Genomic DNA, 218,502 nt, shown 5'->3' with positions numbered 1-218,502 from the left:
TTCTTTTAATTAAGGGCGATCCTAAGCTGCTTGGTCGATCGTCTAAACTTGAGTAGAATCCCCCACCCCAGGGCAAACACAGAAATTCGCATAACGGCGAGGTGCAGTACCATGTTTTATCCAGATCAATTTGACGTCATCATCATTGGTGGTGGCCATGCCGGCACGGAAGCTGCAATGGCAGCGGCACGCATGGGACGTCAGACCTTATTGCTGACGCACAATATCGACACACTGGGACAAATGTCTTGTAACCCAGCGATTGGCGGTATCGGTAAGGGGCATTTGGTAAAAGAGATTGATGCTCTGGGCGGCTTAATGGCGATGGCAACTGACCAGGCCGGTATCCAGTTTAGGATACTAAACGCCAGCAAAGGGCCTGCGGTAAGAGCTACCCGAGCGCAAGCCGACCGTGTTCTGTATCGCCAGGCAGTACGTACCGCATTGGAAAACCAGCCTAACTTGATGATCTTCCAACAACCTGTAGAAGATCTGATTGTTGAAAATGATCGTGTGGTCGGTGCTGTGACCAAAATGGGATTAAAATTCCGAGCCAAAGCGGTAGTCTTAACTGTCGGCACTTTCCTTGACGGAAAAATTCATATTGGCCTTGAGAACTACAGCGGCGGTCGTGCTGGTGATCCACCATCAATCTCATTGTCACAACGTCTGCGTGAATTACCGCTACGTGTAAATCGCCTTAAAACGGGTACTCCACCGCGTATTGATGCCCGCACCATTGATTTTAGCCAATTGGCTCCTCAGCTTGGTGATACGCCAATTCCAGTATTTTCTTTCTTGGGAAATGCCAGTCAGCATCCTGAGCAAATGGCGTGTCATATCACATACACCAATGAAAAAACGCATGAAGTGATCCGTAATAACTTGGATCGCAGCCCGATGTATGCCGGGATCATTGAGGGGATCGGGCCACGTTATTGCCCATCTATCGAAGACAAAGTCATGCGTTTTGCCGATCGTAATTCACATCAGATCTTCCTTGAACCTGAAGGTTTGACGAGTAATGAGATTTATCCAAACGGCATTTCTACCAGCTTGCCTTTTGATGTCCAAATGCAGATCGTCCGCTCGATGAAAGGTCTTGAAAATGCACGTATTATTCGGCCTGGTTATGCTATCGAATACGATTTCTTTGATCCCCGTGATTTAAAACCTACCCTGGAAAGTAAATATATTCAGGGCTTGTTCTTTGCTGGGCAAATCAATGGCACCACCGGCTATGAAGAAGCAGCAGCTCAAGGGCTGCTTGCAGGCCTCAATGCGGGCCGTTTCGCTAATGATGAAGATGGATGGTCGCCTCGCCGTGATGAAGCTTACCTTGGCGTGCTGGTGGACGATTTAAGCACCCTTGGTACCAAAGAGCCGTACCGTATGTTTACCTCACGAGCTGAATATCGCCTCATGCTACGTGAAGACAATGCAGACCTACGTTTGACGGAAATGGGCCGAAAATTAGGGCTAGTCGATGATGTGCGTTGGGCTCACTTCAGCCAAAAAGTTGAGCAAATTGAGAAAGAACGCCAGCGTTTACGTGATATATGGGTTCATCCTCACTCCGAAAATGTATCTGAAATCAATGCGTTGCTGAAAGCGCCACTGTCAAAAGAAGCCAATGGTGAAGAATTACTGCGTCGCCCTGAAATCGACTATCGCTTATTAACAACATTACCTTCATTCGGCCCCGCATTAACGGATCCGCAAGCTGCTGATCAGGTTGAAATTCAAGTTAAATATGAAGGTTATATTGCTCGTCAGCAGGAAGAGATCGAAAAGCAATTGCGCAATGAGAATACATTGTTGCCTGTTGATTTAGATTATCGCCAAGTGTCTGGTTTATCTAATGAAGTTATTGCTAAACTGAATGATCACAAACCTAACTCAATTGGGCAAGCATCACGTATTTCAGGTATTACACCTGCGGCAATTTCCATTTTGCTGGTTTGGCTGAAAAAACAGGGGTTGTTACGTCGTAGCGCGTAACGATTAAACATTTGCCTGAGCCGCGCACGATAAGCGGCCAGGTAGATTTTAGCCCTAACTATTCAAACCACGGCTAAGCTAGATTATTCTTTCTCATACCGGCTCATTACATGCTGACAGAAGCTTTTTCAGTCAGAGGATATTGTTGTGTTAAAAAAATTAGATTCCCTGCTGAACGCGGCAGGTATTGCGTTACCCGATCAGCAAAAACACCAATTGATAGGCTATGTAGAACTGCTTCATAAGTGGAACAAAGCTTATAATCTCACCTCTGTCCGTGACCCTATGCAAATGCTGGTACGGCATATCTTGGATAGCATTGTTGTTAACCCGCACTTACAAGGTAACCGTTTTATTGATGTTGGGACGGGTCCTGGGCTTCCGGGAATACCTTTAGCTATTGTGCGCCCTGATGCACATTTCGTATTGCTCGATAGTTTGGGTAAACGCATTCGTTTTTTGCGTCAGGTTCAGCATGAATTAGGGCTAAGCAATATCGAACCGGTACAAAGCCGTGTTGAGGACTTTGCCGCAAAACCGGTATTTGATGGCGTAATAAGCCGTGCATTTGCATCCTTACAAGATATGCTGTCTTGGTGTCATCATTTGCCTGCCAAGCCCGGAGGGCGTTTTTATGCGCTTAAAGGGGTGAGGCCAGATGATGAATTGGCGATACTGCCTGATGGCGTCGTTCTCGAGTCAGTGATTCGATTGCAGGTGCCCGAGTTAGAGGGTGAACGTCATTTGGTGATTCTTAAGTCAAACTAACTTTGCTATTTATCAAAAAAATGTAATAAATCCTTACTTGAAGCAGGGGAATTTATCTTATTTAGTCGTTTTAATATTGGTGAGTATTTATTCGCAGGTTCTCTTACGGGAAGATTATATTTCACGTATTGTTTACAAAATCAGCGGTAAGAATTGACATCACTATATTTAATGCGGCGAAATAATCACCTTGGTCATTATTTTATCGGAGACATTGCACTTTTTATGTATCTGAAGTGTTGCCGGATTATTATCGGAAATGTCAACGGTAAGTTTTTACTAAGTAGATAAGTTGTTTGATAATGGTTTAAATTTAACATTATGATTTATAAAAGTTTTTAATGGCTCTTTTCGTTAAAGACAAAGAGAAGTCTTATAGGATATAAATTAGTTTGTTTTTAGTTATGTGATCAGTTCCACGCTTTATTGATAATAGTTGGAATCGTCAGACAATTAAATACGTGCTTTATTCCGAGGCTTTTCTTGTGAAAATAGCTCGAAAGAAGAAAATTTAAATAATTGTTCACCTTTTCGCTACTTATCGATTGAATTCGTTTGAGTGGCCCGTATAATTTGCTCGTTTTTTGCTGCTTGACTCAATGGGGTAAAAGGCAGTTTTATACCTCACTCAGCATACCTTTAGTGTGGTTCGGAGAGAACAAACGTCATGTCTGTATCCCTTTACAGTGGGAAAATTGCACGAAAGTTGCTGTTGTTGCAGTTAATGACTTTTGTTGTTCTCAGTGCTGTTTTTGGTTTTAAAAGCCTGGAATGGAGTGCTTCGGCTCTGGCAGGTGGGCTGGCAGCATGGTTACCCAATGCCGTATTTATGTTGTTTGCCAGTCGTCATCAGGCGAAAACAGCTGCTCCGGGTCGTGTTGCATGGTCGTTCGCCATTGGTGAAGGGTTAAAAGTTATCGTGACGATAATTTTGCTGATTGTGGCGTTAGGGTTGCTTAAAGCAGCATTTGCACCACTAGGCTTAACCTATTTAGCGGTGCTAATTGTGCAGATATTGGCACCGGCCGTGATAAGTGGCAACCGTACTTAACAGTTATCGTATTTAGCGGTTATCGCATTTAACTACAAAAGGGTAAGAGGCATCATGTCTGCATCAGGAGAAATCTCTACTCCAAGGGACTACATAGGACACCATCTGAATAACCTTCAGTTGGACCTGCGTACCTTTGAGTTGGTCAATCCCCAATCACCTGGCCCTGCGACGTTCTGGACGTTGAACATTGACTCTTTGTTCTTCTCTGTCGTGCTGGGGTTAGCTTTTCTGTTTATTTTCCGCAAAGTTGCGGCAGGTGCCACCAGTGGCGTGCCGGGTAAATTGCAGACAGCAGTTGAGCTCATTATCGGGTTTGTCGATAACAGCGTTCGGGATATGTACCACGGCAAAAGTAAAGTCATCGCACCATTAGCCCTGACCGTGTTTGTTTGGGTTTTATTGATGAACATGATGGATTTACTACCAATCGATTTACTGCCTCTCATCGGTGAACGTGTCTTTGGGTTACCAGCACTGCGTGTGGTACCTACGGCTGATGTGAGTATTACCTTGTCCATGGCATTGGGTGTATTCATCCTGATCCTGTTCTATAGCATTAAAATGAAAGGTGTAGGCGGCTTCGTAAAAGAATTAACGATGCAGCCGTTCAATCACCCGATATTCATTCCAGTTAACTTAATTCTGGAAGGTGTCAGCCTGCTGTCCAAACCGGTTTCACTCGGTCTGCGACTGTTCGGCAACATGTATGCGGGTGAGTTGATCTTCATCCTGATTGCTGGCCTGTTGCCGTGGTGGTCACAGTGGATGCTCAGTTTACCTTGGGCTATTTTCCACATACTGATCATTACGTTACAAGCCTTTATCTTCATGGTTCTGACGATTGTCTATCTGTCGATGGCGTCCGAAGAGCACTGATTTTCTTATAACACTACTGCGTTTTAACTGAAATAAACTGGAGACTGTCATGGAAAACCTGAATATGGATCTGCTGTACATGGCTGCCGCTATAATGATGGGTTTAGCGGCAATCGGTGCTGCGATCGGTATCGGCATCCTGGGTGGTAAATTTTTGGAAGGCGCTGCGCGTCAGCCTGACCTGATTCCTCTGCTGCGTACACAGTTCTTTATCGTCATGGGCCTGGTTGACGCCATCCCTATGATCGCTGTTGGTCTGGGTCTGTACGTGATGTTTGCTGTCGCGTAAGTAGAGTTTTCTCTACTGTGAACTACACCAAACTATTAACTTTTAAAGAGGCATTGTGCTGTGAATCTTAACGCAACAATCCTCGGCCAGGCCATCGCGTTTGTCCTGTTTGTCCTGTTTTGTATGAAGTATATATGGCCGCCGATTATGGCTGCTATCGAGAAGCGTCAAAAAGAAATTGCTGACGGTCTCTCTTCTGCAGAACGTGCCAAAAAAGATTTGGACTTAGCGCAAGCCAATGCGACCGACCAACTGAAGAAGGCCAAAGCAGAAGCACAGGTGATTATTGAGCAGGCAAGTAAACGCAAAGCTCAGATCCTTGATGAAGCTAAAGCAGAAGCTGAACAGGAACGTAACAAAATCGTGGCGCAAGCGCAGGCAGAGATCGACGCCGAACGTAAGCGTGCTCGTGAAGAGTTGCGTAAGCAAGTCGCGATGTTGGCTATAGCTGGCGCCGAGAAGATCATCGAACGTTCCGTGGATGAAGCTGCTAACAGCGACATCGTTGATAAACTGGTCGCTGAACTGTAAGGAGGGAGGGGCTGATGTCTGAATTTGTAACTGTAGCTCGCCCCTACGCCAAAGCAGCTTTTGACTTTGCTGTTGAGCACCAGGCGGTTGAGCGTTGGCAAGATATGCTGGCGTTTACTGCCCAAGTGACTCGCAATGAACAAATCGCTGAATTGCTTTCCGGTGCTGTAGCGCCAGAAACAATGTCTAAGACGTTTATTGCAGTCTGTGGTGATCAGCTCGATGAACCCGCACAGAACTTCATTCGAGTTATGGCGGAGAATGGCCGTTTACTGGTTCTTCCTGAGGTGTTGCAGCAGTTTATTCAACTGCGTGCCTCACTGGAGTCGACCGTCGACGTTGAAGTGAGCTCTGCGAGCCCATTGAACGACGAACAGCTGGCTAAAATTGCCGCTGCGATGGAAAAACGTCTGTCACGCAAAGTTAAGCTGAATTGCAAAATTGATAAGTCTGTAATGGCCGGCGTAGTAATACGTGCGGGCGATATGGTGATAGATGGCAGCGTTCGCGGTCGTCTTGAACGCCTGGCAGACGTCTTGCAGTCTTAAGGGGACTGGAGCATATGCAACTGAATTCCACCGAAATCAGCGAACTGATCAAGCAGCGCATTGCTCAGTTCAATGTAGTGAGCGAAGCTCACAATGAAGGTACTATTGTTTCCGTTAGTGACGGGATCATTCGTGTACACGGTCTGGCCGATGTAATGCAAGGCGAGATGATCGCACTGCCTGGCAACCGTTACGCAATCGCACTGAACCTGGAGCGCGACTCCGTAGGTGCTGTGGTTATGGGGCCGTACGCCGATCTTGCTGAAGGCATGAAGGTTAAATGTACTGGCCGTATCCTGGAAGTTCCAGTCGGTCGTGGCCTGTTGGGTCGCGTCGTCAATACTCTGGGTGAACCTATTGATGGTAAAGGTCCGGTAGAAAATGACGGCTTCTCAGCTGTTGAAGCTATCGCGCCTGGCGTTATCGAACGTCAATCCGTTGATGAACCTGTTCAAACTGGCTATAAATCAGTCGATGCCATGATTCCAATCGGTCGTGGCCAGCGTGAATTGATCATCGGTGACCGTCAGACAGGTAAAACTGCTCTGGCGATTGATGCGATCATCAACCAGCGCGATTCCGGCATTAAATGTGTGTATGTTGCTATCGGCCAGAAAGCCTCTACTGTTGCAAACGTAGTGCGTAAACTGGAAGAACATGGCGCGTTGGCGAACACCATTGTGGTTGTCGCTACCGCATCAGAATCTGCAGCATTGCAATACCTGGCACCTTACTCCGGTTGTGCCATGGGTGAATATTTCCGCGACCGCGGTGAAGATGCGCTGATTATTTATGATGACCTGTCTAAACAGGCTGTTGCATATCGTCAAATCTCCTTGCTGCTCCGTCGTCCACCAGGTCGTGAAGCTTATCCTGGCGACGTATTCTACCTCCACTCCCGTTTGCTGGAGCGTGCTGCGCGTGTTAACGCAGACTACGTTGAAGCCTTTACCAAGGGTGAAGTGAAAGGTAAAACCGGTTCTTTGACCGCATTGCCAATCATTGAAACTCAAGCAGGGGACGTTTCCGCGTTCGTTCCGACCAACGTAATTTCGATTACTGATGGTCAGATCTTCCTGGAATCCAGCCTGTTTAACGCCGGTATTCGTCCTGCGGTTAACCCGGGTATCTCCGTATCTCGTGTGGGTGGTGCAGCGCAGACCAAGATCATGAAAAAACTGTCCGGTGGTATCCGTACCGCTTTGGCACAGTATCGTGAACTTGCTGCGTTCTCCCAGTTCGCATCCGATTTGGATGATGCAACACGTAAACAGCTGAGCCATGGTCAGAAAGTGACCGAGCTTCTGAAACAGAAACAATACGCACCGATGTCTGTTGCGCAGCAGTCTCTGGTTCTGTTTGCAGCTGAACGTGGTTATCTGGGTGATATCGAGTTGGCGAAGGTAGGTAGCTTTGAAGCTGCGCTGTTGGCGTTTGCTGACCGTGAGCATGCCGAGCTTCTGCAACAAATCAACCAAACTGGCGCGTATAACGATGAGATCGAGGCAAAGCTGAAAGGCATCCTTGATACATTTAAGGCAACCCAGTCCTGGTAACGCTATGCGGCCTTGCTTTTCATTAGGAAAGCAGGCCGTCTGGCAATGAGGAGAAGCAGAAATGGCCGGCGCAAAAGAGATACGTTCCAAGATCGCCAGCGTGCAAAACACGCAAAAGATCACCAAAGCCATGGAGATGGTCGCCGCCTCCAAAATGCGTAAATCGCAGGAACGCATGGCGGCCAGCCGTCCTTATGCAGAAACAATGCGTAGTGTGATTGGTCACCTTGCGCTAGGTAATCTGGAATACAAACATCCATACCTGGAAGAGCGCGATGTTAAGCGTGTTGGGTATCTGGTGGTTTCTACAGACCGTGGCTTGTGTGGTGGCTTGAACATTAACCTGTTCAAAAGACTGTTAGCTGAGATGAAAGGTTGGTCTGAAAAAGGCGTTGAATGCGATTTAGCGCTGATTGGATCAAAAGCTGCATCTTTCTTTGGTTCCGTGGGCGGCAAGATTGTTGCTCAGGTTACTGGCATGGGAGATAACCCTTCCCTGTCAGAACTTATCGGGCCAGTGAAAGTGATGTTGCAAGCCTATGATGAAGGTCGTCTGGATAAACTGTATATCGTTAATAACAAGTTTATCAATACGATGTCTCAGGAACCACGGATCATGCAGCTGTTACCTCTTCCGCCAGCGGAAGACGGTGAGCTGAAGAGGAAATCCTGGGATTACCTGTATGAACCTGATCCTAAAGCACTGCTGGATACTCTCCTGCGTCGCTATGTGGAATCACAAGTTTATCAGGGCGTCGTTGAAAACCTGGCCAGCGAACAGGCCGCGCGAATGGTAGCGATGAAAGCCGCCACCGATAACGGCGGTAGTCTGATCAAAGAGCTGCAGTTGGTTTACAACAAGGCTCGTCAGGCCAGCATCACTCAGGAACTCACCGAAATCGTCGGGGGAGCCTCCGCGGTTTAACCAGGTTATTACCCTAAATAGTTCAGATTGCGGGAAGGCGGCAACTGAGCAAATCCCCAGGAGCTTACTCGCTAAGCAACTAGGGTGAGAGAAGGCAGCCAACGCCCCAGCAATTTGGAATATGACGGGTAAACGTATTACGTAGAGGATTCAAGATGGCTACTGGAAAGATTATCCAGGTAATCGGCGCCGTAGTGGACGTCGAATTCCCCCAAGACGCTGTACCAAAAGTGTACAACGCCCTTGAGGTTGAAGGCGCAGCTGAGAAGCTGGTGCTGGAAGTTCAGCAACAGCTGGGCGGTGGTGTTGTTCGTTGTATCGCAATGGGCTCTTCCGATGGTTTGAGCCGCGGGTTGAAAGTTATTAACCTGGAACACCCAATTGAAGTGCCAGTTGGTAAATCAACTCTGGGCCGTATCATGAACGTATTGGGTGATCCAATCGACATGAAAGGTCCTATCGGTGAAGAAGAGCGTTGGGCAATCCACCGTGAAGCGCCTTCTTACGAAGAGCTTGCCAGCTCGCAAGACCTGTTAGAAACCGGTATCAAGGTTATGGACTTGATTTGTCCGTTCGCTAAGGGCGGTAAAGTTGGTCTGTTCGGTGGTGCGGGTGTTGGTAAAACGGTAAACATGATGGAGCTTATTCGTAACATTGCGATTGAGCACTCAGGTTATTCCGTATTTGCTGGTGTGGGTGAACGTACTCGTGAGGGTAACGACTTCTACCACGAGATGACTGACTCCAACGTTCTGGACAAAGTATCCTTGGTTTATGGCCAGATGAATGAGCCACCAGGTAACCGTCTGCGCGTTGCACTGACTGGCTTGACCATGGCGGAGAAATTCCGTGATGAAGGCCGTGACGTATTGCTGTTCATCGATAACATCTATCGTTATACCTTGGCCGGTACGGAAGTATCCGCACTGCTGGGTCGTATGCCATCTGCAGTAGGCTATCAGCCAACGCTGGCAGAAGAGATGGGTGTGTTGCAGGAACGTATTACCTCCACCAAGACGGGTTCAATTACCTCTGTTCAGGCCGTTTACGTGCCAGCGGATGACTTGACTGACCCATCTCCAGCAACCACCTTTGCTCACTTGGATGCAACCGTCGTACTGAGCCGTCAAATCGCCTCTCTGGGTATTTACCCGGCGGTTGACCCGCTTGACTCCACCAGCCGTCAGCTCGATCCGCTGGTTGTTGGTCAGGAGCACTACGATGTAGCGCGTGGCGTGCAGTCTATTCTGCAACGTTACCAGGAACTGAAAGATATTATCGCTATCTTGGGTATGGACGAGTTGTCAGAAGATGACAAACTGGTTGTATCCCGTGCGCGTAAAATCCAGCGCTTCCTGTCTCAACCGTTCTTCGTGGCAGAAGTCTTTACCGGTTCACCGGGCAAGTTCGTATCGCTGAAAGACACCATTCGTGGTTTCAAAGGCATCATGAACGGCGACTATGACCACCTGCCGGAGCAGGCGTTCTACATGGTTGGCACCATTGAAGAAGCAGTGGAAAAAGCCAAGAAACTGTAACGCTGTTGACTGGAGGGTGACATGGCTGCAATGACTTACCATCTGGATGTTGTGAGCGCCGAGAAGAAAATGTTCTCAGGCGTAGTACAAAAAATTCAGGTGACGGGTAGTGAAGGTGAACTGGGGATTTTCCCTGGTCACGCCCCACTGCTCACTGCCATTAAGCCTGGCATGATACGTATCGTTAAGCAGTTCGGTGAGGAAGAGTTCATTTATCTTTCTGGCGGCATCCTTGAGGTGCAACCGAGCGTTGTGATCGTATTGGCTGACACTGCTATTCGTGGAACTGATTTGGACGAAGCCAAGGCGCTGGAATCTAAGCGCAAAGCAGAAGATCATATCAATAATTCCCACGGCGATGTCGACTATGCTCAGGCATCCGCTGAATTGGCGAAGGCGATTGCGAAACTACGCGTAATCGAGCTGACCCGGAAAGCGATGTAATTTTATATCTTAGGGTTGTTTTTGGGTTAGAGGGTTCATCAAAGCTTAACTAACAACTCTTTGATTTATAAAGTTATCATATAAAGAACGATAGAATGCCAGTCGGTGAAAACGGACTGGCATTTTTTTTATCTTTATAATAATCATATGCTGTTCCCTCCCTGCGTTTTGCCATTTATCTCACGACTTTCCGCTATTTAATTAAGCCTAAGCTAAACTAGTAAAGTTTCTTTCTGAAAGTTCTTGTTTCTTGTCGTAAAATAAGTGGCTAATAACCTAAATGGGTGACGGTTTTTTGGCAAAAACAGGTCATAAAACGTCGTCGATCGCAGACACTTTTACCTGCATTTTTTTATTACCTGCTCCGTCGCTACAACCCTTTAACCATGCGGGTTGGGTACGTTTTTCGCTGAGAAATATGTAGTAATTATTTCGCTAAACAGGTTTACTTCCGTCTATTAATTTGGAGTTATCAGGTTGCTTATGTCTAACAGCTCAATGAGTGTAGTCATCCTTGCCGCAGGTAAGGGGACGCGTATGTATTCCGACCTTCCTAAGGTGTTACACCCGCTGGCAGGTAAGCCGATGGTTCAGCATGTTATTGATGCTGCCATGAAGTTGGGTGCTCAACATGTTCATCTGGTTTATGGGCACGGCGGCGAGTTGTTGAAAAAAACACTGACTGACCCGGCATTGAACTGGGTGCTGCAAGCAGAGCAGTTGGGTACTGGGCATGCAATGCAACAAGCGGCACCACATTTTTCTGATGATGAAGATGTCCTGATGCTCTACGGCGATGTGCCGTTGATCTCCGTCGATACTCTCCAGCGGCTGCTAGCTGCGAAGCCACAAGGCGGCATTGGCCTGCTGACGGTGAAGCTGGATAACCCGAGCGGTTATGGCCGTATTGTGCGCGAAAACGGCGATGTGGTCGGGATTGTTGAGCATAAAGATGCCAGCGACGCACAGCGCGAGATTAATGAAATCAATACTGGGATATTGGTTGCCAATGGTCGTGATTTAAAGCGCTGGCTGTCATTGTTGAATAATAATAATGCTCAGGGTGAGTTTTATATCACTGATATTATTGCATTAGCCCATGCCGACGGTAAAAAAATTGCAGCGGTTCATCCTGCCCGCCTGAGTGAGGTTGAAGGGGTGAATAACCGTCTGCAATTAGCCACTCTTGAGCGCGTGTACCAGTCCGAGCAAGCTGAAAGGTTGCTATTAGCTGGGGTGATGTTACTGGATCCTGCGCGCTTTGATTTGCGTGGAGAATTAACACACGGTCGTGACATTACCATTGATACCAATGTCATCATTGAAGGTCATGTAATTTTAGGTGATCGGGTTCGCATTGGCACCGGATGTGTGCTTAAAAACTGTGTGATTGGTGATGATTCAGAAATCAGCCCATACAGTATCTTGGAAGACTCTCGTTTGGATTCCGGCTGTACTGTTGGGCCCTTTGCTCGTCTGCGTCCGGGTGCTGAGTTAGCGGAAGGCGCGCATGTTGGTAATTTTGTTGAAATCAAGAAAGCTCGCTTGGGTAAAGGCTCTAAAGCAGGCCATTTATCTTACTTAGGTGATGCTGAAATTGGCTCTGGCGTAAATATTGGCGCAGGAACTATAACTTGCAACTATGATGGAGCTAATAAGTTTAAAACTATTATTGGCGATGATGTCTTTGTCGGGTCCGATACTCAGCTAGTCGCTCCTGTCACTGTTGCAAACGGCGTGACTATTGCCGCTGGCACCACGGTTACCCGTGATATTGCTGAAAATGAATTAGTTCTCAGCCGTGTTAAGCAAGTTCACGTTCAGGGGTGGCAGCGCCCGGTTAAGAAAAAATAATCTATTAAAACAGTCCCTTCAACGTTATTTATTCTTGATTGAAGGGATGTTTTGCCCTGTGTTTTCGGTTTTTCCATCTCTGCTGAGAATACAGAACAAAACATAATAATCCCCAACTCTACAGGCTCGGGGAACCCGGAAAATCCGGAAAATCAGGTCACTGACATCGACAAGGTTCTAAAAGAACCTTACATAGGAATAAAACAGATGTGTGGAATTGTTGGCGCAGTAGCGCAACGTGATATCGCTGAGATTCTGATCGAAGGTTTACGTCGTCTTGAATACCGTGGTTACGACTCAGCCGGTCTAGCCGTGGTTGATGCTGAAGGCCATCTGACGCGCTTACGCCGGTTAGGTAAGGTGCAGGAACTCTCAGATGCAGCTGAAAAGCAAGATTTGCATGGCGGAACCGGTATTGCACATACTCGCTGGGCTACCCATGGCGCACCATCAGAAGCCAATGCGCACCCTCATGTTTCTGACTATATCTCCGTGGTTCACAACGGTATTATCGAAAATCACGAACCTTTACGTGAATTATTGATTAGCCGTGGCTACCGTTTCAGTTCTGAAACTGATACTGAAGTTATTGCTCACTTGGTGCATTGGGAGCAACAAAATGGCGGTTCTCTGCTTGATGTCGTGCGCCGTGTTATACCGCAACTGCGTGGTGCTTATGGCACAGTAGTGATGGATAGCCGTGACCCAAGTCGTCTGATTGCAGCTCGTTCAGGTAGCCCATTGGTTATTGGTTGCGGTATTGGTGAAAACTTTATTGCCTCTGACCAGCTTGCTCTGTTGCCCGTCACTCGCCGTTTCATTTTCCTTGAAGAGGGCGATGTGGTTGAAGTTACTCGCCACAGTGTCAGTATTTTTGACAAGCAAGGCAATGCCATTGAACGTCCGGAAACTGAATCTCAGTTGCAATATGATGCAGGTGACAAAGGTATTTATCGTCACTACATGCAAAAAGAGATTTATGAGCAGCCAACCGCTATTAAAAATACGCTGGAAGGCCGTTTAAACCACGGAAAAATTGATTTGTCTGAGCTTGGCCCGAAAGCCGATGCTCTATTGGCAAATGTTCAACATATTCAAATCATAGCCTGCGGTACGTCTTACAACTCAGGTATGGTTTCTCGTTATTGGTTTGAATCTCTGGCTGGCATCCCTTGTGACGTGGAAATTGCCTCCGAATTTCGTTATCGCAAACCTGCGGTGCGGCCAAACAGTTTGTTAATCACCTTGTCACAATCGGGTGAAACTGCTGATACCTTGGCGGCATTGCGCTTGTCGAAAGAACTGGGTTATTTAGGTTCGCTGGCAATTTGTAATGTTGCTGGCTCATCTCTGGTACGAGAATCAGATTTGGCCTTGATGACGAAAGCGGGTACCGAAATTGGTGTTGCGTCAACCAAAGCCTTTACCACTCAATTGACGGTATTATTGATGCTGGTGGGCCGCATTGGCTTACTGAAAGGCATTAAAAACAGTGAACAGCTCGAACATGAAATTGTTGAGGCGTTACAGTCCTTACCGGTTCATATCGAGCAGATGCTGTCATTGGATAAAACCATTGAAGCCTTGGCTGAAGGTTTCTCTGATAAGCACAATGCATTGTTCCTTGGCCGTGGCGATCAATACCCTATCGCAATGGAAGGTGCGCTGAAGCTGAAAGAGATTTCTTATATTCATGCCGAAGCTTATGCCGCCGGTGAATTAAAACATGGCCCATTAGCGCTCATTGATGCCAATATGCCGGTTATCGTGGTAGCACCTAACAATGAATTGTTGGAAAAACTGAAATCCAACATTGAAGAGGTTCGTGCTCGCGGCGGTTTACTGTATGTATTTGCTGATATAGATGCCGGTTTTACCAACAGTGAAGGGGTTAAGATTGTGCCATTACCTCATGTTGAAGAGATAATTGCGCCAATTTTCTATACCGTTCCACTACAGCTGTTGGCTTATCATGTCGCGCTGATTAAAGGTACCGATGTGGATAAACCACGTAACTTGGCAAAATCAGTAACGGTTGAATAATCCGCACGAGAAATAGCATAAATAAAAGCCGGCATTTGTCGGCTTTTTTGCTTTTATGAGTTTGCCGCGAGTTGTCATTTTCGCACAAAAAACTAATCACTAATCAAATGAGTGAGAGTCAAAAAAGTGAGTTTTTTACGAAGTTAAGGATAAAAAAATAGCTACAAAATAGAGTTAATTTATTGATATATAATATTTTTATTTGAATCCCTTTTGCTTGTCATATAACTGTAACATTGCGTACATTTTTCTGTCATTAAACTGTCCTATTTTCCCTCCTGCACCATACTTAATCTGATGAATATAATTTTGAGTTGATTCTAATATCCCATTAGGAGGGATTATGAAACTTATGCGTACCACCGTAGCCAGCATTGTGGCAGCGACTTTATCTATGACTACCGTGTCTGTGTTCGCTGCTGCAAGCCTGACAGGTGCAGGTGCGACATTCCCCGCGCCGGTGTATGCCAAGTGGGCAGATTCTTATCAGAAAGAAACAGGTAACAAAATTAACTATCAGGGGATTGGTTCTTCAGGCGGCGTGAAACAAATCATTGCCAATACTGTTGATTTCGGTGCTTCTGATGCGCCATTGGCAGACGAAAAACTGGCTGCTGAAGGTCTGTTCCAATTCCCTACAGTGATTGGCGGTGTGGTATTGGCCGTTAATATCCCTGGCATTAAATCCGGTGAACTGACATTAGACGGTAAAACACTGGGTGATATTTATCTGGGCAATGTGAAAAAGTGGAATGACCCGGCTATTGTTAAGCTGAATCCGGGCGTTAAATTACCAGATCAAAATATTGCTGTGGTGCGCCGCGCTGACGGTTCCGGTACTTCATTTGTGTTCACCAGCTACCTGGCTAAAGTGAATGCAGAATGGAAAGAAAAAATAGGCGCAGGTTCTACGGTTAACTGGCCGACCGGTTTGGGCGGTAAAGGTAACGACGGCATCGCTGCATTCGTTCAACGTCTGCCTGGCTCGATTGGTTATGTCGAGTATGCTTACGCCAAACAGAACAACCTGGCTTACACCAAACTGGTTTCTGCTGATGGCAAACCGGTTAGCCCAACTGAGCAGAGCTTCAGTGCAGCAGCTAAAGGTGTAGACTGGAGCAAAACGTTTGCTCAAGATTTAACCAATCAAAAAGGTGATGATGTCTGGCCTATCACATCAACAACTTTCATCTTGGTGCATAAAGAGCAGAAAAATGCTGCTAACGGCGTTGAAGTACTGAAGTTCTTTGACTGGGGCTACACTCACGGCGCTAAACAAGCCAACGAACTGGATTATGCAACATTGCCAGCAGAAGTTGTTGAGCAAGTTCGTGCTGCTTGGAAAACTCAGATTAAAGATAGCAACGGTAAGCCAATCTTCTGATTTACTGGCAACAAGCGGTTTATGAAATATTGATTCACAATATATACCCTAAATAATTCGAGTTGCAGGTAGGCGGCAATTGAGATAATCCCCAGGAGCTTACTCAAGTAAGTGACTGGGGTGAGCGAAAGCAGCCAACACCCCTGCAGCTTGAAGTATTAGGGGTAGGATGAGAAGAGAGTCTATGGCTGCGAACAAGCCGACAATCAAAGCACCGAGTAAATACGGTGACATCATTTTCAGTGCGCTGGTTAAACTGGCTGCGCTGATTACCCTATTTCTGTTGGGCGGCATTATCATTTCATTGATTATTGCTTCCTGGCCAAGCATCGAAAAATTTGGTTGGGCTTTCCTGTGGACCAAAGAGTGGGATGCCCCGGCTGAACAGTTTGGTGCTTTAGTACCGATTTACGGCACAGTTGTCACCTCTGTTATCGCCTTGCTCATCGCGGTTCCGGTCAGTTTTGGCATTGCTTTGTTCTTAACTGAACTGGCCCCAAATTGGCTAAGACGCCCACTGGGGGTTGCGATTGAATTGCTGGCCGCTATCCCAAGCATTGTTTACGGTATGTGGGGTTTATTTGTCTTCGCCCCTCTGTTTGCCCGTTATTTCCAAGAGCCTGTTGGCAACGTGATGTCCGGCATCCCTATTGTGGGAGTGCTGTTCTCTGGCCCCGCATTTGGTATTGGTATCTTGGCTGCCGGCATCATCTTGGCCATCATGATTATTCCTTACATTGCAGCGGTTATGCGCGATGTATTTGAACAAACCCCGGTGATGATGAAAGAGTCGGCCTATGGCATTGGCTGCACCACGTGGGAAGTGATTTGGCGTATTGTGCTGCCTTATACCAAAAATGGTGTTATTGGCGGCGTGATGTTGGGGCTGGGGCGTGCATTGGGTGAAACCATGGCAGTGACCTTTATTATTGGTAACACCTATCAGCTCGACAGCTTCTCGCTGTTTATGCCGGGCAACAGTATTACCTCCGCGTTGGCGAATGAGTTTGCTGAAGCTGAATCTGGTTTACATACTGCCGCGTTGATGGAACTGGGTCTGATCTTGTTCGTTATTACCTTTATCGTACTGGCTTTATCTAAGCTAATGATTTTGCGTCTGGCTAAGAAAGAGGGGCGCTAAGATGGCGACGATGGATATGCAAAGTGATGCGACGCTGATGGAAACCCGCCGTAAAAAGCAGGCCTGGCGTCGTCAAAAAAATCGGATTGCCTTACTACTTTCCATTGCCACTATGGCGTTTGGTCTGTTTTGGTTGGTGTGGATTTTATTCTCTACAATCACCAAAGGTATCGACGGCATGTCATTGGCGCTGTTTACCGAGATGACGCCGCCGCCGAATACCGCGGGTGGTGGTTTAGCTAACGCCATTGCGGGGAGTGGATTATTAATTCTGTGGGCGACAGTCATCGGCACCCCATTGGGCATCATGGCGGGGATTTATCTGGCGGAATATGGCCGTAAATCTTGGCTGGCAGAAATTACCCGCTTTATTAATGACATTTTGTTATCAGCACCTTCCATTGTGGTCGGCTTGTTTGTCTACACCATTGTAGTCGCCAAGATGGAGCATTTCTCGGGCTGGGCGGGAGTGATAGCACTGGCCTTGCTACAGATACCTATTGTTATCCGTACCACTGAAAACATGCTGAAGTTGGTGCCGGATAGCTTGCGCGAAGCGGCCTACGCATTAGGAACGCCAAAGTGGCGCATGATATCGGCCATTACCTTGAAAGCCTCTGTCTCAGGTATTTTGACCGGCATTTTGTTAGCGGTAGCGCGTATTGCGGGCGAAACCGCACCTTTGCTGTTCACATCACTCTCCAACCAATTCTGGAGTACTGATTTGACACGGCCTATTGCGAACTTGCCGGTCACCATCTTTAAGTTTGCCATGAGTCCGTTTAGTGAATGGCAACAACTGGCATGGGCTGGGGTGCTTTTGATAACCCTGTGTGTCTTGTTACTGAATATTCTGGCTCGCGTTATTTTCGCTAAGAAAAAGTATTAATCGGCTGAGAAAGCGCCATTAATTAGCAAAGAAAATACTGATTCGCCAATAAATTCCAAAATGCGGCTACGGCGGCATTGGCTAAAAGAGAGAAGTCTTGATGAGTATGGCTACTGACATCAACAACAGCAAAATTCAGGTTCGCGATCTGAACTTCTACTACGGCAAATTTCATGCGCTGAAGAATATTTCGCTGGATATTGCCAAAAACCAGGTCACAGCATTCATTGGCCCATCAGGCTGCGGTAAATCTACTTTACTGCGTACATTCAATAAAATGTATCAGTTGTATCCGGATCAGCGCGCTGAAGGCGATATCTTGCTGGATGGGCAAAATATCCTGACGGATAAACAAGATATTGCGTTGTTGCGTGCAAAAGTGGGCATGGTTTTCCAAAAGCCGACCCCATTCCCAATGTCGATTTACGATAACATCGCCTTTGGCGTGAAACTGTTTGAAAACTTGTCTCGCGCTGATATGGATGAACGCGTGCAGTGGGCTCTGACCAAAGCAGCGCTGTGGAATGAAACCAAAGATAAATTACACCAGAGTGGTTATAGCTTGTCTGGCGGGCAACAACAGCGTTTATGCATCGCCCGTGGTATCGCCATTCGCCCTGATGTGTTATTGCTCGATGAGCCTTGCTCGGCACTGGATCCTATCTCGACAGGTCGCATTGAAGAACTGATTAGCGAGTTGAAGTCGGACTATACCGTGGTGATTGTGACGCACAACATGCAGCAGGCTGCCCGCTGTTCAGATCATACGGCATTTATGTATCTGGGTGAGTTAATTGAGTTCAGTGATACTGATACCCTGTTTACCGCACCACAGCAGAAACAGACGGAAGATTATATTACTGGTCGCTATGGCTGATTTTGCCACATCAATCTCGCCTATTGCCTTCGGGATAGGTAATACCCAATAGAGTATGGGAAGCATCATGGATAACTTGAATCTAAATAAACATATTTCCGGCCAGTTCAATGCAGAACTTGAACATATCCGTACCCAAGTATTGACCATGGGTGGGCTGGTGGAGCAACAATTATCTGACGCGATCACTGCCATGCATAATCAAGATGGTGAGTTGGCAAAACAGGTCATTGCTGGCGACAATAAGGTCAATATGATGGAAGTGGCCATTGATGAAGCCTGTGTGCGCATCATTGCCAAACGTCAACCAACCGCCAGCGATTTGCGCCTGGTGATGGCCATCATAAAAACGATTTCTGAGCTGGAGCGCATCGGCGATGTGGCGGATAAAATCTGCCGCACGGCGCTGGAAAAGTTCTCCCATCAACACCAGCCTTTGCTCGTCAGTTTGGAGTCTTTAGGGCGACATACGGTGCAGATGCTGCATGATGTACTGGATGCCTTTGCGCGCATGGATTTGGATGAAGCTATCCGAATTTATCGCGAAGATAAGAAGGTCGATCAGGAATATGAAGGCATTGTGCGCCAATTGATGACGTATATGATGGAAGATCCGCGCACCATACCTAGCGTGTTAACCGCGCTATTTTGTGCCCGTTCAATTGAACGCATTGGGGATCGCTGCCAGAATATCTGTGAATTTATCTTCTACTTTGTTAAAGGTCAGGATTTCCGTCACTTGGGTGGCGATGACTTAGAAAAACTGCTGTCTAATAAAGCAGAAAAATAACAAATTTCCCCAATCAGGCTGAGTATTTATGCTTGATTGGGGTTAAGCATTTGTTATCGCCGCAATCCCCTCTTTTACTACCCTAATCAACCCGTACCAAAAATTCTTCATTTAAGGTTTTATTCTCTTTTCCATATTTTTGGCCTTTTAGGTGGGAGATAGACGTCACGGGATATCTGTTATTTATCAGGTTATGTTATCGCGCTGAAGTTGCGAGTGTGCGTTTTTTGAAAGCCAAGTTTTCTTGAAAAGAATAGACTAGTGGTTGACTTGAATTCTAAATATATCGAGTTGACTAGCTTGGCGCTGGATTTAAAGTGCTATGATATTTAATCAGTGAGAGCATGTTAAGTATGAACGCAATAAGGTTATATATAAAATCTCATATATTCAAAAGTACCAAGTCAGCAGTTAGTTTAGAAAAAACAAAAAGTCACAATAAGAAAGTTAGCTTTGCAATGAAATTCATTTCAGTAATAAATAGCGCTTGTAAGCTATTTATTACTGGAGAGTCTAAAATAGAGAAATATAAACATTTAAGTAATAAACCTAGTGGTGTTTTTGATGGGAAATATAATAGTTAGCAAGATGTACATCCTGATAATGCGGGTAGTTCACCAATTGTTAAAGCATTTGATTACAAACCAACTATAAATGACTTAGTGATAAGAAATGATATTAATATAGTCTACCGCCTAGATAAATGTGCTCCAGAAGAAATTGAAAAAAAAGGATTTTCTCCATATGAAAAATCAATGCTTGGCCCAGCAACAGAGCTATTGAAAGGTCAAGCATGGTGTGCGGGTGAGTGTTTATCAGAAACAATGCTTCAGAATGGGAAAAAGAAAGTTATTGAACCAAAATTAGCGTTTAATGAGCTAAATTCACCCGCTTCTGCAAATATTTTACATGATTGGCATATTTATAAAGTAAACACTAAAGATGTTCCGGTGGTTAGATATATTGATAATATTGACACCCCATATAATTCTGGGGCATTCCGTGTATATACCTACCCAAAACTCTTTGATGTAAAAGAACCTCATAGTATTACTGAAGAGAATTACCTAACATTCAGAAATCAAAACAATGAAAAAATCAATCTAGACACACCAAATAGATTGAATCATAGAGCCACATATGGAGAGACTTATGTTATGGGTAGTGTACCCGCAGATAAAATTGAATATGGTGGTAGAGCTGATCATCCGGGAATTTCATGGGAGAAATTAAAAAATAATACATAACATGCAGAGCAGTACTATCTGAGTAAATTCAGAAGTTCTATGAAAATAATTTAATTTTAAGAATGCTTTTATATGTGGTCATCAACGTTTAAGTCAATCTTTGTCGTCGCACTAACTATTGTCCTGCAATCCAGTGCATGTTTCTTCACCGCTTCCTGGTTATGAAAGGTGGTGATTATTCACGGCTTCTATTCATGCCAATGATCTCATTTTTTTTCTTAATGTAATGAGATTTATTCCCTGAGATTAATTAGTTATAAATATATCGTTTTATATTATTTCCTGACCTAACGCTGAATTGATAGCTTACATACAGCGCAGCATCTCAATCATCTTAGGAGCTTTCAATGAAGCAATCTCTCTCCACAAAAAAAAGTGCTCTGGCACTCACGTTGTTAGCCGGGCTGGCTACACTTTCTGGTGCGGCTCATGCAGATAAACTGGATGATATTAAGAAGGACGGCGTGGTGCGGATTGCTGTATTCGATAGCAACCCACCGTTTGGCTACATTGACCCGCAGACTAAAAAACTGGTGGGATATGATGTGGATGTGGCGAATGCTATCGCGAAAGATTTAGGTGTAAAAGTTGAATTGCGGGCAACTAATCCAGCTAACCGTATTCCGTTACTGACATCTAAAAAAGTGGATTTGATTGCTGCCAACTTCACTATTACTGATGATCGTGCGAAGGAAGTGAACTTCAGCTTGCCGTATTTTGCCACTGGCCAGAAGTTTATCGCCCATAAAGGTGTGCTGAAAACACCAGAAGACATCGGTAAATTACGTATCGGTGCGGATAAAGGCACCGTACAGGAAATAACCTTGCGTGACCGTTATCCAACTGCGAAAGTCATTTCCTACGATGATACTCCAGTGGCATTTACCGCCCTGCGTAATGGTAATGTTCAAGCAATCACTCAGGATGATGCCAAATTAGTCGGATTGTTGGGTAATCTTCCCGCAGCACAAAAAGCAGATTTCGAAATCTCACCATTCAGTATTACTAAAGAATATCAAGGCATTGGTATTACTAAAGGTGAAGATCGTTTAACCGCTCAAGTGAATGAAACACTGGCTAAACTGGAAAAAGATGGTGAAGCCGCGAAAATTTATGACCGTTGGTTCGGGCCTGAAACCAAAGCAGCTCAACCACGCGGCGATTTCAAATTTGCGCCATTGGATCAACAGCCTAAAGCATGATTCAATGTTAAATTAAGAACACCAAAAGCCCTGCATTGTTGTGATGCAGGGCTGTTTGCTTTAAAGCAGCAGAGACAGGTTTAAGGATATATGAATCTACATCACCTCACTGACTGGTTGCTGGCCCCACAATATCTCGGCTGGCTGTGGAACGGTTTTCTGCTGACGTTGTGGATTTCTGCTTGCACAGTGGTGGCCTCGACGTTGTTGGGTTTTTTGCTTGCAGCGGCCAGAGACAGCGAACTTAAAGGATTACAATGGTTTGCGATTGGTTACAGCACGTTGTTTCGTAATACTCCTCTGCTAATCCAGTTGTTTTTTTGGTACTTTGCTGCCAGTCAGTTCCTACCTGCATCCTGGATTCCCTGGCTTAATACCCCCCATGAAATCACGGCTTTCGGGCTCACCCTTGGCTGGCCTTCTTTCGAGTTTTTAGCGGGTTTCATTGGCCTGACGCTCTATTCCACCGCATTTATTGCTGAAGAGTTGCGTTCGGGGATAAGCGGTGTGGCTAAGGGGCAAAAATACGCCGCTCATGCATTGGGGCTGACAGGGTGGCAGGCTATGCGGCATGTTGTATTGCCGCAGGCGCTGAAAATCGCGATGCCGCCATTACTGGGCCAATATATGAATATTATTAAAAATTCGTCACTTGCAATGGCTATTGGCGTGGCTGAGCTTTCTTATGCCTCTCGCCAGGTTGAAACAGAAACATTGCGGACATTCCAGGCTTTCGGTGTGGCGACGGTGTTGTATATCGCGATTATTGCATTGATTGAGGCCTGGGGTATGTGGCGTCAGCAGCGAACGGTTGTTAAGGGGCTCTGAGATGGATTTTACAATTATTGCCGATAACTGGACTTATTTACTGTGGGGCACTTTTCCTGATGGCCCATTAGGTGGAGCCGCATTAACCTTGCTGATAAGCCTGTTAGCCGGGGTCGCCTCGGCTATTTTAGGCACGGTATTGGGTGTGGTGCTGGCGATGTCCCGTGGTGTTTGGGCCGGAGTTTTAGCCGCTTTTTTAGGTTTTTTCCGCGCTATTCCGGTGATTATGTTGATTTTCTGGACGTATTTTCTACTGCCAATTGTATTTGGTGTGGATATACCGGAAATCACCACTGTGGTGTGCGCACTGGCCCTGATTGCATCGGCTTATCTGGCTCATGCGGTGAAAGCAGGGATTGTGGCCATCGGGGCGGGGCAGTGGCAGGCGGGTTTATCTCTGGGATTCAATCGTTGGCAGGTTTTATGGTTTGTGGTCTTGCCGCAAGCTTTACGTATGATGGTGCCATCCTTTATTAACCAATGGATTTCTTTAATTAAGGATACCTCGTTGGCTTATATCGTCGGGGTGAATGAACTGACGTTTTTGGCGACTCAGGTTAACAACCGCAGCATGGTTTACCCGATGGAAGTGTTCCTGTTTGTCGCGTTAGTCTATTTTGTTTTATGTCTGACTCTGGACTTGCTAGCGAATGCACTTAATCGCCGTTTTAGCTCGCAACATGCTATTAATAAGCAAAGCGCCATTAAACGGTCATGGCGCTGGTGGCGAAATAAACCGGCGTTGCCAGCAAGTTAATCGCGGGTGATCAGCCAGCCTCTTTCTCTCCATAAATCAGGGAGTTGCTGCATATCATCAAACATAGTGACTAATGGGTGGTGGATAGGCTGATTATGTGGATCGGCGCAGTAGTAATACACCGGTATCCCTGCGGCTATTCCAGCATGGGTACCGGCTGCGGAGTCTTCAACCAAAATGCAGCGCTCGGCGGCGACATGCATCTCGTCTGCCGCATGGTAAATTAGTGCAGGATCGGGCTTCCAACGTTGGATGTCGTAGCCGCTATAAAGTTTGTCTTCAAAGAAGGGCAGTAAGCCGGTCAGGCCAAGAGAGTGCTGCATTTTACTCACCGGCCCATTGGAGACGACGCAAACTGGCAGTGTGATTTGCTCTAGCAGCGCTTTTGCACCGGCGATAGGCTGTAATTCGGCGTCAAATAGGCGGGCAACCTCGGCGCGGTAAAGTTTCTCCAGCTTTTCTATGGGCTCATCCAGGCCGTTTTCTTTACTCACCAGCGCGACAATTTCATTGAGTTTCACGCCCTTAAAACGCTTAATTACCTCTTCCAGTGACAAGTGAATATCGTAATGGGCAAACATCACAACATAGGCCTGACAACACAAAACCTCGCTGTCGACCAAGGTTCCATCACAATCGAACATGACACATTCAATCTGGTTCACTCAATCCATCCTTTATTATGCTGTTTTAAGTTCATTCCACTTTAACCATCCTGCCCCAGAATGCGATACATAATTACCCTGTTAGCAACATTACTCATATCAACTGAATAAAATTCAATAAGTTGAATAGAAGGTGGTTAATATTAAACCATCTGTTGCGCAACACGGCAGATAAAAAATAGCCGAAAAGAGTGTGATCGCGCTCTAAACAACTGTTTTTTTGTTATAGGATATCCCTAACTATCACTCCCTTCTGTGGAACTCCTCGAATGAGTAAATCAAACCTTGATACTGAGCAGGGGCTGCTCGAACGTGTTTTTAAACTGAAGCAGCACGGTACCACCGCCCGTACTGAGCTGATTGCGGGTATCACCACTTTCCTGACCATGGTCTATATCGTGTTCGTTAACCCGCAGATTCTAGGGGTTGCGGGTATGGATGTGCAGGCTGTATTTGTCACCACCTGCTTGATTGCTGCCTTCGGCAGTATCTTTATGGGGCTATTGGCAAACTTACCGGTAGCTCTGGCACCGGCGATGGGGCTTAACGCTTTCTTCGCTTTTGTGGTGGTGGGTGCGATGGGTATTTCATGGCAAGTCGGCATGGGTGCTATTTTCTGGGGCGCAATCGGTTTCCTTTTGCTCACCATTTTCCGCATCCGATATTGGATGATTGCCAATATCCCATTGAGCTTACGGGTCGGGATAACCAGTGGTATCGGCCTGTTTATTGCTATGATGGGGCTGAAAAATGCCGGCATCGTGGTCGCAAATCCGGACACATTAGTTGCCGTGGGTAATCTGACCTCTCACAGTGTGCTGCTGGGGGCGCTGGGCTTCTTTATCATCGCGGTTTTGGCATCTCGCAATATTCATGCTGCGGTGCTGGTATCGATTGTCGTGACGACCTTAATTGGTTGGGCGCTGGGTGATGTGCATTACTCGGGCATTTTCTCCATGCCGCCAAGTGTGGCCTCAGTAGTTGGGCAGGTTGATATAGCCGGTGCGCTGAATATTGGTATGGCGGGAATTATTTTCTCCTTCATGCTGGTTAACTTGTTCGATTCATCCGGTACATTGATTGGTGTGACGGATAAAGCGGGTTTAACCGACCATAAAGGGAAATTCCCGCGTATGAAACAAGCGCTATACGTTGACAGCATCAGTTCAGTGGCGGGTGCCTTTATTGGTACGTCGTCAGTGACGGCTTATATCGAAAGCTCTTCCGGTGTTTCTGTCGGGGGCCGTACCGGTTTAACCGCTGTTGTGGTTGGGATTTTGTTCCTGTTGGTGATGTTTGTGTCTCCGCTGGCGGGAATGGTGCCTGCCTATGCCGCTGCCGGTGCGTTGATTTATGTCGGTGTGCTGATGACATCCAGCCTGTCCCGTGTGAAATGGGATGATTTGACCGAAGCAGTTCCCGCATTTGTCACTGCGGTGATGATGCCGTTCAGCTTCTCCATTACGGAAGGGATTGCGCTGGGCTTTATCTCTTATTGCCTGATGAAATTGGGTACCGGTCGCTGGCGTGAAATCAGCCCATGTGTGGTGGTGGTGGCGCTACTGTTTGTGCTGAAAATTGCGTTTGTTGATCACTGATAATTTATGATTGGTAACTGATATTGAACACGCCCCCATATTCGACACCGAGGGTGGGGGCGTAGTCTTTATGATCGTATTACTTCAACTGAGCGCTGATTTGCTCCAGTGCTTTTGTGGCACATTGTGCATCCAGATGCCCACCCGGCGCACCGGCAACACCGACCGCACCAACCACTTCATCTCCTGCTTTAACAGGCACTCCGCCACCTAACAGCAAGAACCCAGGAATATCTTTCAAGTTATTGGCCGCTGGTGTTTTTTGACTGTTTTCCATGACTTGCCCACTTGGGGTTTTGGTCGACAGTGCAGTAAAGGCTTTTTGCTCACTGGCTTTTATGGTGTGTGGCCCGGCATTATCCCCACGCAGCACAGTTTTTATAATGCCCGCGCGATCCACGACGGTGACCGAGACGTTATAACCATCAGCCTGGCAAGTGGCGAGGGTGCGGCTGGCTAAATCGGTAGCCAGAGCCTGTGAGATATTGCGCTCAGTATTCAGACCTGCAGCAGAGGCTTGAGTTATCAGGCCGATGAATAAGGCGGAGGTCAGGGCAATAGGCTTGATCATATAAAATCCTTATTGTTAGCGACGTGAATTCATCACAGTAACGCTATGCTACGGCGAAAAGTGGTTAAAAAACATTCGGCTAACTACCCGTTTTACTCCGTACTTCTACCTATTATTAAGAGTTATTGCCGATTAACTGTGCATAATGATGAATAAGTGATGCCAGCGAGTTGACCTCTAACTTGGCGAAGATATTCGCGCGGTGGGCTTCGACAGTGCGCGGAGAAATCGACAAGATATGGGCGATCTGTTTGCTGGTTTCCCCTTGAATAATCAGAGTGGCCACTTCCCGTTCACGGGCAGAGAGTTGCTTGAGTAATTGTTGATAGCTTGCTTGCTGTTTATGGGCTTCCATTGCCTGTTCATGCTGCTCCAGCGCCATACTGATGGTTTCAATCAATACATCTGCATCGATTGGTTTAGTTAAAAATTCCAGTGCGCCGCCTTTAAAAGCACGGCGGCATAATTCAACATTACCATGCCCTGTCATAATGATGACCGGGAGGGAGTCATTACGCTCTTGAATGGTTTCTAATATCGTCATCCCACTTTTACCTGGCATGCGAATATCCAGTAGCACACAACTTGGCTGGCTAACCGTAAAGGTATCGAGGAATGTCTGGCCGTTACTGAATGCTTTAACTTCCCAGCCCATGGTCGTGAGTAATGCGCTCAATGCCGCGCGAACACCCTCATCGTCATCAATCAGATAAATGTGTTTTGTCATGTGTATTCCCGGCAATTAGAGGAAAAATAAGAGTAAAGCAGGCCCCACCATGTTCACTGTTTCTTGCTTTTATCTCGCCGCCCATACGCTGTACCAATGTTTCACACAAGGTTAGCCCTAACCCCAGCCCACTCTCTCGGGTGGTATAAAAGGGGGTGAAGAGGTTATCTAACTGCTGCTGACTAAGCCCCGGTCCATTATCTTCAATCTGAATAACCCATTGTTTAGCATTAATATTCACTGTGAAAGTGATGGTCGGATTGGCCGTTTGTTGGATAGCGTGAATCGCATTACTGAGTAAGTTATGAAAAACCTGCTCCAGCCATAAGGGGTCACTCTGGAGTGTGGGCAAATTTGCCGGAATAGTGTTTAGGATTTTGACATTCGCTGCGGTTATTTCTTGGCGCAATAACACACTCACTCGCTGCCAGATATCAGCGACGACGACCGGTTGTAAATTTATTTGCCCACGGCTGAGTAAGGTGCGCAGGCGATCCAATAATGCAGCAATTCGTTTAATTTGCTCGACAGAAGCCACCAGCAACGGGGCGACTTTTTCATCCTGTGGCGGCAGCAGCCGTAATGCAGTCTGGTTATAGGTCAATGTAGCGGTAAGCGGCTGATTTAATTCATGGGCGATGCCGGTTGCAATCTCCCCCATGGCATTGAGTCTGGCTTGATCGGCAAATTTAGCGCGCTGTTCGGCATGTAAACGGTGCTGTGCCAATTGTTGCCAGCGGTGCCAACTGTATAAGGCGGCGGCAGATATCAATGACAGCAGCAGGGCGGTAAGCCACGGTAAATCACGCCAAACTGGGGTGGCATAGCCCATTAAAGTAAAAGATTGCGCCCCTTCTCCCACCGGTTTTTGCCACTGCCAGAAACTTTCGGGGTCTGAATGGCCCAAAATCGCCAGCTGTTGTTGCTGATGGCGTAATATCAAACTGTCAAAATGGGGCGGTAAGCCGACGATTTGCAACAGCTTTTGGGCATTAACCTGCAAACCACTGCCGCTATATGAGTTCGCTAAACGGTAATCACCCTCCTGAATGTGCAAGGTGAGCTGGCCAGGTTTGGAGGGATCTGCCGGTATTTGGTTTATTGCCACTAGCTGCGGAAAGTGGCGCTGTAATTGCACTAATTGGCTCGGCTCTAAAGCCAAAAATAAAATTGCTTGCTGCTGGGCCAGTTGTTGGCTCAGCTCGCGGTGAATAGTGCGAAAATCGGCCTCTCGCTCAGCTTGTTGCGTGTTCAGCCCATACCAACCCAGCCAAAAAGTGGATATCAGGGTCAGGATAAACCAGACAGTGATTTTAACGGCCATGGGTTGAGAGTATCCGCAAAGATAAGGTAGCTATTGATAACATGGCTAGGGATTGGGAGGAAATCCCCAATACCGCTGGCCATGGAGGTTTTGCAACAACGGGGCTTATTTTACCCGGACACGATCAATATAAGTGGCAAAAGCCGCCAGCTGTTTGGCCAAAAAATCCAGAGTTCCTTGATCTGTTAGCTCTTTCGTTTGTTCATCGACTTTGCTTTGAATCACGCCACCCATAAATTCGGGTTTATTCATCACCATAGCTTCAAGGAAAACCAAAATTTGGCGCAGATGATACTGGCAACGCGCGCCCCCGATTGGCCCCATAGAACTGGTCTGAATCGCCACGGGTTTATTGGCGAGCGGCTGATTAGGTAAACGCGATAACCAATCAATGGCATTCTTCAATCCGCCGGGGACGGAATAGTTATATTCCGGTGTCACGATAATGACCCCATCAGCCTGGCGAATCTGCTCAGCAATAGCCTCTATTGTCGATGGAAAACCATCTTCCTGCTGTATATCAGCATCATAAAGTGGAATGTCGCGAATAGAAGGCAGTGCTTCGATGGTGACGCCGGCTGGTGCTAAGTTAGGCAGCGCGCGCGCCACCATGGCATTGTAGGAACCACTACGCAAGCTACCCAATAGGGTAACAATTTTAAGGGGTTGTTGTGACATGGCATGCTCCCGGTAAGTGAATAAATAATGCTGTTCCATTCCCAGAGTAGGCCAAACTTGAGAGACGTGCTACTCCTTAAAATTTAACGTAAATTGGTGTCATCCGTGGATTTGTTACATCGAAATTGTGATCGCCGGAAAAAAAAGGAAAAATCGTTTCTTGCCGTTATCAAGTCTTTGCGTTTCTTGCCGTTAATAGATCTGGAGCTATCCAGCTCTCTTACATTGAGCGACACGATAATGCTAAAAACCACTCAAGCCCGATTTACCTTACTCGTTAGTGCGTTTTTCATTTTCTTGCTGATAATCACCGTGGTGGTTATTCAGCTTTTTGTGACACCACAACTCAAAAAATCTGAAAGCACCATTGTTAGCAATAGCGTTGATCAAATCGCAACGGCAATAACGGCGCAAATGAATAAAGTGGAAGCACAAGCCCGCAGTATTACGCAAGCTGTAGCCATAATGGACAGCAATACCATCGACTTATTATTGCCGGGTTTGGTGGATCAATATGGTGACAGTAACGTTTTTGGTGGTGGGATTTGGCCATTACCCAATAAACGCGAGCAAGGTGTGATTAAATTCAGCACTTTCTTCGCCCGTAATGGGGAAAATAAGTTAACCGTTAATACCCATTGGAATTCGCCAGAGTCGCAAAATTATTTTGAACAGCCGTGGTACAAAGATGGCTTAAATGCACCAAAAGGCTTCTGTGCCTGGGCTAAAGCCTATCAAGATGATGCCAGCCCGCAACCGAGAACCAACTGCGCGATGGCAATCTATAAAGGCGACGAAGCTTATGGCGTCTCTACTATTGATGTCACTTTAGGTTTCTTTAACCGCTTGGTTAAAGAGATGGAACAGAAGGTGAATGGCACCATCCTGATTGTGGAAGCCGATGGCAAAATTGTAGGCAGCAGTGCTTTAGCTGATGGCAAAGCAGAATTAAAAAATCTGTCCGATTTTGCTAGCAGTTCCCCGATGGCCGCAGAAACACAGCGGATATTGGCGCAGATGAAAGACCAGAAATCACTGGAAAGTGAATTTGACGTCGACGGCACTTCCCACACCCTGTTTATCCGCCCAATCGCCAATAGCCCGTGGTATTTGGTCACTGACCTGCCAACCAGCTTATTGGTCAAACAAAGCCACAGTATCTTGCTGCACTTGGGGTTAGTACAAATCCCAATTATGCTGTTATTGCTATTGTTCCTGGTGTTCTCTATTCGCGTCTTTATGAAACGGCTGGCGGCTCTGAAGGAGAATATCACCGCACTGTCTGCGGGAGGGGCTGACTTAACTCAGCGCTTACCACAAAGTAGTAGCCCGGAGTTCAATGCTATTAACCAGAGTTTCAATGATTTTATCGACTATTTGCAGCAAATGATGCGGCAGGTCGGGGAAAGCAGCTTGGCTATTGCATCGGCATCGCGGCAAATTGCCAGTGGTAATCTGGATTTATCTGCGCGGACTGAAGATCAAGCCAGTTCCATTGAAGAGACTGCGGCTTCAATGGATGAATTAACCAGTACCGTGAAACAAAATGCTGATAATGCCAGCCATGCCAACCAACTGGCGATGGATGCATCGAGCGTGGCAGTAAAAGGCAGCACAGTGGTGAAGAAAGTGGTGGATACCATGGGGTCAATTAACCATTCATCGAAGAAAATCGTCGATATTATCAGTGTGATTGACAGCATTGCTTTCCAAACCAATATTCTGGCACTGAATGCCGCGGTTGAAGCAGCAAGAGCCGGTGAGCAAGGTCGTGGCTTTGCAGTAGTGGCCTCTGAAGTACGTAATTTGGCGCAGCGCTCCGCGACATCTGCCCGTGAAATTAAAAAGCTGATTGAAGACTCGGTGTCCGATATAGCTATTGGGACGAGTTTGGTGGCGGATGCGGGCACGACGATGGATGACCTGATGAGTGGGGTTTCCAATGTGGCGGCGCTAATGAATGAAATTATGTCATCCAGCCAAGAGCAAAGTCTGGGTATCGAGCAGGTTAATCTGGCTATTAATCAGTTAGATAACTCAACGCAGCAAAATGCGGCGCTGGTGGAACAAGTGGCGGCAGCGGCTCAGGCTATGCAGGATCAAACTTTGCAGTTAGAAAGTGTGATTAGCGGCTTTAAGGTTTAATTCACGACTGTGACTTTTTGAAAAACGAGTGAGTGAGTGAAGGGGTGACCGGCCCTAGGGGCGCTTCGGTGGCTTACGCCACTACGACCTCAACGGCACGTTTCCCCTTCATTTGAACTTGTTCGCCGTCTGAACCCCTTTTGCTAGCCGAAAGGGGTTTTATTTATTCGCGGCGAATTTTACTGGCGAATAAATTACCCAGCGATTGGATAAGTTGCACGGTAATAATTAAGACAATCGCGGTGGTGACTGTCACAAAAGTATCAAAACGCTGATAACCATAAGTGATGGCTAAATCCCCAATCCCGCCCCCGCCAACTGTCCCCGCCATTGCCGTTGCACCAATCAAACCAATGGTGGCGGTGGTCAGGGCCAATATTAACGATGATAAAGCTTCGGGTAACAGAAAATACCAAATTGCCTGCAAAGGGGTTGCGCCCATTGATTTTGCGGCTTCCAAAATGCCGGGGTTTACATCCAGCAGTGAGTTTTCTACCAGGCGGCTAATATACGGCGCGATAAAAATAATCAGCGGAACAATCGCCCCCGGCGTTCCTATTGTGGTATTCACAATGAGGCGGGTAAGCGGGATAATCGCAACCATTAGAATAATAAAGGGCAGTGATCGGATAATATTGATAACGGGATTAAGAATATTATAAAAAATACGATTATTAATTAACCCACCCGGCCGGGTCACCACCAGTAAAATCCCCAAAGGAATACCAATAAGAGAACCGATCACCAATGAAATACTGACCATAACCAAGGTGTCATGTAGCGCTTGGATAAATTGGTCCAATGTAATTGCGGTTTCGATCATCAATTTATTTCCTGTATATCAATCCCTGTGCCCGCCAAGTAATTAACTGCGCTATCAATAATGTGATTTTCGCCAGTTAATAGCAGAACCATATGGCCCAATGTGGTGTCTTGTATTTCTGACATGTTGGCAAACAGAATATTGACCCCAATGTCATATTGTCTGATTAGCTGGTTAATAACCGGTTGTGTGGCTATCGCCCCAATAAATGCCAGACGGAATTGACGGCCGGCATGACTGTTATCTAACAGGCTTTTCACACTCTCTGGTAAACTGTCCTTGATGACAGTACGAACAAAATTAAGGGTTGTAGGGTGAGTTGGGTGACCAAATACCGTCAATACAGAACCTTGTTCAATAACTTGACCATTTTCCATGACCGCCACCTTATTACAAATCTTTTGGATGACCGACATCTCATGGGTAATAAGTAAAATCGTAATATTATATTGCTGATTGATTTTCTTCAGTAATAATAAAATTTGGGCTGTGGTTTGGGGGTCTAACGATGATGTTGCTTCATCACATAACAGAATTGAGGGGTTCGTGGCCAGAGCTCGAGCAATACCCACCCGTTGCTTCTGCCCCCCTGATAATTCGTTAGGAAAACTGTGGCTTTTATCTCTTAACCCAACAAAATCAAGCAGTTCAGCGACTCGTTCCTGAATGAATTTTTTATTTTTCCCTAATAAAATAAGTGGCATGGCGACATTTTTAAAAACGGTTTTTGATTCCAGTAAATTAAAATTCTGGAATATCATGCCAATGCTTTTTTTCAATAAACGGAGTTGCTCATGGCTAAAATCATGCAGATTCTTACCATCGATAACCACACTTCCTGATGTTGGGTTTTCCAGCGAATTGACCATCCGTAATAAGGTGCTTTTCCCCGCGCCGCTATAGCCGATGATGCCAAATATATCGCCATTCTCGATGGTTAAATTTACATCATTAAGTGCCTGTAATTTGATTCCTTTACGCTCAAAGGTTTTGGAAATATGCTGTAGTTCAATCATCTGTTATTCCATTAATTTAGATAATCAGGCAGCATATAACCTGTGTACTTCTCGTTTTCCAGAATATATTTTTTGAATTCAGGGGTGTGATATCCAGCAATAATATCCTTGGCAAACTCGGCATCTTTATTTTTACCGGCAACGGTCACCACATTGACAAACTGGGTGGTGGGTTTTTCAAGTTGTAGGGCCGAAGTGAGTTTTATACCGTTAGAAACAGCAAAATTACCTTGGATGGCCCCGTAGTCAACATCAGGTAATGCTCTGACTTGTTGAGCATTATCCATTTCCTTGATAACCAAATGATACGGATTTTCTGCAATGTCTTTTTGCGAGAAGGTTGCTGGGTCTATTGTTTCTTTGAGTTTTATCCAACCAATAGATTGCAGTAAGAGTGCGGCGCGGTATTCATTTGAAGGCTGATTAGGGACTGAAATCCATGCGCCGTCTTTCGGTTTGTCTTCCTTATTGTGCTTATTAGAATAGAGGCCCATAGGAGGGGTTGGCACCTGAATAATTCCTATGTTATCAGTGCGTAGCCGGTCATTTATAGCTTGCAGGTAAATCGGGTGCTGCATGATGTTGCCATCAATCTCACCGGTACTAACGGCATTATTGACCTGAATACCATCATTGAAGTCTTTATATTCGATACTGTAGCCTTTGTTTATGAGATAAGGGGCCACGCCTTTCTCAAATTGTTCTTTATAAGGGCCAGGATTAAATCCCAACTTAATGACTTTCTTCTCCTCACTGTGGGCATTCAGTGAAGTTAAAATAATTAAACCCAATAAGGGTATCGCCAGCGAACGCATTCTCATCATTATTTCCCTGTGGAATAAAGAGTCATTCAGACTCTAAAGAGCAATTTATTCACAAGGTTGCAGGCTATTGGGGTATCCGTAAACGAAGAATATAGACTTAGCTTATCTATTATAAAGCTATAGCTATATCAGGAGAGTATAAGAGAAGGGAGTGTCAGAATATAATTAACCCGCTGCGCGGTGATATACAGCGCAGCGGGTTTTATTGTAATAAACCTGAGTTTAGCCCTGAATTAGATTCGGGATCTTCACCACAGGGTTAACATCGGCTTCATAGTCCACACCGTCGATAGCGAAACCGAACAGATTTAAGAACTCAGTTTTATAGCCGGTGAAATCGGTTAATTGGTAAATATTGTCATTGGTAACCTGATCCCACAACTGCTGTACCTGATTTTGCACTTCAGGAGCCAGTTCTTTGTAATCGGCACGCAGACGACCTTCTTGGTCCATATGCGGCGCGCTGCCACACAGGCTGTCTTTATACAGCGAATAAACTTGCTCAATACACCCTTCATGAGTGCCTTTCTCTTTCATCACTTTGAATAACAATGACAAATACAGAGGCATCATTGGAATTGCGGAGCTGGCCTGAGTCACAACCGCTTTTAATACTGAAACTCGAGCATCTCCGCCGCCATGAGCAGATAAGCTCTCGCGGATAGCTAAAACTTTTTGATCCAAGTCCTTCTTGGCCGCGCCAATGGAGCCATTCCAATAGATGTCATGGGTAATTTTTTCGCCCAAATAGGTGAAAGCTGTCGTTTGTGCGCCTTCAGCCAGTACGCCCGCTTCTAACAGGGCATCAATCCACATCTGCCAGTCTTCGCCACCCATTACTGCGACAGTATTATCAATCTCTGCTTGGGTTGCCGGTTGCAACACCGCTTCTTTGATAACTTCTTTATCAGTATCAAGGCCACGGAACTTAACTTCATGCCCGATTGGTTTCAGTGTCGAGTTAAACACTTCGCCTGTTTTCGGATGAGTACGGCGCGGTGAGGCCAGGCTGTAGATAACTTGATCAACCTGACCCAAGTCTTGCTTGATAGCTTCAATGGTCAGGCGCTTAATTTCATCCGAGAAAGCATCGCCATTGATGCTCTTCGCGTACAGGCCTTTTTGCTCAGCAAATTTGTGGAATGCAGCGCTATTGTACCAGCCAGAGGTTCCCGGCTTGCCTTCTTCACCCGGACGTTCAAAGAACACACCCAGAGTATCGGCACCACAACCAAATGCTGCTGTAATGCGGGCTGCCAGCCCGTATCCAGTTGACGCACCAATCACTAATACTCTTTTTGGGCCGTTAGCGATTGCGCCTTCTGCTGTGACATAGTCGATTTGCTTTTTGACGTTAGCTTCACAGCCCGCCGGATGAGCAGTCACACAGATAAAGCCGCGTACACGTGGTTTTATAATCATGGATACCTCAGGTTTATAGATATAGTTAAGTGTTTGAGCCGTACTCAGTTCAGATTGATGGAGGGCTCAGACTCATAGAGCAAGCTTATCAAAATGCCTCTATGGCATCACACTCATTTTCCGATACAAAAACTGGAGAAAATCCGCCCCAGTAAGTCATCGGAGCTAAATTCACCGGTAATTTCACTCAACGACTGTTGTGCTAACCGCAATTCTTCTGCCAGTAATTCACCGGCGTAAGCGCTTACTAACTGTTCATGACCTTGTACCAAATGCTGTGCGGCAGTTTCCAGCGCTTGCAAATGACGGCGGCGAGCCAAGAAACCGCCTTCGGTGTTACTGGTAAAGCCCATACTCTGCTTGAGATGGTTACGCAGCAGGTCAATACCTTCACCCGTTCGGGCTGACAAGCGAATTAGTGAGTGACCATTCACTTCGGTCAGACCTAAGGTTTCGCCTGTGATGTCGGCTTTATTACGCACCACGGTGATGGGGAGTGTAGACGGCAACCTCGCCATAAACTCAGGCCAGATAGCGGCCGGCTCCGTAGCATTCGTGGTGGTGCCATCAACCATAAACAGCACTCGGTCGGCTTGTTCAATCTCATGCCACGCCCGCTCGATACCAATGCGCTCAACTTCGTCACTGGCTTCGCGTAAACCGGCGGTATCAATGATATGCAATGGCATCCCATCGATATGAATATGTTCCCGCAATACATCACGGGTAGTGCCGGCAATATCAGTTACAATTGCCGCCTCGCGACCCGCTAAGGCATTGAGTAGACTGGATTTACCCGCATTAGGGCGGCCAGCAATGACCACTTTCATCCCTTCACGCAGCAAGCTACCTTGTCGGGCTTCCGTGCGCACTTGCTCTAAATCTGCCATGACTCCATTCAATTGAGCTTCAATTTTACCATCAGACAGGAAATCAATTTCCTCATCAGGGAAGTCAATTGCAGCTTCGACGTAGATTCGCAAGTGAGTAAGTGCTTCCACCAATTGATGGATTCGAACAGAAAATGCGCCCTGTAATGAATTCACTGCTGAGCGAGCTGCTTGCTCTGAACTGGCGTCAATTAAGTCAGCAATAGCTTCGGCTTGTGCTAAATCCAGTTTGTCATTGAGAAATGCGCGCTCGGAGAATTCACCTGGACGGGCAATGCGCAACCCTGGCAGGGCCAGAATGCGTTTTAATAGTAAATCCAGTATGACAGGGCCGCCATGGCCTTGCAGTTCCAACACGTCCTCGCCAGTAAAGGAGTTCGGGCCGGGAAAGTAGAGAGCGATACCTTGGTCCAATGTGCTGCCATCAACATCTTTAAACGGCAAATAATCGGCATAGCGCGGTTTGGGTAATTTACCCAACACGGCCTGCGCGACGGCAGCGGCGGCACGACCTGAAACACGTAAAATACCAACGCCACCACGGCCTGGCGGTGTTGCTTGTGCCACGATAGTATCAGTGGTGCTCATGGTTATATCTCTCTTTAACCTATTATTTTTGCACAAACCTGACAGTGTAAATCAGGTTTCTATAAAAAGAATAAGGCGGTCATATTGACCGCCCTTTAATACTTATGATTATCGTTGTGGATTATTTTTTCTTGTCGCGGCTGTGTAAACCACGTTTTTCCAGACCACGATAAATCAACTGTTGTTGCAGGATGGTCACCAAGTTACTGACGATATAGTACAGTACCAGACCAGCCGGGAACCACAGGAAGAACACAGTGAAGATGACCGGCATAAAGGTCATGATTTTCTGCTGCATCGGGTCAGTCACGGTCGTCGGTGACATTTTCTGAATGAAATACATGGTGATACCCATCAGAATCGGCAGAATGTAGTACGGGTCTTGTGCTGACAGGTCATGAATCCACAAGATGAATGGCGCATGGCGCAACTCAACTGAACTCATCAACATGTAGTACAACGCCAGGAAGATTGGCATCTGAATGACCAACGGTAAGCAGCCACCCAGCGGATTAACCTTCTCAGCTTTGTACAGCGCCATCATTTCCTGACTCATACGCTGCTTATCGTCGCCGATACGCTCACGCATGGCGGCCAGTTTAGGCTGCAGCAAACGCATTTTCGCCATCGAAGTATATTGCGCCTTTGTCAGCGGGTACATGATACCGCGCACGATAAAGGTGATAACAATGATGGAGAAGCCCCAGTTTCCGACAAAGCTGTGAATGAATTTCAGCAGTTTGAACAGTGGCTGAGAAATAAACCATAACCAACCATAATCAACTGTCAGGTCCAGATGTGGCGCGATGGCCGCCATTTTGTCCTGAATTTCCGGGCCAACCCACAAGGTTGCACCCAGTTGTTTCTGCTCACCCGGTTGAATAACAACTGGCGCGCCTTTGAAGCCAATGGCAGCCAAGCCGTTACCTAAATCAGCGGAGTAGAAAGTGTTGGTTTCGTTAGCCGTTGGGATCCACGCGGTTGCAAAATACTGCTGCAACATAGCAACCCAGCCGCCTTTAGTGGTGATATCCAAGCTTTTATCTTCGATATCACTAAAGCTATATTTTTTATATTTAGTTTCATCAGAAGAGTAAGCCGCGCCACGATAAGTATGCAGCGCGAAGTTATTGCTGCCGGTATCACGGTGTTTAGGTAAGTTGATGCTTTGCTTTAATTGACCGAACAGCGTCAACTCCAGCGGGGCAGCAGAGGCGTTTTTAACGTGATAATCCACGCCAATGGCGTAGTCATTACGTTTCAGCACAAAAGTCTTGGTGAAAACGGAGCCATCTTTGCCGGTGAAGGTCAAAGGAATGCGCAACTCGTCCTGGCCATCAGCTAATACAAAGCTGGTTTGTGGCACTTCGAACAGTGGGCGCTCGCCGTTAGCTGGATTGTCCGGGCCGCTTTTACCTGTCAGGCCGCTTTGTGCCTGATAAATGAACGCAGGGGTGGTTTCCAGTAATTCGAAAGTTTTATCTGAACCCAGAGCATCCGGGTAAGCCAGCAGGTTTGCCTGCTCGATGTCACCGCCACGGGTATTAATGGTCAGAGACAGCACATCAGTTTTTACAGTAATCAGTTGACCCTGACCACTGGCTGGCACGGCCTGGCTTGCTTTATCACCGGTAGCAGTATTCGCAGTCTGTTGCGTGGTCTGAGCAGTTGGTTGTGGATTGTTGTCCACTTGCCAAGCTTGCCAGATCATGAAAGACACGAACAGCAGAGCGATGAGTAGAAGATTGCGTTGCGAATCCATCGTTAGTGTTCTCTGTTATCGTCGGGTTTCGGCGGCACGGGATCATCGCCACCTGGGTTCAAAGGGTGGCATTTTAATACGCGTTTCAGTGTTAACCAACTGCCTTTTATCATACCAAACCGGCTCAATGCCTCAATTCCGTAATGAGAGCACGTCGGATGGAAACGACAACGCGGCCCCAACAGCGGACTTATCACGAGCTGATAGCCCCTGATTAGCCCGATCAGGATGCGGGAGCCTGGCGACAGTGGCGACGCCATAATTTTTCCAAAGCTTCCGTCAACGCACGGTTATCGAGGTCAGCCACACCCTTTTTCACCAAAACGACAAAATCCATAGACGGTAACGTATGCTGATGCAACCGGAAGCTTTCGCGGGTTAAGCGCTTGATCCGATTACGTTCATGAGCACGTTTGACATGTTTTTTGGCGACGGTAAGACCGATGCGGGGATGCCCCAGCTCGTTCAGGCGGCCGAGGATGGTGATTTGCGGCGTGCCAGCCCGTTGTGGCTGCTGGAAGACAAAAGTGAAATGACTGGGAGTTAACAAACGTAACTCCCTAGGAAATGCTAGCTTAACCACTTAGATGGTTAGCTTTTATTACTTAGAAACAGTCAGACGAGAACGGCTTTTCGCACGACGGCGAGCCAGAACTTGACGACCATTTTTGGTGGCCATACGAGCACGGAAACCGTGGCTACGGTTGCGCTTCAATACGGACGGTTGGAAAGTGCGTTTCATAGCGATTTCTACCTAAACTTAAAATAATTACTGATTCAGTAAACGCGTTTGGCTGCTCGGAGTGAAGACACCGACGCCTCAATCGCAACATATAAAGAAGCGGGATTGTAATAATTGTACAGTCCTGAGTCAATTGACATTGCGCACGCCCGCACAGAAGTTTTCTGTATCGGGAGTTTACCAAGAGCCTGTCCGTGTTCACCGCTGGTTTCTTTTTGGCCGAGGCCATCAAGAGAACAGGCATCACACGTAGGGCTGAGGATTATACGGACTCCCGGGTAAATCGCAAGGATCGCAGTGAGATCCTTTGTAGATTAATGAGGATCAGCTTCTGGAAAAGGGGAAAGTCATACCAGTATATTCCGAAATATTTTGGGATCGTGGATGATGAGGGGCACGAAAAGCTGTGCGCTAGGTTACACTCTCAACAGAAGTTATGGCCTGTGGATAAAAAGGATCTAATCTGTGAGGAAGGGGAGGATCTATTGCTCCTTTTGCGCTATGATCCGCCATTCCGATCGCATCCACTACTCTGAGATCACTACTCCGGGATCGTGGGGGGATGCAGTCGTAAAAACAACCGAAAAACGGTTCGCATGTCACTTTGGCTTGCTACAGGCCATATTGGCGTGTGTCAAAAACGATGAGTTACAAAAAATCCTGATTTCTTTCTTTTATTGATCTTGTTCGAGTGGAGTCCGCCGTGTCACTTTCGCTTTGGCAGCAGTGTCTTGCCCGATTGCAGGATGAGTTACCTGCCACAGAATTTAGTATGTGGATACGCCCCCTACAGGCGGAACTGAGTGACAATACTCTGGCGCTTTACGCCCCTAATCGTTTTGTACTGGACTGGGTCCGTGATAAATACTTAAACAATATCAATGGATTGCTTAATGATTTCTGTGGCAGCGAGGTTCCTTTACTGCGTTTTGAAGTAGGGAGTAAACCTGCGGTAAGAGCACACAGTCATCCAGTTACAGCCAGCGTTAGCGCGCCTGTTGCTCCGGTTATCCGTAGTGCACCTGTGCGCCCGAGTTGGGACAGTTCGCCCGCCCAACCTGAACTTTCTTATCGTTCGAATGTGAACCCTAAGCACACATTTGATAACTTCGTTGAAGGTAAATCGAACCAATTGGCTCGTGCTGCTGCACGCCAGGTTGCGGATAACCCGGGTGGCGCTTATAACCCATTATTTCTTTATGGCGGCACAGGTTTAGGTAAAACTCACCTGTTACATGCTGTTGGAAATGGCATCATGGCACGTAAAGCCAATGCCAAAGTGGTTTACATGCATTCTGAGCGTTTTGTGCAAGATATGGTTAAAGCCTTGCAGAACAACGCAATAGAAGAGTTTAAACGCTATTATCGTTCGGTTGATGCATTATTAATCGATGATATTCAGTTCTTTGCCAATAAAGAGCGTTCTCAGGAAGAATTTTTCCACACCTTTAATGCCTTGCTGGAAGGTAATCAGCAGATCATTCTGACCTCTGATCGCTATCCAAAAGAAATTAATGGGGTAGAAGATCGTTTGAAATCGCGATTTGGTTGGGGCCTGACGGTGGCGATTGAGCCGCCGGAACTGGAAACCCGTGTCGCGATTTTGATGAAGAAAGCGGATGAAAATGATATTCGCTTGCCGGGCGAGGTTGCGTTTTTTATCGCCAAGCGCCTGCGTTCCAATGTTCGTGAGTTGGAAGGGGCATTAAATCGTGTGATCGCCAATGCCAATTTTACTGGCCGGGCAATTACCATCGATTTTGTTCGCGAAGCGCTGCGCGACTTACTGGCATTGCAAGAAAAGCTGGTTACTATCGATAATATTCAAAAGACTGTCGCAGAATATTATAAAATTAAGGTCGCTGACCTGCTCTCGAAACGGCGTTCCCGTTCGGTCGCCCGTCCGCGCCAAATGGCGATGGCGCTGGCGAAAGAGTTAACCAACCACAGCCTGCCTGAAATCGGCGATGCGTTTGGTGGCCGCGACCATACTACGGTGTTGCATGCTTGCCGCAAGATTGAACAATTGCGCGAAGAAAGTCACGACATCAAAGAAGATTTCTCTAACTTAATCAGAACATTATCCTCCTAGCGCTATGAAATTTATCATTGAACGTGAGCATCTGCTAAAACCGCTGCAACAGGTCAGTAGCCCGCTGGGTGGACGTCCTACGTTGCCAATCTTGGGTAACTTGTTGCTGCAAGTCACGGAAGGCTCTTTGCTGCTGACCGGTACTGATCTGGAAATGGAGATGGTGGCGCGCGTGGCGCTATCTCAGCCGCATGAGCAAGGCGCAACCACGGTGCCTGCCCGGAAGTTTTTTGATATCTGGCGTGGTTTGCCGGAAGGTGCGGAAATTACTGTCGCGTTAGATGGCGATCGCCTGTTGGTGCGTTCTGGCCGCAGCCGCTTCTCACTGTCTACATTACCTGCAGCAGATTTCCCGAATCTGGATGACTGGCAAAGTGAAGTTGAATTCACTTTACCGCAGGCAACCCTGAAGCGTCTGATTGAGTCTACTCAGTTCTCAATGGCTCATCAGGATGTGCGCTATTACTTGAACGGCATGCTGTTTGAGACCGAAGGCGAAGAGTTACGTACCGTCGCCACAGATGGTCACCGGTTGGCGGTTTGCGCTATGCCAATTGGGCAGACATTACCGTCACATTCGGTGATTGTGCCGCGTAAAGGGGTGATGGAGTTGGTGCGTCTGCTGGATGGTGGTGATACGCCGTTACGCCTGCAAATCGGCAGTAACAATATCCGCGCACACGTCGGTGATTTCATTTTCACCTCTAAACTGGTTGATGGCCGTTTCCCAGATTATCGCCGTGTATTGCCGAAGAACCCAGACAAAACATTGAAAGCAAGCTGTGATTTGCTGAAACAGGCCTTTGCTCGTGCTGCCATTTTGTCTAATGAGAAGTTTCGTGGTGTACGGCTGTATGTTAGCCAGAACCAGCTTAAGATAACCGCTAATAACCCTGAACAGGAAGAAGCGGAAGAGATCCTCGATGTTAGCTACGATGGGGCAGAAATGGAGATCGGTTTCAACGTCAGTTATGTGCTTGATGTACTGAATGCGCTCAAGTGCGAAGATGTGAGTCTGTTACTGACTGACTCGGTCTCCAGCGTGCAGATTGAAGATGGTGCCAGTCAAGCAGCGGCCTATGTTGTCATGCCAATGCGTCTGTGATCTATAGCGGGCTATTTTACTTGCCAGCTTGGGATTGGAGAGTACTCGCCATCCTCACGTACTGAAGTACGCTCCGGTTGCTGTGCGCTGTCCGCACCCAATCTGTCTGCGACAATTACGCCCGAGGTCAGGGATACAAGAATAAGAAGCAGTTTCATGGCTCTGACGCGTTTACTAATTAAAGATTTTCGAAATATCGAATCGGCAGACTTGGCACTGGCGTCGGGGTTTAATTTTCTGGTTGGCCCCAACGGTAGCGGTAAAACCAGTGTGTTGGAGGCAATTTATACCCTTGGGCATGGCCGTGCTTTCCGTAGTTTGCAGGCCGGTCGCGTGATTCGTCATGAATGTGCCGAGTTTATATTACATGGTCGGGTTGATGCTAATGAGCGTGAATCTTCCGTGGGATTGAGCAAAAGTCGGCAGGGTGATACCAAAGTGCGCATTGATGGCACGGATGGTCATAAAGTGGCTGAATTGGCACAATTGCTGCCAATGCAGTTGATTACCCCTGAGGGGTTTACCTTATTGAATGGCGGGCCAAAATTCCGGCGCGCTTTTTTGGACTGGGGTTGCTTTCATAATGAACCCGGTTTTTTTATGGCCTGGAGCAATCTGAAAAGGTTACTTAAGCAGCGCAACGCCGCGCTGCGCCAGGTTAGTCGCTATTCGCAAATCCGGGCCTGGGATCAGGAAATTATCCCGCTGGCGGAGCGAATTAGTGAGTGGCGGGCGGCATACAGTGACGCAATTGCGGCTGATATTTCAGCTACATGCGCCCTGTTCCTGCCAGAGTTCGCCCTGAGTTTCTCTTTCCAGCGTGGCTGGGATAAAGAGAGTGACTATGGTGAGTTGCTGGAACGCCAGTTTGAGCGTGACAGAGCGCTAACCTATACCGCCGTCGGTCCACATAAAGCGGATTTTCGCATTCGGGCTGATGGTACGCCGGTAGAAGATTTGCTATCGCGTGGTCAGCTAAAACTGCTGATGTGCGCACTGCGGTTAGCGCAGGGTGAGTTTCTCACCCGACAGAGCGGGCGGCGTTGCCTGTATCTGCTTGACGATTTTGCTTCCGAATTAGACACCGGCCGTCGTCGTTTATTGGCCGAGCGTTTAAAAGCTACCCAGGCACAGGTTTTTGTCAGCGCAGTGAGTGCTGAACAAGTGGCTGACATGGTAGGCGAAAAGGGCAAGATGTTCCGCGTGGAACATGGCAAAATAGAGGTTCAACCACAGGATTAAAAATGAGCGAGAAACGTTGATGTCGAATACTTATGACTCCTCAAGTATCAAGGTATTAAAAGGGCTGGATGCGGTTCGTAAGCGTCCGGGCATGTATATCGGTGATACTGATGACGGTACCGGTCTGCACCACATGGTATTCGAGGTTGTGGACAACGCTATCGACGAAGCCCTCGCTGGCCACTGTAAAGAAATTGTGGTGACCATCCATTCGGATAACTCAGTTTCCGTACAGGATGATGGCCGTGGTATCCCAACCGGTATGCATGACGAGGAAGGGGTATCGGCCGCAGAGGTCATCATGACCGTGTTGCATGCTGGCGGTAAATTTGACGATAACTCTTACAAAGTTTCCGGCGGCTTGCACGGCGTAGGTGTGTCCGTTGTTAACGCCCTGTCTGAAAAACTGGAATTAGTGATTCGCCGTGAAGGTAAAGTTCACGAGCAGACTTACAAAATGGGTGTGCCGCAGGCACCATTGAAAGTGGTGGGTGAAACCGACCAGACCGGGACTACCGTACGTTTCTGGCCGAGTTTCCAGACTTTCACTAATAACACTGAATTCCAGTATGAAATTCTGGCTAAACGTCTGCGCGAGCTGTCGTTCCTGAACTCCGGGGTTTCAATCAAACTGAAAGACAAGCGTAACGACAAAGAAGACCACTTCCATTACGAAGGCGGTATTAAAGCGTTTGTTGAGTATCTGAACAAAAACAAAAACCCGATCCACCCGAAAGTGTTCTATTTCTCCACCATGAAAGATGACATTGGTGTCGAAGTGGCATTGCAGTGGAACGACGGTTTCCAAGAAAATATTTACTGTTTCACCAACAACATTCCACAGCGCGATGGGGGGACTCACTTAGTTGGGTTCCGTACGGCAATGACTCGTACCCTGAACAGCTACATGGATAAAGAAGGCTACAGTAAAAAAGCAAAAATCAGTGCCACCGGTGATGATGCCCGTGAAGGCTTGATTGCTGTGGTTTCAGTGAAAGTGCCAGACCCTAAATTCTCCTCACAAACCAAAGATAAACTGGTTTCTTCTGAGGTGAAAACGGCGGTCGAAACGCTGATGAATGAAAAGCTGGTTGAGTATTTGCTGGAAAACCCAACTGACGCCAAAATCGTTGTGGGCAAAATCATTGATGCGGCCCGTGCTCGTGAAGCTGCGCGTAAAGCGCGTGAAATGACCCGCCGTAAAGGGGCGTTGGATTTAGGCGGTTTGCCAGGTAAGTTGGCTGACTGTCAGGAACGTGACCCGGCATTGTCCGAACTCTACTTAGTGGAAGGGGACTCTGCGGGCGGCTCCGCTAAACAAGGCCGTAACCGTAAAAATCAGGCCATTTTGCCGTTGAAAGGTAAAATCCTGAACGTTGAGAAAGCGCGCTTTGATAAAATGCTTTCTTCACAAGAAGTGGCTACGCTGATTACTGCGCTGGGTTGTGGTATTGGTCGGGATGAATACAATCCGGACAAACTGCGCTACCACAGCATCATTATCATGACCGATGCCGACGTGGATGGTTCTCACATCCGCACCTTGTTGCTGACGTTCTTCTACCGCCAGATGCCGGAAATTATTGAGCGTGGTCATGTCTATATCGCTCAACCGCCATTGTATAAAGTGAAGAAAGGCAAACAAGAGCAATACATCAAAGATGATGACGCGATGGAACAGTACCAGATGACATTAGCATTGGATGGGGCGGCGCTGCACATCAATGAACATGCGCCGGCACTGTCTGGTGAGCCATTAGAGAGATTGGTTACTGAACATTACAGTGTCCAGAAAACCATCGCTCGTATGGAACGTCGTTATCCGCGTGCTTTGCTGAATAACTTGATTTATCAGCCGACACTGCAAGAAGAAGAGTTAAGCAATAAAGAGGTTGTGACGCAGTGGATTGAGTCACTGGTCACCTTGCTCAATGAAAAAGAGCAACACGGCAGCAGCTACAGTGCTGTAGTACGTGAAAACCGTGAACGTCAGTTGTTCGAGCCGGTATTGCGGATTCGTACTCACGGGGTTGATACCGATTATGATCTGGACTTCGATTTCATCCACGGTGGTGAATATCGTAAGATTTGTCTATTGGGCGATAAGTTGCGCGGCTTAATTGAAGACGGTGCCTTTGTTGAACGTGGCGAGCGCCGCGTACCGGTTTCAAGCTTCGAAGATGCGCTGGACTGGTTAGTTAAAGAGTCACGCCGTGGTCTGGCAATCCAGCGTTATAAAGGTTTGGGTGAAATGAACCCAGAGCAATTGTGGGAAACCACGATGGATCCAGAAGGCCGCCGCATGCTGCGGGTGATGGTGAAAGATGCTATTGCTGCTGACCAACTATTCACTACCCTGATGGGTGATGCGGTTGAACCTCGCCGTGCCTTTATCGAAGAGAACGCGTTGCGTGCAGCGAATATCGATATCTAATCAGATAAGCTATTGATTCGATAATTTATAGATCAGATAGAAAAGCCCAGAGTAGGAAACTGCTTCTGGGCTTTTTTTTATCTGATAATTGAGTCTTGCGGAATATCACCTTATTGGCATTTGTGCGGCGCGCTGACTTAGTAGCATTCGAACGCTGAATCGCGTTAGCATGGAGTATTGGTTAGATAAATGTGAGGACCTATGGCTATTGAATTAATCGCTATTGATATGGACGGCACGTTGCTGAATACGCAGCATGAAATCACCCCACGGGTAAAGCAGGCCATTGATGCCGCCCGGGCGAAAGGGGTTTGCGTGGTATTGGCCACGGGGCGGCCTTATATCGGGGTCCAACGTTATTTACGTGAACTGAACATGGAAAATAGTGGTGATTATTGCATCAGTAATAACGGTGCATTAGTACAAAAAGCTGCCACGGGGGAGTGTATTTTACAGGAAACTCTCAATTTCGAAGATTATCTTTATTTCGAAGCTTTATCGCGCGAAATGGGCGTCAGTTTCCAAGCTTTTGATTTTGATACTTTATATACGGCTAACAAAGACATCAGTAAATATACTCTGCATGAAGTCCTCCTGACCGGTATCCCATTGAAATACCGAGCGGTAGAAGAGATGGACCCCACATTGCGCTTCCCGAAAGTGATGATGATTGATGAGCCAGAAAAGCTGGACCGCGCATTAGAGTTGATGCCAGCTGAAGCTTTTGAGCGTTTTACTATCATGAAAAGTGCCCCTTTCTACCTGGAAATTCTGAGTAAACGAGTTGATAAGGGAACTGGGGTTAAAATGCTAGCTGATCATCTGGGCATTGCGCAGGAAAACATTATGGCGCTGGGTGACCAGGGCAATGATATTGCTATGATTAATTACGCCGGTGTGGGCGTGGCAATGGGGAATGCTATTCCTGAACTGAAAGAAATTGCGCAGTTTGTGACGGGCACTAATAGCGAAGATGGTGTGGCGACGGCAATTGAGAAATATGTGCTTTGATTGATTACTTTGGGGATTGGTTCGGTTGATATTCGTTCGGTGATTACCTGTTGACCGCAGCCTCAACCAAAAAGGAGGGTAAGTCGCCCTCCTTCACCTGCGGCTAGCACTCAAAACCCCAGAAAAAATCTAAAGGCCTGCTTTTTATTGTCTTAAAATTCCCTTAACAATCTGCACATCCTGAATCCCCAACCCGGTTAAATCGGCCAGCGTAATCTGTTGATCATTATCCCTAAAAGAGCCTCCTGACGTTAACGCAGAACCGACCTCCGTGAAAGCATGATAGTCTAACAGGCCTAACTGAAATGCCTGAGAAACTTCACCAAATTCAGTGCATTGCGCCCATGAGTCCACCAGAATTTTGCCAGCTTTCGCCACAAGCTCTGCGGCCAGTTCGTGTTTACCTGCCCCATCAGCGCCAACCGCAGTAATGTGAGTGCCGGGCTGAATATCTGCAGCTTGTAAAATAGCTTCTCGGCTGGGCGTCGTGGTCACAATAAACTGACATTGACGGCCTAACTCCGCAGCATCCAAGGTGGTATTGACCGCAAAACCTTCCTCTTCAGCATATTGCCGGTATTCCTCTAATGCGGTTTCACTGCGGCCCCAAACCCATAGCTGTCGGCATGAAATCACACTTTTCAGATACATCAGATGCAGCCGTGCTTGCATACCTGTACCGACGATACCGATGGTGCTGATGTGAGTTGGCGCGCAAAGTTCGGCCACAATGCGCCCGGCCAATGCAGTACGCAGGGCAGTGAGCCAGCCTTCATCGAGCAATATGGCTTGTGGTTCACCGGTCTGGGCGGAAAACGCCATCATCAGCCCCTGATTACTGGCCAGCCCTTGGGCCGGATTATTATAAAAACCGCCTGAAACCTTCACCACAAACTGACTGTCGCCCTGCAAATAACCACTTTTAATACAGCAATCACCGTTCGCTTGCTCAAACAGCAAATGTTGTACTGGCGGCATTTGCACTTGTTTTTGACTAAACGCGATAAACCCTTCTTTTAGTAGCAATGTGATGGCATCAGCATCGAACTTGTCGAGAATCTGCTGCTTATTCAAAATAATCATTTGCTGACTGCTCCCAGGTATTTTTCCAGTACGATATTTTTCCCGCACAGCACGACGGCCACCTTTTTACCTTGCCAGTGAGGGGCCAATTTTAGTGCTGCGGCCAGGGCCACACCTGCGGCACCTTCAATCATCCAGCGGTCAGTGTGGGCAATTAAACGCATGGCATCTTTTATTTCCTGTTCACTTACCAACACTTTCTGATCGATTAATTGCTGGCAAAGCGCGAAGGTAATCGCCCCTGGTTCAACGCCACCGGCAGTGCCATCAGATAGAGTCTCTTGCTCGGCGACTTCCTGAATTTGCCCGTTTTCCAGGCTGGTATACATGCTGGTGGCATTTGCAGGCCAACAACCAATAATCTGAGTTTTGTCAGAGAGCTTCTTCAGCACTGTCGCAATACCGGAAATCAGTCCACCTCCGCCGACGGCAACAAAGACGGCATCGAGATCCGGCTGCTGTTCAACCATCTCCATGCCACACGTCCCTTGCCCGGCAATAATTTGCCTATCGTTATAAGGGGAAATATAGATTTTGCCCTGCTGTTGTGCGGCGCTATCAGCTGCCAGTTCTGCGTTTAATGCATCCCCTGGAACCAATTCAACCTCTCCACCCAGCGCGCGAATGGCTTCCAGTTTGATGGCCGCAGCTTGCTCAGGTGCAAAAATGGTGGATTTCACCCCCGCCAATTTCCCCGCCAGCGCCATAGCTTGGCCGTGGTTACCGGTGGAGGCGGTGATAACCCCCCGCAGGCGCTGTTCGTCAGTTAATAAGCGCAGTTTGTTACTGGCTCCGCGAAATTTAAAAGAACCGGTGTGCTGTAGATGCTCACATTTGAGATAGATTTCGCAACCGCTGTGCTGGGACAGTAATGGGCTGTATTCCAGTGGTGTCACTCTTACTTGCGGGCGTAATACTTGGTGGGCCTCTTTGATTGCATCGAATAAAGTATTCATATCGGTTCCTTTGAATTTTATGATTTTTTTATATTTTTCAGATGGTTGTAAACGGTTGCTCGGCCAATGTTAAGGATCTTGGCAACATAACCCGCGGCATTTTTGCCGTTAAATGCCCCCTGCTGATAAAGCGCTTCAATCAATTTTCGGCGGTCAATATTACTCAGTGTCGCCAGTGTGAGCTGTTGCTGTTGCAGCCAGTGGTGAGTGTAGGTATTGATTCGCTCCTGCCAATCATCCTGGAATAGCACTTCAGGCTGCGGCTGTAATTGATGCCCTGACAAGAGCAGATCCAGTGCCGCTTTGGCACTTTCAAAGACGGTAATGTCCAGATTGATACACAGCAGCCCGACAGGTTGTTTATTGTCATCTCGCAGCACTGTGCTGATGGAGCGCAGTTGGCGACCATCCCAGTTGCGCTTTTGGTAAGGGCCAATCACCTGTGAATGCTGATCAAATTGCAGGTCACTTAGGTTGGAGTCTTCCCCCAATTCCCGCTGTGAATAGTTATTCGCGATATAAACCAGTTTTTGGCTGGCTAAATCGTGGAGGGCCACTTCCGCATAAGGTGAGAAAAGTGTGGCTATCGCATCGGCGATGGGCTGGTATCGGCTAAGCATAGGAAATTTTAATTTAGAATAAAAAATCCATATTAGACTTTTTTTTCTAAAACACCATGATTTATTACCCAGTAGTTTTGCAGTAATAGGAAATCGGGCTGATATAATTCAGCGTATGAATCATAGTCAGCATAATCGCGACCGGAGTCCGTATGGCCTTACAAGAACAGCAACTCACCTTCGCCCCAAGAGGCCATCAGCTCACTAATATCAATGTTTGGACACCGGATAGCCAATGGCTGGCTTATGATGCGCGGCCTAATGGCAGTACATTTAGTGGGTTAACGATTGAGAGGGTTAATTGTATAACCGGTGATATTGAGGTTATTTATCGTGCTCAGCATGGTGCTCATGTTGGAGTGGTCACGGTGAGCCCTGACCAGCCGGCGCGTTATGTGTTTATCCATGGCCCGGAACACCCCGATAGTCACTGGCATTATGATTTCCATCACCGGCGAGGTGTCATTGTCACTGAACCGGACAGGGAACTGGCGGTAACATTGGATGCCATGGATATCACGGCACCATACACTCCCGGCGCTTTGCGCGGAGGCACTCATGTGCATGTTTTTAGCCCTGACGGTAGCCGTCTGAGTTTTACCTATAATGACCATGTGCTGCACGAGCAAAATCCCGCGTTGGATTGCCGTAATGTCGGCGTAGCTATACCTCTGCATGGTGTGAATCCGCCTAAACAACATCCACGTGAATATGATGGCAGCCATTTTTGTGTATTAGTGACTCGAACTACTCCCACACCACAAGCGGGGAGTGACCAAATAAACCGTGCTTATGAAGAGGGGTGGGTGGGCAATCAGGGCTATTTGAAGGCTGACGGCACTCGCCAACGTTGGGCATTGGCATTTATTGGCGATACACTTTCGGCACAAGGCGAGAAAATCCCAGAAATCTATCTTGTTGATTTACCAGAGCATGATCGGGATTATGCCCATGCCGGGGTTGAGCCACTGGAGGGCACTCAAACCACACTGCCCGCACCACCCGCAGGTATCAGCCAACGGCGGATAACCTTCACCGCTGACCGGCGTTTTCCGGGCCTTGCGACCAGCCCGCGCCATTGGTTGCGCACCTCACCTGATGGCAGTGCCATTGCTTGCTTAATGAAAGATGATAATGGTGTGGTGCAGCTGTGGCTGGTTTCACCCAATGGCGGTGAGCCACGGCAACTGACAACCAGTGAGTGGGGGATTCAGTCGGCATTTAGCTGGCATCCACAGGGGCACAGCCTGGCATTTGTGTGTGATAACAGTGTGATGCAGTGTGATAGTACCACCGGCCAGTTACAGCGATTGACCGCCCGCACTGCTGTCGCACCACTGGCAGACGCAGTGGTGTTTTCGCCTGATGGCGCTAAAATTGCCTTTATGCAGGAAATCGACGGGTTAGCTCAAATCTTTACCGTAAATGTAGGCTAATTCATTGTATTGGCGCGTCAGCAGAATGGGGGGCCGACGTGTTTTGCGCTTCGGACTGGCGGATACGCTCACGTGGGGAACTGGCGACTTTATCTTCGTTGCCCGAGCGCAAGTAATCATAGGGCAGGAGCAAGGTGTCCATTACCGCGGAGAATGGCAGATCCACGGCGAGCAGGGGCCGCAATGCCCAACCGGTATTATCATCTTTGAGCATCGCCACATTGGCCTCAGTACCGGAGTAATAGCCCTGACTGCTGCTGGTGTGGGTCATAATACTGGAACAGCCGCCGGACAACAGCAGCGAACAGCCGGTAACAAAAGGGATAACTGTATTTTTCATTGTTTTATTCAGCTCTCATCATACCGGGGAGTCACAAGTTACAGTGATTAACGTGCTATCAGTGTCAGGTTTTGACATGATTTTTACACCACCTTACAGACAGTTCCTATGGTCAAAGATTCAATCTTGTGGCGCAACGTAGGCTAAGTGTAAGTTATAACAGCACATTTATCGAATAATTAGACTAATAAATATCTGATTGGGATTTTTCTCGTGAATTTTTTTTAATTTTGCTCTTGAAAAGGAAAAGACCGGTCCCATTTTATTATCAGGTCAGAGAGAATACGCCGATAGGGTATTCAGACCAGGAGCTTGTCCAGAGTGGAAAGCTTAATGAAAAATATGATAACACCCTTGCTAATATATTTAGGAGGCAGTTTTTATGCGTAATTCCGAGCTTGCACCATTGTATCGTTCAGCTATCGGTTTCGACCGGTTATTCAATCTATTAGAATCCGGCCAAAATCAAACTAATGGCGGTTATCCTCCTTATAACGTCGAGTTAGTTGACGAAAATAACTACCGCATTGCGATCGCGGTGGCAGGATTTGCAGAGCAGGATCTGGACATCGTCACACAGGATAACCTGTTGATTATTCGTGGTTCTCATGCCAGTGAACCTGCGCAGAAGACTTATCTGTATCAAGGTATCGCTGAACGAAACTTCGAGCGTAAATTCCAGTTGGCTGAGCACATTAAAATTAAAGGTGCCAACCTGGTCAATGGCTTGTTATATATCGATCTTGAGCGACTAGTACCAGAGAGTTTAAAACCACGTCGTATTGAAATTAAGTAACATGTTTAATAATGTGAATTTGTTACCTTATTTAAAAGAGTTCGGCCTGCCGTAATCGGGGGCCAACCGGTCACGGATGAATAGCGGGGAATAATATAACGCCAGTATTTTGCGTTAGGGTTTTTTATATCGCTAATTCGTGACTGTCTATTATCTTATCTCGCTTCAAAGAAGGAGTTATGTTTATGCGTAATTATGATTTGTCACCTTTGCTTCGTCAGTGGATTGGTTTTGATAAATTAGCCAGCTCAATGCAGGGCGGTCAGGATTCTCAGGGGTTCCCACCATATAATATTGAGAAAACTGATGATAACCACTATCGCATCTCACTGGCATTAGCCGGTTTTAAACAGAGCGAACTGGATATTGAAGTAGAAGGCCCGCGTTTGACTGTTCGCGGTAAGCCGACACCAACTGAAAAACAGGTTGAATATCTGCATCAAGGATTGGTTCGTAAAGAGTTCTCATTGACCTTTACGCTGGCAGAGCATCTGAATGTTGATAATGCTCAATTTGAAAATGGTTTGCTGCACATTGATCTGTTGCGCCAAGTGCCTGAAGCGCTGCAACCACAGCGTATTAGCATTGGCAGTGCGGCACCTCAAGAACGTCAGGTATTAGATAACCCGGCGACAACTGAGCAATCTGAACAGCAGTAATTATGATGACCGGTACCTCTGCCTGAGGTGCCGGTAACGAATATCCTCTCCTTGTTTTGTCCTTTTAGCATTAAGCTTTTCCGTGTTTATTTTTTCACCGGAGAGATTACCCACTCTCCGGTGCATTTTGTGGCGCATCCCACAGTCAACCGCCCCCCCTTCTGACAGAATCCTTACTAATTGTATATTCGACATAATTGTATATCCGAGATATTTCAAGTTGCATGTGCGTTGGCTGTGCTCAATCACCCGAATCACTTACAAATGTAAGCTCATCGGGGTTCGCCTTCCTGCAATTCGAGTTATTTAGGGCAGAAGAATTTCAGGCCATGTATGACCGAAGTGATATCCCACATGGCCGACCCGTTTTTAAACTTAGGCAAGGAAGTGATTTATGAGTGCTATCGCCCTTACCGTCAGTATGTTGGCGCTGGTCGCCGTATTGGGGTTATGGATCGGTAATTGGAAAGTCTATGGTGTGGGGTTAGGTATTGGCGGTGTGTTATTTGGCGGCATTATCGTGGGCCATTTTGCACAAACTTACCAATTGGTTCTCAATGGAGACATGCTGCACTTCATTCAGGAGTTTGGTCTTATCCTGTTTGTTTACACTATCGGTATTCAGGTCGGCCCGGGGTTCTTCTCCTCACTGCGGGTATCGGGGTTGCGGCTTAACTGCTTTGCTATCCTGATGGTGATTGTTGGTGGGTTAGTGACCGCTATTATTCATAAATTGTTTGCCGTGCCGCTGCCTATCATTTTGGGCGTATTTTCAGGTGCGGTCACCAACACCCCGGCTCTCGGGGCCGCACAGCAAATCCTCACCGATTTAGGTTCGCCACCACAATTGGTCAGCCAAATGGGGATGGGCTATGCCATGGCCTATCCATTCGGTATTTGCGGTATTTTGCTGGTGATGTGGTTGATCCGTTTGTTCTTTAAAATCAACGTCGATCGTGAAGCAAAAGAGTTCGATAGCAGTCACGGCCAGAATCGCGAGCTGCTACAAACGATGAACGTGGCAGTTCGTAACCCCAATCTGCATGGTTTATCTGTACAGGACGTGCCGTTACTCAACAGTGATGACGTCGTTTGTTCCCGCCTGAAACGCGGTGACTTGTTGATGGTGCCATTGTCAGCGACTGTGATTGAATTGGGTGACTATCTGCATTTGGTTGGGCAGCGAGAGGCCCTAGAGAAAGTGCGGTTGGTGGTCGGGGAAGAGGTGGATGTCACCTTGTCTACCGCCGGTACGGCATTGCAAACTGCCCGTGTGGTAGTGACCAACGAAGCGGTACTGGGTAAAAAGATTCGTGATCTTAATCTTAAGCAAAAGTATGACGTGGCAATCACCCGCTTAAACCGTGCGGGTATTGAGCTGGTCGCCAGTAATAGTGCCAGTTTGCAATTCGGTGACATTCTTAATTTGGTCGGGCGGCCGGAAGCCATTGAGGCGGTATCTGCGGTGGTGGGTAATGCGCAACAGAAACTGCAACAAGTGCAGATGTTACCCGTCTTTATCGGTGTCGGTCTGGGGGTATTGTTAGGATCAATTCCGCTCTTTATTCCGGGGTTCCCGGCAGCGCTGCGCTTAGGTTTGGCGGGGGGGCCGCTCGTCGTCGCACTGATTCTTGGGCGAATTGGCAGCATCGGGAAGTTGTATTGGTTTATGCCACCGAGTGCCAACCTGGCCCTGCGTGAACTGGGAATTGTATTGTTCTTGTCAGTCGTTGGGCTGAAGTCTGGCGGTGATTTTATCAATACCCTGGTTAATGGCGATGGGCTGGCGTGGATTGGTTATGGGGCGATGATAACCGGGATACCATTACTGACCGTGGGGATTCTGGCGCGCATGTTAGTCAAGATGAACTACCTGACATTGTGCGGCATGCTAGCCGGTTCAATGACAGATCCACCGGCATTGGCTTTTGCTAATGGCTTGCACCCAACCAGCGGTGCGGCGGCGTTATCTTATGCAACAGTTTATCCACTGGCGATGTTTTTGCGAATAATGTCACCGCAGATATTGGCGGTATTGTTTTGGACGACCATGTAACGCAATAACTTTGGATTCGATTATAAAATAAAACTGAGGGCGGCCTGGTAAGCGGCCCTCAGCTATTTATTCTCAGAAATTACTTCGCTTCCTGAAATGCCAACTCAATCTCTTCAGCCAAAATCACCACACCCTTTTCGATATCCTCCGGTGCCGGGACATAATTCATCCGCATGCACTGATGGGTATGTGGCCAATCATATTCCAGACCCGGGAAGAAATAGTGGCCCGGAACCATCAACACTCCGCGTTTTTTCAAGCGCTGATAGAGCAGTTCGGTGCTGATAGGCAAATCTTTAAACCACAGCCACAGGAATATCGCCCCTTCCGGCTTGTGGATCAGGCAACGTTCTGGCGGTAAGTATTTGCGCAGAATGGCGATAGTTTGCTGTACCCGCTCAAAATAGAATGGCCGGATGACCTCATTGGATAACCGCAACAAATCACCGCGTTCAATCATTTCAGCGGCAATCGCCGGCCCCAGGCTGCCCGGTGACAGGCTGATAATGCCATTCATATTGGTGATCGCCGAAATCACTTTCTCATCGGCTATCACAATCCCACAGCGCGAACCCGGCAAGCCCAGCTTCGACAAGCTCATGCACAGAATAATATTCGGGTTCCACAGTGGCGTCGCGTCAGAAAAGATAATGCCGGGGAATGGCACGCCATAAGCATTATCAATCAATAACGGAATACCGCGTTGCTGAGCAATGGCATCAAGGCGGATTAACTCTTCGTCAGTAATGACATTCCCAGTCGGGTTTGTTGGCCGAGACACACATATTAGGCCAATATCGTCAGTAATATTGAGGTGTTCAAAATCGACGTGATACTTGAATTGCCCTTCTGGCAGCAACTCAATATTGGGTTTGGCGGAGACAAATAAGTCCTCGTCCAGACCTGCGTCGGCATAACCGAGATACTCTGGCGCCAGCGGGAATAACACCCGGCGACGATTGCCATCAGCATAGCGGCCAGCGAACAAATTAAATAAGTAGAAAAATGCGCTTTGACTGCCATTTGTCAGTGCAATATTCTGTGGCTCAATTTGCCAACCCAGCTCATCGCGCAGCATTTTTGCCAGTGCTTTCAGTAGCAAATCTTTACCTTGTGGCCCGTCGTAATTGCACAGCGCCTCGGTCAATTTTCCGTGTTCCAGCATGTCCTGACACAGTTGTTGGAAATAAGCATCCATCTCTGGAATATGCGCCGGATTACCCCCGCCAAGCATGATAGAACCTGGGGTTCTCAGGCCATCATTAAGGTCGTCCATGAGCCTGGTAATACCCGCGTAGCGTGTGAATTTGTCGCCGAAAAGTGAGAACTTCATAAATGAAAATTTATTGTTATCCATAAGTGAACAACTACCATACTCGTAGATAAAAGCGGACGCAATGCGGAAAGATTTCTTCCTGCCGAGTGAAAATATCGGCAGGAAGTGTTATTGCAGAATAACAATCTAGTTTACTCTTTTTTGTCCCCGACCCAAACCACGAGCACTTTATCGCCTTGATGTTGGCGACTAAAAGCATAGTAATCAGCAGTTTGTTGAGACTGTTGAACTCCGGCACCAATAGCCGGATGGTGGGCTCGGAACTGGCTGACTTTTTGCCAGTGCGCCAGCAGCGCGCCTTTTTCACCTGCCAGTTCATTCCAGTTCATATCCGAGCGAGTTCCTTGCAATGGGTCTGAACCGGTGGCGCCGAATTCTCGCCCGCTTTCATCGCCATAGAAAATCTGCACTGCCCCCGGAGCCAGCAGCAACAGATCACCTGCACGTTGCTGTTTTATCAATGATTGTTGGGCATCATCTTTAAAAAATAGTCGGGTATCATGAGATGAAATGTAGCTCAATACATTGAAGTTTTGTAACTTATCAGCCATTTGCTGATAAGTGCCGTCAATGGATGAGAAGCAAGCCAGTGCCTGTTTAGCTTGATCCTGAAAATCAAAATTAATCATGGCATCGAAGCCATTTTGGTAATAATCACTTTTCATCACACCATGCCCCCAAGCTTCTCCGGTCATCCAGAATGGCAAATCATCCAGTGCTTGTTCGGGGTGAGCCGCTTTCCACTCAGCCAGAGCCGCAGCGCTTTGTTGCTTCAGTTGTTGCCAGGCGGGCTTTTCGACATGTTTGGCGGTATCAACACGAAAGCCATCGATACCGTAATCGCGAACCCATTGGCTCAACCAATGAGTGAGGTAATCACGCGGTGTGGCCCCGGCAATTTCGCGTGCCGCAGTATCCGGTTTATGGCGATAAAATACGGGTAGCCCACTGGGTTGGGTGGATTCTGTTTTGATGTCCGGGAGGAAAGCCAGCGACATGGTCAGATCATCATAGCCGGGGGAGTCATAATCGCCAATATCAGTGCGGATCCATTTCTTTCCCCACCAATTGTCCCAAGCCGCTTTATCACTGAAATTGATATAATCATTAAAACTATGCCAATTTTGCCCTTTACCGGGGGTCCAGTCAGTCCAATTTTTACCCAGAGTTTTTTCTAACTGCTCACCTTGTAGATACAGTGCCCCGAATTGGCCGTTCTGCATATCAGCCAGAGTGGCATATCCCACATGATTCATTACCACATCAAATAGAATACGAATGCCGCGTTTATGGGCTTGTTCAACCAGTTTATGTAAGTCTTGTTCGGTCCCCATATTGGCATCCAGACGTGACCAATCCAGCCCGTAATAGCCATGATAGGCATAATGTGGAAAGTCACCCTTAGTGCCACCGCCGACCCAGCCATGAATTTGCTCCAGCGGGGAACTTATCCATAGCGCATTGACGCCAAGCTGTTGCAAATAATCAAGTTTTTCGGTTAATCCGGCTAGGTCGCCGCCGTGGAAAGTGGCAATTTCTTGCATACCATCACCATGACGGCCGTAGCTGTGGTCATTGTCTGGATTGCCATTTTTAAAGCGGTCAGTCAGTGCAAAATAAACGGTGGCATTTTGCCAACTAAAGGGCGCAGCTTGCTGAGTTTTCGCCGATTCTAGCAGTAGCAGACCGCCACTCTCGGGGCTGGGTTGCAACGTAATTTTACCGAGGGAAACCTTCGCCGTTTGGCCGGAGTAGAAATCCCGTACCATGTCGCCTTCAGCAAAGGTCTTACTGACATTAATTGTCACCGGTTTGCCATCCCAGCGCTGGCAGCTATGTGTCACAACTTTGACGGCTTGCGCTACTGGTTCTTTGAGGCTCAGGGTGAGTGTTGGTGTGCCGCTGCGGGTATCAATACGCACCTGATATTGGCCATCGCGGAATAATCGCCATTGGATATCGGCCTGGTTTTGACAGGGTTGCAGCGAAAATGTCTGATTCAATTTTACCGGCCCGGTGGGCTGCCAGCATTGTTTATCTTGATAAAATTTAAGCAGATATTCTCCTTTGGCGAGCACACTGCTGCTCAGGAAAACGCCGCTATCTTGTTCAGTAAAAGCCGGGAAATGAGGGAATGACCAGTTCGCCATTGCTGCTGGTGACATGATTAGCAGCAAAGGGAGCATTAAAGGTTTCATCGTGCATCTTCCTTGGGTCTGAGAATCGAATAGAGTTTTATGAATATCAGAGTGCCAGATGGCGAAGAAACCGCCTCATCCCTCAAGGTTTTTTGTAGGGTGGAGGGCGACGGAGGATACGTTTTGGATGCTTTGAGTGGCGAGAGATGAGTTCCATAAGATAATGGCCTGCTAGCACAGGCCATTGCGCGTGTTTATGCTTTCTTCAACACCTGCGGATTGACGCAGTTTTCTGTGACGGTGCCGGTCAGTGCGGCAATCAGGTTATCGACGGCGCAGGCCGCCATGTTATAACGCGTTTCATGAGTTGCGGAGCCGATATGTGGAACGGCAACAACATTACGCAATGTGAGCAATGGCGAATCTACCGCCAGAGGTTCTTGCTCAAATACGTCCAGCCCCGCGCCATGAATGGTGCCATCTTGCAGCGCGGCAATCAGTGCTTGCTCATCCACCACCGGCCCTCGGCCTGCGTTTATCAAGATTGCGCTGGATTTCATTTTAGCCAGTTGTTCACGGCTAATCATATGGTAAGTTTGCTCGGTCATCGGCAGAGTAATGCAGAGAAAATCCACTTCAGCCAATAAGGTGTCTAATGTGCAGCGGCGAGCGCCAAAACGTTTTTCAGCTTCTTCATGTGGGCGGCGGCTGGTGTAGAGCACGGGCATACTGAAACCAAAATGTGCTCGTTGGGCCAGCGCCATCCCAATACGGCCCATGCCAAGAATACCGATAGTTTTGTGATGAACATCTACCCCAAACCAGTCATCGCCAATACTCTCTTGCCACTCACCCGCTTTCACGCGCTCAGCCAGCTCTACCACCCGGCGAGCTGTAGCCAGCATCAGCGCCATCATGGTGTCTGCCACGGTCTCAGTCAGTACCGTTGGTGTGTGCATCAATGCAATGCCGCGCTGATTCAGGGCATCGACATCAAAATTGTCATAACCGACGGAAATGGTTGATGCAGCCCGTAGATGCGGCGCTAATTGCAAAAAATCCTGATCGATTTTACCGCCCGAGCCGATAAGCCCCTCGGCTTTTTGCAGTGCTGCTAATAATTCGGGCTGATTATCCGGTGTTAAACCGTCAAAACTGTTTACGGTAAAATGTTGCGCTAAACGCTGATGCAGATCGGTGGGAATGCTTTTGTACAGCACGATAGAGGGCTTCATCATAAACTCCGTTAGCTAACGACAAAAGAGATTTGGAATCAGCATACCAGCGACCACTACAACAGGATCAAGTGATAATCGTTCTTATAATGTTACGGCTCATGAAAAAACCAACCTGCGCGGGCAGGTTGGTGGCTACGATTTAGGGTGCTTCACTGTGAGCTGGGTTTTGCACTGAAGAGGCGTGTGAGGGGATCTTGGCGCAACGCAGCGCAGTGATAATCGCCAGCGCTGGCGCAATGGCAAACAGGGTAAACAGCCAGTGAGCAGTATTTTCCGCGCCCGCGACACCTCCGGGAATATTGAGGCCAGAAAGGTTGGCCACCATACCCGCCATCGCGGCACCCACTGCGGTGGCAAACATTTGTACTGTGGTGATTGAAGCTCCGGCGATATCTTTATCTTCCTCAGCAGCGACTTGCAAAATTCGGGTCAGTAAATGTGGCCAGCCAAAGCCAATACCAAAACCGACCAGAGTGAGCGCAATGGCAATGGGTGCCATATGTTGCCAGCTTCCCTGAGAGCCGGTTGGCATCAGAATCGACAGTGCGACTAAGCCCACCAATACAATGATTGGGCCGCTGATAATCGCCAGGCGCATCCCAGATTTTTTCCAACCGGCACTCATAACCTCAGAAAGTGTCCAGCCCGCAGCCATGGTGGCTGCAATATAACCTGAAATCAGGGGGGACTGGCCATGCAGGGTTTGCAGGAAATACGGCACGAAAATCTCGCAGGTAATGCCGATGGCCAGTAATAAGACGGTGATGTACAGCGCCGCCAAAGGCGAATTAAGGCGCAATGCTCCTTTCGGCAGCAAGCGGGTGCTGGCGCGGGATTCTATCTGCAATAATAGCAGCAGCAATAATATCGCGGCCGCCATGCCAGCCATGTTAATCAAGCCGCTACTGGCAATGCTGCTGGCTGAAATGGTGAGCACAATCGCGGTTAATAACACTAATTGTGTGACCGGTAGCGCTGAAGCCGCGGAATTGGATGATTTGCCCGCGGGCAGAATGCGCCAGGTGAAAATGGCATAAATTAGAGTGATGGGCAGTAATGTCCAGAAAGCGAAACGCCAGGCATTCATTTCAGCAAATATGCCGCCAATGGCCGGGCCAATCAAGGTCGCTACGCCCCACATACCTGAAATCAGCGCCATAGCTCGCGGCCATAATGATTGCGGAAAGACCAGATTAATCATGGCGTAAGAGAGGGCAAACAAGAAGCCTCCCCCCAAGCCTTGCACCGTGCGCCCGACCAGCATCAGTGGCATATTGGGTGCCATAGCACACAAGGCACTGCCCAACATAAAGGTCAATGAAGCCAACAGATAAGCACTGCGCGGGCCGTAGCCACTGAGCAAACGGGCTGAAAGCGCTGAGCCGAGGATTGATGCGGTGACGAACAAAGTGGTATTCCAGGCATAGAGACTCAGGCCATTAATCTCCAGAACCACGGACGGTAAAATAGTGGTGGCGATATAGATATTGATGGCGTGCAACACCACTCCACCCGACAGGGCTATAGCAAAAGCCGCATTTTTACCGGAGAACAAATCACTCCATCGGCTTGCATCATTGATTATCACGTTTTTTATCCTGCCAGAAATCTGGTTATTGAGTTGATTTAGTTGTTACGTTAAAGTTAAACAAGTTAATTCTTGGAATAACTTAGGCCAGTCATCGATAATAAGTCAAGCATATGCTTGTAAAATGTTATGCTGGCAATCAAATATCAAAATAAAAAATGCACCAATGATACTGGGAAAGATATGAAAACTGATCATTCAACCAGTCAGCCGCAGTCTGTTGCTGAACGTCTGTTACTGTTGCTGAAGACTCGCGGCCCATTGCAGGCCACTGATGCGGGAAAGATCCTCGGCACCACAGGGGAGGCCGCGCGCCAACAATTTGTAAAATTAGCCAAAGATGGGCTGGTTATGGCGACAGCACAGGCAAAAGGCGTAGGGCGGCCCATCCAACTTTGGCAACTTACCGATACAGGGAATGCGCGTTTTCCTGATGCCCATGGCGAGTTAACAGTACAGTTGTTGCGGATGGTGCGAAGCAAATTAGGCGAAGAAGCCCTTGATTTACTGATAGATACCCGTGAGCAGGAAACCCGCGACCAGTATTGTCTGGCGATGCAAGGTGCCAATAATATTGGTGAACGGGTGGCTCGACTGGTAGCGATGCGATCCCAAGAGGGGTATATGGCTGAGTGTCAAACTCAGGCCGATGGTTCGATATTACTGATTGAAAACCATTGCCCTATTTGCGCAGCGGCGACTAGCTGTCAGGGATTCTGTCGAGCGGAATTGGATGTTTTCCGTGAGGTATTACAAGCACCGGTTGAGCGAACTGAGCATATACTCTTTGGCTCACGGCGCTGTGTATATCGCGTTGTAGTCGAATAAGAATGAAATACCCCTGTGCCAGCATGAATCCCGACACAGGGCAGATTTAGAATTCATCTTTATGTATAAAACCCAGCTTCTTTTTAACGATTGCTGACGGCTGTGAAATAACATTGGAGCTGAGCGTTTTTTTACCCTTTTCTTTTAGATATCGAGCTAGTTCTCTGACGGCTGCGGTTCCTGCTCCTCGAACACTGCCATTCTCATCTGGGTTTAATACATACTGTGGGTGAGTAACCGAGAAGTTAATATAGCTATCTTCATTATTGGCATCATTTAATGAGGCCAAAATACTTACAATTTTCCCCTTGAGTTTAACCACGACAAATTGATAGTCAGCAGAGTTGTCCATTAACATGTGATACAGCATTTTGCTGGTTATCTTGGCGGCATAGATTGTCCTATCGTGACTCGTTAACGGCGTGCCGTTATTATCTGCTTCATATTCAACCTGACTGTAAAATTGACGCCAATCGTTAATCACCTCGATTATTTCCTCCGTTAAATTTGTTGCAATATGCTGATCTCCTCCGGGAATAACGGCTATTTCAAAATACAAACCTTCTGGTCTAAACCATTCGTTGTTATCCCTAATAAGGGGAGATGGCCGCTCTGTTGGGGGAATATAAGTTTCTAAAGATAAAACATAATCCCCTAGCGGGAGACTTTGTGCTGCTTGAGGCGTGGCAAAAGTATCTTGGTTTTCATTGTGCATAAAATAGCGGGCATAATTTAATAATGCGTAATTAAAGGCTTCTTCCAACATTATGGTGAATGGGGTAAGCCCCAAATCAGATATGGCCTCCTGCACACCTTCGACCAATCTGGACTCTGTTACTTGGTCAGATCCCGCATAGCCAGTAGTACCATGATCCCTAATGTTTTGTAGAACTTGGGTTAAATGTTCGGTGGTCCAATCCAATAAGTTTTCGCCAAAAAGAAATGTAAAATCAGCCAGTAGAATGGACAACCTAGACCCACAGCGCATTCCTGTCTGACGAGGATAGCGGGCGGAGAGGATTTCCTCCGTCGAGGTTTTACAGACTTTGGCCACTGCCGGTAAAGTAACCGCTTGATTATGTAGGTGAGTATCGAGGCGTGTTAAAATCAGCATTGCTGGCGTTGGTTTATCTAATGGAGTGCTGGTGGTCTGTTTTACAGTAGGAAGGGGTTTTGCTGAACCGGCCACGACCCGTGTTTTCCCCTCCCCATCGTGGTGAGAAAATTCATCCGCGCCTACCAGTTTATCAAGTTGATTACAGCGCCCCTGAACCACCAAATTGTAAATAGCCAGCAGGGGGATACCAAAACAGCCAACTGTCCCTAAAGCTCCGCGTCTATCGCGGTGAGAGTGCTTATTTATCGCCATTATAGTTTTATTCACTATTAATGGTTGGATATTTTCTGGCATATTTCCTTGGTCATTATCGGGAATACCATTAGTGATATATAGATCGGCTAAATCTTCTGATAAATTTTGCGTGTTAATCCAGAATGGGGTATTGAGAGGGACCGTTCCTTTAGCTTCAAGATATTGAAAACTTGCATTTTTATTATTTAAACCAAACAAGAAAGATAAATTATCGGCATTGTCACTTATCCTCATATTAAGTGGTTCACTTTTTTCTTCAGCATAGAAGAACAGACTTTTTCCGACCACAATGACTTGTGGGTAGTGAACAAAACCCATACTAAAATTGCTCTCGTTATTAATGTCGACATTCAGCAATATTAACTTATTTGTCTTGCTAAATTCTGAGTTATATTTCCAAAATATATTATTTAAGTCTATTTTACTTTCTTTAATTACAATGCAATCTTGAGTACAAAGCCCAGGGGAGTTTTGGGTTGTTACCGCACTAATTTGGCCCGCCATATCTATTTTCTTTAACCATTCCAGATCAACTGACTCTGTTAGTGTGTAATTTGGGGGATTAAAATTATCATTTTTATAAATAGTGACTTGTACATCCTCTGGAATCTTAATGGAAGATATTCTGTCATTGAGATGGCTATGTTTTATATTATAAAGGTCAATGGCTTCAGGTGCCGTCAAACAAAAAGACTCACCCTGGAAATTATCTTCAGCATAGAAACAAGCCGGTGCTGATTCTTTTTTCTGGAAATAGAGTGGTTCCTCAATAGGCTCTTCCGGATAAAAATGATTAGCTTTAACATTGTTTGAATGGAATATAACGAGAAAATAGAGAAGTAATGATTTCTTCATGCAGACTCCATAATGAATTTAAATAATAATATTTAAGGCTCATGCGGTTCAAAACCCAGCTTAATTTTTACCTTAGCGTAGTGATGGGAAAGTACATCTGAGTAAATTATATTTTGTGCACGTAATAGTTGCGTATATATCACTGAGAGATTTTAAATTTGACAAACTCAGCGGTCACTATAGAGAATAGAAAACAAATAAACTCTTTAATTATCGTTATATTTGTTTTTTATCCTTTTTATGGAATAAAAATATATTTTATGTAAGGGGCATAATATGAAATATTGGCGGGGGAGGATAATAAATATAAGCGTTAGGTGGTATTGGCAGAATTTATATACTTATGGTCGTTGCCATTGCATTGTTAAAATAACACTTTTTGTTTCCGCATTATGGGCGCGCTCAGCAACAATAAAACCTTGCTGGCGATAAAAGTGATAAGCCCGGCGGTTTTGTTGATAAACCTCCAGAGTTAGCGCGCTATAGTGCTGCTGAACATAATTCATCAGCATTTTGCCAACCCCTTTGCCGTAATAGGGTTGATCAACAAACAGCGCGCCTACCAGTTGTTCTTCGAGGATACTAATAAAGCCAGCGATGGTATTGCCCCCATCAGCTACTGGCTGGTGAATATCTTGTGGTAAATATACCCAAGTGCGCGCCGCGGGAAGATAGGTATTTCGTACCAGCGGGGCGCTCTCGTGCCAGTATTGCTCGGCAATAAAAGGGTGTGCTGCAATTGTACTGGTCAGCCACAATTGCATTAGCGCATCCAGATCTTCCGGCTGGGCTGTGCGGATCATTTATCGGCGTTATCCGGATGACAGAAGCAATTGCACATATGGTCATTCACCAGTCCGGTCGCTTGCATAAAAGCATAGCAAATAGTGGAGCCGATAAATTTAAATCCTTTTTTCTTCAATGCCTTAGACATGACGTCTGAGATTGGTGTTGTTGCGGGGGCTTCGGCCAGACTCCACCAATGATTTACCTTTGGCGTGCCATCAACAAAGCTCCAGATAAACTCGGAAAAATCTTCACCGTTAGCCTCCATGGCCAGATAGGCCTGGGCATTGGTGATGATGGCCTGAATTTTACCTCGATGCCGGATAATACTGCTGTCCAACACCAATGTTTCTACCTCTTTAGATCCCATTTTTGCCACACGAACTGGATCAAAATTATGGAAACACTTGCGGTAGTTTTCTCGTTTTTTCAACACGGTTATCCATGAAAGCCCGGCTTGTTGGCCTTCCAGGCAAAGCATCTCAAACAGCATTTGATTATTTCTCTGAGGGATGCCCCATTCTTTATCGTGATAAGCAATATAGAGTGGATCTGACGTGACCCAGCCACAGCGTTCTATAGCCATCTGGCTCATTCCTTTATGCAATTCATGGCATGGGATAATCGCTGTTCGGTCGGTGATAAGCAACTGACTCATTCTATATTTGGACAGAAACTTGACGCAGACAATTATTGGTCAATAATTGATCAATTCAGCATGGTTATCTAAATTTCGCGAGTTACTTGTTAATATAGGAGTGTATATTATGCAATCTAAGCAAAAAATTCTGAGATTTCCCGTAATCTATACATTCGGTCTGGGCATCTACTTCGGCTGTGCTCACATTGCCATGGCCGCGCCTCCCATCATGTGGAGCTGTTGGATTGGTTGCCCACCCCCTTGAATCATGCCGGGGAATAGTAGTGAAAGGACTTGTTGTCGTTAGCCGTATCAGAGCGCATCTCATCAGATTTTGTTGAAAATATGCTTATTTTCCTTTGATGAGTGCGGCTCTGACTCTCCCATTACCGCCATTTATTAGCCAAATTAATCAACAAATTCACCCTGATTCATACATCTTGCCGGATTCTGGCTGTATATCTTACGGTCAACGGGTATACTGGCCCATTCCATTTTAATCCACTTGTATCGCGTGCGAATCCAACATGCAAAAGTTTGATACCAAGACCTTTCAGGGCCTGATCCTGACCTTACAGGACTATTGGGCGCGCCAAGGCTGCACCATTGTTCAACCACTGGACATGGAAGTCGGCGCGGGTACCTCCCACCCAATGACCTGCCTGCGTGCACTTGGCCCAGAGCCAATCGCTGCCGCTTATGTACAACCTTCACGCCGCCCGACCGATGGTCGTTACGGTGAGAACCCAAACCGCCTGCAACACTATTATCAGTTCCAGGTGATTATCAAGCCTTCACCCGACAACATTCAGGAACTCTATTTAGGTTCATTGAAAGAGCTGGGCCTTGACCCACTGATTCACGACATTCGCTTTGTCGAAGATAACTGGGAAAACCCAACATTGGGTGCCTGGGGTCTGGGTTGGGAAGTGTGGCTAAATGGGATGGAAGTGACTCAGTTCACTTACTTCCAGCAAGTGGGCGGTTTGGAATGTAAACCGGTCACCGGCGAGATAACCTATGGTCTGGAACGTTTGGCGATGTACATTCAGGGCGTTGACAGTGTTTATGACCTGATTTGGTGCGACGGCCCTCTGGGTAAAACCACTTACGGCGATATTTATCATCAAAATGAAGTGGAGCAATCCACCTATAACTTTGAATACGCTGATGTGGACTTCCTGTTCTCCTGCTTTGAGCAGTATGAGAAAGAAGCTCAGTCACTGCTGGCGCTGGAAGTTCCGCTACCACTGCCCGCTTATGAACGCATTCTGAAGGCTGGCCACACGTTTAACCTGCTCGACGCCCGTAAAGCCATCTCGGTGACTGAGCGTCAGCGTTATATTCTGCGCATTCGTACGCTGACCAAAGCTGTCGCCGAAGCTTATTATGCTTCCCGCGAGGCATTGGGCTTCCCTATGTGCAAAAAGAATCAGAACTAAGAGGCTGTCATGACTCAACAGACTTTCCTGGTGGAAATCGGCACGGAAGAGCTGCCGCCGAAGGCTCTTCGTTCTCTGGCCGAATCTTTTGCTGCCAATTTTACGGCTGAACTTGATAGCGCCAATTTGCCTCATGGTGAGGTTATTTGGTATGCCGCACCACGCCGTTTAGCATTAAAAGTTATCAATTTAAGTGCTGCTCAGGCTGATCGTGAAGTCGAAAAACGCGGCCCCGCAATCGCGCAAGCATTTGATGCGGAAGGTAAACCAAGCAAAGCAGCCGAAGGTTGGGCGCGGGGCTGTGGTATTACTGTGGATCAGGCGGAGCGCTTGGTTACTGATAAAGGCGAATGGCTGCTGTATCGCGCTCATGTAAAAGGGCAATCAGCACAATTATTGCTGGCAGGGATGGTCAATACCGCCCTGAGCAAACTGCCTATTCCTAAACTGATGCGTTGGGGTGATAAAGAAACCCAATTTGTTCGCCCGGTTCATACCGTGACAATGTTGTTAGGCTCTGAAGTTATTCCTGGCACCGTGTTGGGTATCGATTCAGACCGTGTAATTCGTGGTCACCGCTTTATGGGTGAAGCAGAATTCACTCTCGATAATGCTGATCAATATCCACAAGTCTTGCTGGAGCGCGGCAAAGTTATCGCTGACTATGAATTACGCAAAGCTATCATTAAGCGTGATGCAGAGTTAGCCGCGCAGGAGATTGGCGGTGTTGCGGATCTGAGTGAAAGCTTGCTGGAAGAAGTGGCGTCATTGGTCGAGTGGCCGGTGGTGTTGACCGCCAAATTTGAAGAAAAATTCTTGGCTGTTCCTGCGGAAGCGCTGGTATATACCATGAAAGGTGACCAGAAGTATTTCCCGGTTTACGACACGGCCGGTAACTTGCTGCCAAACTTTATCTTTGTTGCCAATATTGAATCGAAAGATCCTCAGCAGATTATTTCGGGCAACGAGAAAGTGGTGCGTCCACGTCTGGCGGATGCTGAGTTCTTCTTTAATACTGACCGTAAAAAACGTCTTGAAGACAATCTACCGCGTCTGGAAACCGTGCTGTTCCAACAGCAACTGGGCACCCTGCGTGATAAAACTGATCGTATTCAGGCGCTAGCCGGTTGGGTTGCGGCACAGATTGGTGCGGATGTTAACCATGCTACTCGTGCAGGTTTGCTGTCCAAGTGTGACCTGATGACCAATATGGTGTTCGAATTCACTGACACCCAAGGTGTGATGGGGATGCACTACGCCCGTCACGACGGTGAAGCTGAAGACGTTGCTGTCGCACTGAATGAGCAATATCAGCCACGTTTTGCGGGCGATAATTTGCCGTCAAATCCGGTTGCGTGCGCATTGGCCATTGCCGATAAAATGGACACATTGGCCGGTATTTTCGGTATAGGCCAACATCCGAAAGGCGATAAAGACCCATTCGCTCTGCGCCGCGCGGCGTTGGGTGTATTGCGTATTATTGTTGAGAAGAATTTGCCGCTGGACCTGCAAACGCTGACCGAAGAGGCTGTGCGCCTGTATGGCAGTAAGCTGACCAACACCAAAGTGGTCGATGAAGTGATTGAATTTATGCTGGGCCGCTTCCGTGCCTGGTATCAGGATGAAGGTCATAGCGTCGATACCATTCAGGCGGTTCTGGCTCGCCGACCAACCAAACCGGCTGATTTTGATGCACGGGTGAAGGCGGTGACCTATTTCCGGACTCTGGATGCCGCGGCGGCATTGGCTGCTGCCAATAAACGTGTGTCGAATATTCTGGCCAAGTCCACGGATAAGCTGAATGACCATGTTCGTGCCTCGGTGTTAAAAGAGCCTGCTGAGCTGAAACTGGCCACACATTTGGTGGTATTGCGCGATAAACTGGAGCCGGTGTTTGCTGCGGGTCAATACCAAGAAGCCTTGGTACAGTTAGCGACTCTGCGGGAAACGGTCGATGAGTTCTTTGACAGCGTAATGGTGATGGATGAAGACGATGCCGTGCGGGTTAACCGACTGACATTGTTGAGCAAGTTACGCGAGCTGTTCTTACAGGTTGCTGATATTTCGCTGTTGCAGTAATCCTGTACTCGATCGGCAATAGGGGAGCGTATTGCGCTCCCCTTAGCTATTCTTAACGCTGGAGTTGGGCGATAAGAATAGAATTTTGTGAAAATAAGTACTTATTACAGGAGTAGTTTCACATGACTTTTGCACTGAATATGACCCGATATTCGCGTTGGTTAGCGCCATTCCTGGCGTTACTGGTGGTGTTCCAATTGACCGCCTGCGGGGATAAAGAGCCAGAACAACGTAAGGCTTTTATTGATTATCTACAAAACACCGTGATGCGCAGTGGGATGAAACTGCCAACACTGAGTGAAGATCAAAAGCAAAAGTTTGGTCCTTATGTCAGCGATTACGCGATTTTAGTGACTTTTTCACAGCAACTGAGTAAATCTGTAGATGCCAGCTTGACGCCCGCTATTGCGCAAATCAATGAGATTCGCACCGCACAGGACTATCTCAATAAGCGCGATGCATTACAGCAGTCCGCAGGGGCTTTAAACCTGTTAGTACAGCAGATTCGCACCGCCAAAACACAGGCAGATACAGCGGTGGCCGCGCTGAAGCAGCCCGACGATCTGAAAGTCGTGTTTAATAAAGTCTTTGATAACGTGGTCACTCAGCCGACCAATGTGTTGATTCCGGCCGTTCCGGTTGTTTCTGGCTTTGTGCAGGATCTGGCGCAGGTTGGGGACTTCCTGCAACAGCAGGGGACTCAAGTCACCTTCAATAATGGTGGTGTTCAATTCCAAACTGCACAACAAGCGGCACAATATAACGCGATGATGGCTAATCTGGTCGCCAAGTACCCGGCGATGATGGCAGCACAAAAGAGTGTCATGAGTGTCATGCAGTGATGGTTTAGGTTGATTGATCGCTGCATTTGACATGAAATTTGTGCTCACTTTGCTTCCGATACCTCAACCAACCGCCAAAGGGGTTACAAGCGCGTAATCCCTTTGGATCTTCTGAGTTTGCCCTCCTGCCCGGTTGAGGCCGCAGAGGTAAAGTGCTACTGAGCGTTTATCAACCGAAACACTAACTCGATATGCCCTCGTCATCGAAAGAATCTCAGCCGAAACTAAAAATCACACATCCACATTTACCAGTGTTGTTTTATTACACATTTATCAGTCAGCGGCTCAATGTCGATGTATTGGATAGGTGAATGTCTCATCCTGCTTCCGCGAGCAAAAATAACTTGTGATTAACATCACATTTTCAAAACAAATGGCCACCATAAAAATGTGACATATATCACTATATTGGTCATTTTTAGCTTAAAAATTCTCCGCCGTGGCTTTCTTACACCTCAATAGTGTGATCTTGATCAACAAATACACCCCTATGATGGGGGTTTGTGTGTGATTTGTGTCACATAAAATGGGTGAGCTACGCGTGAGTAAAAGAGCATGCTAGAGTTTGTTTTGCATACAGCGTGTTTGTATTCGATAACACCGGCGGGTTTTGCAGAACTGCCTCAACAAAACAATTATATCGCGCTCTTATTGTTAGCGCGTACCAATAGGGGTGTTTTATGTTTTCACCAGACGCAAAGGTCAGAATTCAAAATTTTGGCCGATTCCTCAGTAACATGGTTATGCCCAATATCGGCGCATTTATCGCCTGGGGTATTATCACCGCACTGTTTATCCCAACCGGTTGGTTGCCAAATGAAACGCTAGCCAAACTGGTTGGCCCGATGATCACCTACCTGTTACCACTGCTGATCGGTTTTACCGGTGGCCGTTTGGTGGGGGGTGATCGTGGTGGTGTGGTCGGTGCTATCACCACCATGGGGGTTATCGTTGGTGCGGATATGCCAATGTTCCTCGGCGCCATGATTGCAGGCCCATTAGGTGGCTGGGCAATCAAACACTTTGACCGTTGGGTTGAAGGTAAAATCAAAAGCGGCTTTGAGATGCTGGTTAACAACTTCTCAGCCGGTATTATCGGTATGTTGTTGGCTATTCTGGCCTTTATGGCGATTGGCCCATTGGTTGAAGTATTGTCTCATGTGCTGGCTAAAGGCGTGCACATCATGGTTGCGAATAACCTGCTGCCATTGACGTCAATCTTTGTTGAACCGGCCAAAATCCTGTTCCTGAATAACGCCATCAACCACGGTATCTTCTCACCTCTGGGTATCCAGCAGGCCACTGAAACCGGTAAGTCTATCTTCTTCCTGATCGAAGCTAACCCAGGCCCAGGTTTAGGTGTATTGATGGCTTATATGTTCTTCGGTAAAGGTAATGCCAAACAATCTGCTGGCGGCGCGGCTATCATCCACTTCTTCGGTGGTATCCACGAAATCTATTTCCCATACGTTCTGATGAACCCACGCTTATTGCTGGCGGTGATTCTGGGCGGTATGACCGGTGTGTTCACTCTGACTGTGCTGAATGGCGGCCTGGTATCTCCAGCTTCTCCTGGTTCTATCTTGGCGGTATTGGCGATGACACCGAAAGGCGCATACTTTGCCAACATTGCTGCGGTAACAGCTGCTTTTGCTGTGTCTTTCGTGGTGTCAGCTATCTTGCTGAAAACCTCTAAAGTGAAAGATGACGAAGAAGACAGCCTGGAAGATGCAACCCGTCGCATGCAAGACATGAAAGCTCAATCTAAAGGCGCACAAGCCGCCAATGCAGCCGCTGCTGCTGGTGATTTGAGCACTGTTCGTAAAATCATCGTAGCCTGTGATGCCGGTATGGGTTCTAGCGCGATGGGGGCAGGGGTGTTGCGCAAGAAAGTCCAAGATGCGGGTCTGAAGTACATCTCGGTCACTAACTGCGCTATCAATAACCTGCCAGAAGATGTTGATTTGGTTATCACTCACCGTGATTTGACCGAGCGAGCCATGCGTCATGCACCACAAGCGCAGCATATTTCGCTGACTAACTTCTTGGACAGCCAGTTGTATACCAACCTGACGACTCGTTTAGTTGAAGCGGGTAATGCGACGGAGAAAACCCAGAAAGTCATCGAAACGCTGGATGATAGCTTTGAGCCATCTGAAGCCAATCTGTTCAAGTTGAGTGCGGCGAATATTTTCCTCAATCAACATGCGGTGACGAAAGAGCAGGCCATTCGCTTTGCCGGTGAGCAGTTAGTGAAAGGCGGTTATGTCGAGCCAGAATATGTTGAAGCCATGTTGGAACGTGAAAAACTGACTTCCACTTATCTGGGCGAATCTATCGCCGTGCCACACGGCACCATTGAAGCTAAAGACCGTGTACTGAAAACAGGTGTGGTGTTCTGCCAATATCCTGAAGGTGTGCGTTTTGGTGAAGAAGAAGACGAAGTGGCTCGTCTGGTCATTGGTATTGCTGCTCGTAACAATGAGCACATCCAGGTAATTACCAGCCTGACCAATGCGTTAGATGACGATTCAGTCATTGAGCGTTTAAGCAACACGACTAGCGTACAAGAAGTGCTGGATTTATTGGGCGGTAAAAAATAGCTTGGCGGTAAAAGTAACTGGGTGGTAAAAGTCGCCCAGTCATAACTGAATAGGGCCGTTGGGAGTAAACGGCCCTTTTACAGCAAAAGGTAAAAAACATGAAAGCATTACATTTTGGCGCAGGTAATATTGGCCGGGGCTTCATTGGTAAACTTCTTGCTGATGCCGGTGCAAAACTCACTTTCGCAGATGTTAATCAGCCGCTGTTGGATGAGCTGAATAAGCGTAATAGTTATCAGGTTAATGTTGTGGGTGAGCAAGCGCGTGTTGAAGAAGTGAAAAATGTTAGCGCAGTTAACAGTGGTAGCCCAGAAGTTGTGGCACTGATTGCTGATGCTGATATTGTCACTACCGCAGTTGGCCCACAAATTCTGGCCCGTATTGCTGGCACCGTGGCACAAGGTTTGATTGCTCGTCATCAACAAGGCAACACTCGTCCGCTGAATATTATTGCTTGTGAGAATATGGTCCGTGGCACCAGCCAGTTAAAACAGCATGTTTTTGCAGCTTTGCCAGAGAATGAGCAAGCATGGGTTGAGCAACATGTTGGTTTTGTTGATTCTGCCGTCGACCGGATTGTGCCGCCATCAGAAGCGGGCAGTACGGATATTCTGGCGGTGACGGTAGAAACATTCAGCGAGTGGATTGTCGATGGCACTCAGTTTAAAGGGCAGCCACCACAAATCGCTGGGATGGAACTGACTGATAACCTGATGGCTTTTGTCGAGCGCAAACTCTTCACTCTGAATACTGGGCATGCCATTACGGCTTATTTGGGCCAGCTTGCCGGTCACCAAACTATTCGTGATGCCATCTTAGACCCTGCTGTTCGCCAGACGGTGAAAGGCGCGATGGAAGAGAGCGGTGCGGTACTGATTAAACGCTATGCTTTTGATCCACAAAAACATGCTGCTTACATCAATAAAATTCTCTCCCGTTTTGAAAACCCTTACCTGCATGATGATGTTGAGCGTGTTGGCCGTCAGCCGCTGCGTAAACTCAGCGCCGGTGACCGTTTGATCAAACCGCTGTTGGGGACACTGGAATATCAGTTGCCGCACAATAATCTGGTGACCGGCATTGCTGCCGCGATGAGTTATCGCAGCGAGCAGGATCCGCAAGCACAGGAATTGGTTGAATTACTGGCTAAATTGGGGCCGAAAGCCACCCTTGCTCAAATTTCCGGTCTGCCAGCTGATAGCGAGGTTGTGGAACAGGCGGTGAGTGTGTATAACGCCATGCAGGACAAGCTGACGCACTAATTCCGTTTTGTTAGGGGATATACCCTAAATAGTTCGAGTTGCAGGAAGGCGGCAAGCAGAGAATCCCGATGAGCTTACTGTAGTCAGTGATTCGGGTGATTGAATGTAGCCAACGCACATGCGGCTTGAAGTATGACGGGGATAAATACCGTGTCAGATTGCGCGGTATTTATCCTTTGATAGCCTGATAATCAGCAACCACCCCAGTGACAAACGATGATTGAGAAAACACAGGCATTTGAGAATCGGGTACTTGAACATCTGAACGCGGGCAAGACCGTTCGGAGTTTCTTGATGGCTGCTGTCGAATTATTGGCAGAGGCGTTGAACATTCTCGTGGTGCAGGTTTTTCGTAAAGATGACTATGCGGTGAAGTATGCCGTGGAGCCATTGCTAGTGGGGGATGGGCCGCTGGGGGAGTTATCTGTCCGGCTGAAGTTGGTTTATGCCTTGGGGGTGATTACCCGCCATGAATATGAAGATGCTGAGCTATTAATGGCGCTGCGTGAAGAGCTGAATCACGATGGCACCGAGTATCGTTTTACCGATGACGAAATTCTCGGGCCATTTGGTGAATTGCATTGTGTGGCTGAGCTGCCGCCGGTGCCGACATTTTTACGCCCGGATGAAGCAGATGCTTCGCTGATTGCCATGCAACGCCAGCGTTATCAGCAAATGGTGCGCTCAACTATGGTGTTATCGATAACTGAATTGCTCTCCCGCATCAGTCAGAAACAAGTCTCCAAGCTCTCCCCACTCGGCCACGCTTGAATCACGCCATGGCACTTAGCCATTCATCAGCCAACAGCCACAATGCGGTTATTGCCATCAAACCGCCCATCACACCATTAAATAGCCGTAATTTCCAATTGACTCGCAGCGCATGACGCAACTGATCGCCCATCACCGCCCAAACCGCCACACACGGCAGATTTAATAAAGCGAAGCCGCCCACAATCATCAGTGTATGGCTCAGTGTCGCCCCTTCGCGTGGGGTGAATAAGATGGCGACATTCATTGCCATCAGCCATGCTTTTGGGTTAATTGCTTGAAACAATGCCCCCTGAATAAATCCCATGGGGTGCTCGCTATCCCGGGCATTAGGGGTGCCGGAATGAAATATTTTCCAGGATAGCCACAGTAGATAACCGCCACCCAATGTGACTAATGGCAGGCGAACAACTCCCACCCAACTGAGAACCAAGGCTAGCAATGTGGTCATTAATGCGCATTGCAGCGCACAACCAAAAGTAATTCCCAACATCATCGGGAAAGTACGGCGTAAACCAAAATTGACACCAGAGGCAGCCAATAGCAGGTTGTTAGGGCCAGGGGTTATCGACATGACGGTGACGTAACTGATAAAAGCGCTGTCTAGCATGGGGGCAATCCTATTAATGTTATCAAGAGATTCAGCATAAACATCAATCCGTGATGGCGTCAGAAGCAGAAGTTATCTATTGTTATGGGTACAGTTCTGATAGCGCCAAACTGTACCCATTCATCCAGCGGAGAACTGTCACCATGTCCCTTGTTATGAACGAAATTCGCTACTTACAAGTGGCCGACAATTTGGCGCAAGCCATTAAAAATGGCAGTCTCTTGGCGGGTAGCCGCCTGCCCTCGGTGCGGGGTTACGCGCAGAGCCACCAGGTGAGCATCAATACCGTGGTGGCCGCGTATCGCACACTGGAAGACCGCGGCCTGATTGAGGCCCGTCCGCAGTCGGGTTTTTATGTTTGTAGCCCGTCAACCGCCGTGGTGCCAACGGCCACCGTGGGCAAACCGGTGGATGAAGTGCTGGATTTGATTGATACAGTGTTTGCTGCGCAACAAAACTCGCGCTTTACTAACATCTCGCTGGCCTGCCCGCAGACCGGCGATTTTTATCCAAGTGCTAAACTGGGCCGCATCATGGCTTCCTTATTGCGCCGTGAACCACAATTAATCAGTCAATATTCTTTACCACCCGGTAGCCAGCGGCTGCGCCAGCAAATCGCTCGCCGTGCTATGACGTTAGGGATGTTGGCCGATCCGGCGGATATCACCATTACCCACGGGTGTATGGAGGCGCTGCAATTGGCGCTACGGGTGACCACCAAACCGGGGGATTGTGTCGGGCTGGAGTCGCCGACTTATTTCTATCTGATGCCCTTATTGGCTAGCCTCGGGTTGAAAGCTGTGGAGATCCCGACAGACCCGCAGCAAGGTATCTCATTGGATGTATTGGAGTTGTTGCTTGAAGAGGGGCGTTTAAATGCACTGATTGCTATGCCGACGGTGCAGAATCCTTTGGGCTATACCATGCCACTCGCCGCGAAAAAACGGCTGGCACAGTTGATGAACGATCATCAAGTGCCATTAATTGAAGATGGGTTATATGCCGAAATTCAATTTGGCTCGACTCTGTCGCCAGCAGTTAAAGCCTTCGATCGTGACGGCTGGGTGCTGTTTTGCTCTAGTTTTACCAAAACGCTGGCACCGGATTTCCGTGTTGGCTGGATTGACGGGGGGCGCTTCGCAGAAGCATTGCACAAGCTAAAAGCGGTGTCGTCGATGGCGGAGCCGATGTTGTTGTCGGAGACTCTGGCACTGTTCCTTGAATCTGGCGGCTATGACCACCATCTGCGTAGCTTGCGCCGCCGTTATGCGCAGCAAGTCCAGCAAGCCCAACAACTGATAACCCACAACTTCCCACGGGGAACCACAGTGACACAGCCAGCGGGCGGATTTGTCTTTTGGGTGGAATTCCCTGATAGCGTTGACACCGTCGCACTGTTCCATCAAATGTTGCAAGAGCAGATTTGTCTAACTCCGGGGACGCTTTATTCGCCCAGTGGCCGTTATCGCAATGCATTTCGCCTGTCCTGCTGTTATCCGTTCAATAGCCGTTATACCGGAGCATTGGAGCGGTTGGGGGCGGTTGCATGTGAAATTAGTGGCTTACCCGCTGGAATGCAGTGGCTGCCAGTACAGGAGGCTGCTGCTGAAAGAGATGCATCCTGATACACTATCCATCTTGATGCACAATCAGTGCTATTCTATCTCCAACTTTAGCGAAATATCGTGCCCATTAGAGGCATGTACGGGCCAATACTATGAAAGAACATGCAGAAATTAAACGTCTAAGCGACATGCTGGATGCGCTGAATCATAAAGATCCAATTGTTATCCAGCAGGGTAATATGGATTTGATCGCTCAGCATATGAAAGAAAAAGAGAAGCTGGCGGCTGAAATTCAGCGTTTGAAAGAGGTGCGGGTTAAAAACCTGAGTGCTGAAGCCCAGAAACTGGCTCAACTGCCCTTTAGCCGTGCCATTACCAAGAAAGAGCAAGCCGATATGGGCTCTTTGAAGAAAGCGGTGCGCGGTATTGTGGTTGTTCACCCAATGACTGCATTAGGCCGTGAAATGGGCTTGAAAGAAGTGACCGGTTACGCCCCAAAAGCGTTCTGATTAACGGCTTTGAACAATCCGGGTGGATGGCATGCCCGCTACCCGGTTTGTTTTTCAAAATTGTTAATCAATTATCTTAATTCCTAGATATTCCCCAGCAATCGCCGATTGAAATCTTCTATCTTTCCTTGCGCAAGACGCGTCAGCATGGTTTTGCTCCAACTGGCCGATAGCCCGGATACTGCCAATAAGCGGCGATACTGTTCTTCATCGAACGGCATGTGCCAGGCAATGGCAATGGCTTCAGATACGGAGATATCACTGGTCCGTGCTAATAGTGTCAAAGGATGGTTTTCACTGACTTTGCCGGGTGAAATTACCCGATACAACCAACCGCAGTAGCCGATTTGCTGCATCAGCACTGACATATCCTCGATAGCAAAATGGAAGTTGAGTTTGTAGCAAGGTGAGCGCGGTTGAGTCACCTGAATGATTGCATCTCCCCAGCGATAGATATCCCCCATAAATACATTTTTCTCGGTCATGCCGAGGGTTGATATGTTTTCACCATAAGCTGGGGCAGAGAAAATATCAGCCTGTTCAGGGAATTGCTGGGCCCAGTGAGTGTAATGCTCACGGGGATAATGACATAACGCCCGGTCTGGGCCGCCGTGGAAGCGAGTTTCGGCCTGTTCATCCCCCTCCAATCCGAGAGGCGTGAGCATAATGCCGCCTTGCACCTGACGTTTGCCAATGGCACTGGGGGAACTGCCGCTGTAAGGCTCAATTTTGCCGATATAAACCTGTAGATATTTCATCTGCTCTCCTTGTCTGTGCTCAGCTCGGAGGCTCAGAATACCCTGCCTGACGGCAGGGTTCCAAGGTTTAACGCAGAATCAGAAGGTTTCCCAGTTATCCTGCTGTTGGGTACGATGGGTTTCTGGTGCTGCGCGAGGTGGGGTTATCCGCGGGGCAGTTGTATTGCTCTGAACAGACTCAGTTTCCGCTTCGGACAGGCGGAACACCGCCACAGCTTGCGCCAGTAAGATAGCTTGTTCCGCCAGTGAATCGGCGGCGGCGGCGGACTCTTCCACTAATGCGGCATTTTGTTGAGTGGTGCTGTCCATTTCCGAAATAGCCTGGCTGACTTGTGTGATACCACGGCTTTGCTCATCGGAGGCCGAGGCAATTTCTGCCATGATATCGCGCACATGAGTAACTGAGCGGACAATATCTTCCATCGTTTGACCTGCATTTTGTACCAGCGATGTCCCGGCATTCACTTGAGATACTGACTCGCCGATCAACCCCTCAATTTCTTTCGCTGCTTGCGCACTGCGTTGTGCCAGATTACGCACTTCGCTGGCCACCACGGCAAAGCCACGGCCTTGCTCACCAGCACGAGCCGCTTCAACCGCCGCATTCAAGGCCAGAATATTAGTCTGGAAAGCAATGCTGTTAATCACCGAGGTGATTTCAGAAATCCGTTTAGAGCTACCAGAAATATCATTCATGGTGCGTACGACATCATTAACCAGCTTGCCACCTTGCTGTGCGGTTTGTGATGCCTCTGTCGCGAGCTGATTAGCATGGTGGGCATTATCGGCATTCTGTTTAACCGTGGCATTTAATTGCTCCATACTGGCCGCGGTTTCTTCTACTGCCGCAGCTTGCTGTTCAGTACGGGATGATAAATCGGTATTGCCTGCGGCAATCTCACCGGAGGCATGAGATACCTGACTGACGCCAATACGAATTTCGTCAATCATGGCGCGCAGATTTTCATTCATCCGGGCAACAGCATTCATCAGCAGACCCAATTCATCAGTTCGGGTCGAAGTAGTTGCTGCGGTTAAATCACCCGTTGCAATGCGCTCAGCCATGGCGAGTGTGGTTCGCAGTGGCACGGTAATTTGGCGGGTCATGCGCCATGAAATTAACAACCCAAATAGCAGGGCGGCAATGACAGTAATGGCTAACTGCAATTGCGCATTATTGATTTCGTCGTGGGTGCCTTGTAGCTCTTGGGTGAACAGATGGGTTGCCAACTTATTCAACTCATTGGCACTAGATTCCATTACTTTACCGACTTCCAACTCTTGCTGATAAGCCGGTAAATACGCCAACACGTTGTCTTTATAGCTGCTGAGGCTGGAGATAACCGGCGCTAAAAGCTTTTGCTGTTCGGCTGATAACACGGGCATGAAAGCATTTGCGGCACTGTTAGCAATATTGATAGACGTTATTAATGAAGATTCTGCATCCTGATTGCGATCCAACAATAAGCCACGCGCGTTATAGCGCACGGTCATTAACTTTTGGTTCATTTCTGCCAGTAGAATTTGGGTGTTGGTATCCGCGCCCTCATTGAGCAAGCTTTGTTGTAATTCGTTGAGGTTCTTCTGAGTTTCAGAGATATTCCAACTTTTGCGCACGTCGTCCTTATGGGCCACTGCGTTGACAAAATTAGCTTGTTGTTGCAGATACTCTTCTACTACATCGGCAATGTTGCTGATCGTTTTACGATTATCTTCTGACCAGCCAAGCTCACTACTTTGAGAGAGTAAGGCTTTTATCTTATTGATATGCTCAGAGTTTTCTTTGATGTATTTCAGGTCATAGGTGCGTTCATATAGCGCACGGTTATATTTTGCCTGATTGGCTTCATCATTAATTTTGTAGCTCAAGTCGACTTTATAAGCATGCTCTTCAATAACGGAGAAATGATATGCGGTGGTACCAGCGATAATGCCAACCAACAACAACATCAGGAAAAAGCTTAATCCGAGCTTTTTACCGACTTTCACGTTCTCAAAGTTACCAAAAACTTTGCTAAATGCTGCCATGTTCTTCTCCGTTATGCGGTGTTTTTGCTGCAAATCAATCAGCGTAGGTGAGTTTGGGAAGGTCTAATTATTAGAGGATTTCGAGGAACTGGCGGTATGTGGGGCAGCCTTGGCAAGAGTGCTTTCCCTAACGTTTTTATGGCGTCATTTTTTGAGTCATAGCCCAGAGATTAATGCCATAAATACCCATATCTCTCTTGAACAAACTATCGGCAGGATTTGGTTAAACTTTAACAATAAAAAATGCCAGCAAGGGTTATCTTGCTGGCATTGATTCAATCCCGATACCGTGCCATTTAAGGCGTGATAAGGGTGCGGGTTAATTACTTAGCTTGAGCGAAACGCGCTGCTGCTTCGTCCCAGTTAACGACGTTCCAGAATGCTTTGATGTAGTCTGGGCGGCGGTTTTGGAATTTCAGATAGTAAGCATGTTCCCACACATCCAGGCCAACAATCGGGAAGCCTGATGCGCCAGAAACGGCTTCGCCCATCAGCGGGCTGTCTTGGTTAGCGGTGGAAACAACAGCCAGTTTGCCGTCGTCTTTCAGTACCAGCCAAGCCCAGCCTGAACCGAAACGTGTTGCCGCAGCTTGCTCAAATTTTTCTTTGAAGCTGTCAACACTGCCAAAATCGCGCTCGATAGCGGCTTTCAGGTCACCGGTCAGAGTGGTACCCAGTTTCAGGCCTTTCCAGAACAGGCTGTGGTTAGCATGGCCGCCGGCGTTATTACGCATAAAGGTGCGTTTTTCAGCTGGGACTTTGTCCAGATCTTTGATCAGATCTTCAACACTCAGTTTAGCCAGCTCAGGGAAGCTCTCCAACACCGTGTTTGCATTGTTAACATAGGTTTGGTGGTGTTTGGTGTGATGGATTTCCATCGTCTGCTTATCGAAGTGTGGTTCCAGGGCGTCATAAGCATAAGGCAGTGATGGCAGTGAGTAACTCATAATCATCGTCTCCGTAGGTGTAGGGCGGCACAAAAAAAAGTAAGCACCGCGTAAGCATTCCGATCATTATAGTTAATTAAATGATATTGAAAATGATTATCAATGCCGTACTTATTGTGTGGTTTTTCTATTCCCTAATCCGTTGCGGATGAGTATACACTGTTGCCCGACCGGGCTTGCTGAAGCCAACCAAGGTGAGATTACAGCGCTCGGCGACTTCCACAGCTAAGGTTGTTGCAGCAGAAACAGCAAATAAAATTTCGGCCCCGCACATGGCCGTTTTCTGTACCATCTCATAGCTGGCACGGCTGGAAACCAGCACAGCGCCTTGCTCCCACGGCTGTTTAGCCCGAACTCCGAGCAATTTATCCAGTGCCACATGGCGGCCGACATCTTCACAACCTCCCAATAATTCCCCCTGACGATTTATCCAGGCGGCAGCATGGGTGCAGCCGGTCAGTTGGCCCACAGTTTGCACTTGTTTGAGCTGTGCGAGTGCGCCATCCAAATTATTGAGATCAAAGGTTTGCGTGAACGGCAAGGGGGTGATTGGGCGGAAGATATCATCCAGTTGCTCAATACCGCAGACGCCACAGCCAGTGCGGCCGGCCATAGCTCGACGGCGCTCTTTTAAGCCAGCAAAGCGGCGGCTGGATAGCTCAATGTTAACCTCTATGCCATTACAGCCGGGGGTGACATCAATGGCATAGATTTCTTGTGGCGCAACAATAATCCCTTCTGATAACGAAAACCCCAGCGCGAAAGCGTCTAAATCTTTAGGGGTGGCCATCATCACGACATGAGAAATGCCGTTGTACACCAGTGCTACCGGCACTTCTTCTGCCAGCCAATCTAATTGCGGCTCCGCCATTTGATGGCGCTGTAGCACGTTAAGTTGTCTGGCACCGCAAATTCCGGTGGAAAGGTCAATATCTGAAGGTTTGATCTGGCTCACTATGCGGCCCTGAAAGTTATAACCCATAATCACAATGTGGTAACATTCACATTAAGAATGGTATGGGTATAATTCCATTTATACAGGAATGTATCCCACACCGATAAAGGTGATATCGCGAAAGCGATTTTAACGCTTCTGGTTTTGTTGAAGGAAGCGAGATCTGAATTTTAAATTTAAACATTGTGACAATCGTGAGATGAAGGAGAGACCCATGCAGGTCAGCAGAAGGCAGTTCTTTAAGATCTGCGCTGGCGGTATGGCAGGAACCACGGTCGCGGCACTCGGCTTTACGCCGTCAGTGGCGCTGGCGGAAACGCGCAATTATAAATTGCTGCGCGCCCGTGAAACGCGGAATACCTGCACATATTGCTCCGTCGGTTGCGGGCTTTTGATGTATAGCCTCGGCGATGGTGCTAAAAACGCCAAAGAGAGTATTTTCCACATTGAAGGGGATCCAGATCATCCGGTAAACCGGGGTGCATTGTGCCCTAAAGGTGCCGGGCTGGTAGATTTTATCCACAGCGAAAGCCGCTTGAAATACCCAGAATACCGCGCGCCAGGTTCAGACAAATGGCAGCGAATCACTTGGAATGATGCATTTGACCGCATTGCCAAGCTGATGAAAGAAGACCGGGACGCTAATTTCATTAAGACCAACGATGCGGGCGTGACCGTCAACCGTTGGCTGAGTACCGGTATGCTGTGTGCTTCTGCATCCAGTAATGAGACGGGTTATCTGACCCAAAAATTTAGTCGCGCTCTCGGCATGCTTGCCGTAGACAACCAAGCACGTGTCTGACACGGACCAACGGTAGCAAGTCTTGCTCCAACATTTGGTCGCGGTGCGATGACAAACCACTGGGTTGACATCAAGAACGCAGACTTAATTATCGTCATGGGCGGTAATGCGGCAGAAGCGCATCCGGTGGGGTTCCGCTGGGCGATGGAAGCCAAAATCCACAACAATGCTAAGTTGCTGGTGATAGACCCACGCTTTACTCGTACTGCATCGGTGGCTGATTTCTATACGCCAATCCGCTCCGGTAGCGATATTGCGTTCCTGTCCGGCGTGTTGTTGTATCTGATGACCAACAACAAAATTAACCGCGAATACGTCGAAGCTTATACCAACGCCAGCTTGCTGGTGCGGGAAGACTTTACCTTCGATGACGGTTTATTCAGTGGTTATGACGCCGAAAATCGCAAATACGATAAAACCACCTGGAATTACCAGCTGGATGAAAACGGCTTTGCCAAACGCGATGTCACACTGCAAGACCCACGCTGTGTGTGGAATTTGCTGAAAGAACACGTCAGCCGTTATACGCCAGATGTGGTTTCCAACATTTGCGGCACGCCAAAAGAAGATTTCTTGCAGGTTTGCGAATATCTCGCAGAAACCAGTGTGTCCAATAAAACCGCCACATTCCTATATGCACTGGGCTGGACACAGCACTCGGTTGGCGCGCAGAACATCCGTACGATGGCGATGATCCAGTTGCTGCTCGGCAATATGGGGATGGCGGGGGGCGGAATTAACGCCTTGCGCGGCCATTCTAATATTCAGGGCTTAACTGACCTTGGCTTGCTGTCGCAAAGCTTGCCGGGTTACCTGAACCTGCCGTCTGAAAAACAGCCAGATATTGAGACTTACCTGAAGGCCAATACGCCGAAAACTCTGTTGCCGGGCCAGGTTAACTACTGGAGTAATTACCCGAAATTCTTCGTCAGCCTGATGAAAAGTTTCTACGGTGACAATGCCCAGAAAGAGAATGGCTGGGGCTACGACTGGTTGCCGAAGTGGGATAAAGGCTACGACGTATTGCAGTATTTCGAGATGATGTCGCAGGGTAAAGTGAATGGCTATATTTGCCAGGGCTTTAACCCGGTCGCGTCGTTCCCGAACAAAAACAAAGTAGTCGCATCACTGTCGAAACTGAAATTCCTGATAACTATTGACCCGCTCAATACGGAAACCTCGAATTTCTGGCAAAACCACGGTGAATTTAACGATGTCGATCCATCGAAAATTCAAACTGAGGTGTTCCGCTTGCCATCCAGTTGTTTTGCTGAGGAAAACGGCTCAATCGTTAACTCCAGCCGCTGGCTGCAATGGCACTGGAAAGGAGCCGATGCGCCGGGCGAAGCATTGAACGATGGCGCTATTTTGGCGGGCATCTTTAGTCGTCTACGTGATATGTACCGCCGGGAAGGTGGTGCCGTGCCAGAACAGGTGCTCAATATGACCTGGGATTACCTGACGCCAGACAATCCAGAGCCAGAAGAAGTGGCACAGGAAAGTAATGGTAAAGCACTGGCTGATATCACCGATGCCGATGGTAAAATTCTGGTCAAAAAAGGCGAGCAGCTCAGCACCTTTGCTCACCTGCGCGATGACGGCACCACCGCCAGTGGCTGTTGGATATTCGCCGGTAGCTGGACACCGGCGGGCAACCAGATGGCACGGCGCGATAATGCTGATCCATCAGGCCTTGGCAATACGCTGGGCTGGGCATGGGCATGGCCGCTTAACCGCCGCATTCTGTACAACCGCGCGTCCGCTGACCCACAAGGTAAACCTTGGGATCCGAAACGCCAGTTGCTGGAGTGGGATGGCACCAAATGGGGTGGCGTTGATATCCCTGATTACAGTGCCGCAGCACCGGGAAGTGATGTCGGGCCATTCATTATGCAACCTGAGGGCATGGGCCGTCTGTTTGCTATTGATAAAATGGCAGAAGGGCCGTTCCCGGAACACTATGAGCCATTCGAAACGCCGTTGGGGACTAACCCACTGCATCCGAATGTGGTTTCCAACCCCGCCGCGCGCGTCTTTAAAGACGATTTGGCTGCAATGGGTTCTCATGTGCAGTTCCCGTATGTCGGCACCACTTATCGTCTGACCGAGCATTTCCATTACTGGACTAAGCATGCGTTGCTCAATGCTATCGCCCAGCCAGAACAGTTTGTGGAAATTGGCGAAAAACTGGCAGCGAAAAAGGGCATTAAGCAGGGCGATACCGTGAAAGTCAGCTCTAACCGCGGCTACATCAAAGCCAAGGCAGTGGTGACCAAACGTATTCGTACGCTGAATGTTCATGGGCAGGAAGTTGACACTATTGGTATCCCGATCCACTGGGGTTACGAAGGGGTGGCGAAAAAAGGCTTTATTGCCAACACCCTGACACCGTTTGTCGGTGATGCTAATACGCAAACGCCAGAGTTCAAGGCGTTCCTGGTCAACGTGGAAAAGGTGTAACGGAGAGAACCTATGTCACTGCAAACTCAAGACATTATCCGGCGCTCTGGCACCAACTCCCTTACGCCGCCGCCACAGGATCGTAACCACCAACAAGAGGTGGCCAAGCTTATCGACGTCACCACCTGTATCGGCTGCAAAGCCTGTCAGGTGGCCTGTTCGGAGTGGAACGATATTCGTGATGAAGTGGGTCATAACGTCGGGGTATATGATAACCCTGCCGATTTAACCGCTAAGTCATGGACGGTAATGCGTTTTTCTGAAGTGGAAGACGAAGAGAGTGGCAAACTGGAGTGGCTGATCCGCAAGGATGGCTGCATGCATTGCGCTGATCCGGGCTGCTTGAAAGCCTGTCCGTCAGAGGGCGCTATCATTCAGTATGCGAATGGTATCGTCGACTTTCAGTCAGAGCACTGTATCGGTTGTGGTTATTGCATCGCCGGTTGCCCGTTTGATGTGCCGCGCATGAACAAAGACGATAATCGGGTGTACAAATGTACTCTGTGCGTCGATCGTGTTGGTGTTGGTCAGGAACCTGCTTGTGTGAAAACCTGCCCGACCGGGGCCATTCATTTTGGTACCAAAGAGTCGATGAAAGAAGTGGCCGCTGGCCGGGTTGCTGAGCTGAAAACGCGTGGCTTTGATAACGCCGGGTTATACGACCCAGCAGGCGTTGGGGGCACCCACGTGATGTATGTTCTGCATCATGCTGATAAACCTCAGCTTTATCATGGATTGCCGGAGAACCCAACTATCAGCCCGACGGTCACCTTCTGGAAAGGTATCTGGAAACCACTGGCGGCGATCGGCTTTGCTGCGACCTTTGCTGCCAGTATTTTCCACTACGTGGGCGTCGGCCCGAACCGGGTTGAGGAAGAAGAGGATGAAGACGATAAACCGGATTCCACGCCTTCCGATACGGCATCCAAGGCTCCTGAGCCAACCACCGCTGAACACTCAGACGACGGGGAGACGCGGAAATGAAAAAAGAAAAACGGATCCAGCGCTACAGTGCGCCGGAGCGAATCAACCACTGGATAGTGGCTTTTTGTTTCATATTAGCGGCCATCAGTGGTCTGGGGTTCTTCTTCCCGTCATTTAATTGGCTGATGAATATTTTTGGTACGCCACAGCTGGCGCGTATCCTTCACCCCTTCGCCGGGGTGATTATGTTCGCCGCCTTCCTCATCATGTTTTTCCGTTACTGGAAACATAACTTGATCAACAAGGAAGACCTGGAGTGGGCTAAAAATATCCATAAAATCGCCATGAATGAGGAAGTGGGAGACACGGGGCGCTATAATTTTGGGCAGAAATGCGTATTCTGGGCTGCTATTATCAGCTTGGTGTTATTGCTGGCCAGTGGCGTGGTGATTTGGCGGCCTTATTTCGCGCCTTCTTTCCCAATTCCACTGATTCGCCTGGCTCTGCTGGTGCATTCGCTGGCGGCGGTAGGGCTGATTATCGTGATTATGGTGCATATCTATGCCGCCCTGTGGGTGAAAGGCACGATTACCGCGATGGTGGAAGGTTGGGTCCCTGATGCATGGGCTAAAAAACACCACCCGCGTTGGTATCGTGAGGTTAGCGCCAAAAGGCAGCTTCAGAAAAAACAGGAAGAGAAACCCTGATGAGTATTCGCATTGTCCCTAAAGATCAACTTGGGCAGCAGCGCGAAAAAGGTACAACGGCGGGGAATATCCCGCCGTTACTTTTCGCGAATTTAAAAAGCCTGTATACCCGGCGCACTGAGCGTTTACAGCAGTTAGCGCTGGATAACCCGCTGGCTGACTATCTGGATTTTGCAGCTAAGATCACGCAAGCGCAGCAAAAAGCACTGTACGACCACCCACTGGTGTTGGATATGCAGGCTGAGCTGACGCAATCTGCTGCCAGTGGCAAACCGCCTCTGGATTTGAGTGTTTTTCCCCGCACTGATCACTGGCGTAAGCTATTATCAGCATTGATTGCTGAGTTACGCCATGATGCTCCTGATCATATTGTGGCGGTGCTGGATAATTTGGATAAGTCGTCAGTACATGAGCTGGAATTGTACGCAGACGCCCTGTTAAATCGCGAATTTGCTAATGTTGGCAGTGAAAAAGCCCCTTTTCTCTGGGCTGCACTATCATTGTATTGGGCACAAATGGCGAGCCAAATTCCGGGCAAAGCGCGGGCAGAATATGGTGAACATCGGCAATTCTGCCCGGTATGTGGCAGTATTCCTGTCTCCAGTGTGGTACATATCGGGACTCAAAACGGTTTGCGTTATTTGCATTGCAACTTGTGTGAAAGCGAGTGGCATGTGGTGCGTATTAAATGCAGTAACTGTGAACAGACCCGTGATTTGAACTACTGGTCGCTGGACACCGAATTAGCCGCCGTGAAAGCAGAAAGCTGTGGTGATTGTGGCACTTACCTGAAAATCTTGTATCAGGAAAAAGATCCGCTGGTCGAAGCGGTTGCCGACGATTTAGCCTCGCTGATTCTTGATGCCAAGATGGAAGGCGAGGGTTTTGCCCGTAGCAGTATTAATCCGTTTATTTTTCCAAGTGAATAGGTTTCCCGGCGAATGAATAGGTCTACAGGTGAGTAATTTTTCAGGTGAATAGGACTTAACGTTGGCTCTATCTCATTTAATTAACCCCGCTGAGTGACTATGAGCGCAGAACCCCATCATCTTTACAGTCAGTTACCGGCCATAGACAGTATGCTACGGGTGCCAGAAATGGCCCCTTTGCTCGATGAATATGGCGCAGTATTGTTAACTGAAACCCTGCGTTTGATGCAGGCTGAAGCTCGCGAATATATTCGTCAATTTCATACATTGGCTGATTGGTGTACGGATTGGCCCACGGCTTTACGTCAACGCCTGAGCCAACGTCAACCCGCTTTAAAACCCGTCTTTAACCTCTCCGGCACTGTTTTACACACCAATTTAGGGCGAGCGCCTTTAGCGGAGTCCGCTATTGCGGCGGTCACTGATGCCATGCGTGGCGCGGTGACTCTCGAATATTCTTTGAGTGGCGCAGGTCGCGGCCATCGTGATCGCGCGGTAGCCGATTTACTCTGTGAACTGACCGGGGCGGAAGATGCCTGCATTGTTAATAATAATGCCGCTGCGGTATTTTTGATGCTAACCGTCATGGCTGCCGGAAAGCAAGTGGTGGTTTCTCGTGGTGAATTGGTTGAAATTGGCGGTGCTTTTCGCATCCCGGATGTGATGCGCCAGGCCGGATGCGAGCTGGTTGAGGTCGGTACCACCAATCGAACCCATCTGAAAGATTATCGCCAGGCCATAAATGAACACACGGGCTTGCTGATGAAAGTGCATACCAGCAATTACAGTATTGAAGGTTTTACGGCCTCAGTTGCGGAGCAGCAACTGGCTGTTTTGGGACATGAATTTGCTATTCCGACCGCAACAGATCTGGGCAGCGGTTCGCTGGTGGATATGACTCGCTACGGTTTACCGGCGGAACCAATGCCACAGCAACTGATTGCAGCGGGAGTCGATTTAGTGACTTTCTCAGGAGATAAACTGCTCGGTGGCCCTCAGGCGGGGATAATTCTCGGTAAAAAACAGTGGATTGACCAATTGCAGCAACATCCGCTCAAACGGGTGCTGCGGGCCGATAAAATGACACTCGCCGCGCTGGATGCGACTTTGCGTCTCTATCAGCAGCCCGATCGCTTGAGTCAGTTATTACCGACTATGCGGCTACTGACTCGTCCGGCGCAGGATATTGCCGAGAGCGCTCAGCGGGTGTTGGCGGCCCTCAATGGCAGCTATGGTGCTGATTTTACACTGGCTGTAGAATCATGCTGGTCGCAGATTGGCAGTGGGTCTTTACCGGTGGATCGGTTACCCAGTTGGGCGGTAACATTCGCCCCTAAAGATGGTAGCGGAAGCGCTCTGGAAGCTCTCACGGTGCGCTGGCGTGGCTTGGCTAAACCCATTATTGGCCGCGTGGCTGATGGGCGTTTATGGTTAGATTTACGCTGTCTCGAGGATGAAGCAACTTTGCTCAGGGAATTGGCACCATGATTATTGCAACCGCGGGTCATGTTGACCACGGCAAAACAACACTTTTACAAGCTATTACTGGCGTGAATGCTGATCGCCTACCCGAAGAAAAGCAGCGTGGCATGACCATTGACCTGGGTTATGCCTATTGGCCCCAACCTGATGGCAGCATTATCGGGTTTATTGATGTCCCTGGGCATGAGAAATTTCTTGCCAATATGTTGGCGGGCGTGGGCGGTATTAATCATGCTTTGCTGGTGGTGGCTTGTGATGATGGCGTGATGGCGCAAACCCGTGAGCACTTAGCTATTTTGCGACTGACGGGCCGCCCGAGATTGACTGTCGCGCTGACGAAGGCCGACCGAGTTGATGGCGAGCGTATCGCGCAGGTTCGCCAGCAGGTGATGACAGAACTGTTGGCCCAAGGCTGGCAAGCCGAGCAAGTCTCTCTATTTGTAACTGCCGCGACGATTGGCCGCGGTATTAGCGAATTGCGCGATCATCTGGCGCAATCCTATCAGCAAGATGAAAATAATGGCCGATTGCAGCGGCGTTTTCGGCTGGCTATCGACCGCGCTTTCAGTGTGAAAGGCGCAGGTTTAGTGGTCACAGGCACGGCGTTAGCGGGCAAAGTGGCGGTGGGTGACACTCTATGGCTCACGGGCAGTGATTGCCCAGTGCGGGTGCGGGGCATACATGCTCAAAACCAGGATACGCAGCAAGCGCAAGCTGGTCAGCGTATCGCGCTAAATATCACTGGCGATATTAGTAAAGAGCAGATCAATCGCGGCGATTGGCTATTATTGCAGCAGCCGCCAGAGGCTGTGGATCGAGTATTGGTTATCGTCGATGCCGATGAACCCATACAGCACTGGCAACCTTTGCATTTACATCATGCTGCCAGCCATATTACTGGACGTTTCTCTCTGCTCAACAATCCTCAATCTGATAATAAGACCCAACTGATACTGGCCGAGCTATTGCTGGATAACCCTCTGTGGCTAGCTGAGAATGATCGGCTGATCCTGCGGGACATTGCTGCGAAGAAGACATTGGGAGGCGCGCGGGTCATTCATTTGGACGTACCCAAACGCGGTAAACGGCAACCGGCATTTTTAGCATGGTTAACCGCATTAGCACAGGCAACGACAGACCGCGAAGTGCTGGCATTGCATTTGGCACAAGGCCCGATTTCTTTGCGCAAGTTCAGTTGGGCACGTCAGCTTAACAGCCATGATATGGCAACATTATTGGCAGGTACTGACTGTGTTGTTGCGGGTGATATTGCATTGTCGAGCCCTCATGCCCAACAAGCACAACAAACCTTATTGCACGTTTTGTGCCTGTATCATCAGCAACATAGTGACCAGTTAGGGTTAGGGCGGGCACGTTTGCGGCGCATGGCATTGCCGACATTGGATGAAGCGCTCGTGTTTCGTTTGATTGACAATATGCTGGCGCAGGGCACATTAAAAAATACGCGCGGCTGGTTGCATCTGCCCAATCATGGGTTGGGATTTACTGCACAAGAACAGGCGCTATGGCAGCAAGTTGCCCCCAATTTTGTTGACTCTCCATGGTGGGTGCGGGACTTAGCCACAGAGCTGGGAATGGATGAAAGTGAGATGCGCGGTGTATTACGCAAAGCCGCTCAGCTGGGCCACATCACCGCAATTGTCCCGGACCGCTACTATTTGAGTCAGCGTATTGAGCAGTTTGCTGATTTGGTGCGTGAACTGGATGCCAGCCAAGGTAGCGCCAGCGCAGCAGATTTCCGTGATAGGCTGGGGATTGGCCGCAAACTGGCGATTCAAATCCTTGAATTCTTTGACCGCAGCGGCTTCACCCGTCGTCGGGGCAATGACCATTTATTGCGTGATAGTGGGTTATTTTCTTCTGTGAACTGAGCCTCTGAGCGGGGGCGTGCATTAAGTCTGTCTAACAGATATTAAGTGACACGCCTCCTGCAATATTACTCCGCAGCTAATGAGTCTGGCTGGCGGCGGATAAAAATCATCACTAAAGCCAACCACAGTAAGCCACTGATTAAATTGAACAGATTGAAGATACCGCTGTTCCCCCACAGATATGCCACTTTGGCAAATTCAATCCCCAAGGTGAAGACCATCATACTGATCATCCCCATGGCGGCTGACACCGTCCCTTTACTGATATCGCTGGAGAATAGCGTCAGCCGTACCAAACCGGCGTTCGCCAGGCCGATACCAAAGGCATAGAGGCTCAGACCGGCGGTCATCCACAGATAAGCATGAGATGAGTAGAGTGTTGAGCCGGCGGCAATCATCAGGCCAATAATCATCGGGCCAGCACCATAGCGGATAAGCTGCGGAATACTGGTTTTACCGCTCAATTTCGCCAGTGTCAGGTTACCAATAATCAGTGCGCCGAAAATCGGAACCTGCAAGATACCGTATTCAACTGTTGATAACTGCTCACCGCTGATGAGAATCACCGGAGATTGGGCAATCCATGTCAGCAAGGGTAAACTGGCAAAGCCCAGAGCCAGCGAGCCGCACAGGAAGCGGCGGTTAGCGAGCACTTGCTTATAATCATGCCACATCGCGCCTACTGACAGCTTTTCTCCTCTGCGTGTGGCGGTTTCCGGCATTGCACGCCACAAGCCCGCAAATGAAATCGCACCCAGTACGGCAAATATCACAAACATGGACTGCCATGGGGCGACATGAATCAAGGCGGCACCGGCCAAGGGGCCGAGCAACGGCGCAATTAATGCCACATTTGCCATCAACGCGGTGATTTTGATACACACCGCTTCTTCAAATGATTCCTGAATAGTGGCGTAGCCGACGGCACCGATAAAGCACAAGCCGATGCCTTGCAAGAAACGCATGGCGATAAACTGTTCAATTGTTGTGACCAACAATATGGCAAGGCACGTCACCACAAAGAATGCGACACCAACCAGCATGACCGGGCGACGTCCACGGCGATCCGACAATGGCCCAAGTAGCCATTGCAGAAACATCCCGCCCGCCAGATATGCGGTCATGGATGTCGGAACCCACTCAATACTGGCATTAAAATCTGCGACTACCGCCAGCATACCGGGCTGAATCATATCGTTGGCGATATAGGCGGCAAACTCGAATAATACCAAACACAAGGGAAATAAAAGCGCCCGTCGACCTAAGCGCGTCGCGGGTGAGAATGAAGTTTGCATAAATTAAGCTATTAATAGTAAACATAAAAAACTGGGAGCGCTCAGGCAAGATGTACAGTCAGAGCGCATTAGGACGGCTATTTTGCCGCTGATAGTGAAGTATAGCAATAGTTTGCTGACGGTTTGATGCTGTTTCATTTACTTTGGGTATAAGTCAAATTTACGTTATTGTTTGCAACCTGATTATTGGCGTCCTAAATATATAAGCGCTTTTATAAACGCGAAAGGCAAGACAGGTGATAGAGAGTATGCATGACCAATAAGATTGGCTGGATTGATAATCTGCGGGCTGTCGCCTGCATTATGGTGGTCATGATCCATGCTACGACCTATTATGTCACCAGTGGTGCGCAGGTGGGGGAGGCAAACTGGGATGTTGCCAATCTGCTGAATTCGGCTTCCCGTGCATGTGTGCCGTTGTTCTTTATGATCTCCGGCTACCTGTTTTTTGGTGAAAAAAGCGCCAAGAAAAAGCACTTTACCCGTATCGGGTTGTGTCTGTTGTTCTACAGTTTGATTGCTCTTATTTATATTTCGACCCTGACCCCCATTGATGGCTTAGCATCACTAAAAAGTATCCTGCAAAAACCGGTGTTTTATCATTTGTGGTTTTTCTACGCCATTATCGTGATTTATCTGGTCTCACCGCTGATTAATGTCAAACCGGTATCTGGCCGCTATTTGGCGGTCGCTATTGTGTTGCTGGCCGTGGTAGCCAATCCGCAGACCAGTAAATACTCCATAGGCGGCTTTCAGCTACTGCCAATAAATCTCTATATCTACGGCGACACTTTCTATTATTTGCTGTATGCGCTGTTGGGGCGGGCTATTGGTATGCTTGAGACTCGAGGGCGCGCCATCAGTTGGGGCGCGGCATTGTTGTTTATCGTGAGCGTGATATTTATTGCTATCTCAACGGAAAAACAGACGCGAATCAATGGCAGTTTTGCGGATACATTTTATATGTACTGCGGCCCATTGGTCTTTATGGCGGCGGTATCTCTGCTGGTGTGGTTTAAAAATTGTTTGAATCAGCCGATTGCCTGGTTGAGCTGGCTCGCTGGGCATTCGTTGGCTATTTATGGTTTCCACGCGCTAATTATTCATTTTATCCGCACTCATCATTATGATTTCACAGGGTATCCGGTACTGGATATTTTCTATGTCTTTGCGCTGGCGTTAGCCTTAAGCACTTTACTGTCGATGGGGTTGCAGCGTATTGATCGGTGGCGGTTAGTCAGTTAGCCACGACTTTTCCACGTTGTTGCGCGCGTCGAAGCTGGCGGCTGGAGGAAAATCCGGCCGCCAGTGCCGCTTTCTCCAGATTAAACCCCTCTTGCAGACGAACTTCAGCCATTGCTACCCGCAACTGTTCATGAAATTCGCGCACACTTATCCCGACATGTTCGCGGAATAATCGGGTTAAATGGCGGCTGCTAACATGGGCTTTCTGAGCGACCTGGAGTAGCGGCCACTCAGCTTGTGGCTCTGCGGACATGACGTCCTGCGCCCGATGCACCGCCGGATGGAGATGGTTGCGGTAACGCAACCATGGCGAAAGTTGGGGGTCATCGCCAGAACGGCGGAAGTAAACCACCATCTCGCGAGCCACTTCTAGCGCGGTTTGTGGGCTGCAATAACGGCTGATCAGATGCAAGGACAAATCAATACCGGCAGTAATTCCGGCGCTGGTGTACACCCCGCGATCTTCAACAAAAATGCGATTTTCTCTGGTTTGCGCCGCCGGAGCTTGTTGGCGCAGCCGCTCAAGAACATGATGATGAGTTGTACACTGATAGCCATCCAGTAGCCCCGCTTGGGCCGCCAGCAATGCCCCAGAACAGACACAAACCAATATCGTTTTTTGCTGGGCAATGGCGGCTTTCTGCTGTTGTAACCACTGGCGGGCTACTGCTGCGGCCTCTGTCGCAAAGTAGTGGCGCGAATCGCTCACACCAGGAACCACCAGTAAGCTACCTTCCGGTAAGTGCTCTGGTAGCGGTTGCAACTGGCCCAACATCATTCCAGTGGAAGACATCACTTCAGACAATGGGCTGATATAACAAAGATTAAATGACCCCGCTAGCCGCAATGTTTCAGCGGGGCCAGTTAAATCCAGCGACAACACGCCGGGCAGCAAGAGAAAATAGACATTTCGTTGCATGGTTAGTCCACAGTTACCGTCAGATAACGGTTCATATAAGCCGGAATATCCGGAGTCTGCTGTAGCAAAGTATCAACAAAAGCATTGCGTTCAAAGGCCATGACCTGCAAATCCCACACGCAGAAAGATTCATCGCGCGCGGCACGCCAAACTCCCTGTTCCTGTACCCAGACTTTCACGCGCAATTCATTTTCGTTATCCCACCATCCAACAATCAGATAATTCAATGTTTTCCCCTGATGCTCAATCACAAAACCTACACCGGGGCGATCGACAGTTTCGGCATCATGCGGTAGCCACTGCTCAACGAGTTGATAGGCTGGGGCATAGTCGGGCGTGGCATCCAATGCCCGCGAATAATGAATCACATAGCACTTCAACTGCCAGCGATTAATATTTTTAATGCCTGCAGGAGCGATAGCCCGTGGCAAATAGGGTTGCGGTTGCCAATTGACTGTTTTTTCAGCACAAATTTCTACTGGTGGTTGTGAATCCAGTGCTTCCAGTGTTTGTGCCACGGTATGAATGGTGGCAAACCGGTCGGCAAGCACTGTTTCCGTCCGTAATTTTAATTCTGTGCTGCTCAGGACTATGCCATTGGGCTGAGTCATTGGAAACGTCAGTGTGGCCTGCGTGACAAAAGTGACTTGATAGCCCAAGTCCGACGCCACGCGCGCGGTGGTTTCACAACATTGCTCAGTGCGCATTCCCGCAATAATCAGGTGATTTATCTGTCGCTCTTTCAGCCATTGATCCAGCCCTGAGTCTGTCAGCGCATTATGCACCCGTTTTTGCACCGTCACATCTGCTTGATGGGAAACCAGTGTCATGGGCTTAACATAGCCGGAAGCTAGTGAAAACGGGCCTTCTGGGGCAACATGGAAGACATCTACCAGTGCGACTCCCCGCTGTTTACAGCCCGCAATGAGTTGGTTCAGTGCCGCAGAAAATGCGGGTATATCTTGTTGTTGCCAAAAAGACTTATGTTCAAAAGATTGTTGGACATCAATTATCAGTAATGCGCTGTTGGTCATTTCCGGCCCTCCGCCGAGTGGGTATTACCCCATCATCCGCGTGTTTTGTCCTGAGTGGAATGCCAAATCCGGCCATCATAGGGAGTAAAAGGGACCAGATTTTTATCTCCAGTGACGAGCTTAAAAAGTTAATGGGAAAATAGATTCATTAAAACAGTTTTTCGGCCGAAAACACTTATTAAGGGAAAACCATTATTCACCGTATGACGATATCAATGGGAATGGAATAAACCATGAAAGGTCTTAATAACGCGATGCCGATCAGAAAAAATTATCCGTTAAATAAAATCCTGATGGGAATAGCACTGCTGGTCACCACAATGGTGAGTGAGGCGGCAATAAATTTGGATAGAACACGGATTATTTTCAATAGCGCCGACACATCAGTCAGTGTCATTCTGCAAAATAAAAGTGAGACATTACCCTATTTGACGCAATCATGGTTGGAAAATACAGCCGGTCAAAAAGTGGAGAGTCCATTGTCTGTCTTGCCGGCGATACAACGGATTGAGGCGGGCCAGCAGAACTTGGTGCGCATTATCTCACTACCGAATGTTGAGCAGTTAGCCACTGACCGTGAAACTTTATTCTATTTTAATGTGCGGGAGATACCGCCAAAAAATGAAATGGCCCATGCGGTACAAATTGCCATTCAAAGTAAAATAAAGTTATTTTATCGACCCGCGTTGATTAAAGCGAATGACAAGGATATCTGGCAGGAGAAATTACAGTTCATTCGACAAGGCGAAGTGCTTAATATTCATAATCCTACACCCTATTACGTCACATTAGGGCATTTAAACCGGCATAGTCGCGGTAATTTCCCCGGTTTTGATAGTGTTATGATTGCGCCGTTTGGCACCGAGTCAGTTAATACAGCCGGATATAATGGCAAGCACTATAGCATCGGTTATATGGACGATTTTGGTCAGATGATCATTCGCCGGGTTAACTGTTCCATTGGTCATTGTCAGATTCAGGCTGCGGAAAAGAAATAATCTTCTCCACAACCTGTGGTGCATTTTAGCTTATTCACATAATGGCAGTAATTGTTGATAAAGCTTTTTGAAAATAACTCGACGAGCTGCGTAATCCTGATGGCGCTGTGCATCTGGCAAATGAGTTTGTTCCAATGCTAGCGCAGGTAATAAATCGGCTAATGGAACACCAGGATTGAGAGCAATTTGCGCCAGCCGGGCGGCACCCAATGCCGGCCCAACATCACCTCCTGTTCGATACTCCAAAGTCTGGCCACTAATATCTGCCAACATTTGTCGCCAATAGGCGCTCCGCGCGCCACCGCCAATCAATGTCACTGATTTAGGTTGTAATCCACTGGCATGCAGGGCATCCATCCCGTCGGCTAAAGCAAACCCGACCCCTTCCAACACCGCCCGGGCCAAATCTATTGGGCCATGTTGGTGAGTAAAGCCCCAAAAGGCTCCTTTGGCATTCGGGTTGTTATGCGGCGTGCGCTCACCGGAGAGATAGGGCAGGAACCACACTGGCGTGGTGGCCGGCGGAGTATTTTCCACTCGATTAATCAGCGCAGGGACATTCTCGACACCGGTGAGTTGGCAAGCCCAATCAAGACAGGATGCCGCACTCAACATCACCGACATGAGGTGCCAGGTATTGGGCAAAGCATGGCAAAAGCTGTGTACGGCACTGGCGGGGTTGCTCAGGAAGCCATCACTGACGGCAAAATAGACGCCGGATGTCCCCAACGATAACATCGCCTGCCCGGTTTGATACAAGCCAACACCTATTGCGCCAGCGGCATTATCCCCCCCGCCCGCGACGATGGGGACAGGATTAATACCCCAGCGGTGCGCAATATCAGCACTGACATGGCCGGTAATCTGGCTGCCTTCAAAGAGTGTCGGCATGTGCTGGCGATTGAGGCCACAGGCAGCCAGCATTTCATCGCTCCAGTCGCGCTTTGCCACATCGAGCCACATTGTGCCGGCGGCATCGGACATATCACTGGCAAAGTCACCGCTGATTAGAAAACGCAGATAATCTTTGGGTAATAGCACCTTATCAATATGATTGAAAATATCCGGCTCGTGTTCTGCCAGCCATTTCAGCTTTGGGGCAGTAAAGCCCGGCATCATCAGATTACCGGTAATTTGGCGGGATTCCGGTACCGCTTTTTCCAGCGCCTGACACTGCGAAAAACTGCGGCCGTCATTCCATAAAATGGCCGGACGCAGCACCTGATGCTGTTTATCCAGCAAGGTTGCCCCGTGCATTTGGCCAGTAAGCCCGAGTGCTTTGACCTGTTGTAAATCATGGTCTGCGGCTAATGCTTGCATAGCTTCATCCGTGGCCTGCCACCAATCGGCAGGGTTTTGCTCAGACCATAAAGGATGTGGGCGGGAGACGGATAATGCAGCACCTTGGCTGGCAATGACTTGCCCGTTTTCGGCCAGGAGAATGGCTTTAACGCCGGAGGTGCCTAAATCGATGCCAAGGTACATATGTGTTCCTCATATTCATTAGGCTATTTTATCACGCGGAACCAGACGGGCGATTGCACCGATGGGCGCTCCGACGGCCCATCCGGTACATATCTTTCCCGCCTATTTGCTGTTTTGAGATAAATCTTTACCTATTCGCCGCAGATATCAGATAAATAAAGTTATCAGCCAAAGATATAGCGGTTAACCAGATTTTCCAGCTGCTCTTGATGCCCGCTTTGGTGATGAGGGTTCAGATTATGCTGGCCGGCATAGCGCGCCAAATCTTCCAATGACATTTTTCCTTTTAGGATCTGTTGCCCCAACTCTGTATTCCAACCGGCATAACGTTGAGCAACTTGCTGATCCAATTGACCATCTTCAATCATTTTTGCGGCAATTTTCAGTGCCAATGCCATGGTATCCATCGCGCCAATATGTCCATAGAATAAGTCATATTTATCTGTGCTTTGGCGGCGTACTTTGGCATCAAAATTCAGCCCGCCAGTAGTAAAACCACCCGCTTTGAGGATTTCAAACATAACCAGTGCATTTTCTTCGACACTGTTTGGGAACTGGTCAGTATCCCAGCCCAACTGCGGATCGCCACGGTTAGCATCCACTGAGCCGAAAATACCCAATGCAATTGCACTGGCAATCTCATGATGGAAAGAGTGGCCCGCCAAAGTGGCATGGTTGGCCTCAATGTTAACTTTAATCTCTTTTTCCAACCCAAACTGCTTGAGGAAACCATAAACTGTCGCAACATCATAATCATACTGATGTTTAGTCGGTTCTTGTGGTTTTGGCTCGATTAACAATGTGCCCTGGAAACCGGTTTTGTGCTTATGTTCGACCACCATCTGCATAAAGCGACCAATTTGCTCACGTTCTTGCCGTAAATCTGTATTTAACAGTGTTTCATAACCCTCGCGCCCGCCCCATAAGACATAGTTTTCGCCGCCAAGTTTTTGGGTGGCATTCATGGCGGTAAAGACTTGGGTGGCGGCCCAGCTAAAGACTTCCGGGTCGGGATTAGTCGCGGCCCCGGCCCCATAGCGCGGGTGGGTGAAGCAGTTGGCTGTGCCCCAAAGTAATTTCACTCCGCTGCTCTCTTGCTTCTCTGCCAATACATCGGTCATGACGGCAAAATTATTCAGATATTCTTTTAATGATGAGCCCTCTGGTGACACATCGACATCGTGGAAGCAGTAATAAGGCACATTCAGCTTATGGAAGAATTCAAAAGCAACATCGGCTTTGCGTTTTGCCAGTGCCAGCGCGTCTCCCGGTTGTTGCCATGGGCGCTCAAAGGCATTGCTACCAAACATATCCGCGCCACCCCAGCAGAATGTATGCCAGTAACAGGCGGCGAACCGTAGGTGGTCGGCCATTCGCTTACCAAGGATAATTTCATCCGGATTGTAGTGATGAAATGCCAGTGGGTTAGTGCTCTGGCTGCCTTCGTAACGCACTTGTTCTAATTCATCAAAATAAGATTGCATGCAATACTCCTTGGAAGCTGACCCGCATTTTCGGGTTGGTGAGCTTTTATCTTCGGAGTTGTTTACTGTTCTCTCAATTACGTTATTTCACACTTAAATTCAGAGAATTATTAATTGTGGTGCAGATCTCATAAATACCCGATTAATGATAAAGAATCTCTGATATTCATTGTGCGGATAACATCTCTTGTTGGAATTATGCATTTTGCAGGAAAGAAAACATGATCGTTATCATAAAATTAACATTAAACCAAAAAACATAATTGGCGGATGAAAATCTGTAATTGCTGATGTGCAAATAAGCGACAACAATCCCTATTGCAGTTGATGTTTACCGTTTCTCTTACCCTGCTTGCACAATAAGAAAGGTACCGAAAGATGAAATTCAAGAACATTTTACTCTCCGCATGCGCCGCGCTGGTCATGTTTAGCCAGCCAGGATTCAGTAAAGAAATTAAAATCGGTATGGCGATAGACGACCTCCGTCTTGAACGCTGGCAGAAAGACCGCGATATTTTTGTTAACAAAGCCGAGTCCCTCGGCGCTAAAGTATTTGTTCAATCGGCAAATGGCAATGAAGAAACCCAAATGTCACAGATTGAAAATATGATTAATCGTGGTGTCGATGTGCTGGTTATTATTCCTTATAACGGGCAAGTATTAAGTAATGTGATCGCCGAGGCAAAACGGGAGGGAATAAAGGTATTAGCTTATGACCGTATGATAAATAATGCTGATATTGATTTTTATATCTCCTTCGATAATGAGAAAGTGGGTGAATTACAAGCTAAAAGTCTGATTGAACGAGTACCTCAGGGCAATTATTTCCTGATGGGCGGTTCGCCAGTCGACAATAATGCCAAACTGTTCCGTCAGGGTCAGATGACAGTGCTTAATCCATTGATAAAAGAAGGGAAAATAAAAATAGTAGGTGACCAGTGGGTTGATGCCTGGTTACCGGAAAATGCATTGAAAATAATGGAAAATGCGTTAACAGCTAACAATAATAAAATTGATGCTGTCGTGGCGTCTAATGATGCTACCGCGGGCGGGGCTATCCAGGCACTAGCTGCGCAAGGATTGGCGGGTAAAGTGGCTATTTCTGGGCAGGATGCTGATTTAGCGGCAATAAAACGGATTGTTGCGGGCACCCAAACCATGACTGTATATAAGCCAATCAGTAAATTAGCAAATGATGCCGCAGAAATTGCAGTGACATTAGGGAAAGGCGAGGAACCAAAATCAAACAGTAAATTAAATAACGGCATAAAAGATGTCCCGTCTTATTTGCTGACACCAATTCAAGTGGACAAAAATAATATCGACAGCACAATTATTGCTGATGGTTTCCACAAGAAAGCTGATATTTATTAATTTCTTTTTCGATGTTTAATATATCTGAAGTTCTTGAGGTTGTAGCTAATCATGCTGCAATTTCAAGAACAAAGGATATATGGAGGGAATTATGCCCTACCTGCTAGAAATGAAAAATATTACTAAGCAATTCGGCGTCGTTAAGGCGGTAGATAATATCAGCCTGACACTGGAAGCCGGGCAAGTATTATCGTTGTGTGGTGAGAATGGCTCTGGAAAATCCACACTAATGAAAGTGTTATGTGGTATTTACCCCTCAGGTTCTTATCAAGGGGAAATAATTTTCGCAGGTGAAATGCTTCAGGCTAAAAATATTCGGGAAACGGAACAAAAAGGTATTGCGATAATTCATCAGGAATTAGCCTTGGTAAAGCAAATGTCGGTGCTGGAAAATATGTTTCTTGGTTCCGAGTGGGGGCGTTTTGGCATTATGGACTACGATGCCATGTATTTGCGCTGCCAACGGATGCTGGCACAGGTCAAACTGGTCGTCGACCCTAATACCCCGGTGGGGGAATTGGGGCTTGGGCAGCAGCAACTGGTTGAAATTGCGAAAGCCCTGAATAAACAAGTACGTTTGCTGGTACTGGATGAGCCGACAGCCTCATTGACTGAAAGTGAAACTGCTATTTTGCTGGATATTATCCGTGATTTGCGTAATCACGGTATTGCCTGCATCTATATCTCACACAAATTGAATGAAGTGAAAGCGATATCCGATCATATCTGTGTGATTCGCGATGGCCGCCATATCGGCACTCGTTCTGCGGAAACCATGAGCGAAGATGACATTATCGCCAATATGGTGGGCCGCGAGCTTAAAGAACTCTATCCCCACGAAGCCCACCATATTGGCGAGGAAATTCTACGGGTGGAAAACATCTGCGCCTGGCACCCCGTGAACCGCCATATCCGCCGGGTGGATGATGTCTCTTTCTCTCTCAAACGCGGGGAAATACTGGGCGTCGCGGGGCTGGTGGGGTCGGGTCGAACAGAAACGGTGCAATGCCTGTTTGGTGTTTATCCGGGCCGCTGGCAAGGAGATATTTTTATTGATGGCAAAGCGGTGACCATCAGTAATTGTCAGCAAGCCATGAAGCTTGGGATTGCCATGGTGCCAGAAGATCGCAAAAAAGATGGCATCGTACCGGTTATGGGGGTGGGGGCGAATATCACACTGGCTGCCTTAGATGACTTCACTGGCTCTTTCAGCATGTTGGATGACGCGAAAGAACAATCAACTATTGTGCAGTCCCTGGCTCGATTAAAGGTGAAAACCTCCTCTTCGGAACTGGCCATTGCGCGCCTTAGTGGGGGCAATCAGCAAAAAGCCATTCTCGCCAAATGTTTATTACTGAACCCCCGAATTTTGATTCTTGATGAACCGACGCGCGGTATTGATATTGGTGCAAAATATGAAATTTATAAACTTATCAATCAATTAGTCCAGCAGGGGATTGCGGTCATTGTGATTTCCTCTGAACTACCGGAGGTCTTGGGATTAAGTGATCGGGTGTTGGTCATGCATCAGGGACGTATTAAAGCCGATCTCATTAACCATAATCTGACGCAAGAAAAGGTCATGGAAGCCGCACTCAGGAGTGAAACCCATGTCGCAAGCTAATCAAACTGAAGTTAATTCGCCTGAAAATGGCGATAAAAAGCCATTATTCCGACTGAAATCGGTCAATTTACAAGTTTTTGTCATGTTGGCGGCTATCGCCGTGATTATGCTATTTTTCACTTTCACCACCGAAGGGGCGTATCTCAGCGCGCGGAATATCTCAAATTTACTGCGCCAAACTGCTATCACCGGCATTTTGGCTGTGGGGATGGTTTTTGTCATTATTTCGGCAGAAATTGATTTATCAGTCGGCTCAATGATGGGTTTATTAGGCGGTGCGGCGGCTATTTTTGATGTGTGGCTCGGTTGGCCGCTCCCTCTAACCATTGTGGTTACACTGGGGTTAGGGTTGGTTTTGGGGGCATGGAATGGCTGGTGGGTTGCTTATCGAAAAGTACCCTCGTTTATTGTGACTTTGGCTGGGATGCTGGCCTTCCGCGGTATTTTAATTGGTATCACCAACGGCACCACGGTATCGCCGACCAGTAATGCAATGTCTCAGATTGGTCAAAGTTATCTGCCCAACGGCCTTGGCTTTGGTATTGGTGCTATTGGGCTGATGCTATTTGTTGCCTGGCAGTGGCGTCGACGCAGCCACCGTATTCGGCTGGGCCTGCCAGTTGCTGCTCCACAAGGTGATGTTACTCGTCAAACTATTACCGCAGTTATTGTTCTTGGTGCCATATATTTACTGAATGATTATCGGGGCGTTCCTACGCCGGTACTGATTCTCACGGCATTGATGTTGGCGGGTATCTTCATGGCCACCCGCACCGCATTTGGTCGCCGGATATATGCTATTGGCGGCAACATTGATGCGGCGCGCTTGTCAGGGATTAATGTAGAGCGCACCAAACTGGCGGTATTTGCTATCAACGGTTTGATGGTCGCGATGGCAGGTTTGATTCTCAGCTCACGCCTGGGAGCTGGCTCACCTTCAGCAGGTAATATTGCCGAACTGGATGCGATTGCCGCCTGTGTCATTGGGGGCACCAGCCTGGCTGGCGGGATCGGGAGTGTTGCGGGGGCAGTCATGGGGGCATTTATCATGGCTTCTCTCGACAATGGGATGAGCATGCTGGATGTGCCGACGTTCTGGCAGTACATTGTCAAAGGCGCAATTTTGCTGCTGGCTGTGTGGATGGATTCCGCCACAAAACGCCGAGTATGATCCCATCTTCGCAAAGAGATCAATGCCATACTGCATTGATCTCTTTGTCCGTTACGCCAATCCTCCACTTATTTCAGGAGCCATTCCCATGTTTGAGAAACGCTACCGGATAACCTTGCTATTTAATGCTAATAAAGTGTACGACCGGCAAGTGGTGGAAGGTGTCGGTGAGTACTTACAGGCTTCACAATGCGACTGGGATATTTTTATTGAAGAGGATTTTCGCTGCCGTATCGAAAATATCAGAGATTGGCTAGGCGATGGTGTTATTGCCGATTTTGATGATCGGCAGATAGAGCAATTACTGGCGAATGTTGATGTTCCGATTGTCGGCGTGGGTGGCTCTTATCATCAACCAGAGGATTATCCGCCCGTTGATTATATTGCGACTGATAATGCAGCCTTGGTTGAGGCTGCTTTTATGCATTTGAAAGAGAAGGGTTTAAATCGTTTCGCTTTCTACGGATTGCCCGCCAGTAGTGATAAACGTTGGGCGCAGGAACGGGAATATGCTTTCCGACAATTAGTGGCAGCGGAGCAATACCAAGGTGTGGTTTATCAGGGAATGGCTACCGCGCCAGCCAATTGGCAATACACCCAAAATCGGCTGGCAGACTGGGTACAGACTTTGCCGCACCAGACCGGCATTATTGCTGTGACTGATGCACGGGCGCGGCATTTATTACAAGTGTGCGAGCATCTGGATATTGCGGTGCCGGAGAAGTTGAGTGTGATTGGCATTGATAATGAAGAGTTAACTCGCTATTTATCGCGAGTGGCGCTTTCATCGGTCGTGCAAGGAACCCGACAAATGGGATATCGAGCTGCTAAATTATTGCATCAACGGCTTAATCAGCGCCAGAAACAGCAGGAAGCTCCGCCATTACAGCGCATTTTAGTGCCTCCGGTTAAAGTGATGGCGCGGCGCTCAACAGATTTCCGCTCGTTGCGTGATCCGGCGGTCATTCAGGCGATGCATTATATCCGTCATCATGCTTGCAAAGGGATTAAGGTTGAACAGGTGCTGGACGCGGTAGGGATGTCGCGCTCGAATCTGGAAAAGCGCTTTAAAGATGATATTGGGCAGACTATTCATGGTGTTATTCATGAAGAAAAACTCGATCGGGCGCGCAATTTATTGTCTGCAACTTCATTACCTATCAATGAAATCTCACAAATGTGTGGTTATCCATCACTGCAATATTTCTATTCGGTATTTAAAAAGGGCTATTCAATCACCCCGAAAGAGCATCGAGATAAATATGGCGAAGTCAGTTATTAGCAATCTCTGGGCCGCAGATGATAACTCTCCAATCGCACTTTGCGGGGAGATTTATTCACCATGCTTATTGAATGAATAGCACCATATAATAAACACGCTATAATCCCCCCCTTACCATCCATTTTCTCAATGGAAGATCATCGTCCCCGGTGGGGCGGCTGGACTTCAAATCCAGATGGGGCCGCCAGCGGTCCTTGGCAGGTTCGACTCCTGTGATCTTCCGCCAATTTGCCTCTACTGAACTCAATTAACCTCTTGTAAAAACGGGTTAAACAGGTAATTTAATCCGCTAGAACTCGACCAAGCCCAACCGGCATCAAGTGACTTTTGGGGCAATTGCGTCTGTTACGCCCGGTCATAATGTCATCTGTTTAGACTATGAGGCGATGATCTTACCTCTATTCAGGTGGCCAAATTCAGTGTGCAGCTACACTTCGTTTAGCCAAGTTGCGTAAACATCGGTAATAATAAAGACAGTTTTATCACTATTGCATTGGCGATATCCAAGAAGAAAGCGCCGACCATCGGTACAATCAGAAACGCGACGTGAGATGGCCCGAAACGCTCTGTAATTGCTTGCATATTCGCAATTGCTGTCGGGGTTGCCCCCAAACCTAAACCACAATGCCCAGCAGCAAGAACAGCCGCATCATAATTCTTTCCCATAATCCGATAAGTGACAAAGATGGCATAGAGAGCCATGGTCAGCGTCTGCACCAATAAAATCGCCAACATCGGTAATGCCAGAGAAGCCAATTCCCACAATCGTAGGCTCATCAGCGCTATTGCTAGAAAAAGGGAGAGACTGACGTTGCCAACCACTGAGACCGCACGGTCAAAAACCTGATAAAACCCGGTATAAGTGAGTAGGTTACTAAGAATGACCCCGACAAATAAAACATAGACGAAGACCGGTAATTCAAATATAGATCCCGCCAGTACCCCCATGAGATAGCGGCCCGCCATCAAACAAATAGCAATCATGGCGATAGTTTCGACTAATACCAGCGCGGTGATAATCCGCCCTGACTGAGGTTTCTCGAAGGTTGTGGGTTGCAAGGCATCTTCCGCTCTGCCATTGGGAGTGGCGGAATGTTTGATAAGATAAAGGGCAACAGGGCCGGCGATCAACCCGCCTAACACCAAACCGAAAGTGGCACAGGCCATGGCAACTTCTGTAGCATTACTTAAGCCGTAGTTCTCCGTAAATACGGCGCTCCAGGCCGCACCGGTGCCATGCCCACCAGAAAGTGTTATGGTCCCTACAAGCAGCCCCATTAGTGGCTCCAGCCCCAGCATTTTGGCCATACCAATGCCAACCATATTTTGCAGTAACAACATACCAATAACGACCATAAAAAACTTTATCAATACCCTACCGCCAGCCCTTAAGCTTGCCAGATTCGCATTAAGACCAATTGAGGCAAAAAAAGTCAGCATTAGCGGATCACGTAGCGATGTATCAAAACTGGCCTCCCAGCCGGTAGTCTGATGAATAAGCAGAAAGAATAATGCGAATAGCAAACCACCCGCAATGGGTTCGGGGATAGCATATTTTTGCAGAAATGGAATATTCTGGACACATTGCCTTCCTAGCAATAGCACCAGAGTTGCAGCAACGAGTGTACCGTAAGTATCAAAGTGAAACATATTAAGGCCCCACACAGGTAAAATAGTGATCTGTTATTTGATTTTTTTTAAATAGGGCTAACAAACATATATTGGAGGATTCATGGTAACGCTCCTGATAACGGTGGGGCTAAGGAACTTATTCGTCTAGAAATCCTATGGCTATAAGAAATAGCTAAATTAGTATCTTCGCTTAATTAAAGCGTAGCACGACTTTCTTTTATCCTGTGTCTTTGGTGATGTTTTTCTGTATAACATATTGTTTACAAATTAGATGATGGAATCCATATTGAATCTGGCCTAATTTATGAGTTGCCAACAGCCCCGGAGAATAGCGGCCCGGATAGCATTATAAATTTGCTCCGAACAATAAAGTCCGGAGCTTGTAATCTATTAACTAATAAACTCAACAACCCCGTCATTGAGATTATACATTGCGCCAACTATTTTAATTTTACCCTCTTTCTCTAATCCATTGAGAATACTACTCCGGCTCCGTATTTCATTGATCGTATGCTGAACATTGGTTTTAGCCACGGCATCAACAAACTGATCATTTTTACCGGTTCTTTCTCCATTAAATTTGGTTGCATCAATTGCGGGTTTAATTTGATTTAATAATCCGGTCAAATTACCGAGTTCTACGCCGTCAATTGCCCCACGTACTGCGCCACATGCAGTATGCCCCAAGACCAGAACTACTTTTGCTCCCGCAGCCGCGCAGGCAAACTCCATACTGCCCAGTAAATCGTTATTAGTAATGTTACCGGCAATACGGGCATTAAATGTTTCACCAATCCCGGTATCAAACAGAATTTCTGCCGGAGCCCGTGAGTCTATACAACTGAGAATAACCGCTGCGGGGAATTGGCCTTCAGCACTGGCACGTTTTTGAGCCAAATAATCATGCTGTTGCATCTTGCCTGTTCTAAAACGGATATTCCCTTCTTTCATGCCAGCAATAATTTGGTCAGGAGAGAGTTTATCTCGCTCTTCACGTGTTAATGCTGCTGCGTAAGATATTCCAGGCGTGGCTAGTGTTAATCCACTGGCAATACCAAGAACAGACATTCCTACCGCAGTTTTTAATAGCGAGCGCCGTTGTTTGGAATGTTTGATATCGGGGTGATTGGTTGGGCTTTGTGACATATTTATCTCCTCAAATATAATTTTCGGTACATTTTCATTTAGACACTATATGGAATAGCTCAATAGTGCTTATGAATGTAGCTTGCTATTGCTCAGTAGTGAGCATTTCCAGATATTTCTTGTTGGTATGAGTATCAATGAGTTAAGGAGAAAAACCCGCGTGTGCGGGCTGAGGATATAAAGGTATTTAGCGGCTAAACCCAATATTGTCATCAATGACGGCATTCGGGCCAATAGGCACTCGGCCAGGTTTGGCTAATTGCAATTTATTGAACACAATTTTGTCTCGCCATACTTTACGCAGAAAATCTTCAAACACTTGGATAGTCAGTTGTTCACCAGGGCAACGACGGTAGCTGAACCCGAATGGCGCAAATCCCGCATAGTCACATACCGGTTTCGCTTTACCATCCACCACTCCAAATACGGTGCCGAAGCCACTGTTGGTGACTGCGACCTTGCGGCCATCTTTTACGTCCAGTGAGGTGATATCAAACGGGCAACGCGCCAAGCCAATTTGTTTACATTTCTCTTCGGTTATATCGGCGCTAGTAGGAACATCACGATAGCGGTCTGGATCAAACTGTTTAGGGTCTTTCCAGTGAACCGGGCTGAAACTGGTGCTGGTGTGTGGGGTACTGATATAACTGTGGCGCTCGAAAGGCAGGCCAAAGCGCTGATGAGGAGACTCCCCATAGGCAGAAGTACGCGCATCTTCCACCGCAGAAATACTGCCACCATTCGGTGAAATGGTGCGGAACAGCTCCATGACAAATAATTCCAATGGGGTGTAAGGTGCGCCATTGGCGTTATCAAAATCACCACTCATGGTTTTTTCAAATGCTTCACGTACCGCCGGGTCACCTTCATTCTCACTTAAACGTGACATGATACCGAACAGGGTGTTGCCCCACTGACTGAAAGCAACAAAGTTGTGGAAGCATTCAAATACGATATCTTTTTTACTAAAATGCTCACCGTTGCCGGCATTTTTAAGCCAGTACCACGCCATGGTTTTTTCTGGATTGGCGGTGCGTCCGCTATTGATGTCATCAACGCGTTCATCAATCCATTGTTTGAGGAAATCGAGCTGCTTACGTACTGTCATATAGTTTTCGTAAACAATCGGTTGCAAAGGATCACGGTAGGCTAATACGGTGTTGAAAGATTCACCAATCTCTCGAACCTGTTTCGGGATGGCATCACCTTTAACCCCTAGGTGTAAATCCCAATAAATATCAAAATAGTAGTCTAAGTAGTGGCGCATAAAGGGTTTATTGGCAAACTGAGGTTCCATCAGTTGATCGAAAAATGCCACCACTTTATCCCCATACATCGGGCGATACAGGTCCGGTGTTACGGCTGAAAAATAGATACGTTTACGGAGATTGTTTTCTCCTCGTTCTTCCAGACCCTGTAGAAAAACAGTGACACCTTCAGAAGGCGTGGGCTTCCAATCTTTATAAATCAGGCCCCACAGGTCATAAGGCAGGGCATTCTCTTTGGTAAAATTCAGGTCGATCATCGGTAACATCGGCCTTTCGCCCTCATAAAAGCTGGTGAGGAAGAAAGGAACAACGGCATTCTCAACATAAGTTCTGTCAAAGTTGGCAGGGATAGTTTCACGAAAGCGCGCCAGAGCGGCGGCAATTTTATCAGGTAATGCATGTTCTCCGGTTGCTGCTTTGCCGGCGGCTACCACAGCGCCTGCTGTAGTTGTTCCTGCTGCCAGGCCTAACGCTGCTGCTCCTTTCAAGAATGTACGTCTTTCCATATCTGCACTCCTCACATTGAAAATAACATATACAAAGCGACCGATTTTCTAATAGTTATATTAAAAACGTTAATATAATTATTCTTTCGTCTATGAATATAGCGTTCAACGTTACATTTCAATTTTTTTGTAGGTCTATTTTTAATGGTATCTATCAGAGAATTTATCCTACCAAGCCTATTGAAAGGCAAGATAAATCTTGTCCTTAAATGAGGTTGTCATGTTAATATCATGAAAAGATTAATTAAAAAAACACCAGAAGTTAATTATCCTAAATAGGATATTTACTAATATGTGTTGTTTTGCTTTTTAGTCTAAACACTAACTTTAATTAATTGTTCGATATCTTTCTTATTGTTTTTAATTAAATAACGCAGTTTTATACTGAGCTCCTGTAGTTATAAGATATTAAATCATTTTTTTACCAAAATTGGCGTAGTGTCATTCTCAATGTCTGAGATTCCGGCTGTTGTGATGGTTTGGCGACAACACGTTCATAATTGATAATGATATCCCCACCTCCCCAAGCTCGTATGCCAATACCTGTACCCAATCTCAACGTATTAGCGGCATTGTCCTGAGAAGTATTATCAATATGTGTTTCCCCGCCTACATTGTAATAACTATCAAGAGATAGCCAAATATCGGGGGTCATATTGCGGCTGGCATGACCTTCAATCACCATCAAGGGATCTTGGGCAAGTTTAGACGCTCCACCAACCAGATAGTTATCATTCGTGGTAAATATGGTGGTGGTGATATAGGTTTCAAGCCAAGTCCAGCCTTGGTCTGGGGTATAACTATAATTGACAGTTGGTGAGAAAACCCATCGATTCGAACTGGGGTTTAGTGCTGAATGGGCGTTATATTCCCCTAATGGAGTGCCAAGATAGAAATGAAAACTAGAGAAAGTCTCGGGAATAAAAGAGCGAAATTGCTCGCGACTGAGCGCTGGGCCACCAAACAAGTTTATCTGCCATAGCATGCCAATATCAGATATTCCTCGGGTAGAAGCACGGAAATCACCGGAATGAGTTTCTACATAACGGTAAGGGAGCACCAAAGAAAGCCCTCCCGTCCTGCCCCAATAATCCATTGTGCGGGTCAGCATAAAAGATTGAGATAATACATTAGCCCTCACATCTGAGGTAATATCCATACCATCTTCTGGTGTGACAGAAGATGAATAACCCGCATTATAAAACCCAAGCCATGAGTCGATTGGGGCATTTAAATAGTCACGGGCAGAACCGGCGAAACTACTAACAGGGAATAGTGCTATTGAAGATAGAGCAAGATAAGTTAATGGGCTGATTCTGCGATAAATAGGCATATGTAAACTCTCTTTAGATAACGCCAGTCGTTAGTTCAACGATAGACTTTAGCAGTTAAATATCTAAGCCTTACTTTCTTTAATTTAACTTTCGAGACAATAACTGACAACTAATCCTCATTAGTTGACTGCTACGCAGCACATTGACTCAGTTTTTTAATGCGGTCTAGTTCACGAATTTACATTTATTTAGAAAAAACTGGATTGGTTTTAGATAACTATTATGGGGGAGTTTTAGATACTATTGACGACTAACCTCGCTTATTGGTTTTCTAGTGCCAGTTTGTTGACTCTTAGCATAGTGGTATGTGAATGCTATGGATGACATGAGTCTCTGATTATGGGCGGTTTTATTTTAATCTAAATCAATAAATCGCTATAAAAAATCCAATAGTACTGATAATAAAGACATGTGCTTAAAAACAGTATTGACATCTCATATAGAACACGTAAATTGGAATTCAACACCGGTGCAATGAGTAACGAGTTTTTATTTAGCCGGTGTCCATGTAGCAGATTTAAAATAATGCGATAAAGGTCACGAAATATTTTTTTATGTGAGATTCGCTATGGGTTTTTTTATAATTAACTCATGCGATGATGCTTTAAGGTCACGCAGTAAATCTTCATAATCGCATTTTGTGGACGATACGCGATGAGTTAAGGCTTTGTTGTTAATAGTAATGTTCGCGATTTGTGTACATCAGTATGAGATCGAGAATATCGCGACGAAAGTAAAGCCACGTAACAAAGAGTATATATCGCGAGGGTGATGTACTCATTTAGTTAATCTTATCAATAGAATAGCTAAATGTAATAAAGTAGGAATGTTACCATTCAGTTAATATATTGGAGGGCAAAGTTAGTTCTAAACGAAAATATTCCTGTAAAATATGTACATCTTTATAAACAGTACGAAGAGAAGTATCACGTTACTAAGTTGATTAATGTTTAATTTTAAATGTGTAGTACCTTAAAAGCCCTGACTAAGTACAGTCGGGGCTTTTATCATTTTAGGGCCGCAGTTACCGCAAAGAGAAAAACAGGAGGATGTATGGAAGTTAGGTTGGCGTCACCGGATGAAGCTGAGCAATTATGGTTAGTCAGGAATAGGGCCATAAGACATGGATGCCGAGATGTGTATGATGAGAAAACGCTAATCGCATGGACACCAGCTCAGATGCCAGAGGGATATTCCAGAGCTGTGGCGAATAATCCATTTTTTGTCATTGATGATCCTGAGAGCCAACGGGCTGTTGCTACCGGATTTTTAGATCTCTCATCAGGCAGTGTCGAAGCCATTTTCACATTACCCGAATTTGAAGGCCGTGGTATGGCATCACTGATTTTGGCTGCCATCAAACAGGAAGCTAAACGCCGGGGTTTGGCGAAGTTGACTCTTGCCTCGACACCGAATGCATTGGCCTTTTATGAAAAGAATGGGTTTACCCTACTCGGCGAGAGTCTTTATCCATCACAATTGGCACGAACCAGCCTTAGATGTATGGATATGATTTTCTATTTATAATCATAAAATTCTATCTGCTTCATTAATCATGGGCGTGGATAACAAATGAGATAGCTGGCGACATGATGCTCATTCTGAAACGCTGAACTGTTTAATTGTATTAACAATATCATTATAGATAACGAAACTATTCAGTATAGTGACTGATGGCCAGGTGATAACGAGCGGATTTTAACCGTGAAGCGGTGCTGTTCTGGGTACCTTACTTGCAGGAGTAATTTATGATCGCGGTCATTTTTGAAGTCGAACCCGCAGAAGGTGAATACAATGCCTATCTCGACTACGCCACAGCATTGAAACCATTGTTAGAACAAATGGATGGATTTATATCAGTTGAACGTTTCCAAAGCTTGAGCCATCCGCAGAAATTACTTTCATTGTCATTTTGGCGGGATGAAAAAGCCGTTATGCAATGGCGGAATATCGAGCAACACCGTATTGCACAAGCGGCGGGGCGTGAGAATGTTTTTGCTGGTTATCGTCTTCGAGTCGCGGCTGTGGTACGAGATTATGGTTTAGCGGAGCGTGATCAAGCGCCGGTTGATAGCCAAATTCACCATAAATAGCCCGCAGCAGAGAGTTAAAAGAGCGGATATCCGCTAGTCTATTTTATTGCCCTTCACACCTTACTTCCCCATTATTACCTGCTGACATTGGCGACTCATCCCTCTCATTCATCAAGCGAGATACCGCGCATTTTAGATGTCACAATGTAAAATCTGTGTGAAATATATGTGACTCCGTGCGCAAAAACAGACCAATTTTATGCTAGTTTCACCGCTAAAATCACGTCGAAAATCCTCTCGCTTTGCCTTAATGTAGAATAATTTTGTTTATAACAATTTGATTTTATTCATTATTTCCATCATTATTTTTTAGGTGCGCGGCGGCTTATTGCCATTTTTCTGGTGCTTGATTGTACTTGTCTATACGAGTATATGTTAATAAATATTCAAACTAAGTAATGTCGTTGATACCTGAAAAACTGGTTGAAGGAAATTGCCGTGACTGCCCAAAATAGATTCCGTGATAATGAGATTCGTGCTTCGCGTGGCACAAAACTTACCGCCAAAAGTTGGATGACTGAAGCCCCGTTGCGTATGCTGATGAATAATCTCGACCCCGAAGTGGCTGAGAATCCTAAAGAATTAGTGGTTTACGGTGGGATTGGTCGTGCGGCTCGTAACTGGGAATGCTATGACAAGATTGTAGAAAGTCTCACTCATCTGAATGATGACGAGACTTTACTGATTCAGTCAGGGAAACCGGTTGGTGTTTTTAAGACTCACAGTAATGCCCCTAGGGTATTGATTGCTAACTCTAATTTGGTTCCTCATTGGGCCAATTGGGAACATTTTAACGAGTTGGACGCCAAGGGGTTGGCCATGTACGGCCAAATGACCGCGGGCAGTTGGATATATATTGGTAGCCAAGGCATTGTGCAGGGAACCTATGAGACCTTTGTCGAAGCGGGCCGGCAGCACTTTGGCGGTAGTTTGAAGGGGCGCTGGGTGTTGACTGCAGGATTGGGCGGCATGGGGGGGGCACAACCGCTGGCGGCCACTCTCGCCGGTGCTTGCTCGCTGAATATTGAGTGTCAGCAAAGCCGTATCGATTTCCGCCTCAAAACCCGCTATGTCGATGAGCAGGCGACTGATTTGGATGATGCGTTGGCGCGTATCAAGAAATACACCTCTGCCGGAGAAGCCGTTTCTATCGCTTTATGTGGTAATGCCGCTGAGATTTTACCGGAGCTGGTGCGTCGTGGGGTACGCCCAGATATGGTGACCGACCAAACCAGCGCTCATGACCCACTGAATGGCTATCTGCCCAAAGGCTGGAGCTGGGAAGAGTATCGCCAACGTGCGCAAACTGAACCCACGTTAGTGGTCAATGCCGCTAAGACGTCGATGGCAGAACATGTTGAGGCGATGCTGGCTTTCCACAATATGGGTATCCCGACCTTTGACTATGGCAATAATATTCGTCAGATGGCGCAAGATATGGGTGTTACCCATGCATTTGATTTCCCTGGATTTGTTCCGGCCTATATTCGCCCACTATTCTGCCGTGGTATTGGACCATTCCGCTGGGCTGCGCTTTCCGGTGATGCAGAAGATATCTATAAAACTGATGCAAAGGTCAAAGAACTCATCCCTGATGATGAACATTTACACCATTGGTTAGATATGGCCCGTGAGCGAATCAGCTTCCAAGGGTTGCCGGCACGTATTTGCTGGGTTGGCTTGGGGCAGCGCGCTAAATTAGGCTTAGCTTTTAATGAGATGGTAAGAACTGGCGAGCTGTCAGCCCCAATTGTGATTGGCCGCGACCATCTGGATTCCGGCTCAGTCGCCAGCCCTAACCGTGAAACTGAAGCCATGCAGGATGGTTCTGATGCTGTTTCTGACTGGCCGCTGCTCAATGCGTTACTAAATACAGCCAGTGGCGCGACGTGGGTATCTCTGCACCATGGTGGTGGTGTAGGAATGGGCTTCTCGCAACATTCAGGCATGGTGGTGGTATGTGATGGCAGCGATGATGCCGCCGAACGTATTGCTCGAGTATTACATAATGACCCAGCAACGGGTGTGATGCGTCATGCGGATGCGGGTTATGACATCGCGATTAATTGTGCACAAGAGCAGGGGCTAAACCTGCCAATGATTGCCGCAACTCAAGGGAAAAAAGCATGAAAACAACAATGACACTGCGCCCAGGTCAGATGACTCTGGCTGATTTGCGACATATCTATCAGCATCCCGTTCAGATAACTCTGGATGAAAGTGCTTATGCACCCATTCAGCAAAGCGTGGATTGTGTGCAGGCCATCTTGGCAGAGAAACGCACTGCTTATGGTATCAATACCGGATTTGGCTTATTGGCATCGACGCGTATTGCCACGGAAGATTTGGAAAATCTACAGCGCTCGATTGTCCTTTCCCATGCTGCGGGTGTTGGTGAGCCTAATGACGATGCGATTGTACGGCTGATAATGGTATTGAAAATTAACAGCTTGGCTCGTGGTTTCTCGGGTATTCGACTCAACGTTATTCAGGCGCTAATAACATTAGTTAACGCGCAAGTTTACCCACATATTCCACTCAAAGGCTCCGTGGGGGCTTCTGGTGACTTGGCTCCGTTGGCTCATATGAGTTTGCTGTTGCTCGGTGAAGGTAAAGCCCGTTATCAGGGAGAATGGCTGGACGCACGTACGGCACTGGCTAAAGCAGGTTTAGAGCCTCTTACGCTGGCGGCAAAAGAAGGGCTGGCACTGCTTAACGGTACTCAGGTTTCTACCGCTTATGCATTACGTGGTTTGTTTGAAGCTGAAGATCTTTATGCTGCCGCCTCTGTCTTTGGTAGCTTGACGGTTGAAGCCGCATTAGGCTCTCGTAGCCCATTTGATGCCCGCATCCATGCAGTTCGAGGCCAGCGTGGGCAAATTGATGCAGCTAACGCTTACCGCCACTTACTTGGCGAACGTAGCGAGGTTTCTGAATCTCATCGTAATTGTGACAAAGTCCAAGACCCTTATTCTCTGCGTTGTCAGCCACAAGTTATGGGAGCTTGTCTGACCCAAATGCGCCAGGCTGCTGAAGTATTGGCAATTGAATCAAATGCGGTGTCAGATAATCCATTGGTCTTTGCTGAGCAGGGTGATGTGTTGTCTGGTGGTAATTTCCATGCTGAGCCGGTTGCTATGGCAGCAGATAATCTGGCTCTGGTATTGGCGGAGATGGGCTCATTATCAGAACGCCGTATTTCGCTATTAATGGATAAACATATGTCGCAGTTACCGCCATTCCTGGTGGAGAACGGCGGCGTAAACTCTGGTTTTATGATTGCACAGGTCACGGCAGCGGCATTGACTAGCGAAAATAAAGGGCTGGCATTCCCCTCCAGTGTTGACAGCATTCCAACCTCGGCGAATCAGGAAGACCATGTTTCTATGGCGCCCCGAGCAGGTAAGCGCTTGTGGGAAATGGCGGAAAACGTACGCGATATTCTGGCCATCGAGTGGCTGGCAGCATGCCAAGGGCTGGATTTGCGAAAAGGGCTTAAGACATCAGATGCTCTGGAACCCGCACGGCAGCTATTGCGTAAGCATGTGGCCTACTACGAAAAAGATCGTTTCTTTGCCCCCGATATTGAGGCTGCAAGCCAGCTGATTGCTCAACGTCATATGAATGAACTGATGCCCCCGCATCTGCTACCAAGCCTTTAATAAATCATAATAATTAGTCAAAATCATTGACCTCTAGGTGGTCCCGATAATCGGGATCACCCTCTCTGAACCCCTGCCTGAAAGGGCACAAATTTTGCGAGAATGTACCATGAAGAATGATTCATCCACGCTCAAACGCGGCCTTAGCGCCCGGCACATCCGGTTCATGGCGTTAGGTTCCGCCATTGGCACGGGCCTATTTTATGGTTCTGCCGAGGCTATCCGTCTGGCAGGGCCTGCCGTATTACTTGCTTACCTGATTGGCGGCGCAGCCGTATTTATGGTGATGCGCGCACTGGGCGAAATGGCGGTACATGATCCGGTTGCGGGCTCTTTTGGTCATTACGCCAGTCGCTACCTTGGTCCACTGGCAGGTTTTCTAACCGGTTGGACGTATACCTTTGAGATGATCATCGTGGCACTCGCGGATGTCACGGCGTTTGGTATTTATATGGGACTATGGTTCCCGGATGCGCCGCAATGGGTTTGGGTGTTGAGTATTATTTTCTTTATTGGCGCGCTAAATCTGTGCTCAGTCAAAGTCTTTGGTGAAATGGAGTTTTGGTTATCGTTGCTAAAAGTGACAGCGATTATTGCCATGATTGCAGCAGGGCTAGGCATTATGATGTTTGGTTTTGGTGCAGGTCATGAGAGCACTGGGGTCAGTAATTTATGGTCTCATCAAGGATTCATGCCAAATGGTATTACGGGGGTAATTGCTTCATTTGCTGTAGTGATGTTTGCTTTTGGTGGTATCGAAATCATCGGGGTGACTGCCAGTGAGGCGAAGGATCCAGAAAAAGTATTACCGCGTGCTATTAATACCGTCCCAGTACGTATTCTACTGTTCTATGTTTTGACCTTATTTGTTTTGATGGCAATTTATCCGTGGAATAGCATTGGGCAAAATGGCAGCCCTTTTGTAGAGATTTTTAGTAGTTTAGGAATTAGTTCTGCTGCGAACATTCTGAACTTGGTGGTTATTACTGCGGCTATTTCGGCGATCAATAGTGATATTTATGGTGCCGGTCGTATGATGTACGGCTTAGCGCAGGAGGGGCTGGCACCTAAGTGCTTTAGCCGTTTGACCCGTAATGGTGTGCCATGGATGACTATTTTAGTGATGGCGATTGCGTTGTTATGTGGAGTGGTATTGAATTACCTAATCCCAAAAAATGTGTTCCTGATTATTGCCTCTATTGCGACCTTTGCGACTGTTTGGGTGTGGCTAATGATCCTGATTTCGCAAGTCGCGATGCGCCGTTCAATGAGTAAAGAAAATGTTGCCCGCCTCGCCTTCCCAGTGCCTTTCTGGCCAATAGCACCGATCCTAACTATTATCTTTATGGCATTTATTATTGTGGTTCTGGGATATTTTCCTGATACCCGTATTGCCATGTACGTCGGTCTGGCGTGGGTGACATTAATGACACTTGCCTGGTGGGTTTGGCTACGTAAAGCACCCGCCCATGTGATGCCTGAGCAGGTGGAAAACAGAGAAGCATAGCAATCGTCATTCTGAATCGGGCCGCAATTAATCACCTCTGCGGCCCAATTTATTACTCTACTAATTAGCTTTTATCTCAAAGGAAATCAGACCGATACCAAGTTTCCTTTGATCATCGGATAACCCTAACTCTTGGGGAGACTTAGGGTTAGATATATCTATAGAAATCAGCACCTCATCTTCTTTCTGACAAGTATCTGTGGGAACGGAGAATGAGAGGTCCGTTGGTTTACCTAAAATTTCACCTTGCCATAAAGTATGCCCTTTAGTGAAAAATTTTACTTTCTGATTAGAAAAGGATTGGAGTTCTAGTGAAAGAGTAAACTCTCCATTCTTCGAGAAGAATTGCTCATTTCCACAAGGAATAGTTAGAGTCACAATATTTCCTTCGGACCAAACTCCCCAATTTTCTCTCTGTCCCCAGTTACTTCCTAGGATAAAACCACCATCACCTGCTATGCCACTACTATATTTTTTAGGGGCGATTATTATTCTAGAACTTTTAATATCTTCTTGACTTAAATTAATATATTCACCAGGTACGGTTTTGTTAGATATTGTTTTCACTATAGCGTTGATTTTACTTTTATCAAAGTAGCAGTTATTCGGGGAAATAACATCACTCCCATTATTAGTTGGGGATACAAGTAATTTTCTGCAATCAGGACCAATAATCCCTAAGTAGGATTTAGTATGGATGCTTTCACCATATCCAGAGTATCTTTCTTGGAAAACCTCTACTGGCGGATTATATAACCACGGTAATCTTTTTTGTATGAAAAATGATATTTTTGATGGCGTGGAGTAATTTTCTCCTTTACGAGGGTCATTATTTTTAAATGTACTAATCGATGTTGTTACAATTAGAATTATGATTAAGTAAAATAAACGACTTCGCCATATGACATTTTTAGAGATGAAAAGAAAAATAGGGAATGCTAGTGGTAGGTACCATAATGCATATCTGGCTAGCCCAGGCGTGGCACCAGAGTTTATATTTGTTGTTGATGAGTGCGCATAGAAATTAATAAAAAGGTAAAGTGTCAAGAATAAGGTTATCTTTCCATCAAAATAAAAATGCTTTCTGTTCTTCTTCTGGAAGAGCATAAATATTGCTAGTATAATAGATAAGACACCTAGTGGCCAATTAGGGATGATTCCTAAATCAGGATCTAAAATCCATATATAGAATGTTGATAAGTTCCCTCCTAATGACGCTCCTCCAGCAAGTAACTGAGGAGTCATTACTCCAAATCGTAAAAAATAATATATAGGGTGTGCTAATACAAAGAAAGCAGTAGCCACAAATATAATAACTTCAGTTAAGCTATATTGAACCTTTCTTTGTAGAATGACCCTATAGCAGAAGGGAATAAATGCAATCAATGCAAAACTTGGATTTTGGGCAGATGCTATAGCAAAAACTAATGCAGAGGGAAGATACTTTTTCGCATAAAGAAATATTATACCAGATATTGCTAAGCAATAAGTATATAGCTCCGTATGAACTTTATTGGTAAACCAAAGTATAGGCGAAAAGAAAGTCATCAGGACAACAATAAAAACACCTTGCCATTTATAGTATCTATAGGCAATAGATATCGTCATGAAGATTAAAAGAAAATGGAGCACTAGAAAGGCTCCATGTATAGATAATTTGATCCCAACTAATGATAAAAATTTAGCAGAAATAAAAGCCAGGAAACTATATAGCCAGAAATGATTGAAGTCAGCGGTGTTGCCTGTAATTAATGCAGGAAAAGCTCCTTGAAGGGTATCGCGTGAAACTAAACCTATTATCTCATGAGAGGAAAATAAGTTACCATATGCGTCATAGGCTGAAGATGTCATCCATGGGCGGAACATAGTATCCCATGCATAAAAAAGGGCATAATACTCTGAGCCATCTCCTACACGTGTTGGTGCAAAGCGCCCAATAATTAAGAAAAATATAAGTAACCCTAGACCTATATAAAAATAGGGCATTATTTTCTTAATATTTATTTGATTAAATTCCATCATTTAGCGAGTCGCTCCAAAATATCCTTAGCGACCTTCCTACCTTCACGAATTGCATAGTTAGTACCACGATCTTCAGGGTAGATTTGTGCCATAGTTGAGATTAGTCCATTAGCAAATGGGGTTTCTGCACCAGGAACGTATTGAGAATAACCTCGTTCGGTTACAGGTTGGGCATATTCTGAACGCCAAACTTTATGTTCAATAACCCATGACTTTTCCATTTCAGGGAACATTCTTTTTAAATGTTTTAATGCAAAATCAACATATTCTTCATCACTGTATTCCCATACTGGATCTTCGATGGCCAGATATCTTGAAAGGTAAGCAATATGACTTCCCTTGTAGTTTTCTGTGCTATCAAAATTAGTATGTTCAATAACTCCAACAAATGGGAATCCTGGGTCATTAACATTTAACCAGTAAGTTTCTGAAAGACTACAATTTAAACGTAGTACCAAGCACATATTACCCAAATAACGAACACGTTTTAATTTATCTACCCATGCCAACGGAGCATTATTTTTAAAAATATCAGCAATTATTGGTAGGGATGGTGTGAATAGGAACTCTTTACCATGTACTTCAGCTTGGGTTGTTTTTAAGGCAATAATAGAGTTCCCTTCAGAGGTAATTTCTGTAACTTTAGTATTAAATGTTACTTCTCCGCCAGCTTGTTCTATAGCGGTAACCATAGCCTCAGCTAAACGGCCGAAACCACCTTTGAAGTAAGCTAATTCTTCTCCACCTTTATCGTTGCGAGTGCTACCGCGAAGAACCAACTTTTTCCACATCCATACCGCGTTTACTGCTTCAGCATAGATTGAGAACTTTGACTCAATTAAAGGTTCCCAAACAATTTTATATACAGCTTTACCACACAAAGGTTCTAACCATTCGCGGATACTAAGATGTTCAATTGTTTTCCAATCCTTGATGCGTCGAACTTGGAATACCAGAAGGCCGAGTCTGATTCGATCAATTAATGATAGTGCTTTGAAACGTAGTAAATCTAGTGGGGTTGAAAGTTTCCACATACGGCCATTAAAATACATACCTGTCCGGGTTGGTAATAGGATAACGTCACCCTCCATTCCAAGCTCTTTTACTAATTCAGGCACATAGACATCGTTATTAAACCAATGATGATAAAATTTCTCAAGTTTAACTCCATCAGAAAATTCAAAAGTACCAGCTAAACCGCCAGGGGTACTATCAGCTTCGATAACTTTGACCTTTTTACCTTGTTTTGCCAATACATAGGCTGCGGTTAAACCAGTAAATCCTGCACCAACAATAACGACATCGTAATTATTCATAATTGTTACTCAATTTATATAAATTTATGAAGCAGATTTTGAGTGAAAAGACCTGAATAATTCAGGTTTCATTAAAATCGAAATTGCGCCAGCCAATGTAGTTGGTAACCATAATGCCAAGTGTGATAAAACGGCATAACTCCCAGCTTGGGCAGCAGTCCCACCGAGCATTGATACTGCAGCGAAAGCGGCTAAATGAAAAGGACCAACATAACCCGGCGATGAGGGTACTAGAGTTGAAAGTGTTGCTATTGACATAACAATCACAGCAACAGCGGGCGTTGCATCGAAATCAAATCCAACTAATAAAAAGTAAAATAGACCGGACTCACCAACCCAAACAAACATAGAAATGACTATTATGGAAAATAGAACTTTTGGTCTGGACATGACTTCAAAGTTCGATAATAAGTCACTAATTATTATGAGAGTTTTGTATACACGGTCAGGTCTTTTAGACGATGCTCTTCGACTGGCTATGTTAGCAATATATCGGGCTAGATATCCGCTAAATAGGAAACCTAAAATAAGAGCTGCCCCCCCTAAAACTGCCATTGTGACTGCTGATTCAGCGATTAGCGGTGGAAGATGAGTACCACTTAATGCTACTAAGCCAATTGCCAAGCACCCCAGCAATGTCATCAGGTCAATTAACCGTTCCATAATCAGACTGGTAGTTGCGGTAGTTTTACTTATTCCCATTGCTGAGGGGAAAACAAAGGCGCGAACGACATCACCCAAGCGTAATGGCAATACATTATTGAGTGCGATAGAACCAAGAAATGGTGCTGCGCAGGTGCTCCATTTTATTTTAGTTCCTGTCGCACTCAGCATTATTGCCCAGCGAAAAATTCGCAGAGAATAACCGAATGCAAGGGAAGCGATCCCCATAGCCAGATATTCCCAACGAAAACTTTCTAAAGCAGTAATAACATCAGTAATACTGACCTGACGAGCAATAATTACCAAACACAAAACCGTAATCATGCCGCCAATTACATATTTAGGCCAATTACGTTTTTTGTTACTTTCAGTCATCATTAAGAATTCCACACCTGCCATGGAGCGTTACCTTCACTCCATAACAACTCAAGCTCGCGCTTATCGCGGAGAGTATCACAAGGCTGCCAGAAACCGGAATGTTGGAAAGCTGCCAATTGATTGTCTTTAGCTAGGTTAGCTAATGGAGCTCGTTCCCACGATGTTGCATCATCTTCAATATACTTAATAACTGAAGGTTCAAGTACAAAGAAACCTCCATTAATCCAGCCAATTTCGTCGCTTGGTTTTTCTTCAAAGCTCGTTACATGATGGTCTGCATTTAGGTTTAAAACCCCAAAACGACCAGGAGGTTGAACCGCAGCTACTGTCGCAAGTTTACCATGACGTTTATGGAATGCGATTTCCGACGTAATATCAATATTAGATAAACCATCACCATAGGTTAAACAAAAAGTTTCATCACCCAAATATTCAGCAACACGTTTCAAGCGGCCACCAGTCATTGTATCTGGGCCCGTATCTATCAGCGTTATTTTCCAATCTTCTGACTGGCTATTCAATATGCTATGTTCACCTGTACTCAGGTCAATACTCATATCAGCCATATGGCGATAGTAGTTGAAAAAGAACTCTTTTATAACGTAGCCCTTATAACCTAAACAAATAACAAACTCTTTAATGCCATGATGAGCATAGGTTTTCATGATATGCCAGAGTAATGGGTGCCCTCCAATCTCTACCATAGGTTTTGGTTTGGTATCAGACTCCTCAGCAATACGAGTCCCTAAACCGCCGGCTAAAATAACTGCTTTCATGTAATCACCTATTTAAAATTTTAATTCAGATTGAGGTAAATTAAGACTTTTCTCTATCGTTGCAATGGGTGCTGCCCTGAGTAGCAAATATATACGTAAGATGTATTCGCCTATTATTCCCAGTAAAAACGAATTAAGACCGATACCAAATAATACAAGTATATGGATACTAGCAAGTCCACGAGGTAACTCAGGGTGGAATAAACGTAAGACTATATAATAAAGAGCACCTAATAAGCTAATTGCTAGGATGATAGAACCTAGAAATGATGCAGCACGAAGGGGAACTGTAGAGTGATTAAATACCGCAGTTAGCCCTAATCGGACTAGTTGCGATATATTAAACTTACTTTCACCTGCGATTCGTGGATCTCTTTCATAGGAAATTCCTGTTTGGTTAAATCCTAGACCAGCAATCATTCCTCTCAGATAAGGACTAGAAGTCTTTATCTTGCACAGCGCGTTAATTACTTTTCGATCAACTAAACGAAAATCACCAACATCTCTTGGTATTGGATGCTCACTGACTTTATCGATTAACCAATAACCTAGTTTTCGGAAATTATTGATTAACCATCCTTCTGGTCGTTTTTTCCTGATGCCATAAACTACATGAAAGCCTTGTTGCCATAGCTCGAAAAATGACTCTAGCATTTCAGGCGGATCTTGTAAGTCTGCATCAATTTGCATTACAGCATCACCTTTCGTGTGCATATAGTTTGCAAGAATTGAGCGTTGGAAACCATAATTCTTAGAAAAACTGATTGCTTTTACTCTAGGGTCTTTGCCAGCAAGTTCGCTTAGTAGTTCCCATGTATTATCATCAGAATGATTGTCTGAAAATACGAACTCCAAATCACATTTTTCGCTCATTTTATCAGCAAGTTCACATAGCCTTGAATATAAGCTCGGAAGGTTTTCTGCTTCATTAAGAACAGGAATTGAAATGGAAATTAATGGTTTCCTGTTAGCTAAATTGTTTTTTTCCTCTGTCATACCAACAAGTCCCTACTCAGTAAACATTTTTTTAAATAAATTAAAATACTAGGAAGCGTGTCTCTAAACTCAATTCCATTTAACTCAGTTGGCCGATGGGATATAGTGCCATAATTATCATCTTTGGGTTCAGGGTATGCTCCAATAGATAATAAATTTTCTAGTTGAAATTCTTTAAATATATAATTTGCAATATCTTTTAACTTTACTGGTTGCCCATGACTTAAGTTGAAAATTCCATTAATATTACTACTTATTAGTTTATGGATTGCATCAACATCGTCATCAATATGATGGTATTCTCTTAATTGGTTCCCTGGAGACATCTCAAAAATTGATTTATTTTTAAGGGAATTATAAAGTTGGCCAAGAAACATAAAGGGGCTTGGTAAGCCGGCACCGTATAGAGTATGTATTCTAATGTGCAATACATTCTCACTTGATAAATTAGATATATAGTTACCAAGCATGGTTTTACTATTTATATAGGTATTTTTAGTAGATACAATTTCTTCCATTATAGTGCCGAAAGTAACAACTTTGAGCCCTAAATGAGATGTAGCCTCGATAACATTCTTTGGCAGTAAATAGTTAACATTCAGATGCGCTTTTGGCGATAATTTTGGGTCAAGCAATCCTGAAGCAATAAAAATGATAGAGTCAGGTTTAGACTTTTCTTTAAAATAATTTGAAATTTCATCATGATAGGAGGTCCCTCCCCAGTTTTCATAGATACTTCGATCTAACGCAGTAATACTCTCTCTCGGGTAAGATTGGTATATTGCATTGCCTAGGCGGCCACGACTGCCTATTACAAAATTCATTCTTTAATACCCTCGCGCCATGTATTTATTTGCTTTAGAGTAATTTCTCTGGCATTGGCAGGGTTTTTATAAAAATCGCGGTACCATGCTGATGTTTCTTTGACAACACGCTCAGTATCCCATACAGGACACCATCCAAGTAGATTACGTGCAAGAGAGCTGTCTAATGCTAAGCTCCCAGCTTCATGTAGTGGATTATCCATGTAATTTAATGATGGACGTTCCCAATTTAGGGACATCAATTCTAGTACATCACGGACAGAGTATTGTTTTGCATCTTGTGGGCCTAAATTCCAAGCTCTCGAGTAGAGGTCTGGTTTATCAGAAATTAGGCCAGACATCAGAAGTATATAGCTGTGAACAAGGGCTAGTACATGTTGCCACGGTCGTGTTGCTTCGGGATAACGTAGTGTTAATGAACTGTTTTCTACGATGGCTCTTGCAAAATCAGGAATTAGTCGATCTTCAGACCAGTCTCCCCCACCAATAATATTTCCGCCTCTAGCAATTGCGATAGCTGGGCCTTTACCTTCAGAAAATGGATACGAGGCCGCAAAGCTTTGAATAATCATTTCCGCAGCGGCCTTAGAGGCACTATAAGGGTCTTTTCCACCGAGCGGGTCATTTTCACGGTATGGCCATGGCCATTCATTATTCTTATAAACTTTATCTGTGGTAATACATAAGACACCTTTGACACTTTTTACCATACGAGCCGCTTCGAGGACATGGGCAGTGCCTTGCGCATTTACTAAAAATGTCGAAACAGGTTCTCTATAGGACCTACGTACCAAAGGCTGGGCTGCAAGGTGGAGAATTAAGTCCGGTTCGAAATCTTCAACAGCTTGAAGAATTTCATCATAACGGCTGATATCACCGAATGTGGTAGGGATATCCTCAGCCAAACCAAGACAATCAAACAATGCAGGAGATGTTTCTGGAGGAAGAGAAAAACCAGCAACGTTTGCACCGATGGACTTTAGCCACAAACAAGCCCACCCTCCAGTAAAGCCAGTATGACCAGTAACCAATACTTTTTTACCAATGAGTGACTTTTCAAATTTTAGCTCGGTAAGCATAATTTTCTTCTGTTATTGTTTGATGGTTATAAGCTTAATTGAGAGGCATATATTTTATATAATAGTACTCTAAACATCAAACTCCATTAATGGATTCAAGGCAAAATCACATCGGCAGTTTACTCTCGTAAATATAAAAATTGCCATAAGTAGCATAGACGTAAAGTGAATAGGTGATTATTGGATATTCCCGAAACTTCACTCAAAAGTTAATTTTTTTCTTTAAAAGCACTTGTAAGGCAACATATTGTATTATTTAGTATAGTAATTTGTAATCCTTGTGCTTATCTTGCGCCAGATGGTGATAAAGTGACCTTAATGATGAAAAAAATTATATATCTACGGAGTAACTACCCATGTCAGCTCTAACCATTAAGCGGTGGATTAAACGGATTGTACTGGTCTTGGTGGTAATCTCAGTTACCATATTGGCGATAAGAATTTATGACACGCAACGTGGGCCAAAACTCGAGCTTTGGCACACGTTTGTTCCGCATGACATGCGGGCAGCTGAAATTGATAAAGCTAATTGGGCTGATTACATCAAAGCTGAAAACCAGGTTTTCGATGAAGTTCGAACGAATGTTACCGAGAAACTGGAACCCAGAACTCAGGTTCCCTTAAACCGTTATTATTCTGGTAGCTCGATTTATCCACCTCATTTTAAAAATGACTGGAACCGTTCTTATATTTTGCAACCCGATGGCAAGCCTAAAGGTGCTGTTGTCTTGTTGCATGGCCTTACTGATACCCCTTACAGCTTACGTCATATTGCTGAAAACTATCGTCAACGTGGGTATGTCGCCGTTGGTATTCGTTTACCTGCTCATGGCACTGTCCCCGGAGCCTTGACCGATGTTGAATGGCAGGATTGGCTAGCGGCTACGCGCCTGGCTGTCCGTGAAGCTAAAACCTTAAGCGGCCCTGATTTGCCACTGCATGTTGTTGGTTTCTCTAACGGCGGCGCATTGGCAATGAAATATACGCTGGACTCCATGGATGACCCCAAACTGGCAAAACCGGAGCGTGTTATCCTGATCTCCCCAATGATTGGTGTAACCAGTTTTGCACGTTTTGCTGGCGTGGCGGGCTGGCCTGCTATCTTCCCAGCTTTCGCCAAAGCGGCTTGGTTGGGGATCGTGCCCGAGTTTAATCCATTCAAATACAACTCATTCCCGGTTAATGCTGCTCGACAGTCTTATTTGTTGACGTCCGTGTTACAACAGCAAATTGCGCGTGATGCCCGAAACAATAAAATGGATGAGTTACCGCCAATTTTGACTTTCCAGTCATTAATGGATTCAACGGTCAGTACCCGTGCCGTTGTGACGGCTCTCTATAACCACCTGCCGAAGAATGGGAGCGAGGTGGTGCTGTTCGACCTGAACCGCGCAGCTAGTTTCGGCCCGTTATTAAGAACATCTTCTTATACGGCTTTGGCCCGTTTATTACCGCCACCACCGCGTAATTATAGCGTAACCATAATTACCAACGTTTCACCGCAAAGTAATGAAACAGTGGCGTTAACGACACTGGCAGGCCAAACCAATGAGACGTCAGCGCCGACAGGATTAATTTATCCGCCGGATATTTTCTCGTTATCTCATGTGGCATTACCCTTCCCAATGAGTGATTCACTTTATGGTCGCTACCCTGAACCGCGAGATCAATACGGTATCAGTCTGGGGACATTCGCTGCACGTGGCGAGCGGGCAGTCTTGGTCGTTGGATTAGATTCACTGATGCGTATCTCATCCAACCCATTCTATCCGTATATGTTGCAACGCATAGACGACAAGATAGATGCTCCTGCTAAATAGTAGTTTTTATAAATAACAGTGTTTCTAAGCCCCCTAATTGGGGGCTTTTTCATAATGAGTGCCATACTTTCAAATCGAACATGTTCTTCATATTTATTGATCCTGAAAGGAAAGCACCATGTCTATTGAAAAAGTGGTATATCGTGCCAAAGCGAAAGCAACGGGTGGCCGCGATGGCCGGGCAACATCTTCGGATGGTGTGTTAGATGTAAAATTGGGCGTCCCTAAAGAGATGGGTGGCGCTGGCGGTGCAGTGACAAATCCAGAACAACTGTTTGCGGCGGGTTACTCTGCCTGCTTCCTTGGGGCACTAAAATTTGTGGCATCAAAAGAAAAGGTGAAAATACCTGATGATGCCAATATTGAGGGAACAGTGGGTATTGGTGCTATCCCGACGGGATTTGGCATCGAGGTTCAGTTGGATATTAGCTTGCCGGGTATTGAACGCAGTGTTGCTGAAGATTTAGTGAAGAAAGCCCATGTTGTTTGCCCATATTCCAATGCTACCCGTGGCAATATTGACGTCACGTTGAATATCAAATAAATCACTTTCCCCGTTCAAAAGCCCATGAGAATTATCTTGTGGGCATATCGTGTTTTCCTCCCTTTTTACTGCTGACAGAACAGATAAATCCTTGCTGGGCTTTGCATTAGCCCGCGGATTGAATGACTAAGAATTGTTAAGATAATTCTTGTAAGTAAAATCAATAGCGTGCTTATTAGCTTTGGACTGAACCTGAGGAGGGGTTCACTGTCTGATTGATTCAAGCCGCAAATAGTGTCTTTGGAGACCTTGCGTTATATGGACAGAGTTAAATCTTTATCGCAGCAAAGCATTTCTTTGTTGTTGGCTGTTTATATTGGTATTTTCCTGAATATCTCTGTCTTTTATCGTCGTTTTGACACCTTTAGCCAAGGCATTCAAGGTATAAAAGTCGTGTCTGCTATCACCGAAGTGATGGCCATTATTCTATTTACCTTTTTCGTTATGCGCATCATTTCCCTTGGGGGACGATGGTTTTATCGTGTAGTGGCCACTCTTCTGGTGTTAATTTCTGTTGCGGCCAGTTATTACATGACTTTTTTCAATGTTGTGATTGGCTATGGCATCGTTATTTCTGTTTTGACCACGGATACTGATCTGTCGAAAGAGGTTATCGGATTTCATTTTGTTATCTGGATGGTTGTCGTCAGTGCATTGCCTCTGCTGCTTATCTGGAAAAATACCTTACGGCTCACCTTACTTGAGCAATTCCGGACTCCGGGCCAGCGTATCAAACCAATATTGTTGATGGTGACTGTGGTTGCCTTGGTTTGGTTACCGATTCGCTATCTGGATAAAAAACAACTCGCGGATGAGCAACTGAAAACGGTGGATTTGCCGAGTTATGGCGGAGTTGTCGCTCACTCCTACCTGCCCTCTAACTGGTTGGCGGCATTGGGTTTATACGCTTACACGCAGTATGATGAACAGTATGATGCGGCGACATTATATGACCCCGCCGAGCACCATACTTATATCGCCCCAGCCGGAATTGATGACACTTATGTTGTGTTTATCATTGGTGAAACCACTCGCTGGGACCATATGGGGCTGTTGGGATATTCACGCGATACCACCCCGCGCCTAAGTAAAGAAAAGAATTTAGTCGCTTTTCGTGGCACATCCTGTGATACCTCCACCAAACTTTCATTGCGCTGTATGTTCGTGCGCGAAGGGGGAGCAGAGGAAAATCCACAACGCACACTGAAAGAGCAAAATGTGTTCGCTGTGATGAAGTCTCTGGGCTTTACTTCCGAATTATTCGCGATGCAGAGTGAGATGTGGTTCTACAATAATGCGAATGTTGATAATTACTCATTCCGTGAATTGATTGCTTCTGAGAAACGTAATGATGATAAGCCGGTAGATGACATGTTGCTGGTTGATGAATTGAAAGAGTCACTCGGGCGTTACCCGGTCGGCAAACACTTAGTGATATTGCATACCAAAGGTTCACATTACCTCTATTCCCAACGTTATCCCCGTAGCTATGCTCGCTATCAGCCCGAATGTATGGGAGTCGATGATTTTTGCAGTAAACAGCAACTGGTGAATGCTTTTGATAACAGTGTGTTGTACACCGATTCATTTATTGCGAATGTGATTGATCAAATGCGTGATAAGAAAGCATTGGTGTTTTATGCCGCAGATCATGGGGAATCCATCGACGATAATTCTCACTTCCACGGCACCCCGCGTGAAATGGCACCACCAGAGCAATTCCGCGTGCCATTGATGGTTTGGGCATCAGATAAGTTTTTAGCACAACCGGGCAGCCTCACCGCTTTTGAACAACTGCAAGCAGAGCAGCGCATTGGCAAAAGCCATCGTCAGGTTGAATTGTTTGACTCTATCCTCGGCTGTTTAGGCTATACCTCACCCGATGGTGGAATTAATGCAGACAATAACTGGTGCCAGGCCCCAACACGGCATATTCAGCCCGCAATATAACTAATTGATGCAGGTATAATCCGATATGGATTGAATTTTGATGGCAATCCCCATCGTGAATTTAAGGTTACGGTATACTCCTGTTACGATCCTTTCTCGGCTGGAGTCTTCCGTGATTTACCGCGTTGCTTTTATTGATGATCACGATATCGTGCGCTCAGGTTTTGCCCAATTACTTGCTCTGGAGGATGATATCCAGGTCGTGGGTGAATTCAGCTCAGCGAAGCAGGCCCGCCTTGGATTGCCGAGTCTACAAGCGAATATCTGTATTTGTGATATTTCTATGCCTGATGAGAGCGGGTTGGATTTACTGAAAGATCTCCCCTCAGGGATGGGGGTGATTATGCTTTCGATGCATGATAGCCCGGCGCTAGTTGAAATGGCGCTCGAGCGCGGTGCGAGAGGTTTTCTCTCCAAACGTTGTAAGCCGGAAGATTTGGTCTCTGCCGTCCGGACGGTAGGCAGTGGTGGGGTCTATCTGATGCCTGAAATTGCCCAACAATTAGCGCGTATTGCTGTTGACCCGTTAACTCGCCGTGAGCGCGAAGTCGCTGTGTTATTAGCACAGGGTAGGGAAGTGCGCGAAATTGCCGAGTTGCTGGGTTTATCACCCAAAACTGTTCATGTGCATCGCGCTAATTTATTTGCCAAGCTGGGGGTCAGTAATAATGTAGAGCTGGCCAAGCAGGTATTGAATTTATGATGCAGCGTTTGATAATGCTGTTGGCATTATTCTTTATTTATATCACCGCCGCTTTCTGTTTATGGTCTGTTGGCACTCAATTGGTTGACCGGCCCTTACAGGCGCTACTGCTATTTCCGTTCGGCCTACGCATGGGTATTTTATTGCAAAGCCCACGGCAATACTGGCCGGGAATTCTATTGGGTGACGCCTTATTATGGTGGCTGCTAACGGACCAATTTGGTTTCCCTGAATTATTGTGGTTCGCTATTCCACTGTTGCTGGCGACGACCTTATTAGCAGTTTTCACATCCCCCTGGCTATTACGCCATCAGAAAAATGACAGTGAATGGAAATGGCCCTTAATGCAGGGCGCAGTTATTATCGGGGCTGCGTTGATACAGGCATTGGGATGGCAAATTGCCAGTAAACAGGGCGCGATGGCGTTATTATTGGGTTTGGTTGGCGGTTTTACTATTGCGCCGATTTGCCTGTTATTGTGGCATTACCTAGCGCGCCAAATCTGGACACCATTGGAACCGGGGCTGATTCATAAACCTATTAATCTGCGTTTGAACCACATTATGTGGTATCTGCTGTTGTTTGCGTTGAGTATTTGGCTGCAACATCATATTACCGAATCGGATTTATATTTATTCGCTCCTTTCTGTCTGGCTATTCCTATTGTATTTATGTCTTACCGCTATGGCTGGCAAGGGGCCGTGGTGGCGACTCTGCTCAATGGCATGGTGTTATTAATTAATACTCCGGTCGAATTAGATTCACACCGTGATTTACTGTTGTCATTATTGGCGCAGAGTTTGACCGGCTTATTATTAGGGGCCGGAATCCAGCGGCAACGCGAGTTAAACCAGCAATTGCGAATCCGGCTGAATGAAAATCGAGAATTAGCTAAAGCTTTGGTAGTGGCGGAGGAGCATGCTCGCCGCGATGTTGCACGTGAGTTGCATGATGAGGTAGGGCAGACCGTGACGGTCATCCGCACTCAAGCCAGTATTATCAAGCGGTTAACGACACAACCTCAGGTTTTAACCAGTGCCGAAATGATAGAGACGCTGGCTTTACGGGTTTACGATGGCGTTCATGATGTGTTAGCAAAATTATGGCCTGCAGCATTAAATGACTTACCGGTTTCGGCGGCTATTGCAGGATTGATGCGTGAACTTATCCCACAAGATCAGTCTGTTGTGGGGGTGTTGCACTGGCAACTGGATGATAATCCAATTGATGAAACACTCAAAATTACGCTATACCGGATTTGTCAGGAGGGGGTGACTAATGCCTATCGGCATGGGGCTGCCAGTCGGATTGAGATTAATGCGACACAGGATAATCAGAATATATATCTCACCATCCGCGATAATGGGAAAGGCATAGATTTGGCGACATTAACACCAGGTTACGGGTTGCGCGGTATGCAATCGCGGGTGAGTGCATTAGGCGGCAGCTTTAGTTTAAGTGTTGATCAGGGCACTTGCTTAAGTGTGATCTTGCCCACAGATTCCTCACCTGTTCATGAAAACTAGGAAATATTCTCGTTTGTCATGGGAATTTACCTAATTAGTTTCGCGCGTGCGCGCATCATGATGACCGCACTTATATAATATTCTGAGGTTCAACATGTGGTCTTTCCTCAAAAGTAACGATAACGTGCCGGCGGTAACAAATCAGGAACAGATTGATTCGTCCTATAAATACTGGCGTATCCAGTTAATGTGGACGATGTATATCGGCTATGCGGCTTTTTATTTTACTCGTAAAAGCTTCAATTTCATTATGCCGGCCATGCTTAGTGACTTGGGCCTGACGATGTCAGATGTTGGGATTTTGGGCACGCTGTTTTATATCACCTACGGTTGTTCCAAGTTTATTTCGGGGATGATCAGTGACCGCTCAAACCCACGTTACTTTATGGGTATTGGTTTGGTCATGACAGGGATAATTAATATCCTGTTCGGCATGAGTTCTTCATTGCTGGTATTTGGCACCTTGTGGATCATCAATGCCTTCTTCCAGGGATGGGGCTGGCCGCCATGCTCTAAAATATTGACCAGTTGGTATTCCCGCTCGGAACGTGGCAGTTGGTGGGCAATCTGGAATACTTCACATAATTTTGGCGGTGCATTAATTCCCTTGCTAGTTGGCTTTATTTCTCTGCATTTTAGCTGGCGCTACGGCATGATTATTCCCGGCATTATCGGCGTGGTCATTGGTTTACTGATGTGCTGGCGACTACGTGATAAACCCAGCACTATGGGGCTGCCAAGTGTGGGTAAGTGGCGCAATGATGCAATGGAGTTGGTGCAGGAATCTGAAGGCCAAGGGCTATCAAATAAAGAAATAGTAAAGCGCTATGTTTTAACCAATAAATATATCTGGTTGCTGGCAGTTTCCTATGTGCTGGTTTATATCGTTCGTACGGCGATCAATGACTGGGGAAACCTCTATTTGACGCAAGAGAAAGGCTATTCATTAATGACGGCCAACTCGGCAATTTCATTATTTGAAGTGGGTGGATTTATCGGCTCCCTGGTCGCCGGTTGGGGCTCCGATAAATGGTTCCGCGGTAATCGTGGGCCGATGAATCTGATATTCGCTATCGGTATCTTCCTGTCTGTCGCATCATTGTGGATTATGCCGGGAGTCAGTTATGTCTTGCAGGCGGGGTGCTTCTTCGCTATCGGCTTCTTTATTTTTGGCCCACAGATGCTCATTGGGATGGCCGCCGCTGAATGTTCACATAAAGATGCTGCGGGAGCAGCCACAGGATTTGTTGGGTTATTTGCTTACTTAGGCGCTGCATTATCAGGTTATCCTATTGCTCGCATTATGGAGATTTGGCACTGGAATGGTTTCTTTGTGGTTATTTCCGTGGCGGCTTGCTTATCTGCCTTCTTCTTACTGCCATTCTTACGAGCGCAATCACCACAACTGAGACAAGCTGAAGCTTGATTTTTACTCGAATGATTCAGTTTTAACCGCCGGTGATGCTTTTAACAACAGTCACCCGCAGGTTGTTAAAAAGTGATTGACGGCCTAAATGTGTAGCAGTAAGATGCGCCCCAATTCGGCGAGTAGCGCAGCTTGGTAGCGCAACTGGTTTGGGACCAGTGGGTCGGAGGTTCGAATCCTCTCTCGCCGACCAAATTTAAGAACCCTGACAGCAATGTCAGGGTTTTTTTTCATTTCTATCTTTCCTCAATCTCAATGGTATCTCATTAAGTCTCAATATATTCAATTTCAAATCATCTTTATATTATCAATAATCTCATTTTATCTTATAGATATTAATCATTTCTGACGGTATATGTTTTTTATTATTCTAACATATTATATGTATTTCATCATATTGACTTTATTTTATTTAAAGCCGCTAATTGATATCGGTTCTATCAGTGATGAGCCTAATGTAATAACCACATTAACTATCCTATAAGAGGAATGATATGATTTTTATTAATGGTCTTAAAAGAAGAAGATTATCCGCGTTACCTCTTTCTATCATGCTTTCGTTATGCGGTATTTCCGTATCCCATGCCACAAATATTATTGCGGACGTGGCTGCACCAAGCGGACAGCAAGCCGATATTAAAATAGAGGCTCAGACATTATTACCAGTCCCTTGCCGCTCTGTCATGGGTTGTGGTGAAAAAACCACAATAAATATTCAATCACCAGATAAAAATGGATTGTCACATAATAAATATACTAAATTCGATGCACCCCATATTAATGATGTTGTCATCTTGAATAATAATTTGTCCAACGAGAGTAATGGTAATCCAAATTTGGTAAATTCAGCGGCAAAGATCATTTTAAATGAGGTGAGATCCCCACAAGCCAGTCTTTTAAATGGCAGCGTGACACTTTCTGGTCAGGATGCCCATGTTATTATCGCTAACCCATCCGGCATTGATTGTAATGGGTGTTCATTTACTAATATATCTCATCTGACTCTAACTACGGGTAGCTCATATTTCAGTCATAATAACAAACTCCTGGGCTTTAAGGTCTGGGATGGGAAAATTAATATTAATAGAGGAAAATCAAACAATCCGGGTTTAAGTCACAAAGGGAGAGATAAAGGCTCGGCCTATCTCGATTTGTTCACTAATTCATTAGAAGTAAGAGGTTATCTTCAGGCGGATGATCTTTTTGTTATTGCGGGGAAACATAAAATAAGATTGGCATCCCCTGGTGAAAAGATGGGCCTCGAGAAATTAGTTGCCTATCTTAGCCCGCCAGATGACATCGACAGTGCTAATGTCAGAAATATGGACGGAATGTATGCCAATAAGATACGAATTATTGCAGAAGAAAATATTATCAATAGAAATGTTATTCAATCCAAAAATGCACTCCAGATGGTATCAGGTGGAAATATTGAAAATAGTTTTGGTGCGAACATAACTGCTGGAACCGTACTGCTATATAGTGGCGGCGTGCTCCACAATGTACATGGAAAAATAAAAGCCAGTAACTCAAATGATAAATCAACTATGAATATAGTTGCAAAAAGATTGTTCAATAATTATGGAAAAATACACTCACACGGTAAAAGTATAAAAATAGATCTTGATAACCCTATCGAAAATCATAAAGGCGATATAGCTATTATTGGTAAAATAAATAAAAAACAGTTAAAAGTCTAATATTACCGTTTTGCATTAAATATATCTTAGTTAACTACGTCATTTATTAAGCAATTAGTCACAAGGTGTGGCTAATTGTTTGAATGACGTTATCCGCCTATGGTTTAATTAAAGTGGGGTTTATTGAATGAAATTGAGAATAACAAGAGGGATCCTTTCAAATAATGATAATAAATCATGGGGAGTAACATCTTTATTATCTCTTTTGTTTTTTATATCCGCTTTATCTTTTACGACCAATGCAGATATTAACCAAACTCAAACTACTATATTAGAACCGCAACACAGAGATTTAGAAAATAGTCTTACACCAACACCGAAAACTGTACAGATGGATAGCCGACCTGTTGCACCAACAGAAAAAAATTCTTCAGATAACGTGCCATGCTTGTTTATTAAGCGCGTTAAGCTAATCAATATTGATACTTTTCCTAATGCGAGGAATTTAATACAACGAGCAAAACAGGTTGAAGGCAATTGTTTGGATGAGAAAGCACTATCGTTATTGCGCGAGACACTGCAATGGCAACTGGCTGCTGATGGGTATATAACTTCGCATGTCGCTTTCACGGAAGACAGTTACACAGATGGTGTTTTATTACTGACTTTAATCCCTGGCAGCTTGAGTGGTATTGAACATCATGAAGACAGTGATGGCAATGCACAGTTAAATTTAGCTTTCCCAAGTAAGCAAGGCGATTTGGTTAATTTGCGTAACCTTGAGCAGGGGCTGGAAAATTTGCAGCGCTTGCCCTCGGTGGATGTCACGATGGATGTAGTTTTAAATCGCGAGGATTTAAGTAGTCAGGTTGTCGTGAAGCGCCAGCAATATCGCTCTTGGAGAATAAATGCTTTTCTTGATGATGCTGGGCATTATACCGTCGGTCGCTATCGTACGGGAGCAACATTATTTCTTGATAATCCATTTTCCCTGAGTGACTTAGCTTATTTATCTGCCAGTCGTGAGTTAGATAATCATTATGATAAAGGTAACAGCAATTTGGCCCTGCATTATTCAGTCCCTTTTGGTCATTGGTTATTGAACCTGACAGGGAGTCAGGGAAGCTATTATCAATCTTTGGTGGTGGACAATTCCGCGTTTAAATACCGCACACGTTGGCGAACATTGGATATGCAAATTCAAAGGTTGTTAATGCGAGGATATAACTACAAAACAGTTGGAACCACGGGCGTATTAATTCGAAAATCAAACCGTTTTTTTGCCGATACAGAACTGGAGATTCAACGGTTGGACACCGTTGACTGGCATCTCGGGCTACAACATGTCTACTATACCCATTGGGTGACCATGACAGGTGGGGTTAATTATCAGCAAGAGACTCGATGGTTTGGTGCGCAATCATCGCCAGGTAGAGAGGCATACCCCGCGACCAGGCTAATTAATCTCACCGCGTCACTGGATATTCCTTTTGTGTTGGGTGGGCAGCGTTTTCATTATCAACCGGCATTCAACCAGCAATACACTTATTCAAATCTCACGATACAAGATAACTTTTCCATTGGGGGCCGCAATTCTGTACGCGGGTTTTCCACGGGGAGTGCCTTGGTCGGGCCACAAGGATGGTTTTTAAAAAACGATATTGCCTGGATAAATCAAAAATTTGCTAATCAACTGTATGTGGGTGTGGATTATGGTGAGGTAAGAGAAAGAGGAGAGCAATTTTTGTTGGGCAACCGCTTAGTTGGCGGCGTATTAGGTGTTCGGGGCAGTTATCATAATATTGGATATGACTTTAATATTGGCTTGCCACTTGATAAGCCAAGTGGATTGAATACTGATCCTATAGTGTTAGGGTTTATAGTAAGTTGGCAGTATTAGTTTTTATATATAATGGTTAAACATAACTCATATATATAATGTGTTTCTAAAGTTGTGGCAATGTATTAATTGCCAGGGTATAAATGCCATTTTATTGTTAATCAGACAGGGGTGAAATAATGATTATATTATGCTTTCGCTCCGGATTTAATCTTAAAATTAGCATAATTAAATTATATTGTAGTTTTCTTGCTTATATTTTTTATTCGATTATTTCATTTTCATATGCTGAAATTATTGTTGATAAAAATGCTCCGCAACATCAACAGCCAAGTTTATATTCGATACATATAAAGGGAAGTGAAGGGCATTGTAAGGCCTTGAATGAAAATTGCCGTGGTGCTAATTATACTACAGTGAATATCCAAACCCCCAATGAACAAGGTGTATCACATAATAAATATGTTAAGTTTAATGTCCTAAAAGGGGTTGGATACGATAAAGTATCACTTAATAATTTCCTTGCATCGAGTGCAACAGGAAATCCAAATTTAACAACAGTACCCGCAAAGATTATTCTCAATGAAGTCACGTCAAGTCATCGGACTTTGTTAAATGGCTCTCTGATTGTTGCAGGTGAAAAAGCACATGTCATCATCGCTAATCCAGCAGGAATTCATTGTAATGGTTGTAATTTTAGTAACACTGATCATGTGACGTTAACATCGGGATTAGCTATATTTTCAGGTGGTTATGTGCGTGGGTATAATGTTACCGAGGGAGTGATAGACATTGGGGTCGATGGTTTAACGTTTATTGATAATACTGATGCTTATCTGGACATTTTCTCTCGTTGGCTAAATGTAGGTGGCGAAATAAGAGCGCATGATATCTTGTCTATTATTGGTAAACACGCGGTAGGTTATGCCCCCATCGGTGGATATGTCAATGTGAGTTCGTTAGCTGGGTATACCGCCAAGAATGAAGATAATATTGGCATCGATGTTAATAATTTAGGCGGAATGTATGCGAATAAAATTTTTATATTCTCTAGGGATGGTGGTGTAAAGAACTCTGGTATCATTCAGGCAGATACAAAAATTAATATTACATCAAAAAAATCTATTGTAAATAATGGCAGAATATCTGCTGGCGATATCAGGCTACATAGCTTGGCGTTAATTAATAACCAGCAGGGAACAATAAGAAGTATGCGGTATTTTTTGGACATTAATACCAATGAAAAGTTAGGGGTTAACATAATTGGTAATATAATTGACAATCAAAAGGGCTATATTTATTCAAATTTAGGGAAGGTTGTTATTGATGCGAAAGGTAAATTTTACAATGCTTATGGGTTAGTGAAAACTATTGGTTCAGATAGTGTCGCAGATATTAAAATTAAATCTGAAACAGTTCATAATTTTAGTGGAGTCATAACAACAACAAATAATATCTCAATCAATACAGATAATTTTAAAAACAATCAAGGAAGGGTTGTCAGTGCTTTTGGTTCAGTGAATTTACGCTATAAAACGTTAGAGGACACGATGGGAGTATTACACGGGGGAATGGGGGTTAAAAAAACCATAAAGTAGCCGATAAAATGTGTTTTTTAACTGACTCGTCAGGTTATGCACTGATTTGGGGCGCGATGGTAGTGCGCTCTGATTGGGGAACAATTCTCACCTCGTCAGGATGAATAAATGAGTCGATATTTCGCTTTTTTAACAGCACGCAAAATGTTTGAGATTCCGGCTGTTTGTGACAAGGTTCACGTCACATATCGGCTGTCACAGTAGCATTTCTCTCTATTTTCTATCGTTATTACAAAAAAATCTGAACAGATATACATCATTTAGCAACAAAGTTTTTGGGTTTTTCATTGGATGTTACAACTGCTTTATTTTATTTAGCCAGTTTATACCGCTAGATTATTGCCGATAGCATAAATTTTAATGCTGATAATGTTAATGGGAAGTTTTTTTTATGTTTGCATGCTGTTTCTCATTGTCTTGATAAATCCACTTAGACCATATTGACGTTGCCACCAACTGTTGCCAAATTGGTACCCTCAGGGGTAGTAATCGAGAGCAATTTGGGGTGATTCCATACACTCAATATTGCCGTCGCGATAACATTTTTCCGGCATCTCAATCCCGCATCCCTGCGGCAAATAGGCCAAAACGGTACAGTCCACTGACTAAAAAATTATAGGGCCTGGCCGTACACACAACACACATCACCATAATGGAGCACAAGCGATGACGATTTCCTTGGGAAAAACAGGGATACTGAAATTCGGTATTGGGCTGATTGCACTGACCGTAGCGGCCAGTGTTCAAGCGAAAACATTGGTTTATTGTTCTGAGGGTTCTCCGGAAGGTTTCAACCCGCAGCTTTTCACCTCTGGCACGACTTATGACGCAAGCTCGGTTCCTATTTATAACCGTTTGGTAGAGTTCAAACTCGGGACGACCGAAATTGAACCCGGCCTGGCTGAGAAGTGGGAAGTGAGTGAAGATGGCAAAACTTACACTTTCCACCTGCGTAAAGGGGTGAAGTGGCAAGATAATAAAGAATTCAAACCGACCCGCGATTTCAATGCTGACGATGTGATTTATTCATTCATGCGTCAGAAAGATGATAAACACCCGTACCATAAAGTGTCTGGCGGCAGCTATGAATACTTCCAAGGTATGGGTATGGGTGATTTAATCACTAATATCGTTAAAGTTGACGACAACACTGTGCGCTTCGAGCTGGCGCGTCCTGAATCTCCATTCCTGGCCGACCTGGCAATGGACTTTGCGTCAATTTTGTCTGCCGAATATGCTGACAACATGCTGAAAGCCGGTACACCGGAAAAAGTCGATTTGAACCCAATTGGCACCGGCCCGTTCCAGTTACAACAGTATCAAAAAGACTCCCGTATCCTGTACAAAGCATTTGATGGCTACTGGGGTACCAAACCGAAAATTGATCGTCTGGTCTTCTCTATTACTCCGGATGCATCAGTCCGTTACGCGAAATTGCAGAAAAATGAATGTCAGGTTATGCCGTACCCTAACCCGGCTGACATTGCCCGCATGAAAGAAGATAAAACCATCAATTTGATGGAGCAACCGGGCCTGAACGTCGGTTACCTCTCTTTCAACGTTGAGAAAAAACCATTGGATAACGTCAAGGTTCGCCAAGCGCTGACCATGGCCGTTAACAAGCAAGCGATTATCGATGCAGTTTATCAAGGTGCTGGCCAGGCGGCTAAGAACCTGATCCCACCAACAATGTGGGGCTACAACGATGAAGTGAAAGATTACGCTTACGATCCGGCTAAAGCGAAAGAGCTGTTGAAAGAAGCGGGCTTGCCAGATGGTTTCGCCATCGATTTATGGGCAATGCCAGTTCAGCGTCCATACAACCCAAATGCGCGTCGTATGGCTGAAATGATCCAGTCTGACTGGGCGAAAGTTGGCGTGAAAGCCAAAATTGTGACTTACGAGTGGGGCGAATACCTCAAGCGTGCTAAAGACGGCGAGCATGAAACTGTGATGATGGGTTGGACTGGGGACAATGGGGATCCAGATAACTTCTTCGCGACTCTGTTCAGCTGTGATGCAGCCAAACAAGGTTCCAACTACTCCAAGTGGTGTTATAAGCCGTTTGAAGACGTGATCCAGCCAGCACGTGCTGAGTCTGACCATGACAAACGTGTCGCACTTTACAAACAAGCTCAGGTTGTTATGCATGATCAAGCGCCAGCGCTGATTGTTGCTCACTCAACTGTGTACGAGCCAGTACGTAAAGAAGTGAAAGGTTACGTGGTCGATCCGTTGGGTAAACACCATTTCGAGAACGTGTCCCTGGATTAATTTTAGCCTGTTAGACGACCGGTGAATGTGCAAACTGCATGTTCACCGGTTTCTTTGTTTAGGTTAAGACAGATACAGATGTGAGCCATATAAGCGGGGTTGCCCACGAGCAGCCCGGCATTCTACACAGAGAGTTCGGGATATGTTGCAGTTCATACTCCGACGTTTGGGGTTAGTTATCCCAACGTTTATCGGCATTACTTTGCTGACCTTTGCTTTTGTCCATATGATCCCGGGTGACCCGGTGACCATCATGGCTGGGGAACGCGGTATCTCCACCGAGCGCCATGCTCAAATCATGGCGGAAATGGGGCTGGACAAGCCTCTATATCAACAATACTTCCATTATGTGAATGGCGTATTACATGGTGATCTCGGCATTTCACTGAAAAGCCGTATTGCTGTTTGGGAAGAGTTTGTTCCCCGCTTTAAAGCAACACTGGAACTTGGGATCTGCGCGATGCTGTTTGCTATCGCCGTGGGTATCCCAGTCGGTGTGCTGGCGGCAGTTAAACGCGGTTCTGTATTCGATCACACCGCCGTGGGGATCTCCCTCACCGGCTATTCGATGCCTATATTCTGGTGGGGCATCATGCTGATTATGCTGGTTTCGGTGCAATGGAACCTCACCCCGGTCTCGGGGCGTGTCAGTGACACTGTATTCCTCGATGATAGCCTGCCGTTAACCGGCTTTATGCTGATTGATACCCTTATCTGGGGCGAGCCGGGTGATTTCAAAGATGCTGTGATGCATATGATTTTACCGGCCATCGTCTTGGGCACCATCCCTCTGGCCGTTATCGTGCGCATGACCCGCTCCTCAATGCTGGAAGTGTTGGGCGAAGATTATATCCGTACGGCGCGCGCTAAAGGCCTGAGCCGGATGCGAGTGATTGTGGTCCATGCCTTGCGCAATGCCTTGTTGCCAGTTGTCACCGTGATTGGCTTGCAGGTCGGCACCATGTTGGCGGGGGCGATTTTGACGGAGACCATCTTCTCTTGGCCGGGTTTGGGCCGCTGGTTGATGGATGCTTTGCAACGCCGAGATTACCCGGTGGTACAGGGTGGGGTGTTGCTGGTCGCGATCATGATTATTTTAGTTAACTTGCTGGTAGATGTGCTCTATGGCGTAGTTAACCCGCGTATTCGTCACAAGAAATAAGGGGCGCAGAATGTCTCAACTTACTGAGTCTACAGTAAAAAGTGCGCCGAAGCCGATGACTCCTTTGCAGGAGTTTTGGCACTATTTCAAGCGCAATAAAGGGGCTGTTATCGGCCTGTTTTACATCATTATCATGCTGGTTATTGCTGCTGGTGCCACCTGGCTTGCGCCACATGGGCCAGCGGAGCAATTTCGCGATGCATTGCTAAAACCACCGGTCTGGGAAACAGGCGGTAGCTGGAAATTCATTCTCGGTACTGATGATGTGGGCCGCGATGTCTTGTCCCGCCTGATGTACGGTGCCCGCCTCTCGCTGTTGGTCGGCTGTCTGGTGGTGGTGTTATCACTGGTGATGGGCGTGGTTTTCGGCTTATTGGCCGGTTATTTTGGTGGGATTGTTGATGCCATCATCATGCGTGTTGTCGATATCATGCTGGCACTGCCAAGCTTGTTGCTGGCATTGGTGCTGGTCGCGGTGTTTGGGCCCTCGATTGTAAATGCCTCGTTGGCGCTCACCTTTGTGGCCTTGCCGCATTATGTGCGTTTGACGCGAGCCGCTGTGCTCGTTGAGGTCAATCGCGATTACGTCACGGCCTCAAGAGTGGCCGGCGCGGGCGCGATACGCCAAATGTTTATCAATATTTTGCCAAACTGCCTTGCACCGCTGATCGTGCAGGCTTCTCTCGGCTTCTCTAACGCCATTCTGGATATGGCGGCTCTCGGCTTCCTCGGCATGGGTGCACAACCGCCAACACCAGAGTGGGGCACCATGCTCTCTGATGTGTTGCAGTTCGCACAAAGCGCTTGGTGGGTCGTGACCTTCCCCGGTGTGGCGATTCTGCTGACGGTTCTGGCGTTTAACCTGATGGGGGACGGCCTGCGTGATGCTCTCGACCCCAAACTCAAGCAGTAACAGAGGTAGAGAGAGATGGCACTTTTAAATGTAGATAAATTATCGGTGCACTTCGGTGACGAAGGCGCGCCGTTCAAAGCCGTAGACCGCATCAGTTACAGCATTGATCAAGGTCAGGTGGTCGGGATTGTCGGTGAATCCGGCTCCGGTAAATCAGTCAGCTCATTAGCAATCATGGGGCTGATTGATTACCCCGGAAAAGTGATGGCCGATAAACTGGAGTTTAATGGCCGTGATTTGACTAAGATTTCTGAAAAAGAGCGGCGTCAATTAGTGGGCTCGGAAGTGGCGATGATCTTCCAAGACCCCATGACCAGCCTTAATCCGTGCTACACCGTCGGCTTCCAGATAATGGAAGCGCTGAAGGTGCATCAGGGCGGTAACCGTAAAACTCGTCACCAGCGGGCGGTGGACTTACTGACATTAGTGGGAATTCCTGATCCGGCTTCGCGTTTGGATGTCTATCCGCACCAGCTTTCAGGCGGGATGAGCCAGCGAGTCATGATTGCGATGGCGATTGCCTGTCGGCCTAAATTGTTGATTGCCGATGAGCCAACAACCGCACTGGATGTGACCATTCAGGCGCAGATTATTGAATTGCTGCTGGAGTTACAACAGCGCGAAAATATGGCGCTGTTGCTGATTACCCATGACCTGGCACTGGTTGCTGAGGCGGCTCATCATATTATTGTGATGTATGCCGGTCAGGTGGTTGAAACGGGTAAATCGTCGGAGATTTTCCGAGCGCCGCGCCATCCATATACCCAGGCATTGCTGCGGGCGTTACCGGAGTTTGCCCAAGATAAAGCGCGGTTGGCATCATTGCCGGGTGTGGTGCCGGGCAAATATGACCGCCCTGACGGCTGCCTGCTGAACCCGCGTTGCCCGTATGCTAATGATCGCTGCCGCCGTGAAGAACCTGAACTGCTGGGGCCAGCAGGGCGTCAGGTTAAATGCCATACACCGCTCGATGATGCGGGGAGGCCGACCTTATGAGCCAATCGACTGAAATGAAAAATGAATCACCGGCAGCTAAGCCACTGTTGCAAGCCATTGATTTAAAAAAATACTATCCGGTCAAAAAAGGGTTCTTTGCCCCGGAACGTCTGGTTAAAGCTTTGGATGGCGTTTCGTTTACCTTAGAGCGGGGCAAAACATTGGCGGTGGTGGGCGAGTCTGGCTGTGGTAAATCCACTCTGGGCCGCTTACTGACCATGATAGAAATCCCAACCGGGGGTGAGCTTTATTACCAAGGTCAGGATTTGCTTAAGCCCGATGAAAGTGCGGAAAAACTGCGGCGTCAGAAAATCCAGATTGTGTTCCAGAACCCTTATGGTTCCCTGAATCCACGTAAGAAAGTGGGGCAGATTCTGGAAGAGCCACTGCAAATTAATACCAAGCTCAGCAGTAAAGAGCGCCGCGAAAAGACCTTGGCGATGATGGCAAAAGTCGGCTTGAAAACCGAACATTATGACCGTTATCCGCATATGTTCTCGGGCGGTCAGCGCCAGCGTATCGCCATTGCGCGCGGGTTGATGTTGAACCCGGATGTGGTGATTGCCGATGAGCCGGTTTCTGCGCTGGATGTGTCAGTGCGGGCGCAGGTATTGAACCTGATGATGGATTTGCAGCAGGAGCTGGGGTTGTCGTATGTGTTTATCTCCCATGACCTGTCAGTCGTTGAGCATATTGCCGATGAAGTGATGGTGATGTATTTGGGGCGCTGTGTTGAAAAAGGCAGTAAAGAGGCCATTTTTAATAACCCACGTCACCCTTATACGCAGGCATTGTTATCGGCCACACCACGTCTGAATCCAGATATGCGCCGTGAACGTATTAAGTTGACCGGCGAATTACCTAGCCCGATGAGTCCGCCGCCAGGCTGTGCGTTCAATGCACGCTGCCGTCGAGCATTTGGTCCCTGTACTCAGTTGCAACCGCAGTTGAAGAAATATGGTGATCAAATGGTGGCTTGTTTTGCCGTCGATCAGGATGAAGCGGAAAAAGCCAGTTAAAACGGCAATAGAACCCAAGAGTATTCATCAGAAAACGCTGGCTATCCGGCGTTTTTTATATTGCATAAATATGTGGGTCACTGGCAACAAATAAAATAATTAGTGTGTAAATAAATAACTCGTAAATTATTTATGAATGAGTGATATTGAAATGAAATAATGTCATAGACAGTATTGATAATGAGAACGAAATCGTGGGATTAAAATGATATAGATCACATATGTTACCCATGGCGGCGAAATGTTATTTGCATTATGGTCTGAATATTCTACCCATCAATTAGTTTCTCTTTATTTGTATCTGGGTAATGTTACTCATACAGCTTATTTTTTAAATAAATAAAAAAAGAGTGTATTAAATACACTCTTTTTTGATCAGCAGCGAAAACCAATAATACTGCACTTATTATTGTGGATAAGGCAGCCAATCACCGCCATTGAGTCGAATATACGACTTGCCCTGATATTGCATAACAATAGCATTATCATTTTCTGAAATAGCGGCAGTTTCCGGTAAACCTTGTGTCAGAGTCTGCCAATCAACACTTGGGGTAGTAAATACTTTACCATCAACCATGCGTGATACTAATTCAGAAATAGCCAGGTAGCTGCTGGGGGCGCTAACCACCACCGGGCTGGCGGGTTGTGGTGCTTTCATGCCAATCAACTTAATCCCTACTGGAATATGCGTGATGCTTGGGCTTGGGATATCGCGCAGACCGGACATCTGCATTTTATCGCCAACCAAGGCGGCACCATGCTCTGGCACCACGACCACCATGACTTTCCGACCTGATTTTTCCAACTCTTCAAGGAAGGTATTCAGCTGGTCAAACAGGGTTTGGGCGCGAGCACGATAATCAGCGGTTTTGTTGGTGCCAACAAAACGGTTACCGTCATGTAACGGTATGATATTCATGAATGTTGCGCTGCGGGCATCGCCCCCTTTCTTCTGCTGTTCCAACCAGTGGTTAAGCAATTCCAGATCGTTATAAATTGGCTCACCATCAAAGGAAGCTAATTGATTACTAATGCCTTTTTGCGACATCATCGGCGCATGCATATTGCCGTCATCTTGAATATTTTGCAGATAATTACCAAAGACACCAGAGTGGTCCATCATCAACTGAGAGGTAAACCCGAGTTTGGCTAAATTATCAAACAGATAGCATTGTTGATCTTGTGGTTGATACAGATCTTTATGTGATGATTGGCCACAGCTGGCACGTAGCAGGCGGATAGACGCGGGGCCACTGTAGGCGGTGGCGGAGTTAAAGTTCTTGAACAAAATATCAAACTTACTCCAGAGCGGGTGCTTATCCAGTTGAATTGCTTCAATGTCTGACCATGACAGTGAACAGATATTAATAACTAATAAATCAAATGGTTGCGCGTCGCCTGGCAGAGATGCCGGGAATGTCGTACGGCGCGTTTTCTCTTGCTCATAAAAGGCATTCAGATGGGCTGTCAGGTTAGCATCAGTCGGCGGGCCACTGGCTTCTAGCGGGTTGCTCCCCGCCGCCGGCTGTTCAGTGCTGGCGGGTGCTGCTGCGGCTACTGTCTCTGCGGTGGGGGCCAGAGAAAATGCAGGCCCGGCAATCCCCACGATATTCACCCAAATCATGGCTGCGACGATAAAAACAGTGACGCGAATCCATTGCGAAATAAACAGATAGCCCACCAGAATAACAAAGGCAGTTCCTATCATGGTCCAGTTAATAAAACGACTAGATAATTCAAGGAGATAGTTTACGCTAAAGCCCGTTATTTGTGAGCCTTGGCTCATGATGCTGTTAACGCCCGGCAGCCAAGTATCGTGATAGAGCAAGCCTATACCAATGGGGATGGCTATCCAGTGACGCCAGCGGTGGACGCGATACGCTGGGATTGGAAACAGCAGGAAGGCAAGAAACACCAAGTTAGCCAGTGGATGGAAATTCAGGTAACCAAACCACAGGAGGGCAAATTTTAGCAGAAAATAGTAATTCCATGCGCCCAGACCGCGCCAATAGCGCCACGGGCTCTGCGAGTCTTGCTGTTTATTTTTTGCGTTCATGGTTATTTCTTAATCTGTGAAGAGGAGCCATCACGCAACCAGATTCCTTCTGATTTTAAATAGCGCGCGGATAAGAACAAATGTTGTTTTTTCTCCCACCATCGTGGAAACCTGCGGCGAGCCATATAGCCCAGCGGGAAAAAAATAATGGCACCCAGCAACAAGACTTGCCAAATATCATTGAGATTCATTGGGTATTCTCCTGACGGTGGCCGGTATTCAGTGCTATTGGTGCAGGAACGCGCCGAGCGACGACCGCTTGCTCTGGTACGTCGGCCGCTTGTTTATAAGTTTTTTTATCACCAGCCGTTTGCCCTGCTTCGGGAGTATTACTCATGCGGTTCATCTCTGAGATAATTTCCTGATCCTGATACCACACCAGCCGGTTGCTGAAGACTTCAGTGACGGGCAAGCGGAAAACATGACTTAATGCCGTGTCTAAATCATTGATTCTACAAGTTGAAAGGAACAGTAGCAGCCGATTATCAGAGACGGTCACCACGTCACCATAGCGGCGCAAGTGACACAGTGTCAGCGCCTGACGCGCCTGTAACCCCGGCACAGCTCGCAGCGCAACCAATACACCTTTACCATTTTCCGGTAGCAAAGTGTTGCCCATCAATTGCAAAACAGATTGGCAGAACTCAGTGGGGGGCAGATAGCCTTTGAGCTGAAGTGGGCGCAGGGCTTCCAGTAACGCATTGATATCTTCGGGAACATGACGCGAGAAACGTTGTCCCTGAATCCCTTCCAGCATAGTCAGAAAACGCGATAACGGCGCGACATGAGGCACAATCAGATTGGCACCGCAGGCCAACAACAAGCGCTCATCGCTGTAGCGCAGGCTGGCATGCATTTCGCGCACCACAATTTTGAGAGTATTGCCGCGTTGACGGCGTATGTTATGGATCTGATGCGCCATCTCGTCAATTTGTTCACTTTGATTCAGCGCAAAAATTAATGTTGCGGTATGGGCCGTCATTGCCCGTTGAGCCAAAGCAGTGTTGGATTCCAGCAATTGCCAATGAGTGGAAAGAGGCGGAGCGCCTTCCAGAATGGAGGTTTGTGCTAAATAGAGATGCTCATCATTACGTGACTGTGGCAGTGCTTGCTGGACTTCATCCGCCATGCTCCAGCCCTGTTCATCGGCTTCGAGTAAGACCAATTGATTGGCGGTGACCCCTTTCGCAGTACTCCACCAAGAAACCACATATTGCGCATTATCCTGCTGCCACTGTAGGTCAGCAAGGCCTTGTAAATAACGGTGCTGGCTGACCAATTGGTTCTTTATTTTATTAATGCCGGAACTGTGACAAATCACGAGTAATGTGCAGTTCTGGGCCTCCAGCCATTGCTGAATGTGCTGGAGCCACTGTTGCATCTCTTCACTGGTAAATGTTTGCCATAAATTCGCGGGGGCGAACATAATGAAAAGCCGTTGCTGCGGACGTAATGACCGCATTAAATCATGGGTTAAATATTTTAAGGCGTTTTTTTGAGCAGGCAATGCAAATAGCGGTAATTTTTTGGGGCCAGAATGCCCCATATTAGTCAAGAGATTTTCAGGTTTTTGCCCTGAACAAATCAATGCCGCCCGGGTGTTTTCGGGTTGGTTACGAATAAGTTGCTGACAAAATAAATTGGCATCAATTTGACGTTCAATATTGACCCAATAGAACCCAGGAGCCTGCATTACGGCTAATTCATCCCAGATTTTTCGAACACCTAATGAGAAAGATCGTGACATAGATTCTTTATCTGCTTTCGTTAAAGTGCTATTGGGCCAATCACTGGATAAAATCAAAGAACAATTGTAACATTGCAGTAAGTATTAACCAATGTCCTTGCCTTGATATTAATCTAAGACTCATCTTATCGGGAGAAAGTATACTCCTGTCATTGTTATACTTAATTACCATAGCCTATTTTCTAAAGGCAGATAAATGAAGACTATAATAAATCGCTTTCATGAGAAAACATCACTTGAAGCTCAGGATGATCTACTAGCATTAAGTCGGGCTTTCTCATTACCCACGTTAAGTTATATCGATATTGTCCGTCAGGAACGATTAACTCAAATGATGGCTCGCTGGCCATTGTTGGCAGAATTGGCGCAATCCACAGGGAGCGAATAGTCTATGCCAGTACTGGCGTTACAAGGCGTAAGAGGGGGCATTGGTACTACCTCGGTAACCGCAGCTTTGGCTTGGGCGTTACAGCAACTGGATGAATCAGTGCTGGTGATTGATTTCTCACAGGACAATTTATTGCGCTTGCATTTTAACATGCATTTTGAGCAATCCCGTGGTTGGGCCAAGGCTGAAATTGACGGTGAAGGCTGACAGCAAGGGGCGATGCGCTACACCGAGAAGCTGGATTTCTTACCATTCGGCCAATTAACTCAAGCTGAAAATGAGCAACTCAGTGCTTCTTTGCAAAAAACACCTCACCAATGGCAGCAGAACTTGTCTGCATTACAAGCCAAGGCCGCTTATCGTTGGATTCTGCTGGATATCCCTGCGGGTGATAACGCATTGACGCGCCAAGCCCTGGCATTGGCTGACCAAACACTCATCCTGATCCATGCGGATGCCAGTTGCCATATTCGTCTGCATCAGCAAAATTTACCGGCTGGCTGTCATTTCCTACTCAATCAGTTTGCTGCCAGTAGCCGCTTACAACAAGATCTCCATCAGCTTTGGTTACAAAGTTTGGATAGTTTATTACCGACGTTTATTCATCGCGATGAAGCAATGGCCGAAGCATTAGCAGCCAAACAGCCATTGGGCGAATACAGCGCGCAGAGTTTGGCGGCGGAAGAGGTGATGACGCTGGCGAATTGGTGCTTGATTAATGTGGCGGAAAGCGGCCTATGAATCGCCTAATGCGGATGTTATTTCTGACCCCGGTTTATCAGGGAATGCGCCGCCGCTATCATCTTTATATGCAGCAAGGCTGCACAGTTATCACCGCTTTTCTCACCACATTGGCGCTTCCGCTGTGCTGGATATTCCTGCGCCTTGAGTCCCCAAGTTGGCAGAGCGTGATACGACATCGGACATACTGGTTCCCGCAGATTTCACCTAATCGCCCACGTCTGGGTGATGGTTTACGTTATCTGCTGCAAGGCCTTTGGTTGTTATTCATTCGCCAGCAATCCGACCATGATAAAAAACGTCAGCCCGCAGCCGTGGGTAAGGGCTGGGTAAAAAATAAAAGACAGGGTTATATCAGTTGGTTGGGCAACGTTCCTGAGCGTTTTGAACTCCAGCGAATAGAAACATCAGTGGCGGTTTGGTTAGGCCAACTCCCCAGACGTACTCGCCGTATCCTGTTTATTATTCTGGGGATTTTCACCGGCATTTTGGCTTTGTTGTGTATATCACAGCCATTCGGCATGATGGCACAATTCGTGTTCGTCTTACTGCTGTGGGCCATTGCCATGGTGGTGCGACGCGTCTCAGGGCGTTTACCTACCCTGATGTTGATTGTGTTGTCATTAACCGTTTCCTGCCGCTATCTGTGGTGGCGATATACTGAAACTCTTAACTGGGATGACCCTGTCAGCCTGGTGTGCGGTTTATTATTATTGTTAGCTGAAACCTATGCTTGGGTTGTCTTGGTATTGGGCTATTTCCAGACTATTTGGCCGCTAAATCGCCAACCGGTGCCTATGCCGGAAGATATTAATAGCTGGCCAACCATCGACTTAATGGTGCCGACCTATAACGAAGATCTCGGCGTGGTAAAACCGACCATTTATGCGGCGCTAGGTATTGACTGGCCAAAAGACAAAATTAATATTTATATTCTGGATGACGGCAACCGGCCTGCTTTTAGGGAGTTTGCCGCAGAAGTTGGGGTGTACTACATCGCCCGCCCAACCCACGAGCACGCGAAAGCCGGTAATATCAATAATGCGCTGAAGCAGGCCACCGGTGAGTTTGTCGCCATCTTTGACTGTGACCACGTACCCACCCGCTCTTTCCTGCAACTGACTGTCGGCTGGTTCTTTAAGGATAAAAAGCTCGGCATGATTCAGACACCGCATCACTTTTTCTCCCCCGATCCTTTTGAGCGAAATTTGGGCCGTTTTCGCCAAACACCAAATGAAGGCACGCTATTTTATGGCCTGGTACAAGACGGTAATGACATGTGGGATGCGACTTTCTTCTGTGGCTCCTGCGCTGTTCTGCGCCGCAGCGCGTTAGATGCCGTCGGGGGGATCGCGGTGGAAACCGTCACTGAAGATGCCCATACTTCATTGCGTTTGCACCGCAAAGGTTACACTTCAGCCTATATTCGTATTCCACAGGCCGCCGGGTTGGCAACGGAAAGTTTGTCGGCCCACATTGGGCAGCGTATCCGCTGGGCGCGGGGCATGGTGCAAATCTTCCGGTTAGATAACCCGCTTCTGGGCAAAGGGCTGAAATTTGTCCAGCGCTTGTGCTACGCCAACGCCATGTTGCACTTCTTATCCGGTATTCCGCGGTTGATCTTCCTGACGGCACCGCTGGCTTTCCTATTACTGCATGCTTACATCATTTTTGCTCCCGCGCTGGCAATTGCACTTTATGTCTTGCCGCATATGATTCACGCCAGCCTGACTAACTCCCGCCTACAGGGTAAATACCGCCATTCATTCTGGAGTGAAATCTACGAAACGGTGCTGGCTTGGTATATTGCCCGCCCAACTACGGTGGCATTGCTCAACCCCCACAAAGGGACATTTAATGTCACGGCAAAAGGCGGTTTGGTTGAAGAGCAGCATGTGGACTGGGTGATTACTCGCCCATATATGGCGCTGGTTCTGCTTAATTTGGCCGGTTTGATTGCGGGTTTATGGCGCCTAGGTTATGGCCCGGCGACTGAAATCATGACGGTGGTCATTAGTCTGGTGTGGGTTATTTATAACATGACGATTTTAGGTGGGGCTGTGGCGGTAGCGGTTGAAGCCAAACAAGTCCGTCAATCCCACCGGGTTGAGATTGCTATGCCCGCAGCGGTGGCCCGTGCCGATGGCCACTTATTCTCTTGCACCCTGCGCGACTATTCCGATGGTGGTGTGGGGATTGAGATGCGCGAGGCTGGGTTACTAAAAGATGGCGAAGCGGTGCATTTGTTGCTTAAACGCGGTGCGCAGGAATATACCTTCCCTTGCGAAGTGACTCGCGCCTTCGGGACCAAAGTCGGGATGCGGATGCATCAACTCACTGTGGCCCAACATATTGATTTTATACAGTGTACTTTTGCCCGCGCTGACACATGGGCGCTATGGCAGGATGGTTTCCCAGAAGATAAACCGATTGAAAGTCTGCGCGATATTTTGGCGCTGGGCTTTAGAGGCTATGTCCGTATGGCCAGCTATGCTCCACCAGTAATTCGAAATATATTGATAGGATTTACTTCCCTGATTGCCTGGATTGCATCCTTTGTACCCCATGGCGTGGATAAAAATCAGGCTCCGAGTAGCCAGGGCCAGACAGTGGCTCAACATTGATGATGATATGATGACGAGAAAAATAACCTGGTTTACCGCACTGGCTTTGGGTTTGACGCCATTCACCCATGCCGAAACATCGGCAGTACCGTCGCCTCAATCGGTGGCCTCAATGCCTGCCGCTGAAGCTACCGTGGATTTGGCTCCCGCTGCTCCGGCAGCACTTCCCAATGTGCCGGTTCGCGATGTGGCTTACACCTTCGCCAAAATTGCACCACCGCCGGGAACATTTGCCTTGCGTGGTACCAATCCCGAAGGGGTGATTGAGTTCGGCGTGCGCAGTGATGAAGTCGTCACCAATGCGATGTTGAATCTTGAATTTACGCCGTCGCCGTCACTTATCCCGGTAGAATCACAGGTAAAAATCTTCCTGAATGACGAACTGATGGGTGTCACGGCAATTACCAAAGAGCAGCTGGGTAAACCCACGCGGATCCAGTTGCCGATTGACCCACTCTATATCAGCGATTTCAACCGCTTGCGATTGGTTTTTGTCGGCCATTATCAAAATATTTGTGAGAATCCGGCCAGCAATACGCTGTGGCTGGATATCAGTAAATCCAGCTCGTTAGATTTGCGCTATCAATCATTGTCAGTCAAAAATGATTTGTCCCACTTCCCGGAACCCTTCTTTGATGCCCGGGATAACCGTCCTCTTACACTGCCGGTGGTTTTTGCAACGGCCCCTGATGTGGCCCAGCAGCGCGCGGCCTCTATTTTGGCATCGTGGTTTGGCGACAAAGCACAATGGCGTGGGCAGAACTTCCCAGTTTTGTTTAATCAGTTGCCTGCCCAGCATGCGGTGGTTTTTGCGACTAACAATCAACGCCCTGATTTCTTGAAAGATTACCCGCCAGTCAAAGCACCGACGGTGGAAATAATCAGTCATCCAGATAACCCATATGTGAAGCTGTTGCTGATTTTGGGACGCGATGACAATGACCTGATCACGGCAGCGCAGGGGATTGCGCAAGGTAATATTCTGTTCCGTGGTCAGAATGTGACGGTGGATAAAGTCGAGCAATTGACCCCTCGGCTGCCCTATGACGCGCCAAACTGGGTACGTACAGACCGGCCAATGACTTTTGCTGAATTGCAGCAATATCCAGATCAGTTGCAAACGACCGGTTTGCTGCCGCCACCCATTTCATTATCGATGAACTTGCCACCCGATTTGTTCTTGATCCGCAGCGCGGGCATCGATATGCGCTTGAAATATCGCTATACCTCAACACGTTTGATGGATGGTTCCCGTTTAAGTATCAGCCTGAATAATCAGTTTGTGCAGGACTATCCGCTGTCGCCGAATATACCGGAAGACAGTAAAATCCTGCGCCTGCCATTACTGCAAGGCTTACAAGATTCAGCCAAAAAATTGACCATTCCGGCATTGAAACTGGGGGCAACTAACCAATTACGCTTTGATTTTGATTACAGCACGTTGCTGGCAAGCGGCGCGGAAGGGCGGTGTGAAACATATTCTACTGCGCCGAACCACGCGGTGATTGATGGCAACTCCACCATCGATTTCTCCGGTTATCGCCACTTTATGGAAATGCCGGATTTACGAGCATTTGCCAATGCCGGTTTCCCCTTCAGCCGCATGGCGGACCTCTCCGAAACACTGGTCTTAGTACCGCCAAAACCGGTGCCGTCACAGCTGACGACATTACTGAATGCCGTGGGGAATATCGGGGCACAAGTGGGTTACCCGGCGGTGGGCATTAACATCACTGATGACTGGTCACAGGCGAAAGACAAAGATGTCGATGTGCTGATTATCGGCACTATTCCGCCGGAACTCCGTAATGACCAGAAGATTAATCTGCTGGTGGATCAAACCCAAAGCTGGGTCAAAATGCCAAATCGCCAAACGGGCTTGCCTGGCATGATGGCACCGGCGTCAGATTGGGTGGCAGACAGCAAAGCGACAGTCAGTTCTGAAGGCGCTATGTCGGCCATTATCGGCGTGCAGTCACCTAACTTCCCGCAGCGCAGTATTGTGGCGCTATTGGCTGATAGTCCGCGTGGCTATAACTTACTGAATAATGCTTTGCTCGACAGTGGTAAACGCGAGGCGGTATTTGGCTCGGTTGCCGTTATCCGTGAGTCGGGCGTTAACAGCCTGCGGGTTGGCGATACCTATGATGTCGGCCATTTGCCGTGGTGGGAGCGTATCTGGCACACCTTATCGACTCATCCGGTTCTGCTAGCCGGTGTCGCAGTATTGGTTGTGGTTATTGCAGCAATGATGGCTTGGCGCTTATTACGCCTGATTAGCCGCCGCCGGTTATCACCTGATGAGAGAGATTAATTCTGATGGTCGTGATGTTTAAACGGCTGGCATGCATCCTGCTGCTGCTTACCAGTTTTGGTGCAGCAGCCGTGTGCGATTGGCCCACATGGCAGCAGTTCAAACAATATTATATTAGTGAGGGTGGGCGGGTTATCGACCCCAGTAACCCGAGGCGAATAACCACGTCAGAAGGGCAGAGTTACGGATTATTCTTTGCTTTGGTGGCGAATGATCGCGAGACATTCGATCGGCTATTAGCTTGGACGGAAAACAACTTATCCGCGGGGGATTTAACGGCCCGCTTGCCTGCATGGCTATGGGGGCAACACAGAGAACATAACTGGGATATCATCGACCCAAACTCGGCCTCTGATGCCGATTTGTGGATTGCTTACAGCTTATTAGAAGCTGGCCGGTTATGGGATAGCCGCCAATATCAGACGATGGGCACTTTGTTGTTGCAGCGTATTGCCAAAGAAGAAGTGGTGAATATTCCGGGCCTCGGAGAAATGTTATTACCGGGCAAAATTGGCTTTAGTGATAATGATAGCTGGCGACTCAACCCAAGCTACTTACCCCCGCAATTGCTGGCCCGCTTTGCTGCTTTGGCGGGGCCGTGGAAAGAGATGGTTGATGTCAATCAGCGATTATGGCTGGAAACAGCACCTCACGGTTTCAGCCCTGATTGGGTCGTGTGGCACAAAGATAAAGGCTGGCAGCCGGATGAGACGCAACCGAATGTCGGCAGCTATGATGCTATTCGTATTTATCTCTGGGCCGGCATGTTACCTAATGACAGCCCGCAAAAAGCGGCTCTTATTCAGCACTTCCAGCCGATGGCTGACGTTACTCAGCAGCAGGGCGTGCCACCGGAGAAAGCAGATGCCCTCACCGGTAAAACCACGGGTCATGGGCCAGTTGGTTTTTCGGCGGCATTATTACCATTTTTAGCCAGCAGTCCTGCGCCGTTGAACCAGCAGGCGCTTAGCGAGCAGCAAAAACGGGTACAAGATTCATCTTTGGGAGCTGATGCCTACTACAGTGCGGTGCTGACACTGTTTGGTCAGGGATGGGCACAGAAACGTTATAGTTTCAACAGTAAGGGGGAACTTCAGCCCTCATGGAACAGTCAATGCGCAACATTAAAATAAACTGGCTGCTAAGCTTGGTGTTGTTGCCCCAAGCCTTTGTTGGTGTGGCGCGGGGGGCCGAAGCTGTCTCGCCGACCCAGTTTTTACTTGAACAGGTACGTTTGGGGGAGGCGACTAATAAAGACGAATTAGTGAAGCAATCACTGTATCGCCTGAACATGATGGACCCCAATAACCCGGAAGTCATCGCGGCAGGGATTCGCCAGGCGCTGCGCCAAGGGGATCTGGCGCAAGCACAGAAACAGCTCGATAACTTGCAAAAATTGGCACCTAACTCCGAGGTGTATCGACGCGCTCAGTTGATGTTCGCAATGACTAAACCTGAAGTGCGCCAGCAATTGCAGGAAGCACGTTTACTGGCAACGGCCGGGCGGCTGACTGAAGCCAAAGTTAAATATGATCAATTGCTGCAAGGCAACCCACCGACACTGGACTTGGCGGTAGAATATTGGCGGCTGGTGGCACGGTTGCCGGGCCAGGAAGCTTTGGCTACCCAGAAACTGGCCTCTCTGGACCAACAATACCCCGGCAATGTCGCCCTGCGCATGGCACTGGCGCGCATATATTTCAGCCAGCAAAAAGCAGCGCTTGGTTATGCGATGTTGGAAAAAGTCGCCTCGGACCCTAATGGGGCGTCAGATGCTGCTGACTTGTGGATGGACACCATCAAAACAATGACGGTCAGTCCAGAAAGTGTCGCCGCATTAACCCATTTCCTTGATGTCTTCTCAACCGGACCTCAAGCTAGTATTGCGCGTAAAGAATTAGCGAATCAGCAAGCTATGTTGGCGGACCCGGCCTATCAGGCGCGGTTAAGCGGGTTGGCAAAAGTAGACAGTGGTGGCGGGACTGCCGCAATACCGGCCCTGAAGCAAGCATTGGCGGCCTCACCCAATGACCCGGAGATTCTGGGCGCGCTGGGGTTGGCATATGCTCGCGGCGGCTCACGGGCACAGGCATTGCAGTTGTTTGAACAAGCGCAAAAATCAGATAAAGATGGCCTGAAGAGTGATAAATGGGCCAGTTTGATCAAGACCAACCGTTACTGGCTGTTAAATGATGAAGGTGACAAAGCACTGAAAGCGGGTAACACCACTCTGGCACAACAGAAATACCAGCAGGCGCGGCAAACTGATCCCAGCGACAGCTATGCATTGATTGGTTTGGGTGATGTGGCTGTTGCTCGCCATGATGATAAAAGTGCTGAACAGCATTATCAGCAGGCGTTACGTCTTGATCCAGCTAACAGCAGCGCAGTGCGAGGGCTTACCAATATTTACCAACGCGAATCACCGCAAAAGGCACTGAATTACCTGAATAACCTGCCGCGCAGCCAACAGGCCAAAATGCGTGACACATTAGATAGCCTGCAATTGGATATGCTGAAACAGCAGGCTGAAACCTTGGCAGCACAGCAACAATGGCATCAGGCGGCGGAGAAGTACCGGCAGGCGCAAAAGATGGCCCCGGATGATGTCTGGATAACCTACCGGCTGGCGCAAGCCTTGGCACAAGAGGGCCAATCGGCGCAAGCTGATGCACTGTTCCACCAACTGGCGAGCCGTAAGCCGGGTGATCCCGAACAGGTCTATGCTTATGCACTTTACTTTTCCAGCACGGGTCGCAGCAGTCAGGCGCTAGCGCATTTATCCACACTGCCAACGGCACAATGGAACGATAATATCCGAGAGTTAGATCAGCGTTTGAAATTGGATCAGGTGCTGACTTTGGCTCGCCAACTGCGGGCAAGTGGTGATGAATCGGGGGCAATAACGGCGCTACGCCAGCAGCCGGCCAATACGCAAATTAACCTGACACTGGCAGATTGGGCTTTGGAGCGCGGTGACTACAGCGAAGCACTGGCCGGATATCAGCAGATCTTGGCACGTGAGCCGAAAAATCCTGATGCGCGTCTGGGCGAAATTGAAGCTTATATTGCCGAAGGCCGTCTCAGTGCTGCGCGTCAGCATTTGCAAACGGAGCCGCTGACGGGCGATGGGGACACCTTGAATACTCAACGGCGAGTCGCTAATGCCTGGAGTGGCGTGGGAGAACCACAAAAAGCGGCCGAAATTTTCCAGCGTTTAAAACCGGTTGCGGCCAAAGCTGCTCCGTCGCAGGATAATGCGCTGGTATTTCGTGACTCGGCCCGCCTGGCGCAATTACAAGGGCAACCGGCAGATGCTCAGGATGATTTTAAACATGCGATGGTAGCCAGCGGCATTGCGCCAGTGCTTCCCGCCGATAATGACAGTTATACTTTACTGACACGTAATCAGGCCACAGATGATTGGCTTAAACGCGGTATCCGCGCTGATGCGGCTGATCTCTATCGCCAACAGGATACCCGCGTCACACTGGATCACGACTATTTGCGATCAAGCGGAACTGAAGGGATTTCTGATCTCAGTGCGCATAACACCATGTTGCAGGTTGATACCTCGTTGGCTGATGGCCGGGCTTTCTTCCGAACGGATACGGTGCAGATGGATGCGGGAACCTTTGACAAGAATACCCGATACAAAGCAGGGACTTGTTTCCAAACGCTACTCCCTTGTCAAACTAAATTACACCAACGGGCAACGGGTACCAGTGTGGCGGTGGGCTGGCAGAATGACAGTTGGGCGACGGATATCGGCACCACTCCTATGGGGTTTGAGGTGGTTGATGTTGTCGGTGGTTTGGCGTACAGCAACAGCTGGAACCATATTGGCTGGACGGCGACGGCTTCACGTCGGCCGATATCCAGCTCATTGCTGGCGTTTGCTGGTGCAAAAGATCCCAATACCAACATCACTTGGGGCGGAGTGCGAGCCAATGGTGTCAGCTTAGGGGCCAGCTATGACCGGGGTGAGGCTAATGGGGTCTGGAGTGACTTAAGTTATCATTACCTGACCGGACAAAATGTGGCCGATAATCAGCGGCTGCGCTTTATGACGGGCTATTATTACAAGCTAATCAATGAAGATAACCGTCGTTTTACCGTTGGTTTGAATGGCATGTGGTGGCACTATCAAAAAGACCTCAGCGGCTACACGCTAGGCCAGGGCGGGTATTACAGCCCACAAAAATATCTGTCACTGGCTATTCCGGTAAACTATCGCCAACGGACAGATAACTGGTCGTGGGAGTTGGGCGGGTCGGTGTCTGTTTCACATTCTGCGACCAATGATCGGGCGCGTTACCCACTGCAAAATCTGCTGAACAACAGTCTTCAGCCAATCAGGGATCGTAATGCTCCTGATTATGGTGAAAGCAGCAATGGTGTGGGTTACACCTTGCGAGCATTGATTGAGCGTCGCCTGAGCTCTAACTGGACTCTGGGCGCTGGGGTTGATATTCAGCAAGCTAAAGATTACACCCCAAGCCATGCACTCATTTACTTGCGCTATTCAATGGCAGGATGGCAGGGTGATCTGGACATGCCACCGCAGCCGTTAGTGCCTTACTCAGACTTTAAGTAATAGCCACTCGAACTTATTTGCATAAAAAAGCAACTTTAGAGTGATAAAAAGCACTTTGAAGTTGCGATCCTGATAGGAAAAGACCGAAACCCACGGTATTCTTCCCAACCGGTTTGGTTTCGCAAGACAAAATCTCAGGGCGATCGAGTATACTCGGACAGCATCGATGGGTCGCCGCATCACTGTGGCACCATTTTATTTTATTCAGTCGGAATGGGTGGGAGTGAGTTTGCGGGTAAGGCGTTCATTAACGATTAAGCAAATGGCGGCAGTGGCAGTTGTTGCACTGGTCACTATCTGTATTTTTATCGTCCTTCAATTGTTCCACTTTGTGCAGCAGCGCAAGGATGATTACGCCAGGCAGTTGGAGAGTATCGCCTATTCTGTGCGCCAACCGCTGTCTGAAGCAATCTTAAGCGTTGATATTCCGCAAGCCAAAAAAATACTTAATAACCTGTTACCTATTGGTATTCTGAGCCGTGCCGACGTCATTTTGCCCAATCAAATTCAGGTGCTGCACGCCAACTTTCCCACGGAACGGCCTGTGCCCCGCTGGGCTAAACGTATTTTTGCTCTACCCGTGCAGATAACCGTGCCGCTATATTCCTTGGAGCGGGTTTCCGCCAATCCACAGCCGCTGGCACATTTAGTGTTACGTGCCGACTCATTTCGCATGTATCAGTTTATCCTTAGCACTTTGTCGGCGATGCTCTCGACTTATTTGCTGCTGGCATTGGTATTGTCAGTTTCCATCGCCTGGTGTATTAATCGCCTGATTATTCACCCATTGCGGGCGATGGCCAAAGAGCTGGAAGACATTGGTCAGCAAGGTGTACTGAATCATCAACTGACTTTACCAGCCCATCATCAAGACGATGAACTGGGCGTGTTGGTCCACAATTACAATCGCAACCAACAACTGTTAACTGAAGCATACTCGGATATGAGTCGTAGCCTCAGCACTGAATTACCTGCGCAATATGAAACACAAAAGCAATTGGCGCAGAAAAATGACATTTTACAGGCGATTGAAAATCGTGATTTCGTGCTGTTTTTACAACCACAATGGGATATGAAAGAACCGCGGGTTATTGGCGCTGAAGCATTATTACGCTGGCGTCTGGCGGATGGCAGTTATCGTTTACCTTCTGAGTTCGTCCTTGATGCGGAAGAGAGCGGGGCGATGGTGCCACTGGGAAATTGGGTACTGGAGGAAGCATGCCGTATCCTGGCTGACTGGAAGGCACAAGGAATTGACTTGTCACTGGCGGTCAATATTTCCGGCCTGCAAATACAATGCGATAGTATTATTACACACCTAAAAACCATCATCAGCCGCTATGATATCGACCCTCGTCAATTAGTGCTGGAGATTACTGAGACGGCCCGTATTAAGAACCTCGACGAAGCGCTGATGTTACTAGGCGAGCTGCGGGGGCTTGGTTTGTCTATCGCTCTGGATGACTTTGGCACCGGTTATTCAAGCCTGCAATATCTGAATCACCTGAAAAGTTTGCCGATTAACATTATTAAGCTGGATAAAAGCTTTGTGAAGCATTTGCCAGAAGATGATGCGATGGCGCGCATTATCAGCACCATCTCGCAGGTGTTGAAACTGCGGGTGATGGCTGAAGGGGTCGAGACCAATGAACAGCGGCAATGGTTGTTAAAACAGGGGATTCAATGTGGGCAGGGCTTTTTATTTTCAGAGCCACTACCGCGCGAGGAGTTCGAAAACCGCTTTATTCTACGCCATTGATGTGACTGATATTAGCCGTATTCATTTGCTCTGAATCACTGCTATTTGGTCAAATATCAGTATTTTCTTCTAAATAATAAAAACCAAAATATTACCCTTTCTTATATTAAATAAAAAATCACTTTCCATCGAAAATAGCAGTTGCACCCTACTTTATGGTGTATTTACGCGTGTCTCTTTACTGAGAAATTAAGAGAAATATTAGTGATAATATAAAAGTGATTAAAACTAACAATAATACCGCTAAGAAAATATTTTACTGGCATCTATTCGCTTATTTAAATTAGGTCTACAATATTAATGCCTATCTAGTCAAGGTTATTTAATTCGAAAGAAATATCCTTCGAAATAGCCTCAAGCCCCTACTGTATCTACGGTATAACAAAAAAATTACAGTGCCAGTGCATAACTTAAACTATTTACTTTGAACTTCATCACATAAACGGATATTTGTTTTGTTAATTTCGAACTATTAGTCATGGATCTCGGAACTTAATATCAAAATAAATAGAATACCGTTTCATAAGTGTTCTTTGTATTTATCAGGATAATTAATATTATCTATTAAAATAAGGTAACTGTAATGAAATTTAAATTATTATCTCTGGCAGTGGCATCACTTATCAGCACCAGCGCAATGGCCGTGACTATTGACTATCGTCATGAAACACAAGATCAAAGTGGTAATAATCACAAAGACCGTTTATTAATGTCCCACCGCTTTGCTAATGGCTTCGGGTTATCTCTGGAAGGCAAATGGAAAAGCGCCAGTGACAAAGATAAGCCCTTCCACGAAGGCGTTAGCAATGGCACTGAAGTGGTTGCCAGCTATGTGTATAAAATTGATAAAACATTCTCTATCGAACCCGGTTTCTCATTAGACTCAAGTTCAACGGCTAACAGTTATCGTCCATATCTCCGTGGTAAGGCAAATATCACGGATGACCTCTCAGTTTCATTACGTTATCGCCCTTATTACAAACGCACCAGTGCCAATATTAATACGCCAAAAGACACGTCTGAAAATGGCTATAATCTGACGAGTGTTCTGAGCTATAAAATCTACAAAGATTTCCAATTAGACTATGAGTTGGATTATAAGCAAGCCAATAAAGCCGGGGTCATTCTGGCAGATAAAGAAAATTACGATTGGACCCACGATTTTAAATTGACCTATAAGTGGGATAAAAACTGGTCCCCTTATATGGCTATCGGTAATGTTTCCGGTAGCAAAAATACTGATGAGCGCCAAACTCGTTACCGTGTAGGTATCAAATATAGCTTCTGATCCATAAATAATTAAATTCTGACCTCAGGGGTCACACCTCGCTATAACGATTTTTGACAGGTAACGAAGTAATGAAAAAAAGAGCGTTATTTTTGAGTATTGCAGCATTGACCGCGCTGTATATACCCGTCGGGCAGGCAGCGGATATTGACCGGCTGACTGTGGTGAAACAGTATGTCGATAATGTGTTAGACAAGGCATCAGATACCTACCACGGTGATAAGCCTAGCCCACTGCTGGCGGATGGTGTTGACCCTCGAACCGGGCAGCAATTGGAATGGATATTTCCCGATGGCCGTCGGGCAGTATTATCAAACTTCTCAGCTCAGCAAAATCTGATGCGTGTGATGAGTGGTTTGAGTCAACTTAGCGGCGATCCTCGCTATCAGAGGCGTGCCGAAGATATTGTTCGCTATCACTTCCAGAACTATCAGGACTCCAGTGGCTTGCTTTATTGGGGTGGGCACCGGTTTGTTGATCTGAAAACCCTACAGCCAGAAGGGCCAAGCGAAAAAGAAATGGTGCATGAGCTGAAAAATGCTTATCCCTACTATGACCTGATGTTCAGCGTCGACGGTGATGCCACCGCTCGGTTTATTCGCGGTTTTTGGAATGCTCATGTTTATGATTGGCGCATTCTCGAAACCAGCCGCCATGGTGAATATGGCAAGCCAATGGGAGCATTGTGGGAAAGTCAATTTGAGCAGCAGCCACCTTTCTTTGCCACTAAAGGGCTTAGCTTCCTCAATGCGGGCAATGATCTGATTTATTCTGCGTCCCTGCTTTACAAAAATAAGCAGGATCAAGGGGCATTAGTCTGGGCTAAGCGCCTGGCAGATCAATATGTATTACCGCGCGATGCCAAAACGGGCCTCGGTGTTTATCAGTTCACACAGGCTCTGAAGCGCGAAGAACCAACGGACGATGCCGATACCCACTCTAAGTTTGGCGATCGTGCTCAGCGCCAGTTTGGGCCAGAGTTCGGCTCGGCAGCACTGGAAGGCAATATGATGCTCAAAGGGCGTACCAGCACCCTTTATTCTGAAAATGCCTTGATGCAGTTGCAGTTGGGTAAAGATTTGGGGCCTCAGGGGCAGGACTTGCTGAAATGGACTGTGGATGGTCTGAAAGCGTTTGCTCAATACGCCTATAACGATAAGGACAATACCTTCCGTCCGATGATTGCCGATGGGCAGGATTTGTCAAATTACACCCTCCCTCGTGATGGTTATTACGGCAAAAAAGGCACTGTGCTGAAGCCATACAAAGCGGGTAACGAATTCCTGATTTCTTATGCGCGCGCCTATGCCATCGACAATGACCCGTTACTGTGGAAAGTGGCGCGCGGTATTGCCAATGATCAGGGATTGGGTGATATCGGTACTGCATCAGGTAAGGATGTGAAGGTGAAGATGGACACCACCAACAGTGATCCTTACGCCTTGTTTGCTTTGCTGGATCTCTACAATGTCAGTCAGGTTGCGGATTACCGGTTATTAGCAGAGAAAATCGGCGATAATATTATTAAAACACGCTATATCGACGGCTTCTTCATGGCTTCCCCAGACCGTCAATATGCTGATGTTGATGCTATCGAGCCCTATGCTTTGCTGGCACTGGAAGCTTCATTGCGCAATAAACCACAGGCGGTAGCACCTTTCCTCAATGGTGCTGGCTTTACTGAGGGTGCCTACCGAATGGACGACGGTTCAGCGCGGATCTCAACTCGCGATAATGAACTGTTCTTGCTCAATGTGGGTGAGAAGCTGCAACCGAACGGCCGTAAATAGTCCCGACAGCGGCCCGTGCTGGGGCCACTGTTGGTAAAAAGTGCCGAGCAGCGGCTTCCCAGGGTCTGCTTGCCCGGCGCTTTTACCCACGGGTTCTCATCGTCGTGATAAAAAGGATAGGCAGATAAAAATGGTGAAAAACTGACGTTTACCCCCGTGACGGCCAAATATATCAAGCTGGATACCTTCGGGACGGATGTAAACAAATGGAGTGCAATTAACGAAATTGCTATTAATAGTGCTGCTGCTGCTATGCCCAGCCGGGCAATCAAATAATTTCGACTGATAGTATTCAACCGCCCCCTTTATTTCACCCTCAAAAGGGGGGTTACTGCCCGCTAATTATTCCGCTCAAAAATCATTCCTTATGCACACATCACCACATCTTCTGATGGCTTTTTTGTATCCATTCTCATTACTAATCATTTTGGGTTAATTGTCTGGTTGATCTGACTGTATCCCAGCTGTTGCTTCCGTTTGAAGCGTTTCAGTTCTTAGTTTCGCGTTTAGGGTGCAATCCAGTGCAACTAATAATTTCCATATTGTTATGAGGGTGTTATTTTCCGCGCAAGCACGGATAAAAAAGAAGTGTCACTCAATCATCACAGAGAGCAAAGCGACAGGCTGCCGTGTATTACTCCAAAAGGACATAGTTATGAAAGCTTCAATATTTAAAAGTCTTTATTTTCAGGTGTTAACGGCGATTACTTTGGGCGTTTTATTGGGTCATTTTTACCCTGATCTTGGTGCTCAGATGAAACCTTTGGGTGATGGATTTGTTAAACTAATTAAAATGATTATCGCACCCGTGATTTTCTGTACTGTCGTGACGGGTATCGCGGGTATGGAAAGTATGAAAGCCGTTGGCCGCACCGGTGCTATCGCGCTGCTCTATTTTGAGATTGTCAGTACTATTGCGCTATTGATTGGTTTGGTGATTGTTAACGTGGTGCAACCCGGTGCTGGTATGAATATCGACCCGGCGACACTGGATGCCAAAGCGGTTGCACTTTATGCTGAGCAGGCCTCGCAGCAAGGAATTATACCCTTCTTGTTGGATATCATCCCCGGCAGCGTAGTGGGTGCTTTTGCCAGTGGCAACATTCTGCAAGTCCTGTTATTTGCTGTTCTGTTCGGTTTCGCCCTGCACCGTTTGGGTGAAAAAGGTCAGCTTATCTTTAACGTTATTGAGAGTTTCTCCCGCGTTATCTTCGGTATTATCAATATGATCATGCGCTTAGCACCTCTCGGGGCTTTCGGTGCCATGGCCTTTACTATTGGTAAATACGGTGTGGGTAGCTTGGTGCAACTGGGTCAGTTGATTATCTGCTTCTACATCACCTGCATATTGTTTGTGGTCGTGGTGCTGGGCTCTATTGCGAAATTCAATGGCTTTAACATCTTCAAATTTATCCGCTATATAAAAGAAGAGTTATTGATCGTGTTAGGCACGTCCTCTTCGGAGTCTGTGCTGCCGCGCATGCTCGATAAGATGGAAAAAGCCGGATGTAAGAAGTCCGTGGTGGGCTTGGTTATCCCGACGGGCTACTCATTTAATCTGGATGGCACCTCTATTTACCTGACCATGGCCGCAGTGTTTATTGCTCAGGCCACGAATACTCATATGGATGTTATTCATCAGGTTACCTTACTGGTGGTATTGCTGCTTTCCTCAAAAGGTGCGGCAGGGGTCACAGGCAGTGGTTTTATTGTCTTGGCGGCCACTATTTCTGCGGTGGGGCATTTACCATTAGCAGGGTTAGCATTGATTCTGGGTATCGACCGCTTTATGTCTGAAGCCCGTGCATTGACCAATCTGGTGGGTAATGGGGTTGCAACCATCGTCGTGGCGAAATGGTGTAACCAGCTGGATAATGATCAATTGCAAGCTGTGTTATCGAACAAAACATTACCCAATAGCGATATAAAGAACAGCGTTACGCCTTCTTGATAGCGTCATAGCAATATCTTCAGTAATCACTACCGGTGGCGGATTGCCACCGGTAGCACCTTTTCTTTATCCCCCGCGATACCATTTCTTGTGTTAATTACCATTTAGATACTATTTTTTACTCTGATGAGTGACATCGGCAAAAGCATGCGGTCTAACAGAATGGTACACTCCCACCTCGAGTTTTTACGGTGGTGACAACCGTTGATTTTTCGCCCAAAAATAACGGCATAGAGATGCGCGTTTGAAAGCTGGGCTAATTTATTCATGTCTTTATGGCTACCCTATTGCATGGCGCCGGTATATTACGCATTGGCGGATGGCGTGAAAGCACAAGCGGCTTACAGGAATGACATGACGTTGCATTGTTTTAACATTGGATAGTTTATTAAGTAGGGGTTCACATGCAGGGCACCAGAATTCGTCTCATAGTTGGTGGGTTATTGCTGGCTGCCGCCAGCAGTAATGTGCAGGCTGAAGCACTACAACCCGATCCTGCCTGGCAGCAGGGGAAATTAGAAAACGGGTTTTCATGGCAGTTGTTGGCGACGCCACAGCGCCCTAGCGATCGGATCGAGTTACGTCTGGTGGTTAATACAGGCTCATTATCTGAGAGCGCGCAGCAAATTGGCTTTGCCCATCTGTTGCCCCGCCTGGCATTAATGAGCAGCGCGAGTTTTACTCCTGCCCAGCTTCAGTCGTTATGGCAGCAAGGGGTCGATAGCGATCGCCCGTTGCCACCGGCGATAACATCTTATGATTTCACCTTATATAGCTTGAGTTTGCCCAATAACCGCCCTGATTTGATGAAAGAAGCATTGGCGTGGTTATCCGATACCAGTGGCAAACTGGCCATCAGTGAACAGACTGTCAACGCGGCGCTGAATAGTGCAACTGATCCTATTGCTACATTCCCGCAAAATATTCAGGAACCTTGGTGGCGCTACCGACTCAAAGGCTCTTCTTTGATGGGGCATGATCCCGGTCAGTCAGTAGCAAAACCGGTAGATGTCGAGAAGTTGAAGCAGTTTTATCAGCAATGGTATACCCCGGATGCCATGACATTGTATGTGGTGGGTAATGTCGACAGCCGCAGTATTGCTGCTCAAATTGGCAAAACGTTCTCTGAGTTGAAAGGGAAACGGACTACGCCAGCATCCATCGCGATGTTAGCGCCACTGCCACCTGAGCCAGTGAGCTTGATGAGTGAGCAGGCGGCACAAGACACATTATCATTGATGTGGGATACCCCATGGCATCCAATTCAGGATTCTCAGGCCTTAAGCCGTTACTGGCGCAGTGATTTAGCCCGTGAAGCCCTGTTCTGGCATGTTCAGCAAGTGTTGGAAAAAAGTGATCAGAAGAACCTGAAATTGGGCTTTGATTGCCGGGTGCAATATCAACGTGCTCAATGTGCGATTCACCTGAATACGCCGACAGAAAATCTGACGCCGGGTATGAGTTTTGTTGCGCGCGAACTGGCCAGTTTACGTGCGAATGGCCTGAGTCAGGCAGAGTTTGATGCTTTGATGGTGCAGAAAAACGACCAGCTCAGTAAGTTGTTTGCCACCTACGCCCGCACAGATACTGATATCTTGATGAGCCAACGCCTACGTTCACAGCAAAGTGGCGTGGTGGATATTGCTCCGGAACAGTATCAGAAGTTACGGCAGGCATTCTTGTCGGGTCTGACTCTGGTTGAGTTGAATCAGGAATTGAAACAGCAATTATCGCAAGATACCACGCTGATTCTGACGCAGCCAAAAGGTGAACCGGAAGTGAATGTGAAGGCATTGCAGGAGGCGTATAACGCGATTATGACACCACATACCGTGGTGCCAGAAGAAGCGTCGCCTGCGGCGGTAAGTGCTGCTGAAGCTGCCCCGGTTATGCCAACAACAGCCCAATAGGCGTTTTTCTGAGCGGCTGCTGCGCATTGCTATTTTAGGATTGGGCAGTGCTCGTCACCCTCACATACTGCGTGTACGTGAGGGTGACGCAGCTAAATTGTCTTTGTTCTCAATGCTTCTCATTATCTGTGGCAGGCCGTTATCCGCCAACAGACTATTATCAATCACACCGCAGGCATGGCCGCCAGTGGGATGATTGCGCCACGATATTGAATCACGGTGCTGGCGGTTAAGTGCCCGCGTACGGCGGCGTCATGTGCGCTGCCACCGGTCAGGCGAACAGCCAGATAACCGGCACTGAAAGAATCCCCGGCAGCCGTAGTATCGACCACTTTCTCTTTCGGCAGTTTAACCGCAGGAACATCATACTGGTGGGCTTCAAAACCCTCTTTCACCCAGACGATACAGGAGTCTGCGCCGCGCTTAATCACTATTTCGCTCACGCCTAAATTCTGTGTGCGCTCAATGACTTGCTCCAGCGATTTCTCACCCCACAGCATATCTTCGTCATCCAGTGTCAGGAAGGCGATATCAGTGCAGGCCAACATATCGCGGTAGGCTTCTTGAGTCTCTTCTTTGCTCTGCCACAGACGAGGGCGGTAGTTATTATCAAAGATAACTTTGCCACCGTTAGCACGGCAGGCGCGAAGCAATTTCAGTAAGCGCTGGCGTGAAGTACTGTCAAGGATAGCCAGGCTGATACCGCTAAGATACAGATAATCAAACTTTTCCAGGCGCTGGCAGATTTCATCGGCCTGTGGGCTGCTCAACCAGAAACGTGCAGCAGCATCATTACGCCAATAATAGAAAGTGCGCTCGCCTGTGCTGTCAGTCTCAATGACATACAACCCCGGCAATTTATTATCCAGACGCTGAATGAGGGAGGTGTCGATGTTCTCTTGTTGCCAGGCGTTCAGCATCTCGTTACTGAAGCTGTCAGTACCCAGGGCCGTAACGTAATGAACATTCAGGGCCTGCTTTGGCACCTGACGGGCAACATATACCGCAGTATTCAGCGTATCACCGCCAAAGCCCCGGCTAAGGTCGGTACCTTTTTGTGACAGTTCAATCATGCATTCGCCGATAACGGCAATATTTTTGCTGGTCATGGAAAGCTGGCCTGTGAGTCAATGATGGAAATAAGGTTAGTCTCACTGCTGGCTTGGTCAGAGTCAATAGTATTAAAACGACGTTTTAAATTTTTTATGATATAGGTCGGGAAACTGGCAATTTTCCCGCGCTTCAGAAGACAATTATGATGACTTTCGCAAGTCAGTCACACTGTGGCCGCCAATTCCCCAGTTATCCGTATCCACCTCATCAATGACGACGACGGTCGTGGCCGGATTTTTCCCCAGAGTATCGACCAATAGTTGGGTGACTCCGGCAATGAGCTGTTTTTTCTGCTCCGCTGTCGCCCCTTCACGAGTAATTTTAATATTTACATAAGGCATGTTCATCTCCATTAACAGTAATGGCATTATTGAGTTAAGTAATATAAATGGGTTAAATATGTCGCGCTAGTCTGCTTGAGAGCAATAATCTATCATGCTGCTATATAAAGTTCTGTTCACCCGAGTCGATAACATCTCCAGTGGGAAAACCGTTTATCACTGGGTGGCTAAAGTTAGCGGCAATGCCCATTGCCTTGACTGTGTGATGCCCTAAAACATGGCGACTAAACTGATGATGACCAATAAAGTATCAGGTTTACTTGCGCCATCCTTTGCCGCCATTGATCGTAATAAAGGACAGAGCTTCTGGCGGCAATGTCAGCGTCGGTACACTTTTCAACCTATCTATCGCACCTCTGGTGCGTTGCTGGCCATTGAGCTGCTTACGGCTGTTTTTCATCCCTCATCGCCGGATACTCGATTGAATCCAGAGGATTATTTTAGTTCTATCAGCATCCGCGCCCGTCTGGATGTAGTGCTCGAACAGTTGAATATGGTGAAGCAGTGGCATGCAATATTTGTGCATCATTCGGTGCTGGTCTCAATCAACATTGATGGTCAGGCGCTAATGGCGATGCAAGATGATCAGCAGGCTAAAGTGCTCATCGATGCCATGCCTTATATTCGTTTTGAATTGCTAGAGCATGTCGATACCTCTCTGGATACTCCGTTTGCGCGTATTGCTGAAGCAGACCGGCTTTGGCTGGATGATTTTGGCAGTGGGCTGGCGAATTTCACTTCATTTATTAGCTGGCGCTATGAATACATCAAAGTTGCCAGAGATCTGTTTATCGTGCTGCAAGAGAGTGATGTTGGGAATCAACTGTTTTTCACCTTGGTCACCTTGATGGGCAGTTACAGTAAAGGTGTGATTGTTGAAGGGGTGGAAACCTCACAAGAATGGGCGATGGTACAGCGCTCTGATGCGGTTGCAGCACAAGGTTATTACCTCTCCCGTCCCACATCATTTGATCGTTTGCAGAGTCTCCCGATGTTGTTTTGCGGCTAACACGCTTGGTTAATAAACAAGCAGTTCTTTTCCTCAACCTGCCCTCCTGCTTCATTCTCGACTATGGTTAAAGTGGTCTTTAATCCACACTATACTCATCATATTTCAAGCTGCATGTGTGTTGGCTGCTCTCGCTCGCCCTACGGGCTAGCATAAATGCTGTTCAAATCGGTTCCGACCAATTTGTCTCTCAACTTGCCGCCTTCCTGCAACTCGAATTATTTTGAGTGTTTTAACATCATGAGTACTGGCATGGAGCTGTTATGACCAAAACCGGAAAAGTGCTGACGGGCATTGTCGGGGTTATTCTGCTGCTACTGGTAGCAGCCATCGTGTTTATTATGACTTTCGACTGGAATCGTCTAAAGCCAACCATTAATGAAAAAGTCTCTACTGAACTGCAACGACCTTTCGCCATCCGTGGCAACCTTGGGGTGGATTGGTCACGTAAAGGTGATGAACCTGGCTGGCGTGGTTGGGTGCCGTGGCCGCATATCCACGCTGAGGATTTGGTGCTGGGCAACCCGCCAAACTTAGCCAGTGATAAAGCGAATGGTCAGACCGGCGATGCAAAGGACAAGACACACACTACGGCATTTCCTGCCGGAGATATGGTCACCCTGAAGCGGATTGATGCCAGCATTGCGCCATTGGCCTTGCTGGCGAAGGAAGTCTTGATACCGCGTATCTGGCTGACGCAACCGGATGCCAACTTACTGCGTCTGGCAAATGGTAAGAATAATTGGACGTTTAATCTGGCCAACAGTCCTGCTGAAGATAAGAGCGCTTCCTCAGATTGGTCGGTGAACATCAATGATATTGTCTTTGATCGCGGCAATATCACTCTGAAAGATGCTGTGCTGAAAGCGGATTTGCATGCGGTGATAGACCCGCTTGGTAAGCCGCTGCCGTTTGCTGAGGTGGCCGGTGCGCGTGATGAGAAAAAGGATAAGCAACCTGCTGAAAAGCGGCAGAATAATGCGCCAGATTTTGTGTTCGGTTGGAAAGTTGATGGTAAGTATCAGAGCCAGCCTTTGACCGGCAGCGGCAAAATCGGCGGTATGTTGTCGATGAGTGACGCGAGCATTCCCTTCCCATTGCAGGCGGATGTTCGCTCAGGTTCCACCCGCGTCGTAGTGGCCGGTACATTAACTGACCCCGGCAATTTAGCGGGGTTAGATCTGCAATTGAAATTCTCTGGTGTCAGCCTGGATAACCTCTACCCGTTGATTGGGGTGCTACTGCCCGCCACTCCTCCTTACAACACTGATGGCCACTTAATTGCGAGCCTCAAGCAGGCGGGGGGAGCCGTTTATCGCTATGAAAACTTTAATGGAAAAATTGGTGACAGTGATATCCATGGCAACCTGACTTACACCAGCAGTCAGCCTCGCCCGAAATTAATCGGCAATATGTCATCCAATAAATTGCGTTTTGCTGATTTGGCTCCTTTGATTGGTGCTGACTCCAATCAGGAAAAAGCCAACCGTGGTGAGCGCAGCCGCCAACCCAGCAATAAGGTGTTGCCGACTGAGAAGTTTGATACCAAAAGTTGGGCTGTGATGGATGCTGATGTCACTTATGCCGCTAAGCGTATCGATCGTGATAAATCATTACCGCTGACTGACCTGTCCACTCACGTGGTGCTTAATAATGGGGAATTGCTGCTCGACCCACTACGATTTGGCATGGCGGGGGGGAACCTCAATGCCACTCTGCGCCTCAACGGCAACCAAGACCCCATGCACGGAAAAATTGATTTACATGCCCGCCGCTTGCAACTCAAAGAGCTATTGCCACAGGTACAGGCGATGCGAAACAGCTTGGGGCAATTAAATGGCGATGCGTCATTTACTGCCACGGGCAACTCGGTTGCTTCTCTGCTTGCCACCAGTAATGGCAACCTGCGTTTGTTACTGAATCAGGGGTTAATTAGCCGTAGCTTGATGGAGTTACTCGGTCTGAATGTGGGTAACTATCTGGTGGCGAAGCTGTTTGGTGATGATGAGGTCAAAATTAACTGTGCGGTGGCGGATGTTCAAATACGTCATGGTTTGGCCACGCCACGTTTGTTTGTCATTGATACCGAGAATGCCATTATCAACATTACCGGTAATATCAATTTTGCTACTGAGCGGCTGGATTTATCCATTGATCCGGAGAGTAAAGGGCTGCGAATCCTGACCTTGCGTTCTCCGCTGTATGTGAAAGGAACATTTAAACAGCCGGATGCGGGGGTCAAAGCGGGGCCTTTGCTTGCTCGTGGCGCAGTTGCCGCCGTTTTGGGGGTGGCACTTACTCCCGCCGCCGCGTTGTTAGCACTGATTTCCCCTAGTGAGGCAGAGGAAAACCAGTGCACGCCATTCCTACAAAAAATGAAGCAGAAAAAATAATGCTTTAATGTCTCGGTGGTTGGGGGAGCAGTTTACAGCTGTGATCTTGCAACTCCTCCACCGATGCCCGATGCAATTTGGCCAAGCTAGCTTTGCTGGCGAGGAGTAAAAAAGTGCCATCCGGTAATGCTGTCATAGCTAAACCATAACGGCCCATTTCATTTTTCGCTTCTGGTATCTCATCCGCTAACAGACGAAAAGCACCTGATTGTTGTAATTCCTCCGCCGTAGCCCGCCGTACCAGATAATCATGGCCCAATAAGCCCCCCGGCAAGGGTTGCCACTGCTGACGGAAATTGGCGGCTTGTGCCTTCAGTGCGGCTTTTACCTGCGGATTTAGGCAAGAAATATGAATATGTAATTGATCCTGACTGCGGCCATATTTTGAGTTTATGGCGAGCGAGATATCCGCATCATCAATGGGAGCGCCGTACTTATCCGCCATAAAATGGCGCGCTTGCCAGGCATCAAAAAAATAGTTTGGCGCGCTGGAGTCTAATAACGGTGGGCTTTCTATGCCGCTGATTTTCGCCGTCGGCATCAACAAATACTGCAATGGCCCGTGCATGTCTTTATACACCACGAAACCCGCTTGTTTATCGACCGCCACGCAAGGTTGTGGATTATGCTCCGCCTCCATATGGGGAACACATTGCTGGCTAACGATTTTCCACAGCGCGTCCGCATTGCTAAAGCGCAACTTATACCCAATGCCGAGCAGAGTAATTATCAGCAATATGAGTAAAAACCACGGCTTTTTTATATAACGAGACATGCTTTCCCTTTCATTATCAATGACGAGCCATCAGTGTAGTGAGAAATCTGTCGCGCGGGCAAACCCCATAATGCTTATTTCTCATTATGGGGCATTAACCTTATCCGGTGGAATTTATAGCGAGATATGGCGAGTTTCTTTGGAGAATAACATGCCAGTTAATGAGTTCTAACTGGCATGTTCGAACTATTGTGGTTCTTTATTGCTCGACTCTTGAGGTAAGGTTCCGTCCTCGGCATAGCGGGCTGTTGCTATCCAGGCAGCACAAAATAAGGTCAAGCGCGCGAAAAAGTAGAAAAAGGCCATTAAGCCAATCACGGAGCCAAAGGCTGCTCCCGATGGAGAGCTGGCAAGGCGCGGTAACATCATGGTCATGATGAATTTGATTATTTCAAAGCCGATAGCAGCAATCAGGGTGCCCCGCAGCAGCGCTTTTTTCTTCGGTTTATGTCGCGGCAGAATCCAGAATATCCACAGGAATAACAGATAATTAGCCGCAATAGAGATAGACAAGGCAATCAGTGTCATGACCGGGCGCAACCACTCAATCCCTCCCAGCCCTAATGCATCGACAATTGCAGACTGTGCCGCACCTGCAATTGATGTGAGTGAAAGGGTAATAATTAGCGCGATAACCAACCCGGTGAGTGAGATAAAATCACGGGCATAGCGGTAATAAAACTTTTCCTGATCTTGTGGATTGCGTTCCCATACATCCCGTGACTGCGCACGAATAGCTTCGCGTAGGTTTCCCATCCAACTGATACCAGAATAAAGCGCAATCACTAAGCCGGTTAATCCCACGGTCGTGCGCTGCTGAATAGCGGTATTCACGGTATTTTTAAGGGTGGCGGCCAAACTTGGGTCACTGATGGTATTAACAATTTTGTTAATTAATTCAGCCAATAAGTCGGGGTTAGAGGCTAATACAAAACCCACGGCGGCAAAAGAAACCATCAAAATAGGAATAAGTGACAGAAATGAAAAATAAGTAATAGCGGCGCCAAACTGACTGCCCAGCCTATCATTGAAACGTTCTGTTGCACGGATAATATGGGCTATGGCGGGGTGCGCTTTTACGCAGTCAGTTATCCGTGCCATGAAGGAAATTGCTTTTTTGCCAGTTTCAATCCCAGCGGTCAGCGGTGCTGGGTTGTCTCGCGGTGCGTTCGGCATAATTCTCCTCGAATATGTTAATCCATGCCTTATGCAGGTGATTATTCTACAAAATATGACACAAAATGGCGGCTTATCTGTTGATAATAGCAGAGTAGACGTCTATCACAACCGCAGCAGATAAATTCCAGTGTTTTACAATGCTGAAATTAGCATCAATATCTTTTATTAAGTCACCTTAACGTGCTGATTAAGCCTGTATTTATATTGAGTAGGAAATTACCTACAAATGGCGTGGCGTGTTCCCATATTAAATGTCTTTTTTAATACATATATTACTAATGCGCTAGGTTAATTATTTCTTAAAGTTAAACCTCGCGAATAAATATAAATAATACAAGCAAAACAAGACCCATAAATAATTTCTCTATTTGATATTTCTTTGTAAAACCAGGTTGTGAACATGAACATAAATAACATAATACTCTTACCCTGCTTCCGTAAAACGCTGCTGGCCAGCCTTCTCATTCCTCTTTTTAGCCCTATTTATAGTTGGGCCGCTCAAACTATAAGTGTTACGGATGGTACTTCCACTTCCATTTCTGGTGAGTATGGTACTGACGGTGACTACCTGTCAGCAGTTGCTGTTCAAGGGCCTGATAGCGCCATCACGGGCGAATCTGACCTCACTATCAATACGGCGGGCCGTGGCGCTGATGGTGCTAATGTCACTAATGGCGGCTCGTTGCATTTGAACGGCTCCTCGATAAATACTCAAGGTGTAGTCGCCTATGGCATCAGTAATAATAAAGGCACGGTGATAGTAGAGGATGGGACAATTACCACTGTAGGCCAACAAAGTTATGGCATTTCCTCTACAGGCTTAGGGAGTCGCACCGAAATTAATGGTACTGAAATAACGACCAGTGGGACATCTGCTTACGGGATTTCAGGAAAATCTGGAACGGCATTAATACTGAATAATTCGATATTCAACGCCGGTGGTGGTGGCAGTTATGGTATTTATTTGAGTGACTTGGGCAGCACATTAACCGGTGCGAATAATGTGATTAATAATACCGGGGTTGGCGGTGGTACGGGTGTTTATATTGGTGATGGTGGCGTAAATGCTACTCTGAACGACACAACTATTAATATGACCAATGGCTCTGCCGGTGTGAGTGTCGGCCGGGGTTCGAGTATAACGATGGATGGCCTGACGGCCACGGGAAATATTTATCAGGTACTTGATATTACAGGCTCGGCCACAGTCAGTAATGCCAATATTGATTTAGCTTCTGGCGCGGTATTGCGTGCAATGGGCAACAGCTCGACCAATAAAGCAGTAATCATCTTAAATAACATCAATGCGATTTCTCGCAGCGGCACCGCAACGATGGTTAACGTTAATATGAATGCTGATGTCACGATTAATGGTGGTTCCTACCACTCCCAAGGCACTTACGCCATGGGAATTTGGGTGCCGGATAATACGTCATCAGTGAAAGTTAGCCACTCTGAAGTGATTACTGAGGGAGATGGTGCCACGGCTATTGAGAACCGAGGCAAAGCAGTTGTTGACAACACCGTCGTCAAAACGACCGGAAATAGTTCGCATGGTATTTACTCAGAATCGATTTTTAATGCCACCAATATGACTATTTCGACTGCGGGGGTCGGCAGCATAGGCACCACCGCAGCTCGGGGCGGTAACCTCAATCTTGATGGGGCGACAGTCGATACCACGGGTGACTCCGGTATGGTTCTTGGGACCTTTGCCAGTTCCTCTCTTAATGTCAAAAATATGACCGGAACATCCACCGGTGCCAGTGCTTATGCTTTGTGGTTGCAAACCAGGAGCAGCATTTTGTTGACGGATAGCCAAATCAATACCACTGGTGTGAATGCCGGTGGGATCTACGCGACCAGTTCAACGACTGATTATAGTCAGGCTACATTGGATAATGCCCAAGTCGTCAGTGAGCAGGGGGCGGGGGTGCGGGCTTATGGCGCAAGCATTAATATTGATGTGAAAAATGGTTCGCAACTGAGTGGCGGTAACGGCTTGCTGGTGAATGCCTCGACCAATACCGGCACCGTTTCTGCGCCATTGAACCTTGTTAGTCATGTGAATCTGAATGCTGATAACCATTCTGTGTTGGTTGGCGATATTCAAGCCGATGACAATAACAATGTTAACCTCACGCTGAAAAATAATTCGGTTTGGCAGGGTGCTGCCCGTAATGCCAAGAGTATTGATATCGATGACAGCAGTATTTGGAATTTGACAGGCGATGCTGATGTTGAGTCAATGAATGTATTGGGGCAGATAAACTTTACTCAAGCCGCCAGTCGTATTCAGGCTCGTACACCATATAGTTTCAGTACGTTAACCGTGAATGGCAATTTAACCGGCAATAGTACATTGACCTTTAATGCACAATTGGGCGATGACAGTTCTCCAACAGATAAACTGCATGTGATAGGTGATGCACAGGGTAGCCATGCCGTACAGGTTATTAATCAGGGTGGTTTGGGGGCTTTGACGACCGGAAACGGTATTAATCTGATTACTGTTGATGGTGATAGTAGCACTGGCCATTTTGCGATGAACGATTCAGTGGTTGCCGGTGCTTATGAATATTTCCTGTATCAACTTGATGCGCACAACTGGAATTTACAATCTAACTTGGCTCCTGTTATCCCTGTCGACCCGATAGCGCCGCCAGTAGACCCGATAGTTCCAGTAGACCCAGAAGCGCCAGTGGACCCGATAGTTCCAGTTGACCCAGGAACACCGGTGATTGCTTATCGCCAAGAAGTACCGGGTTATATTGCCGCTCCTTGGTTAAATGCTTTCTACGGTTTTACCACTTTGGGTAGCTTACATGAGCGCCGAGGGGGCGTAAGTGGCTCCGCGAATGGCTTTAGCCAGGGGTCTTGGGGCCGAATCAGTGGCCAACATAATAAGTTTGAGGCCGGCCGTTTTAACTACGATTCCGATATCTGGTTTGCGCAGTTAGGACATGATTTTTATCAGGCTGAAAATGCAGCGGGAACTGAAGTGACGGCCGGTGTAATGGTGACATTGGGTAAACAGGATACGGATACTCAAGATACGGCCAGGGCGCTGCGCTCAGACCTTTCAATCAATACCGGAAAAATTAAAACAGATGCCTATGGGCTAGGCGGTTACTATCAAATGGTGACCCAGCAAGGCGGCTATGTTGATCTCGTCGGGCAAGGAACGTTATACCGCAACAATTACCAAAGCCAGCATGACGCCAAACAAAATGGCTATGGTGTGGCGCTCTCCGCCGAAGTCGGTCAGGCGTATTCCCTTGCGGGAAGCTGGAAGGTAGAACCTCAAGGGCAACTGAAATATCAATATCTGAATCTGAACAGTTTCAGTGACGACATTTCTGGTGTGAGCGGTACATCCTATTCTGTCGGGCAGGCCCGTGCTGGGATGCGAGTTTTCAGTGAGGCCACCAAACAGCAAACGATTAAACCTTATCTATCTGCTGATGTGGTTTACCAATTGGGTCAGAATCCACAGGTTACTGTTGATACAGCCCGCTTCCGCCCTGAATTCAGTAAAACCTACTGGCAAGGTGGCGCTGGCGTGACCGCTAAAGTGAATAATAACGTTGATATTTATGCCGATGCCAAATACCAACGTGCTTTTGACGGTAAAATGGACGGTTACACCGGCAACCTCGGTGTAAAAGTAAGTTTCTGATTAATAAAGTTAAAAAGTAATTAACAGGCTAGTATTGAGTTCTGGCCTGTTTTATTTTAGCTATTACAGCGAATCAGAACTTTACCCTGAGAAAAATTCTGGCTGATGGCATTTAATGCAACGGGCAGTTCATTCAAAGCAAATTCCCCCGCAATTTGTGAGCTGGCGATACCCTCGCGAATTAAAGGGAAGATTTCGTCCAGCTTAGTTGCCAGCGCGTCACGGCCTGCGTTATGAATCCATTGGCGTAAATGGAAATAACTAAAGCGAATATCGGGCCGATATTGCCAGAATGAAAGGGGGATTGGTTCACCAGAAAGTAACCCGTAAGAGATAAATTCACCACCTTGCCGAACTCTCTCTGCCAACCTCATGGCGCTATTACCTCCGACACAATCGAGCACGGCATCAGCACTCCTGATGGCGCGTATTGTGCTGACAGAAATACTGCTATCCGCATCCGGCAAGATAAGCAGTTCATCGGGTTCAGCATGTTCAAATGCGCTTTCAACCCCCGCACGACGGACAACCGCTGTGACTGTCAAGCCCAACAGCTTTGCCATTCTGATCAGCATCAAGCCAATCGTCGAGTTAGCCGCACTGATCACAATCTTCATTCCAGCAGTGGCGGCGAGAGTCTCTGTTAGCATCAGCCAGGCGGTCATCGGGTTAACATAGCTGGTGGCGGCTTGTTCATCGGTGAGCCAGTCGGGCACGGCAAAACACCATTGTGCATCACAGTGCTTATATTGTTGCCATGCGCCAGCACTCCCCAGCGGGAGCACACGTTGGCCAACAAATTCGCCACCGGACTCAACAACACCCATCCCTTCAAAGCCGGGCACTAGTGGCAACTGAGTTCGCGCAGAATATGCGCCAGAAATGGTAATCAGATCTGATGGATTAATCGTGCTGTAGCGCATTTTTACCCGCAGTTCACCGGCATTAAGCAGGGCGGGTGTATAGGATTCCAACTGAACACATTCGCTGGCGGGGCCAAATTGGTGAACTACCGCCCGTAAATGGCTTTTCTGTGTCATATATTCCATCAATGCTATGCGTGCTCAATCATCATTACCGCAGTAGTATCCGCCATCAGCGCTTCAAAAATATGCTCCACATCAGCGGAATAACTGATGTAATCGCCGCTACTTAATTCAATTGCCTGATCAACCGGCCCGACTCTGGCTCTCCCTGAGCCGATAATCACATGTTCAATGGTGCCGGGCATATGTGCGCGGGAGCGCCTGGGTTCACCGGGCTGAACATTAATCCGATAAATATCGCGCTGTACACCCGCAGGGCAGGCCGCGAGTAACGTAGCGGTGTAATTTGCCTGTTCAGAAACGGCTGCAATGCCCTCATTCGCTCTGATCACCTGAACATGTAGGCGCGGTTGGGCGATTAACCGACTGACCGGGACATCCAGTGCCATGGCTAGCGACCAGAGGGTTTCCAGACTAGGATTACCGGCCCCGCCTTCCAGTTGCGATAACGTCGATTTCGCGATACCTGCACGTTTAGCTAATTCTGTTACCGTCAGCCCCAACTTCTCACGTTCCCGGCGAATAGAAGCAGAAAGCAAGCCAATAGGCGTTGCGGCATGGTCTGAATTATTAAGCACAGAATGAGTCATTGTTCACCATATCATCTATTTGTTCATCTTGACGAACAGCTGTTTGTCGTTCACCATAATAGTCACTTGTTCATTTTAATATTTTTTGAGTTGAGTGCCAAGCATTCAAATACAAAAGCATCCAGACAAAACTATGGCGGAGAAAGGCCAATGAGAGTGAAAACGCGCGGTGCAATTGAAATGATTGCAGCCATGCTTATTTCTGGCACGGTCGGCTGGCCGGTGATTGCCTCCGGCCAACCCGCGATAACAGTCGTATTCTGGCGCTGCGTGTTTGGCGCATTCGCCATGTTTATGGCCTGCGTCATGCTAGGGTTGCTCAAGCGCGGTGCGCTTACCCGACAGCACATCACCATTGCCGTTATCGGCGGTATTACACTGGTGTTGAACTGGATTTTACTGTTTGGCGCTTACTCTTATGCTTCCATTTCGGTGGCAACAGTGACCTACCATACTCAACCTTTTATGCTGGTTGGGCTGGGCGTGCTATTTTTTGGTGAGAAATTAACGGCGAATGCGTTTTGTTGGTTGCTGGTGGCTTTTGGCGGGATGCTGCTTATTATTATCGGACAGCAGGGGGCTATCACCCTGGGTTCCGACTACCTCATTGGCGTGGTGATGGCGTTAGGGGCGGCATTTATGTATGCGGTCACGGCGGCGATTATCAAGCGCCTAAAAGGCCAGCCGCCGCATCTGATTGTGCTGATTCAGTTGGTGGTTGGCGCGATTTTATTGGCACCTTTTGTGAGTTGGTCTGGTTTATCGCTGCCAGCAAGCACATGGGGATTACTGTTAATTATCGGCGTCATCCACACCGGGTTGATGTCTTCGTTGCTATATGGTGCGATTCAGAAAATCCCGACCAGCTTGGTCGGCGCACTCTCTTTTATCTATCCGGTGGTGGCAATTATTGTCGACTGGTTAGTATTCAATCACCACCTGAGCGCCGTGCAAATGGCGGGTGCTAGCGCAATTTTGCTGGCTGCTGCGGGTATGAATTTTGGCTGGAAGCTGGCGGGGAGTCGCCCGCGCGAAAGTAAAAAATATTCCTGATGATAAAATTAAGAACAATAAAAAAGGCTATAAACCCTGCGGATTATAGCCTCTGACGATTTTTTGGGTGACCTTAGCGCATTGTCACAAATTCTTCGGCAGCAGTTGGGTGGATAGCGACAGTGTTGTCGAAATCTTTCTTCGTTGCGCCCATCTTCACGGCGACAGCGAACCCTTGCAGGATTTCATCCATACCGAAGCCGATGCCGTGGATACCGACAATCTTCTCTTCCGCGCCCACGCAAACTAATTTCATTCGGCATGGCTGGCGGTGCTGGGTCACTGCACTGTACATCGCGGTGAATGACGATTTGTACACTTTCACTTGATCATCGCCAAACTTCTCGCGTGCTTGCGGCTCAGTCAGACCAATTGTGCCGATTGGTGGGTGGCTGAATACCACCGTCGGGATGTTGCTGTAATCCAGATGCTCATCCGGCTTGTTATTGAACAGGCGCTCGGATAAACGGCGGCCCGCAGCAACTGCCACCGGAGTTAGCTCAACAGCGCCCGTGTTATCGCCAACGGCATAGATACCTTTGACGTTAGTATTCTGGAATTTATCGACCTCGATATAGCCTTTTTCATTGGTTTTGACACCACTGGCGGGCAGATTCAGGTTATCCGTCGCCGGTTCACGGCCGATTGCCCAAATCAGGTGGTCGACAGTCACTTCAGTGCCGTTTTCCAGTTGTAGCGTCAGGCTGCCATCCGCATTTTTGATAACAGCTTTGGGTACCGCTTCAGTATGCAGTTTTGGCCCTTCGGTGTTCATCACTTCCAGCAGGGTTTCGACAATCAACGGATCAAAAGTACGCAGGGGGGCATGTTTGCGCACAAACAGGTGCGTTTCTGTACCTAACCCATTGAGTACACCTGCGATTTCTACCGCGATATAGCCAGCGCCCACCACAGCAACGCGTTTTGGCATCTCGTCCAACTCGAAGAAGCCATCGGAGTCGATACCGTATTCAGCGCCGGGAATATTGGGGTGACTTGGGCGGCCACCAGTGGCTATCAAGATGTGGTCGGCGGTAATCTTCTCACCGTTCACTTCCACGGTATGCGCATCAACAAAACGCGCGAAACCATGAATAACATCCACTTTGTTATTACCCAAGCCGCGCTCATAAGACTGATGGATACGATCGATGTAAGCAGTACGATTGGCAATCAGCTTTTTCCAATCGAAATGATTCACTGTGGTGTCGAAGCCGTAATCCGGGCCGTATAAATGAATTGCTTCTGCAATTTGAGCAGCATGCCACATCACTTTTTTCGGCACACAACCAACATTCACACAGGTGCCACCGAGCTGTTTAGCTTCGATCAGCGCACATTTCTTGCCATACATAGCAGCCCGGTTGATAGATGCGATCCCGCCACTGCCACCGCCAATTGCTAGATAATCGTAATGTTTAGTCATCAGGGTCGTTTCCAATCGTTTAAAAAATTGCCTAAGAGTTTAACGCCTGCCAGTACTTTGTCGCAAAGATTGCATCAATTGCTCTGATAGGTCGCTTATTCCGGCACTACCCACTTCACCAGAGTATGACCGTGGCCGGATGGCACCAGTGCTTTGTGCAGCCACGGTAACAGCGTATTCATTTGCTGCTCCAGTTTCCACGGTGGATTAATCACAATCATGCCAGAGGCCGTCATGCCGTGTTGATCGCTATCTGGGCGAACGGCTAATTCAATTTGTAAAATACGGCGGATGCCCGTGGCTTCCAGATCCCGCAATAATCGTTTGATTTGCTGACGTAAAACCACCGGGTACCATAATGCATAAGTGCCCGTTGCAAAGCGCTTATAACCTTCCTGAATGCCTTTTACCACGTCTTGATAATCGGTTTTCATCTCATACGGCGGGTCGATAAGCACCAAACCACGGCGTGATGGCGGCGGTAGTTGTGATTTAAGCTGCTGATAACCATCAGCTCGCTGTACTTTGGCGCGTTCATCTTTGGCAAATTCATTGCGCAGCAGTGGGTAATCACTTGGGTGCAATTCAGTCAGATGGATTTTGTCGTATTCACGCAGTAAATGACGGGCAATTAATGGCGAACCGGGGTAATAACGCAACTTTTCACCACGGTTAAAGTAATTGATAGCACTCATATACGGGGCTAAATCAGCGGGTAAGTCATCGCGTTGCCACAGTTGGCCGATACCTTCGAGGTATTCACCCGTGCGTTCAGCATGCTCGCCGCTTAACTGATAGCGACCGGCACCGGCGTGAGTATCCAGATAAAGGAACGGTTTTTCTTTCTCTTTCAAAGACTCAATAATCAGGCTTTGAACGGTATGTTTAAGAACGTCGGCATGGTTGCCGGCGTGAAAACTATGGCGGTAACTTAACATTTTATTTTAACCAATTGATATTCAGTACATTGCGGCGGTGTTTCTTGCGGTCTTTCTTCGTGTATGTGACAAAACATTGTCGTCAGAAACCGCAGCCAACACATTATGGCAACTAGTATAAACTGTCTGGTGCATAAAAAGTGAAAAGCATTAATTTGCGGTGAATATCTCATCGCGATGCAGTCAGTAAAATTACGTGAGTGAAGCCCTCAGCCATTGATTTTCATGCTGACAGACCTCATGTTAATTATTAATACATCATTTATTCTCTGCTGCCAGGCACTGTTTGGCGCTGAAATTCAAAAATAATCAGGACAACCTTATGACAAATCCGCTGTTGACCCCGTTCTCCCTGCCGCCATTTTCTGCTATCCGACCTGAAGATATCGTGCCTGCGGTAAAATCCGCTCTGGATGAATGCCGTCAAGCGGTGGAGCGGGTTGTCGCCCAGCCTGGCCCTTTCACATGGGATAATTTGTGCCAGCCACTGGCGGAATCCGATGACCGCTTATCTCGCATTTGGTCGCCAGTTGGGCATTTAAATTCCGTCAAAAACAGCCCGGAATTGCGTGCGGCTTATGAACAAAGCTTGCCATTGTTATCGGAATACGGCACTTGGGTGGGGCAGCATAAAGGTTTATATCAGGCCTATGTCAGCCTGAAAGAAGGGCCGGGATTTGATGCCCTGACCGCACCACAGCGCAAAGCGGTAGAAAACGCACTACGTGATTTCCAATTATCCGGCATTGGCCTGGAACCTGAACAACAAAAACGTTATGGCGAAATCGTAGCTCGCTTATCTGAGTTGGGGTCGACTTACAGCAATAATGTGCTCGATGCCACCATGGGTTGGAGCAAACTGATTACTGATGTTGAACAACTGAAAGGTCTACCAGAAAGCGCATTAGCTGCGGCGAAAGCCATGGCCGAAGCCAAAGAGCAGGACGGCTGGTTACTGACACTGGATATGCCAAGTTACCTGCCGGTGCTGACCTATGCGGATAACGCCGAATTGCGCGAAGAAATGTACCGCGCCTTTGCCACTCGCGCTTCAGATCAAGGGCCGAATGCGGGCAAATGGGATAACAGCGAAATCATGGCCGAAATTCTGACCCTGCGTCATGAATTGGCTCAATTGCTGGGCTTTAACAGTTATGCCGATAAATCGCTGGCGACGAAGATGGCCGAAAGCCCACAACAGGTGCTGGGTTTCTTAAATGATTTAGCAAAACGCGCTCGCCCACAAGCAGAAGAAGAGCTGGCCCAGTTACGTGCTTTTACCGAAAAACACTATGGTGTCAGTGAATTGGCCGCATGGGATATCACTTATTATTCCGAGAAACAAAAGCAGCATTTGTTCTCCATCAGTGACGAGCAATTACGGCCTTACTTCCCGGAACAGCGGGTGGTAGAAGGGCTGTTTGAGGTTGTGAAACGTATTTACGGCATTACTGCCAAAGAGCGCCACGATGTCGATACTTGGCATCCTGATGTGCGTTTCTTCGAGCTATATGATGCGAGTGGCGAACTGCGCGGCAGCTTCTATCTGGACCTGTATGCCCGTGAACACAAGCGCGGCGGAGCTTGGATGGATGATTGTGTGGGCAGCTTGCGATTGGCAAATGGCCAATTACAAAAACCGGTGGCGTACCTCACTTGCAACTTTAACGGGCCAGTCGGCGGCAAACCAGCGCTGTTTACCCATAACGAAGTGACCACCTTGTTCCATGAATTTGGCCATGGTTTGCACCATATGCTGACCAAAATTGATACTGCGGGTGTCTCTGGTATCAATGGCGTGCCGTGGGATGCAGTCGAGTTACCAAGCCAGTTTATGGAAAACTGGTGCTGGGAACCCGAAGCACTGGCGTTCATTTCGGGGCATTACGAAACCCATGAGCCACTGCCACAAGAGATGTTGGACAAACTGCTGGCGGCAAAAAATTATCAGGCGGCACTGTTTATCCTGCGCCAACTGGAGTTTGGCCTATTCGATTTCCGTATGCATTATGAGTTTGATCCACTGACCGGTGCGCAGATCTTGCCGATCTTGTATGAAGTGAAAAAACAGGTCGCGGTCGTGCCATCACCAACCTGGGGGCGCTTCCCACATGCCTTTAGCCACATCTTTGCCGGTGGTTATGCAGCGGGCTATTACAGCTATCTGTGGGCGGAAGTGCTTTCTGCTGATGCTTTCTCGCGCTTTGAAGAAGAAGGTATTTTCAATGCCGCGACTGGCCAGTCATTCCTCGATAATATTCTGTCCCGTGGCGGTTCCGAGGAGCCAATGACTCTGTTCAAGCGCTTCCGTGGCCGTGAGCCGCAGTTGGATGCTATGCTGCGCCATTACGGTATTAAGGGCTAGAATGTGTCACAGGTAAGTATTTGTTTATTGTCTGAAGCAGGCGCCGATCCCGGCGCCTTGTCTATTCTGGCTGAGCGCTGGGGTTTGGTGTCTGATGAGCAGTCTATTATGGCGCTGGTGTTGACACCTGAGCGGCTCGAACTGCGCAAGCGAGACGAGCCGAAACTCGGCGGTATTTATGTTGATTTCGTCACCGGAACATTGGCCCACCGGCGTAAATTTGGTGGTGGGCGCGGTGAAGCTGTCGCCAAAGCCGTGGGCATCAAAAAAGGTTACCTTCCGCGAGTGGTCGATGCCACCGCCGGGCTCGGGCGGGATGCTTTTGTTCTGGCGGCGCTGGGTTGCCATGTGCAAATGTTGGAGCGCAATCCGGCAGTCGCCGCATTGCTGGATGACGGTTTGCGTCGCGGTTATCAGGATGCTGAAATTGGCCCATGGTTACGCGAGCGATTAACGTTGTTGCATGCATCCAGTTTGACCGCGCTGGCAGGAATAGAACCTCGGCCGGAAGTGGTTTACCTCGATCCCATGTACCCTCACCGGCAAAAAAGTGCGTTGGTTAAAAAGGAAATGCGGGTATTCCAATCACTTGTTGGGGCTGATGAAGACGCCGATGGCTTACTGGCACCGGCGCGGGCATTGGCAACCAAACGTGTGGTGGTTAAGCGGCCAGATTATGCTGAGCCGCTGGCCGGTATTGCAGCACAAGCCGCAGTAACCACTAAAAGTCACCGTTTTGATTTATATACTCATCTCCCTTGATGCCGCGAGTGCGGCATTTATCATCCCCATGATTGTAACGATATGACACTATGCTATTTGTTGCGGGCTGGTAATGAAATTATTTAATGTGAGTTGTTGCTTACCGGCAATTTTTATCATCATATCTGTCTCATAAATATTATTATCAAAGTCAATCATCAAATAAGTCATATTTTTTATTTTATCGTATTTTTCTATTATTTCTGTTTGACCACTAAAACTGAACCTGTCGACCAGATAAATATCATTTTTGCCATATATAATAGGCGATAAATCAAGTTTATCCTTATCAGAATTAAAGTCATGTAGAGTATCAGCAGAGGTGGTTTCGGAGTCTGTCGTCTTATGATAGCGAAATATATTACTGCCATTCTCTCCCCATATTTGATCGGCACCCAAGCCGCCTACCAGAATGTTATCCGCATTATTACCGATGATTTTATCATCACCACTTCCCCCGATGGCGTTTTCAATTGTGACCCCAAAAGCAATAGAAACATTGCCTTTTAGCCCCCCGACATGAGAGAAATGGCCAGCATTCAGATTGATGATTTGATCCTGCGCATAACCGGAGAAATCAAATGTATCAGTGCCACCCGCATCCCATGCGCAGAAGATTAAAGTGTCATTGAATCGGGTCGCCGTCAGATACGCGCGGTAGGTATTGGAATTGAAACCATAAGTGGTATCCCCGGTTCGCGTGTTCAGATTGACGCCATAGTGATGTTGAAGTGCAGCAATATCATATAGTTGCGGTGATGTGGCATAGTGACCATCAAAATCTGCACCAGAACTGTGTTCTGATAAGTAGCTCATAGTGCTTTCCTGTTTCGTTAAGCCGACGGGATTATGAGTATGTTTTAGACCTAAAGTATGGAGCAGCTCATGAGTTAAAATGTGGCCGCCAAAGTTGGATGCGGAAGGTGTTAAATTGATGTCTAGCCTGGAATTAATACAGATCGGGCTGAAGTTGCTTGCATTAGGATAATAGGCGTAACCGCCGATAGGCTGATTGAGGAATACATTTATAATAGGGACGTTAGCAACATCTTCTGCTTGTGCCTCAATAAATTCGATATTGGCTACATCAGAGATACTTTGCATTGCGCGTTTTGCCTGACGAGCTTGAAAGTTATTAAGAGAAAATACCTTTGAGTGATCATCTGATTTATAATAATGATATTCTTCCGGGATGCTTCGATTAAAAGAATATGTCAAAGTGGCTATGTTATTTATACTCTTCCACTTTTCTTTAGTGATTATTTTTGTTATATCAGTGACGCCTGAATTATTACCGTTATCTATGTTATTAATCCCTTTGGTATTTTTCATAGTGATTTAATCCCTTAATCATTTTTTAAAATATACTTTTGGTTCTATTGATGTGAGGGGGAGATACTACTGATGTATTTATAGATTTAAATAAGTGTATTCTTAAAATAATGAAAACTTTTGAGTCTTATATTATTATTGAATCAATCAGATAAAAACATCCCATATCCTTATAGAATTTATCTCAAGGAATATGGGAGTCTTATTATTTACAACACACCTTGGGCCAGCATTGCATCTGCCACTTTGACAAAGGCGGCAATATTAGCGCCATGGACATAGTGGGTTTGCTTACCTTCGCCACCATATTCAACACAGGATTGGTGAATATCCAGCATAATGTGGTGCAAACGAACATCAACTTTCTCTGACTTCCAGCTCAGGCGCGCAGCATTTTGTGCCATTTCCAGACCTGAGGTCGCTACGCCACCGGCATTGGCCGCTTTACCCGGTGCAAACAGGACGCCGGCATCCAAGAATGCATCAGTTGCCTGAATGGTCGTCGGCATATTAGCGCCTTCGGCAACAGCTTTAACCCCATTGGCAATCAGCTGACGAGCGGCAGGTAAATCCAACTCATTCTGTGTTGCACAAGGCAGGGCGATATCAACCGGTACATTCCACGGTTGCTGGTCGGCCAGATAAACCAGATTGCGTTCGCGAGCATAATCTTCGATGCGGCCATAACGCTTGTTTTTAATCTCTGCCAGGTGGGCCAGTTTTTCCGGCGTGAAACCGGCTTCATCAACCACCGTGCCGCCTGAGTCTGAGGCCGTAATGACTCTGGCACCCAACTCCATGGCTTTTTCGATAGTGTACTGAGCTACGTTACCGGCACCGGAAACTGAGACTTTTCTTCCTTCAAAACCTAAGCCGTGGCGTTTTAGCATAGCATCAGTGAAATACACTAAACCGTAACCGGTGGCTTCTGGACGAATCAGACTGCCGCCAAAGGAAAGCCCTTTACCGGTGAAAACACAGGCGGTGTTATTGGACAATTTTTTCATCATGCCGGACATAAAGGCTACTTCACGGCCGCCAACACCAATATCACCCGCAGGAACATCAGTATCCGGGCCAAGATGGCGGTAAAGCTCAGTCATCAGTGCCTGGCAAAAACGCATAACTTCCGCCTGACTTTTCCCTTTTGGATTAAAATCAGAACCGCCTTTACCGCCGCCCATTGGCAGTGTTGTCAGGGCATTTTTAAAGGTCTGTTCAAAACCCAGGAACTTAAGAATGGATAAGTTGACTGATGGATGAAAGCGCATGCCGCCCTTATAAGGGCCAATTGCTGAGTTAAACTGAACGCGCCATGCGCGATTGACTTGAACCTTACCTTGGTCATCCGTCCAGGCAACGCGGAATTGGATGACGCGCTCTGGTTCGACTAAACGTTCCAGTAGGCTTTGTTCACGGTAATGTGGGTTTTGCTCCAGAAAGGGCCAAAGTGACGTGAAAACTTCACGTACCGCTTGGAGATATTCTGGTTGGTTGGCATCACGTTGTTGTAAAGATTCTAAAAATGACTCCAGAGAGTTTAAACCATTCATCACTAATAATTCCTTGTACCAATTAAGACTCTCCTAACAGATTTTTTGCGGCCTATTATTATTATCCAAAATAGTGAGGAGACGATGTTGTGCATCACCGACTATATCACTGGTTTATATTCATGCCGCAAGGGATTTTAACAAAAACTTAGCAGGGTTATTAATGTGTGGAAATATAGGGCGGGTGCGGGATTTAGCATAAAAAAACGCCCGCTAAGGGCGGACGTCAGAGGTGATGATGCTGTGCTAATGTGACTTAAGCAGCTTAATCGTCTTCACCATTTTCATCATCGCGCAGTGGCACGATGAGCATATCGACATGAACGGTATTGATAAGCTGGCGTGCTGAAGACATCAGCTTGCTCCAGAAATCCTGATGATGGCCGCATAATACCAAGTCCATATCGTATTTCTTAATGGCATCGACCAATACCTGACCCAAATCACCACTGCCACTCAGGGTTTGTTCAATGGGGTAGCCAGCATTTTGTGAAAGTTCGGTCAAAGCATTGTGTGTTTCTTCAGAAATACGTTTTTGCATATCGCCCAGATTCACGTCGATCAGTCCGGTATAGAGATCGGAATAGTTAACATCAACATGGATCAAGGAAACTTTGGCATTGTACGGCCGGGCCATGGAGACCGCTTTTTCCACTAACACCTTACTTTCCGGGGATAGGTCAACCGCAATTAGAATGTGTTTGTAAGCCATAAGTAAACTCCTTCCATAATGTTAATTAATGGGTAAGCAAACATTCAATCTGTTGAACGGGTGCTGACGCGATATCTACATAGTACCATTATGACCCCTAACTGAAGTGTTTCACGGATCACAACACACTGTTTTGATGATGATCACTAAAATCAGCGTCTGTCTTTTACACTAAAAACTGACCAAATTCTACCGCGCATCGCCCTAATGTCGTGCCGCATTGATTGAATTTAAAGCAGATCATTATCCTAAGTATAGCGCTATTCAAGCATCATGAAGGGCGTAATTCCATATTTGTGATGCAAATATAATCCCAAAAAAATGATCGTCTGATTTATATCATTCAGTTAAGAAAGATTAATATTTAGCCACTATGAGTAAGGGAGAAAAGTATTTTCTTGTGAGTAAAGTTCGTTATCAGTTAATACAAATCGATAGTTAACAAACGCCGAATTTGGCTTAATTTAGAGATTATCAGGCTATTTTTCATTTCATTTCCTACACTCATAAAGGGAGTCCTACACGTTCGGAGTGTGTGTCGAGTGAAAAACGCGTCGAGCCACAATCAGAAAGCGAACGATAGGGGGTGGCTTTTGAGGCCCTGGGGGTGTTTATATCGGCTAGAGTGAGCGATGGCGCAAGGGTTCAGAGGAAACTGACCTCATGCGTGTGATATCGCTGGGAGGATGATTATGATCAGTACCGTCGCGCTTTTTTGGGCTCTGTGTGTGGTATGTGTGATTAATATGGCACGTTATTATTCATCACTGCGTGCTTTATTGGTGGTATTACGTGGTTGCGACCCGTTGCTGTATCAGTATGTTGATGGCGGTGGATTTTTTACCTCCCACGGTCAGCCGAGCAAGCAGATTAGATTAGTCGGTTATATCTTTGCTCAACGTTATCTTGATCATCATGATCCAGAGTTTATTCGCCGTTGTGAGAGGCTACGTGGGCAATTTATTCTGACCAGCGCATTATGTGGCTTGGTCGTGGTCAGTTTGGTGGGATTAATGTTGTGGTATTAGTATGAACTTCTGGCATAAAAACATGTAAAAAGGCGACCCAATAAGGTCGCCTTTTATTTAGGGCATAGCCCGGTGCTATCACCGTTCTATATCATCACAGTTACACTCAACGCGCCCTGTGACAGTAATACATTCGCTGGATTTAGATAAATTTCAACGCGATCCAGTACAACCCGCCGGAAAGAAGAATTGAGATTGGCAAGGTTAAGACCCACGCCAACATAATGTTCTTCACCGTCTTACTCTGCACACCACCGCCATCGACCAACATGGTGCCGGCAACAGCTGAAGAGAGCACTTGAGTTGTCGATACTGGCATACCGGTATAACTGGCGATACCAATAGACACTGCGGCCGTCATTTGGGCAGAAACCCCTTGTGCATAGGTCATGCCTTTCTTACCGATTTTCTCACCGATAGTCACTGCTACTCGTTTCCAGCCAATCATAGTACCCAAAGACAGGGCTAGAGCGACGGCAACGATAATCCAGGTTGGTGCATATTCCACAGTTTCTAGCAAATCTGTACGCAGATTATTGAGGAAACGGCGGTCTTCAGCACTGGTTTCTGGCAGTTTGGCAACTGTTCCAGCAGTTTCTGCAACACACATCAGCAAGCGACGCATATGGCTACGTTGGTCGACCGTCAGGTCGTCATAGCTTTGCAGATTTGCTAACAGCGTTTGAGCATGATCAATCGCTATCATGGCGCGTGAGCTATCACAGTGGAACTGGGTTGGTGTATTCGGCAATGTATCTGGTGTCGGCACCAGTGGCTTGAGCGCGACAGCATGAGGTAAGACTTCAACATGCTGCTGATAATATTGTTGCAGATGAGTCACTGCATCGCGGGTGCGGGCAATATCATAGCCTGTTGCATTCATATTCACGACAAACCCAGCCGGAGCCACGCCGATTAATACCAGCATGATCAAGCCAATCCCTTTCTGACCATCGTTAGCACCATGAGAAAAACTCACGCCAATAGCCGATATAATCAGTGCAGTACGGGTCCAGAATGGCGGTTTACGTTTACCGTCTTTCTTTTCACGTTCAGCGGGTGTCAGATGAATACGTTGCTGCTTTTTGGTCCCGTTCCAGTAACGACGTAGCAGGAACACCATCAAACCGGCAATAACCAGACCCACAATTGGGGATAAGATTAATGACAGGAAGATTTGAATCATCTTAGGAACGTTCAGCGCATCGACAACAGATGTACTGGTCATTAATGCATTGGTTAAACCAATACCGATGATTGCACCAATCAGCGTATGCGAACTGGAGGCTGGGATACCGAAATACCACGTGCCCAAATTCCAGATGATCGCAGCCAGCAGCATAGAGAAGACCATCGCCAACCCATGTGCCGAACTGACATTCAACAGCAGATCAGTAGGCAATAAGTGAACGATGGCATAAGCCACGCTCAATCCGCCCAGCATCACGCCGAGGAAGTTAAACACCCCTGCCATCACGACAGCCACCTGTGAACGCATGGCGCGGGTATAAATTACGGTCGCAACCGCATTGGCTGTGTCATGAAAACCATTGATGGCTTCATAAAACAGCACAAACAACAAAGCAAGAACTAACATTAGGCCGGTATGGAAATCCAGGCCAGCGAAAAGATGCAGCATAAGCGTTACGCCAGTTTGTGGACATGAACGCGGCGCATTATCAGTGACAATGGGGGGTGGGGAAAAGGAAAATATGACCTTTTTTTGACATGACCGCAGACGAATTCGTCTTTTCGAGCAATATATGCATGTTATATCAGCGGGTTACTTAGTTTTACCGTCTGAGACATTTTCTTACTATAGCATCCTGACTGTGGGCGACTTACAATCACCCGCCGCGAATTTGTCAGTTGAATGAACAAATAATATGCGAGACGGCGAGAAAGTGGACAATTTTGCAGTGATGATGATTTTACTCAGTGAGGCCCAGTGTGGAACAGTTTGATGTGGTAGTGATAGGCGCAGGTGCTGCGGGCCTATTTTGTGCAGCTCAGGCCGGGCAAGCAGGGCGTCGGGTACTCTTGATTGATAATGGTAAAAAAGCAGGGCGTAAGATACTGATGTCTGGTGGTGGCCGCTGTAATTTCACCAATATGTTTGTCGAACCCGCTGCCTATCTCTCTCAAAACCCTCATTTCTGTAAATCTGCTTTGGCGCGTTATACGCAATGGGATTTCATTGATCTAATGAATCGCTACAACATCGCCTGGCATGAGAAAACATTAGGGCAATTGTTTTGCGATGATTCCGCCCAACAAGTGGTGGCGCTTTTGCTGAAAGAGTGCGAATTGGGGCAAGTGACCATTCGGCTGCGTAGCGAGGTTCAGTCGGTTGAAAAAAGTGAGACTGGTTTTTTATTGCAGATTAATGATGAAAAAGTAAGCGCTCACTCACTGGTTGTAGCTTCTGGCGGCCTATCTATGCCGGGGCTTGGTGCGTCTCCATTTGGTTATAAGCTGGCAGAACAGTTTGGTCTAAAAGTATTGCCGACCCGCGCAGCATTGGTCCCTTTCACCCTGCATAAACCTTTGTTAGAGCACCTGCAAACACTCTCCGGTGTTTCAGTTCCGGCGGTAGTGACGGCCGAGAATGGTGTCAGTTTCCGTGAGAGTATTTTATTTACTCACCGCGGTCTTTCTGGTCCAGCTATTTTGCAGCTTTCAAGCTACTGGCAGCCTGGCGAGTATGTGAGCATTAACTTACTTCCTGACACAGATTTAGCCGCATTCCTCAATACCGAGCGGCAAGCGCATCCCAATCAGACATTGAAAAACACCTTGGCGCAGCGGTTACCTAAGCGGCTAGTGGAATGTCTCCAGACGTTGGAACAACTGCCGGATGTCACCTTGAAGCAGTTAAATACTGCGCATCAGGCCGCCTTGATAGCAAATCTGCAAGAATGGCGTGTGCAACCGAATGGAACGGAAGGTTACCGTACTGCTGAAGTCACTATTGGCGGCGTAGATACTCAAGAACTCTCCTCTAAGACAATGGAGGCCCATAAGGTGCCTGGGTTGTACTTCATTGGCGAGGTTGTTGATGTTACTGGCTGGTTAGGGGGCTATAACTTCCAATGGGCCTGGAGCTCAGCCTGGGCCTGTGCGCAGGCATTGGCGGCCAAGGAGGGGTAACAGCGGTTGTCACTCAGATATGTATTTTATCCACAGTATAAAAATGAGTGCGGCGAGTCAGTCATCTACCCCAAGCTTATATAAGCTTGGGGTTTTTATTTCCCTGATGTGATGTAAATACATCGATGGCGTTATTTAGCTTGTACCTCAAGAGCGAAACTCTCTTGCACGGCAATGGTTTCTTGAACTACCGCAGTTTCGGTACAGATTTTCGCCCTACCACGGCAACCTTCACCGTAATGTTCACCTTCCCAGCGGCCAACGAGTGCTGCGCCAATCGCATTACTCATCACATTCGTGGCTGAACGGCCCATATCGAGGAAGGGATCAACGCCCATTAATAGGATTAAGCCAGCTTCCGGGATATTAAATTGGCTTAAGGTAGCGGCGATGACCACCAATGAAGCGCGCGGTACACCTGCCATGCCTTTAGAGGTCAGCATCAGAATTAACAACATGGTGACTTGCTCGCCCATGCTCAGATGAATATTACATGCCTGAGCAATAAATATGACGGCAAATGAGCAATATGCCATTGAACCAACCAGGTTGAAGGAATAGCCGATAGGCAGAACAAAACTGGCAATTTTGTTAGAAACCCCAAACTCTTCCAGCTTTTCTAATGTGCCGGGAAAGGCGGCTTCAGAACTTGAGGTGGTAAATGCTAACAATGCAGGTTCGCTGATACCTTTTATTAATCGAAGAGTACAACGACCAATCAAAAGAATTGAGCAGCCAATCAAAATAAGCCACAACAGGCCGAGTGTCAGATAGAACTCGCCCATAAAGATACCGGCACTGACCAAGACACCTAATCCCCGTTCAGAAATCATTGCGGATATGGCAGCGAATACAGTTAACGGAGCAAATAGCATGACATAGCCTGTGAGTTTCAACATTAGATGTGCTAGTGAATCTAATACGGAAACAATAGGTTGTGCTTTTTCGCCGATGGCGGAAAGGCTAATCCCCATGAAGATGGAGAATACGACAATTTGCAGGATTTCATTGCGTGCCATTGCATCAACAATGCTGGTTGGAATAGCATGCGAGATAAAGACTTTAGCGGAGAATGGAACAGGTTCAATACCGTCAACGGCGTTGGCTGTGGCGGCTACGAAATTAATGCCATCACCCGGTCTTAATAGGTTAACCACCACTAAACCGAGCAGAATGGAAATGAATGCTGCGCAAATAAATAGGAACAACGTTTTTGAGAAAACGCGGCCTAATGTTTTGGCATCACCCATTTTTGCAATCCCAACCACTAATGTTGAGATGATTAACGGAGCAATGATCATTTTGATCAAACGGAGGAATATGTCGGTAAAAATAGATATTTCAGATGCGTACGACTTTGCAAAATCAGGGCTGCTAAAGGAATTTATTAAAAACCCGACAATAATACCTATTATCAGACCCAATATGATCATTGTGGTCAAATTTTTTGATTTCATAATGATTCCATTTATAAGTAGGGTGGTATTGTTTTTCTAAAGTCATTTAATAATGTTACTGATGTTGTATTTATCGCTATATTGATGAAAGCGGTGCAGGGCGAAGCACATAGCGCAGCACAATGCACCGAATGACTTGGATATTTATGTGTTTACTAATACAAATAATGTAAAACTAAATATTGAACTCAAGTGTCAGTAATGGCGCATGTTGTTGAGCACCATAGACATCCGTGTCGCCCACTGCACCAGACACGAGGCTACGCGGCATCACTATTTTGACGGCGTTTGCCGGGTCAAACCAAACAATACGATGAACAAGATCAGGTTCAATTTTATAAAGTTTGGCTATTAACTCCTTTTTAAATTGGCCGGATTCTTTAATGGATGAATATATTTTTTTGTCCTTAAATAAAATATCCAGAACTAACTCATATGGCCCAGCATTTTTTGACCTGACGACATGAGCTAAATCTAAAATTGATATTTTCATGCCATCACTCCTTCAGTTGTTACATTTTCCAGACGGAACTTAAAGGCAACTTCTGGCGTATATTCCATTAAGTGATAAATGGAGAATTCATAAACCAGACCAGCCCTAATATCTGATGGAGAGAATGGGAAAGCTAAATTACCTGCCGTTGCAATGCGGCCAGCATAACCATAATGAAGCAGGGTAGAACGGGCCAGTGAGCAAATACTGTCGGCCGTTGCTTGAGAAGGTGCCACGACATCAAGCAAAATACCCAATTCGTAAGATGTGGTATCCGGTTCCGGCTCCATTTTCCCCATTACGCCATTTTTGCCATAGAGATGAAAATTGAGCTTTACTGAGTCCGGCTCGATACTCAGGTTTTTTTCCACACTTTTCCGCACTTCGAGCAAAATGTTATCGATGTCGGCGATCATAATAGAGTCGCGGGTCCCGGCAATACTCAGTGTGCGATAACCCACCGGGCGAGCCCCTTCCAGTTTCACCGTGTAGGGAGTGTGCTCATGCACCGAGCCGCTGACACGAACCTGACCATTACCCACATCTTTAAAGCTGCATGCTCTCAGATTCAATGCTCCACCGGGGCCGGGTAAAAAGTAAGGGTCTGATTTTTCATACAATGTATGTGCGGCAGCAGAGGTTTCAGTGAACTGCCGCTTCTTGTTGAAGGTTTTCAGTGTAAAACCAGTTTCATCCAAAATACCCATTGCACAATCAGAACCTGAGCCTGGCGTTGCTGCAATGGCGGCGCATTCCAGAATCTTGCCGCAATGTAATGCCAAACCTTCGTCGAACCCCATCATGATAGGTAACGCGGCAAAGCATGCCGGGTCATATGCGCGGCCGCCTAACACCACTTGTGCGCCTGCTTGTAACGCCTCCTGAAAGGGCTCAATACCCATCTGTGCAACAATATAAGTTGTGGCGTCAATGGTTTCATGGGTTAGCTCAGGAACAAAATCCAGGGCCTGAATTTTACCTGCATCAAGGGCCGCGTGAACCACTTCTTTGCTCACATCAGCGGGAATCACCGCCAGGGTAAAGTTAAGAGATTCCTCTTTGGCAATCTCTAAGATTATCTGGCGACACCATTCCAGATGTGGTGCCGCCCCTGAACCACCAGCGGTGCCAATAACCACGGGAATACCATTCTTCACACCCGCGGTTATCATGTAACGCAGATCCCGTTTTACCCCCGCCCGATCGGTAAATGGCTTTCCTGAACCCAAATAGTGGGGGCCGGGATCGGAAGAACCCGCGTCCACGGCGATTAAATCAGGTGATTCCTCCATCGCCTTCATAAAGCTTTCTTCTGGAAATCCATACCCCAGAATGGCTGTTGGCGACAGAATTTTAAAAGTTTTAGACATATCAGTTAGCCTTTGTATTCAGTTGCGCGATGGTACGAGTCATCTCGTTAAACACAATGTTCATCCCTTCATCAAAACCCATACCCGGTTTGATCAGCATGCGCATTGGGCGGGAGGCGATAGCAACATGTACGCAGGTGCGGGCACTGATATCAGTTTCGTTACAAGTCCCGCCTTGATATGCTTCCATACCTTTTTTATTACAGTACAAAACAGCATCAACGATGTTATGAATACTGCCCAGATCAGGGGTTTTGATCTGCACCATGTGGCAGCTACCCGCATCAGTAAAATCAATGATGTCTTGGTAGGTATTACACCATTCATCGGCCACGATTTTGACGTGAGAACCCAGCTTTTTCAGGTGGCGAGTGATTTCAGTTAATAAGCGGATTTGGTCTGGTTTATTGCCTGCATCCACCGGCCCTTCGATATATAAATTCAGGTCACCGGCCTGTTCTTGCAAACTGGCGATATACTCTGCGCACAATATTGGGTCCATGTCGAAAATCAGACCAATAGTGCCGTAGACGTCAATATGTAAATCTGGTTTGTAGTTAGGATCGACGCGCAACTCACTGATTCGCTTGGCTAACCAACTCACATATTCACGCAGTTTTTCGCCATTGCGGCCCAGCTTTTCATCAACATTATTGATAAGGCCATGTGGCAGAACATCCACGCCTTTCAGAATCATTTTATCTACCGCGATGTAGCGGTCGTCACCACTTTGCCCAAATAGGGGGATCGGCTTGGCAACCAGCGGCAGATGCCACTCATCACACACCACTTCAGCTTTTAAGCGGCCTGTCGCTAACGCAGTTGCATCCAGCAATGCTTGAGAAAGACCATAACGGATTGCCGTATGCAGCGGTTTGCCATTGATTGTTACTTCATCAAAGAAGCTGGCATTTAGGCGAAACTCACTGATATCGCGCCCTTCCAGCAGCGGTTTGATATGTTTTTCCAGAAAAGGCACGAAATTTGCGGCGATAAACAAAGGATCTCGACCACCGGCACCGGAGTATTGCACGGCGGCACAGTCGCCCACAGCAACAGCACCATTTTCTAAGATTAATTGGATGTTGACGCATTCACCCGCCTGACGAATAGCGCTAAACCCCTCAGTTACAGGTTTACCTTGATAGATAAATCCATCCAATTTTGCGCCATTTTTGATTGCCTGCTGGTCATCGAAGTAGAAAGATGAATTACCTGCGGTGAACAGCGCGTGTTTGATTTTCATTATGGTCTTCCTATTAATTTGCTGTGGGATACGGCGTTAATATCGTCAATAATCATTTGGAATGACGGCGTTCGGCCCTCTTCTTTTGCCCGTTCAGCGACAAAATCATGGTGAAGTGTCAGCACATCTTTAGGCAGAGGGACGGAACCTGGGTCGAACACACGAATGGCGCCGTGGTTATCACGGATTGGCAACATTTTGCCGGAGTTGCAGGTGGCTGGCGCAAAAGGCACATCAAGCACGCCAGCTTCAAAGGCACGCACCGTTCCTATCGCAATATCGCCTTGGCCCAGTTCCAGCACTTTATCCATGACAGCGCGAACTTCGCGTTTAATCAGTGCAACTTCGCGATCGACTTCTGCACAAGGCGGGAATTTTTGGTCGCGGACCATGTTTAACATCTGGTTTGAGGCTCTTAGCCCTTGACCATTCGCCTCGGCGGTAGGGATGCCGTAGGCTTCATGTGGACTTTTGGTAATTACCTTGGTGGCACCGGCCATCCCGGCGACCGCTGATCCCCAAGAGATAACAGCAAAGGCGCGAGATTCATCTTCCGGGAACCCCCCCATCCATTGATGGAACACGGTGCTGAGTTCGTAATTTTCGTAGCCATTGGCACGGAAATACTCATTTGCCAGCTCGCGTAAGGATTGAATTGCAGCAATATCTTGCACAATGTTCCCCACCTGACCATAACCAACAGTGATGGATTTCACCCCTTGCTCCAGTGCCAGTAAACCTTCAATGATGGCGACTGCATGAGAAACAAATGGTGGGATTAGGGTGCCGGTCAATGGGCCAAATGGCTCGCGATTAATACGAATACCGTGCTCTTCATAGACCCCTATCAAACGGTCGCAGTACTGCCAGTCACGAATGGATTTCTCCAGTGTCACGCGTTTTGCATAAGGGATGTTGTAAGAGATGCCGCCACCTTCGTAGCTGGTAAACCCGCTGGCCATGGCGATTTCAGCCAGCAGGCGCGCATCTGGAGTGCCATGACGAATTTGGAGTGGCTTAGATAAAGATTCGGTGATGCGGCGACACGCTTTTACACCATGATTGACTACCGGTAATCCGTTGAGTTTGGAGGTGCCCGCTTCCATGGATTTTTGGATACCAACCGCCGCTTCTTCATAGCGATTGAGGCGGGTATAAGCATCAATCGTCGTCGGCAACAGGTCACAATCTTTTTGCAGTGTTTTCAGTAGCTCAATGTGTTCTTCGATTAACGCCACCCCTGCACGAGGTTGACTCAGCGTGATGCCTTTGCGGTCAGCTTCAAACAAGGCTCTGGCAAAGTTTTTCGACTCAGGAATGGTTTGCTGATATTTCACCCCATCTTCAAAATTTTCAACATCTTTGCCGGTGTGCCAAGTTTTCAACACTTGAAAGCGTTCGGACATAAAATCGTCTAAAGAAATCTTTTTGTTTCGAAGTTCCATCATGACTCCAATTTTTATTTGTGCAAAATTCGAACGCCAGTCTGGGCGGCCGCTTTAGGAAAGCGGCGGGCGACATTAGCGAGTAGGGGAAGCAAACCGTGGGTATCTCTGTAATACTCAAACTGGTCGGGGAGCAGCACATTCCTGTTTTTATCATCTAAATTGCGATATTTCAGCCAGTTATGAATATCGAATGAATCTGCTCTGGAGAGCCATCCTCCGGTGCCAATGACTTTCTTCACCAGTGTTAAATCGCGCCCAATTTGTAGATCAATGTTGCCAGCACAGGTGCAGACCTGGGTTTTGGTTCCCGCATGCCGTTCAGAGGCATATCCGATACAAATTCCGGCGAGTAATTGGTCGAAGACAATTTCTTCATCACTTTGGGGTAAATAGCCGGGATGTGCGGTGATGTGTTTTAGATAGCGATGAAAAGCATCAATCTTGGTTTGTTGATGGGCAAAATAATGATCAATCATCATCGTGCCGGTTTCACCGGCGTTTATCGCCGAAATGCGCATCCCCAAATCACCTTCAACCGAGCGCTTAATCAGTGGTTCAGGGATACCGTGCATGACCGTGTCAGGCTGTAAGTGATTGTTATAAGAGGAATAGACATCAGTCGTTGCGCCGCCCATATCGATCAACATGAAGGTTTCCCAGTCGGGCACGTGTTGACGAATTTGCTGTACCAGTTCAAAAACCGAATACGGGGTTGGCAGGGGTTCTTCACCAGTCTGCGCGACAATGACGTCTAAACCTTTTCCCTTAACAATTTTATGCAGGAAGATGTCACAAATAGCTTTGCGCGCGCTATAAGGGCTGGGGCTATCAAGGTTTGGCAGCACGTTATCGACGATGGTTAAATCTTTATCGCCGAGGATCTCCTGCACATCATCTTGCAGGTCACGATTTCCAGCATAAATAATGGCGCACTCAAGGTTGGATTGAGCTAGCAATTTGGCGTTTAACAAGCCGTGACCGCAATCACCACCATCAGTGCCGCCGGTAAATAGCAGGATATCTGGCGGTGAGGCTTCTAAAGCCCGCACATCTGATTTATTCAGGTTATAGGCAAAGTGCTGTGACACTTTAGCCCCGGCAGAATGCGCGGTGACTTTAGCTGACTCAAGTGTAATATTTGGCACCAAACCAATGGCGGCGACGGCAAGCCCTCCTTTAGCGGAAGAAGAGTAATCAATATTGATTTCTCCTGAGGCCAACATTGGCCGTGCATCGCTAACATTCAGGATCTTATTCAATACTGAGAAGAACCCTTCAGCTAAATGGTGTGGTGTAGTTGGGGATAATGCGCAGTTTCTCACTTTAATATGAGAGTCATCTCCTACCTCGAACACTGCCCCTTTAGTCCAGGTGGAGCCGATATCGATAGAAACGGTGATCATTGCATGCCCTCAACTGCTTCCTCTGCTTGCAGAACATGGCTAATATCGCGTTTCATCAGAGAACAGACTAATTCCAAATCTGTATCAGGTGAAAAAACACGGTTGAAGCCCATTCCTTTGAACTTCGCCTCGATTTCAGAAAAATTATGCTTACCGATAACCAGATTTCCGCCGACATAAAGCAAAATTTCGCCTATTCCGCGTTCAATACAGTTTTCACGCATCCCGATGCAATCTACCTCACCGTGCCCATAAATAGAGGAAACGACAATGGCCTGAGCGCCGGTTTCAATGGCGGCATCAATATATTCCTCTTGGCTCACCATTACTCCGAGATTAATTACGTTGAAATTGTGCATTGTAAATACCCGGTCGAGCACTTTATTACCAACAGCATGGCAATCAGCACCAATGACGCCAATAACAATTGTTGGGTTTTGCATGTTTTGCCCTCTATGTAGATTACGTTCCATATATTTACTTGGTAGGTGGAAAGCTAAGCTGAGCATTGAACTGTCCACGAGAAATTAAATTATTTTATTTAGTGACGACAGATTTTATTCCCTTGGTTTATAAAATCTGATGGTAATTTATTGGGGTTTCATTGGTTTGTAATGTGCTTCTCCGATAAGTCAAATACAATTGATTTATTATCAGAACATCTTGAAAAAAATGGTCAGTAAAAATACAGTTTTAATTTATCTTTATAAAAATCAATATGATGTGTTTTGTTGTATATTTTTTGTTAATAAGGAAATATAAACATGGTATGAATTGAATAGATATTTAAAGCAAAACCGTGATCTGTGCATGATTATTTTTTCACACTAATAATGTGATGGCTGTCATATTTCAAAAGAAATTGCATGAATTCACAGTTCAAAATTTTCTAATTTACATTGAGACATAAAATTTCGCCGTCAAAATTCATTTTTTTGTGAGACTTAACATATCTTAAAATATGTCTGCCACCATGCTAGATAACATTAATTATCTGTAGTTATAACGATGAGAAATCATTTATTAACGTACTCCGCCAGTCACCATTTTGACTAAATGTGTCTGCGGGTAATATTGTATTAATGACTTGTGATGCAAAGTATGAAGAAGACGATCCAGATCATGTTGATGGCGGTTAAATAGCAGCCCAATAACGCTACCACTGTGGGCCACATTCAAACCATAAATACCACTGTGCTCGACGATATCTAGCAATTGATGAAACTGGGGCTTAGGCAGTGTTGCCTCACTGGCGATGGCACTCAATGTCGTGGCCTCTCCAAGCCGATAACAGCAGCGCCTCTCATTCGCCAGACAAAACTGCTGCATCGCCTTTGCCAAATTGGGGGCTTGTTTCAACAGAAATGAATGGCGATTTCTTTGATGGAATTCTGCGGTTATCAACGTTTGCGAGCTTTCAAGTAGCACAATGTCAATGTCAGGTAACCATGAGAATGGCCGCCGGGTTTGCGCCGTCTGATGATCAAATAGGGTGAGATCTTTAAATATGGTGCTGTCGGTAGGTTCGAGCGCGACACACAGCCGTGCCAATGCCTCGTCATTCAGTGATTTCCCGAGCAATCGAGCGGCGGCAGTCGCTGTTGCTGCAATATCTGCGGTGCTACTGGCCAGACCTTTTGCTACTGGAATGGTCGATTCGAACTCGATACAGATTTTCTCCGCCAGTAATGGTGGCTCGCCAAAGTGCGCTAAGACTTGCCTCAGCATTTGACGCATCCGTGGCCGCTCATTTTGTCCCGGTTTTCCGAGGGTAACCGAGACTCTGCTATACCAATTTATTGGGCAAGAGATCAGTTTTTCCCCGCCGAAGATCCATCCTTGGAGCAATTCACCACAAGAGGCGGGGCAGTACGCTTCAGCCATATGATAAGCCCCCATCGCCAAAATCATTTTGCAGATCACACATTATATTAACTGCATCAGTGACTTATGATTGATATCGGTTTGATGGGCCGTAAAGGCTAAAACATCACTCAGATTGACGACGTTTCCAATAACCAGCAGCGCTGGCGCGTGTAGATTTTTACGTGTGATTTCATCTTTTAGTGTGCTGAGTGTTCCTTTGGCTATTTTCTGCTGTTGATGACTGGCATACATCACGGCGGCAGCGGGGGTATCAGGTGACTTTCCTCCCTGGATTAACAATTGGCAAATCTCTTCTTGCCGGGTCATGCCCATCAGCACGATCAGCGTGCCGTCTAGTTGTGCCAGTGCATTCCAATTCTGCGGCTCATTTCCCTGACACATGTGTCCGGTGACCACATGAAAGCTGGAAGCATAATGACGATGGGTCACGGGGATACCCGCATAAGCCAGCCCGCCAATAGAAGAGCTGATACCGGGAACCACTTCAAAGGGAATTTGATAGTGTGAAAGAGCTTCAGCTTCCTCACCGCCACGACCAAACACGTAAGGGTCACCACCTTTGAGGCGCACCACATTTTTGCCCGCTAAAGCATAATCAATTAGGATTTTATTAATTTGTTCTTGGGGAACCGGGTGGTGGTTAGAGGTTTTTCCGACGTTAATAATCTGGCAATTTGGTGGCGCTTGAGAAATTAACTCTAAATTCACTAAGCGGTCATGAACAAGAACTTGAGCTTCACGAATAGCAAATAATCCTTTTACAGTGATTAATGATGCATCCCCTGGCCCCGCGCCAACTAACAATACTTTCCCTATTTTCATTAGAACAACCTTTATAGCAGATGCGGCGTAAGATTTCTTAGCGTTAATTACCTAAAATATATTATATAAATAGCGAATAACTTAAAAATACCGCGCCATTATCCATCAATAGATGCATACGATACTTGACCCCGCTCCCATTATTTAATCATTTTACGGAATGAACTCTTCAGAATATATGATGTTTAATTTTCCTTGGGAATTTATTATTGCATTGTCATTAGTTATGTTTTTATTATTTATTTTTGTTTTTAACTTTAACCTTGCATTTATTATTTATAATTATGAAGACTATCACAAAAACGACCGAGAGCTATGTCCATATAAATAAAACTGTGTATGTTAAAAAACCAATAAAGCACGATATTAATTTCTAATATAACTATCTCGGTAAATTCGACGGTTTAGTTAATTATTTTATGAAATAATGGGTGAGTTACCATGCGGTACAAAATTCCAAAAACAGACTTATTAGTGACGTTTGAAGCGGTCGCTCAATATGAAAGCTACACGAGAGCTGCAGAGAAACTAGCGTTGACGCAAAGTGCCGTTTTCCGCCAAATTACGGCCCTGGAAGAATTCCTTAACGTGTCATTATTCCACCATGTCCGTAAGCGGATTTTTCTTAATGACGCCGGGCGTTATTACCTTGGTTTGGTCAGAGATACACTAGAACAACTGGAAAAAGATACGCAAAGTATTATGTCTTACCAGTCGACGCAACAAGTTCTGGAATTAGCAGTAACTCCCACATTTAGTACACATTGGCTTATTCCTAATCTCAGTAGCTTTCATGAAAATCATCCGGAAATTGTGCTCAATTTAACTGCGCTCACCACAGCAGCTGATTTTTTGAACTTGAAATATGATGCAGCAATTATGCGTGAAGATTTTAGTAGCCCCTGGGCAGAAAATGAGCATTTATTTGAAGAAGAACTGGTGCCAGTTTGCAGCCGTATGTTGTGGCGTGACGACAAAAAGGTGATGCGCGCGGAGCAATTGATGGAAGAATTAACATTACTTCATCAAACAACACGTTTGGATGCTTGGTATGACTGGTTTGCATTGTCAGGTGTTAATAGTCCAAAAGTCAGGATGGGGCCACGTTTTGATCTCTTATCAATGCTGATTTCTGCTGTTCGTTCTAACCTTGGCGTCGCTTTATTGCCCCGTTTTGCTATTCATAAAGATTTAGAAAATGGTGATATGGTTATTCCTTGTGATCTACCGATGAGCACGGGAAACCATTTCGTTCTGACTTATAAGGACGGAAAAAGAGGGCTACGGAGTTTGCAAAAATTCAGCCGCTGGATTCACGATAAATCGAAAGAAGAAGAATTGAAGAGAACGTGGGTGGACTGATTTTTATAACGTACTCGTGCGTAAAGTGATTACCTATAAAATGCGAGTTAAGAACATAATGTGTTTGTATGCAATTAAGTTTCATCAGAAACTTATTAACCAATAAGCATTATGTATTGCAGATAGAACAATTGCTTTTTATTTTATCCCATCAATAATGGCTGGGTAATGCATCGGATGTATTAATTATTTTTTTACTAAAATCTTTCCAGGGTAATTAATGGAAAGTGCCGCTTGCTATTTATCATTTAGCTAATTGAGTGAAAATAATGTATCAAAATGACTTTTTTTATCAAGATCCATTCCCTCTTTCTGAGGATGAAACAGAATATTACTTATTAACAGATAAGTATGTTTCTACTATTAAAGTTGAAGGTAAAGATATATTAAAAGTTAAACCTGAAGCTCTAACATTGTTGTCTCAGCAAGCTTTTCATGATGCTTCATTTTTTCTTCGCCCTGCTCATCAACAGCAAGTTGCTGCTATTTTGCATGATCCCTTGGCGAGCGAAAATGACCAATATGTGGCGCTTCAGCTATTACGTAATGCAGAAATCTCAGCCAAAGGAATCCTACCTAATTGTCAGGATACCGGCACATCCACTATTGTGGCAAAAAAAGGCCAGCGAGTTTGGACAGATAGTGATGATGCACAAGCTTTATCCCGCGGTATCTATAACACCTTTCGCCACGATAATCTGCGCCATTCGCAAAATGCGGCGTTAGATATGTATACCGAAGTGAATACTGGAACCAATCTCCCCGGCCAAATTGATATTTTTGCTACCCCCGGCGCGCAATATACTTTTCTATTTGTGAATAAAGGAGGCGGCTCTGCGAATAAAGCTGCGTTATATCAGGAAACCAAAGCTGTTCTGGAACCGAAAAAGCTCAAAGCTTTTTTAATCGACAAAATGAAAGGGCTAGGAACCGCTGCCTGTCCTCCTTATCACATTGCGTTTGTGGTTGGTGGAACATCCGCTGAATTAACACTGAAGACGGCAAAGTTGGCGTCAACCAAATATTATGACAATTTGCCGACTGAAGGTAATGAATATGGTCAGGCGTTTCGTGATACCGCACTCGAACAAGAGTTGCTACAGGCATCGCGTGAGTTTGGCTTAGGTGCTCAGTTCGGTGGCAAGTATTTTGCTCACGATGTACGTGTTATTCGCTTGCCGCGCCACGGTGGCTCTTGTCCGATAGGCATGGCTATTTCATGTTCCTCTGACCGCAATATCAAAGCCAAAATTAGCAAAGAGGGTATTTGGCTCGAAAAATTGGAGCGCCATCCTGAACGTTATATTCCTGAGCACTTGCGCGTGAATAATGAAGGGACGGTAGTGAATATCGATCTTAATCAGTCGATGGATGACATTCGTCAGCAACTTTCCCGCTATCCGGTATCTACTCGAGTGTCACTTAATGGCCCGCTAATTGTGGCGCGCGATATTGTTCACGCCAAACTAAAAGATCTTTTAGATCAAGGGGGCGAATTACCGCAGTACATGAAAGATCATCCTGTCTATTATGCGGGGCCAGCGAAAAAGCCAGACGAATTTGTTTCAGGTTCGATGGGGCCAACAACGGGCGGGCGCATGGACCCTTATGTGGATCTTTTTCAATCTCATGGTGGCAGCTTGGTCATGTTGGCAAAAGGTAATCGTAGCCATCAAGTCACTGAAGCTTGTCAGAAACACCGTGGATTCTATCTGGGTAGCATCGGCGGTTCTGCGGCTATTTTGGCACAGGAATATATCAAAAGTCTGGAATGTATTGAGTATCCAGAATTGGGGATGGAAGCTGTGTGGAAAATGGAGGTTAGAAACTTTCCCGCTTTTATTCTCCTGGATGACAAAGGTAACTCTTTCTTTGACCAGATCCAGATGAAGGCATGTGCTGGCTGTCAGCAATAGTTTCTATGCGAGGGTATCACTGTGAGTGAAGAACGGTATCAACAGCGGCAGCAACATCTTAAAGATCACATTGAGGCCCGTGTTGCGCACGCGACCCAAACCGGTGGCATTATTATGGTATTTACCGGTAATGGCAAAGGGAAAACTACTGCCGCTTTTGGTACCGCAACCCGGGCTGTTGGTCATGGTATGCGGGTAGGCGCACTCCAGTTTATCAAGGGAACGTGGGAAAATGGTGAACGCAACCTGCTGGAACGCAATGGTGTTGAGTTTCATATTATGGCGACGGGTTTTACCTGGGATACACAAGATAAAGTAGCCGATACTCTGGCGGCAAAAGAGGTGTGGCAACAGGGCTGCCGGATGTTGTCTGATCCCAGTTACGAGCTTGTGGTGCTGGATGAATTGACTTACATGGTCACCTACGGCTATTTATCGTTGGATGAGGTGATGGCTGTGCTGATAAATCGGCCTAAGAACCAAGGTGTTATTATCACTGGGCGAGCTTGTCATCGTGATATTATAGAGCTTGCAGATACCGTCAGTGAGTTACGGCCAGTTAAACACGCGTTTGATAGTGGAATTAAGGCGCAAAAAGGTATTGATTGGTGAGGGTGACCATTATTATCCCGACACGGCAGTAAGTTAGAAAATAATAAAGTAGGGCAGTCAGGGTTGGATTTATTTAGATAAACAGCAAGGCAGAGTTGCAAATACTTAAATCGATAAGTTCAGATAAATCTCTCTGCACATGCTGTGCCCTGACCTCCCTAATAAACCCGGTAGGCTAATTGAGTTTATTATCTTACTGAAGTGTCAGCATTCTTTGGATCGTTAACATAACGGCACTCTCTGTATTTCTGCCCGTAATGAAATTTGCAGCAGATTTAGTTTCTTCGAAAGCATTACGCATGGCAAAACTGAATGTAGATCTTTCCATCAATTCAATATCATTCAGTCCATCGCCAAATACCATGGTTTCATCTTTATTAACACCCAATAAATTTTGCAGTATTTCAACGGTATGCCCTTTATGCACACCGACATCGGCAATATCAATCCAGGCATCTTCAGATACAACAATATAGGCTTTATCGAAGAACTCGTGTAGATGAGGCTTAAAATCAGGGCAGCGACCCTTTTCGTCATAAACAGATATTTTGACAAAATCATAAATTACTTGAGAAAAATCATCAACTTTTGTCACTTTAGCATATGATTTTTTAATTTTGTTTTCCATGTCGCTAGATACCGAACTCTTAATAAATGCACCTTCTGATGTACAAGCAATAATGACGGGCTCTTTATTAATAGCTTCTAAAGTAGAAATTATTTTCAATCCAAGTTTATTTTTAATAAGTGACTGATAAATATATTCATTTTTGTATTTTATTCTGGTGGCACTATCACCCAAAATCCAAAATTGCTCGGCATCATCATTGAAAAGCTCTTCTACACGCTCACATTGCTTACCCGTGCATATCGCAAAATGGACGCCTTTCTGAGCCATGATTTTTTTGACATTCTGAAACATTTCTCGATTATAATCCCCATTGTCATCGAGAAAAGTCCCATCCAGATCTGTAATTATTAATTTTATCATTGTAGGACACTCATTTTATTAAGATACCAATGAATATTACAAAAGATTATATTATTGTCACGTAAAAATACGTTTCTTTTTTGTAATATGTACCGTGAATAAAACAATATGTTTTTAAATTTAGTTGCCATAGAAATCTAATAATACTAATTATGTTGCTGTTGATATAGAGATTCATGTTTTAATCGCGGTTGGATAAATAAATATGACATTGTTACTGTTATTTATCTCTGCTTTTTTTGGTGGGGCGCTGTGTTCCTGCCAAGCTTGCCATGGCTTGGCGCATAATATCCAGAAATGCCCGCAATCTGGCTGGGTAATAGCTGGCATGAGGGTAAACCAAATATATCGGTAAGGGTAATCCCTGCCAATCAGGTGTTAGATGGACGAGTCGGCCTTTTATGAGGTCATCACTTATTACCCATGTTGATGCAATCCCAGCACCTAATCCGGCTAATGCGGCGTTACGTAAAGCATACAGGCTGTCAGTACTCAATTGTGGCTGGATGGAAAGACGATAGATTTCGCCATTCTTTTTATGACTCAAAACGGCTTCATTACGGTAAAACGAATTTAATGCCAGCCAGTGAAAGTCCTGTAATTGTTCGGGGTGAGTTGGTACCGGCCTATTATTCAGTAATTCAGGGGCAGCAATCACGATACGTGGTACTTCAGCCAGTAAGACCGCCACGACGGAGGGGTCGGTCACGGCACCAACTTGAATAGCGCAATCAATACCTTCCGCAATAAAGTCTGGCCGACGATCATTTAACATCCATTCAACGGACATTTTCGGGTATTGGTATAAATAGTCTTTTAGTGGTTTGATTAATTGGTCTTGCCCGAAAGCATGTGGAACCAAAACACGCAGTAATCCTCTGGGCTCATCTGACGCGCTACGAAGGTCATCTTCCATCGCATTCCAGCTTTCAACCAGTTCTTTAGCATGGGAATAACAACGTTCACCATCGTCAGTCAACTTCATGATATGAGTCGTGCGCTGCAATAATTTCAGGCCAAGCAAGCGCTCTAAAGTCTGCAAACGGCGGCTGATAGTCGGTTGACTGGTGCCCATGCGTGCAGCCGCTCCGGATAAACTCCCGGCTTCGACGATACGAATGAATGTTTGCATCAACTCTATACGGTCAATGCCCGCTAAATTAGATTCTGTCATACGCTAAGCGTATAACAGTTTTACTCTTCAGGCGACTACCAATATATGTCCACACCCGTAAAAATACAGGCTAAATATCATTACAGGTAGCCATCATGTCAGTCATTCAAACCGTAGTGCCCCACACAGAAAAAGCGAAGAAAACCCTATCCAGCCGGACAGTTCTGATGTTGGCGACAGGTGCAGGTCTTAGCGTCGCATCTATTTATTACAGCCAGCCGCTACTGGGCGTTATGGGCGCTGATTTACACGCCAGTGTCGGTATGCTGGGTATGGTTCCGACACTGACACAGATTGGTTATGCTTTAGGCATACTGCTGCTTGCCCCGCTGGGGGATCGTCATGACCGCCGGATTATCATTTTATTAAAAGGTATTTTGCTTGCGGCGGCATTATTATTCTGTGGTTTTGTTCCTGGAATCAGTGGGTTGCTGGTGACCAGTTTTGTTGTCGGGATTGCTGCTACCATGGCTCAGGATATCGTCCCAGCATCTGCCTCATTGGTTTCGGCAGCGCAACGGGGTAGAACGGTCGGTACAGTCATGACTGGCCTGCTATTGGGGATTTTATTATCACGGGTGTTGAGTGGTTTTGTCGCAGAATACTTCGGTTGGCGGTCACTTTATGTGGGCGCAGCGCTATCAGTTATTCTGATAACATTGGTGATATGGCGCTGCTTGCCGCGAGTGTCGGCGACTTCAACTCTGAGTTATCCCGCATTATTCGCCTCAATGAGTCACTTATGGCTTCAGTTTAAAGATTTACGCCGGGCGACCATATCACAAGGATTACTGTCTGTAGGGTTCAGCGCTTTCTGGTCAACTCTGGCGGTGATGCTACAGAATACTTATCATCTCGGTAGTGCTGTTGCGGGGGCGTTTGGCCTTGCCGGAGCCGCAGGGGCATTGGCCGCACCATTAGCAGGGGCATTGGCAGACCGTCGCGGCCCGCAAGTGGTTACTTTGATTGGCGCGAGTTTGGCCACACTGTCCTTTGTTGCTCTTTTCCTTTTGCCGCTGTTGTCATTTCAATTTCAAATAGGGCTTATTGTCATCAGTGCCATTGGGTTTGACTTTGGTATTCAGGCCACGCTGGTAGCGCATCAAACTATTATTTATGGCCTGGAACCCGCCGCTCGTAGCCGACTTAATGCACTGTTATTCACAGGTATGTTTGTCGGGATGGCTATTGGTTCTGCCTTGGGGAGCTTGATCCTGGAAAAAATGGGATGGACTTACGTTGTCGTCCTCATTACTTTCGCAGGAGCCGCGAGCCTGGTTGTACGATGGGGAGGCAGAAGAGCCAAATAGATGGGGTGAGGACAAAAATAAAGCAGATATAAACCTTATAAGCTGTATTCGGGATATCCAAGTAAGTAGATATCCCGATGATATATTTTAAATTCTGATACAAACCGGCTAAGTTTGGTTATCTTCATCAGCCCTCAGTATTTGCTTGGTATATTAGGGTTGTAAATACGCAATACTTTGGTGAATCTCCCTTTCAATATCGGCTTCTGACCAAGTATTCAATTGTGATGAAAACGGTTCAAAAGCATATATTCCCTGATACCCCAACCGCTCAAGATTAGCGACTTGCTGTTTACTGTTCAGTTTGTCCCGTTCGCTCAACATAATGCGATCTTCATCTGTCAGTGTTGATTTCAAACGTATCTCTTCGACACCGGAAATATGCACCAGCCCGATGGCATTGACGTCGATATGAGCGTCGAACTCGGTCTGAGCGATATCACTCAGGTAGTAATGGAAGGTATCTAATACCATTTTATACGGGGCTGTTGATTTGCGGATAATAGATTGGGTTAGTAGATGAGAACGTAATGAACTGATGGTAAAACCTAAAGGCTCCACCAGCCCGGTCACTTGGTATTTTTTAAATAGTGGGGCTAGCAGCATTAAAGCATCCAGTGTGTCTTGCTCTTTTTGCTCAGATGAACGCCGGTCATTGGCGTTACAATTGGGGCATAAAATAATTCCGTGGCAACGAATTTCTTTGGCTTGCTTTAGCATACTTTCCGCCTCTTTCAGTAGCGCGGAACGGTGCTCTGGCAGATTGAAATATTGTAATGCATTGATAGTAATAATTTCGATTTCATATTTATCGGTTAGTGCATTGAGTTGTGCTGTGCTCAACTCATCTGCGATTTTTCCGCTTGGCATGTCATTGCGTAACTCAACTTTATTTAACCCGCATTTCTTCACCAGACGGAAAAAACTTTCGATATTTAAATTAGGGGCAATTTTGCGATTAATACAGAAACGATCTTGTGGGATAGGCATGGTTTTTGCTCCTGCTCCTGCAATTATAGGTGCTGAGATATATTGACTTGCCTATTGGGCAACCCGAAAAGTGGCTGCCCAATAGGCAAGTGTGTCTGTTAAAAGAATTATTTACTCCCATTGGAAGTCGTTGATACAACTGCTGATATAGTAGTTTTAACCCTTTTGGCCAGCATGGCTTCTTCCATGTGTTCCAGTGCCACACCTTTAGTTTCAGGTACAAAGCGGCAGATAAACCAATAGCTGAACAAACAACAGAGAGCGAAAATCCACATTGGGAAGGCTCCGTGGAACTGAGAGGAAAGGTAAGGTTGTTCATTCATCATCGGGAAGCTTTGTGAGACGGCAAAATTGGCAACCCACATGCAACCGACCGCAATACTCATACCTTGTGCTCGCATACGGTTGGGGAATATTTCAGAAATTAGCACCCAAGTTCCCACCCCCCATGACAGTGCGTAGAAAATCATAAAGAACAACATGCCGAACAGCGCCAGATAACCAGTTGATTGGTTGTAAAGGGCAAAAGAGGTGATAAGTAACCCGAGGATAGTGCCGATAGTACCAAAGCGCATCAGCGGTAAGCGCCCCATACGATCCATCAACATTGCGCCTATAATGGAGCCGATCAATTGGAGCACACCAAGCCAGATAGTCTGGAAAAGCGCTTCTTGCATATTACCGGTGACAACTTTTAGTACGACAGGAGCGTAATACATCATTACGTTAACGCCAGTAACTTGTTGTAGCATCGCCAGCATGCAGCCGACAAAAATAATGAAACGCACTCTGTAATCACCGTAGTTCAACCGGCTTTTATGTTGTTGCCTATCTTCCGCGAGTGATATTTTTATTTCGCTCAGCACGTTCTGGGCATGGCTGGCATTGGATACCTTAGTTAGCATGGCTAATGCTTGCTCATCTCGCCCGACCATAACATTCCAACGTGGGGACTCCGGAATAAAGAACACAAAGATACAAAACAGTGCGCAGGGAATAACAGCAGAGCCGATCATCCAACGCCAACCATATTCAATTAACCATAGCTCGGTAGCTTGGCTGGCTATTTTATAATTAACGTAAAAAATCACTATCTGCCCAAATACAATGGCAAACTGCTGCATGCTTAGTGCGCGTCCGCGCATATTTTTGGGCGAGACTTCAGACATATACATCGGGGAAACGGTTGAAGCCAGGCCAACTGCTAAGCCGCCGATAATTCGGTAGATGACAAATATGGTGAAGGTTGTCGCCAGTGAAGCGCCAATAGCGGAGATAGTAAATAGGGCCGCGGCCAGTATCAGGGCTTTTTTACGCCCCCATCGACCCGCAATGGGCCCGGAAATAAATGCGCCGATAACACAACCGATAACGACATTAGATACTGCCCAGCCAGTTTCCGCAGGGCTAAGATTGAAGTAGCTTTTCAGTGAATCTATCGCACCCGAGATAACTGCAGTGTCGTAGCCGAATAAAATGCCACCGAGAGCGGCAATGCCGCAGATCCGCAACACATAGCCGGTATTCCTTTTTTGTTGATATGCCATAAAAACTCCGTTTTGTGTCCTTTGTCGCCAACCTGCTGTTTTAACCTGTTGAGTGAATAACTTGGAGCAGGAGTTGGATTGAAGTAACGTGCATACTGATTTTATAAGAACATTCATTTCATTTTAATTAAATAACGAAATATTAATTTTTAGATCTAGTTCAAATATCAAGTTGAAAAAAGCCTTGTTAAAATCACTTATGCGGCAAAGAACTCAATAATAACGTGTGTTTTTTTTCACTTTACGGGTGTAATTATAATAAAAAAACGAGAAATTGCAGCCATGTGAAAGAATTGCGTAGCTACTCTGGAGATTTTGACAGTTGCGCGTATCTCTTGCAGGAACTTGCGATGTGTCGCACAAAATAAAATTTCTAAAGAAAGTTATTTGAAACTTTTTTTTCAATAGCATAGAGTCTGCATATCGGCTGGTATTTTGCTTTTCGGGCGGCTGGTCGCCTTGCGGGTTATCTTGGCTCTACCCCAAGATAACCTTTACTGATTGAGCGCATGGTTCGTTAGGTGTCTGGCATATAGCCATTTTCAATGACCCTTGCGATAGCCGCTATTAAGAAGAGGGTGAGACATGAAAATCGTGAGTAACTTTATCGGTGGGAAGAATTCTCTGAGCTCTAGCAATCTAACTGCCGATATTCATAATCCAGCCACCGGTAAAGTTGAAAGCCAAGTGACGCAAAGTACTGCTGAAGAGGTTCATCAGGCTATCGGCATTGCTCATCAGGCATTTTCCCGTTGGTCACAAACCACTCCTCTGCGCCGCGCCCGCATTATGTTCAACTTTAAAACATTGATTGAACAACATCGTGATGAACTGGCGGAGTTGATTGTCCGTGAGCACGGTAAGGTCTATTCCGATGCGTTAGGTGAAATTACTCGCGGCCTGGAAGTCGTCGAATTCGCCTGTGGTATCCCACACTTATTGAAAGGGGAATACTCAGCAGATGTAGGTACCGGAGTTGATTGCTTCTCAATGATGCAACCTTTGGGGGTAGTTGTTGGAATCACACCATTTAACTTTCCTGCGATGGTGCCGATGTGGATGTTTCCCATCGCATTAACGTGCGGTAATACTTTTATTCTGAAACCGCCTGCACTGGACCCTTCTGCGTCGGTTCGTTTGGCTGAGTTGTTGACGGAGGCGGGCTTACCTGATGGCGTCTTCAATGTTATTCACTGCTCAAATGAAAGTGCGGCACAACTCTGTACAGATCCGCGAATTCAAGCCGTAAGCTTTGTGGGTTCTTCTACTGTTGCCGAACATATTTACACCACTGCCAGTGCGCACGGTAAACGTGTTCAGGCCTTTGGTGCTGCGAAAAACCAAGCGATTATCATGCCTGATGCTGATTTAGATGCGACAGTTAATGCCTTGATGGGAGGGGCATTTGGGTCAGCCGGTGAACGTTGTATGGCATTGCCTATTGCTGTTGTTGTTGGTGAGAGTACGGCAGATAAGCTAATTGAGAAATTAAAACCACTCATTGCCAACTTGCGTGTTGGCCCCGGCATAAAGCAAGGCGGGGAAGAAAATGAAATGGGGCCGTTAATTTCAGCAGTCCATCAGAAAAAAGTCCTTGGTTACATTGATGAAGGAGTCAAAGAAGGTGCGACGCTAGTCACCGATGGTCGAAATTATAAGGTCGCTGGTTATGAGCAAGGGTTCTATGTCGGCGGCACATTATTTGACCATGTCACTCCGGATATGAAGATTTATCGGGAAGAAATATTTGGCCCGGTATTAGGAATAGTTAGAGTTCCTGACTACCAAACTGCAATTAATACTGTGAATAGTCATGAGTTTGGTAATGGGAGCGCTATTTTTACCAGTAATGGCCACTATGCGCGGCAGTTTGTACATGAAGTTCAGGCAGGGATGGTCGGTGTGAATGTGCCTGTTCCAGTACCAATGGCGTTTCACAGTTTTGGTGGTTGGAAACGTTCTGTATTCGGAGCATTAAATGTCCATGGTACTGATGGCGTACGTTTTTACACACGAATGAAAACAACGACAGCCCGTTGGCCAACTGGCCAGCAAACTGTCTCAGAATATAGTATGCCAACACTGGGTTAATACTACCTGAGGGTATTCATTAGAATAATTCCATGTTGTTAACAGGAGAATTACCATGTCGTCACTGCTTGCCAAATGTCAGCCATCGGATGCGGACGGGCGCATTCAGCATATTTCACCGGAGAACGCAGGATGGCGTTTTGTTGGGTTTGATGTTTACCACCTGATAGCTGGAAAAACGTTGGTTCTGGACAGTGCTGATAATGAACTTTGTCTTGTCTTGATAGCTGGAGTTGGCTCGGTATCAACACGGCGTGCTGAATATCCGCACATTGGCAAACGTATGAGCCCTTTCGAACGAATACCTCCTTATTCTGTTTATGTTCCACATCATGATCATGTGAAAGTTGTGGCAGAGACCGATTTAGAATTAGCCGTCTGCCGAGCCCCTAGCCGTGGCCATTTACCTTCCCGCCTGATAACACCGGCAGATGTGGGGGTGGAGCGGAGAGGTAAAGGGCGTAACCAGCGGTTAGTTCATAACATTTTACCTGACAATAAGCCCGCAGACAGTTTGCTGGTGGTTGAAGTTTATACCGATGAGGGGAACACCAGTTCTTACCCAAGTCATAAACATGATCAGGAAAATGCTACAGATGAAACTTATCTGGAAGAAACCTACTATCACCGATTAAATCCAGAACAAGGTTTTTGCATACAGCGGGTTTATACCGACGATCGCTCACTGGATGAATGTATGCCAGTTTACAATCGCGATGTTGTGAAGGTACCAAAGGGGTACCACCCAGTGGCAA

172 protein-coding genes, 2 tRNA genes and 2 pseudogenes (1 of these 176 running past the window's edge) are annotated in these 218,502 nt (G+C 46.8%); 101 read left to right on the top strand and 75 right to left on the bottom strand.

All coding sequences use genetic code 11. The annotated features are described in order from the left end of the window. Positions 1-111: 111 nt before the first annotated feature. The 22 genes from mnmG to F0T03_RS21375 all read left to right on the top strand — a co-directional run bounded on the left by mnmG (position 112) and on the right by F0T03_RS21375 (position 23,542). Entirely contained in the window at positions 112-2,001 is a 1,890-nt protein-coding gene (gene mnmG / locus F0T03_RS21480) for a tRNA uridine-5-carboxymethylaminomethyl(34) synthesis enzyme MnmG (protein WP_145555347.1), read from the top strand. Between the two features lie 147 nt (positions 2,002-2,148). Then, positions 2,149-2,769, top strand: coding sequence for a 16S rRNA (guanine(527)-N(7))-methyltransferase RsmG (gene rsmG, locus F0T03_RS21475; RefSeq protein WP_159680590.1), 621 nt, complete (start codon positions 2,149-2,151; stop codon positions 2,767-2,769). A 667-nt stretch (positions 2,770-3,436) separates the two neighbouring features. After that, a complete protein-coding gene (atpI, locus tag F0T03_RS21470) occupies positions 3,437-3,820 on the top strand; it encodes a F0F1 ATP synthase subunit I (RefSeq protein ID WP_145555345.1) in 384 nt (127 codons plus the stop codon). 54 nt (positions 3,821-3,874) lie between these two features. Then, on the top strand, positions 3,875-4,699 hold the full coding sequence (gene atpB / locus F0T03_RS21465) for a F0F1 ATP synthase subunit A (protein WP_145555344.1): 825 nt from the start codon (positions 3,875-3,877) through the stop codon (positions 4,697-4,699). Between the two features lie 49 nt (positions 4,700-4,748). Next, positions 4,749-4,988 carry a F0F1 ATP synthase subunit C gene (gene atpE / locus F0T03_RS21460; RefSeq protein ID WP_004393045.1) on the top strand — a complete coding sequence of 80 codons (240 nt, stop codon included), beginning with the start codon at positions 4,749-4,751 and terminating at the stop codon, positions 4,986-4,988. A 60-nt stretch (positions 4,989-5,048) separates the two neighbouring features. Next, positions 5,049-5,519, top strand: a complete 471-nt coding sequence (atpF, locus tag F0T03_RS21455; RefSeq protein WP_004393038.1) for a F0F1 ATP synthase subunit B — start codon at positions 5,049-5,051, stop codon at positions 5,517-5,519. A 14-nt stretch (positions 5,520-5,533) separates the two neighbouring features. Next, positions 5,534-6,067 (top strand): F0F1 ATP synthase subunit delta, encoded by a 534-nt coding sequence (gene atpH, locus F0T03_RS21450; RefSeq protein WP_004875721.1) that lies wholly within the window; start codon positions 5,534-5,536, stop codon positions 6,065-6,067. 14 nt (positions 6,068-6,081) lie between these two features. Next, positions 6,082-7,623, top strand: a complete 1,542-nt coding sequence (gene atpA / locus F0T03_RS21445; protein WP_004713914.1) for a F0F1 ATP synthase subunit alpha — start codon at positions 6,082-6,084, stop codon at positions 7,621-7,623. 61 nt (positions 7,624-7,684) lie between these two features. After that, the gene (atpG, locus tag F0T03_RS21440) at positions 7,685-8,548 is read left to right on the top strand and encodes a F0F1 ATP synthase subunit gamma (protein WP_004393031.1); all 864 of its coding nucleotides are present in this window, start codon (positions 7,685-7,687) and stop codon (positions 8,546-8,548) included. A 155-nt stretch (positions 8,549-8,703) separates the two neighbouring features. Next, positions 8,704-10,086: a F0F1 ATP synthase subunit beta gene (gene atpD / locus F0T03_RS21435; RefSeq protein ID WP_032816366.1), complete on the top strand. Its 1,383-nt coding sequence runs from the start codon at positions 8,704-8,706 to the stop codon at positions 10,084-10,086. Positions 10,087-10,107: 21 nt separating this feature from the next. Beyond that, positions 10,108-10,530 (top strand): F0F1 ATP synthase subunit epsilon, encoded by a 423-nt coding sequence (locus F0T03_RS21430; protein WP_004393020.1) that lies wholly within the window; start codon positions 10,108-10,110, stop codon positions 10,528-10,530. A 483-nt stretch (positions 10,531-11,013) separates the two neighbouring features. Beyond that, on the top strand, positions 11,014-12,384 hold the full coding sequence (gene glmU, locus F0T03_RS21425; protein ID WP_145555343.1) for a bifunctional UDP-N-acetylglucosamine diphosphorylase/glucosamine-1-phosphate N-acetyltransferase GlmU: 1,371 nt from the start codon (positions 11,014-11,016) through the stop codon (positions 12,382-12,384). Positions 12,385-12,591: 207 nt separating this feature from the next. Next, on the top strand, positions 12,592-14,427 hold the full coding sequence (glmS, locus tag F0T03_RS21420; protein ID WP_145555342.1) for a glutamine--fructose-6-phosphate transaminase (isomerizing): 1,836 nt from the start codon (positions 12,592-12,594) through the stop codon (positions 14,425-14,427). A 343-nt stretch (positions 14,428-14,770) separates the two neighbouring features. Then, a complete protein-coding gene (pstS, locus tag F0T03_RS21415) occupies positions 14,771-15,811 on the top strand; it encodes a phosphate ABC transporter substrate-binding protein PstS (protein ID WP_145555341.1) in 1,041 nt (346 codons plus the stop codon). 184 nt (positions 15,812-15,995) lie between these two features. Beyond that, a complete protein-coding gene (gene pstC / locus F0T03_RS21410; RefSeq protein ID WP_145555340.1) occupies positions 15,996-16,952 on the top strand; it encodes a phosphate ABC transporter permease PstC in 957 nt (318 codons plus the stop codon). A 1-nt stretch (position 16,953) separates the two neighbouring features. Further along, a complete protein-coding gene (gene pstA / locus F0T03_RS21405; protein WP_145555339.1) occupies positions 16,954-17,841 on the top strand; it encodes a phosphate ABC transporter permease PstA in 888 nt (295 codons plus the stop codon). Positions 17,842-17,941: 100 nt separating this feature from the next. Next, a complete protein-coding gene (pstB, locus tag F0T03_RS21400) occupies positions 17,942-18,718 on the top strand; it encodes a phosphate ABC transporter ATP-binding protein PstB (protein WP_004713904.1) in 777 nt (258 codons plus the stop codon). Between the two features lie 67 nt (positions 18,719-18,785). Beyond that, on the top strand, positions 18,786-19,508 hold the full coding sequence (gene phoU, locus F0T03_RS21395) for a phosphate signaling complex protein PhoU (RefSeq protein ID WP_145555338.1): 723 nt from the start codon (positions 18,786-18,788) through the stop codon (positions 19,506-19,508). A gap of 662 nt (positions 19,509-20,170) precedes the next feature. Beyond that, positions 20,171-20,755, top strand: a complete 585-nt coding sequence (locus tag F0T03_RS21390; RefSeq protein WP_159680588.1) for a hypothetical protein — start codon at positions 20,171-20,173, stop codon at positions 20,753-20,755. Between the two features lie 347 nt (positions 20,756-21,102). After that, on the top strand, positions 21,103-21,957 hold the full coding sequence (locus tag F0T03_RS21385; protein ID WP_145555336.1) for an ABC transporter substrate-binding protein: 855 nt from the start codon (positions 21,103-21,105) through the stop codon (positions 21,955-21,957). Positions 21,958-22,047: 90 nt separating this feature from the next. Next, a complete protein-coding gene (locus F0T03_RS21380) occupies positions 22,048-22,785 on the top strand; it encodes an amino acid ABC transporter permease (RefSeq protein WP_159680586.1) in 738 nt (245 codons plus the stop codon). A gap of 1 nt (position 22,786) precedes the next feature. Beyond that, a complete protein-coding gene (locus tag F0T03_RS21375) occupies positions 22,787-23,542 on the top strand; it encodes an amino acid ABC transporter permease (protein ID WP_159680584.1) in 756 nt (251 codons plus the stop codon). Here the strand turns inward: F0T03_RS21375 and yieH are convergent. Beyond that, positions 23,539-24,207 (bottom strand): 6-phosphogluconate phosphatase, encoded by a 669-nt coding sequence (gene yieH, locus F0T03_RS21370; protein WP_159680582.1) that lies wholly within the window; start codon positions 24,205-24,207, stop codon positions 23,539-23,541. The two genes, F0T03_RS21375 and yieH, sit on opposite strands and share 4 nt — an antisense overlap. Positions 24,208-24,476: 269 nt before the next feature. On the opposite strand from yieH, the gene F0T03_RS21365 reads away from it, so the two are divergent. Beyond that, on the top strand, positions 24,477-25,805 hold the full coding sequence (locus F0T03_RS21365) for an NCS2 family permease (protein WP_159680580.1): 1,329 nt from the start codon (positions 24,477-24,479) through the stop codon (positions 25,803-25,805). Positions 25,806-25,884: 79 nt separating this feature from the next. On the opposite strand, the gene F0T03_RS21360 is transcribed toward F0T03_RS21365, so the two are convergent. From F0T03_RS21360 to F0T03_RS21345, 4 genes are all read right to left on the bottom strand, one after another. Next, positions 25,885-26,376 carry a GlcG/HbpS family heme-binding protein gene (locus F0T03_RS21360; protein ID WP_159680578.1) on the bottom strand — a complete coding sequence of 164 codons (492 nt, stop codon included), beginning with the start codon at positions 26,374-26,376 and terminating at the stop codon, positions 25,885-25,887. Positions 26,377-26,491: 115 nt separating this feature from the next. After that, entirely contained in the window at positions 26,492-27,103 is a 612-nt protein-coding gene (locus F0T03_RS21355) for a response regulator transcription factor (RefSeq protein WP_159680576.1), read from the bottom strand. Next, on the bottom strand, positions 27,078-28,427 hold the full coding sequence (locus F0T03_RS21350; protein WP_159680574.1) for a sensor histidine kinase: 1,350 nt from the start codon (positions 28,425-28,427) through the stop codon (positions 27,078-27,080). Before F0T03_RS21350 ends, F0T03_RS21355 begins: the two co-directional genes overlap by 26 nt. Before the next feature lie 105 nt (positions 28,428-28,532). After that, the gene (locus F0T03_RS21345; RefSeq protein WP_145555328.1) at positions 28,533-29,105 is read right to left on the bottom strand and encodes an NADPH-dependent FMN reductase; all 573 of its coding nucleotides are present in this window, start codon (positions 29,103-29,105) and stop codon (positions 28,533-28,535) included. Between the two features lie 240 nt (positions 29,106-29,345). Here F0T03_RS21345 and F0T03_RS21340 point away from each other — a divergent pair, with 240 nt between their 5' ends. Beyond that, positions 29,346-31,250 (top strand): methyl-accepting chemotaxis protein, encoded by a 1,905-nt coding sequence (locus tag F0T03_RS21340; protein WP_162527000.1) that lies wholly within the window; start codon positions 29,346-29,348, stop codon positions 31,248-31,250. 163 nt (positions 31,251-31,413) lie between these two features. Here the strand turns inward: F0T03_RS21340 and F0T03_RS21335 are convergent, their stop codons facing one another. From F0T03_RS21335 to rpmH, 9 genes are all read right to left on the bottom strand, one after another. After that, complete coding sequence (locus tag F0T03_RS21335; protein ID WP_162526999.1) at positions 31,414-32,073, bottom strand: methionine ABC transporter permease; 660 nt, start codon at positions 32,071-32,073, stop codon at positions 31,414-31,416. Beyond that, positions 32,073-33,089 carry a methionine ABC transporter ATP-binding protein gene (locus F0T03_RS21330; RefSeq protein WP_159680570.1) on the bottom strand — a complete coding sequence of 339 codons (1,017 nt, stop codon included), beginning with the start codon at positions 33,087-33,089 and terminating at the stop codon, positions 32,073-32,075. The genes F0T03_RS21335 and F0T03_RS21330 overlap by 1 nt, the downstream gene beginning before the upstream one ends. Before the next feature lie 11 nt (positions 33,090-33,100). After that, the gene (locus F0T03_RS21325) at positions 33,101-33,910 is read right to left on the bottom strand and encodes a MetQ/NlpA family ABC transporter substrate-binding protein (protein ID WP_162527069.1); all 810 of its coding nucleotides are present in this window, start codon (positions 33,908-33,910) and stop codon (positions 33,101-33,103) included. 225 nt (positions 33,911-34,135) lie between these two features. Continuing rightward, positions 34,136-35,335: an enoyl-ACP reductase FabV gene (gene fabV, locus F0T03_RS21320; RefSeq protein ID WP_145555324.1), complete on the bottom strand. Its 1,200-nt coding sequence runs from the start codon at positions 35,333-35,335 to the stop codon at positions 34,136-34,138. A 113-nt stretch (positions 35,336-35,448) separates the two neighbouring features. Next, a complete protein-coding gene (gene mnmE / locus F0T03_RS21315; RefSeq protein ID WP_145555323.1) occupies positions 35,449-36,813 on the bottom strand; it encodes a tRNA uridine-5-carboxymethylaminomethyl(34) synthesis GTPase MnmE in 1,365 nt (454 codons plus the stop codon). 121 nt (positions 36,814-36,934) lie between these two features. Then, the gene (gene yidC, locus F0T03_RS21310) at positions 36,935-38,575 is read right to left on the bottom strand and encodes a membrane protein insertase YidC (RefSeq protein WP_145555322.1); all 1,641 of its coding nucleotides are present in this window, start codon (positions 38,573-38,575) and stop codon (positions 36,935-36,937) included. 2 nt (positions 38,576-38,577) lie between these two features. Then, on the bottom strand, positions 38,578-38,835 hold the full coding sequence (yidD, locus tag F0T03_RS21305; RefSeq protein WP_005161103.1) for a membrane protein insertion efficiency factor YidD: 258 nt from the start codon (positions 38,833-38,835) through the stop codon (positions 38,578-38,580). Further along, complete coding sequence (gene rnpA / locus F0T03_RS21300) at positions 38,799-39,158, bottom strand: ribonuclease P protein component (protein WP_025380108.1); 360 nt, start codon at positions 39,156-39,158, stop codon at positions 38,799-38,801. Before rnpA ends, yidD begins: the two co-directional genes overlap by 37 nt. A gap of 18 nt (positions 39,159-39,176) precedes the next feature. Beyond that, a complete protein-coding gene (rpmH, locus tag F0T03_RS21295; protein WP_002220736.1) occupies positions 39,177-39,317 on the bottom strand; it encodes a 50S ribosomal protein L34 in 141 nt (46 codons plus the stop codon). Between the two features lie 703 nt (positions 39,318-40,020). On the opposite strand from rpmH, the gene dnaA reads away from it, so the two are divergent. Together dnaA and dnaN are read left to right on the top strand one after the other, a co-directional pair. Beyond that, a complete protein-coding gene (gene dnaA, locus F0T03_RS21280) occupies positions 40,021-41,409 on the top strand; it encodes a chromosomal replication initiator protein DnaA (RefSeq protein WP_145555320.1) in 1,389 nt (462 codons plus the stop codon). 4 nt (positions 41,410-41,413) lie between these two features. Next, positions 41,414-42,514, top strand: a complete 1,101-nt coding sequence (gene dnaN, locus F0T03_RS21275) for a DNA polymerase III subunit beta (RefSeq protein ID WP_038637668.1) — start codon at positions 41,414-41,416, stop codon at positions 42,512-42,514. 11 nt (positions 42,515-42,525) lie between these two features. Here dnaN and F0T03_RS21270 read toward each other — a convergent pair whose 3' ends face one another. Further along, positions 42,526-42,672 carry a hypothetical protein gene (locus F0T03_RS21270; RefSeq protein WP_159680568.1) on the bottom strand — a complete coding sequence of 49 codons (147 nt, stop codon included), beginning with the start codon at positions 42,670-42,672 and terminating at the stop codon, positions 42,526-42,528. On the opposite strand from F0T03_RS21270, the gene recF reads away from it, so the two are divergent. From recF to yidA, 3 genes are all read left to right on the top strand, one after another. Next, positions 42,671-43,756, top strand: coding sequence for a DNA replication/repair protein RecF (recF, locus tag F0T03_RS21265; protein WP_145555319.1), 1,086 nt, complete (start codon positions 42,671-42,673; stop codon positions 43,754-43,756). The genes F0T03_RS21270 and recF overlap by 2 nt on opposite strands. Before the next feature lie 19 nt (positions 43,757-43,775). After that, positions 43,776-46,190: a DNA topoisomerase (ATP-hydrolyzing) subunit B gene (gene gyrB, locus F0T03_RS21260; RefSeq protein WP_145555318.1), complete on the top strand. Its 2,415-nt coding sequence runs from the start codon at positions 43,776-43,778 to the stop codon at positions 46,188-46,190. 201 nt (positions 46,191-46,391) lie between these two features. Continuing rightward, entirely contained in the window at positions 46,392-47,201 is an 810-nt protein-coding gene (yidA, locus tag F0T03_RS21255; protein WP_159680566.1) for a sugar-phosphatase, read from the top strand. 144 nt (positions 47,202-47,345) lie between these two features. On the opposite strand, the gene F0T03_RS21250 is transcribed toward yidA, so the two are convergent. Genes F0T03_RS21250 through F0T03_RS21240 form a run of 3 tightly spaced genes read right to left on the bottom strand, consistent with a single transcriptional unit; the run spans position 47,346 to position 49,860 of the window. Continuing rightward, complete coding sequence (locus F0T03_RS21250) at positions 47,346-48,284, bottom strand: ornithine cyclodeaminase family protein (RefSeq protein WP_159680564.1); 939 nt, start codon at positions 48,282-48,284, stop codon at positions 47,346-47,348. Further along, entirely contained in the window at positions 48,281-49,240 is a 960-nt protein-coding gene (locus tag F0T03_RS21245; RefSeq protein ID WP_145555315.1) for a threonine/serine dehydratase, read from the bottom strand. The genes F0T03_RS21250 and F0T03_RS21245 overlap by 4 nt, the downstream gene beginning before the upstream one ends. A 17-nt stretch (positions 49,241-49,257) precedes the next feature. Next, complete coding sequence (locus F0T03_RS21240; protein ID WP_145555314.1) at positions 49,258-49,860, bottom strand: helix-turn-helix transcriptional regulator; 603 nt, start codon at positions 49,858-49,860, stop codon at positions 49,258-49,260. Positions 49,861-50,012: 152 nt separating this feature from the next. On the opposite strand from F0T03_RS21240, the gene F0T03_RS21235 reads away from it, so the two are divergent. Beyond that, positions 50,013-51,296, top strand: a complete 1,284-nt coding sequence (locus F0T03_RS21235; protein WP_159680562.1) for a YidR family protein — start codon at positions 50,013-50,015, stop codon at positions 51,294-51,296. 1 nt (position 51,297) lies between these two features. Here the strand turns inward: F0T03_RS21235 and F0T03_RS21230 are convergent, their stop codons facing one another. Then, a complete protein-coding gene (locus tag F0T03_RS21230; RefSeq protein ID WP_159680560.1) occupies positions 51,298-51,636 on the bottom strand; it encodes a YceK/YidQ family lipoprotein in 339 nt (112 codons plus the stop codon). Positions 51,637-52,018: 382 nt separating this feature from the next. Between F0T03_RS21230 and ibpA the strand changes: the two genes are divergently transcribed. The 3 genes from ibpA to F0T03_RS21215 all read left to right on the top strand — a co-directional run bounded on the left by ibpA (position 52,019) and on the right by F0T03_RS21215 (position 55,147). Further along, complete coding sequence (gene ibpA, locus F0T03_RS21225; protein WP_159680558.1) at positions 52,019-52,432, top strand: small heat shock chaperone IbpA; 414 nt, start codon at positions 52,019-52,021, stop codon at positions 52,430-52,432. Between the two features lie 185 nt (positions 52,433-52,617). Then, on the top strand, positions 52,618-53,091 hold the full coding sequence (gene ibpB, locus F0T03_RS21220) for a small heat shock chaperone IbpB (RefSeq protein WP_145555308.1): 474 nt from the start codon (positions 52,618-52,620) through the stop codon (positions 53,089-53,091). A 394-nt stretch (positions 53,092-53,485) separates the two neighbouring features. Further along, a complete protein-coding gene (locus F0T03_RS21215) occupies positions 53,486-55,147 on the top strand; it encodes a putative transporter (RefSeq protein ID WP_145555307.1) in 1,662 nt (553 codons plus the stop codon). A 79-nt stretch (positions 55,148-55,226) separates the two neighbouring features. On the opposite strand, the gene F0T03_RS21210 is transcribed toward F0T03_RS21215, so the two are convergent. From F0T03_RS21210 to F0T03_RS21195, 4 genes are all read right to left on the bottom strand, one after another. Further along, positions 55,227-56,480, bottom strand: coding sequence for a valine--pyruvate transaminase (locus F0T03_RS21210; protein ID WP_145555363.1), 1,254 nt, complete (start codon positions 56,478-56,480; stop codon positions 55,227-55,229). 134 nt (positions 56,481-56,614) lie between these two features. Next, positions 56,615-58,681 (bottom strand): alpha-amylase, encoded by a 2,067-nt coding sequence (locus tag F0T03_RS21205; RefSeq protein ID WP_159680556.1) that lies wholly within the window; start codon positions 58,679-58,681, stop codon positions 56,615-56,617. A gap of 194 nt (positions 58,682-58,875) precedes the next feature. Continuing rightward, entirely contained in the window at positions 58,876-59,856 is a 981-nt protein-coding gene (gene ghrB / locus F0T03_RS21200; RefSeq protein WP_145555362.1) for a glyoxylate/hydroxypyruvate reductase GhrB, read from the bottom strand. 142 nt (positions 59,857-59,998) lie between these two features. Continuing rightward, complete coding sequence (locus tag F0T03_RS21195; RefSeq protein ID WP_162527068.1) at positions 59,999-61,441, bottom strand: MFS transporter; 1,443 nt, start codon at positions 61,439-61,441, stop codon at positions 59,999-60,001. 189 nt (positions 61,442-61,630) lie between these two features. Between F0T03_RS21195 and F0T03_RS21190 the strand changes: the two genes are divergently transcribed. Beyond that, entirely contained in the window at positions 61,631-62,275 is a 645-nt protein-coding gene (locus F0T03_RS21190) for a helix-turn-helix transcriptional regulator (protein ID WP_159680552.1), read from the top strand. A 46-nt stretch (positions 62,276-62,321) separates the two neighbouring features. On the opposite strand, the gene F0T03_RS21185 is transcribed toward F0T03_RS21190, so the two are convergent. The 3 genes from F0T03_RS21185 to F0T03_RS21175 all read right to left on the bottom strand — a co-directional run bounded on the left by F0T03_RS21185 (position 62,322) and on the right by F0T03_RS21175 (position 65,874). Further along, a complete protein-coding gene (locus tag F0T03_RS21185) occupies positions 62,322-64,502 on the bottom strand; it encodes a beta/gamma crystallin domain-containing protein (RefSeq protein WP_159680550.1) in 2,181 nt (726 codons plus the stop codon). Between the two features lie 341 nt (positions 64,503-64,843). Next, positions 64,844-65,305 carry an N-acetyltransferase gene (locus tag F0T03_RS21180; RefSeq protein WP_145555302.1) on the bottom strand — a complete coding sequence of 154 codons (462 nt, stop codon included), beginning with the start codon at positions 65,303-65,305 and terminating at the stop codon, positions 64,844-64,846. After that, the gene (locus F0T03_RS21175; protein ID WP_159680548.1) at positions 65,302-65,874 is read right to left on the bottom strand and encodes a DNA-3-methyladenine glycosylase I; all 573 of its coding nucleotides are present in this window, start codon (positions 65,872-65,874) and stop codon (positions 65,302-65,304) included. Before F0T03_RS21175 ends, F0T03_RS21180 begins: the two co-directional genes overlap by 4 nt. Positions 65,875-66,455: 581 nt before the next feature. Between F0T03_RS21175 and glyQ the strand changes: the two genes are divergently transcribed. The 6 genes from glyQ (at position 66,456) to F0T03_RS21145 (ending at position 74,927) form a co-directional block, all read left to right on the top strand. Continuing rightward, positions 66,456-67,370 carry a glycine--tRNA ligase subunit alpha gene (gene glyQ / locus F0T03_RS21170; RefSeq protein WP_004393008.1) on the top strand — a complete coding sequence of 305 codons (915 nt, stop codon included), beginning with the start codon at positions 66,456-66,458 and terminating at the stop codon, positions 67,368-67,370. A gap of 9 nt (positions 67,371-67,379) precedes the next feature. Next, entirely contained in the window at positions 67,380-69,449 is a 2,070-nt protein-coding gene (gene glyS / locus F0T03_RS21165; RefSeq protein ID WP_159680546.1) for a glycine--tRNA ligase subunit beta, read from the top strand. Between the two features lie 122 nt (positions 69,450-69,571). Next, positions 69,572-70,291 carry a DUF3053 domain-containing protein gene (locus F0T03_RS21160; RefSeq protein WP_159680544.1) on the top strand — a complete coding sequence of 240 codons (720 nt, stop codon included), beginning with the start codon at positions 69,572-69,574 and terminating at the stop codon, positions 70,289-70,291. A gap of 680 nt (positions 70,292-70,971) precedes the next feature. Further along, the gene (locus F0T03_RS21155) at positions 70,972-72,894 is read left to right on the top strand and encodes a PTS mannitol transporter subunit IICBA (protein ID WP_145555298.1); all 1,923 of its coding nucleotides are present in this window, start codon (positions 70,972-70,974) and stop codon (positions 72,892-72,894) included. A 98-nt stretch (positions 72,895-72,992) separates the two neighbouring features. Beyond that, positions 72,993-74,156 (top strand): mannitol-1-phosphate 5-dehydrogenase, encoded by a 1,164-nt coding sequence (locus F0T03_RS21150; protein WP_145555297.1) that lies wholly within the window; start codon positions 72,993-72,995, stop codon positions 74,154-74,156. Positions 74,157-74,372: 216 nt separating this feature from the next. Continuing rightward, positions 74,373-74,927, top strand: a complete 555-nt coding sequence (locus F0T03_RS21145) for an MltR family transcriptional regulator (RefSeq protein ID WP_019212698.1) — start codon at positions 74,373-74,375, stop codon at positions 74,925-74,927. A 1-nt stretch (position 74,928) separates the two neighbouring features. On the opposite strand, the gene F0T03_RS21140 is transcribed toward F0T03_RS21145, so the two are convergent. Further along, positions 74,929-75,537: a LysE family translocator gene (locus F0T03_RS21140; protein WP_162526998.1), complete on the bottom strand. Its 609-nt coding sequence runs from the start codon at positions 75,535-75,537 to the stop codon at positions 74,929-74,931. 143 nt (positions 75,538-75,680) lie between these two features. Here F0T03_RS21140 and F0T03_RS21135 point away from each other — a divergent pair, with 143 nt between their 5' ends. Further along, complete coding sequence (locus F0T03_RS21135; RefSeq protein WP_159680542.1) at positions 75,681-77,162, top strand: aminotransferase-like domain-containing protein; 1,482 nt, start codon at positions 75,681-75,683, stop codon at positions 77,160-77,162. Between the two features lie 92 nt (positions 77,163-77,254). Continuing rightward, positions 77,255-77,611 carry a YibL family ribosome-associated protein gene (locus F0T03_RS21130; RefSeq protein ID WP_145555295.1) on the top strand — a complete coding sequence of 119 codons (357 nt, stop codon included), beginning with the start codon at positions 77,255-77,257 and terminating at the stop codon, positions 77,609-77,611. A gap of 83 nt (positions 77,612-77,694) precedes the next feature. Here F0T03_RS21130 and yiiM read toward each other — a convergent pair whose 3' ends face one another. The 4 genes from yiiM to fdhD form a co-directional block, all read right to left on the bottom strand. After that, on the bottom strand, positions 77,695-78,369 hold the full coding sequence (gene yiiM, locus F0T03_RS21125; protein WP_145555294.1) for a 6-hydroxyaminopurine reductase: 675 nt from the start codon (positions 78,367-78,369) through the stop codon (positions 77,695-77,697). 78 nt (positions 78,370-78,447) lie between these two features. After that, entirely contained in the window at positions 78,448-80,397 is a 1,950-nt protein-coding gene (locus F0T03_RS21120) for a methyl-accepting chemotaxis protein (protein WP_145555293.1), read from the bottom strand. Between the two features lie 323 nt (positions 80,398-80,720). After that, positions 80,721-81,344, bottom strand: a complete 624-nt coding sequence (gene sodA / locus F0T03_RS21115; protein WP_050099416.1) for a superoxide dismutase [Mn] — start codon at positions 81,342-81,344, stop codon at positions 80,721-80,723. A gap of 127 nt (positions 81,345-81,471) precedes the next feature. Further along, on the bottom strand, positions 81,472-82,326 hold the full coding sequence (gene fdhD / locus F0T03_RS21110) for a formate dehydrogenase accessory sulfurtransferase FdhD (RefSeq protein WP_162526997.1): 855 nt from the start codon (positions 82,324-82,326) through the stop codon (positions 81,472-81,474). 187 nt (positions 82,327-82,513) lie between these two features. Here fdhD and fdnG point away from each other — a divergent pair, with 187 nt between their 5' ends. The 6 genes from fdnG (at position 82,514) to selB (ending at position 91,495) form a co-directional block, all read left to right on the top strand. Next, positions 82,514-85,561, top strand: a complete 3,048-nt coding sequence (fdnG, locus tag F0T03_RS21105; protein WP_159680538.1) for a formate dehydrogenase-N subunit alpha — start codon at positions 82,514-82,516, stop codon at positions 85,559-85,561. Between the two features lie 12 nt (positions 85,562-85,573). Continuing rightward, the gene (gene fdxH, locus F0T03_RS21100; protein ID WP_145555290.1) at positions 85,574-86,545 is read left to right on the top strand and encodes a formate dehydrogenase subunit beta; all 972 of its coding nucleotides are present in this window, start codon (positions 85,574-85,576) and stop codon (positions 86,543-86,545) included. Continuing rightward, positions 86,542-87,192: a formate dehydrogenase cytochrome b556 subunit gene (gene fdoI, locus F0T03_RS21095; protein WP_025376459.1), complete on the top strand. Its 651-nt coding sequence runs from the start codon at positions 86,542-86,544 to the stop codon at positions 87,190-87,192. Before fdxH ends, fdoI begins: the two co-directional genes overlap by 4 nt. After that, the gene (gene fdhE / locus F0T03_RS21090) at positions 87,192-88,121 is read left to right on the top strand and encodes a formate dehydrogenase accessory protein FdhE (protein WP_159680536.1); all 930 of its coding nucleotides are present in this window, start codon (positions 87,192-87,194) and stop codon (positions 88,119-88,121) included. Before fdoI ends, fdhE begins: the two co-directional genes overlap by 1 nt. Positions 88,122-88,220: 99 nt before the next feature. After that, positions 88,221-89,609, top strand: coding sequence for an L-seryl-tRNA(Sec) selenium transferase (gene selA / locus F0T03_RS21085; RefSeq protein WP_159680534.1), 1,389 nt, complete (start codon positions 88,221-88,223; stop codon positions 89,607-89,609). Next, positions 89,606-91,495 carry a selenocysteine-specific translation elongation factor gene (gene selB / locus F0T03_RS21080; RefSeq protein ID WP_159680532.1) on the top strand — a complete coding sequence of 630 codons (1,890 nt, stop codon included), beginning with the start codon at positions 89,606-89,608 and terminating at the stop codon, positions 91,493-91,495. Before selA ends, selB begins: the two co-directional genes overlap by 4 nt. Before the next feature lie 65 nt (positions 91,496-91,560). On the opposite strand, the gene F0T03_RS21075 is transcribed toward selB, so the two are convergent. Continuing rightward, the gene (locus tag F0T03_RS21075; RefSeq protein WP_145555286.1) at positions 91,561-92,790 is read right to left on the bottom strand and encodes an MFS transporter; all 1,230 of its coding nucleotides are present in this window, start codon (positions 92,788-92,790) and stop codon (positions 91,561-91,563) included. A 252-nt stretch (positions 92,791-93,042) separates the two neighbouring features. Between F0T03_RS21075 and F0T03_RS21070 the strand changes: the two genes are divergently transcribed. Continuing rightward, on the top strand, positions 93,043-94,035 hold the full coding sequence (locus F0T03_RS21070) for an acyltransferase (RefSeq protein ID WP_159680530.1): 993 nt from the start codon (positions 93,043-93,045) through the stop codon (positions 94,033-94,035). Here F0T03_RS21070 and F0T03_RS21065 read toward each other — a convergent pair. Beyond that, on the bottom strand, positions 94,028-94,954 hold the full coding sequence (locus tag F0T03_RS21065) for a GlxA family transcriptional regulator (protein ID WP_159680528.1): 927 nt from the start codon (positions 94,952-94,954) through the stop codon (positions 94,028-94,030). The genes F0T03_RS21070 and F0T03_RS21065 overlap by 8 nt on opposite strands. A 2-nt stretch (positions 94,955-94,956) precedes the next feature. After that, positions 94,957-95,988 carry an isochorismatase family protein gene (locus F0T03_RS21060; protein ID WP_159680526.1) on the bottom strand — a complete coding sequence of 344 codons (1,032 nt, stop codon included), beginning with the start codon at positions 95,986-95,988 and terminating at the stop codon, positions 94,957-94,959. 233 nt (positions 95,989-96,221) lie between these two features. Between F0T03_RS21060 and F0T03_RS21055 the strand changes: the two genes are divergently transcribed. Beyond that, positions 96,222-96,986: a fimbrial biogenesis chaperone gene (locus tag F0T03_RS21055; RefSeq protein ID WP_159680524.1), complete on the top strand. Its 765-nt coding sequence runs from the start codon at positions 96,222-96,224 to the stop codon at positions 96,984-96,986. Between the two features lie 30 nt (positions 96,987-97,016). On the opposite strand, the gene xylB is transcribed toward F0T03_RS21055, so the two are convergent. Continuing rightward, positions 97,017-98,471, bottom strand: a complete 1,455-nt coding sequence (gene xylB, locus F0T03_RS21050) for a xylulokinase (protein ID WP_159680522.1) — start codon at positions 98,469-98,471, stop codon at positions 97,017-97,019. 164 nt (positions 98,472-98,635) lie between these two features. Beyond that, entirely contained in the window at positions 98,636-99,955 is a 1,320-nt protein-coding gene (gene xylA, locus F0T03_RS21045) for a xylose isomerase (RefSeq protein ID WP_145555280.1), read from the bottom strand. A 378-nt stretch (positions 99,956-100,333) separates the two neighbouring features. On the opposite strand from xylA, the gene xylF reads away from it, so the two are divergent. From xylF to F0T03_RS21020, 5 genes are all read left to right on the top strand, one after another. Further along, positions 100,334-101,329, top strand: a complete 996-nt coding sequence (xylF, locus tag F0T03_RS21040) for a D-xylose ABC transporter substrate-binding protein (RefSeq protein ID WP_145555279.1) — start codon at positions 100,334-100,336, stop codon at positions 101,327-101,329. Positions 101,330-101,420: 91 nt separating this feature from the next. Next, on the top strand, positions 101,421-102,953 hold the full coding sequence (locus tag F0T03_RS21035) for a xylose ABC transporter ATP-binding protein (RefSeq protein ID WP_145555278.1): 1,533 nt from the start codon (positions 101,421-101,423) through the stop codon (positions 102,951-102,953). Further along, complete coding sequence (gene xylH / locus F0T03_RS21030; RefSeq protein ID WP_145555277.1) at positions 102,940-104,124, top strand: xylose ABC transporter permease XylH; 1,185 nt, start codon at positions 102,940-102,942, stop codon at positions 104,122-104,124. Before F0T03_RS21035 ends, xylH begins: the two co-directional genes overlap by 14 nt. An 88-nt stretch (positions 104,125-104,212) precedes the next feature. Further along, on the top strand, positions 104,213-105,406 hold the full coding sequence (gene xylR / locus F0T03_RS21025; RefSeq protein WP_159680519.1) for a D-xylose utilization transcriptional activator XylR: 1,194 nt from the start codon (positions 104,213-104,215) through the stop codon (positions 105,404-105,406). Positions 105,407-105,537: 131 nt separating this feature from the next. After that, positions 105,538-105,632 (top strand) — tRNA-Sec (locus tag F0T03_RS21020). Between the two features lie 212 nt (positions 105,633-105,844). On the opposite strand, the gene gltS is transcribed toward F0T03_RS21020, so the two are convergent. From gltS to F0T03_RS21000, 4 genes are all read right to left on the bottom strand, one after another. Continuing rightward, complete coding sequence (gene gltS / locus F0T03_RS21015; protein WP_159680517.1) at positions 105,845-107,056, bottom strand: sodium/glutamate symporter; 1,212 nt, start codon at positions 107,054-107,056, stop codon at positions 105,845-105,847. Positions 107,057-107,428: 372 nt separating this feature from the next. Further along, positions 107,429-108,184 carry a carbonic anhydrase gene (locus tag F0T03_RS21010; RefSeq protein ID WP_159680515.1) on the bottom strand — a complete coding sequence of 252 codons (756 nt, stop codon included), beginning with the start codon at positions 108,182-108,184 and terminating at the stop codon, positions 107,429-107,431. A 187-nt stretch (positions 108,185-108,371) separates the two neighbouring features. Then, positions 108,372-109,958, bottom strand: coding sequence for a cytochrome P450 family protein (locus F0T03_RS21005; RefSeq protein WP_145555273.1), 1,587 nt, complete (start codon positions 109,956-109,958; stop codon positions 108,372-108,374). A 421-nt stretch (positions 109,959-110,379) separates the two neighbouring features. Then, positions 110,380-111,291, bottom strand: coding sequence for a transporter (locus F0T03_RS21000; RefSeq protein ID WP_159680513.1), 912 nt, complete (start codon positions 111,289-111,291; stop codon positions 110,380-110,382). Positions 111,292-112,345: 1,054 nt separating this feature from the next. Here F0T03_RS21000 and F0T03_RS20995 point away from each other — a divergent pair. The 5 genes from F0T03_RS20995 (at position 112,346) to F0T03_RS20975 (ending at position 118,554) form a co-directional block, all read left to right on the top strand. After that, the gene (locus tag F0T03_RS20995; protein WP_162526996.1) at positions 112,346-112,819 is read left to right on the top strand and encodes a GNAT family N-acetyltransferase; all 474 of its coding nucleotides are present in this window, start codon (positions 112,346-112,348) and stop codon (positions 112,817-112,819) included. A gap of 221 nt (positions 112,820-113,040) precedes the next feature. Continuing rightward, complete coding sequence (locus tag F0T03_RS20990) at positions 113,041-113,385, top strand: antibiotic biosynthesis monooxygenase family protein (RefSeq protein WP_145554138.1); 345 nt, start codon at positions 113,041-113,043, stop codon at positions 113,383-113,385. 438 nt (positions 113,386-113,823) lie between these two features. Further along, positions 113,824-115,515 (top strand): urocanate hydratase, encoded by a 1,692-nt coding sequence (hutU, locus tag F0T03_RS20985; RefSeq protein WP_159680511.1) that lies wholly within the window; start codon positions 113,824-113,826, stop codon positions 115,513-115,515. Next, a complete protein-coding gene (gene hutH, locus F0T03_RS20980) occupies positions 115,512-117,047 on the top strand; it encodes a histidine ammonia-lyase (protein ID WP_159680509.1) in 1,536 nt (511 codons plus the stop codon). The genes hutU and hutH overlap by 4 nt, the downstream gene beginning before the upstream one ends. 109 nt (positions 117,048-117,156) lie before the next feature. Continuing rightward, positions 117,157-118,554, top strand: coding sequence for an amino acid permease (locus F0T03_RS20975; protein ID WP_159680507.1), 1,398 nt, complete (start codon positions 117,157-117,159; stop codon positions 118,552-118,554). 60 nt (positions 118,555-118,614) lie between these two features. Here the strand turns inward: F0T03_RS20975 and F0T03_RS20970 are convergent, their stop codons facing one another. From F0T03_RS20970 to rfbG, 7 genes are read right to left on the bottom strand one after another with little or no spacing between them, the layout of a single operon-like run. Continuing rightward, complete coding sequence (locus F0T03_RS20970; protein ID WP_246169917.1) at positions 118,615-120,576, bottom strand: DUF2339 domain-containing protein; 1,962 nt, start codon at positions 120,574-120,576, stop codon at positions 118,615-118,617. After that, positions 120,573-121,892, bottom strand: a complete 1,320-nt coding sequence (locus F0T03_RS20965; protein ID WP_159680505.1) for an NAD(P)/FAD-dependent oxidoreductase — start codon at positions 121,890-121,892, stop codon at positions 120,573-120,575. The genes F0T03_RS20970 and F0T03_RS20965 overlap by 4 nt, the downstream gene beginning before the upstream one ends. Before the next feature lie 24 nt (positions 121,893-121,916). After that, entirely contained in the window at positions 121,917-122,933 is a 1,017-nt protein-coding gene (locus F0T03_RS20960; RefSeq protein ID WP_159680503.1) for a lysylphosphatidylglycerol synthase transmembrane domain-containing protein, read from the bottom strand. Continuing rightward, a complete protein-coding gene (gene rfbF, locus F0T03_RS20955) occupies positions 122,933-123,709 on the bottom strand; it encodes a glucose-1-phosphate cytidylyltransferase (protein ID WP_159680501.1) in 777 nt (258 codons plus the stop codon). The genes F0T03_RS20960 and rfbF overlap by 1 nt, the downstream gene beginning before the upstream one ends. A 12-nt stretch (positions 123,710-123,721) precedes the next feature. After that, positions 123,722-124,705: a glycosyltransferase family 2 protein gene (locus F0T03_RS20950; protein ID WP_159680499.1), complete on the bottom strand. Its 984-nt coding sequence runs from the start codon at positions 124,703-124,705 to the stop codon at positions 123,722-123,724. Beyond that, on the bottom strand, positions 124,702-125,529 hold the full coding sequence (locus tag F0T03_RS20945; protein WP_159680497.1) for an NAD-dependent epimerase/dehydratase family protein: 828 nt from the start codon (positions 125,527-125,529) through the stop codon (positions 124,702-124,704). The genes F0T03_RS20950 and F0T03_RS20945 overlap by 4 nt, the downstream gene beginning before the upstream one ends. Further along, the gene (gene rfbG / locus F0T03_RS20940; RefSeq protein ID WP_159680495.1) at positions 125,526-126,608 is read right to left on the bottom strand and encodes a CDP-glucose 4,6-dehydratase; all 1,083 of its coding nucleotides are present in this window, start codon (positions 126,606-126,608) and stop codon (positions 125,526-125,528) included. Before rfbG ends, F0T03_RS20945 begins: the two co-directional genes overlap by 4 nt. 356 nt (positions 126,609-126,964) lie before the next feature. Between rfbG and F0T03_RS20935 the strand changes: the two genes are divergently transcribed. From F0T03_RS20935 to dppF, 15 genes are all read left to right on the top strand, one after another. Then, complete coding sequence (locus F0T03_RS20935; protein ID WP_145554148.1) at positions 126,965-128,428, top strand: alpha/beta hydrolase; 1,464 nt, start codon at positions 126,965-126,967, stop codon at positions 128,426-128,428. 118 nt (positions 128,429-128,546) lie between these two features. Continuing rightward, positions 128,547-128,972, top strand: a complete 426-nt coding sequence (locus F0T03_RS20930; RefSeq protein WP_050155683.1) for an organic hydroperoxide resistance protein — start codon at positions 128,547-128,549, stop codon at positions 128,970-128,972. Positions 128,973-129,230: 258 nt separating this feature from the next. Then, positions 129,231-130,922, top strand: coding sequence for a kdo(2)-lipid A phosphoethanolamine 7''-transferase (eptB, locus tag F0T03_RS20925; RefSeq protein ID WP_145554150.1), 1,692 nt, complete (start codon positions 129,231-129,233; stop codon positions 130,920-130,922). A 112-nt stretch (positions 130,923-131,034) separates the two neighbouring features. Beyond that, positions 131,035-131,625 (top strand): response regulator transcription factor UhpA, encoded by a 591-nt coding sequence (uhpA, locus tag F0T03_RS20920; RefSeq protein ID WP_159680493.1) that lies wholly within the window; start codon positions 131,035-131,037, stop codon positions 131,623-131,625. Continuing rightward, positions 131,622-133,151: a signal transduction histidine-protein kinase/phosphatase UhpB gene (gene uhpB / locus F0T03_RS20915; protein WP_159680491.1), complete on the top strand. Its 1,530-nt coding sequence runs from the start codon at positions 131,622-131,624 to the stop codon at positions 133,149-133,151. The genes uhpA and uhpB overlap by 4 nt, the downstream gene beginning before the upstream one ends. Positions 133,152-133,245: 94 nt before the next feature. Continuing rightward, the gene (gene uhpC / locus F0T03_RS20910; protein ID WP_159680489.1) at positions 133,246-134,577 is read left to right on the top strand and encodes an MFS transporter; all 1,332 of its coding nucleotides are present in this window, start codon (positions 133,246-133,248) and stop codon (positions 134,575-134,577) included. A gap of 116 nt (positions 134,578-134,693) precedes the next feature. Continuing rightward, positions 134,694-134,770 (top strand) — tRNA-Pro (locus tag F0T03_RS20905). A gap of 301 nt (positions 134,771-135,071) precedes the next feature. Continuing rightward, positions 135,072-136,277: a two-partner secretion domain-containing protein gene (locus tag F0T03_RS20900; protein ID WP_145554158.1), complete on the top strand. Its 1,206-nt coding sequence runs from the start codon at positions 135,072-135,074 to the stop codon at positions 136,275-136,277. Positions 136,278-136,404: 127 nt separating this feature from the next. Further along, complete coding sequence (locus F0T03_RS20895) at positions 136,405-138,117, top strand: ShlB/FhaC/HecB family hemolysin secretion/activation protein (protein WP_159680487.1); 1,713 nt, start codon at positions 136,405-136,407, stop codon at positions 138,115-138,117. 119 nt (positions 138,118-138,236) lie between these two features. Beyond that, positions 138,237-139,655, top strand: a complete 1,419-nt coding sequence (locus F0T03_RS20890) for a two-partner secretion domain-containing protein (protein WP_159680485.1) — start codon at positions 138,237-138,239, stop codon at positions 139,653-139,655. Between the two features lie 666 nt (positions 139,656-140,321). After that, entirely contained in the window at positions 140,322-141,929 is a 1,608-nt protein-coding gene (gene dppA / locus F0T03_RS20885) for a dipeptide ABC transporter periplasmic-binding protein DppA (RefSeq protein ID WP_145554164.1), read from the top strand. A 142-nt stretch (positions 141,930-142,071) separates the two neighbouring features. Continuing rightward, entirely contained in the window at positions 142,072-143,091 is a 1,020-nt protein-coding gene (gene dppB, locus F0T03_RS20880) for a dipeptide ABC transporter permease DppB (protein ID WP_145554166.1), read from the top strand. A 10-nt stretch (positions 143,092-143,101) separates the two neighbouring features. Then, positions 143,102-144,004: a dipeptide ABC transporter permease DppC gene (dppC, locus tag F0T03_RS20875; RefSeq protein WP_145554168.1), complete on the top strand. Its 903-nt coding sequence runs from the start codon at positions 143,102-143,104 to the stop codon at positions 144,002-144,004. 15 nt (positions 144,005-144,019) lie between these two features. Continuing rightward, the gene (gene dppD / locus F0T03_RS20870; RefSeq protein WP_145554170.1) at positions 144,020-145,000 is read left to right on the top strand and encodes a dipeptide ABC transporter ATP-binding protein; all 981 of its coding nucleotides are present in this window, start codon (positions 144,020-144,022) and stop codon (positions 144,998-145,000) included. 14 nt (positions 145,001-145,014) lie between these two features. Beyond that, the gene (dppF, locus tag F0T03_RS20865; protein ID WP_145554209.1) at positions 145,015-146,019 is read left to right on the top strand and encodes a dipeptide ABC transporter ATP-binding subunit DppF; all 1,005 of its coding nucleotides are present in this window, start codon (positions 145,015-145,017) and stop codon (positions 146,017-146,019) included. Between the two features lie 406 nt (positions 146,020-146,425). Here the strand turns inward: dppF and bcsG are convergent, their stop codons facing one another. From bcsG to bcsE, 3 genes are read right to left on the bottom strand one after another with little or no spacing between them, the layout of a single operon-like run. Next, positions 146,426-148,075: a cellulose biosynthesis protein BcsG gene (gene bcsG, locus F0T03_RS20860; RefSeq protein WP_159680483.1), complete on the bottom strand. Its 1,650-nt coding sequence runs from the start codon at positions 148,073-148,075 to the stop codon at positions 146,426-146,428. Between the two features lie 2 nt (positions 148,076-148,077). Next, the gene (gene bcsF, locus F0T03_RS20855) at positions 148,078-148,266 is read right to left on the bottom strand and encodes a cellulose biosynthesis protein BcsF (protein WP_145554174.1); all 189 of its coding nucleotides are present in this window, start codon (positions 148,264-148,266) and stop codon (positions 148,078-148,080) included. After that, positions 148,263-149,822, bottom strand: a complete 1,560-nt coding sequence (gene bcsE, locus F0T03_RS20850; RefSeq protein WP_159680480.1) for a cellulose biosynthesis protein BcsE — start codon at positions 149,820-149,822, stop codon at positions 148,263-148,265. The genes bcsF and bcsE overlap by 4 nt, the downstream gene beginning before the upstream one ends. 196 nt (positions 149,823-150,018) lie before the next feature. On the opposite strand from bcsE, the gene bcsR reads away from it, so the two are divergent. The 12 genes and pseudogenes from bcsR to F0T03_RS20795 all read left to right on the top strand — a co-directional run bounded on the left by bcsR (position 150,019) and on the right by F0T03_RS20795 (position 169,184). Further along, positions 150,019-150,210 carry a cellulose biosynthesis protein BcsR gene (gene bcsR, locus F0T03_RS20845; protein WP_145554178.1) on the top strand — a complete coding sequence of 64 codons (192 nt, stop codon included), beginning with the start codon at positions 150,019-150,021 and terminating at the stop codon, positions 150,208-150,210. A gap of 3 nt (positions 150,211-150,213) precedes the next feature. Then, positions 150,214-150,951: pseudogene (gene bcsQ, locus F0T03_RS20840) on the top strand (cellulose biosynthesis protein BcsQ). Beyond that, on the top strand, positions 150,948-153,575 hold the full coding sequence (bcsA, locus tag F0T03_RS20835) for a UDP-forming cellulose synthase catalytic subunit (protein ID WP_159680478.1): 2,628 nt from the start codon (positions 150,948-150,950) through the stop codon (positions 153,573-153,575). Before bcsQ ends, bcsA begins: the two are co-directional and overlap by 4 nt. 10 nt (positions 153,576-153,585) lie before the next feature. After that, complete coding sequence (gene bcsB, locus F0T03_RS20830; protein WP_162527067.1) at positions 153,586-155,889, top strand: cellulose biosynthesis cyclic di-GMP-binding regulatory protein BcsB; 2,304 nt, start codon at positions 153,586-153,588, stop codon at positions 155,887-155,889. A 5-nt stretch (positions 155,890-155,894) separates the two neighbouring features. After that, complete coding sequence (bcsZ, locus tag F0T03_RS20825) at positions 155,895-157,022, top strand: cellulose synthase complex periplasmic endoglucanase BcsZ (protein WP_159680474.1); 1,128 nt, start codon at positions 155,895-155,897, stop codon at positions 157,020-157,022. Then, positions 157,004-160,486 (top strand): cellulose synthase complex outer membrane protein BcsC, encoded by a 3,483-nt coding sequence (gene bcsC, locus F0T03_RS20820; RefSeq protein WP_159680472.1) that lies wholly within the window; start codon positions 157,004-157,006, stop codon positions 160,484-160,486. Before bcsZ ends, bcsC begins: the two co-directional genes overlap by 19 nt. Positions 160,487-160,715: 229 nt before the next feature. After that, a complete protein-coding gene (locus F0T03_RS20815) occupies positions 160,716-162,245 on the top strand; it encodes an EAL domain-containing protein (protein ID WP_145554211.1) in 1,530 nt (509 codons plus the stop codon). A 583-nt stretch (positions 162,246-162,828) separates the two neighbouring features. After that, positions 162,829-163,533, top strand: a complete 705-nt coding sequence (locus tag F0T03_RS20810) for an oligogalacturonate-specific porin KdgM family protein (protein ID WP_145554192.1) — start codon at positions 162,829-162,831, stop codon at positions 163,531-163,533. A gap of 71 nt (positions 163,534-163,604) precedes the next feature. Then, complete coding sequence (locus tag F0T03_RS20805) at positions 163,605-165,323, top strand: pectate lyase (protein WP_145562206.1); 1,719 nt, start codon at positions 163,605-163,607, stop codon at positions 165,321-165,323. Between the two features lie 120 nt (positions 165,324-165,443). Further along, positions 165,444-165,599: pseudogene (locus F0T03_RS21975) on the top strand (discoidin domain-containing protein); the annotation flags it as partial. A gap of 379 nt (positions 165,600-165,978) precedes the next feature. Further along, positions 165,979-167,274, top strand: a complete 1,296-nt coding sequence (locus F0T03_RS20800; RefSeq protein ID WP_145554196.1) for a dicarboxylate/amino acid:cation symporter — start codon at positions 165,979-165,981, stop codon at positions 167,272-167,274. A gap of 404 nt (positions 167,275-167,678) precedes the next feature. Then, on the top strand, positions 167,679-169,184 hold the full coding sequence (locus F0T03_RS20795; protein ID WP_159680470.1) for a M16 family metallopeptidase: 1,506 nt from the start codon (positions 167,679-167,681) through the stop codon (positions 169,182-169,184). Positions 169,185-169,348: 164 nt separating this feature from the next. Here the strand turns inward: F0T03_RS20795 and kdgK are convergent, their stop codons facing one another. After that, positions 169,349-170,293 (bottom strand): 2-dehydro-3-deoxygluconokinase, encoded by a 945-nt coding sequence (kdgK, locus tag F0T03_RS20790; protein WP_159680467.1) that lies wholly within the window; start codon positions 170,291-170,293, stop codon positions 169,349-169,351. 144 nt (positions 170,294-170,437) lie between these two features. Then, positions 170,438-170,638 carry a 2-hydroxymuconate tautomerase family protein gene (locus F0T03_RS20785; RefSeq protein WP_004388926.1) on the bottom strand — a complete coding sequence of 67 codons (201 nt, stop codon included), beginning with the start codon at positions 170,636-170,638 and terminating at the stop codon, positions 170,438-170,440. A gap of 217 nt (positions 170,639-170,855) precedes the next feature. On the opposite strand from F0T03_RS20785, the gene pdeH reads away from it, so the two are divergent. Continuing rightward, a complete protein-coding gene (gene pdeH, locus F0T03_RS20780) occupies positions 170,856-171,647 on the top strand; it encodes a cyclic-guanylate-specific phosphodiesterase (protein WP_162526995.1) in 792 nt (263 codons plus the stop codon). Positions 171,648-171,910: 263 nt separating this feature from the next. Next, entirely contained in the window at positions 171,911-174,040 is a 2,130-nt protein-coding gene (locus tag F0T03_RS20775; RefSeq protein ID WP_145562209.1) for an AsmA family protein, read from the top strand. Positions 174,041-174,044: 4 nt separating this feature from the next. Here F0T03_RS20775 and F0T03_RS20770 read toward each other — a convergent pair whose 3' ends face one another. After that, a complete protein-coding gene (locus F0T03_RS20770; RefSeq protein WP_159680465.1) occupies positions 174,045-174,815 on the bottom strand; it encodes a CDP-diacylglycerol diphosphatase in 771 nt (256 codons plus the stop codon). Positions 174,816-175,001: 186 nt separating this feature from the next. Next, the gene (gene yhjD / locus F0T03_RS20765) at positions 175,002-175,991 is read right to left on the bottom strand and encodes an inner membrane protein YhjD (protein WP_159680462.1); all 990 of its coding nucleotides are present in this window, start codon (positions 175,989-175,991) and stop codon (positions 175,002-175,004) included. Positions 175,992-176,394: 403 nt separating this feature from the next. Between yhjD and F0T03_RS20760 the strand changes: the two genes are divergently transcribed. Further along, positions 176,395-179,673, top strand: a complete 3,279-nt coding sequence (locus F0T03_RS20760; RefSeq protein WP_159680449.1) for an autotransporter outer membrane beta-barrel domain-containing protein — start codon at positions 176,395-176,397, stop codon at positions 179,671-179,673. A 56-nt stretch (positions 179,674-179,729) separates the two neighbouring features. On the opposite strand, the gene F0T03_RS20755 is transcribed toward F0T03_RS20760, so the two are convergent. Both F0T03_RS20755 and F0T03_RS20750 read right to left on the bottom strand, forming a co-directional pair. Further along, complete coding sequence (locus F0T03_RS20755) at positions 179,730-180,713, bottom strand: zinc-dependent alcohol dehydrogenase family protein (protein ID WP_246169916.1); 984 nt, start codon at positions 180,711-180,713, stop codon at positions 179,730-179,732. Positions 180,714-180,727: 14 nt separating this feature from the next. Further along, a complete protein-coding gene (locus F0T03_RS20750) occupies positions 180,728-181,309 on the bottom strand; it encodes a helix-turn-helix domain-containing protein (protein ID WP_159680444.1) in 582 nt (193 codons plus the stop codon). 150 nt (positions 181,310-181,459) lie between these two features. On the opposite strand from F0T03_RS20750, the gene F0T03_RS20745 reads away from it, so the two are divergent. Continuing rightward, a complete protein-coding gene (locus F0T03_RS20745) occupies positions 181,460-182,362 on the top strand; it encodes a DMT family transporter (protein WP_145555383.1) in 903 nt (300 codons plus the stop codon). A 73-nt stretch (positions 182,363-182,435) separates the two neighbouring features. Here F0T03_RS20745 and gorA read toward each other — a convergent pair whose 3' ends face one another. Both gorA and F0T03_RS20735 read right to left on the bottom strand, forming a co-directional pair. Then, entirely contained in the window at positions 182,436-183,788 is a 1,353-nt protein-coding gene (gorA, locus tag F0T03_RS20740; RefSeq protein WP_145555384.1) for a glutathione-disulfide reductase, read from the bottom strand. Positions 183,789-183,883: 95 nt separating this feature from the next. After that, the gene (locus F0T03_RS20735; protein WP_145555385.1) at positions 183,884-184,726 is read right to left on the bottom strand and encodes a 23S rRNA (adenine(2030)-N(6))-methyltransferase RlmJ; all 843 of its coding nucleotides are present in this window, start codon (positions 184,724-184,726) and stop codon (positions 183,884-183,886) included. 322 nt (positions 184,727-185,048) lie between these two features. Between F0T03_RS20735 and prlC the strand changes: the two genes are divergently transcribed. Beyond that, the gene (gene prlC, locus F0T03_RS20730) at positions 185,049-187,091 is read left to right on the top strand and encodes an oligopeptidase A (RefSeq protein ID WP_159680441.1); all 2,043 of its coding nucleotides are present in this window, start codon (positions 185,049-185,051) and stop codon (positions 187,089-187,091) included. A 3-nt stretch (positions 187,092-187,094) separates the two neighbouring features. Continuing rightward, a complete protein-coding gene (rsmJ, locus tag F0T03_RS20725; RefSeq protein ID WP_159680439.1) occupies positions 187,095-187,853 on the top strand; it encodes a 16S rRNA (guanine(1516)-N(2))-methyltransferase RsmJ in 759 nt (252 codons plus the stop codon). A gap of 48 nt (positions 187,854-187,901) precedes the next feature. Here rsmJ and F0T03_RS20720 read toward each other — a convergent pair whose 3' ends face one another. From F0T03_RS20720 to uspA, 3 genes are all read right to left on the bottom strand, one after another. After that, on the bottom strand, positions 187,902-189,185 hold the full coding sequence (locus F0T03_RS20720) for a M10 family metallopeptidase C-terminal domain-containing protein (protein ID WP_159680437.1): 1,284 nt from the start codon (positions 189,183-189,185) through the stop codon (positions 187,902-187,904). A gap of 209 nt (positions 189,186-189,394) precedes the next feature. Further along, entirely contained in the window at positions 189,395-190,738 is a 1,344-nt protein-coding gene (gene gdhA, locus F0T03_RS20715; RefSeq protein ID WP_159680435.1) for an NADP-specific glutamate dehydrogenase, read from the bottom strand. Positions 190,739-191,003: 265 nt separating this feature from the next. Then, positions 191,004-191,450, bottom strand: a complete 447-nt coding sequence (gene uspA / locus F0T03_RS20710) for a universal stress protein UspA (protein ID WP_005157389.1) — start codon at positions 191,448-191,450, stop codon at positions 191,004-191,006. Positions 191,451-192,142: 692 nt separating this feature from the next. Here uspA and uspB point away from each other — a divergent pair. After that, positions 192,143-192,478: a universal stress protein UspB gene (uspB, locus tag F0T03_RS20705; protein ID WP_005187112.1), complete on the top strand. Its 336-nt coding sequence runs from the start codon at positions 192,143-192,145 to the stop codon at positions 192,476-192,478. A 142-nt stretch (positions 192,479-192,620) separates the two neighbouring features. On the opposite strand, the gene pitA is transcribed toward uspB, so the two are convergent. Then, complete coding sequence (pitA, locus tag F0T03_RS20700) at positions 192,621-194,117, bottom strand: inorganic phosphate transporter PitA (RefSeq protein WP_145556156.1); 1,497 nt, start codon at positions 194,115-194,117, stop codon at positions 192,621-192,623. A gap of 311 nt (positions 194,118-194,428) precedes the next feature. Here pitA and F0T03_RS20695 point away from each other — a divergent pair, with 311 nt between their 5' ends. Beyond that, the gene (locus F0T03_RS20695) at positions 194,429-195,628 is read left to right on the top strand and encodes a BaiN/RdsA family NAD(P)/FAD-dependent oxidoreductase (RefSeq protein WP_159680433.1); all 1,200 of its coding nucleotides are present in this window, start codon (positions 194,429-194,431) and stop codon (positions 195,626-195,628) included. Positions 195,629-195,759: 131 nt separating this feature from the next. Here the strand turns inward: F0T03_RS20695 and F0T03_RS20690 are convergent, their stop codons facing one another. The 9 genes from F0T03_RS20690 to cobA all read right to left on the bottom strand — a co-directional run bounded on the left by F0T03_RS20690 (position 195,760) and on the right by cobA (position 205,754). Then, complete coding sequence (locus tag F0T03_RS20690) at positions 195,760-197,085, bottom strand: dicarboxylate/amino acid:cation symporter (protein WP_159680431.1); 1,326 nt, start codon at positions 197,083-197,085, stop codon at positions 195,760-195,762. Positions 197,086-197,260: 175 nt separating this feature from the next. Further along, complete coding sequence (locus tag F0T03_RS20685; RefSeq protein WP_145556153.1) at positions 197,261-197,578, bottom strand: DUF4387 domain-containing protein; 318 nt, start codon at positions 197,576-197,578, stop codon at positions 197,261-197,263. Next, positions 197,575-198,948, bottom strand: coding sequence for an acyclic terpene utilization AtuA family protein (locus F0T03_RS20680; RefSeq protein WP_145556152.1), 1,374 nt, complete (start codon positions 198,946-198,948; stop codon positions 197,575-197,577). Before F0T03_RS20680 ends, F0T03_RS20685 begins: the two co-directional genes overlap by 4 nt. A gap of 1 nt (position 198,949) precedes the next feature. Further along, on the bottom strand, positions 198,950-200,194 hold the full coding sequence (locus F0T03_RS20675; RefSeq protein WP_159680429.1) for a methylaspartate ammonia-lyase: 1,245 nt from the start codon (positions 200,192-200,194) through the stop codon (positions 198,950-198,952). Continuing rightward, positions 200,194-201,639 carry a methylaspartate mutase subunit E gene (locus tag F0T03_RS20670; protein ID WP_159681034.1) on the bottom strand — a complete coding sequence of 482 codons (1,446 nt, stop codon included), beginning with the start codon at positions 201,637-201,639 and terminating at the stop codon, positions 200,194-200,196. Before F0T03_RS20670 ends, F0T03_RS20675 begins: the two co-directional genes overlap by 1 nt. Positions 201,640-201,653: 14 nt before the next feature. Then, positions 201,654-203,045 (bottom strand): methylaspartate mutase accessory protein GlmL, encoded by a 1,392-nt coding sequence (gene glmL, locus F0T03_RS20665; protein WP_145556150.1) that lies wholly within the window; start codon positions 203,043-203,045, stop codon positions 201,654-201,656. After that, positions 203,042-203,488 carry a methylaspartate mutase subunit S gene (glmS, locus tag F0T03_RS20660; protein ID WP_159681032.1) on the bottom strand — a complete coding sequence of 149 codons (447 nt, stop codon included), beginning with the start codon at positions 203,486-203,488 and terminating at the stop codon, positions 203,042-203,044. The genes glmL and glmS (F0T03_RS20660) overlap by 4 nt, the downstream gene beginning before the upstream one ends. Positions 203,489-204,068: 580 nt before the next feature. Continuing rightward, positions 204,069-204,929, bottom strand: a complete 861-nt coding sequence (locus F0T03_RS20655; protein WP_159680427.1) for a GHMP family kinase ATP-binding protein — start codon at positions 204,927-204,929, stop codon at positions 204,069-204,071. Positions 204,930-204,971: 42 nt separating this feature from the next. Beyond that, positions 204,972-205,754, bottom strand: a complete 783-nt coding sequence (gene cobA / locus F0T03_RS20650; RefSeq protein ID WP_145556147.1) for a uroporphyrinogen-III C-methyltransferase — start codon at positions 205,752-205,754, stop codon at positions 204,972-204,974. Between the two features lie 441 nt (positions 205,755-206,195). On the opposite strand from cobA, the gene F0T03_RS20645 reads away from it, so the two are divergent. The 3 genes from F0T03_RS20645 (at position 206,196) to cobO (ending at position 209,644) form a co-directional block, all read left to right on the top strand. Beyond that, positions 206,196-207,116, top strand: coding sequence for a LysR substrate-binding domain-containing protein (locus tag F0T03_RS20645; protein ID WP_145562218.1), 921 nt, complete (start codon positions 206,196-206,198; stop codon positions 207,114-207,116). Between the two features lie 269 nt (positions 207,117-207,385). Further along, positions 207,386-209,032: a fumarate hydratase gene (locus tag F0T03_RS20640; protein WP_159680425.1), complete on the top strand. Its 1,647-nt coding sequence runs from the start codon at positions 207,386-207,388 to the stop codon at positions 209,030-209,032. 21 nt (positions 209,033-209,053) lie between these two features. Then, positions 209,054-209,644, top strand: coding sequence for a cob(I)yrinic acid a,c-diamide adenosyltransferase (gene cobO, locus F0T03_RS20635; RefSeq protein WP_159680423.1), 591 nt, complete (start codon positions 209,054-209,056; stop codon positions 209,642-209,644). Between the two features lie 193 nt (positions 209,645-209,837). On the opposite strand, the gene F0T03_RS20630 is transcribed toward cobO, so the two are convergent. Beyond that, a complete protein-coding gene (locus F0T03_RS20630; RefSeq protein ID WP_145556421.1) occupies positions 209,838-210,635 on the bottom strand; it encodes an HAD-IIB family hydrolase in 798 nt (265 codons plus the stop codon). A 220-nt stretch (positions 210,636-210,855) separates the two neighbouring features. Then, positions 210,856-211,809 carry a LysR family transcriptional regulator gene (locus F0T03_RS20625; protein ID WP_159680421.1) on the bottom strand — a complete coding sequence of 318 codons (954 nt, stop codon included), beginning with the start codon at positions 211,807-211,809 and terminating at the stop codon, positions 210,856-210,858. A gap of 95 nt (positions 211,810-211,904) precedes the next feature. On the opposite strand from F0T03_RS20625, the gene F0T03_RS20620 reads away from it, so the two are divergent. After that, positions 211,905-213,119, top strand: a complete 1,215-nt coding sequence (locus F0T03_RS20620; RefSeq protein WP_145553789.1) for an MFS transporter — start codon at positions 211,905-211,907, stop codon at positions 213,117-213,119. Between the two features lie 153 nt (positions 213,120-213,272). On the opposite strand, the gene F0T03_RS20615 is transcribed toward F0T03_RS20620, so the two are convergent. Together F0T03_RS20615 and F0T03_RS20610 are read right to left on the bottom strand one after the other, a co-directional pair. Beyond that, entirely contained in the window at positions 213,273-214,109 is an 837-nt protein-coding gene (locus F0T03_RS20615) for a TIM barrel protein (RefSeq protein ID WP_159680419.1), read from the bottom strand. A gap of 107 nt (positions 214,110-214,216) precedes the next feature. Next, on the bottom strand, positions 214,217-215,773 hold the full coding sequence (locus tag F0T03_RS20610) for a sugar porter family MFS transporter (RefSeq protein ID WP_281347275.1): 1,557 nt from the start codon (positions 215,771-215,773) through the stop codon (positions 214,217-214,219). A gap of 468 nt (positions 215,774-216,241) precedes the next feature. On the opposite strand from F0T03_RS20610, the gene F0T03_RS20605 reads away from it, so the two are divergent. Next, positions 216,242-217,747, top strand: a complete 1,506-nt coding sequence (locus F0T03_RS20605; RefSeq protein ID WP_159680415.1) for a CoA-acylating methylmalonate-semialdehyde dehydrogenase — start codon at positions 216,242-216,244, stop codon at positions 217,745-217,747. Positions 217,748-217,802: 55 nt separating this feature from the next. Then, positions 217,803-218,502, top strand: the 5' portion of a protein-coding gene (gene iolB, locus F0T03_RS20600) for a 5-deoxy-glucuronate isomerase (protein ID WP_159680405.1). The gene runs 125 nt beyond the window's last position; the window shows 700 of its 825 coding nt (coding positions 1-700); its start codon is at positions 217,803-217,805; its stop codon lies beyond the right edge, outside the window.

The organism is Yersinia canariae (assembly GCF_009831415.1).
Classification (GTDB): domain Bacteria; phylum Pseudomonadota; class Gammaproteobacteria; order Enterobacterales; family Enterobacteriaceae; genus Yersinia; species Yersinia canariae.
This window is presented reverse-complemented; position numbering and strand designations above follow the sequence as displayed.

Coding starts and splice junctions, on each gene's coding strand:
- mnmE (WP_145555323.1), bottom strand. CDS start 36,813: ATGAGCACCACTGATACTATCGTGGCACAAGCAACACCGCCAGGCCGT.
- glyQ (WP_004393008.1), top strand. CDS start 66,456: ATGCAAAAGTTTGATACCAAGACCTTTCAGGGCCTGATCCTGACCTTA.
- pstB (WP_004713904.1), top strand. CDS start 17,942: ATGAGTATGGCTACTGACATCAACAACAGCAAAATTCAGGTTCGCGAT.
- bcsG (WP_159680483.1), bottom strand. CDS start 148,075: ATGAACGCAAAAAATAAACAGCAAGACTCGCAGAGCCCGTGGCGCTAT.
- F0T03_RS21250 (WP_159680564.1), bottom strand. CDS start 48,284: ATGATTATTTTGAATAAGCAGCAGATTCTCGACAAGTTCGATGCTGAT.
- ghrB (WP_145555362.1), bottom strand. CDS start 59,856: ATGAAGCCCTCTATCGTGCTGTACAAAAGCATTCCCACCGATCTGCAT.
- F0T03_RS21140 (WP_162526998.1), bottom strand. CDS start 75,537: ATGCTAGACAGCGCTTTTATCAGTTACGTCACCGTCATGTCGATAACC.
- glmL (WP_145556150.1), bottom strand. CDS start 203,045: ATGATCACCGTTTCTATCGATATCGGCTCCACCTGGACTAAAGGGGCA.
- F0T03_RS20970 (WP_246169917.1), bottom strand. CDS start 120,576: ATGATGGAATTTAATCAAATAAATATTAAGAAAATAATGCCCTATTTT.
- uspB (WP_005187112.1), top strand. CDS start 192,143: ATGATCAGTACCGTCGCGCTTTTTTGGGCTCTGTGTGTGGTATGTGTG.
- pstC (WP_145555340.1), top strand. CDS start 15,996: ATGGCTGCGAACAAGCCGACAATCAAAGCACCGAGTAAATACGGTGAC.
- F0T03_RS20930 (WP_050155683.1), top strand. CDS start 128,547: ATGTCTATTGAAAAAGTGGTATATCGTGCCAAAGCGAAAGCAACGGGT.
- F0T03_RS20745 (WP_145555383.1), top strand. CDS start 181,460: ATGAGAGTGAAAACGCGCGGTGCAATTGAAATGATTGCAGCCATGCTT.
- atpE (WP_004393045.1), top strand. CDS start 4,749: ATGGAAAACCTGAATATGGATCTGCTGTACATGGCTGCCGCTATAATG.
- F0T03_RS21065 (WP_159680528.1), bottom strand. CDS start 94,954: ATGCAACGAAATGTCTATTTTCTCTTGCTGCCCGGCGTGTTGTCGCTG.
- F0T03_RS20760 (WP_159680449.1), top strand. CDS start 176,395: ATGAACATAAATAACATAATACTCTTACCCTGCTTCCGTAAAACGCTG.
- yiiM (WP_145555294.1), bottom strand. CDS start 78,369: ATGAAATATCTACAGGTTTATATCGGCAAAATTGAGCCTTACAGCGGC.
- ibpA (WP_159680558.1), top strand. CDS start 52,019: ATGCGTAATTCCGAGCTTGCACCATTGTATCGTTCAGCTATCGGTTTC.
- F0T03_RS21160 (WP_159680544.1), top strand. CDS start 69,572: ATGACTTTTGCACTGAATATGACCCGATATTCGCGTTGGTTAGCGCCA.
- dppC (WP_145554168.1), top strand. CDS start 143,102: ATGTCTCAACTTACTGAGTCTACAGTAAAAAGTGCGCCGAAGCCGATG.
- atpA (WP_004713914.1), top strand. CDS start 6,082: ATGCAACTGAATTCCACCGAAATCAGCGAACTGATCAAGCAGCGCATT.
- mnmG (WP_145555347.1), top strand. CDS start 112: ATGTTTTATCCAGATCAATTTGACGTCATCATCATTGGTGGTGGCCAT.
- F0T03_RS21150 (WP_145555297.1), top strand. CDS start 72,993: ATGAAAGCATTACATTTTGGCGCAGGTAATATTGGCCGGGGCTTCATT.
- F0T03_RS20615 (WP_159680419.1), bottom strand. CDS start 214,109: ATGCCTATCCCACAAGATCGTTTCTGTATTAATCGCAAAATTGCCCCT.
- F0T03_RS21270 (WP_159680568.1), bottom strand. CDS start 42,672: ATGAAACTGCTTCTTATTCTTGTATCCCTGACCTCGGGCGTAATTGTC.
- F0T03_RS20690 (WP_159680431.1), bottom strand. CDS start 197,085: ATGAAATCAAAAAATTTGACCACAATGATCATATTGGGTCTGATAATA.
- F0T03_RS21180 (WP_145555302.1), bottom strand. CDS start 65,305: ATGATCCGCACAGCCCAGCCGGAAGATCTGGATGCGCTAATGCAATTG.
- xylB (WP_159680522.1), bottom strand. CDS start 98,471: ATGTACCTTGGCATCGATTTAGGCACCTCCGGCGTTAAAGCCATTCTC.
- pitA (WP_145556156.1), bottom strand. CDS start 194,117: ATGCTGCATCTTTTCGCTGGCCTGGATTTCCATACCGGCCTAATGTTA.
- fdhD (WP_162526997.1), bottom strand. CDS start 82,326: ATGGGTTATAACTTTCAGGGCCGCATAGTGAGCCAGATCAAACCTTCA.
- F0T03_RS20770 (WP_159680465.1), bottom strand. CDS start 174,815: ATGTCTCGTTATATAAAAAAGCCGTGGTTTTTACTCATATTGCTGATA.
- dppF (WP_145554209.1), top strand. CDS start 145,015: ATGAAAAATGAATCACCGGCAGCTAAGCCACTGTTGCAAGCCATTGAT.
- F0T03_RS20645 (WP_145562218.1), top strand. CDS start 206,196: ATGCGGTACAAAATTCCAAAAACAGACTTATTAGTGACGTTTGAAGCG.
- gdhA (WP_159680435.1), bottom strand. CDS start 190,738: ATGAATGGTTTAAACTCTCTGGAGTCATTTTTAGAATCTTTACAACAA.
- F0T03_RS20805 (WP_145562206.1), top strand. CDS start 163,605: ATGAAAAAAAGAGCGTTATTTTTGAGTATTGCAGCATTGACCGCGCTG.
- F0T03_RS20960 (WP_159680503.1), bottom strand. CDS start 122,933: ATGATGACTGAAAGTAACAAAAAACGTAATTGGCCTAAATATGTAATT.
- F0T03_RS21240 (WP_145555314.1), bottom strand. CDS start 49,860: ATGCTTAGCCGATACCAGCCCATCGCCGATGCGATAGCCACACTTTTC.
- F0T03_RS20720 (WP_159680437.1), bottom strand. CDS start 189,185: ATGAAAAATACCAAAGGGATTAATAACATAGATAACGGTAATAATTCA.
- yidD (WP_005161103.1), bottom strand. CDS start 38,835: ATGGCGTCGCCACTGTCGCCAGGCTCCCGCATCCTGATCGGGCTAATC.
- F0T03_RS20965 (WP_159680505.1), bottom strand. CDS start 121,892: ATGAATAATTACGATGTCGTTATTGTTGGTGCAGGATTTACTGGTTTA.
- xylF (WP_145555279.1), top strand. CDS start 100,334: ATGAAATTCAAGAACATTTTACTCTCCGCATGCGCCGCGCTGGTCATG.
- F0T03_RS21430 (WP_004393020.1), top strand. CDS start 10,108: ATGGCTGCAATGACTTACCATCTGGATGTTGTGAGCGCCGAGAAGAAA.
- F0T03_RS21035 (WP_145555278.1), top strand. CDS start 101,421: ATGCCCTACCTGCTAGAAATGAAAAATATTACTAAGCAATTCGGCGTC.
- bcsF (WP_145554174.1), bottom strand. CDS start 148,266: ATGAATCTCAATGATATTTGGCAAGTCTTGTTGCTGGGTGCCATTATT.
- F0T03_RS21145 (WP_019212698.1), top strand. CDS start 74,373: ATGATTGAGAAAACACAGGCATTTGAGAATCGGGTACTTGAACATCTG.
- F0T03_RS20890 (WP_159680485.1), top strand. CDS start 138,237: ATGATTATATTATGCTTTCGCTCCGGATTTAATCTTAAAATTAGCATA.
- F0T03_RS21325 (WP_162527069.1), bottom strand. CDS start 33,910: ATGAGAATGCGTTCGCTGGCGATACCCTTATTGGGTTTAATTATTTTA.
- fdxH (WP_145555290.1), top strand. CDS start 85,574: ATGTCACTGCAAACTCAAGACATTATCCGGCGCTCTGGCACCAACTCC.
- dppB (WP_145554166.1), top strand. CDS start 142,072: ATGTTGCAGTTCATACTCCGACGTTTGGGGTTAGTTATCCCAACGTTT.
- xylR (WP_159680519.1), top strand. CDS start 104,213: ATGTTTGAGAAACGCTACCGGATAACCTTGCTATTTAATGCTAATAAA.
- F0T03_RS21010 (WP_159680515.1), bottom strand. CDS start 108,184: ATGTCACAAAGCCCAACCAATCACCCCGATATCAAACATTCCAAACAA.
- F0T03_RS21055 (WP_159680524.1), top strand. CDS start 96,222: ATGAAAGGTCTTAATAACGCGATGCCGATCAGAAAAAATTATCCGTTA.
- F0T03_RS21235 (WP_159680562.1), top strand. CDS start 50,013: ATGGCCTTACAAGAACAGCAACTCACCTTCGCCCCAAGAGGCCATCAG.
- F0T03_RS21130 (WP_145555295.1), top strand. CDS start 77,255: ATGAAAGAACATGCAGAAATTAAACGTCTAAGCGACATGCTGGATGCG.
- F0T03_RS20630 (WP_145556421.1), bottom strand. CDS start 210,635: ATGATAAAATTAATAATTACAGATCTGGATGGGACTTTTCTCGATGAC.
- F0T03_RS21360 (WP_159680578.1), bottom strand. CDS start 26,376: ATGATCAAGCCTATTGCCCTGACCTCCGCCTTATTCATCGGCCTGATA.
- F0T03_RS21365 (WP_159680580.1), top strand. CDS start 24,477: ATGAGTAAATCAAACCTTGATACTGAGCAGGGGCTGCTCGAACGTGTT.
- atpI (WP_145555345.1), top strand. CDS start 3,437: ATGTCTGTATCCCTTTACAGTGGGAAAATTGCACGAAAGTTGCTGTTG.
- F0T03_RS20795 (WP_159680470.1), top strand. CDS start 167,679: ATGCAGGGCACCAGAATTCGTCTCATAGTTGGTGGGTTATTGCTGGCT.
- F0T03_RS20900 (WP_145554158.1), top strand. CDS start 135,072: ATGATTTTTATTAATGGTCTTAAAAGAAGAAGATTATCCGCGTTACCT.
- F0T03_RS20685 (WP_145556153.1), bottom strand. CDS start 197,578: ATGAAAATATCAATTTTAGATTTAGCTCATGTCGTCAGGTCAAAAAAT.
- yidC (WP_145555322.1), bottom strand. CDS start 38,575: ATGGATTCGCAACGCAATCTTCTACTCATCGCTCTGCTGTTCGTGTCT.
- F0T03_RS21375 (WP_159680584.1), top strand. CDS start 22,787: ATGGATTTTACAATTATTGCCGATAACTGGACTTATTTACTGTGGGGC.
- dppD (WP_145554170.1), top strand. CDS start 144,020: ATGGCACTTTTAAATGTAGATAAATTATCGGTGCACTTCGGTGACGAA.
- dnaN (WP_038637668.1), top strand. CDS start 41,414: ATGAAATTTATCATTGAACGTGAGCATCTGCTAAAACCGCTGCAACAG.
- F0T03_RS20945 (WP_159680497.1), bottom strand. CDS start 125,529: ATGAATTTTGTAATAGGCAGTCGTGGCCGCCTAGGCAATGCAATATAC.
- F0T03_RS20735 (WP_145555385.1), bottom strand. CDS start 184,726: ATGTTAAGTTACCGCCATAGTTTTCACGCCGGCAACCATGCCGACGTT.
- F0T03_RS20625 (WP_159680421.1), bottom strand. CDS start 211,809: ATGACAGAATCTAATTTAGCGGGCATTGACCGTATAGAGTTGATGCAA.
- uhpB (WP_159680491.1), top strand. CDS start 131,622: ATGATGCAGCGTTTGATAATGCTGTTGGCATTATTCTTTATTTATATC.
- bcsC (WP_159680472.1), top strand. CDS start 157,004: ATGCGCAACATTAAAATAAACTGGCTGCTAAGCTTGGTGTTGTTGCCC.
- F0T03_RS21245 (WP_145555315.1), bottom strand. CDS start 49,240: ATGAATACTTTATTCGATGCAATCAAAGAGGCCCACCAAGTATTACGC.
- F0T03_RS21350 (WP_159680574.1), bottom strand. CDS start 28,427: ATGGCCGTTAAAATCACTGTCTGGTTTATCCTGACCCTGATATCCACT.
- glmS (WP_145555342.1), top strand. CDS start 12,592: ATGTGTGGAATTGTTGGCGCAGTAGCGCAACGTGATATCGCTGAGATT.
- yhjD (WP_159680462.1), bottom strand. CDS start 175,991: ATGCCGAACGCACCGCGAGACAACCCAGCACCGCTGACCGCTGGGATT.
- atpG (WP_004393031.1), top strand. CDS start 7,685: ATGGCCGGCGCAAAAGAGATACGTTCCAAGATCGCCAGCGTGCAAAAC.
- F0T03_RS20990 (WP_145554138.1), top strand. CDS start 113,041: ATGATCGCGGTCATTTTTGAAGTCGAACCCGCAGAAGGTGAATACAAT.
- F0T03_RS21335 (WP_162526999.1), bottom strand. CDS start 32,073: ATGATCGAAACCGCAATTACATTGGACCAATTTATCCAAGCGCTACAT.
- gltS (WP_159680517.1), bottom strand. CDS start 107,056: ATGTTTCACTTTGATACTTACGGTACACTCGTTGCTGCAACTCTGGTG.
- selB (WP_159680532.1), top strand. CDS start 89,606: ATGATTATTGCAACCGCGGGTCATGTTGACCACGGCAAAACAACACTT.
- bcsA (WP_159680478.1), top strand. CDS start 150,948: ATGAATCGCCTAATGCGGATGTTATTTCTGACCCCGGTTTATCAGGGA.
- F0T03_RS20670 (WP_159681034.1), bottom strand. CDS start 201,639: ATGGAACTTCGAAACAAAAAGATTTCTTTAGACGATTTTATGTCCGAA.
- F0T03_RS21230 (WP_159680560.1), bottom strand. CDS start 51,636: ATGAAAAATACAGTTATCCCTTTTGTTACCGGCTGTTCGCTGCTGTTG.
- bcsZ (WP_159680474.1), top strand. CDS start 155,895: ATGGTCGTGATGTTTAAACGGCTGGCATGCATCCTGCTGCTGCTTACC.
- F0T03_RS20755 (WP_246169916.1), bottom strand. CDS start 180,713: ATGACACAGAAAAGCCATTTACGGGCGGTAGTTCACCAATTTGGCCCC.
- kdgK (WP_159680467.1), bottom strand. CDS start 170,293: ATGACCAGCAAAAATATTGCCGTTATCGGCGAATGCATGATTGAACTG.
- F0T03_RS20680 (WP_145556152.1), bottom strand. CDS start 198,948: ATGTCTAAAACTTTTAAAATTCTGTCGCCAACAGCCATTCTGGGGTAT.
- sodA (WP_050099416.1), bottom strand. CDS start 81,344: ATGAGTTACTCACTGCCATCACTGCCTTATGCTTATGACGCCCTGGAA.
- F0T03_RS21205 (WP_159680556.1), bottom strand. CDS start 58,681: ATGAAACCTTTAATGCTCCCTTTGCTGCTAATCATGTCACCAGCAGCA.
- F0T03_RS20610 (WP_281347275.1), bottom strand. CDS start 215,773: ATGAATGTTCTTATAAAATCAGTATGCACGTTACTTCAATCCAACTCC.
- pstS (WP_145555341.1), top strand. CDS start 14,771: ATGAAACTTATGCGTACCACCGTAGCCAGCATTGTGGCAGCGACTTTA.
- pdeH (WP_162526995.1), top strand. CDS start 170,856: ATGGCGACTAAACTGATGATGACCAATAAAGTATCAGGTTTACTTGCG.
- F0T03_RS21345 (WP_145555328.1), bottom strand. CDS start 29,105: ATGTCACAACAACCCCTTAAAATTGTTACCCTATTGGGTAGCTTGCGT.
- F0T03_RS21380 (WP_159680586.1), top strand. CDS start 22,048: ATGAATCTACATCACCTCACTGACTGGTTGCTGGCCCCACAATATCTC.
- F0T03_RS21155 (WP_145555298.1), top strand. CDS start 70,972: ATGTTTTCACCAGACGCAAAGGTCAGAATTCAAAATTTTGGCCGATTC.
- prlC (WP_159680441.1), top strand. CDS start 185,049: ATGACAAATCCGCTGTTGACCCCGTTCTCCCTGCCGCCATTTTCTGCT.
- F0T03_RS20605 (WP_159680415.1), top strand. CDS start 216,242: ATGAAAATCGTGAGTAACTTTATCGGTGGGAAGAATTCTCTGAGCTCT.
- rpmH (WP_002220736.1), bottom strand. CDS start 39,317: ATGAAACGCACTTTCCAACCGTCCGTATTGAAGCGCAACCGTAGCCAC.
- F0T03_RS21070 (WP_159680530.1), top strand. CDS start 93,043: ATGACCAATAAGATTGGCTGGATTGATAATCTGCGGGCTGTCGCCTGC.
- F0T03_RS21000 (WP_159680513.1), bottom strand. CDS start 111,291: ATGCCTATTTATCGCAGAATCAGCCCATTAACTTATCTTGCTCTATCT.
- F0T03_RS21005 (WP_145555273.1), bottom strand. CDS start 109,958: ATGGAAAGACGTACATTCTTGAAAGGAGCAGCAGCGTTAGGCCTGGCA.
- dppA (WP_145554164.1), top strand. CDS start 140,322: ATGACGATTTCCTTGGGAAAAACAGGGATACTGAAATTCGGTATTGGG.
- phoU (WP_145555338.1), top strand. CDS start 18,786: ATGGATAACTTGAATCTAAATAAACATATTTCCGGCCAGTTCAATGCA.
- ibpB (WP_145555308.1), top strand. CDS start 52,618: ATGCGTAATTATGATTTGTCACCTTTGCTTCGTCAGTGGATTGGTTTT.
- F0T03_RS21135 (WP_159680542.1), top strand. CDS start 75,681: ATGTCCCTTGTTATGAACGAAATTCGCTACTTACAAGTGGCCGACAAT.
- F0T03_RS20995 (WP_162526996.1), top strand. CDS start 112,346: ATGGAAGTTAGGTTGGCGTCACCGGATGAAGCTGAGCAATTATGGTTA.
- rfbG (WP_159680495.1), bottom strand. CDS start 126,608: ATGCTTACCGAGCTAAAATTTGAAAAGTCACTCATTGGTAAAAAAGTA.
- F0T03_RS20975 (WP_159680507.1), top strand. CDS start 117,157: ATGAAGAATGATTCATCCACGCTCAAACGCGGCCTTAGCGCCCGGCAC.
- yidA (WP_159680566.1), top strand. CDS start 46,392: ATGGCTATTGAATTAATCGCTATTGATATGGACGGCACGTTGCTGAAT.
- F0T03_RS21215 (WP_145555307.1), top strand. CDS start 53,486: ATGAGTGCTATCGCCCTTACCGTCAGTATGTTGGCGCTGGTCGCCGTA.
- F0T03_RS21060 (WP_159680526.1), bottom strand. CDS start 95,988: ATGACCAACAGCGCATTACTGATAATTGATGTCCAACAATCTTTTGAA.
- F0T03_RS20750 (WP_159680444.1), bottom strand. CDS start 181,309: ATGACTCATTCTGTGCTTAATAATTCAGACCATGCCGCAACGCCTATT.
- cobA (WP_145556147.1), bottom strand. CDS start 205,754: ATGAAAATAGGGAAAGTATTGTTAGTTGGCGCGGGGCCAGGGGATGCA.
- F0T03_RS20655 (WP_159680427.1), bottom strand. CDS start 204,929: ATGGCTGAAGCGTACTGCCCCGCCTCTTGTGGTGAATTGCTCCAAGGA.
- atpH (WP_004875721.1), top strand. CDS start 5,534: ATGTCTGAATTTGTAACTGTAGCTCGCCCCTACGCCAAAGCAGCTTTT.
- F0T03_RS20935 (WP_145554148.1), top strand. CDS start 126,965: ATGTCAGCTCTAACCATTAAGCGGTGGATTAAACGGATTGTACTGGTC.
- atpB (WP_145555344.1), top strand. CDS start 3,875: ATGTCTGCATCAGGAGAAATCTCTACTCCAAGGGACTACATAGGACAC.
- F0T03_RS21330 (WP_159680570.1), bottom strand. CDS start 33,089: ATGATTGAACTACAGCATATTTCCAAAACCTTTGAGCGTAAAGGAATC.
- rfbF (WP_159680501.1), bottom strand. CDS start 123,709: ATGAAAGCAGTTATTTTAGCCGGCGGTTTAGGGACTCGTATTGCTGAG.
- fdoI (WP_025376459.1), top strand. CDS start 86,542: ATGAAAAAAGAAAAACGGATCCAGCGCTACAGTGCGCCGGAGCGAATC.
- gyrB (WP_145555318.1), top strand. CDS start 43,776: ATGTCGAATACTTATGACTCCTCAAGTATCAAGGTATTAAAAGGGCTG.
- F0T03_RS21210 (WP_145555363.1), bottom strand. CDS start 56,480: ATGAAGTTCTCACTTTTCGGCGACAAATTCACACGCTACGCGGGTATT.
- uhpC (WP_159680489.1), top strand. CDS start 133,246: ATGTGGTCTTTCCTCAAAAGTAACGATAACGTGCCGGCGGTAACAAAT.
- selA (WP_159680534.1), top strand. CDS start 88,221: ATGAGCGCAGAACCCCATCATCTTTACAGTCAGTTACCGGCCATAGAC.
- F0T03_RS21185 (WP_159680550.1), bottom strand. CDS start 64,502: ATGAAGAAATCATTACTTCTCTATTTTCTCGTTATATTCCATTCAAAC.
- F0T03_RS21190 (WP_159680552.1), top strand. CDS start 61,631: ATGAAAACTGATCATTCAACCAGTCAGCCGCAGTCTGTTGCTGAACGT.
- atpD (WP_032816366.1), top strand. CDS start 8,704: ATGGCTACTGGAAAGATTATCCAGGTAATCGGCGCCGTAGTGGACGTC.
- F0T03_RS21120 (WP_145555293.1), bottom strand. CDS start 80,397: ATGGCAGCATTTAGCAAAGTTTTTGGTAACTTTGAGAACGTGAAAGTC.
- bcsE (WP_159680480.1), bottom strand. CDS start 149,822: ATGTCACGATCTTTCTCATTAGGTGTTCGAAAAATCTGGGATGAATTA.
- F0T03_RS20785 (WP_004388926.1), bottom strand. CDS start 170,638: ATGCCTTATGTAAATATTAAAATTACTCGTGAAGGGGCGACAGCGGAG.
- gorA (WP_145555384.1), bottom strand. CDS start 183,788: ATGACTAAACATTACGATTATCTAGCAATTGGCGGTGGCAGTGGCGGG.
- bcsR (WP_145554178.1), top strand. CDS start 150,019: ATGAAGACTATAATAAATCGCTTTCATGAGAAAACATCACTTGAAGCT.
- F0T03_RS20640 (WP_159680425.1), top strand. CDS start 207,386: ATGTATCAAAATGACTTTTTTTATCAAGATCCATTCCCTCTTTCTGAG.
- fdhE (WP_159680536.1), top strand. CDS start 87,192: ATGAGTATTCGCATTGTCCCTAAAGATCAACTTGGGCAGCAGCGCGAA.
- fabV (WP_145555324.1), bottom strand. CDS start 35,335: ATGATTATAAAACCACGTGTACGCGGCTTTATCTGTGTGACTGCTCAT.
- eptB (WP_145554150.1), top strand. CDS start 129,231: ATGGACAGAGTTAAATCTTTATCGCAGCAAAGCATTTCTTTGTTGTTG.
- F0T03_RS21340 (WP_162527000.1), top strand. CDS start 29,346: ATGCTAAAAACCACTCAAGCCCGATTTACCTTACTCGTTAGTGCGTTT.
- xylH (WP_145555277.1), top strand. CDS start 102,940: ATGTCGCAAGCTAATCAAACTGAAGTTAATTCGCCTGAAAATGGCGAT.
- F0T03_RS21355 (WP_159680576.1), bottom strand. CDS start 27,103: ATGACAAAACACATTTATCTGATTGATGACGATGAGGGTGTTCGCGCG.
- F0T03_RS20895 (WP_159680487.1), top strand. CDS start 136,405: ATGAAATTGAGAATAACAAGAGGGATCCTTTCAAATAATGATAATAAA.
- hutH (WP_159680509.1), top strand. CDS start 115,512: ATGAAAACAACAATGACACTGCGCCCAGGTCAGATGACTCTGGCTGAT.
- bcsB (WP_162527067.1), top strand. CDS start 153,586: ATGACGAGAAAAATAACCTGGTTTACCGCACTGGCTTTGGGTTTGACG.
- F0T03_RS21075 (WP_145555286.1), bottom strand. CDS start 92,790: ATGCAAACTTCATTCTCACCCGCGACGCGCTTAGGTCGACGGGCGCTT.
- glmS (WP_159681032.1), bottom strand. CDS start 203,488: ATGCAAAACCCAACAATTGTTATTGGCGTCATTGGTGCTGATTGCCAT.
- F0T03_RS21385 (WP_145555336.1), top strand. CDS start 21,103: ATGAAGCAATCTCTCTCCACAAAAAAAAGTGCTCTGGCACTCACGTTG.
- F0T03_RS20800 (WP_145554196.1), top strand. CDS start 165,979: ATGAAAGCTTCAATATTTAAAAGTCTTTATTTTCAGGTGTTAACGGCG.
- uspA (WP_005157389.1), bottom strand. CDS start 191,450: ATGGCTTACAAACACATTCTAATTGCGGTTGACCTATCCCCGGAAAGT.
- F0T03_RS21175 (WP_159680548.1), bottom strand. CDS start 65,874: ATGGCTATAGAACGCTGTGGCTGGGTCACGTCAGATCCACTCTATATT.
- F0T03_RS20950 (WP_159680499.1), bottom strand. CDS start 124,705: ATGACAGAGGAAAAAAACAATTTAGCTAACAGGAAACCATTAATTTCC.
- F0T03_RS20810 (WP_145554192.1), top strand. CDS start 162,829: ATGAAATTTAAATTATTATCTCTGGCAGTGGCATCACTTATCAGCACC.
- F0T03_RS20775 (WP_145562209.1), top strand. CDS start 171,911: ATGACCAAAACCGGAAAAGTGCTGACGGGCATTGTCGGGGTTATTCTG.
- glyS (WP_159680546.1), top strand. CDS start 67,380: ATGACTCAACAGACTTTCCTGGTGGAAATCGGCACGGAAGAGCTGCCG.
- xylA (WP_145555280.1), bottom strand. CDS start 99,955: ATGCAATCTTATTTTGATGAATTAGAACAAGTGCGTTACGAAGGCAGC.
- F0T03_RS20620 (WP_145553789.1), top strand. CDS start 211,905: ATGTCAGTCATTCAAACCGTAGTGCCCCACACAGAAAAAGCGAAGAAA.
- recF (WP_145555319.1), top strand. CDS start 42,671: ATGGCTCTGACGCGTTTACTAATTAAAGATTTTCGAAATATCGAATCG.
- F0T03_RS20675 (WP_159680429.1), bottom strand. CDS start 200,194: ATGAAAATCAAACACGCGCTGTTCACCGCAGGTAATTCATCTTTCTAC.
- pstA (WP_145555339.1), top strand. CDS start 16,954: ATGGCGACGATGGATATGCAAAGTGATGCGACGCTGATGGAAACCCGC.
- glmU (WP_145555343.1), top strand. CDS start 11,014: ATGTCTAACAGCTCAATGAGTGTAGTCATCCTTGCCGCAGGTAAGGGG.